Source organism: Streptomyces sp. NPDC053541 (assembly GCF_044544705.1).
Lineage (GTDB): Bacteria > Actinomycetota > Actinomycetes > Streptomycetales > Streptomycetaceae > Streptomyces.
In genome coordinates, this window is record NZ_JBITXM010000003.1 from 384,838 (window position 1) to 608,606 (window position 223,769).

Here is a 223,769-nt window from a genome sequence, read left to right on the forward strand (position 1 = left end):
CCTCTTCGGCGGCACCGCCCCCTACGTCGGCACCCTCCTGAAGGAGCTGGACCGGCCGCACCTCTTCCCCTGGTACGTCGCCGCCCTCTGCCTCGTCTCCTCCGCGGTCTACCTCCGCCTGCCGGAGACGGCCCACAGGCCGCTGGACCGGTGACGGGGCGGTCAGAGCAGGGGGTGGGGCGCATGATGCCGGAACGCGTTCGACTGCCGTTGCGCCACCGCGCGTTCCGGGCGGTGTGGTGCGGTGAGACCCTGTCGATGCTGGGCGACCACACCTTCGAGGTGGCCTTCGTCTGGCTGGTCTTCCAGGAGACCGGCTCGGCCGGGGCGCTGGCGGCGGTGCTGCTCGTGCAGACGGTGCCGCGCGGGGTGCTGCTGCTGGTCGGCGGCGCCGTCACCGACCGGATGTCGCCCCGCACCGTCATGCTCTGCTCCCACCTGGTCCGGGGCACCGCCGTGGGACTGCTCGGCGTCCTCGCCGTCGCCGACGGCGTGCGGGTGTGGCACCTGTACGCGCTGGGTGCCGTCGCGGGCGTGGCCGAGGCCTTCTTCTTCCCGGCGCAGGAGAGCATCCTGCCGTCCCTGCTGCCGGCCGAGCAGATCCCGCGCGGCAACGCGCTCGTCGGGTTCGGCGAGCAGGGCGCCCGTTTCCTCGGACCGCTGCTCGGCGCCTCGCTCGTCGCGCTCGTCGGCACGCCGGCCGCGATCCTGCTCAACAGCGGCACCTTCTTCGTGGCGGCCTGGACCGTCCTCGCCGCTCCGCGGCGCGCCCCCGACGGCGAGGAGTCCAAGCCGCTCTCGGTCATCGGCAGCGAGATCGTGGACGGACTCCGCCACGTCCGGCGCAGCCGGGAGGCGCGCACCGTCCTGATGATCATCGGGGCGGCGGCGCTGAGCTACAGCGGCCTGTTCGCGGTGGGCCTGCCCGCCCTCGCGAAGTCCTTCCCGCAGAACGCGACGGCCCTCGGCCTGCTCCTGTCCGCCTGGGGACTCGGCCAGCTCACCGGCACCCTCGCGGCCGTCTTCACCGGACTGCCCCGCCGCTGGGGCCTGCTCGTCATCGGCATGACGCTCGCCGAGGGCGTGGCCTTCGTGCTCCTCGGCGTCCTGCCGAACGTCTGGCTCGCCGCCGCCGTCCTCGCCCTGCTCGGCGTGGGCGTGGCCTACTCCAGCGACGTGGCCCTGCCCGCGTTCATCCAGACCCGCACACCCCCGGAGGTCCTGGGACGCATCAACAGCGTCATGTACCTGCCCCGGGTCGTCCTGGAGCCCCTCTCCCTCGCGGTCATGGGCCTCCTGGTCGCGGGCGACCTCCGTTGGGCGTTCGCCGCGGCCGCCGTGCCCGTCCTCGCGGTCGGCGTCCGCCTGGCCCTCGACCGCGAGGCCCGGGCGCTGTCCACGACCGAGGAGCCCGAGGCGGTCACCGCGCCGAGCCCCGGCACCGCCTGACGGTTCCGGTCGTCAGCGGCTCAGGCCCCGGGCAGCCGGACGGTGACCAGCAGGCCGCCGGCCGGCCGGGGCGCGAGATCGAGGCCTCCGCCGTGCGCGCGGACGACGGAGGCCACGATCGCCAGGCCGAGCCCCACCCCGGCGTGCTCACCGGAACCGGCCGCGCGGACCCGCTCCGTACCGCGCCGGAAGGGCTCGGTCAGCGTGGGCACCAGGTCGGGCGGCACGACGGGCCCGGTGTTCTCCACCCGCAGCACGCACGCGCCGTCCCGCGCCTCCGTGTGCACCGTCACCGTCCCGCCGGCCGGCAGGTTGTGCACGACGGCGTTCTGGACGAGGTTCGTCACCATCCGCAGCAGCAGCTCCGCGGAACCCCTGGTCGGGGCCGGGACGCCCGTCACGTCGAGCGCGACCCCGCGCCGCTCGGCGAGCGGCAGCAGGGTCTCGGCCGCCTCCTCGGCGACGAGCGACAGATCGACCTCCTCGCGCGCGAAGGTGCCGCGGTCGCTGCGGCTGAGCAGCAGCAGCGCCTCGGTCAGACCGATCGCCCGCGCGTTCACGACCCGCAGGCGCGCGACGAGTTCGCCCCGGTCGCGGTCCGGCTCCCGTTCGGCGACGTCGAGCAGCGCCTGCGAGACGGCCAGCGGGGTGCGCAGCTCGTGCGAGGCGTTCGCCGCGAACCTGCGCTGCTCGGCCACGTGCGACTCCAGCCGGTCCAGCATCGTGTCGAAGGCGTCGGCGAGTTCGCGGAACTCGTCCTGACGTCCCTCCAGCCGGATCCGGTGGGACAGCGACCCCTGCCCCGCGAGCCGCGCCGCGTCCGTGATCCGGTGCAGCGGCGCCAGCATCCGGCCCGCCAGGAGCCAGCCCCCGACGAGACCGAAGACCAGGAGGAAGGCCATGGCCACGGCTGCGGCCGGCACGAAGGTGTGCACCAGCAGATACCGGTTCGGCGAGATCCCGAGCAGCCCCTGGTCGGTGTCCGGCACGTACCGCAGCAGGAACCCCCACACCACGGCCAGCAGCAGCGCGCCGGCCACGGCGAGGAACCCGGCGTAGCTGAGCGTGAGCTTCATCCGGGCGCTGAGCCCGGCGCGCCTACGCACGCGGACGCCGGTCGGGGGCGGAGGAGGGCGGGGCGTCCGGGCCCGAGTGCGACGGGGTGCGCGGGACGGACTCCGGGCCAGGCCCGGTGTCGATGCGGTAGCCGACGCCCGGCACCGTGGCGATGATCCACGGCTCGCCGAGCCGCTTGCGCAGCGCGGACACGGTGATCCGTACGGCATTGGTGAGCGGGTCGGCGTTCTCGTCCCAGGCCCGTTCCAGGAGCTGCTCGGAACTGACCACCCCGCCCTCCGCCGCGACGAGCACCTCCAGGACGGCGAACTGCTTGCGGGTGAGCGCGACGTACCGCCCGTCCCGGAAGACCTCCCGGCGGAACGGGTCGACCCGCAGCCCCGCGAGCTCCCGCACGGGCGGCCGGACGTGGGCGCGCCGCCGGTCCAGTGCCCGCAGCCGCATCACCAGCTCCCGCAGCTCGAACGGCTTGGTGAGGTAGTCGTCGGCGCCGAGCGCGAACCCGGACTCCTTGTCGTCGATCCGGTCGGCGGCCGTCAGCATGAGGATCGGCATCCCGCTGCCGGAGGCGACGATCCGCCGGGCCACCTCGTCGCCGGAGGGGCCGGGGATGTCACGGTCGAGGATCGCGAGGTCGTAGGAGTTGACGCCCAGCAGCTCCAGGGCCGCGTCGCCGTCGCCCGCGATGTCGGCGGCGATCGCCTCCAGCCGCAGCCCGTCCCGGACGGCCTCCGCCAGATAGGGCTCGTCCTCCACGATCAGTACACGCATGCCGGAAGCCTAATCAGCCGGGCCCGCCGCCGACGCGTACGGACGCGGGGCGGGCAGGGCGTCCGACGGGGCCTCGGGCACGGTGCGCCACCACCGCCGCGAGGCGAGCGCGGCGAGCCCCGCGCCGGCGGCGTTGACCAGCACGTCGTCCACCGAGGACACCCGGTCGAGCCGCAGCACGTACTGCGCCGTCTCGACCAGCACCGAACACCCCGCGCCCAGCGCCAGGACCCGCGGCACGGAGGCGAGGGCCGCGAACCGCATCGGACCGAAGAAGCCCAGCGACGCGAAGACCAGCAGATTGCCGACGATCCCGAGGGACCCCATGGTGACCAGGTCCCGCAGGGGCACCAGGCTCACCCGGCCGGGCACCACACCGGCGCCGGCGCCCGGCATCAGGATCAGCCACACGAACGGCAGGGTCCCGTGCACCATGCCCACCTCGGCGAGCGACCTGCGCCGGGCCCACGCGCGCCCGTCGGCGGCCCGCCGCACCCGGGCAAGGCCCCACACCAGCAGGGCGGACAGCGGGATCGTCAGCAGGGTCATGAGCACCACGCCGTTGAACGTGTCCCAGCACCCGTGCCACCGCCCCGCCACGCACCGCGGCGCGGACATCAGGAGCGGCCCGCGGATGACGTACAGGGCGGCGGTCAGGCCGAGGACCGCGAGGCAGAGGCTCACGGTCCTGCGGGTGCGGCGGCGCGGTGCCGGGGGAGTGGCGGTGTCGCTGATCATGCCCCCAGGGGACACCACGGCCTGTTGTGGCGGCGTATGCGATTTTCGATATGCCCGCGATAGGTGGGGGCCGGGGCCGGCCCGGGGCTCAGGACGTCAGGACGTCAGGACGTCACGACGTCGCGGAGACGGACTCGACGAGGTCGCCGACCTTCTTCTCCGGCATCTCACGGGCGACGTCGGCCTGGGCGATGATGCCCACCAGCACGTGCCCGTCGATGACCGGGACACGGCGGATCTGGTGTTCGCTCATCACGCGCAGGACCTCGTCGGCGGAGTCGTCCGCGCCCACGGTGATGATGTCGTCGCCGGCCAGGTCACCGGCCGTGCACGTGGCCGGGTCGATGCCCTTGGCGACGACCTCCAGGACGATGTCGCGGTCGGTGAGCATGCCCTTGAGCCGCTCGTCCGGTCCGCAGATGGGCAGGGCGCCCACGTCGAGTTCCGCCATCTTCCGAGCGGCGTCGGCCACGGACTCGTTCCAGCGGACACAGGTGGCGTCGGGCGTCATCAGATCGCGTGCGGTGTTCATGTCCGTTACTCGCTCTCGCTCTCGTATCAGCCAGGGGATGAGTCATGTCGACGAGTCGTGTCGATGGGTCATACACATGGGTCGTACGGGTTCCCGGAAGGAGCCCTCCACCGGCCGCTGCCCCCGACGTCGGCGATCATGCGGACGCGGCCCGGCACGAGGGGACGCGAGGGGACGAGGGGCGAGGGGCGAGGGGCGAGGGGGAGCAGGAGGGGTGTGCGGGGCGGGGAGCCCGGGCACTCGCGTGGGATGACCGAGCTCAGGATGATCCGACCGCCGGGCGTCTACGCCCCGCAGGGCGACACGGCCCTGCTCCTGGAGTGCCTCGCCCGCGAGCCCCTCGCCCCCGGCGCGCGCACGCTCGACCTGTGCACCGGCACCGGGATCCTCGCCGTCGCCGCCGCCCGCCGGGGCGCGCGGGCGACCGCGTCCGACATCTCCCGCGCCGCCGTCGCCGCGGCCCGGTCCAACGCGCTGCTGTACGGCTGCGACGTGCGCGTCCTGCACGGGGACCTGGCGGCGCCAGTGGCGGGCGAGCGCTTCGACCTCGTCACCGTCAATCCGCCCTACGTCCCCGCCCGCGCGCCGCACGCGCCGACCGGGGGCCTGCGGCGGGCCTGGGACGCGGGACCCGACGGCCGCCTCCTCCTCGACCGGATCTGCCGGATCGCGCCCCGGCTCCTGGTCCGCGACGGCGTCCTGCTGCTCGTGCAGTCCTCCCTCAGCGGGACCGCCGCCAGCCTTGCCGCGCTGTACGAGCACGGGCTGCGCGCCCGCGTCGCGGCCCGGCGCGTCCAGCGCTTCGGCCCGGTCATGTCGGCCCGGGCCGGCTGGTTCGAGCAGCGCGGGCTGGTCAGCCCGGGCACGCGGGCCGAGGAGCTGGTCGTGATCCGGGCCGTCCGGCGGGAGGGCCGCGAGCGGAGCGCCCGAAGGTGACGGTCCGGCGCCGGCGGTCCAGCGGCCGGACGGAGCGGTCGGATCAGATGTGGGGCGCGCCGTGCGGATCGTCCGGGAGCGGGCCCGGATAGGGGCCGGGCCGCTCCGGTTCGGGGGAGCCCTCGGACACCGGCGCGCCCGGCGGTTCGCCCACGGCGGGCGGGCTGTCGGCGGGCCGGAGCCGGCCGCGCCAGCCCTCGTCGGCGCCTTCGGCCTCCTCCTCCACGTACCGCTTGAAGCGCTGGAGGTCGCCCCTGACCCGCTCCTCCAGGAAGCCCAGGGCGTCACCGGCCTTCTCGACGATGCCCTGCGGCTCGACGTCCATCGCCAGACTGACCCGGGTGTGCTCCTCGTCGAGGCGCTGGAAGCTGACCACTCCCTTCTGCTTCACCTCGCCGCCCACCGTGCGCCAGGAGATGCGCTCGTCGGGCAGCTGGTCGACGATCTCGGTGTCGAACTCGCGGGTCACGCCCGCCACCCGGGTGCGCCAGTGGCACAGCCGGTCGTCGACCTGGCGGACCTCCTCGACGCCCTCCATGAAGCGCGGGAAGTCCTCGAACCGCGTCCACCTGCCGTACACGGCGCGCAGCGGGGCGGCCACCCGGATCGTCTCCTGCACCATGCTCATGGTCGTCTCCTCCTCGATCCTGGTCCCGCGCGCGACGCGTCCGCGCCGCCGCCGGAAGGCCTCCCGCGTCTCCCGGAAGTCCTCCCGCCGTCCCCGGAATCCCTCACTGAACGCCTGCGACTACCCCCTCGGGCCGCGGATACGCGCGGCCCGAGGGGGCCCGCGCGGGCATACCCCTGGCCGAACGGGGCAGCCGCCATGCCGTCGCCCCCACGCAGCGGAGGTACGTCGTGACACGTGCGGAGAAGCACCAGAACGAAGGGCGCCGGGACGCCGTGCGGATCACCCCGCTGGCCGAGGGGCCCCTGCTGGTCGAAGGGCCGGTGGAGCTGGTCCTGCCGGACGGCACGGTCCGCCGCAGCGACCGCCCGGTCGTGGCCCTGTGCCGGTGCCGGCGCACCCTGAACGAGCCGTTCTGCGACACCAGTCACCGCCCTCGCTCCCGGCACCGCCCGACCGGGACACGCACGGAAACGGCGACGGGGTCGGCGACCGGGACCCGGACGGGGAAGGAGACGGACCGGTGACCGCCGTCGACCGTGACACCCGCGTCGGGACGGCCCCGCGGCCGCCCGAACTCCCGCCGTCGCGCGGCGAGTTGTCCTCGGCGGTGATCGACCGGCTGCGCGGCCGCCGCCCCGGGAGCCTGCCCGGTCCCTCGGCCGTCTCCACCGCCGACCCGTACGGCGAGGACGTGCAGCTGGCCCTCCACCTCGGATACGAACTGCACTACCGGGGCTTCGACGGCGTCCCCGACGAGGCCGAGTGGGACCTCGACCTGCTGCGCCTGCGCGCCCTCCTCGAAGCCCGCTTCGAGGAGGCCCTGCGCGCCGACTGCGGCCCTCTCCCGCCCCCCTCCGAGGCCGTCGCGCGACTGCTCACCGAGCCCGTCGACGGCCGCGGGACCTCGCACTACCTGGTCCGCCACGGCACCCTGCGGCAGCTGCGCGAACACGCCGTCCTGCGCTCGGTCCACCAGCTGCGCGAGGCCGACCCGCACCTGTGGGTGCTGCCCCGGCTCGGCGGGCGGGCCAAGGCGGGCATGATGACGATCCAGTACGACGAGTACGGCGGCGGCCGGGCCGAGCGCATGCACGCCGAGCTGTACGCGCAACACCTGCGCGCCCTCGACCTCGACCCCCGCTACGGCCACTACCTGCCCGCAGTCGGCGCGCCCGCGCTGGCCAACGCCAACCTGATGTCGCTGCTCGCCCTGCACCGGTCCCGCCGGGGCGCCCTCGTCGGTCACTTCGCCGCCCTGGAGATCACCTCGCCGCCGGCGGCGTCCCGGCTCGCCGCCGCGCTGCGCCGTACCGGCGCGGGGGAGGCGGCGGCCTGGTACTACGACGAGCACGTGGAGGCCGACGCCGTCCACGAGCAGCTGGTCCGGCACGAGGTCGTCGCCCCGCTCCTGGCCGAGGAACCGGGGCTCGCCGCTGACGTGGCGTTCGGCGCGCAGGCCACGGCCCTCCTGGAGGACCGCTTCGCGGAGGCCGTGACCGGCGCGTGGGAGTCGGGACGCACGGCCCTGCGGGAGCGGCTCGGCGGGTGGGGTGACGGCGCATGACGTCCACGCCCTCGTACATCCTCCTCGCCGGCGGCCATCTGCTCGTCCGGGCGGACCAGATGACGGGTCTGCTGCGGCACGTCGCGGCGGTGTGGCTCCAGGCCACCGACCGGGGCGAGGCGGACTACGACCCGGAGACCGTCCTCGCCCTGGCGACCGGCCTCATGGAGGTGGCCGACCAGATCGACGCCGAGTGCATCGCGCTGCTGCCGCCCAAGGACGGCGTGGAAGGCGACGGCGACGGCGACGGCGACGGCGGGGGCGAGGAGGACGCCGGCGGCGTCGAGGGCGGAGCGGGCGGGGACGGCTCACAGGGCTGACGGGGGCGATCCGGCTCCGGACGGCGGGGACTTGCGAGCGTTTAATGAAAATGATTATCGTCTGCATGTCTGTGAACGCCATGGACATGACCCAAGGGGGGTTCCTTTGCGCACCCGTTCGCACACCCGCACGCGCCTGATGACCGTCACCGGCGTGGCCGCCACCGTGCTTGCCGTGGCGGGCCTCAACAGCTCCGCCTTCGCCGTCACCCCGCTCACCGGCGGCCACGTCGACGTCCTGGACGCGGAGTGGGACGGCGCCGCCTTCGCCCTGCACGTCCACGACGAGACCAACGCGGTCGAGTACCAGCCGGCCGACGTCGTGCTCTCTGTCCCGGCCGCCGCCAAGGTCGCGCGCCCCACCGGCACCCCGTACGCCTTCCTCGGCACCGGCGCCCAGGTCTGGGTGCTGCCGCAGGACCAGGCCGCCGCGACCGCCAGGAACGTGCTGTGGCCCGGCATCTCCACCGAGCACCTGACCACCGGCGTGTTCGCCGGCGACACCGTGCAGTACAAGCTCGGCACGGTGACCCGCGACGGCGCCGCCACCGACGACTTCAGCGTCTACAAGGTCAACGGCTCGACCGTGGACCGCTACTACGACAGCGGCACCACCACCTCGTACAAGACCAAGACCTTCGCCGTCGGCGCGCACGACCACGCCAACTGGGCCTTCGAGGAGCCCGGCACCTACAAGGTCACCTTCACCGTCAGCGGCACCGTCGGCGGCGTGACCAGGTCGGCCACCGACACCCTCACCTTCACCGTCACCAACTGACCGGAGACCACCGGACCGCGGTGACCCGTCCGTGCCCGCCGCACGGGCGGGTCACCGCCTCGGCAAGGAGGCAGGACCATGAGCGTCCTGACACACGGCCGGCGCGCCGTCACGGTGACCGCCGCCACCCTGGCCGCCGTGCTGCTCACCGCGGCCGCCGGACTGGTCGCCGCGGGCAGCGGGACCGCCCACGCGGGCGGCGGCGCCGTCGTGCTGGCCCAGGGCGACATCGACCTCGTCCCGCAGCTCGCCGACGGCCGGCTCGACCTGCAGATCGCCGACCGCACCGGCCACGGGACGGTGCCGCGCGAACCCGCGGACGTGGTGCTGCACGTCGTCCCCGAGGCGAAGGAGTCGATCCTCTCGCCGGTCAACCCGGTCCTGGGCGACGGACTGTACGGCTGGTTCCTGAACGGGCGCCACGCGCGGGACGTCTTCGCCCTGACGCCGGCCTGGACGGGGCTGCCCGGCGCACGAGCGGTCGAGGTCACCCTCGACCGCGCCCAGGGGGAGGGGCGCTTCGCGCTCTACACGTTCACCGAGGAGATGGAGTGGACCGACCAGGAGCCGGTCCAGCACCTCAACAGCGAGGATCCGGGCCACCATTCCTTCCTCCTGCCGCAGGGAACGGAACGCTTCGCGCCCACCTGGGGCTTCGCCGCCGAGGGCGTCCACCGGCTGACCCTCACGGTCACCGCGACCCTGGCCGACGGCAGCGAGGTGAGCGACACCGAGACCCTGGCCGTCGCCGTCGGGTCCACCGACCCCACGCGGGTACGGCCCGGGGACGGCAGCACCCCCACCGCCACCCCGACCCCCACCACCAGCTCGACCCCGACCCCGACCCCACCCCCGAGCGGGACCGCGACTCCGTCCCCGTCGGCCCCCGCCGGGTACGTCATCGACGACGGCCACATCGACCTGGCCGCACGCCCCGTTTCGCCAGGGAAGCTCGCCTTCCGGATCAAGGACGGCACCCTCCAGAACCCACGGTGGCACGATCCCGAGGACGTCGTCATCCACGTCAGACCCGCCGCCAAGCGCCGTATCGGCGAGGCCCAGGCCTTCCTCGGCACCCCCGGCGACCCCGTGTGGTGGCTCCCGTCCAGCCGGCTCGACGGACTCGTCTGGCCCGGCTGGAACACCGAGGAGTTCCCGGCCGCCCAGGTGAAGGGCAGGATCAGCTACCGGCTCGACGCGCTCCAGGGCCCCGGCCGGCTCGCCGTCGTCAACGACAACTCCCTGGACAGCACCGTGCTCCTCGACAGCGGCAACGGACTGCCCGACGCCTTCGAGCACACCGCCGGCAGCCACTCCCACTCCGCGTGGGCCTTCACGAAGGAGGGCGTCTACCGGACGGTCCTCACCGTGGCCGCCACCCTCGCCGACGGTACGAAGGTCAGCGACACGGCCACCATCGCCTGGGCGGTCGGCACCGTCGACCCCACGACGGTGCGGCCGGGACCGGGCGACGGACCCGTCGCTCCCACGACCACCCCGCCCGGCGGCACCCCGACGACCACCCCGTCCACGTCCCCGTCCGCGCCGGCGCCCGGGGGCACGGACGAGCCGCCGGCCGGCGACGGCACGGCCGGTGGCACCAACGGGCAGGCCGCGGCAGCGGGTTCGGCCGCAGCCGGGACCTCCGGAACCGGATCGGCCACCGGCGGCGCCACCGACGGGCGCCTGGCCTCCACCGGCGCCCCCGCCCTGCTGCCCGTCGGCCTGGCCGCCGCCGCGGTCGGCGCCGGAGCGGTCGCCTTCCTCGCCGCACGCCGCCGCCGGCGCGCGGAACCGCCCGAGCCCGCCCACTGACCACCGGCTCCGGGGGCCACAGCCGTCCCTCCCGCCCCCGGAGCCGGTCCTCCGTACCCACCAAGGAGTTCCGTCGTGCGCACCACCGCACCACGAACCACCGCTCTCGCCCTCGCCGGTGCCCTGCTCCTCGCCGGATGCTCCGGCTCCGGTCCCGGCGCCTCCGACGCCGCCCTGACCGTCTCGACCACGACCGCCGTCATCGCCGACCTGGTGCGCCGGGTCGGCGGCGAGCGCGTCGACGTCACCTCGATCGTCCCGCACCACGGCGACCCGCACTCCTACGAGCCCAGCCCCGGCGACACCGCCCGGGTGGCCCGCGCCGACCTCGTCTTCTCCAACGGGCTGCTCCTCGAAGAGCCCGGGATCATGAAGATGATCCACAACAACGCCCGCGAGGGCACCCCGAAGGTCGAGATCGCCGACGAGCTGGAGCAGTTCGGCGGCACCGTGATCGAACTGGAGGAGGACCTCGGCCTCGACGTGCTCTGGCTGGGCTGGGCCGTGGAGGGCGAGGTCGCCGGCGAGGGAGCCCACGTCCGTACCAGCGCAGTGCAGCTCACCGGCCCCGGCGACCTGCACGTCTACCTCACCGACACGCTCGGCAACCCGACCGGCTACATCGACTCCACCGACGGCCTCGACGCCAAGGACTCCTTCACCCTCCCGCCCGAGGCGCACACCCACGTCAACTGGGTCTTCACCCGGCCCGGTACGTACGAGCTGACTGTACGCGGCCGGGTCGAGTCCCTCGACGGCACGTCCACCGACGCCGGACAGGGCACCGTCACCTTCACCGTCGGCGGCGCCGCGCACAACAAGGCGGCCGAGGGCCGCAGGACCCTCGACGGCGGACACGCCGACCTCGCCGTCGACGCCCGGCGCAAGGCGGTGTACGTACGGACCGACGACAAGGCCACCGGCGAACGCGTCCGCCTCCCCGGCACCGCCGTCGCGCTCAACGTCCCCGACCGGGCCAGGCAGCGGGTCCCGAAGGAGCCGCAGTACCGCTTCCTCGGCGCACCCGGCAAGGACATCTGGGTCCTGCCCCAGGCCGTCATCGGCAAGCACGTCCACGGCGACCTGGACCCGCACGCCTGGGGAGACGTCTCCAACGCCGAGGCCTACGTGCGCCGCATCGAGGCCGAACTCGCCAAGGCCGACCCCGCGGGCAGGGCCGTCTACGCACGCAACGCCACGACGTACCTGCGTGCGCTCGCCGCGCTCCACAAGAACGTCGCCGCCACCCTGGCGACCGTCCCCGCCGCCCACCGCAAGCTCATCACCACGCACGACGCCTTCGGCTACCTCGCCAAGGCGTACGGCATGGAGGTCGCCGGCTTCGTCGTCCCCGTGCCCAGCCAGGAGCCGAGCGCGGCCGAGGTCGAGAAGCTGCGCCGGACCATCCGCGAGAAGCGGGTGCCGGCCGTCTTCCTCGAACCCAACCTCGCCGCGCGCGCCGACGTCCTGCGGCGGGTGGCCCGGGACGAGGGCGTCGGCCTCTGCACGATCTACGGCGACTCCTTCGACGACAAGGTCCACGACTACGTCGGGATGATGCGCCACAACGCCGCCGAACTCGCCCGCTGCCTGGGCGGAAAGGGGAGCACGACCCGATGACGAACACACGCGAGAACGGGACGCCCCGCCGGGTCCGGCCCGTCGCCCTGGGCTGCGCCCTCGGCACAGCCCTGCTGCTCACCGCCCCCGGCGCCGCCCCCGCCGCGGCGGCGCCCACCCCCGAGCCCCCGGCCCCGTCGATCCTGACCCCGTCGACCCCGGCCCGGGAAGGGTCCGGGGCCGCGACCCCGAGCGCCGGCCCCGACCTGCCCCCGGACCTGACGGCGGACGGCGCTTGGATGGTCGTGCCGGACGACACGGCGTACGCGTTCCTGGGCGCCCCCGGCGCGCGGGTGTGGGACGTCGAGGAGCCCGCCGGCACCGCCGGGCTGACCCTGACCGCCGTCGAGGGCCCCGGAGCCCTCGTCATCCACCGCGCGGAAGCGGGCACGGCCCCCGAACCGCTGGCGCGCAGCGACGGCGCCGACGGGCTGCCCGAGGACGGTTACCCGATCCCGCCGCGCCCGGCCGAACCGGCGGCGCAGCCCGCCGCGCGGTGGGCGTTCACCGCACCGGGCACGTACCGGCTCACCCTCGCCGACTCCGCGCAGGCGGAACCGGCGCGCCGGACCTGGACGTCGACGGTACGGGTCGGCGCACCCGCCCCGACCCCCGCCCCCGCGGCGACCGTGCCCCAGGCCCAGCCCGTACGCGTCACCCCGCGCACCCCGCCCGCGGCCGCGCTGTCCGCGGCGACGGACCGGACGGTGCGGGCCCTCGCGGCGGCCCCCGCACCGGCCGCGGCGAAGGCCGCCGCGTCCGGGACGGTGCTCGCGGCGGGCCACATCGACATCGCCGCGCGCGTCGTCGACGGCAAGCTGCAGATCCAGGTCAAGGACGGCACGGTCGCCGGGCGGACCGTCTGGCGCGAGCCGTCCTCCGTGGTGCTGCACGTCAAGGCGGCGGCGAAGAAGCGGATTCCGGCCGGGGGAGCCTTCTCCTTCCTGGGCCGGGCCGGCTCACCCGTGTGGCTGCTCGACCAGGTCCAGCAGGAGGGCCTGCTGTGGCCGGGCTGGTCCACCGACAACGTCGAGGCGGGAGCCCTCAAAGGCGGGGTGAAGTTCGCCCTGCGCGGGGCCGAGGGCCCCGGCGGCTTCGCCCTCTACACCTACGACGGGCTCTCGGGCGCGACCGTCCTCTTCAACAGCCGCGACGGCGTGCCGGACACCGTCGACGTCCCGGCGAACTCGCACGCGCACGGCGGCTGGGCCTTCGGCGGCGAGGGCGTCCACCGGCTCACCGTCTCCATGACCGGCACCCTGGCGAACGGCTCTCCGTCGACCGACACGGAGACCCTGACCTTCGTGGTGGGCGACGCCGAGGACCCGGCGTCCGTCGGCCCGTCGTCCGGCTCAAGCGCAGGCGCCGGGAACGGAACCGCCCCCGGTGCGGGCGGCGACGGCAAGGGCTCCGCCGACACCTCGGGCCCGGCCGGCCCCTCGGGCTCAGCCGGTCCCGCCGGCCAAGACGCGCGCGCCTCCGGATCCTTGGCCGACACCGGAGCGGGCGACACGGCGCTCCTGACGGCCGGCGCGGCCGGGCTCGCCGCCGCCGGGGCCGGACTGGTCCTCGTCGACCGCCGCCGCGAGCGGCGGAACCGGAACGGAGCACCGGCATGAGCGCCGACCACCCGGCCCTGCGGGCCGAAGGCGTCACCGTCGCCCTGGGCGGCCGGATCGCCCTCCAGAACGCGCACCTCTCCGTCGGCGCGGGCGAACCGGTCGGCCTGATCGGCCCGAACGGCGCCGGCAAGACCACCCTCCTGCGGGCCGTCCTCGGCCTCGTCCCGCTGACCGCCGGCCGGATCCTGGTGGCCGGACGGCCCGTCTCCCAGGCGCGCGGGCTCATCGGCTACGTCCCCCAACGGCACGAGTTCGCCTGGGACTTCCCCGTCGACATCGCGGGCGCCGTCCTCTCCGGCCGCACCCGGCGCATCGGCCCGCTGCGCCGGCCGGGAGCGGCCGACCACGCCGCCGTGGACCGGGCCCTCGAACTCACCGCGCTCACGGACCTGCGGCGCCGCCCCGTCGGCGAGCTGTCCGGCGGCCAGCGGCAGCGGGTCCTGGTGGCCCGCGCCCTGGCCGCCGAGCCCCGGATCCTGCTCCTGGACGAGCCGTTCACCGGCGTCGACGTGCGTACCCAGGCCCTCCTCAACGAGCTGTTCGGCCGACTGGCCGAGGACGGAACCGCGCTCCTCATGACCACCCACGACCTGGCGTCCGCCGCCCGCACCTGCGCCCGGATCGTCCTCCTCAACCGGACGGTGGTCGCCGAGGGCGGCCCGGACGTCCTCGCGGACCCCGACCGCATGCTCCGGGCCTTCGGCCTGGACGGCACGGCGAAGCCGGCCGCCGACGGGGAGGCGGCGGCATGACCGAGCTCCTCCTCGACCCCTGGCACCTCCCCTTCATGCAGCGGGCCTTCGCCGTCTCCGCGATCGTCGGCCTGGTCTGCGGGGTCGTCGGCGTCTTCGTCGTCCTGCGGGGCATGGCCTTCATCGGCGACGCCGTCGCCCACTCGGCGTTCCCCGGCGTCGCGCTCGCCTACGCCCTGGAGGGCAACCTGCTGCTCGGCGGCGCGGCGGCCGGCATCACCACCGCCGTCCTCATCGCCTTCGTGTCCCAGAACCGGCGCCTGAAGGAGGACACCGTCATCGGAGTGTTCTTCGCGTTCGCGTTCGGCCTCGGCATCGTCCTGGTCTCCACCCGCGACAGCTGGACCACCGACCTCTCCTCCTTCCTCTTCGGCCAGGTCCTCGCCGTCGGCCCCGAGGACGTGTGGACGGTGGCGGGACTCGGGGCCGTCGTCGTGAGCCTCGTCCTCCTCCTGCGCAAGGAACTCGTGGCCGTCACCCTCGACCGCGAGACGGCCCGCGCCGCGGGCCTGCCCGTCTTCGGCCTCGACCTGCTGCTCTACGTCGTGGTGACGACGACGATCGTGATGTCCCTGGAGGCCGTCGGCAACATCCTCGTGCTCGCCCTGCTCATCACCCCCGCGGCGACCGCCCGGCTGCTCACCGACCGGCTCGGCGTCATGACCCTGCTGGCCTCCGGCATCGGCTGCGCGGGCGCGCTCGGCGGCCTGTACGTCTCGTACGCCTACGACCTGGCCGCCGGCGGCTCCGTCGTGGTCGTGCTCACCGCGCTCTTCGCCCTCGCCTGGTGCCTGGCCCCGCGGCACGGACTGCGGGCCCGGGCCCGTCGAAGGCCCTCCCGGAAGCCGGCTTTTCCCGCGGATTGCCCGCATGACGATGTCTTGCCGGAGTCTTGGCCGCGGGTTGGCGGCCGGGCCGCGCGCCGGGACTAGCGTGCGACCCATGCCCCCTGCGCCCCGACCCCTGCCGTACCGCAAGCCCACCCGCGGCCGCGACTACTGGATCCTGGACGACGTCCTGCCCGACCCCGACGCCGTCCGGGCCCGGGTCCTGCGACGCGACGACTGGGTGCCGGGCCACCCCCACCGCCCCGAACCGTGGCCGGGCCTGCGCACGATGCCCGGCCTCGAACCGGCCGAACTCGCCCACCTGGAGAAGCTGGTGTGCCGCACCGTCGGCGTCCCCCGCGTCTGGGCCGTGGACCCCGCCGGCGGCGGCACCTTCAACCACAACTGCGTCCAGGTCGTCGGCAAGGGCGAGTGCGACCCCCGCCCGCACACCGACTCCCGCACCCTGTGCCGTTACGCCGCCGTCCTCTACCTCACCCCGGACCTCCCCGAGGACTGCGGCACCAGCTTCTACCGCCAGCGGCTCCCCGGCGGGGTCCTCGGCGGCAACCAGGTCCTGGCCCCGCACAACAACCTCGTCGACGCCCTCGGCACCCGCTTCGTCCCCGAGGACTCCTTCACCGAGGACCTCCGCGTCCCGCCCCGCTACAACCGCCTCCTCCTCTACGCGGCCAACCTGATCCACACGGCCACCGCGTACACGGGCACCACCCTGGAGGACAAGCGGATGACGGCGGTCTTCTTCTGGATGGCCTAGTCCTGGCCCTGGTCCTGCTCCTCGGCCGGGCCCGGGACCGGCCGAGGAGCAGGACCGCGGTCAGTGCTCGCAGAGGGAGAACTCGCGCTCGTAGAGCTGCTCGTTGTGCTCGTCGACGAAGAACTTGCGCTCCTTCATCAGCTCCTCGCGGTACGCCCGGGCCTCGGCGAGCGTCATCGTCGAGGTCGCGGACCAGGGCTGCTGCGGGGGTATGTCGGAGGTCGAGACGATCGGCCGCGACGGGTCCACCAGGAAGAACGCGAGGATCTTGCGGTGGCCCGGGCGGGTGGGGTCGGCGAGGCGGAAGGCGCCGACGCGGTGCTGGAGGACGTTCGGGAAGGCCAGGCAGCGGCCGGACGGGGTCGGCGTCGAGCCCAGGTCCTGGTTCAGCGCGTCGTCGTTCTCCAGGCCGTAGACCTCACGGATGCCCTCGTCGTCGTTCTGCTCGTACTCCGGGTCGTGCAGCGCCGCCCGGAAGGCCAGCCGGCTCTCGGTGATGTTCTCGCTGTCCCAGTAGTAGATGCCGGTCGAGACGATCCGCTCGTTCAGCATGCCCTCCACGTGCCAGGAACCGCCCGGGTACGCGGGCTTCTCCGGGGTGAGGTGGACCGTGGCGAGCTTCACGATCACCTGGAGCCGGCGGCCGCGCAGGTCGACGCGGGCGGAATCCTCCGGGGGCTCGGGCGCCGTGAACTCCGGGGCGTCCGGGACCACCGGGGTGCGGTTCTCCCACCAGTCGTCCTGCGCCTCCTCCCAGGCGCGGACCGCCTCCGCGTGGGCCTCGGCATCGGCGTACGCGGACTTCTCCGGGTACGCCGGCTCCGAGTCGTACCAGTCGTAGGGGTCGGGCTCGATCCGCAGCGGGCGCGGCCGGCGCAGGTCGGTGAGCACCCGCTCCAGGAGCGGGACCATCCGCCCGAACAGCTCGGGCAGCACGGAGGCGAGCGCGCGGTGCTCCTCGGGGTGCACGTTGTTGACGTACGACAGGAAGTCGACCCCGCCCTCGGCGCCGACCTCGACGTCCGTCGGCAGCCACTGGAAGCGCTCCGAGAACTCGTACTTCGCGTACGGGTCCGCCGGGTTGTCCCAGGCGCGCTCGGGCTCCCCGCTCACCCCGCGAACGAGGCAGAACAGCGAGGGGTGCACGAGGTCGAGGACCTGGCCGTCGGAGCCCGGATGCCAGTCCCGCTCCTCCTCCGGGACCTCCTCCAGGACCCGGACCGCCTCGCCCAGCCGCCGCCGCAGCTCCTCGTCGACCAGCGTGTCCGAGTGCCACACCCCGTCGACGGCGGACACCTCGATGCCGGTCGCGCCGTCCCGCAGCGCCGCGTAGTGCGCGAGCTCGGCCAGCACGTAACGGACCTGCGCCTCGGTGAGGCCCTGCTCGACGGCCTCCCGCGTCCACCGCGCGACGACGTCCGCGTCGCGCACCTTCTCGAACCACCCCGGCTTCTCCCGGATGTGCGCGCTGCACCGGATCATCTCCATCTCCCGCAGGGTCCTCGGCGTCGCGAACGCCCCGGAACGGGAAACGTGAAAGGGCAGCGGAAAAGCAGACAGGCCGGTCAAGGGTCCTGATCCTCCCAGTCGTGGTGCGGTGGCCGGAAGGATACGGGAGGGCACTGACACGGGAGTTGCGGCCGGCGGCCGCGGTGCCGCTCCCGTCCGCGCGCCCCGGCAGGGCTCGCCCTCACCACAGGACGACGCAGCCGCGCTCCTCGAGCCGCGACAGCAGCGCCGGGGCCGGCACACAGGGATTCCAGCGCAGGTCCAGCTTCTCCAGCGACGGCAGTTCGGCGACCCAGCCGGGCAGCCGGGTCAGGCGGTTGCCGCGGACGTCGACGTGGCGCAGCAGCGGCAGCCCGGCGAGCGCCTCGGGGAGGGCGTCGAGGGCGTTCTCCCGCAGGTCGAGATGGCGCAGCTCGTCCAGCGCGGCCGTCGACGGCGGCAGGGAGGCGAGGGCGTTGCCCCGCAGCCAGAGCTCGCGCAGCGCGCGGAGCGAGCCGATCGACGCGGGCAGCGCGGTCAGGCGGTTGTGCTGCGCGCGGAGTTCGATCAGACCGCTCATCCGCCCGAGGGTCTCGGGGAGCGAAGTGAGCCTGTTCTCGCCGACGTTGAGGTAGCGCAGCCGCCGCAGGTCGCCGAGGGCCTCGGGCAGCTCGGCCAGGTCGTTGTCGTGGAGGTAGAGGAAGCCGCTGAGACCGGTCAGCTCGCAGAGTTCGGCGGGGACCGAACGGAGCCGGTTGTGGCCGAGGTCCAGCGTGGTGAGCCGCCGGAGCCCGCCGATCCGCGACGGGAGCCGGGTCAGCCCGTTGTCGGCCAGGATCAGCACGTCGAGGTCGGTGCGTTCCCAGACGGACGCGGGCACCTCGCCCAGCTGCCGGCGCCAGAGGTTGAGCGTCTGCGGCACGGGTGCGTTTCCTTTCGACGGTGCGGCGGCTCTTCGACGACGCGGGGTGGAGGCCCGGGCGGCCGTCGGCCGCGCGGCGGGCGTCGCCGAGGGCCCCCGACGACGCGGGCGTCGGGGGTAGTGTTCTTCCCCCTCCTTCGGACCGCCACTCCGATCCGGCTCCTGCCCGACACCCACCGCACCCGAACCCGACGGAGCACGATGAACACCCTGCCCCTGGAAACCGATCCGACCGTGACCGCGGTGCGCCACGACACGTTCACCGTCGAACGGCACGTGGCCGCCACCCCGGACGCCGTCTTCGAGGCCTTCGCCGACACCCCGGTGCGGCGCCGCTGGTTCGTCCTCCCGGGCCGCCGGACCTCGTACGCCCACGACTTCACGGTCGACGGCGGCGAGACCGCGACCAGCCTCTTCACGACGGAGGGCGCCGAACCGGAACGGCTCGCCTACGCCTCCCGCTACCTGGACATCGTCCCGGGCGCCCGGCTCGTCTACACGTACACCTCGCGCGTGAACGACGTCGCCCGGTGGTCCTCGCTCGTCACCGTGGAACTGCGCCCCGACAGCCAGGGCACCCATCTGCGCTGGACCGAACAGGCGGCCTTCCTCGCCGCGTCCGCCCGCCCCGAGGACGACCTGCCGCACCTGCGCGGCGCCACCCGGCTGCGTCTGAACGGCCTCCCGGCGGCCCTCCGGCCGGCCGGGCCGCCCGAAGCCCCGGGAGCGCCGTAAGGCTTTCGTCATCCGGTCAGGACTGTCCGGCGCGCGCCCGGGTGCCTTGAATGGAGCACGCAGGAGCCGGCCGGACGGGGCCGGCCGGACACGGAGGGAGGCGTCGTGGGGCGCGTCACGAGGAAGCGACGGTGGGCCGCGGTGGCCGGTGCGGGACTGGTGCTCGCGACGGCCGGGGCGCTGTGGTTCAAGCCCTGGGCGCTGTGGGTGGACGAGACCGTGCACGAGGCGCTGCCCACCGTGAGCGCGGCGCCCCCGGCGCCGGTGACGAGCGGGCCCGCCGGCGCGCCCGCGCCCTCCGCCCCGGCCGCCTCCGCACCGCCCGCGGGCCCGGTCACCGTGGCCCGGGGCAGCTTCGTCAGCCACGAGCACGCGACGACCGGCACCGTCAGGATCGTGCGGCTCGCCGACGGCAGCCACACCCTGCGCATCGAGGGCCTCGACACGAGCAACGGCCCGGACCTGCACGTATGGCTGAGCGACGCCCCCGTGCGGGAGGGCACGGCCGGCTGGGGCGTCTTCGACGACGGGAAGCACCTCGACCTGGCCCGTCTGAAGGGCAACAAGGGCGACCAGAACTACCCGCTGCCCGCCGGCGTGGACTGGACGGCGTATCCGAGCGTCAGCATCTGGTGCGACCGGTTCGACGTCTCCTTCGGAGCCGCCGCCCTCGCGCGCACCTGACTCCCCCCCCGCCTGGCCGGGGGCGGCCCGGGGCGTGCGCCCGTCAGACCGTGCGGACCGGGAGCCGTCCGGCGGCGTGGAGCCGGGACAGGCGCCGGTGTTCGCGCTCGGCCCAGCGCCGGACCCGGTCGGGGTCGAGCCGGGTGCCGTGGCCGACGTGGAGGCCGGTCGGGTTCAGGGCCAGCATCCGGCGCAGACTGGCGAGGTTGGCGAGCGGGTCGTCATGGAAGGGCGGATTGGCGGGGCGGCCGCGGACCAGACCGAAGAACGAGGTGGCGATCAGGTCGCCGGCGACCAGATCGCCTTCGTCGGTGAGGACCGAGACCGATCCCGCGGTGTGCCCGGGCGTCGGCACGACGCGCCCCGCGACGCCGAAGTCCGTCAGGTCGGTCTCGCCGGTGAGGAGCACGTCGGGCTCGAACGGTTCCACCCGCAGGTGCAGGTTCTTGTTCCCGGCCATGAGGCGGCCCATCGGCCCGGTGGGCAGATAGGGCTCACGGGCCCGGCCGGAGCGGTACGGGCCGAGGTCGGCGACGTGGCCCGCCACGGGCGCCCCGGTCAGCCGGTGCAGTTCGGCGGCCGACCCGAAGTGGTCGATGTGCCCGTGGGTGATGACGATCAGCGACACGTCGGAGGGGTCCACCCCGTGGGCGGCGATCCCGTCGTGGATCTTCCGGCCGCTGCCGGGCGTCCCCGCGTCCACGACGACGGGCCGACGGCCGAGCAGAAGGTACGCGTTGACGTGGTGCCGGCCCATGACCGGGATGGGGACGACCTTGGTTCGGGACACGGTTCTCTCCTGGGGGCATGACGGTCCTCCGCCGCGCGGTGGTCCGCGGGCGGTCGAGGGACGGGCTGGGAAAAGGAGGCGGAAGGACGGGGGTGGGCGCCGGGGGTGGCGGATCAGCGGAAGCGGCGCCGGTACTGGGCCGGGGTCGTGCCGAGGCGGCGCCGGAACGCACGGTGCAGGCTCTCCACCGAACCGAGGCCGCTGAGCGCGGCCACCTCGGGCAGGCCGTGGGGCGTGTCCTGGAGCAGCCGACGGGCGGCCTCCAGGCGGACGGACTCCACGTACGCCGCCGGCGTGGTGCCGGTGCGGTCGCGGAACAGGCGCGAGAAGTGACGCACGCTCAGGTGCAGGCGCGCCGCGAGGACGTCGGCCGAGAGGTCCTCGGCGAGGTGCTCGCCGATCCACCGGCGCAGCTCGTCCAGCCGGTCGTCGGGCGCCGGGGGAGGGGTGAGCGGCGCGCTGAACTGGCTCTGGCCGCCCGCCCGTTTGACGTACATCACCATGGTCCGGGCGGTGGCAAGGGCGCGTTCGGGGCCGTGGTCCTCGGTGACCATGGCGAGGGCCATGTCCATCCCCGACGCGATGCCGGCACAGGTCCACAGCCGGCCTTCCCGGATGAAGATCGGGTCCGGGTCGACCGCGACGAGCGGATGATCGGCGGCCAGCCGGGCGGCCGTCCGCCAGTGGGTCGTCGCGGTGCGCCCGTCGAGCAGGCCCGCCGCGGCCAGCAGATGCGCGCCCGCGCACACGGATCCCACCCGGGGGACGCCGGGGGCCGTGGCGCGCAGCCAGTCGACGATCCCGTCGTCGAGGACGGGCTCCACCGCGTGGTCGTCCACCCGGACGGCGCCCGAGACGAGGAGGGTGTCCACGCCGCCGGGTACCTCGTCCAGCGTCAGGTCGGCCATGAGCCGGATCCCGCCGGAGGTGGTCACCGGTTCGCCCCCGGGCGTCGCGATGCGCACGGTGTAGCCCGGACGGCCGGTGCCGGCGACGCGCGTGGCGACGGAGAACACCTCGGCCGGGCCGGTGATGTTGAGCAGCTCGACGCCGGGGAAGGCCACGACGACGACGCGGTGCGCGGGGAGCATGCGCCGATCATGGCGCCCGGCCACACAGGGCCGCAATGACCAGGTTCTGTCAGATCCGGACATGCCGGCCGGGCGGGCCCCGGACGGGACGACGGGGCCGGTCTCCCGGCCCAGGGCGGAGGCGTCGGGTGTGGAACCGGTCGGTGCCACCCCGCCGCCGCCGTGCCGGTGCCGCCCGGCCCTCCGCGCCCTCACCCCCGCCCCGGCGTTCGATCACTGTGCGTCGATGGCCCAGAACCGACGGTTCCGTTCTTTCCGCCTACCGGGCGGTACGGCACGCTCCCGGCGGAATTGCCTGGTGGGGGAGCGGCCCGATCGGCCGCGAAGGGGTGCATGCTGGGCACGAGCACCGGTCGAGTAGTTCCTGTCTGGAGGCCGAAAGAGTGAACGGCGGCAAGGGGAGACGACGCCTGACGGCTCGCGCCTCGGCCGGGAGGGGTGCCGCGTCGCACCGCTCGGCCGCGACCCGCAGGCGGCTGGGACGGATCGGCGGCGAGGTCCCCCTCGACCGGCTCACCACGCGCGGCCGGCTCGCCTGGCTCAATTCCGCCGGCTCCCGGATCGGCACCAGCCTCGACCTGGAGCGCACCGCCCAGGAGCTGGCCGAGTTCACCGTGCCCGCCTTCGCCGACGGAGCCGCCGTCGACATCCTGGAGAGCGTCCTGCGCGGCGAGGAGGGCGCGCGCTGGACCGGCACGGGCGTTCCGATCATGCGGGCCATCGCGGTCAGCGCCGTCGAGGAGCTGTCCTCCCTGGAACCCACCCCCGTGGGCGAGACCTCCGTCCGCGCCGAGGCGCAGCACGAGACGCTGCTCCACCGCTACTGCCTGCGCCAGGGCCGGCCGGTCCTGGTGAGCCGGATGGGCCCGGCCGACTTCGCCAAGGTCGCGCCGACCGCGAGCGCCGCGGCGAAGATGCGCGCCGCCGGAGTGCACAGCTACCTCGCGGTGCCGCTGATCGCCCGCGGGCTGCTGCTCGGCAGCGTGGACTTCGTCCGCGGCCCCGGCTCGCCGCCGTTCTCCTCCACCGACCTCGCCCTGGCCGAGCAGCTCGCCTCCCAGGCCGCCGTCTACATCGACAACGCCCGGCTGTACGGGCGCGAGCGCGAGCACGTCGTCACGCTGCAGCGCACGCTGCTGCCGCGCGCCACCCCCGTGACGCCCGGGCTGCGCGTCCGGGCCGAGTACGCGCCGCCGACCGGGCACCAGGGCGTGGGCGGGGACTGGTACGACGTGATGGCGCTGCCCGGCGGACGCACCGCCCTCATGGTCGGCGACGTCATGGCCCACGGGCTGCCCGCCGCCGCCACCATGGGACGCCTGCGGGCCGTGGCCCGCACCCTGATGACCCTGGACATGTCCCCGGAGCGCGTCCTGGCCCGCCTCGACCTCGCCACCCGCGACCTGGAGGACGAGCAGGTCGCGACCTTCCTCTGCGCCGTGTTCGACCCGGCCGACTCCACCTTCACCCTGGCCAGCGCCGGGCACCTGCCGCCGCTGCTGGTCGACGGGGGCGGCTCCGCCGAGTTCGTGGACGTGCCGATCGGCGCGCCGCTCGGCGCGGGTGTGATCCCGTACGACCGGGTCAGGGTGGAGGTCCCGGCCGGCGGCCACCTCGTCATGTACACGGACGGGCTGGTCAAGTCCCGGCACGGGGACGTCGAGCACCAGCTGAACGGACTGCGCGCCGCCGCCCGCGACCTGGCCCCCGGCGCCCTGGAGAGCGGCGGCCTGTTCGCCTCCGCCCCCGCCGGCGACACGACCCGCTTCGACGAGGCCGTGCTCCTCGTCGCGACCTCCGTCGCCGACGCGACGACGTCCGCCGACGGGCCGGCCGACCTGCGCGAGTGGCAGCTGCCGCAGGAGGGCCGGGCGGCCTCCGTCGCCCGGGGACTGGTCACCGACCAGCTCGCCGTGTGGGACCTGACCGAGCTCGCCGACGTCTTCGAACTCGTCGTCTCCGAGCTCGTCGGCAACGCCCTGCGCTACGGCAACGGACCCGGCAGGCTCCGGCTGCTGCGCGGCGAGCGCCTGGTCGTGGAGGTGTCGGACACCGGCCCTGACCTGCCGCAGATCCAGCACGCCGACCTCGGCGACGAGGGCGGCCGGGGCCTCCAGCTCATCAACATGCTGTGCCGCCGCTGGGGTTCGAGCCGCACGGTGACCGGCAAGGTGGTCTGGGCCGAGCACGACCTGCCGCACTGAGGCCCGGCCGTTCCGGGCGGACGTACGCGTGTGACACTGAGGGCCGCCGCCCGGCGAGGGACCGGGCGGTCACGCGTACGGGGGACATGCGATGTTCGGAATCATCAGGCCATGCCGTCACCGCCTGGGCGAGGGTCTGCGCACCGAGTGGATGGCGCATCTGTGCGGCCTCTGCCTGGCGCTGCGCGGCGAGTACGGGCAGTTCGCACGGGTGGCCACCAACTACGACGGCCTGATCGTCTCGGTGCTGACCGAGGCGCAGTCCGAGCGCACCGGCGACTGGCGGCGCGGCGCCGGGCCGTGCCCGCTGCGCGGGATGCGGTCGGCGGACGTGGCGCAGGGCGAAGGGGCGCGGCTCGCGGCGACGGTGTCGCTGGTGCTGGCCGCGGCGAAGATACGTGACCACGTCGCCGACGGCGACGGCCTGTTCGGACGCCGCCCGGTCACCCTCGCGGCCCGCCGGATCGCCCACGGCTGGGACCGGGCGGGCGCCGCCGGCGGCGAACGGCTCGGCTTCGACACCGCGGTGCTGATCGAGGCGGTGGAACGCCAGCCCGAGATCGAGCGGCTGACCGGCCCCGGAGGCTCCCTGCTCACGGTCACCGAACCCACGGAGACGGCGACCGCCGCCGCCTTCGCGCACACCGCTGTGCTCACCGGCCGCCCGGGCAACGCCGAACCGCTGGCGGAGGCCGGGCGCCTGTTCGGCCGGCTGGCCCACCTCCTGGACGCGGTGGAGGACCTGGACGCCGACCGGGCCTCCGGCTCCTGGAACCCGATCGCCGTCACCGGCACGGACCGGGCCGAGGTGCGCCGGCTCTGCGACGACGCCGTGCACGGCATCCGACTCGCCCTCGCGGAGGCCGAGTTCGTCGACGACCGGCTGGTACGGGCACTGCTCGGCGGCGAGTTGGAACGCGCCGTCGACCGGGTCTTCGACCCCCGCCACCGGCAGCACCGGCACCGCCACCAGGCGCGGGGCCCGCGGATGCTGCCCTGGCTGGGCCGCCGTACGTCGCCGGAGGCGACGGCGCCCCCGGCGAGCGGCGAGAGCTGCGGCGTCGGCGCACTGGTGGCGGGCGAGGGCGCCCCGCGGGCCTCGGGCCGCCCGTACGAGGGGCAGTGCCGGCGGTGCGGCCAGTGGCGCCGGCTGTGCCGGGACTGCGGACTCTGCACCGACTGCTGCCGCTGCGCGGCGGACGACGGGATGGACGACGGGGAGCCGATCCAGTTCGGCGACGGACGGAGCGGCGGTGGCTCGCAGCGGGACGGCTCCGGTGGCGGCGACGGCTGGTTCGGCGGCCACGGCGGCGGCAACTCGGGCGGCTCCTCCGGTGGTTCCGGCGGCTGGGGCGGCGGGCACGGCTCCGGCGGCTCCGGCTCCTCGGGTGGCTCGGGCGACGGCTGCGGCGGTGGTGGTGGCTGCTGCAACCCCTGCAAGTGCTGCTGCGACTGCTGCGACTGAGCCCGGGCGCCGGCATCCTGACGCCCGGCCGGGGCCCGGCCCGTACCGGAGACGCGGCCCCCGTACCGGAGATGAGTACGCGTACTCAGCCGGCTCCGGTACGGGCGCCCATCGGCGGTTCCGGGCCGTTGCATAGGGTTCTCGTATGCCCGACGAGAACATGCCAAGCACGCCCGGCCCCGCCCCCGGCCCCACGTCCGCCCCCGGATTCACCCCCGACCTCGCCCCCGAAGCGGCCGGGTCCCGGGCGGCCTCCTCGTGTGTCACCGGCGCCCTCGGCTGCGCGGGCATCGCGCTCCTCGGCGTCGTCGTTCTCGTCGGCGCGCTGGTCTGGCACTCCTGGGGTGCCACCGACTTCCCCCGGGTGGCCCCCGAGGAGATGGCGAGCCGGGCGGTGGAGCGTTCCCGGGAGGCCTACGAGGTGCTGGGCTTCACCCGCACCATCCGGCCCGGGGTCGCGGACCTCGGCGTCAGCACGCAGAACACCCTCGGCTCCCAGGCCTGTCACGACGGCGGCCTGCTCGGCATGGAGGACAAGACCGTCGACGGCGCCTCCTCGATGCACCACAGCTGGGCCCTGGACCACGTGCCGGCGAGCCAGGCCGAACCGGGCCTGCGCCGGCTGCACCAGCACCTCAAGGACCAGGGCTGGGAGATCACCTCGTACCGGGAGGGCGGGCCGGGGAAGGACTGGGACCTGTTCGTCCAGCGCGACGACGGCGCCGAGCGCATGTCCTTCACCTGGTACCGGGACCGGGAGTACTTCACCGGCGGCGCGAGCGTGCCCTGCGCCTACGACCCCGCCTGGAAGGCCGGCGACACGGGCACCCCCGGGGAGCACCTGTGGCCGCCCGCCTTCCCGCCCGCCCGGTAGCGCCGGCCCCCCGGCTCCGGCCGGTAACCGGCCCCCGACGGCACGTGAGGATCCGCGTCAGGCCCGCGCGGTGCGGGGTCCCGCCGCGGGCGAGGTGGAGGCCAGCCCCGGGATCAGGACCGCCGCCACCGCCAGGTGCATCAGCGCCAGGGCGGCCGCGGTGCCGGCGTCCATGCCGCCGCCGGTGAACGGCAGGAAGGACACGGCCAGTACGGCGCCTGCCGACCGGGTCCACACCGTCCGGGGCCGCCGCACCCCGAACCGCTCCAGGGCGGCCAGCAGTCCCCAGCCGGCCAGGGAGGCGAGCAGCGCGAGGAACGCCACGGCTCCGCCGCCGATGTCGAGCACCTGCTCGCCGTCCGTGATCCGCAGCGGGTGGCCGAGCAGCGGGTCGGTGACGAGCCACACCAGGACGGGCGGCAGGACGGCCCCGCCGACCACCCCGAGGCGCCGGGCCCGCGCGCTCACCGCGCGGCCCCCGAGGCGGCCCCGTGCAGGAAGAGCTCGACCAGCTCCCGCGGGGTCAGATCGGGCTCGTCGTCCGTACGCGGCTGGGTGAAGAGCAGCCCGAAGAACAGCGCCGCGATCTGCTCCGGCGGCCGGCGCAGGGTGGCCCGGTCCGGCTCCAGCAGGTCCGCGAGGGCCGCGCGGATCCGGGTCGTCGACTCGTGGCGGCCCGCACCGCGCACGGTGCCGGGGTGCTTGCCGCCGCCGTGCCCGAGCGAGCCGGCGATCGCGCCCATCCTGGACAGGTGCGCCTGCAGCGCCTCGGCCGCCTCCGTGAGCCGGTCGGCGAGCGGCTGGTCCACGTCGATCGCGTCGAGCTCGCGGACGGCGTGCTCGGGGGAGAGGGCCTCGGCCATGCAGGCGTGCAGCAGTTCCTCCTTGTCGGCGAAGACCCGGAAGATCGTGCCCTCGCCGATGCCCGCGGCCCGTGCGATCTTCGCGGTCGTCACGGCCGCCCCGTACTCGGCGATCAGCGGGATCGCGGTCTGGATGATCATTTCGCGGCGGCGCTCCGGCGACATCGCGGGGGCGCGGCGGCGGGTGCTCTGGTTCTTCTGAGGTTCCGTCATGTCGACGAGAGTACGGAGTGAGTGCTCACTCCGTCAATGAGTGAGGACTCACTCCGATCCGTTTCCGAGGGCGAGGCCGGGCCGGGTGCTCGTCTCCTCCGGGTGTCCGTGCAGAATCGTGCGCACTTCATGACGGCGGCGCGGGGGGCGGCCGGGCGACGACGGGCCATCACCTCCGCGCGACGACCCGCCCCTTGGGGACGCCCTGCGGGGAGGACGGAGAGTGCAGTGGCGATCGGGACGCTGTTCCGCAGCCAGGATGTTCCGCCCGGCGAACGGTTCGACCGCTGGCGGGAGATGATCGCCCAGAGCCGCGCGAACGACACGGCCAGTCCCCACGCCGGCGACTTCCACGCGGAGTTGCTCCTGATGGAGCTCGGTCCCGTGACGGTGTGGCGGACCTCCTTCGCGCCCGCGCGCTTCCGGCGCAGCACCCGGCGGATCCGCCGCCACGACGCCGAGCACTACCACGTCTCCCTGCTCACCCACGGCGGACTGACGCTGGCCCCCGAGCGCGGCGGGACCGCCACCATCGGCCCCCGCGGTCTGCTGGTGGACTCCAGCTGGCAGGCCTGCGAGTCCCACGCCCACGCCGCCGACTCCACGGCCGACGGCCGGCCGGGCGTCGTCGCCGGGGTGGGCCTCGACCTGCCGCGCAACCTGCTTCCGCTGCCCCCGCACCGGATGGAACGGATCCTCGGCCGGGGCCTCTCGGCGGGGAGCGGCACGGGAGCCGTCCTGGCGGAATTCCTCGGCAGCCTCGGCCGGCACGCCGACACCCTCCGCCCGGCCGACGCGCCCCGCCTCGGCACGGTCACGGTCGACCTGGTCTCCGCCGTCCTCGCGCACGCCCTGGAGGCCGAGGCCGCCCTGTCACCCGAGACCCGGCACGAGGTGCTGGCCCAGCGCATCCGCACCTTCGTCCGCCGGCACCTGCCCGACCCGGAACTGACCCCGGCGACCGTCGCCGCCGCGCACCACATCTCGCTCAGCCATCTGCACCGCGTCTTCGGCGAGCAGCACCCGGGCGAGACGGTGGCCGCCTGGATCCGCGCCCAGCGGCTGGAGCGCATCCGCGCCGATCTGGCCGACCCCGCCCTGCGGTCCGTCCCCATCCACGCGCTGGCCGCCCGCTGGGGAATGCCACGGGCCTCCCACGTCACCCGCGCCTTCCGGGCCGCGTACGGGCTCTCCCCGCGCGCCTACCGCGCCCGGGCGCTGCCCGAGCGCGGCTGACCGGGCGCGAAGGCGCCGGAGGGAGCGGGAGGGAGCGGGAGGGAGCGGCCGGGATGGCGACGGGTCGTCAAGACGGTGCGGACGGAACGGCAACACGGCCGCACGGACATCGGGCATTCTCGCCGTGCGCCGCTCCGAGGGCGGCGCACGAAAGCCGAGGAGGCGGATTGAACACGCAGGATCCGACGTCCGGCACGCCCGTGCCGGGCAGGGTGTGGCTGATCACCGGGGCCACGTCCGGTTTCGGCCGGTGCATCGCCGAGGCCGCCCTGGCCGCGGGGGACACCGTCGTCGCCGCGGCCCGCCGCCCGGCCGCCCTGGACGAACTCGCCGCCGCCCACCCGGACCGGCTGGTCCCGGTCGCCCTCGACGTCACGGACGGCGCCGGGATCGACGCGACCGTCGCGGACGTGGTGGCACGCTTCGGGCGCATCGACGTGCTGGTCAACAACGCCGGCCGCGGTCTCGTCGGCGCCGTGGAGGAGACCACCGACCGGGAGCTCCGGGACCTCATGGAGCTGCACTTCTTCGGGCCCGCCCGGCTCACCCGCGCGGTCCTGCCGCACATGCGCGGCCAGAAGTCCGGCGCCGTCGTGCAGATGAGCAGCATGGGCGGCCGGCTGTCCTTTCCCGGCGTCGGCGCCTACTCGGCGACGAAGTTCGCGCTGGAAGGGCTGACCGAGGCGCTCGCGGCCGAGGTCGCCCCGTTCGGCATCAAGGCGCTCATCGTCGAACCCGGCTCCTTCCGCACCTCCTTCGCGGGCGGCGGCGCCCTGCAGCAGACCGCGGAGATGCCGGAGTACGCCGAGACCGTCGGCGCGGTGCGCACGGGCCTGCCGGACAGCGACGGCAAGCAGGCCGGTGACCCGGCGAAGGCGGCCGCCGCCATCCTGAAGGCGCTGGACAGCGAGCGGACCCCGCTGCGGCTCGCCCTCGGCAACGACGCGCTCGACGCGATCACCGCCCACGCCGAGGCCGCCCTGGCGGATGCCCGCACCTGGGAACAGGTCAGCCGCGGAACCGACTTCGACGCGTGAGCACGGCCGGCGCCAGGGCGCCGGTGACGCAGGGACGGAGGAGCCCCCGCCGCACGAGAGGCGAGGGGCTCTTCCCGGTCCTGTTCCCGGCTCAGTCCTGCCCGGGTCCGGTGAACGCCCCGCGGTGGGCGGTGGCCCACGCGCGGAAGCCGCGGGGCGGACGGCCCGTGACCCGCTCCACGGTCGGGTACACCCGGGACTCGTCGAGGGTGCCGTCCCCGTAGAAGCTGAAGAAGGCCTCGATGTACGGCTCCGGCACCCCGGCCTTCGCCATGTCGGCCCGGCCCTCCGCGTCCGAGAGCGCCTGGAAGCGCAGGTCGCGCCCGAGGACCTCGGCCAGCACGGCAAGACGCTCGGCCGGCAGCAGCGGTTCCGGACCGCTCAGTTCGAGCACCTGCCCCTCGTACCCCGGGTCGAGCAGGGCGCGGACGGCGACGGCGGCGATGTCGTACGGGTCGACCGAGGCGACCGGCACCGCGCCGAAGGCGTCCCTGACCACGTCACCGGCCCGCAGCTGCGGCAGCCAGCGCAGGGCGTTCGACATGAAGGCGTTGGGCCGCAGGAAGGTCCAGGCGAGCCCGGACTCCCGCACCGCCGTCTCCGAGCCGATCATGTACCGGGACAGGACGTTGTCGGTGTCCGTCGCGACCGTCGCGAGGCTCGACAGCAGGACGACCCGTTCCACTCCGGACTGCCGCATGCGCGCGAGGAGTCCGGGCATGTCCCGGTATCCGGGCAGCAGGAACACTCCCCGTACGCCGTCGAGGGCCGGCCCGAGCGAGTCGGGCTCGTCGAGGTCCCCGACGGCCTGCTCGGCCGGGAGGTCGGCCGGCCGCCGGACGAGGGCGCGGACGGGCTCGCCGGCGCGGGCCAGGGCCCGCACGACCTCGCCGCCGACGTTTCCGGTGGCACCGGTCACGAGGATCACGCGAGCGTCCGTCCGAAGTGGGCGGTCACGGTGTCGACGGCGAGGGCGACCTGGGGTTCCTGGTCGTAGAAGTCGAACTGGGTGCCCTCGGTCCACAGGATGTCCTTGGGGCCGGCGAGGCCCGCGTGGAAGCGGTGGGCGCCCTCGGGGATGGCGGCGTCCTCGCTGTGGACGAGCAGGGTGGGCTGGGTGATGCGGGGAGCGAGCGCGACGGCGTCGTAGGTGAGCCAGTCCGCCCAGGACATGACGGCGAAGCGGTTGGGCCAGGCGGGAATGCCGCCGCGGGCCGGGTTGAGGTAGAAGTCGATGTCGTAGGGCATGGCCGCGCGTTCGTCGGTGGCCGAGACGACGGGCACGTAGTCGACCTCGCCGGTCTCCTCGTAGCGGGCGCGGGCCTCGCGGCCGGTCTTGACCCGCTCGGCGACCGCCTCGGCGCCGCCGTAGGCCGCCTCGCAGATCGCGGCGTCGTGGAGCCACGGCGCGACGAGGGCGAGCGAGCGGACCCGCGGGTCCCGGGCGGCGTTGTCGGACATGTACATCGCGGCGGCGCAGATGCCGAGCGCGCCGATCCGGTCGGCGTCGACGGCCTCGTGGCCGGCCAGGAAGGTGACGGCGTGGTGGATGTCGCGGACCTTGCGGGCCGGGTCCTCGACGTCCCGCGGGGTGCCGGCGGATTCGCCGAAGCCGGTGAAGTCGAAGGAGAGCGCGGCGTGTCCGCGGGCGGCGAGCCGCTCGGCGTACCGGTCGGCCATCAGCTCCTTGACGCTGGTCCAGGTGCCGGCGACCACGACCCCGGGCAGCGGGCCGGAGGCGCCGGCGTCGTCGGGGAGGAAGAGGTTGCCGGTGAGGGCGACGCCCTCGCTGTCGAAGGTGACCTTGATCGTGCGCGTCATGCGTGCTCCAACGTGGCTGTAGTGGTCGGTCCGGTCGGTCCGTGGGTGGCGTCAGCGCTCGCCGTCGCTCCAGACGGTGGTCATCACCACGCCGGTGATGCGCCAGCCGCCGCCCGTGCGGGCCAGGGTGAAGCGGTAGGTGCCGCCCAGCGTCCACCGGGAGTCGTCCGCCTTGCGGTGGGTGGCCTGGAAAGTGGCGGTGCACTCCGCACCGTCGCCGTCGACGGCGGCCAGGTGGTTTCCGAGCAGGTGGTGGGTGGCGGCGTACGCTCCCAGGCCCGCGCGCCAGCCCTCGACGATGCGGGCCGGGGTGAGGGTGACGGGCTCGCCGCCGTCGAGACTCGTGTAGTCCAGGGTCACCTTGTCGGCGAACACCCCGGCCAGCGCGTCCCAGTCGCGCCGGTCGGCGTACCACGCCATGCGGTTGCAGGTGTCGATGACGTCCAGACGGTCCATGGTGATCATCCTTGGTGCGGCCCCGGAACGTCCGGGGACGGTACGGGGCGGGTCAGTGGGTCGGGAGTCGGTGCGGAAGGGAGTGCGGGGCGCGCCGGCGGCGGCGCGGTGCGTCAGGAGCGGTGCGCTCCGCGGTTTTCGATGATGCCGTGGCCGCGCCGGACGGCGTTGTCCTCGCGTCCGCGATCTCTGTTCCCCGCGTCTCAGGATCATGCGGCCCGCCCGTGTGACCGGCGCCGGCGGCGTGCCGCGGCCCCGTAGGTGAGCCGCCGCAGCACGGTCTCTGCCGGGCCCGGCCGGTCGCGGGCGTCCAGGCGGAGGGCGATCAGCACCGAGGCGAGCCAGACGCCCGCGGCGACGAGGACCACGACCGCGGTCGGGGCGCCCGCCCCTCGCCCGGCCAGGTCGAGCGTGAAGGGCAGCAGCAGCACGAGCCAGGCCACCGACTGGAACAGATAGCCCGACAGGGACCGGCGTCCCAGCGCGGCGAGGCCCCGTACGACCGGGCCGTCGGGCCGGGTGACCCGGGCGGCGAGGAGTCCGAAGACCGCCACGTACCCCGGCCCGGCGAACATGCCGCTGCCGCCGTGGAGCAGCAGGGCCAGCCGGGCCGTGGACGCGTCGACGCCGAGCCATCCGGCCCCGACGAGGGCGGCCGGCAGCGCGCCGACGAGCGCGATGCCGATGCCCGCGACGGCGGTGCGGACGAGCAGGGTCCGGTGCGCTCCGGGCCGCTCCAGGACGCGCCGCCGGGCCGCCCACATGCCCAGCCACGCGATCACCACGAAGGGCAGGGTGCTCAGGGTGTGCGCGGGCCACTCGGCGAGGCGGGCGGCGATCGAGTCGGCGTACGAGGCGGTGGCGAGCGAGTCGACGTGGCCGACGGGCAGCGGCGCGTCGCCCGAGCCGGTGAGGACCCGGTGGACGACGATCCCGCCGAGGACGAGCAGTTCCAGGAGCGACAGCGCCCAGATCACGAGCACGATCCGGTGGAAACGGTCGCCCCGGCGCAGCAGGGTCAGCGTGACGGCGACGCAGACGATCCCGTACGCGCCGAGGAAGTCGCCGTAGTACAGCAGGGCGGCGTGCGCGAAACCGAGCACGGTGAGCCAGAACCCGCGCCGGAGCAGCAGGGCGCGGACCTGGCGCGGCGAGCTGCCGAGCGTGTCCTGACGGCGGGCCAGCTGCACCATGCCGTACCCGAACATGAAGGCGAACACGGGGTATCCGCGGGCGTGCGCCAGCTCGAAGAGCAGGAAGGTCAGCCCGCGCTCGGCGCCCTGCGGGTCGCTCGGGAGGCCGGGTTCGCCGGCGAAGGCGACGCCGGCGGCGTTCGCCAGCGCGATGATCAGGAGCATCGCTCCGCGGGTCAGATCCGGGGCCAGGGCGCGGTCGGCGCGCTGGACCGGCCCGTTCGCCGGGCGAACGGTGGTGTCCACAGGCATGTGTCATCCCCCTCGGGGCGCGGGGTCCCTCCCCGGGCCCTCTCGACGTACCCGAGAAACTGTGTCACACAAACTATGTCACGTAAACTAACTCGTCCTCTGTCATGATGAGGGATCACGCTTCCGGAGGGCCGAGGGGACCATGACCAGTGAGGACGCCGTTCCGGCGGCACTGCGGCGGCTCTGGCGGGTCGAGGAGCCGCCGGCCCGACTGGGCCGCCCCGCGGCCCTCGACGTCGACCGCGTCGTCGCCGCCGCCGTCGAGGCCGCCGACCGCGACGGCCTCGACGGCGCGACCCTGCCCAAGGTCGCCAAGAGCCTCGGCGTCACCGGGATGTCGCTCTACCGCTACGTCGGCTCCAAGGACGAACTCCTCGTCCTCATGGGCGACCACGCCCTCGGCGCACCGCCGCGCATCGACGCCGGCGACTGGCGCGAGGGACTGCGCGCCTGGGCCCGCGCCCAGCAAGCCGTCTACCGGCAGCGGCCCTGGCTCGCCGAACTGCCCGTGACCGGGCCGCCCTCCGGCCCCCACCGGATCGCCTGGATGGAGGCCGCCCTCGCGGTCCTGGCCCCCACCCCGCTCGACTGGGCGCACAAGGTCGGCGTCCTGTCCCTCGTCGGCGGCTACGTGGTGCAGACCGCGCGGCAGGAGCACGAGCTCGCCCGCGGCCGGGCCGACGGCCAGCCCCAGTCCGACGCCGAGCGCGCCTACGGGCGCGCCCTCGCCGGACTCGTGGACCCCGAACGCTTCCCGGAGACGGCCCGGTTGTTCGCCTCGGCCCTGTTCGAGGCCGGACCGGAACCGGCGGACGCCTCCGACGACGCGCTCGGGGACGCCGACTTCACGATCGGCCTCGAACTGATCCTCGACGGCGTCGCGACCCGGATCGCCCGTCCCGCGCCCTGACGGCGCCGGGCGCACCCGCCGGCCGCGGGGCCCGGCTGCACCCGTCCGTGCGTCATCGCGACGTGGCTCCCGTACCGGCCGGGCGGCCTGCGCTTAGCTGCTCAGGTCATTTCCGCCGGGCCCCGCGCCCGGGCACAGCGACCCCCAGGAAAGGAAGCGGTCAGTGCTCAAAGGCTTCAAGAACTTCCTCATGCGCGGCGACCTCATCACCATCGCCGTCGGGCTGGTCATCGCGCTGGCGTTCTCGACCCTGATCAAGGCCTTCACCGACTTCGTCATCAACCCGATCGTCAGCCGCTTCCAGGGCGGCGAGTCCCCGGGGCTCGGCTGGCAGCTCGGCGACGAGGGCAACAAGGCGACCTACCTCGACCTGGGGCAGTTCATCTCCGCGCTGATCTACTTCGTCATCTTCGTGGCGGTCGTCTACTTCCTGATCGTCGTCCCCTACCGGCACTTCCAGGCCCGCCGCGGCGTCACGGTCTTCGCCGAACCCGGCCCGCTCAAGACCTGCCCCGCCTGCCTCTCCGAGGACCTGCCCGCGGCGGCGAGCAAGTGCCTCCACTGCGCCACGGAGCAGCCGCCGACGGAGGGCGCCGTCCGCCGCTGACCCGCTGACGGCGGCAGCGAGCCGTTCCGGCCCGTCGCGCCGGCCCCGCCCCTCCTGCTCCGGCCGTCACCCCCGGGGCCTCGCGGGGCCGCCGCCGGCCAGGAGAGCGGTGGCGGCCAGGGCGAGGAGCGCGGCCAGTGCGGCGAAGCCGTACGTGAGGGTGGTCAGGGTGGCGACGGCCGCGACGAGCAGGGGGCCGCCGGCGTCGCCGAGTTCGCGGCCGATCTCCGCGGATCCCATGGTCTGGCCGAGGCGTTCGGTGGGCGTGGCGGCGGCGAGGGCGGCGAAGCCGAGCGGTGTGATCAGTCCGGTCCCGGCTCCGGTCAGGACCGCGGCCGTCAGGACGCCCGGCAGTCCGGGCAGCATCGCGCAGCACAGCCCGGCGGCGGCCGTCAGCAGCCCGGTGATCAGGCCGGTACGGGTGGAGAGGCGTCCGGCGTCCAGGGCCCGCCCCGCCACGGGCTGGACGACGCCGGCGCAGGCGGCCAGCACGGAGACGGCGGCTCCAGTGGCCACCGTTCCCAGTCCCGCCGCCCGGCCGGAGACCGGCAGGAAACCGACGCCGACGGACAGCGCGGCGGTCGCCCCGGCGAGGGCCACGGTGGGGACGACGAAGGAGCGGGAGGTCAGCCGCCGCGCCAGGTCCAGCAGGGTCTGACGGGTGCGCGGCAGCGGCGGCACCGTGGGCACGGCGAGCAGCGCCCAGAGCGCGACGCCCGCGCCCAGCGCCGCCATCACGGCGAAGAGCAGCCGCAGCCCGCCCGCCCAGACCAGCACACCGCCCAGCAGCGGCCCCAGCGTGAAGCCGACCGACTTGCAGAAGCCGTAACTGCCGAACGCCCGCCCGTGTCGCGCGGCCGGGTTGAGCCGGGCGACCAGCGCGGAGGCCGAGGGCGAGAACGCGGAGGCCGCGGCGCCCTGGCCGAGCCGGGCCACCCACAGCCAGCCGGGGCCGTCCGCGACGGCGTACAGTGCCGAGGCCGCCGCGAACGCGACGAGCCCGCCGAGCAGGACGGGCCGGGGGCCGACCCGGTCCGCCAGGGTCCCGAAGACCGGCTTCAGCACCACCTCGGCGCCGTCGTACAGGGCGAGCAGCCCGCCCAGGACGAGCAGCGAGGTCACCGTGTCCTCGGCGAACCCGCCGAGGTTCGCGGCGATCCCGTGGGCACCGAACGCGGTGGTGAACCCGGCCGCGTACAGCGGCCACATCGCCCGGCGCGGCGCCGGCAGCACGGCCCGCGCGCTCACGCCCGCCGTGCCCCGTCCGCGGAGACCGGCACGTCCGGCACCGCCCAGATCCCCACCGGGTCGCCTGTCATCCGGCGCAATCTAGCAGCCGTCACCCTCCGGGAAGGTCATCCGATCAAGGGCGCATCGGGTGGTTCGCGAGGTGGAGTTCCGCCGGCGCGTTCGTCGACGTTCCGCAGGCCTGGCCCCGCGGCCGGCCCCGGCGGGGCACACTGGCCGTGTGCGCATCGTGATGATGACGGCGGGCTCGCGGGGTGACGTCGCGCCGTACACGGGTCTGGCAGCCGGTCTCGTACGGGCAGGGCACGAGGTGACGCTCGCCGCGCACGGGGTGTTCGAGCCCCTGGTGGCGGGGTCCGGGGTGCGCTTCCGGCCGCTGCCGGTGGACCCCCGGGCCGAGCTGCGCTCCGCGCGGGGCCGGCGGCTGAACGACGCGCGGACCGGCGCGGGCAAGGTCATGGCGCTGGCGTCGCTGGCCCGGCGGGCGGCCGACGAGATGACGGCGGCCCTGGTCGAGGCGGCGCGGGAGGGCGAGGTCCTGCTGGTCGGCGGCGCGCTGGGCCCGCTCGGGTACGCCCTCGGCGACGGCCTGAAGGTGCCCGCCCTGGGCCTTCACCTCCAACCGCTGCACCCGACCGGGGAGTTCCTGGCCCCGGTCCTCGGGGCGCGGTCCCTCGGCGCGGTGGCGAACCGGCTCAGCGGACGGGCCGTCATGGCCTCGGTGGAGCTGCTGTTCACCGAATCCGTACGTTCCCTCCCGCGGTACGGGATCGCGCCGCCGGACCGGAGTCGGGGCCGGAGCCGGGGCAGGAGCCGGGGGAGCGGCCCGAACGGGCGGATCCGCCCCGTCCTGCACGGCTACAGCGAGCTCGTCGTGCCCCGGCCCCGGGACTGGCCCGCCGGCCTGGAGGTGTGCGGCTACTGGTGGCCGCACGAGACCGGGCGGCTGCCCCGCGAACTGGAGGACTTCCTCGCCGCGGGACCCCCGCCGGTCTTCGTCGGTCTGGGCAGCGCCACCGTCCCCGACCCGGAACGGCTCAGCCGCGAGATCGTCACCGCGCTGCGCGCCGCGGGCGTGCGCGGCATCGTCCAGCGGGGCTGGGCCGGACTGGCGGCCCGGGGCGACGACCTCCTCACCGTCGACGAGGTGCCGCACTCCCTGCTCTTCCCCCGGACGGCCGCCGTCGTCCACCACGCGGGAGCCGGCACGACCGGCGCCGTCCTGCGGGCCGGGGTGCCCACCGTCCCCGTACCGGTCCAGTTCGACGCGGCGTTCTGGGCCTCCCGGCTGACCGCCCTGGGCACCGCTCCCGCCGTGGTGCCCCTGCGCCGCCTCGACTCCGCGACCCTCGCCGAGGCCCTGCGCCGCGCCACGCGGGACGCCTCCCACGGCGAGCGGGCCCGCGCGCTGGCCGCCCGCCTGGCCGCCGAGGACGGCGTCGCCCCGGTGCTCGCCGCACTCGACCGGCTGGCGCGCTGAACCCTCGCCCCACCGGGGGAGCGCTCAGGTCACCTCCTCGGCGCGCCCGCGCAGCAAGCCGTGCGCCGGGTCGTCGGCGATCGAGGCGTGCCGGATCGCGCCGACCGGCACGAGGGCGTCGTCGTCGGCGGCGGTTCGGTCACGGCGAGGCCGAGGAGGCCGGCGCAGACGGTGGCCGCGTGGGCGCTACGCCTCCGGCAGCCGTACCGGGACCGCCAGCGGCGCCCGGAACGACAACAGGCCCAGCAGGGGAGGCTCCGCCGCGCCGGCGGCCGGCCGGACCTCCGGCAGGGCGCGCGCCGCCGCGCGCAGGGCCACCGTCGCCTCCGTACGCGCCAGGGACGCGCCCGGGCAGCGGTGCCGCCCGGCGCCGAAGGCCAGGTGGTGGCGGATGTTCGGCCGGTACGGGCACATCGCCGCGGGCTCCGGGAAGACGTCGGGGTCGGACCCGCTGCCCATCAGCAGGAGGAGCAGCGGCGCGCCGGCCGGCAGGCGCACCCCGCCCAGGGAGGTGGCCCGTGAGGTGACCCGGCGCCAGGTCGTCACCGGCGGCTCCCGGCGCAGCACCTCCTCCACCCACGCCTCGGCGAGCCCGGCCTCCGTGGCCACCCGGTTCCACAGATCCGGCTCAGCGGACACGCGGTGCAGCACCGTGGCGATGAGCTGGCCGGTGGTGGACTGCCCGGCGATGAACACGAAGAAGCAGGCGGCGACCGCCGTCCTGACGTCCAGCGGCTCGCCGCCGGGCAGCCGGTGGCGGCGCAGCGCCCCGATGAAGGAGTCCTCGGGCACCGCGCCGCTCCGCACGGTCGCGGTGAGCCAGCGGTGGAACTCGGCGACCAGCTCCGCGAGTTCGAGCTGCCGCTCCAGCGGCGGCCGGCCGTAGAACAGCTCCAGGGAGGCGTCGCTCCAGCGGATGAGCGTCGCCGGCTCGACGTCCTGGATGCCGAGCAGTTCCATCAGGACCCGGCAGGGCAGGATCTGCGCGTACGAGGCGAACAGGTCGCGGGAACCGGCGCCGTCGAGCGGGGAGCCGGAGCGCACCTCGGCGAGCAGCTCCCCGGCGATCCGCTCGATCACGGGCACGGCCGCCTCCACCCGCCGGGCGTGGAAGAAGCGGGTGACCAGGCGGCGCAGTCCCGGGTGGCTCTCGGTGCCGTTGTTGGCGAGCGCGGGCGGCAGGGCGAAGCCCCCGCGGGCGAGGATCCGGAGCACGGGGACGGGCAGCGGGGTGACGGCGTGCTGGGCGTTGTCCGGCAGGAACTCCTCCGGCTCCAGCAGCACCCGCCGCACGTCCTCGTGCCGGCTCACCAGCCAGAGCCCGGTGCCGGGATCGTGGTGCACGGGGGAGGCGGTGCGCAGCAGCTCCAGCCAGGGGTACGGGTCCCGGACGAAGGGCTCGCCGAACACGTCGAGCAGGGCGAGCCGTTCGAACGGGTCGAACGGCTCGACCGGTCCCGGGTCGCGCGCCCGGTCGAGCCGCTGATCGGGGATGCCGGACGGGTACGCCTCCGGGGCCGGGGAAGTCACGGCCCGGAAGCTAACACGCGCACCTGGCCGTTACCGGCCGTAAGTGCCCGGCATCACTCGGCGAAGGCGCAGGTCGGGCCGCTCCGGCGGCCGGACCTGCGCCCCGCGCCCCCTCACCCCACCGGTGCCGTGCGGGCCAGGGCGTCCCGGGCCGCCGCCTCCGCGGCGGCCCGGTCCTCCGGGACCACCCCGATGCGGGTGCGGCGGTCGAGGAGGTCGGAGACGTCGAGGGCGCCCTCGTGGCGGACCGCCCAGAGCAGTTCGGCGCCCGTGACGGGATGACCGGGAACGACGGGCTCGGCCAGGGCCGGGTCCTCGAGGCCCAGGGCGTGGACGGCCGGGGCCTCGGAGCCGTAGCGCCGGACGAGCCGGGGCGGGGCGTCCAGACCCGCGAGGGCGCCCGGGGCGGCCGCGCCCACGAGGGGGAGGGACGCGGTGCGGCACGGGCCGGCGGTCAGGCCGCGGGCGGCGACGGCCGCGTCGACGGCGTCCTCGGCCATCCGCCGGTAGGTGGTCAGCTTGCCGCCGACGACCGTGACGACGCCGTCGGGCGAGGTGAGCACGGCGTGCTTGCGCGAGATGTCGGCGGTGCGGCCCTCGGCGTCCCGGGTGTCCAGCAGGGGCCGCAGCCCGGCGAAGGCGCCGACCACGTCGGAGCGGTGGACGGTGACGTCGAGCGCGGAGCCCAGCACGTCGAGGAGGAAGCCGATGTCGGTCTCCGGGACCTCCGGCACGTCGGGGACGTCGCCGTCCACCGGCTCGTCGGTGAGGCCGACGTACACGCGCCCGTCGCCCTGGGGGAGGACCAGGACGAAGCGGTTGGTCTCGCCGGGGATCGGGATGTGCAGTCCGGCGGAGAGCCGGCCCAGGGTCTCCGCCCGCAGCACGAGGTGGGTGCCGCGCGAGGGCCGGAGCCGTACGTCCTCGACCAGGCCGCCCGCCCAGACCCCGGCCGCGTTGACGACGGCGCGGGCCCGGACGCGCAGCTCCTGGCCCGTGGTCTCGTCCCGCACCAGCGCGCCGTCGCCGTGCAGTTCCAGGGCCCGGGTGCGGGTGAGGACGAGGGCCCCGTGGGCGGCCGCGGTGCGGGCGACGGCGGTCACCAGGCGCGCGTCGTCGCAGAGCCGCCCGTCCCAGGAGAGCAGGCCGCCGCGCAGGCCGACCGGGCGCAGGGCGGGGGCGAGGTGCCGGGTCTCGACGGCGGAGAGCGTGCGTGGCCGCGGCAGCGTGCGGCGGGAGGTGCGGGCGCCGACGCGCAGCAGGTCGCCCGCGGCGAACCCGGCGCGGGCGAGGGCGGCCTGGCCGCGGCTGACCAGCGGGGTGAGGGGGAGCACGAAGGGCTGGGCGCGGACCAGGTGCGGGGCGGTGCGCTCCATGAGGATGCCGCGCTCGACGGCGCTCTCGTGGGCGACGTCGAGCTGCCCGGAGGCGAGGTAGCGCAGTCCGCCGTGGATCAGCTTGGAGCTCCAGCGGGAGGTGCCGAAGGCGAGGTCGTGGGCGTCGATCGCGGCGACGCGGAGTCCGCGGGTCGCGGCGTCGAGCGCTGCTCCGGCGCCGGTGGCGCCGAGGCCGACGACGAGGACGTCGACGGTCTCGCCGTCGGCGAGCCGTTCCAGCTCGCGGCGGCGCCGCGCGGCGTCGAGCGAGGAGCCGGACAGGGCGGTGCCGCCCGGGGCGGTGCGCGAGGGGTTCCCGGGATGCACGGGGTTCACGGGGTTCACGGGGCGAGGGTCCTCTCCAGGAGGGTGCGCAGCTCTTCGAGGAAGGCGGCTTCGCTCAGTTCGGGATCGTCCCGGTCGGCCATGGTGCCCAGCGAGAGCGTGAAGGACTGGACGACGAGCAGCAGGGACCGGGCCTGCAGGTCCGGGTGGACCCGGCGGACGGAGCCGTCCTCGTGCCCGTCCTCCAGTGCCGTGAGGAGGAGCCCGAGGAGGGCGTCCTGGCTGGCGCCCCGCCGGTCGAGGACGTACGGCAGCAGCAGCTCGGGGTCGACGTCGAGGATCTTCCGGAACAGCGGATGGGCGCGGAACGCGGCGACGCCCGCCACCAGTCCGTCGACGATCCGGGCCCGTTCGGGCCGGTCGTCGTCGACGGGCGGCATGGCGCCGGCGGCGACGGCGATCCATTCCCGGGTCATCAGGTCGCCGACGAGCGTGCGCACGTCGGGCCAGCGCCGGTAGAGCGTCATCCGGGACACGCCGGCCCGCCGGGCGACGTCGGTGAGGGTGGTTCGCCGTACGCCGACGGCGAGCACGCAGTCCCGTGCTGCGTCGAGCACGGGATCCGCGTCCGCATGGTTGTGACGAATGGGCGTCATCTGTCACAGTGTAATGCCAGTGCGGGCCGAGCGGCAGCGCCGTCCGTGAAACAGACCGTGAGGAACCTCTCGAAGTGGACATGTTGTGGAGCGGCTGGGGCGACCCGGCCAAGGCGGCCCCCCTGCCCGAATCGGTGACCGGCCTGCTGCGGGACCTGCTGGGCGTCACCCCGCGCGAGAGCGGCCCGGCCGCCCTCGCCGACATCGACGTGCCCGCCCCGGCCCTGAGCGAGGCGGCGAGGGACGCCCTGCGCGCCGCCGTCGCCGCGCCCGACGGCGTACGGGACGACGCCGAGAGCCGCATCCGGCACACCCGCGGCAAGTCCACCCCCGACCTCCTGCGCATCCGGGCCGGCGAGGTGGACGACCTCCCCGCCGCCGTCGTGCTCCCCGCCGGCCACGAAGAGGTCCTCGCCGTGCTGCGCGCCTGCGCCGAACACGGCCTGTCCGCCGTCCCGTTCGGCGGCGGCACCTCCGTCGTCGGCGGCCTCGCCCCCACCACCAAGCGCCCCTTCGTCGCCCTCGACCTGCGCCGCCTCGACCAGCTGCTCGCCGTCGACGAGGTGTCCCGCACCGCCACCCTGCACCCCGGCCTGCGCGGCCCCCGGTGCGAGGCGCTGCTCAACGAACGCGGCTGGACGCTCGGCCACTTCCCGCAGTCCTTCGAATGGGCCTCGATCGGCGGCTTCGCCGCGGCCCGCTCCAGCGGCCAGGCCTCGGCCGGCTACGGACGCTTCGACGAGATGGTCCTCGGCCTCAAGGTCGCCACCCCCGAAGGCACCCTCTGGACCGGCCGGGCCCCGCGCTCCGCCGCCGGCCCCGACCTGCGCCAGCTCGTCCTCGGCTCCGAGGGCGCCCTCGGCGTCATCACCTCGGTGACCGTGCGCATCCGCCCGCTGCCCGAGAAGCGGATCTACGAGGGCTGGCGCTTCGCCTCCTTCGAGGCCGGCACCGAGGCGCTGCGCCGGCTCGCCCAGGACGGCCCGCGCCCCACCGTGCTCCGGCTCTCCGACGAGTCCGAGACCTTCATCGGCCTCGCCCAGCCGGACGCCATCGGCACCGCCGAACTCCCGCAGAACCCCGGCTGCATGGCCATCGTCGGCTTCGAGGGCACCGAGGCCGAGACGGCCGCCCGGCGCGCCGCCGTGCGCGAGGTCCTCCTCGCCTGTGACGGCGAGTTCGTCGGCGAGGAGGCCGGCGACAAGTGGGCCCACGGGCGCTACAACGCCCCCTACCTGCGGGACGCGCTGCTCGACGCCGGCGCGTTCGCCGAGACGCTGGAGACGGCCGCCTTCTGGTCCGCGATCCCCGCCCTCTACACGGCGGTGCGCGAGGCGCTCACCCGCACCCTCACCGAGGCCGGCACCCCGCCGCTCGTCATGTGCCACATCTCGCACACCTACGAGAACGGCGCCTCGCTCTACTTCACCGTCGTCTCCGCGCAGGGCGAGGACGCCGTCGCGCACTGGGCGCCGGTCAAGCGGGCGGCCAACGACGCGATCCTGGCGGCGGGCGGCACCATCAGCCACCACCACGGCGTCGGCACCGACCACCGCGACTGGTACGCCGAGGAGATCGGCCCCCTCGGCATCCGCATGCTCCAGGCGGTCAAGGCGGAGATCGATCCGTCCGGCGTGCTCAGCCCCGGGGTCCTGATCCCGCCCCGCTGAGCCCCACCGGGCCGTACCCCTTCCCCCGGGCCCCCTCCTCCTGAATCCTTCCTCCCGAGTCCCTCTTCTGCCGCCGGAGGCCAGATCCATGCGACAGTTCACCGCCGTCGTCAACCCCACCGCGGGGGGTTCCAGCGGCACGGCGGGCCTGCTCCCGCTGGCCCGGCTGCTGCGGGAGGCGGGCGCGCGGCTCGACACCGTCTACAGCCGCAGCCTGGAACACGCCCAGGAACTCGCCCGGGCCGCCGGGGCGAAGGGGCACGTCGTGCTCGCCGTCGGCGGTGACGGCATGGCCGGCACCGTCGGCGGCGCGCTCAGCGGCACGGACACCGTCTTCGGCCTGGTCCCCGCGGGCCGCGGCAACGACTTCGCCCGCGCCCTGGGGCTGCCCACCGACGCCGCCGGCCTCGCCGAGGTGCTGCTCGGCGCCGAACCGCGGGCCGTCGACACCATCGAGGTGACCTCCGCCCGGCACCCGGGCACCCACGTCCTCGGCAGCGTGTACGCCGGCGTCGACGCGGTCGCCAACCACCACGCCAACCGCTCCCGCCTGCTGCGCGGCGCCGCCTCGTACTACGCAGGTGGCCTGCGGGCCGTCCTCGCCTGGAAGCCCGCCGCGTACCGCCTCACCATCGACGGCGTCCCGCACGAGCACACCGGCTACACCGTGGTCGCCGCCAACTCCGGCTTCTACGGATTCGGCCGGAACATCGCGCCGGGCGCCCGGGTCGACGACGGCCTCCTCGACGTCGTCGTGATCAAGGAGGCGCCCAAGCACCTCTTCTTCGCGATGATGAACGAGCTGAAGACCGGCGCGCACGTGAAGCGCCCCCAGATCGAGATCCTGCGCGGCCGGGAGATCCGCGTCGAGGCCGACCGCCCCCTCCCGTACGGCGCCGACGGCGAGGTCGACGCGACCCTCCCGGTCACCCTCCGCGCGATGCCGGCGTCCCTCCGCGTCCTCGCCTGAGGGCGCCCACGGACCACCGGAGCCCTAGGCCGTCTCTTCCGGATCTTGCCGGGCTCTCGACTCCCCCGGAGCTTCGCCTGGGTGGGGGTGCCCCCGGCGGAGCCTGGGGGAGTGCCCCCGGCACCGCGCCTCGCCGCGTTGTCGTCGGTCGCCGATGGGCCCCTGGGCTTCGCCCGGGTGGGGGTGCCCCCGGGCGGAGCCCAGGGGGAGTACCCCCACCGCATCGCTTCCGCCCCCTCGGCCTGGCGGCCGGGGAGGTGCCCTCACCTCCGCCTTGCGGTCCTTCCCCTGGGCCCTGGCGGGCCTGGGGAGACCCCAACCCTCGGCCCTGACGGGCCTGGGGAGACCCCAACCCTCGGCCCTGACGGGCCTGGGGAGACCCCATGCACCGGACGCCGCTCTCCCCCGTAGCCCTCCGGGCACGGGAGGTGCCCCCAGATCCGGCCTGATCCGAAAGAAACGACCCAGCCCTACCCTGTGACGCATGAGCGAGCACATGAAGCCGGCGCGCTACCGGCACGAGACCGTCGAACTGACGGCGGGGGAGCTGCTCGAAGCGCTCCGCCGGCTGCCGGCGGACGCCCCGGTGCGCATCGACGTGCCGTCGGCCCCGAGGACCGCCGAGACGCGGGACGAGGTCGACTCGGGCCACGGCCACTTCGTGGTGAGCGGTGTCGTCCTGCACGACGCCGACCACCTGCACCGGGACGAAGTGGTCCTGCGGGCCGACTTCGCCTCGGACTGGTACGTCCGCCCCGTCGCGGCGGACGAGGCGGGCTGAACCCTCACCGCCGGTCGCGGAACCAGCCGGCCGGGCCGGAGTACGCGTCGACCAGGTCCACCACGAAGACCAGGGTCGAGCCGGGCGGGATCAGCGGTGAGGGCGACTGGTTCCCGTAGCCGAGGCGCGGGGGGACGACGATCTCGCGCCGTCCGCCGACCCTCATGCCCCGCACGCCGCGGTCCCAGCCCTTGATGACCTTGCCGCCGCCCAGGGCGAACTTGTACGGCTCGCCCCGGTCCCAGGAGGCGTCGAACTCCCGGCCGGACGCGAAGGTCACCCCGACGTAGTGCACCTTGACGACCATGCCCGGCCCGACCTCGGGCCCGTCCCCGACGAGGAGGTCCCGGACCGCCAGTTCGGCGGGGGGCGGGCCCTCCGGTACGTGGACCTGGGGCTTCGTCGCTTCGCTCATGGCCGCCACAGTACCGAGTCCCGTCCCGCGGGGATTGGCCCGTCCGACTCGGGGCAGGCGGGTGCCAGGCGGGGAACGCGCCCCGTCGCGAAAGACACACCGAGAAGGAGGGCGGTGGCGAACCGCCGGCCGCCCTCTCCCACCGGAGGAGTTGTTTTCGCGTGACTGAGCACGTGTGGAGCTACAAGCCGACCGCGGGCCACCTGGCCGGCGCCGATCTGACCGGCTACGAGGTGGAGGCGGTCGACGGCCGCATCGGCAAGGTGGACAAGCACTCCGACGAGGTCGGGGACGCCTACCTGGTCGTCGACACCGGGGTCTGGATCTTCGGCAAGGAGGTCCTCCTTCCGGCCGCCACGGTCGTCCGGATCGACCCGGACGAGCGGAAGGTCCACGTCGACCGCACCAAGGAGCAGATCAAGTCCGCCCCCGAGTTCCACCGCGAGAAGCACCTCGGCGACCCGGACTACCGCCACCAGCTGGGCACCTACTACGGCCCGGGAGGCCCCTTCAGCGGCCCGATGGTGTGACGACCCCCAGGTGAGGAACGCCGTGCGGGGCGTGGGGAGGGCCCGGACCGTCCGGTCCGGGCCCTCCCCACGCGCCGCCCCGGGCACAGCCCCCGGCGCGGCGCGCCTCCGGTGGTGGCTTCGGGCGACTGGGCTCAGGCTGGGACGTGCGTGTGCGCGGCGGGGCCGGGGCCGGGGGCGTACGAAGCCACGCCCGTCGAAGGACGCGCCACCGTCCGGCACGAAGAAAGGACGCACGACCGATGACCGACAGCCGACCCGCCACCACGACCGACTCCGGCGCGCCGGCGGAGAGCGACGAACACTCGCTCACCGTCGGCCCGGGCGGTCCCATCCTGCTCCAGGACGCCTACCTGATCGAGCAGATGGCGCAGTTCAACCGGGAACGGATCCCCGAACGCCAGCCGCACGCCAAGGGCAGCGGCGCCTTCGGCCACTTCGAGGTCACCCACGACGTCAGCCGCTACACCCGGGCCGCGCTGTTCCAGCCCGGCGCCCGCACGGACCTGGTCGTCCGCTTCTCCACCGTGGCCGGCGAGCGCGGCAGCCCGGACACCTGGCGCGACCCGCGCGGCTTCGCGGTGAAGTTCTACACGTCCGAGGGCAACTACGACATGGTCGGCAACAACACGCCGGTCTTCTTCGTGAAGGACCCGATGAAGTTCCAGCACTTCATCCGGTCCCAGAAGCGCCGCGCCGACAACAACCTGCGCGACCACGACATGCAGTGGGACTTCTGGACCCTGTCCCCGGAGTCCGCCCACCAGGTCACCTGGCTGATGGGCGACCGCGGCATCCCGCGCTCCTGGCGCCACATGAACGGCTACACGTCCCACACCTACATGTGGATCAACGCCTCCGGTGAGCGCTTCTGGGTGAAGTACCACTTCAAGACCGACCAGGGCATCGAGTTCTTCACGCAACACGAGGCCGACCAGATGGCGGCCGTCGACACCGACTACCACACGCGGGACCTGTTCGAGCACATCCGCGACGGCGACTTCCCCAGCTGGACGCTGAAGGTGCAGATCATGCCGTACGAGGAAGCCGCCGGATACCGGTTCAACCCCTTCGACCTCACCAAGGTGTGGCCGCACGGCGACTACCCGCTCATCCCGGTCGGCCGCATGACGCTCGACCGCAACCCCACCGACAACCACGCCGAGATCGAGCAGGCCGCCTTCCAGCCGAACAACCTCGTCCCCGGCATCGGGCCGAGCCCCGACCGGATGCTGCTGGCCCGCCTGTTCTCGTACGCGGACGCCCACAGGGCCCGGCTCGGCACCAACTACGCGCAGCTCCCCGTGAACGCGCCCGTCGTCGACGTCCACACGTACTCCAAGGACGGGGCGATGGCCTACCGGAAGACGACCGATCCGGTCTACGCCCCCAACTCCAAGGGAGGGCCCGCCGCCGACACCGAGCGGTACGGCAGCCCGCCGAGCTGGACCGCCGACGGCGAGATCACCCGCGCGGCCTACGTCTCGCACCCGGAGGACGACGACTGGGGCCAGCCCGGCACCCTGGTGCGCGAGGTGATGGACGACGCCGCCCGCGACCGGCTGGTCGACAACGTGGTGGGCCACCTCCTCAACGGCGTCACCGAACCCGTCCTGGAACGCGCCTTCGCCTACTGGAAGAACATCGACAAGGCCGTCGGCGAGCGCATCGAACAGGGCGTCCGGGCCAAGGCCGGCGAGAAGGACCCCAAGGCGGCCGAACAGGGGAACCCCGCACGCCGCTCCATGCAGGACAAGGCCTGACGAAGCCCCCGCCCCCCTGGCCCCCTGGCCCCCGACGCCCGGCCCCCGGCTCTCCCGCCGGGGGCCGGGCGCCTGCTCCGTCACCCCTCGGGCCCGCGCCCCCGCGCGGCGAGGACATCGGCAGCGGGGGCGGTGACCACCTTCGGCAGGGCGCCCGGGTGCTCCCGCGCGAGCCAGCCGACCAGCTCCTCCCGTACGGCGCAGCGGGTCGCCCACAGGTCGTCGGCGTCCTTGGCGGTCACCAGCGCCCGCACGGTGATGCCAGTGGGGGAGGTGTCGGTCACGGCCAGGTCCCAGGCCCGCCCGTCCCAGGTGCCGCAGGTGGCCAGGAACTCCCTGAGGTGCGCCCGGGCGAGCGGGACCGGAGTGCTGTGGTCGCAGTGCAGGAAGACGGTGCCCGTCAGCTCCGGGCCGCCGCGCGACCAGTTCTCGAACGGGCGCGAGGTGAAGTACGAGACGGGCAGCGTGACCCGCCGCTCGTCCCAGGTACGGACCGTGAGGAAGGTGAGCGTCACCTCCTCCACCACCCCCCATTCGCCGTCCACCACGACGGTGTCGCCGATGCGGACCATGTCGCCGAACGCGATCTGGAAGCCGGCGAAGAGGTTGCCCAGCGTCGACTGGGCCGCCACGCCGGCCACGATGCCGATGATGCCCGCCGAGGCGAGCAGGGACGTGCCGACCGTGCGGAAGGAGGGGAAGGTGACCAGGGCCGCGGCGACCGCGAGCACGCCGACGGCCACCGACACCACCCGCATGATCAGCGTCACCTGGGTGCGCACCCGGCGCAGCCGCGCCGGGTCGCGGGAGCGCCCCGCGTACCGCGCGTACGAGGACTCCACGACGGCCGCGACCGTCCGCACGGCCAGCCAGGCCCCGCCGCCGATCAGGCACAGCAGCAGGACCCTGCTCACCGCCCCCGCGTGGTCCTCCAGCGGCCCCCGCCCGGGCGCCGCCAGTGCGTAGGACCACCGCAGCAGCGCCGCCAGCACCACCACGAACAGCGGCGTGCGGCAGCGGCGCAACAGCCCCCACAGGGGCGTCTCCGGATGCCGCGCGTCGGCGAACCGCGCCAGCAGGTCCGCCGCGCGGCACAGGGCGAAGGCGGCCAGCGCCGAGCCGCCGAGGGCCGTCGCCAGCCGGACAAGGTTCTCCATCTGCTCCCAGCTCCCCCAGCCGATCGTCGAACGGGTTCGTCCGGTACGCCTGACCGCCGCCGGGCACGCGAAACCTCTCCCGGCCCGGGGCACCGCGGGCCTCCGCGAGGCCCGCATACGGAGCGGGGCACCGGGTACCGGCAGACCACGACCCGGCACATCGATCGCGAGGAAGCGAGGGACACCCCATGACCAGCGAGACGGCCGGCGGCACCGAGACCGGTGGCGTCACCGGGACGAAGGACAAGGACTACAACCTCATTTGGTACGTCGAGAGCTGCCTGGCCAACGCCCTGCGCCTTGAGACCTACATCCAGGACGCGGAACGCGAGGGCGACGACGAGGTCGTCGAACTCTTCCGCAAGGCCCAGGCCGACAGCCGCAAGGGCGCCGAACTGGGCAAGCGACTCCTGCGGACCCGCATGGGAGGCTGACGCCGTCATGAAGGCAGTCGTGTGGCACGGGACCGGCGACATCCGTCTGGACGAGGTGCCGGACCCCAAGATCCAGGACCGGTACGACGCGATCGTCCGCATCACCACCTCCGCGATCTGCGGAACCGACATCCACTTCGTCCGCGGCACCATGCCCGGCATGCGCGAAGGCCGGATCCTCGGCCACGAGGCCGTCGGCGTCGTCGAGGAGACCGGCGCCGGCGTGCGCAACCTGCGGCCCGGCGACCGCGTCGTCGTGCCGTCGACGGTGGCGTGCGGCGTGTGCAGCTACTGCCGGGCCGGCTACTACGCGCAGTGCGACAACGCCAACCCGGGAGGCCCCCGGGCGGGCACCGTCTTCTTCGGCGGCCCCGAGGCGGCGGGCGGCCTGGACGGGCTCCAGGCCGAGTACGCCCGGGTTCCCTTCGCGCAGGTCGGCCCCGTGCCGCTGCCCGAGACCGTGGACGACAACCAGGCCGTCCTGCTGTCCGACATCTATCCGACCGCCTGGTTCGGCGCCGAACTCGCCGAGGTGGGCGACGGCGACACGGTCGCGATCGTGGGAGCCGGGCCCGTGGGCCAGGCGGCCATCGCCTGCGCCCGGCTGCAGGGCGCAGGACGCGTCATCGTGGTCGACGGCGTCGCCGACCGGCTCGACCTGGCCGCGCGCCAGCACGCGGAGACCGTCGACTTCAACGCCGAGGACCCGGTCGAGGCGGTGCTCGACCTCACCGGCGGCATCGGCGTCGACCGGGTGATCGACGCCGTGGGCGTGGACGCCCAGGGCCCGTCGCACGGACCGGCCGCCGCGTCGGTGCGCGAGCAGGCGGAGCAGTTCGCGCACGAGCGCGACGAGGCCGCGCCGGAGCGGAACCCGGACGGCGACACCTGGGTGGTGGGGGACGCGCCGTCCCTCGCGGCCCGCTGGTCGGTGCGGATGGTGGCCAAGGCGGGGACGGTCGGCACGGTCGGCGTCTATCCGCCGCAGGTCCAGCACTACCCGTTCGGCGAGGCGTTCATGAAGAACCTCACGCTGAAGAGCGGCAACTGCAACCACCGCCGCTACGTCCCCCGCCTGGTCTCCATGGTGGGCTCCGGCACGCTCGACCCGACCCCGCTCGTCACCCGCTGGTCCGGACTCGGCGACGCCATCGCCGCGTACGAGGCCTTCGACCGCAGGGAGGCCGGCTGGACGAAGGTCGCGCTCGGCCTCGACGACCGCGGCGCCGTCGCACCGGGCCTGGGCGAGGACGCCGGCACCGGCGCCGCCACCACTGCGGGCTCCCACGAGGGCACGGAGGGCTGAGGGTTTCCGCGCCGGGGCGCCGGGCAGGCGCCGGGCGACCGCAGGAGACGACGAGACGAGGAGCAGACGGGAGGCCGTGATGCCCGAGCCGGGAAGCAAGAAGTACGACACCCGACGCGCCAGGACGCGCAAGGACGCCGAGCGGGCGGGCGTACCGGACGCGAAGGCGAACGAGGAGGCCAACGAGGCGCTGCAGCAGGACCCACGGTGGCGCAGCGGCGGCCCGCGGACCGAACGCGGCCGAGGCCCGAAGGGGGAGCGACCGGAGAACGACTGAACCGAGGGGACGCGGCTCGAGGAGGTTCCGATGACATCGACGGTCAGCGAAGAGTTGTGGAACGAGTTCCACTCCGTCGTCAACATGACGTCACGCGAACTGCAGGACTGGCTGCGGACGGAGGCGGCCGGCGAGGACACCGAAGAGCCCCCGCCGCAGGCGGGACCCGAGACCGGTCGCCGTGTGCTCGCCATCCTCGCCAAGCGGCCCGGTGACCTCACCGGGGCGGACGCGGAGGTGATGCGCCAGGTCGTCGACACGGTCCGGTCGCAGCGCAAGCCCGAGCTGGACCCCGAGCCCGGTGACGGTGCCTGGCGTCACGCCCTGATGAACCTCGGCCACGACCCCCTGAAACCGCCCTCGGAAGCGGCCCCCTGAGGGAACGGCGGCCGGATGCCGGGCCGGACGGTGCCGTGGCTGCGTCCACCGTCCGGCCCGGAGTGCGGGGTCAGCCCTCCGGGCGGAGGAGGCCGCGCTCGTACGCCTTCACGAGCCGCTGCGGGACCCGGTAGGCGACGCCGTCCACGGTGACCGGCGCCAGCTGCGGCGTGCTCGCCTTCCACTGGGCGCGGCGGTGACGGGTGTTGCTGCGGGACATCTTCCGCTTGGGGACGGCCATGGCGAGACTCCTCGGTCCGGGTGCTGACCCGCCGAGGCTATATGAAAACGGTTGTCAGTATCAATCCGCCTCCGTTCCCGCCGCCGCCCCGACCTCCGCCTCCGCGCCGTCCCGGTACCGGGACGGCGAAACGCCGTAGCGTTCCAGGAAGGCCTGGCGAAGGGCCTCCGGGGTGCCGAAGCCGCAGCGGGTGGCCACCGAGGCCACCGGGAGGGAGCTGGCACGGAGGAGGTGGGCGGCCGTCTCCGTGCGGACGCGGCGGACGTGACGGCCGGGCGGTTCGCCGAGGCACCGGGTGAAGAGGCGGGTGAGGTGACGGGGGGTCAGGCCCGCGCGGGCGGCGAGGGCCGGCGTGCTCAGGTCCTCGTTGGGGTGGGCGGCGATGTGGGCGGCGAGCACGCGGACGATGTCCTCGCGGGGCGGCGGCGCGGCGGTGAACACGCTCATCTGGCGCTGGTCGCCCGGGCGTTGCATGTGGACCACGAGGTGCCGGGCCACCTGACGGGCCGGCTCCGGGCCGTGGTCCTCCTCGATGAAGGCCAGGGTCAGGTCCAGCGCGCTGGTGATGCCGGCCGACGTGTACACGTTGCCGTCGCGGATCCACAGCGGCGCCGGGTCCACCCGTACGTCCGGGTACCCGTCCGCCAGGTGCGGGGCGAACTGCCAGTGGGTGGTGGCCCGGCGGCCGTCGAGGAGACCCGCCGCTGCCAGCACGGCCGCGCCCGTGCAGACCGACGCGACCCGCCGGCTCTCGCGGCTGAGCCGCCGCACGTGCCCGACGAGACGCGGGTCCGCGGCGAACCGCTCGACGCCCAGCCCGCCCGAGACGACGAGCGTGTCCAGCGGCCCCCGCGTCCGCTCCAGGGACCCGACCCCGGCCAGCGTGAGCCCCGTACCGCACCGGATCGGCGCCCCGCCCGGGGCGATCAGCCGGACGCGGTACGCAATCTCCGGCTCCCCGAGCGCGTTGGCGAGGGCCAGGCCCGTGGTGACGCAGGCGATGTCGAGGAGTTCGGCCGACTCGAAACCGACGACGGCCACCACCCGTTCCGTACGATCCCCCATGCGTCGACCCTAGTCCGCACGGACGAGCAGCCCAAGACGACGGACATCCCGGCTCCGAACCGCTGACCGGCGCCCGGCCGCGCCGGACAGTGGAGCCCATGACGCCGATCCGCTTCCTCGCGCACCGCTGGCCCGCCTGGCTCGCGCTCGCCCTCGCCGTGGCGACCTTCGCCGACGGGCTGCCGCCCACCTCCTTCCTCGCCGCCCTCCTCGTGGTCATGCCGCTGTGCTACCTGGCCTTCGGCGCCGCGCGCCGCGAACTCGGCGCGCCCGGCGACCGCCGGCCCCTCGCCGTCCAGACCGCCGGTCTGGTGCTGTTCTGCGCCTGGGCCGCCGTCGTCCTCCTCCTCGACGGCCGGACCGCGCTGTACGTGGTGGCCGCGGGCTGGTTCGCCCACGCGCTCTGGGACCTCGCGCACCACCGCGGCGGCCGGGTCGTCCCCCGCGCCTGGGCGGAATGGTGCGGGGTCGTCGACCTGTCGGGCGCGCTCGCGATCGTCCTGCTGGTCTGAGCCCGCCCGGATCGTGCACCACCGACGCCCCCGACGGCACCCCCCTCACCCGGCGGTCCCGGCCAGCAGGGAGTGCCCGAGCGGGGTGAGGCTGTGCAGCACCGCCGTTCCCGTGCGCACGGTGTCGACGAGGCCCGCGCCCCGCAGGACCCCCGCGTGGTGGCTGGCCGCCGCGAGGGAGACGGCGGCGCGTTCGGCGAGCGCCGTCGTGGTGGCGGGGGTGCGCAGCAGGGCGAGCACCTGGGCCCGGGTGCGGCCGAGCAGCGCGGCGAGCGCCTCCGGACGCTCGCCGCCGGCGGAGCTCCCGCCGGCCTCGTACAGCGGATAGACGAGGACGGTCGCCGCCTCCGGCCGGTACATCACCAAGGGGCCGGTCGCGAACCAGGACGGGACGAGGAGCAGCCCGCGCCCGCACAGCGGGATGTCGTACGCCGACGCCGACGGCAGGTGGAGCGTCGGGTGCTGCCACCGCCAGGTCGTGCCGAGCGTCGTCAGCAGGGCGTCGACGCCGCCCCGCAGCAGCATCTCCGAGCGCAGCGCCCGGTCGGCGAGGGTGTCCTGCCGGATCCGCGGCCAGAGGGGCTCCAGGTGGCGCGCGAAGAACTCCCGGGTGTCCTCGCGCAGCGCCCGGGTCGCGGCCGGCGAGCCCTGGGCCAGCTCGCGCGCCCACCGCCCGGGCCGGGCCAGACCGCCGTTCCACCCCGCCGCCTCCGGGACGCCCAGGTCCACCGCCAGCCGCTCCGCCGGTGTCGCGGTGGCCGCCTCCAGACCCGCGGCGAGATCGTGGATCCCCGGCTGGAGCAGGAAGTCCGGCACGAAGCCGTCCTCCCCGACCAACTCCGCGAGCACACCGGCCCGTCCACCCGGGTGCCACCCCCGGGCGGCGGTCCGTGCCCGCCGCGCCTGCCCGAAGCCCCGGCCCCCGGCGCCGGCCCGGCGCCCGCCCCGCGCCAGGCTCAGTCGTGCGCCCAGCGCGGTCTCCGCCAGGGCGTTGACCGCCGGCGCGAGCGTGATCCGGCACAGGTCGTCGGCGGTGAAGTGAAGACGGATCATGACGAGCGATTATCCGCCCGCCGGACCCTTTCGACGAGGGCCGAAAGGCACTGCGCCGTGCGCCGGGACGCCGCACGCTCCTCTCGTCACCGTCCCTCGCGCCTGCTCCTTGCGCCGACTCCCACGGAGGTCGCGTCCATGCCCCGCGTTCCCACCCGCACCGCCTGCCTCGCAGCCACCCTGCTGCTCACGGCCCTCGCCGGAGCACCCGCTCCCGCCGCCGCGCGGGAGCTGCCCGACCGCTACGTCGTCTCCCGCGAGGCGGGCGTCCTGCCGGAAGGCATCACGATCACCCCCGACGGCACCCTGTACGTCTCCTCCGACGGCCTCGGCACCCTCTACCGCGGCCGGATCGACACCCCGGACCTCGCGCCGTTCCCGGCCCGCGGCGTGGCGGACCGCGCCAGCACCCTGGGCGTGCACACCGACCGGCGCGGCCGCGTCCTGTCCGTCGGCGGCGCCACCCTCACCGTGCACGACCGCCACGGACGGCTGCTCGCCCGCCGTACCGCCGAGGACGGGCCGCTCGGCGCACCGCACCTGAACGACCTGGTCGTGACCGACGACGCGGTGTACGTCACCGACTGGGCCAACCCCGTGATCCACCGGGCGGAGCTCCGCGGCTCGACCGTGGGACCGCTCGAACCCTGGCTCGACATCCGTTCCGCCTGGCCCGGATTCCCGGACCGGTACTGGCTGTTGAACGGCATCGTGGCCGACGAGACCGGCTCCACGCTCCTCGTCGCCTCGAACGGCACCGAGGCCGTCTGGCGCGTCGGCACCGCGGACCGCCAGGTCGAGCGGCTCGACCTCGGGGACCAGTCCTTCGGCGCCGACGGCATGGTGCTGCGCGGCCGCACCCTGTACGCCGTGCTCAACTACGGGGCCCCGCACGGCGTCTACATCGCCAAGCTCGACCCGGACCTGCGGTCGGGCACGGTCACCCACCGCCTCACCGACGGCCCGTTCGACCTGCCCACCACGCTGGCCCGGCACGGCTGCCGCCTCTACGTGGTGAACAGCCAGCTCGACGAGCCGCCGGGCCGGCCGCCGTACACCGTCAGCGCGATTTCCGACCCGACCTGCGACGACACCCCGTGACCGGCCCGGCGGCCGTGACGGCGTGACCCGCGCCCGCTCCCGTCCGGCTCAGGACGGGAGCCACGCCCGCCAGGTGGACTCGTGCTCCTTCACCCACCGGCCGGCCGCCTCCTGCGGCGACAGCTTCTGCTCGGCGATCATCAGGGCGACGTCGTTCTGCATCCCGGTCGTCCACCGGAACCTCTTCAGGAACGCGGCGGCGTCGCCCCCGTCCTCGGCGAAGCGGGCGTTGAGGAACTTCTGCAGCGGCGTGTGCGGGTACGCGCAGGCCACCTTCGCCGGGTCGGCGTCGCACCCCTCCTTGTACGCCGGCAGTCTCACCTCCGTCATCGGGACCTTCTCGAACAGCCACTGCGGCTTGTACCAGTAGGTCAGGAACGGCTTGCGCTCCTTGGCGAACTGCCTGATCTGCGTGATCTGCGCGGCCTCCGAGCCCGCGAACACGACCTGGTAGTCGAGGCCCAGGTTGTCCACGAGCGCCTTGTCGTTCGTGACGTAGGACGGGGAGCCGTCCATGAGCTGGCCCTTGCCGCCGCTCTCCGCGGTGCGGAACGCGTCGGCGTACTTGTTCAGGTTCCGCCAGTCGGTGACGTCCGGGTGCCGCTCGGCGAAGTACGTGGGCACGAACCAGCCGATGTGGCCGGTCACCCCGAGGTCGCCGCCCCGCGCGATCGTCCCCTTGCCGTCGACGTACCGCTTCTCCTGGTCCGGGTGGCCCCAGTCCTCCAGGATCGCGTCGACCCGGCCCTGGCTGAGCGCGTCCCAGGCCGGCACCTCGTCGATCTGCACGGTGTCGACCCGGTAGCCGAGCTCGTGCTCCAGCAGGTACGCGGCGACGGCCACGTTGGCCTGCGCCCCGACCCACGACTGCACGGACAGCGTCACCGTGCGGGAACCCTCGGCGGCGGCGTACGGGGAGGCCTGGCGGGTCATGTCCGCGGCGCCGCAGCCGGTGAGCGCCGTCAGGGCGACGGCGGCCGCGAGCGCGGCGAGACGTGTGCGAGCCATGTCAGGCCCCCTTTCCATCGAAGGCGCGGCGCCGTGTCGGCTGGGTCACCCGGTCGAGCGCCAGACCGAGGCAGACGATCGCGGCACCGGCGACCAGACCGGTCGCCAGGTCGCCCCGGGCGAGGCCGAAGACCGCGTCGTACCCGAGCGCGCCGCCGCCCACCAGGCCGCCGATGACGACCACGGCGAGGACGAGCACGACGCCCTGGTTCACGGCGAGCAGCAGCGCCGGCCGGGCCAGCGGCAGCTGCACCTGGAGGAGCTGCTGGCGGCCGGTCGCGCCGAGCGACCGGGCCGACTCCAGGGCCGCCGGGTCCACGGCCCGTACGCCCTGGGCCGTGATCCGTACGACCGCGGGCAGCGCGTACACCACGGCGGCGGCGACCGCCGGGGCGCGGCCCACACCGAAGAGGGCGACCACCGGGATCAGGTACACGAACTGGGGGAGTGTCTGGAAGACGTCCAGCACCGGGCGGAGCGCCCGCCCCAGCCGGTCGCCGCGCGCCGCGGCGACCCCGAGGGCGACGCCGAGCACCAGGGTCACGGCGACGGCCGCCAGGACCTGGGACAGCGTGTCGAGCGCCGGACCCCACACCCCGAGGACCCCGATCGCGCCCGTCGCGAGCACGGCGGTCGCCGCGGTGCGCCAGGTGCCGATGAGCAGGGCGAGCGCGCCGACGCCCAGCAGGACCGCCCACCACGGCAGCCACTGCAGTCCGCCGCGCAGCGGGTCGAGGACCCAGGTGGTGAACCGGCCCGCCCAGTCGGCGGTCCCGCCGACCAGGGGCACACCGGAGTAGAGGTGGTCGGTCATCCAGTCCACGCCCCGGTTGACGGGCCCGGCCACCTCCACCGTCCAGGCGGTGGGCCAGGAGAGCCGGCCGGTGAGCCGCCCGGCGACCGCGACGGCGGCGGTCAGCCCGAGGGCGACGGCCCAGCCGAGCCCGGCACGCGGGACCGGCGGGGCGCCGATCCGCGCGCCCGCCGCGGCGGTGACGCGGTCCAGCACGACGGCGAGCAGCACGACCGGCACACCGGCCGCGAGCGCGGCACCGACGTCGACCGAGGCCAGCGCCTGGTACACGCGGTCGCCGAGGCCGCCGGCGCCGATGACCGACGCGATCACGGCCATGCCGAGGGCCATCATGATCGCCTGGTTCACGCCCAGCAGGAGTTCCTTGCGGGCCAGGGGCAGTCGGGCGGTCAGCAGACGCTGCCGGGCGGTGGCGCCCAGGGAGGCGGCCGCCTCCATGACGCCGGCGTCGGCGCCGCGCAGTCCGAGCGCGGTGAGCCGGGCCATGGGCGGGGCGGCGTAGACGACGGTCGCGAGGACGGCCGCAGGCACGCCGATGCCGAACACCAGGACGACCGGGAGGAGATAGGCGAAGGCCGGCAGCACCTGCATGGTGTCGAGGACCGGGCGCAGGATCCGGTGCATCCGGTCCGACAGGCCACCCGCGAGCCCGAGGAGACCGCCGAGCAGCACCGACGCGGCCACGGCGACCACCATCAGCGCCAGCGTCTGCAGGGTGGGCACCCACATGCCGAGCAGCCCGCACGCGCCGACGGCGGCCACGGACGCCAGCGCGAGCCGGACGCCGGCGAGCCGCCAGGCCACCAGGCCGACGGCCGCGACGACGCCCGCCCAGCCCACGGCCAGCAGACCCAGGTACACCGCGCGGACCGACACGACCACCAGGTTGCTCACGTGGCCGAGGAAGTAGAGGAACAGCGGGTGGCTGTCGCGGTGGTCGACGATCCAGTCGCTGCCGCGCCCGAGGGGCGCGGACACGTCGACGGTCAGCGCCGCCGGCCAGCCGCCGCCGCCCAGGAGCACGGCGCCGAGGAGCAGACCGAGGGCCGTGCCGGCGCCGATCAGGCGGCCGCGGTGCCGCGCGAGCGCGCGCAGCCGGCGCAGCCCGCGCGCCGGGCCGGGCCGGGCCTGACCGGCCCCGGCCCCGGCGGCCGTGCGGCCGGCGGAAGCGGGGGTGACGGTCACGGTCATCGCGCCCACCGCCCCGGGCCGGAGGCGTGACCGCCGGCCGGTGCCGGTGCCCCGCCGGACGACGGGCCGGGGTGCCGGGCGCCGGGTGTGCCGCACGGCGGCGGCCAGGTCGTGGGGGAGTGCATCAGGCCACCGCCTTCCCCGCCGCCGGTACGCCGGCGACGACACCGAGCAGCCCCGCGTGGTCCACCACGCCGAGGCACCGCCCGTGCTCGACCACCCGCGCGTTCTCACCCGTCCGGGCGACCGCTTCGATGGCCTCCTGGACGGTGGCCCCGGGGGCGAGCGCCGGACCGGCCTCGCGCTCCTCCGCGAGCGCGGGGCGCATCGCCGAGCGCACGGTCAGCACCTGCTCGCGCGGCACGTCCCGGACGAAGTCCCGGACGTAGGCGTCGGCGGGGGAGCCCACGATGTCCTCCGGGGTGCCGAGCTGCACGATCCGGCCGTCGCGCATCAGCGCGATGCGGTCACCGAGCTTCAGCGCCTCGCTCAGGTCGTGCGTGATGAAGACCATCGTGCGCCCCTCCTCCCGGTGCAGGCGCACGACCTCCTCCTGCATCTCGCGGCGGATGAGCGGGTCGAGCGCGCTGAACGGCTCGTCGAAAAGCAGGACTTCGGGGTTCACGGCGAGGGCACGGGCCAGCCCGACCCGCTGCTGCTGCCCGCCGGACAACTGGCCCGGCCTGCGCAGCTCCAGGCCCGCGAGGCCCACCTTGGCGACGAACTCGGCCGCCCGCTCGCGCCGTTCGCCGCGCCTGACGCCCTGGATCTCCAGGCCGTAAGCGACGTTGTCGAGCACGGTGCGGTGCGGCAGCAGCCCGAAGTGCTGGAAGACCATCGCGGCCCGGTGGCGGCGCAGTGCGCGCAGCCGGGCGGCGTCCATGGACAGGACGTCCTCGCCGTCGATGGAGACGGAGCCCGAGGTCGGCTCGATCAGCCGGGTCAGACAGCGCACCAGGGTCGACTTGCCCGAGCCCGACAGACCCATGACGACGAAGACCTCGCCCTTCGCCACGTCGAAGGAGACGTCGCGGACGGCGGCGGTGCAGCCGGTGCGCTCCCGCAGCTCGGCCGCGCCGAGCCCGGCGAGCGCCGGGTCCCCGGGCACGCGCCCGGCGCGGGGGCCGAAGACCTTCCACAGTCCGCGTACGGAGAACACGGACCCGTCGGAGGCCGGGGCCGGCGCGGCGGAGGCGGTGGCGGCCGGCGCGGTGTCCGAGGGCGAAGTGTGCGGGATGGCGCTCATCGGGTCGTACCTCCCAGCAGGTCGGCGCACTTCTCGCCGACCATGAGCACGCCGATCATCGGGTTGACGGCGGGCATGGTCGGGAAGACGGACGCGTCGGCGATCCGGATGCCGTCGAGACCCCGGATCCGCAGGTCGGGCGCGACGACGGCGAGTTCGTCGTCGGCGGCGCCCATCCGGCAGGTGCCGGCCGGGTGGTAGACGGTGTGCGCGACCTGCCGGGCGTAGGCGCTCAGCTCCTCGTCCGAGGTGATCTCCGGCCCGGGGCACACCTCGCGCTTCAGCCAGCCGGCCAGCGGCTCGCTCGCCGCGATCCGGCGGGCGAGGCCGATCCCGTCCACGAGGGTCCGGCCGTCGTAGTCGTCCTCGTCGGTGAAGTAGCGGAAGTCCAGCGCGGGCTTGTCCCCGGGGTCGGCGCTCGTGAGGTACAGCCGGCCCCGGCTGCGCGGCTTGGGGATGTTCGGCGTCATCGACACGCCGTGCGGGGGCCGTTCGTAGCCCAGCCGCTCGGGGTTGTCGGTGAAGGGGATCTGGTAGAAGTGGAACATCAGGTCCGGCCCCTCGGACTCCGGGTCCCTGCGGACGAAGAGACCGGCGTCGGAGTCCATCGCGGAGTTCTCCGGGATCGGGCCGTGGGTCTCCCACACGATGACCGACTCGGGGTGGTCGAGCAGGTTCTCGCCGACGCCCGGCAGGTCGTGCACCACCGGTATGCCGAGCTTCTCCAGGTCGGCGCGCGGCCCGATGCCCGAGTGCAGCAGCAGGCGCGGCGTGTCCACGGCGCCCGCGCACACCAGGATCTCGCGCCGGGCGCGCACGACCCGTTCCGTGCCGTCCTTCGCCCGGACGTGCACGCCGGTGGCCCGGGTGCCCTCGAACTCCAGCCGGAACGCCCAGGTCTCCAGGGCGATGTGCAGGTTCGGGCGGTCCAGGAACGGGTGCAGATAGGCGACGGAGGCGGACGAGCGCTTGTTGTTCTCCGGGTGGTAGGCGAGGTCGAAGAAGCCGACGCCCTCGTGGAACGGGGCGCGGTTGAAGCCCTCGACGCGCGGCACGCCCAGGGCGGTCTGCGCCGCGTCGACGAAGTCCCGGGCGATCGCGTTCCGGTCGGCCTCGTCGACGGGGACGATGTTGTTGCGCAGCCGGGCGAAGTAGGGGTCCATGGCCGCCGCGTCCCAGCCCTCGGCGCCCGCCGCGGCCCACTCGTCCCAGTCGGAGGGAAGCGGCTTGAAGGCGATGAGGGTGTTGTGCGAGGAACAGCCGCCGAGCACGCGGGCCCGGCTGTGCCGGATGTGCGAGTTGCCCCGGGGCTGCTCGGTGGTGGGGTAGTCGTAGTCCAGCTCGCCCCCGAGCAGGCCCATCCAGCGGCGCAGCGTGAGCACGTCCTCGCGGCCGACGTCGCTGGGGCCGCCCTCGATGACGGCGACGGTGACGTCCGGGTCCTCGGTCAGCCGGGAGGCGATCACCGAACCCGCGGTGCCCCCGCCGACGACGACGTAGTCGTACATGGTCGGGTCCTGTCGGTGGTGCTGCCGCCGGCTCATGCCTGGTCCTTCCGCTGCTCGCCCGCGAACCAGCGCACGGGGCGCGGTGCGAGGTTCCGGTAGATGTGCTTGGCCTCGCGGTACTCGGCGAGGCCGCCGGGGCCCAGTTCCCGGCCGATGCCGGACTTGCCGAAGCCGCCCCACTCGGCCTGCGGCAGGTACGGGTGGAAGTCGTTGATCCAGACGGTGCCGTGCCGCAGCCGGGCCGCGACGCGCCGGGCGCGCTCCTCGTCGGCGGTCCACACCGCTCCGGCGAGGCCGTACTCGGTGTCGTTGGCGAGGGCCACCGCCTCGTCCTCGGTCTCGAAGGTCTCCACGGTGAGGACGGGTCCGAAGACCTCCTCGCGGACGACCCGCATGCGCCGGTGGCAGCGGTCGAGGACCGTGGGACGGTAGAAGTAGCCGGGGCCGTCCGGGCGTTCGCCGCCCGCCCGGAGGACCGCGCCCTCGCGCAGGGCCGAGGCCACGTACTCCTCGGTCCGCGCCACCTGGGCGGCGGAGACCAGCGGGCCGCACTCGACGCCCTCGTCGGTGCCGCGGCCCAGCCTGATCCGCCCGGCGCGGCGGGCGAGTTCGGCGACGAAGCGCTCGCGCACGGAGGCCTCGACGACGAGCCGGGAGCCGGCGGAGCAGACCTGGCCGCTGTGCAGGAACGCGGCGTTGAGCGCCTGGTCGACGGCGGTGTCGAAGCCCTCGGGCGTCGCACAGGCGTCGGCGAACACGACGTTGGGGTTCTTGCCGCCCAGTTCGAGGGCGACCTTCTTCACGCTGTCGGCGGCGGCCCGGGCCACCTTCGTACCGCTGACGAGACCGCCGGTGAACGAGACGAGGTCGACGTCCGGGTGCTCGGCGAGCCGTGCGCCGACGGTGTCGCCGGGGCCGGTGACGAGGTTGGCGGCGCCCAGGGGCAGTCCGGCCTCCAGGAGCAGTTCGACCAGGGCGACGGTGCTCAGCGGGGTGAGCTCGCTGGGCTTGATCACGAAGGTGTTGCCGGCGGCGAGCGCCGGGGCGATCTTCCAACTGGCCTGGAGCAGCGGATAGTTCCACGGCGTGATCAGGGCGCAGACCCCGACCGGCTCGTGCACGACGACGCTGTGGATCTCGTCCGATCCGGCGTCGACGACCCGTCCGCCCGGGTCCTCGCCCGCGACGAGGTCGGCGAAGTAGAGGAAGGCGTCGCGCACGCAGTCGACGTCGATGCGGCCCTCCTCCAGCGTCTTGCCGGTGTCCTGGCTCTCCAGCGCGCCGATCCGCTCGCGGTCGCGCTTCAGCAGATCGGCGACCCGGCGCAGCAGCGCGGCGCGCGCGGCGGCCGGCGTACGGGGCCACGAGCCGTCGTCGAAGGCGGCCCGCGCCGCCGCGACGGCGTCGTCCGTGTCCGGGACGCCGCCCTCCGCGACGACCGCGAAGGCGGTCCCGTCGGCGGGGTCGATGATCTCGCGCGTGGCCCCGGACAGGGCTGCGCGCCACTCTCCGCCCACATGGATGGTCTGTTGTGCTGCCGTCACGTCGCGTCTGGCCTTCCGTTCTCCGAGTCCCCCCAGCCGGCTGTCCGGCGATCCGGCCGCCTGCCCTGACCTCCGAGATCCATGCGCAATGCCCTACGGAGAGTGACCTGCTTCACGTCAGAGAAGAGGTGATAACGGATATCGGGTGGTATTCGGGGTGGGTGAGGCGAACGAAATCCCCGCGCGTGGGTACGGATGGACCTCGTCCCCGTCCCGACCCCTGAGCGAGGCAGCCCCCATGGACCCGTCCCCCCACCCTCACGAGTCGGCGGATGTCGTCGTCGTCGGCGCAGGACCCGCCGGCTGCAGCGCCGCCCACCACCTGGCCCGGGCCGGGCACGACGTCCTGCTCCTGGAGAAGGCCACCTTCCCCCGCGACAAGATCTGCGGCGACGGCCTCACCCCCCGTGCCGTGCGGGAACTCCTCGGCATGGGCCTCGACTGCGAGGGCGACGGCTGGGTGAGGACCCGCGGCCTGCGGGTGCACGGCACCGGCATGACGGTGGACATGCCCTGGCCGGAGGTCTCGGGCTTCCCCGACTACGGGCTGGTGCGGACCCGGCACGACTTCGACCGGCTGCTCGCCCGGCGGGCCGTGGCCGCCGGCGCGCGCCTGTTCGAGGGAACCAGGGTCACCGAGCCGCTCTTCGCCCCCGGCGGCGACCGCGTCCTCGGGGTCCTCGCGCAGCGGGACGGCAGCCGCCTCGCCTTCCGGGCACCGGTGGTGATCGCCGCCGACGGCGCCTCGGGCCGGCTCGCCGTCGCCCTCGGCCTGCACCAGCGGACCGACCGGCCCATGGGCGTGGCCGTGCGCCGCTATTACACGGCACCGCACCGCAACCGGGACCACCTGGAGGCCTGGATCGACCTGGAGGCCCCCGACCGGCGCGGGCGGTCCGCGATGCCCTTCGGCTACGGATGGATCTTCCCCGTCGGCGACGGCGCCTTCAACGTCGGCCTCGGCACCTTCCACATCGGCCGCCGGCCCGCCGTCGACCACCGGCAGCTGTTCCGCGAGTGGACCGCGCGGCTGCCCGCCGACTGGCACTTCGACGAGGAGCACGCCACCGGCCCGCTGCGCGGCGCCCCGCTCCCCGCCGGGCTCAACCGGCGCCCGCAGTACACCCGCGGGCTGCTCCTGACCGGAGACGCCGGCGGCATGATCAACCCGCTCAGCGGCGAGGGCATCGACTACGCGATGGAATCGGGCCGCCTCGCGGCCGACGTCGTGACGCGCGCCCTCGCCGCCCCCACCGAGCACGCCCGCGAACAGGTGCTGCTGCGCTATCCCGAGGCCGTCCGCGAGGCGTACGGACGCTACTTCACGGTGGGGCGGCTGGTCGTCCGCGCGCTGAGCCACCCCCGGGTCATGCGGCTCGTCGCCACCCACAGCCTGCGGCGGCCCGCGACCCAGCGGTTCATGTTCAAGCTCTGGGCCAACCTGACCGACCCGCACAGCCCCGACGCCCTCGACCGGGTCCTCACCGCCCTCCAGCGCGCGGTCCCCGCGGCCTGACCGCCCACGCGACGAGGAGAGACGCCGTGACCCTGCTGGACCCCTTCACCGACGAGCTCGACGGCCCCATGTACGTGGTCACGGCCACGGCCGGCGGGCAACGGGCGGGCTGCCTCGTGGGCTTCGCCTCCCAGTGCTCCATCGACCCGCCGAGGTTCTGCGTCTGGCTGTCGACCGCCAATCGCACCTATCGCCTCGCGCGGGAGGCCGAGCACCTCACCGTGCACCTGCTCCACCAGGGCGACCGGGCCGTGGCGGAGCTCTTCGGCGAGGAGACGGGCGACCGGGTGGACAAGTTCGCCCGGGTCCGCTGGCGCCCCGGCGAGGCGGGCGGCCCGGTCCTGGACCCGCTCTCCACGTGGTTCACCGGCAGGATCGTCGGACACGTCGAGGGCGGCGACCACGTGGGCTTCCTCCTGGCCCCCGTGGCGGTCTGCCCACCGCACGGGGACCCGCCGCCCCCACTGCTGCGCTACCGGCAGCTGCGGGACCTCGACCCCGGCCACCCCGCCTGACCCGGCCGGTGGGCCAGGACCAGGCCGGCCGGGGCTCAGCCGGCCTTCGGGGTGAAGGCCTTCGCCGCCTCGGAGACGAAGGGGGTGCGGACGGTCCGCATGCCGCCCGGGACGGCCTTGTCCGGCTGGAGGATCACGGACTCGCGCGAGGACGGCGCCTTCGGGTCACTGAAGTCGTGCGTCCCGAACCCCGCGTCGTACGCGTCGATCGTCAGCAGCGCCTTGTCGATGCCCTCCCGGCTGAGGTCCTTGGCGTCGCACGCCCGCTTCAGCGCCTCCCCGTAGACGGAGGCCGCCGTCCAGCCGGCCACGACGCCGTTGTCCAGGCCGTCGTTCGGGTACGCGGCCCGGTAGTCGGCGACCAGCTTCTTCGCGGCCGGCGTGTCGGCGCCGATCGGCAGGCTCGGCGAGGCGAACCAGTACATCTTCTCCAGCGCGGGACCGGCCTGGGTGGCCAGGAGCTGCGGCGCGAACGCCGAGTTGTTGCCGATGACCGGCACCAGGAACCTCGCCGCCGCCGCGACCCCGACCAGCGAGGCCGCCTGCCGCGGGCCCGCGCTGACCACGACCGCCTTCACACCCGCCTGCTTCAGCGCCGCCACCTGCGCCGACATGTCGTTGTCGGTGGGCTTGATCTTCTGCTCCACGACCGTGAGCCCCGCCTTCCCGGCCGCGTACTTCGACCCGGCCAGCGCGTTCTCCCCGTAGTCGCCCTCGAAGTAGACGTGGCCCAGCTTGTCACCCGCCTTCAGCCCCTTCTCCTTCACCAGGAAGTCGACGGCGTTGATGGTCTCGATGTCGTACGTGGAGCCGAGGACGCGGATGTACGGGGAGCCCAGCAGCGAGGCCGACCAGGCCTGCGGCAGCACCAGCCCCTTGTCCCGGCCGTCCACGCGCTGCTTCACGGCCGCCACGAACGGCGAACCGATGAACTGCATGTAACCGGCGACCTTCGGCTCCAGCTCGGTGTACGCGGACAGCGCCTTCTGCGGGTCGTACCCGTGGTCACGGACGGTCAGCTCCAGCTGCCGGCCGCAGATCCCGCCGGCCGCGTTGACCTGCTTCACGTACAGCTGCTGCGCCTGGGTGACGCTCTTGCCGAGGGTGGCGTACACGCCCGTCATGTCGGTGAGCGCACCGACCGCGATCGTCTTCGCGGTGACGCCCGTACCGGACTTCACCCCGTCCGCCCCGGTGTTCGCCCCGTCGGCGGACTTCGCCTTGGAGCTGCAGCCGGCGGCGGTCAGCACCACGAGGGCGGCGGCGAGCGTGAGGGCCGTCGTTCTCGGGGCCTGGCGTCGGTGGGTCATCGTTCCTCCCCAGAGGAGTGCGAGGGTCGGGCGTTGCGCCCGCGGGGCCGGGCGGCGAGCCGGACCAGCCCGCCGGGCAGGAAGAGCACCACCGCGACGACGGCGGCGCCGTAGAGGTAGCGGGCGGCCTCCCCCGGTGCGATCCCGCCCGTGCCGGGGGCGGACACCAGGGGCAGCGCGTCGCTGTACCGGTTGAGCAGCTGCGGCAGCAGGGAGACGAAGACGCCGCCCACCACCGCTCCGGCGACCGAGCCGAGACCGCCGATGACGATCATGGCCAGGTATTCGAGGGAGAGCATCATGCCGAAGTACTCCGGCACGGTCCGCTGGAAGACCAGCGCGAGCAGCACCCCCGCCAGTCCCGCGTACATCGACGACAGGACGAAGACGGCGGCGCGGAAGCGGGCCACCGGGACGCCCATCACACCGGCGGCGATCCGGTGGTCCCGGATCGCGTTCATGGCCCGGCCCGGGCGGCCGCCGAGGACGCCGCGGGCGAACAGGACGCCCGCGAGCAGGAGGACGAGACCCAGGTACCAGAGCTTCTCGGCGGCACCGAACGGCACCTGGGCGACCAGCAGTTCGCTGTCGTCGAAGGCGACCCCGAACAGGTGCAGCGGGGGCACGGCACGCCCGTTGAAACCACCGGTGAGGCCGTGCGCGTTGAACAGCACGTGCTGACCGACGAAGATCAGCGCGAGGGTCGCGATGCCGAGGTAGGCGCCCCGCAGCCGGCCGGCGATGGGGCTGAAGACCCCGCCGGCCGCGCCCGCCAGGGCCACGGCGAGGACGGCGGCGAGCCAGCCGGGCAGACCGAGTCCGACGAGCCCGTCCGAGCCGTCCCCGGCGAGGGCGCAGTAGCCGTACGCGCCGACGGCGAGGAAGAAGGCGTGCCCCATCGACAGCTGCCCGGTGGCCCCGGTCAGCAGGTTGATGCCGATGGCGCCGATCGCCGCCGCCATCGCGAACAGCCCGGCCTGGAGCCAGAACCGGTCCAGGTAGAACGGCACGGCGGCGAGCACGAGCCCGGCGGCGGCCCACCCGTACAACCGGGGCCGGGCGAGGACGGCCGCGCCACGGCGGGGAAGCGCGTCAGACACGGGACAGCTCCTTCGTGCCGAAGAGCCCGGCGGGGCGCAGCAGCAGCACCGCGACCATCACCAGGTACGGGGCGAGGTCGCCGATGCCGCGCCCCAGGAAGGTCAGATCGCCCTGGTAGCCGGTGGCGAGCGACTCGGTGACCCCCACGAGGAGGCCGCCGACGAGGGCGCCGGTCGTGGAGTCGAGGCCGCCGAGGATGGCGGCCGGGAAGGCCTTCATCGCGGCGAGGGACGTGGTCCGTTCCAGGCCCGGCGTCGGGAAGACGGTGAGGAAGAGCGCGGCGACCGCCGCGAGGCCGCCGGCCACCGCCCACGCGCCGAGCGAGACCCGGCCGAGCCGGATGCCCATCAGGGCGGCCGTCTCCCGGTTCTCGGCCGCGGCGCGCATGGCGACGCCCCAGGAGGTGTGCCGGAAGGCGAGCAGGAAGGCCGTGATGAGCAGTCCCGCGGTGAGGAAGGCCGCGATGCGGGTCTGCGCGAGGGTCACCGGCCCGACGGTGACGACGGCGTCGCCCCACGGGTCGCCCGGCGACAGGATGTCGGTGCCGATGCGCCGGGTCAGTTCGGTGGCCAGCAGGATGTCGACGCCGATCGTGACGATGGCGAGGACGCTCTGGTCGGAGCCCCGGTAGCGGCGCATGACGAGGAACTCGACGGCCGCGCCGACCAGGGCCGCGCCGCCGATCCCGGCCAGCAGCGCCGGCCAGAAGCCGATGCTCCCGTGCAGCACGGCGGTCACGTAGCCGCCCGCCAGCAGCAGCGAGGCGTGGGCGAAGTTGACGACCTCGGTGGCACGGAAGATCACCACGAAGCCGAGGGCGATGAGGGCGTAGACGGATCCCAGTGAGACGCCGTTGAGCAGGAGTTCGACGAAGGTGGTCACCCGGAGGTCTCCTCTCCGAGGTAGGCGCGGACGACCGCGGGGTCGTTCTGGACGTCGCCGGGGGCGCCGTCGGCGATCCGGCGGCCGAAGTCGAGGACGGTGACGGAGTCGGCCAGCCGCATCACCACGCCCATGTCGTGCTCGACCAGGACGATGGAGATCCCGAGGCTGTCGCGCACCCCGGCGATGACGGCGGCCGTGCGCCGGCGCTCGTCGGCGGTCATCCCGGCCACCGGCTCGTCGAGGAGCAGCAGCCGCGGCTCCATGCAGAGCGCGCGGGCCAGTTCGGCGAGCTTCTGCTGCCCGTACGGCAGCGATCCGGCGGGCTGGGCGAGCTGCCGCTCCAGGCCGACGAAGGCGGCGATCTCCCGGACCCGGGCGCGGTGGCGGGCCTCCTCGCGGGCGGCGGACGGCAGCCGCAGCCCGGCGGCGAGGAAGCCGGTGCGGGTCAGCCGGTGACGGCCGAGCATCAGGCTGTCCTCGACGGTGGCGCGGGGCGGCAGCGCGAGGTTCTGGAAGATGCGGGCGACGCCCAGGCCGGCGATCCGGTGCGGAGGCAGCGAGGTGAGTTCGTGCGGGCCGAACCGGACGCTTCCCGAGGCCGCCCGGTAGACGCCGGAGAGCACGTTGAAGCAGGTCGACTTGCCGGCTCCGTTGGGGCCGATGAGGGCGTGCACGGTGCCGGGGCGGACGGTGAACGAGACCCCGTCGAGCGCGGTCAGCCCGGCGAAGCGCACGGTGAGGTCACGGACGTCGAGGGCCGGGACGGCCGCCGGGGCGGGGACGGCAGCCGGAGCCGGGACGGCCGCCGGGGCGGGCCCGGCTCCCTCCGGGCCCCGCGACACGGGCTCGCTCATCCGACCCCCTCCCAGCGGGCCAGCACGGGACGCGCGCCGGTGGCGTCCGGGCCGCCGGACGCATCCGGCACGTCCCCCGCCGCGGTCTCGTCGACGACGCCCAGATAGCGCCGCCGCACCTCGTCGGAGGCGGCGAGTTCCGCCGCCGGACCCGAGAGCGTGACCTCGCCGACCTCCAGGACGTACGCCCGGTCGGCGAGCCGCAGCGCGAGCGCCGCGTTCTGCTCGACGAGCAGGACGGCGGTCCCCTGCGCGTTGATCTCGCGGATCGTCTCGGCGATCCGGACCGCCATGAGCGGGGCCAGGCCCAGCGAGGGCTCGTCGAGGAGGAGCAGCCTCGGCTCCGCCATCAGGGCGCGCCCGACGGCCAGCATCTGCTGTTCACCCCCGGACAGCAGCCCGGCGCGCTGATGGGCGCGGTCGGCGAGGACGGGGAAGAGCTCGTGGACCCGGCGCAGCGCCGCCGCCCGCGCCCTCCGGTCGCCCCGCGCGCCGAGCGCCCCGGCCCGCAGGTTGTCCTCCACGCTCATCCGGGCGAACACCTGCCGCCCCTCCGGCACCTGGGAGATCCCGGCGGCGACGACCCGGTCCGGCGCCAGCGCGCCGACCTGCCGCCCGCCGAAGGAGACGCTGCCGGAGGTCACGGCGCCGCCGTGGAACGACAGCGTGCGCGAGACGGCCCGCAGCAGCGTGGACTTCCCCGCGCCGTTGCCGCCGAGCACGGTGACGACGGCGCCCTCCGGCACGGTGAGCGACACCCCCCTCAGGGCGCGCACCGGCCCGTACCCGGCCGACAGGTCGCTGACCTCGAGGGCCAGTCCGGTCCCTCCCATGGTTCCCCTTTCGTGGCCCGTTCGGTGGCGATCACCCCAGCACCGCGCCGGCCGCCCGTCCACGTGCGGCGGCCGAAACGCTGCCGGTGACCAGCGGGCGCCGGTACGGGTTGTGCACGCGCACAACACCGCGTGTCAGGGGCCTGTCGGGAAGCCGGAGCGGGTGGCATCCTCCCGGCATGGGACGGCGCAGACCACGCACCGGCGAGGACTGGAAGCTGCTGGCCGAGGCGTGCACGGCGCTTCTGGAGCGGCTGCCCGAGCTGGTGGACGAGCACCTGAGGGAACTGCACGCGTACGAACCGGCGTACGGCCGGATCGTGCCGTACGACCAGCACTGGAGCGAGGCCCACGAGGCCCTGCGGATCGGGATCGAGATGATCTCCGCACCGCGCGACTCCCCGCGCCGGGACCTGGAACACGCCGACGAGCTGGGGCGGCGGCGCGCCGAGCAGGGGATGCCGCTGGACCTGGTGGTGCACGCCTACCGGCACGCCGGTCATCTGGTGTGGGAGGCGCTGGTCGAGGACGCGGCGGCCGTTCCGTCCCGCCTGGCCGTGCTGACCCAGTCGGCGACCATGGTCTGGCAGGCGGTGGACGCGCAGGCGGACACCGCCTCGGAGGCGTACCGCGCGACGGAACGCGAGCTGCGGCGGCGCACCGACGAGCAGCTCCAGGCCCTCCTCGACGCCCTGCTCCAGGGCGAGTGCGCGCCCGAGCTGACCGCGCGTGCGGCGGCCGGTCTCGACCTGCCCGAGCACGGCCGGTACGCGGTGGTGGTGCTGCGGCACGACCGGAGGGAGGCGCCCGAGCCCTTCCACCGTCGGGTGCAGGGGGCGGGCGCGCGGTTCCTGTGGCGGATGGGCGCGGACTGCGAGATCGGGGTCGTGTCCCTTGCCGAGGGCATCGGCCTGGACGCGCTGTCCGAACTGCTCGAAGGACGCTGCCCGGGACCCGGCGGGATCAGCCCGGTGGTGACGGGCCTCGCGGAGCTGGGACGGGCCCGCCGGCTCGCCGAGCTGGCGCTGCGGACCAGCCCGCCGGGCTCACGGCAGGTCGTCCGGCTGGACCGCCGGATGGCCGGCGCCCTGGTCGTCGGACAACCCGAACTGGCCGGTCTGCTGGTGACGGACGTCCTGGGCGGACTGCTGGAACTGGACCCGGCCGACCGGGCGATCCTGCTGGAGACCCTGGACGTCTGGCTGGAGTGCGAGGGCTCGGCGGGCCGGGCGGCGGCGCGCCTCTACTGCCACCGCAACACCGTCTTCAACCGGCTGCGCCGCCTGGAGCAGCTGACGTCCCGGTCCCTCTCCCGGCCGAGGGACCTCACCGAGATGACGCTGGCCCTCGACGCCTTCCGCCTGACGGCCGCGGGCTGAGACGCCCCATGCCCCGGGCGCCGCTCACCGGTCGGCGCGGCGGCCGTCCCCCGTCGTACGGGACAGCAGACCCGACAGTTCCACGCGGGAGCGGACCCCCAGCCGGGCGAAGACGTTCCGCAGGTGGTGGTCGACCGTGCGGGGGCTCAGCGACAGCCGGCCGGCGATCTCGTGGTTCGTCGCCCCCGCCGCCACCAGCCCGGCGATGCGCAGCTGCTGAGGGGTCAGCTCACCCACCGCACCCGGCACCGCCGGGCGGCCCACCGCCCCGCCGGTCGCCCGCAGCTCGGCCCGCGCCTGGTCGGCCCACACCCCGGCCGCCGCACGCTCGAAGGTGACGAGCGCGTCGCTGAGCGGCCCCCGCGCCTCGACCAGACGCCTGCGCCGGCGCAGCCACTTCCCGTACGCGAGGAGGGTCCGGGCCCGCTCGAAGTCGTTGCCGCTCTCCTCGTGCTGCCGCACCGCCTCCCGGTACCAGTCCGCCGGGTCGCCGCCACCGGCAAGGAGCGCCCGGCAGCGGGCCAGTTGGGCGGGCGCCTGGGGGTCCAGGCCGAGCCGGGCCCAGACCGCGAACTCCTCGGCCGCCGGGCCGGCCTCGGCCTCCCGGCCCGCCGCGCAGGCGGCCTCCACGAAGCAGGGCACGACGAGCATCCGCAGGGCGAAGTGCCCACCGCGCGGCCCCGCGCCGACCAGGGGAGCGAGCCGTGCCGCGGCCTGCGCGGCGAGCCCGCCCGCCAGTTCGGCCCGGGCGATCGCCCACTCGGCGAGCGTCGTCGCCTGGACGAGACCGTGCGCCCGGGCCGTGCCGAGCGCCCGGTCCGCGTGCTCGACCACGGCCGGCGCGTCGCCCCGGACGGAGGCGGCCAGGGCGAGCACCGCGTGCTGGTGCGCGGCCGCGTTGCGCTGCCCCGCGGACTCCGCCGCACGGAGCCCCTCCCGGGCGTGCGCGGCGGCGCGCTCGTGCTGCCCGGCCCGCAACTCGGCGTAGGCCAGGTGCTCGAGGACCCGGGGCAGCAGCGCGCTCCCGCCGGTGGCGCGGATCGTGGCCAGGGCGCGGGCATGGACGCGTACGGCGGCGGGAGCGTCCCCCAGGACCAGGGCGGCGGCGCCCGCGCGCAGCAGGCGGCGCGGCTCCTCGGAGGCGCCGTCGCGGGCCACCACCCGGGCCAGCGGCGCGCGCGCCTCCTCCAGGCGCACCGCGAGCGCGGCGCCCATGCCGTCCCGGAAGTCCCGTTCCCCCGCGTCGGAACCGGCACCGGAGTCGGCACCGGCGCCCGGGTCGTCGGCTCCGCCGAGAGCGACGGCGCAGGCCTCCGGGTCGCCGGCGGCCCAGGCCGCCTCCATGGCGAGGAACCGCGCCTCCGCGGCCTCCTCGGGCGCCGCCTCGCGCAGCAGCCCGGCGGCCAGGAGCAGCGCCTGGTGGGCGTCCCCGACCGGCCCGTCGCCCAGCCCGGCCCGCCCGCGCGCGAGCTCGGCCCGACCCCGTACCACGTCGGGCAGGCCGGGCCCGCCTTCCGGAACCCGTACGGTCCCGGCCGGCCCGCTCCCGCCGGCCGACCCGTCCGTGTCGGGAGCGGCGAAGAGGGCGGCCAACTCCCGCCGCCGGGACGGCGGCAGAGCCCCGAGGACCGCGCGTCGCAGGAGCGGGTCGTCGAACCGGAGCGCCTCGCGGCTTCCGCGCAGGAGCCCGTCGGAGACCAGCCGGTCCAGCGCCTCGGACGAGGCGCGCACGGCGCGGGCCACCGCCAGGACGGCGTCCGCGTCGACCGGGCGCACCGTGCCGGGCCTCCCGGTGCCGGGAGGCGGCTCCCCGGCGACGGCCACCAGCGTCAGCACCCGGCCGCACTCGGCCGGCAGGGAGTCGAGGAGCCCCCGGTACACCTCGGCCAGCGAGGCGTCGTCGATGACCGGACCCGAGGACCGGTCCGCGCCGGCTCCGTGTCGCGGCTCGGCGGAGAGGCGGGCGGCCGCCGCGACCAGGACACCGGGATGGCCCGCCGCCTCGTCGAGCAGCCGCGTGCGGAACGACTCCGTCAGCGGCGCCCGGCACACGTCGTCGAGCAGGCCCCGCGCACCCGCGCGGCTCAGCCGTCCCAGGGACAGCAGCCGGGCCCCCGGCACGCCGGGGGCCCGGTGATAGGCCGCGAACGAGACGACCCACGCCCACGGCCCGGTGCGCGCACGCCAGGCCGCGTCGAGCGCGGTGCGGGAATGGGCGTCCCACAGGTGGTGGTCGTCCAGACAGAGCAGCAGCGGCTCGCCGGGACACAGCGCCGCCAGCGCGCCGGGCACCCCGCCCGGACCCTTGGCCGCCCTCAGGGCACGGCGGGCCGCCGACGGGGAGGGGGCGAGGGCGGCCAGGAGGGCGCGCACCCCGCTCCAGGGAACCCGGTTGCCGCCGGGCGCGGCCACCCGGAGGGCCCGGATCCGGGCGTCCCGTACCGCCCGGTCGAGCAGCGCGGTCCGGCCGGTGCCCGGGCCCCCGGTGAGCAGCAGGACGCCGCCCGCCCCCTCGGCGGCCCGTGCCGACAGCGCCGCCACGGCGGCGAGTTCGCGGGTGCGGTCGTACAGCCGCGGAGCAGCGGCGACCCTCGGCGCTCCTCTCACGCCGTCACCGTACTGGCCGGTAGGGGCCGTGGAAAGGGCGGGGACGAGGGGAGAGGAGGGAGACGGGAGAGGGAGCGGGCGCGCGGGCGCGCCCGCCGGCAGCGTCAGGAGCCGTGCGGGCAGGTGCCCCGGTACTCCTCGATCGTCAGGCTCGGCCGCGGCAGCGGGCAGAGGAACTGCTCGTAGCGGGTGTCGTCGTCGATGAACCGCTTCAGCCAGGAGATGCTGTACTTCGCGATCGTCGTGTCGGGGCTGTTCGGGGTGAAGTGGGTGGCCCCGTTGAGCTCCAGGTAGGCCTTGTCCAGCGAGCCCGGCAGGGTCTCGTAGAACGGCTCGGAGTGGGTGGCGACCGGGGCGATCGTGTCACCGTCGGCGCCCACGACCAGGGTCGGGGTGCTGATCTCGGGCCAGGTCTTGTCGGTGTTCCAGCCGGTCAGCGGGATGGCGGCCTTGAGCGAGGGCCGGCTCTTCGCCGCCTCCAGGGTGCCTCCGCCGCCCATCGAGTGCCCCATGACGCCGAGCCGCGAGGCGTCGACGCGGCCCCGCACCGAGCTGCGCTGCGTCAGGTAGTCGAGCGCCGCGAGGAGCTGACGGCCCCGGCTGTCGGGCTGGTCCAGCGTGGTGAGGGTGTCGATCGTGAAGACGACGAAGCCCTGCGAGGCGAGCCGCGGCCCGAGCCAGGCGATCGAGGACTCGTACGCGGTGAAGCCGGGGGAGATCACCACGGCGCCGAACGTGCCGTCGCTCGTGGAGGTCGGGTAGGTGATGGTGCCGCCGCCGAACCCGGTGACCGCGAGGGAGGAGACGCTGGTCTGGGAGACCGCGTAGGGCCCGCGCACCGCCTCGATGGAGGCCGTGGTGGGCGCGGGACCGCGCTCGTACGGATTGTCCGCGGCGGTCGCGGTGGTGGCGGTGGCGGAGGGCGCGGCCAGGAAGGCCAGGGATGACAGGGCTGCGGCGGCCGCGATGTGTCGTTTCACGACGGAGTCGTCCTCTCGTGTCGTGTGCCGTCAGGGCGTGGGCTGCGCGACGCCGGCCGGGAGCCGGCCGGCGCGCCGGTGTGGACCGGCCCCGCCACTGTCGGAGCACCGACGGAGAAAGACATCGGCGAAATGACCGGCGACCGACCCGCCCCCGCCCCGCCGCCGGCTACGCCTCGTCGTCCGCCCGGTCCTCCTCCTCGTCGTCCCCCTCATACCAGCCGTCGACCATGCCCACGAGCCGCTCGTCGACCGGGTCGCCGAACTCGTCCTCGGTGGTGAGGAGTCGGCGCAGCGTGTTCAGGGGGTACCAGTGCTCGCCCGGCTCGGCGCCGGGTGCGCCGACGCAGGGCGTGTCGAGGAGCGCGGGGTCCGGGACCGCGGGATAGAACACCGGGAGCAGGCCGAAGTCGACGTCCGGTTCGAAGCTCCACACCCAGCCCGCGCGCCGCCGGCACAGCGTCTCGCCGATGTACCACACGGCACCCTGGACGAAGGGGGAGCGGCGCTGCGCGGTGATCTCCTCCGGGGCGGCGAACCTCTCCTTGACGAGGTTCTCCAAGGCGTCGAGGGACGCGTCGGAGAAGTCGAACCGGTCGACGCCGCCGGCGTCCCGGGCCCAGCTCTCGAAGGCGTCCCGGCGTTCGGCGAGCCAGACCAGGAGGTCGGGGTGGCGAGTGGCGTCGTATCGGGCGGGAGGAGTGGTCATGGCCAGAACCTACCGAATCGCGCCGCCGTCCCCGCAGGACCTCCCCGCAGGATCTTCGCGGAGTCACCACACGCCACGTCAACAACCGCTTGTACTCAGGAGGTTGACGGCCTCTAGGGTGGTGGGTCGGCAGGAGCGGGCACGCTACGGGGGCCCCATGTCCGGCCTGTCCACGCACTCTCGAGTCCCGTGGCCCCCACGACCAGGGACACACCACGTGAGCACATCCATACGACGGCGCCTGAGAAGGCGCCTGAGCACCGCGCTGGCGGTCGTCTCCTCCACGGCGGTGCTGCTGCTCGGCCTGCCGTCCGTGGCGGCGGCCGCGCCGGGGGACTACGCGAAGATCACCGGCGGCAAGCGGTGCGACCAGACGCACCTGAAGAAGACCTTCCCGCGCACGCCGAACAACTCCGGTGCGCCGACGGGCGAGCACCACTGGACGAAGTCCGGGCCGGACGAGGAGTACTACTACAACAACTCGTTCAAGGGCTTCGAGAACGTCCCCGCGCCCACCCCCGCCGACCTGGCACAGGTCACCGGCACCGACGCGGACATCGACAAGTGGGACAAGGCGTACGCGTCCTCCAGGAACCCGGAGGACATGCGCAAGGCGATCTACTCCCGCTACCAGCGGCACCGGAACACCTCGAACAAGCCCAAGCCGTTCGCGAGCTGGAAGGTCAACCTGATCAGCGCGCAGGTCAGCAAGCAGAAGGGAGGCGTGTTCGAGGTCAAGGCGGTCCAGGACTTCAACATGGTCGGCCCCGACTGGCTGTGCGAGGTCACGATCGAGATCTTCGACAAGAACGGGAACAAGATCGCCTCGCGGCGGTACGACTCCTACAACCAGCGGACCGGCGAGCTGGGGGAGTTCAAGTCCGACGGCAAGCGCAAGCCGTCCCAGCTCCGGGCCGACCGGATCATCCTGCGGCACAAGGACGCGAAGTACGACTTCACCCGGCACCGGCTGACGATGTTCACCTCGGAGAAGCCGAACGGGGCCACCCTGCGCGACTACAAGGCCGAGAACGAAAGGCTGCGGACGGAACGCGGGACGGCGAACAACCCGATCCGGATCGCGGAGCGCCGGGCGACCGCGAAGGGCCTGTGGCCGGAGACGAAGTACACCAAGACCTACAACGTGTTCAACCCGCTGCCCAACCGCGGCACCCAGGGCCCGGGCGCCTCGCTGGCCTACGGATCGGGACAGAACCCGGCCCAGGCCCGGCAGTTGCAGAACGACTACCTGGCGAACAACTCGCGCTCGGCGCTCGGCAGGGGCCCCGGCGGGGTGGACTTCTCCACCCTGGAGCTCCAGTACGTCGGCAACCCGGTCAAGGGCAAGGCCCTGGACTACTCGCTGAAGGCCGACCTGCTGCCCGACGAGGACGAGAACCCGGGCTGGGGCGGCCAGGCGAAGATCGAGCTCGCCTCCGACGCCCTGTTCACCTGGCTGGCGCTCACCCCGGACCGGCAGTGGGTCAACCTCAACCCGGACCAGCCCGACACCATCATGGACAAGGCCTTCGGCGAGACCGACGCCGGCCGGGTCCTCCTCGTGGCCGACATGGAGATGAAGCGGGACTTCTCCCGCGCCATGGACCCCAAGAAGTCCCCGGGCAAGGAGTTCCTGGCCGCCGCCCCCAAGGTCGACGGGGTGCCGTGCTGGGGATCCGGACGCAACTGGATCGTCCCCGGCCGGGCCAAGGTCCGCGAGCAGGACGGCGGGATCTACATCCTCGACGCCCCGCTGGAGGTCCACCACGCGGCGATGGACTTCACCACCCCCGTACCCGGAGAGGACTGCTCGAAGCGGCTCAGCAAGGAGGAGAAGGACCGCGGACACCGGCTGATCACCCAGTACCTCGTCCCGCACGTCGAGAAGCAGATCAACACCGACCCGAAGTACGCGGACCTGCGCCGCGTCTACAAGTCGCGGGTCGCGGCCGAGTGGATCCGCCGGCAGGACGCGAAGAAGGCCACCGACTTCCGTCCCATCATCAACAGCAACGACGTGAAGCGGTGGCCGCTGCGCGGCGAGAACGCCCACTGGGACAAGCGGACCGTGTGGCGGGAGATGGTGAAGTCGTTCACCGAGGGCGACTTCACCTACGAGTGGCCGCTCGGCGACGGCCGGATCTACACCTTCTTCGTCGGCGGCGTCGACTTCGCGAAGGTTCCCCAGCGGAACATCACGGGCATCGAGTTCACCGCCCAGCACCGTGAACTGCCCCGCACGACGAAGGACTCCGTGCGCGCGGAGACCTCCGCCCGCGACAGCGACACCGCCTTCCTGGGCGGCAGCGGCACCGCCCCGACGGACGGCGGCAACCCCACCCCGACCCCGACGCCCACCCCCACCCCGACGCCGGCCCCGACCCACCCGACCGATCCGCCCACCTCGCCGGGGCCGGACCCGACCAAGCCCGGCCACGGGGGCGTGACCCCTCCGGCGAACCGCCCGGACCCGGACGGCGGCCTCGCCGACACCGGATCGGACACCCCGGTCGGCCTGATCTCCGGCATCGCCGCGGCCGTCGCCGCCGCCGGCGCGGCCCTGGTGTGGTGGACCCGCCGTCGCCGCACCGCTCGGGAATAGCCGACCCGAACACCACGAACAGGAAGGGCCCCGCCCCGGCTCACCGGGCGGGGCCCTTCCCCGTGCCTGCCGTGGAGTCCCGGGCTCCGGACCGGGGCCGGCCCGGCCCTGGATCAGGCGCAGGCGCTTCCGTTCAGGGTGAAGCTCGTGGGCGCGGGGTTCGCTCCCGTGTGGGAGCCCTGGACCCCGAAGCCCACGGTCCCGCCGGGAGCGATGGACCGGTTCCAGTCGGCGTTGCGGGCGGTCACGGTGGTGCCGTTCTGGGTGACGGTCGCGTTCCAGGCGCTGGTCACGCGCTGGCCGCCCGGGTAGGTCCAGGCGAGCTGCCAGCCGTCCACGGCGCTCGTCCCGGTGTTCTTGACGGTGACGGTCGCGGTGAAGCCGGTGTTCCAGACGTTGTTCACCGTGTACGTCACCGCGCAGGCCGCCGCGGGCGGTTGCGGTTCGGTGCCGCCCGAGGACCGTTCGGCGGCGTACGCGGCGAGCCAGGCCAGCGGGGCGTTCCAGTTGACGGCGACCTCGTTCGTCGAGTACGAGCCGATGTCGTCGACGTAGCAGGCGGCGGGCGCGCAGCCGGCCAGCTTCTCCTGCGCCACCGGGTCCTGGAGCCCGCTGTTGGCGCCGCCGGCGAGCGAGCCCGCCGGCGGGTGGGGCAGCGAGGCGTCCAACTGGTGCGCCCAGAAGCGGTGGTGCTGGTTCTGGGCGGAGGTCTCGCCGTAGCCGGTCACGTACGACTGACCGAGGGCGTTGCGGCCGAGCAGGTAGTCCAGCGCCTCCAGGGCGCCGGCGCGGTAGCGGGCCTCGCCCGTGAGCTCACCGGCCACCGCCAGGACGATCGCGTTGTCGGCGATGTTGCCGTTGGAGCCCCAGAAGTAGCCGTCGGCCGGTGCCGGCACCGCGTAGCCCTGGGCGCCCATCCGGGCCAGCAGGGCGTCGGCGGCGGCGGTCACCGAGGCGCGGACGCGGGACACGTCGGTGGCCGGCAGCCCGGTGGGGACGGTGGCCAGGGTGAGCCGCCCGAGCGCGGCCGTGTCCGCCCAGCCGAAGCCGTACGGGCCGAGGGCGTCTGCGGAGGTGTGCCAGGGCGAGGAGGTGACCGCGTCCCGGTACGCGGCCTCGCCGGTCGCCGCGTACAGCTCGGCGGCCGCCCAGTAGAACTCGTCGGTGACCCGGTTGTCCTCGTAGGCTCCGCCGCCCGTGCTGTCCGAGGCCGGTGCGTACAGGGCGGGGTTGGCCTGCGCCGCGGCCCAGGCCCGGCGGGCGGCCGACAGGCACCGGTCGGCGTACGCGGAGTCGTACGGCCGGAACACCCGGGCGCACTGGGCGGCGGTCGCCGCGAGGTTGAGGGTGGCCGCCGTGGACGGGCGGTGCAGCTCGCGGGGCTGCGGGTCCTGGTCGGGGCGCAGCGGCATGCCGGTCCAGGCCGCGTCGTGGACCTTGTGGAAGGCCATGCCCGCGTACGGCCTGCCCTCGGGCACCTGCATGCGCATGAGGAAGTCCAGCTCCCAGCGGGCCTCGTCCAGGACGTCGGGGATGCCGTTGCCGCGCTCCGGGACCCGCAGCGTCGAGTCGCCGAGCGCGGCCTCCTTGCCCGCCCGCTTCGCCCGCTCGAAGGAGTTGACGACCAGCCAGGTCGAGATGCCGCCGTTCACCACGTACTTGCCGTGGTCTCCCGCGTCGTACCAGCCGCCCCTGACGTCCTGGGTGTGGTCGCAGACCGTGGCCTGGCAGGGCACGGCCACGTCGCCCGTGTTGGGCGCGACGCCGAGGTGTCCTGCGGGGCGTGCGTAGGCGGAGCCGACCAGCGAGGCGTCGATCGCGATGCCGCTGCGCTGGTGGTGGAAGAAGGCCATGGAGTCCGAGCGGAGGGTGTCGTAGAGGTCCGCGCGGATGTCGAAGGGAACGCTGTCGCTCCCGTCCACCGCGAGGACGAAGCCGGTGCCCGTTCCCCGGTACGCGGAGAAGTCGGCGACCTGGACGGACTGGCCGGAGGGGGTATCGGCCCCGTGCGGGGTGGTCGAGCCGGAGGCCACCACGGTCCCGGCGGCGTTCCGCAGCTGCCAGGTGAGCGCCTGCGTAACGGTGGTGACGACGGTGGCGCGCTTGGGACCGTCGGGCAGATAGCCGACCTGGTTGACGCGTATGCCGGTGGTGGCCGCGACGGCGGCGGGGGAGGCCGTGGCGGCGGGGGCGGCCGCGAGGCCGCCGAGGAGGAGCGCGCCCGTGAGGAGCGCGGCGGTAAGGCGCGGGGGGCGAGCGGCTAACGAGCTCGTGGTGGGGGGCATGTGCGGCTCCTGCGGATCTCGTGGGCGTCGGCGGGACGAACCGGGGGCGGCGCGCGAGCGGGTGGAGGGACGAGCTCCCGGAAGGCTCGACCCTGGGCGGTACGGCATCGCATGGGAGCGCTCCCATCGCCCGGAGGGTAGTGACGCCCGCCGTCCACCGTCAACGGTCGTGACGGCGGCGGTGGAAAACCGCGCCCGGCCCGCGTGCGCTCGGGAGGGACGCCTGTGGCCCGATCGCGCGGCGGCGGATTCCGGGCCACAGGAGTCGGACGTCAGTAGCCGTAGATCATCTTGTAGGCGACCTCCGGGAGGAACTGGCCGGCCGTGGAACCGGTTCCGACGCCGCAGTTGCCGTCGGACTCGCCCGGGGCCTTGACCCACAGCAGCATCTCGGCGCCGCCGCCCAGCCGGGTGGGCGTGCCGATGCGGCGGCCGGCCGCGTTGCACCACTCGCCGTTGGCGCCGTTGCCGTTGCGGCTGGTGTCGACGACGAACGGCTTGGTGTAGCCGTAGCGGGCGGCCAGTTCGCCGTTGACGGCGTTGCCGTAGGCGGTGTTCTGGGCGGTGGTGTAGTAGTTCGAGATGTTGAGGGAGAAGCCGTGCGCCTGCCGGAGCCCGGCCTCGTGGAGGCGCTGGGCCATCGTCGCCGCGCTGATCCAGCCGGGGTTGCCGGCGTCGAGGTAGACCCAGGTGTTGGGGGCCTGGCGGTTGAACTCGGCGACGGCGCCGCTGATCATGCCCTGGCGCTCGCGGATCTGGGTCTGGCTCAGGCAGCCGTAGTCCGCGAGGGAGTCGGGTTCGAGGAGGACGACGGCCGGGCGGTGGGCGACCCCGCCGGCGAACTGGGTGATCCAGGTCGCGTAGGCGGACGGTGACGAGGCTCCGCCGCCGGAGTGCCCGCCGCACGAGTCGCGGAGGTGGATGTTGTACGCGACCAGGACGGGCAGCTTGTCCGAGGCGTCCGCGGCCCCGACGTACGCGCCGGTCGCGGTGCCGATGGTGCCGCTCCAGGAGCCGAACCAGCGGGCCATGGGGGTGTTGGCGAGGTAGGTGTCGATGGCGGGCGTCCGGCCGTCACCCGGGTTGGCGGCGACCCACTTCTTCGCGCTCGAATTCGGGTCCACGTAGAACCCGCTGGTCATGGTGGTCGGATCCGCCGCGTGCGCGGACGGCGCGACGGCGAGCGCCAACGGCAGCGCGGCGAGGGCTGCGACGAGGGCGCGGATTCTGCGGCGCATGGCGGTACCTCGGTTTCCTGGTGGGGGGCGCCGCGCGCTCTCGTCCCGGGCGGGCGGCGCACTGAGGAAGTGCGGTGGTACGACGCACCCTCAGGCGTGGAAGCGCTCCCACTGGAAGCGATCCCCGTGCGCGCTTCGGCCGCCTTGAGGTGTGGCCGGTATCGTGTGACGCCTGGTGGGGCCTGTCAAGTGACCCTGGTCAACACGCACTTCACATGACGACGAGCAAGCTTTACAGTCCTGAAACCGGAAGCGCTTCCAGTTTTCCGGGCGTTCGGTCCGCGACAGAAAGGCCGAGCATGGCCGAAGACGCGCCGCGACGGCGGTCGACCCTCGACGAGGTGGCCGAACTGGCCGGAGTGTCGCGGTCGGTGGCCTCCCGCGTGCTCAACAACGCCCCGCACGTCAGCCGCGCCAAACGCGAGGCGGTCGAGCGGGCCGTCCACCGCCTCGGTTACGTTCCCCACCCGACCGCCCGCGCGCTGGCGACCCGCCGGACCGGTGCGGCCGCCCTGGTCGTCTCGGGGGAGGACCCGTCGATCTTCGCGGATCCCTTCTTCGCCCAGGTGATCGTGGGGGCCGCGGCGGCCCTGGAGGAGGCCGACCTGCACCTGATGCTGTGTCTGGCCGCCTCCGACCGGGGGCGCCGGCGCGTGGAGCGGCTGCTCCGCTCCAGGGGCGCCGACGGGGTGATGCTGATGGCGCTGCGCGAGGACGATCCGCTGGCCCGCGCGGCCGAGGAGGCGGAGATTCCCGTCGTGTTCGGCGGACGCCCGGTCGGTCTGGACCCGCGGTGGTACGTGGACGTCGACAACAGGGGAGGGGCGCGCGCGGCGACCGAGTACCTGATCTCGCGCGGCCGGACCCGGATCGCGACGATCTGCGGGCGGCTGGACACGGAGGTGGGCCGCGCCCGCTACCGCGGTTACCAGGACGCCATGCTGGCGGCGGGCCTCGCGCCGTGTCGACCGGAGGCCGGCGACTTCACCGAGTCGAGCGGAGCGGCCGCCATGGCCGCGCTGGCGGCGCGGCATCCGGACCTGGACGGCGTGTTCGCCGCCAACGACAACATGGGCGCGGGAGCCCTGCGCGCGTTGCGCGGGGCCGGCCGTCGCGTCCCCGCCGACGTCGCCGTGATCGGCTTCGACGACCTGCCCGCGGCCCGGGTCGCCGATCCGCCGCTGACCACGGTGCACCAGCCCGTCGAGGGCCTCGGGCGGGAGATGGCGCGCATGCTCGTCGCGCTCGTCGACGGACAGGAGCCGACCCCGCTGATCCTCCCCACGCGCCTGGTCGTCCGCGCCAGCGCCTGATCCCGGCTGGTGCGGGGCCGTCGCCGCGAACGCGGTCCGGGGTCTCTGCGTACGAGTGTTAACGCTCACAACTCTCAGGGGCACGGCCTCGCGCGGAGATGCTCCGGGCCTCCCGTGCCCCTCCATCGGCCCGCCGCTGCGTATCAAGAACGGGTAACGGCTGTGAGAACCCTTGAGAACAGCTCTGTTAGCGCTAACAATGTGAGCCATTCGCCAGCCGGCCGTTCGCCGGGGATGCACGTCCCGAGAGGAACCACGACCATGGCCCACAGAGCCCTCCGCATCATCGCCGCCGCCGCCCTGGCCGGCAGTGTGCTGACCGCCTGCACCACCGAGCCCGCGCCCACCGGCACCGCGGGCGGCCCCGGCAAGGGCTCCTCCGACGGCAAGCTGGTGCTCGGGTTCGCCCAGGTGGGAGCCGAGAGCGGCTGGCGCACCGCCAACACCAAGTCGGTGCGCGAGGCGGCCGAGAAGGCCGGCATCACGCTGAAGTTCTCCGACGCTCAGCAGAAGCAGGAGAACCAGATCAAGGCCATCCGCACCTTCATCCAGCAGAAGGTCGACGTCATCGCCTTCTCGCCGGTGGTGGAGTCCGGCTGGGACACCGTCCTGAAGGAGGCCAAGAACGCCGGCATCCCGGTGATCCTCACCGACCGCGCCGTCGACTCGCAGGACACCTCCCTCTACCGGACCTTCCTCGGCTCCGACTTCGTCAAGGAGGGCCAGGAGGCCGGCAAGTGGCTCGTGAAGGAGTACGAGGGAACCTCCGCCCCGGTCAACGTCGTCGAGCTCCAGGGCACCACCGGCTCCGCACCCGCCAACGACCGCAAGGCGGGCTTCGCCGAGGCCGTCAAGGGCGACCCCAAGTTCAGGATCGTCGCCTCCCAGACCGGGGACTTCACCCGGGCCAAGGGCAAGGAGGTCATGCAGGCCTTCCTCAAGTCCCACCAGGACATCGACGTCCTGTACGCCCACAACGACGACATGGCCCTCGGCGCCATCCAGGCCATCGAGGAGGCCGGCAAGAAGCCGGGCGTCGACATCAAGGTGATCTCCGTCGACGGCATCAAGGACGCCTTCGTCGCCATGCAGGAGAAGAAGATCAACGTGGTGGTCGAGTGCAACCCGCTCCTCGGCGACCAGCTCATGGACCTCGTCAAGAAGGTCGCGGCGGGACAGACCGTCCCGCAGCGGGTCGAGGTCAAGGAGGGCGTCTTCACCCAGGACCAGGCCGCGGCCGCCCTGCCGAGCCGCCAGTACTGACCGCCCGCCCGATCCGGGGGCGGCCCACGCGCCGCCCCCGGCCCCTCAGGAGAGGAGGGCGGATGGCAGCCCCACCCACCCCCCGCACACCCACCCGCACCGACCGGCCGGTCCTCCAGGCCCACGGCATCCGCAAGACGTTCCCCGGCGTCGTCGCCCTCGACGGCGTGGACCTGCGCCTCTTCCCGGGCGAGGTCCACGCGCTGATGGGGGAGAACGGCGCCGGCAAGTCGACCCTCATCAAGGTGCTCACCGGGGTCCACCCGCCCGACGCGGGAACGGTCTGCGTCGACGGCAACCCCCAGCGGTTCGCCGAACCCCTGGAAGCACAGCACGCCGGAATCAGCACGGTCTACCAGGAGGTGAACCTGTGCCCCAATCTCTCCGTCGCCGAGAACATCCTCATCGGCCGTGAACCCCGCCGCCTGGGCCTGATCCACTGGTCCGCCCTCCACGAACGGGCGGCACGGCTCATCACCGAGCTGGAACTCGACCTCGACGTCCGCCTGCCACTGCGCGCGCACTCCCTCGCCGTCCAGCAACTCGTCGCGATCGTCCGGGCCGTGGACGTCAAGGCGAAGGTCCTCGTCCTCGACGAGCCCACCTCCAGCCTCGACCGGGACGAGGTCGCCCAGCTGTTCGCCCTGGTGCGCCGGCTGCGCGACCGGGGCGTCGCGATCCTCTTCGTCACCCACTTCCTCGACCAGGTCTTCGACCTGTGCGACCGGGTGACCGTCCTGCGCAACGGACGCCTGGAGGGCGAGTACCGGATCGACGAACTGACCCCCGTCACCCTCGTCCACCGCATGGTCGGCAGCGAACTGAGCACCCTCGACGAACTGGCCGAGACCTCCCACACCGGCACCGCGGCCCTCCCCGAATCCGCGGACGCCCCCTTCCTGAGCGCCCGCGGGCTCGCCAGGACCGGCGCCATCCAGCCGTACGACCTGGACATCCACCGCGGCGAGGTGATCGGCCTGGCCGGGCTGCTCGGCTCCGGACGCACCGAGGCGGCCCGGCTGCTCTTCGGCGCCGACCACGCCGACGGCGGCGAGCTGCGGATCGACGGAGAGCGCGCCGTCCTGCGCTCGCCGCGCGCCGCGATCGCCCACAAGATCGCCTTCTGCTCGGAGAACCGCAGGGCGGAGGGCCTGATCGGCGAACTCACGGTCCGCGAGAACATCGTGCTCGCCCTGCAGGCCGCACGCGGCTGGACCCGACCCCTCTCCCGCGCCCGGCAGGACGAGATCGCCGCCCGGTGGACCGAGGTCCTCGACATCCGCCCGGGCGACCCCGAGGCCCAGGTCCGCAACCTCAGCGGAGGCAACCAGCAGAAGGTCCTGCTCGCGCGGTGGCTCATCACCGACCCCGAGCTGCTGATCCTGGACGAACCCACCCGGGGCATCGACATCGGCGCCAAGACGGAGATCCAGAAACTGGTCACCCGGCTGGCCGCGGACGGCACCGCCGTGCTCTACATCTCCGCCGAACTCGAGGAAGTGCTGCGGCTCAGCCACCGCGTGGGCGTCCTGCGCGATCACCGGCTCGTCGCCACCCTCACCAACGACCCGACCCTGACGCCCGACCGGATCCTGGGCACCATCGCCACCGGAGCCACCTCATGACACCACCTGACGACACCGGCGCCGGCGGACGCCCGGCCCGGGCCACCGGCGCCCGGCGGCTCACCGGACACCGCCTCTTCTGGCCCGCCGCCGTCCTGGCCGCCCTGCTGCTCGCCAACGTCGCGCTCACCCACGATTTCTTCGCCGTCCGCGTCCAGAACGGACACCTGTACGGCAGCCTGATCGACATCCTCCAGTTCGGCGCCCCGCTCGTCCTGGTGTCGCTCGGCATGACGCTGGTCATCGCGACCCGCGGCATCGACCTCTCGGTCGGCTCGACGGTGGCCATCGCCGGCGCGCTCGCGTGCGAGCACATCGCCACCGCGCAGGACCCGGCGAGCCTCGGCACCGTCCTGTCGGCGATCGCCGTGGCGCTCGGCGTCGCCGCCGTGATCGGCCTGCTGAACGGCCTCCTCGTCGCGCGACTCGGCGTCCAGCCCATCGTCGCCACACTGGTCCTCATGGTCGCGGGACGGGGCGTGGCCCAGCTGATCACCGACGGCCAGATCATCAGCGTGTCCAGCAGCGCCTACAAGATGATCGGCGGCGGCTACTGGCTCACCCTCCCCTTCGCCGTCCTGCTGGCCGCGGCCCTCGTCGCCGTGGCCTCGCTCGTCACCCGGCGCACCGCGCTCGGCATGCTCATCGAATCGGTGGGCGGCAATCCGGTCGCGAGCCGGCTCGTCGGCATCCGGGCGGCCGGCCTCCTGGTCACGGTCTACGTCGTCAGCGCCGTGTGCGCCGCGGTGGCCGGCCTGATGATCAGCTCCAACGTGTCCAGCGCCGACGGCAACAACGCCGGCCTCTGGATCGAGCTGGACGCGATCCTCGCCGTCGTCATCGGAGGCACCGCGCTGACCGGCGGCCGTTTCTCCCTCGGCGGGACGGTCCTGGGCGCCCTGATCATCCAGACCCTCTCGACCACCATCTACACCCTCGGCGTACCGCCGGAGACCACCCTCGTCTTCAAGGCCCTGGTCGTCATCGTCGTGTGTCTCGTCCAGTCGCCCGCGTTCCGCGCGCGACTCTCACGCCGTCGCCGCCCGGCCGCCCCGGCGACGGCCCCCGCGGCCGTCGACGCGGGAACCCGACGGCAGGAGGTCCACCCGTGAGCACCACCCTCAGCTCCCTCACCGGGCCGCTCCGGCGGCTCTCGGTACGCCACGCCGCCCATGTGCCGCTCATGGTGACGGCCACCCTGCTGGTCGCGATGTTCTCGATCGGCTCCGTGCAGTACGAAGGCTTCTTCTCCGCCCAGGTCCTGCTCAACGTCCTGATCGACAACGGCTTCCTGCTCGTCGTGGCGATCGGCATGACCTTCGTCGTCCTCACCGGCGGCATCGACCTCTCCGTCGGCTCCATGGTGGCCCTGTCGACGATGCTGACGGCCTGGCTCGTGGAGCGGAACGGCGTCCCGCTCGCCCTGGCGGTGCCGCTGGTCCTGCTGGTGGGAGCGGGCGGCGGCGCCCTCATGGGCTGGGTGATCCACACCTTCGAGATCCAGCCCTTCATCGTCACCCTCGCCGGCATGTTCCTCGCCCGCGGCCTGTGCTACATGATCAGCACCGAGTCCATCTCCGTCACCGACCCGACGACCACGCGGATCGCCCAGACCCGGGTGCTCCTGCCCGGCGGCCTGTTCGTCTCACCCGCCGTCGTCATCGCCCTGGTCGTGCTGGCGCTCGCCTTCGTCGTCCTGCACCACACCCGCTTCGGCCGCACCGTCTACGCCCTGGGCGGCAACGAGTCCTCCGCCCGGCTCATGGGCCTGCCCGTGGGACGCACCAAGGTCGCCGTGTACGCCGTGAGCGGTCTGTGCTCCGCCCTCGGCGGTCTGCTGCTGACCTTCTACATGCTGTCCGGCTACGCCCTGCACGCCGTCGGCATGGAACTCGACGCCATCGCGGCCGCCGTCATCGGAGGGACGCTGCTCACCGGAGGCTCCGGCTTCGTCCTGGGCACCGCGCTCGGCGTGACGGTCCTCGGCCTGATCCAGACCATCATCAGCTTCCAGGGCACGCTCAGCTCGTGGTGGACCCGCATCGTCATCGGCGGTCTGCTGTTCGTCTTCATCCTCCTCCAGCGGCTCTTCGGCGGATCCCGCCCGGCGCAATGACCTCCCGGCAGGAGGACCTCCGGCCCGATCCGAGAGGACACCCCCGGACCCCGCGCGTACGACCGCGCCCGGCAAGGGGGCAGGGACTCCCTGCCCCCTTGCCGGGCAGTACCCGACCTCGGACAAGGAACCCCATGACCCCGCCCTCCCGCCCTCCCCTCACCGGAGGCCCGCCGGTCTGCCACCCCGACACGGAGTCCGGGCAGCGATGGATCTTCGGCTTCCCCGACGGCCTCACGGCGGAGGTGCACACCCGCGGTGCCCGCCTCCACGCGCTGTGGGTGCCGGACCGGCACGGCAACCCCGCCGACGTCGTCCTCGCCCCCCGCGACCCGGCCCAGACGGCCACCGCCGCCCGGTACTTCGGCTCCACCGTCGGCCGCTACGCCAACCGCATCGCCCGGGGCCGGTTCTCCCTGGACGGCACGCCGTACCAGCTGACCACCCAGGAGGACGGCCACTGCCTGCACGGCGGAACCGACGGCTTCGACACCCGGCTCTGGGAAGCCGAAAGCGTGCACACCCCGGAGTGGACCGGTGTGCTCCTGCACCTCCGCAGCCCCGACGGCGACCAGGGATTCCCGGGAAACCTCGACGTCACCGTCAGCTGCCTGATCGGCCGCGACGACGAACTCGCCTTCTCCTACGCGGCGGTCACCGACGCGGCCACCCTCGTCAACCTGACCAACCACGCCTACTTCAACCTGGAGGGCGAGGGAACCGGCGACGTCCTCGACCACGAACTGGCCGTCGACGCCAGCCACTACACGCCCGTCGACGAGGCCCTGATCCCCGTCGGGGACCACCGCCCCGTGGCCGGCACCGCGTTCGACCTCCGCCGGCCGCTCCGGATCGCCGAGGCCCTGGCCCGCCCCGGCACGGACGGCGGGTACGACCACAACTTCGTCCTGAGTCCGCACGGCGACCGGACCCTCCGCCGGGCCGCGGTCCTCCACGCGCCGGCCACCGGCCGCCGCATGGAGGTGCTGACCACGGAGCCCGGCATCCAGGTCTACACCGCGGGCCAGTTCGACGGAACGGTCCTCGGCAAGAGCGGCACGCGCTACCGGGCGGGCGCCGGCATCGCGCTGGAGACCCAGCACTTCCCCGACTCCCCGAACCGCCCCGGTGATCCGTCCGCGGTGCTGCGCCCCGGCGAGGAGTACCGGTCGAGGACGGTCCTGCGGTTCGGCGCCGGCGGCTGACGGTGCGCGAATCCGTCGGCACGACCCTGATCCGCCCGACCGCACCGAGGAGGGGAGCCAGGATCGTCCTGGCTCCCCTCCATGGTGCGGGTGTCACTGCCGGCAGGTCAGGTGCGGGTCCAGCGCTGGTTGTCGCCGCCCCAGCAGGAGTAGAGCTGGATCAGCGTGCCGTTGGAGGTGCCGGCGGCGGCCGCGTCGAGGCAGAGGCCGGACTGGACGCCGACGATGGTGCCGTCGGAGTTGAGCCGCCACTTCTGGTTGTCGCCGCCCCAGCAGCTGTAGATCTGCACCTTGGCACCGTTGGCGGTGCCGGCGGCGTCCAGGCACTTGTCGCCGTAGACCCGGAGCTCACCCGACGCGGTGGGCGTCCACTGCTGGTTGGTGCGGCCGTTGCAGTCCCACAGCTGGACCTGGGTGCCGTCCGCGGTGCTGCTGCCCGGCACGTCCAGGCAACGGCCCGAGGGGACTCCCTTGATCGCACCGGAACCCGGGGTCGGCGTCGGAGTGGGGGTGGGGGAGGGGCCCGGGGAAGCGGAGTTGAGGGCGTTGAGGACGGCCGTGTAGGCGGGCTTCTTGCTGCCGTCGCCGTTGAACAGCAGCGGCGTCTGGTCCGCCCGCCAGGAGTCGGTGTCGCGCACGCCCCAGACGGTGATGCCCAGGCAGCGCGGGACGGCCAGGCAGTCGTTCGTCACGGCGGCGTAGGTCGTGGGCGAGGCGCCCTGGATGTCGAGCTCGGTGATGGCCACGTCGACGCCGAGGGCGGCGAAACTCTGCAGCGTGGTGCGGTAGTTGCTGTTGTACGCGCTCTCGTTGTTGAAGTGCGACTGGAACCCGACGCAGTCGATCGGCACGCCGCGCTGCTTGAAGTCCTTGACCATGTTGTACACGGCCTGGGTCTTGGCCCACGTCCAGTTGTCGGTGTTGTAGTCGTTGTAGCAGAGCTTGGCGGCCGGGTCGGCGGCGCGCGCGGTGCGGAAGGCGACCTCGATCCAGTCGTTGCCGGTGCGCTGCAGGTTGGAGTCGCGCCGGGCGCCCGAAGTGCCGTCCGCGAAGGCCTCGTTGACGACGTCCCACTGGGCGATCTTGCCCTTGTAGTGGCCCATCACGCCGTTGATGTGGTTGATCATCGCCTGGCGCAGCGCGCTGCCGCTGAGGTTCTGCATCCAGGCGGGCTGCTGGGAGTGCCAGGCGAGGGTGTGCCCGCGCACCTTCTTGCCGTTCTGCACCGCCCAGTTGTAGACGCGGTCGCCAGCGGTGAAGTTGAACTGGCCCTGCTGCGGTTCGGTGGCGTCGATCTTCATCTCGTTCTCGGCCGTCACCATGGTGAACTCGCGGTTCGCGATGGTCGTGTACGTCGAGTCGCCGAGCCGGCCCGAGGCGATGGCGGTGCCGAAGTAGCGGCCGCTCTGCGCCGCCGCGCTGCCGAGCGTGCTCTCGGCGGCGTGCGAGGCCGGCGCCGCGAGCACGGTGGCGGCGCCGAGGGCGCCGACGATCAGCGCCGCCCCCAGGCCGCCTGCTTTCCGGCGGACGGTGGACGGTGGAGTGGAATGGGAACGCATGTGAGGACCTCCAGGACGGAAATCACGGATGGGCGAGAACGTGGCGGAAAGAAGCCGCGACGACGAAGTCCGCGCCGGGAAAAAGGCTGCGGATCGTCAGGTGAATTGATGCGAGGCGGGTTCCGTGACATACGGGCAAAGGATTGCCGGCGCCTCGTTCATCAGTGTGGAAACGCGGCGTGAGCATGTCAAGTGTTTCGAAGATGTTTCGAAGCCGGGGAATTCCGTCGACGTGACGGAAAAGCGGCCCCCGTCGAAATGCTTTCGACGGGGGCCGCTCATTTCGGCAGGGAATGAATGCCTCGGGTCAGCTTTCCGGATCGGCGATGTCGTCCGCCCCGGAGGGCGGGTGGGGATAGGTGAGGGTGAACCACGGGAAATGGGCCTGGTTCGCGGACGGACGGCCCTGGGAGGTGGCGTAGAGGCCGAGCTGGACGCTGGTGAACAGCGGTCTGAGGAAGGTGGCTTCGACGGTGGCCAGTTCCCGCCAGGGGCCGTCGGGCGCCGCGTGGACGAAGGTGTGGCCGAAGCCCCGGATCCGGACCCCCAGACGGACGGGACCGGGAGGGACGGTGACGCGGGCCAGGACGTCCGGCCCCCGGCGGAGGGCGAGGCCCTCCGCGGTCCGCAGGAGGAGCAGGTGCGCGTCGTCGTCGACGACCACGGCGAGGCCGGCCTCCTCGCCCGGTCCGGCGGGGGCGAAGCGCAGTTCGGTCGACACGTCGCAGTCGGGCTGTTCCTGGGGGCGGACCAGGAGGGACGGGTCGGTGCGGTCGCCGAGGCGTTCGGGACGCAGCCGGAGACGGAGCCCGTCGCCGGTGGTCCAGAACGGCGCGCGGGGGGTGCGCAGGGTGTTCCAGTCGGCGGAGAGGGTGGCGAAGTCCTCGTGCACGGGGCGGGAAGGAGCGGCGTGGGCGACGGGGGAGAAGGCCGGCAGGCCGTCGTGCCAGGTGACGCGGCTGAGGAAGGTCTCCCGGCCGATGGCGGAGCCCGGTCGGACGCCCAGGAGGACGGCCCGCCAGTCGCCGTCCGGCGTCCGCACGAGGTCGGCGTGCCCGGTGCAGGTGACCGGGCCCTTCGGGACGGCAGGCAGGACCGGGTTGCCGGGGGCGCCCTCGTACGGGCCGGTCACGCGGTCGGCGCGGGCGGCCACCACGCTGTGGTCCACGTCGGTGCCGCCCTCGGCGGTGATCAGCACGTAGCCGCCGTCGACCTTGTAGAGGTGCGGGGCCTCCGACCAGCGGGCGCCCGGACGGCTTCCCGACCACAGCACGTACTCCGGTCCCGTGAGGCGCCGTTCACGGGGAAGGTACTCGCGCATCCAGATCTCGGTGCGGCCGGCGGCCTCGTCCACCACACGGGCGGCCGTCAACCAGGCCCGGCCGTCGCCGTCCGGCCCGTCGTCGAAGAACAGCGACGGGTCGAAGCCCTCGCCTTCCAGCCACCGCGGCTCCGACCACGGCCCGGCCGGATCGGTCGCCGTCACCACGAAATGGCCGGGGCCGTCCATCAGCGTGCAGACGAGGTGGAAGACCCCGTCGTGGTGCCGGATCGTCGGCGCGAACAGCCCCCGCGAGGGCGCGACACCGTCGAGGTCGAGCTGGGACGGCCGGTCGAGGGCGGCGCCGAGACGCCGCCAGTGCACCAGGTCCCGGCTGTGGAACACGGGAAGGCCCGGGAACCATTCGAAGCTGGACGTCACGAGGTAGTAGTCGTCCCCCACCCGGCACACGGACGGGTCCGGCCGGAACCCGGGCAGCACGGGAGCACCGAACGACGCGCTCATGAGACGGGCACCGTCTCGACCGGCACGGACAGCACCCGGTCGGCACCGGGGTGCCGCACCGGGCCGTGCAGGGTGAAGGACCCCCGCAGCGGCAGGTCACCGCTGGACCGTCCGACGGCCACCCCGATCTCCCCGGGCTCCACCCTTCTGCGCAGGTCGAGCCCGGTGAAGGAGGTCCGGTCGGCATGGACGGAGAAGGTGATCCGGGCCGCCGCGCCCGGCTGCAGCTCGACCCTGCCGAATCCGGCGAGCCACCGCTCCGGCCGTACGACGGACGCCTCGGGGTCCGAGAGGTACAGCTGGACCACCTCGGTCCCGGCCACCTCTCCGACGTTGCGTACGGTCACCGAGACGTCGACCGTCCCGTCCGTCGAGGCGACGGGGTCCACCGAGAGCTCCGAGTAGTCGAAGCGGGTCCAGCTCAGCCCGTGTCCGAAGGGGAACAGGGGAGTCGGGTCCACCGAGCTCCAGTCGGTGCGCCCGCCGAGCCGGGAGCGCAGGTAGGTGCCGGGCTGGCCGCCGGCCCGGCGGGGGAGGGAGACGGGGAGCCGCCCGGCCGGTTCCGCGGCCCCGCTGATGATCCGGGCCAGGGCCGTCCCGCCCTCCTCGCCGGGGAAGAAGGCCTGGACGACGGCCGCCGCGCGCTCGGCCAGCGAGCCGAGCGCGTAGGGCCGTCCGGAGACCAGGACCAGGACGGTGGGCACTCCGGAGTCGAGCACCTCGGCGGCGAGGGCGGCCTGGTCGCCGGGCAGGTCGAGGGTCTCGGCGTCGCAGCCCTCCCCGGAGGTGCCGCGGCCGAACATGCCGGCCCGGTCCCCGAGCACGAGCAGGTGCACGTCCGGGGCGTCCGCGGTGACCGTGAACCCGGCGTCCGTGAGCGCCTCGCCGAGCGTCGGTATCCGGACCCCCGGGTCGCCGGGCAGGCCGACGTGGTTCGGGAAGGAGTAGCAGCCGAGGAAGGACTGGGGATCGTCGGCGTACGGCCCGCTGATCGCGACCCGGCACGGCCGCAGCGGCAGGATGCCGTCGTTGGCGAGCAGCACCGTCGACCGTTCGGCCAGCAGCCTGGCCAGGGCCCGGTTCTCCGGCGGGTCGAGGTCGACCGGCTCCGGCTTGACGGGCTCCCAGTCCGGGTCGAGCAGGCCGAGTTCGGCCTTCTGGAGCAGGACGCGCTCCGCGGCCCGGTCGACGAGCGCCTCGGGCACGCTTCCCGCGCGCACGAGTGCGGTCAGCGGCTCGCCGTAACAGCGCGCCGTGGGCAGTTCGACGTCGATCCCGGCGGTCAGCGCGAGCGCGCCGGCCGCGCCGGGCGAGCCGGCGACGCCGTGCCGGGTCTCCAGGAAGGAGACGGCGTAGTAGTCGGCGACGACGACGCCGTCGAAACCGAGCTCGTCCCGCAGCAGCCCGGTCAGCAGCCGCTCGTCGGCGGCCACCGGCACGCCGTCCACGTCGGTGTAGCTGTTCATCACCGACCGGGCGCCTCCCTCGCGCAGCGCCCGTACGAAGGGCTCGACCAGCACGTCGGCGAACTCGCGCGGCCCCGAGGCGACCGGGGCCATGTTCCGGCCGCCGCGCGAGGCCGAGTACCCGGCGAAGTGCTTGAGCGTCGCCACGACGCCGGCGCCCTCCAGTCCCTGGACGTAGGCGGTGCCGATCGCCCCGACGAGGTACGGGTCCTCGCCGATGCACTCCTCGGTCCTGCCCCACCGGTAGTCGCGGACCACGTCGAGCACCGGAGCCAGCCCCTGGTGGACGCCGACCCGCCGCATCCCGCCGCCGATGGCGGCGGCCATCCGGCGCACCAGCTCGGGATCGAAGGAGGCGCCCCAGGCCGGCGGCCCGGGGAAGACCGTCGCCCCGAACGTCATGAACCCGGTCAGGCACTCCTCGTGCGCGAGCGCCGGGATCCCGAACCTGCCGGAACCGGTCACCTGTTGCTGGAGCGAGGCGAGCCGCTCCATGCCGGCCTCCGCGGTGATCGGCGCGGTGCCGTACACCCGGGTGAGCTGGCCGAGCCCGTGGACGACGAGCTCGTCGAAGCCGGGCGCGGAGTCGCCGGAATCGTCCTCCATCGGAGCGACGGGTGCTCCCGGATTCGAGGGCAGCGCCCAGAACCCGGCGAGTTGCCCCGCCTTCTCCTCCAGCGTCATGCGTCTCAGCAGATCGGCGACGCGCTCGGACGCGGGCAGGAGGGGATCACGCCAGGGCTCGTTCAAGGGTTCTCCTCGGGACGGGGCGGGGCGGTGGAGAGCCGGACCTTGAGTTCGGTCGACAGCTCCATCCGGGGGGTGACCAGGGGCTGGCCGTCCAGAAGCTGGAAGAGGGTGCGGGCGGCGACCCGGCCCATCTCCTCCAGCGGCTGGCGCACGGTCGTCAGCGGCGGCGACAGCCAGTCGCACATCGGCAGGTCGTCGAAACCGACCACGCTGAGGTCGTGCGGGATGCTCAGTCCGGCCCGCCGGGCGGCTTCGTAGACGCCCATCGCCTGCTGGTCGCTGCCGGCGAAGACGGCCGTCGGCGGTTCGGGAAGGGCGAGGAGCTCCTGGGCGCAGCGGAAGCCGCCCTCGTGCTGGAAGTCGCCGAAGCGGATCAGGTCGCGGTCGACCTCGATGCCGGCCCGTTCCAGGGCGGCCCGGTACCCGTCGATGCGGGCCTGGCTGCAGAGCATCTCCCGGCGGCCGCCGATGGCGGCGATCCGGCGGTGCCCGAGCTCCAGCAGGTGCTCGGTGGCCGCGAGGCCGCCGGCCCAGTTGGTCGCCCCGACGCTCGGCACTCCGTTGCCCGGCAGGTCGATCGGGTCGATGACGACCAGCGCCACCCCGGCCCGTTCGATCTGGGCGCGCTGGGCCTGGGTGACCGAGGCGGTGACGAGGATGACGCCGTCGCTGTGGTGCAGGACCGGCAGGGCGGCCCAACTCGACGGCGTGGCCTCGCCCGGCGGGACGAGCGACACGACGGTGCCGACGCTCCGCTGGGCGCACTCGGCCTCGACGCCCCGCAGGATCTCCACCGCCCACGCGCTGTCCAGGCCGCCGATGATCAGGTCGACGAGACCCGATCTGCGGGCTCTGCCCTGCCGGCCGGGTGGGAGGTAGTGGTGCGCCCGCAGCAGGCCTTCGATCCGTTCGCGCGTCGCGGGTGCGACGTCGGAGCGCCCGTTGATCACCTTGGACACGGTGGCCTGGGAGACCCCTGCCTCCGCGGCGATGACGGCCAGGGTCGGGCGTTGCTCACTCAACTTCTCTCCTCAGCGCGGATGCCTTCGGCCGGCGACAGATATCGCAAACTTTCGATGAGTTTCTGGGTGGCCCGATCCGCTTGTCAAGCCTGTGAACAGCGCTTGTTCCTGTCAACCGTCGCTCCCCGTAGATAAGTTGACGCAGGGTCTTGACCGGGGAGCCGCGCGTTCCTAGTTTGTGGCAGCGCAGAATTCGAGAGTATTTCGAAAAGTTTTCGGGCGCGAAACCGGCATTCCTCACCCCGGAGGTCCCATGGCCAGCACTCTCCCGAGCCGACGCAGCTTCCTGACGCTCGCGGGCTTGACCGCACTGTCCGTCTCCATGACCGCGGCCTGCGGAGGAGGCGACGCGGGCGGCAGACCGTCCGCCGACGGCAAGGTGAGGTTCGAGTGGTGGAACATCGCCACGACGGAACCGGGCAAGTCCCTCTTCCCGCAGATCTCCTCGGCGTTCACGACCGCTCACCCGAACATCGCGATCAACACCACCTCGTTGGAGAACGAGGCCTTCAAGTCCAAGCTGACCGCCACCACTTCCTCGGGCAAGCTCCCCGACGTCTTCCAGACCTGGGGCGGCGGTGTGCTCCAGCAGCAGGTGGACGCGGGCCTGGTCGAGGACCTCACCGACCTCCTGGACTGGTCGTCCGAGCTCACCCCGGTCTCGCTGCAGGCCTACCAGTTCGACGGCCGCACCTACGCCGTGCCCTACGACATCGGCATGGTCGGCTTCTGGTACAACAAGAAGCTCTTCGCCAAGGCCGGGATCACCGCCCCGCCGGCCACCTGGGCCGAACTCCTCGACGACGTCAGGAAGCTCAAGGCGGCGGGCATCACCCCGATCGCCCTCGCCGGCAAGGAGAAGTGGCCGGGCCACTACTACTGGGCCTACCTCGCGATGCGCGTCGCCGGCCTCCCCGCCCTCCAGAAGGCCGCGACCACCAAGGACTTCACCGGCGACGGCTTCGTCCGGGCGGGCGCCCACCTCAAGGAACTGGTCGACCTCCAGCCCTTCCAGACCGGCTTCCTCGGCGCCGGCTACGCCACCCCCGGCGGGCAGGCCGCCACCATGGGCAACGGCAAGGCCGCCATGGAGCTGATGGGGCAGTGGGGCCCGTCGGTGCAGAAGGACGCGGGCGCCGACCTCGGAGCGGACCTGGGCTTCTTCCCCTTCCCGACGGTCGACGGCGGTGTCGGGCAGGCCACCGAGGTGTTCGGTGGCGGCGGCGGCTTCGCGCTGCGCAAGGGCGCCCCGAAGGAGGCGCTGGACTTCCTGAAGTTCTTCGTCCTGGAGAACGAGTCCAAGCTGCTGGCCTCCAACGGCTACCTCCCGGTGGTCAAGGGCGCGGAGAAGCAGCTCACCGACGCCAACAAGAAGGTGGTGGCCGAGAGTCTGGTCAAGGCGACGGGATTCCAGCTCTTCCTCGACCAGGCCTATCCGCCCGCGGTCGGCCAGGAGGTCAACGACAGCGTCGCCGACCTCATCGCGGGCAAGAAGACGCCCGAGCAGGTCACCGCCTCGATCACCGAGGCTGCGAAGAGTGCCTAGCTCCGTGTCCACCCTGACCGAGGAGCGGACGGCGGAGGTCGTGCCGGTGCGCCCGCCGGCCCCGGCCCGGTCGCTCGCGCGCCGGTGGGGGAACTGGGCCTCGGTCGCCTGGTTCCTCGTCCCGGCCCTGGTCCTCTTCCTCGTCTTCGTCCTCGCCCCGATCGGCGTCGCCGTCTGGACCGGCTTCTTCAAGTGGGGCGGGATCGGCCCCCTGGACGACTTCGTCGGCCTCGCCAACTACACCAAGCTGTTCGACGACCACGTCTTCCTCGGCGACCTGGGACGCGGTCTGTACCTGATCGTCCTGTCGATCGCGGTGCAGTTGCCGTTCGCCCTGTTCACCGCGGTCCTGCTCAACCAGCGGCTCCGCGGCCGGGCCGTCTACCGGATGCTGTTCTTCGCCCCGTACATCCTGTCCGAGGTGGTCACGGCGGTCCTCTTCACGATGGTCTTCCTGCCCGACGCGGGCATGGCCGACCACCTCGCCGGGCTCCTGGGCCTGGAGGGCTTGCAGGGCAAGTGGCTCGCCGACCCCTCGACGGTGATGCCGACCCTGTTCGTGGTCATGATCTGGAAGTACTTCGGCTTCCACATGATGCTCTTCCTCGCCGGACTGCAGGGCATCCCGGCCGAGCTCCTCGAGGCCGCCGCCCTGGACGGCGCCGGCGCGTGGCAGCGCTTCCGGTACGTGACGCTTCCGCTGCTCGGCCCGACGATCCGGATCAGCGTCTTCCTTTCGGTCATCGGGTCCATCCAGCTCTTCGACCTCGTCTGGGTCATGACCGCGGGCGGGCCCAACCACTCCTCCGAGACGATGGCGATCGCGATGTTCCAGTTCGGGTTCAAGCGGTACCAGGTCGGCTACGCCAGTGCGATCAGCGTGGTCCTCTTCATGATCAGCCTGGTCTTCTCCCTCTTCTACCAGCGTTACGTGCTCCGCCGTGACCTCAGTGGCGCCGTCACCTCGGGAGGCGACCGATGAACGCCCGCCGCGCCGCACGCGGCCTCTCGCTGCACACCGTGGTCTGGCTGATCGCCGCGTTCGTCGTCGTCCCGCTGATCTACGCCGTGATCTCCGGATTCAAGAGCACCGGCGAGCTGACGACGAACCCGTTCGGGCTGCCCGAGCACTGGAGGGTCGGCAACTACGCCGGCATCCTCGGCGACGGGATGTTCTGGCGGCAGATCGCCAACAGCGCGGGCATCGCGATCGGCACGACGGTCTGTACGGTGGCGGCCTCCGCGATGGCGGCGTTCGTGCTGGCCCGCTACGCCTTCCGGGGCCGGGAGCTGTTCTACACGCTGTTCACCATCGGGTTGATGTTCCCGTTCGCGGTGGCCGTCCTGCCGCTCTTCCTCATGCTGCGCACCTTCGGCCTGCTCGACAACCCGCTCGGGGTGATCCTCCCGCAGGCGGCCTTCGGGCTGCCCATGACGATCGTGATCCTGCGCGGCTTCTTCCGGACCGTGCCGGCGGAGATCGAGGAGGCCGCCACCATGGACGGCTGCGGCAAGTTCCGCTTCTTCTGGCAGATCCTGCTGCCGATGGCGCGTCCGGCGCTCGGCACGGTCTCGGTCCTCGCCGTCGTCGCGAGCTGGAACAACTTCTTCCTGCCGCTGCTGGTGTTCAACGACCCGAAATGGCAGACGATCCCGGTCGGCGTCCAGCAGTTCCAGGGCCAGTACTCCACCGACTACGCCCTCGTCCTCGCCTACATCGTGCTCGCCATGGTCCCCGCCCTCGCCTTCTACGCGGTCGCCGAGCGCCAGCTGATCGGCGGCCTCACCGCGGGCGCCACCAAGGGCTGACCCGCCCACGCGACCCCACCCCCGAGGAGCCCCCCCCGTGAAACGTTTGACCGCTTTGACGGCCGTCATCATGTTAGCGCTCACATCGCAGGCGGCGGCCGACCCCGCGCCGCCCGCCGCCGAACCCGCCCGCTCCACCATCGACTTCCGGGCCGACCTCCAGCCCATCGACGGATTCGGCTTCTCCATGGCCTTCCAGCGGGCCGACCTGCTGCACGGCGCCCGCGGCCTCGGCCCCGCCAAGCAGCGCGAGGTGCTCGACCTGCTGCTCAGCAAGGAGAAGGGCGCGGGCCTGTCGATCCTGCGCCTCGGCATCGGGTCGTCGACCGACCGGGTCTACGACCACATGCCCACGATCCTGCCGACCGACCCCGGCGGCCCGGACGCCACGCCGACGTACGTCTGGGACGGCTGGGACGGCGGCCAGGTCTGGCTCGCCAAGGAGGCCAAGGCCTACGGCGTCGAACGCTTCTACGCCGACGCCTGGAGCGCGCCGGCCTTCATGAAGACCAACGGCAGCGAGAACGACGGCGGCGAGCTCCTGCCCGCCTGGCGACAGGCCTACGCCGACTACCTCGTCCAGTACGCCAGGTTCTACCAGCGCGAAGGCATCCCCATCACCGACCTCGGGTTCACCAACGAACCCGACTGGACGGCGACCTACGCCTCGATGCGCTTCACCCCGCAGCAGGCCGTCGACTTCCTCAAGGTGCTCGGACCGACCGTCCGCGCCTCCGGGCTGAAGACGCGACTGGTCTGCTGCGACGCCGCCGGCTGGGACCGGCAGGTCGCCTACACCGAGGCCATCGAGGCGGACCCCGCGGCCGACAAGGCCGTGCACACCATCACGGGCCACCGCTACAGCGGCCCGACCACGGTCCCGCAGCCCACCGACAAGCACGTGTGGATGTCGGAGTGGTCACCCGACGGCACCACCTGGAACGAGAACTGGGACGACGGCAGCGGCTACGACGGCCTCACCGTCGCGGCCGACATCCAGAACACCCTGACCGTCGGCAACGCCAACGCCTACGTCTACTGGACCGGTGCGTCCCTCGGCGCGACCCGGGGGCTCATCCAGCTCGCCAACCCCGGTGACGCCTACCGGGTGTCCAAGCGGTACTGGGCCCTGGCCGCCTTCAGCCGCTTCATCCGCCCCGGCGCCGTCCGCGTCCCGGTCACGAACGCCGACCCGGCCCTGAAGGTCACGGCCTTCCGCAACACCGACGGCCGCCGCGTCATCGAGATCCTCAACACCGCGACCGCCGAGCGCTCCGCCACCTTCTCCCTGCGCGGCGGACACGACCGACACCCCGACGCGTACGTCACCGACCGGACCCGCTCCATCACCCCGGCCGAGGTCGTCACCACGCACGGCACCACCCTCACGGCCACGCTCGCCCCGCGCGCGCTGACCACCATCGTCCTCGACTGAACCACCCGCACCCGAGGAGGCACCCATGCCCGTGTCCCGGCATCTCGTCGCCCTGTCCGCCGCCGTCTGCCTCGCGGCCGGCCTCGCCGCCGCCCCCGCGAGTGCCGAGCCCCGTCCCCGTACCCTCGCCGAACTGGCCAAGAAGCACCACAAGTACTTCGGCTCCGCCACCGACAACCCCGAGTTCACCGACGCCGCCTATCTGAAGGTCCTCGGCAGCGAGTTCGGCCAGACCACCCCCGGCAACGCCATGAAGTGGGAGACCACCGAACCCCGGCCCGGCGTCTTCGACTTCACCGCCGCCGAGGAGGTCATGAGCTTCGCCGAGGCCCACCACCAGAAGGTCCGCGGCCACACCCTCGTCTGGCACAGCCAGCTCCCCGCCTGGCTCACCGGGCGCAGCTGGACCGCCGACGAACTGCGCGCCGTCCTCAAGAACCACATCCAGACGGAGGTCCGGCAGTTCAAGGGCCGGGTGATCCACTGGGACGTCGTCAACGAGGCCTTCAACGAGGACGGCAGCTACCGCGAGTCGATCTTCTACAAGACCCTGGGCCCCGGCTACATCGCCGACGCCCTGCGCTGGGCCCACGAGATCGACCCGCACGCCAAGCTGTACCTGAACGACTACAACGTCGACGGCATCAACGCCAAGAGCGACGCCTACTACAGGCTCATCAAGCAGCTGAAGGCCGACGGCGTCCCGGTCGAGGGTTTCGGCCTCCAGGGCCACCTGGCGCTCCAGTACGGCTTCCCCGCCGGCGTCCAGGAGAACATCCAGCGCTTCGCCGACCTCGGCGTCGAGGTCGCGATCACCGAACTCGACATCCGGATGCAGCTCCCGGCGACCCCCGAGAAGCTCGCCACCCAGGCCACCTGGTACGCCGACTACGTCAAGGCCTGCCTGGCCGTGCGGAAGTGCGTCGGCGTCACCGTCTGGGACTACACGGACAAGTACTCGTGGATCCCCGGCGTCTTCCCCGAGGAGGGCGCCGCACTGCCCTACGACGAGAACCTGCGGCCGAAGCCCGCCTACCACGCCATCAGGAAGGTGCTCGGCGGATGATCAGGACCGCGATCGTCGGAACGGGCGGGATCGCCGGCATCTGCCACGTCCCCGCCCTCCGGGCACAGGCCCACCGGGCCGAGATCGTGGCGGCCGTCGACGTGGACGCCGCACGCGCCGAGGCGTTCGCGGCCGAACACGGCATCCCCGCGGTCCACACCGACCTGCGCACGATGCTGGAGGAGCAGCGTCCCGACGTCGTGCACCTGTGCACGCCGCCGTTCCTCCACGCCGAACAGGCCGTGGCCTGCCTGGAGTCGGGCGCGTGGGTGTGGTGCGAGAAGCCGGTGGCCCTGTCGCTGGCCGAACTCGACCGGATCGAAGCCGCCGAGGGACCCGCTGTCGCGGGCGCCGTGTTCCAGCACCGGTACGGCTCCGGGGCCCGCCACCTCCGGGACCGGATCGCGGCCGGAACCCTGGGCCGTCCCCTCGTCGCCCAGTGCGTCACGGCGTGGTACCGCGACGACGGCTACTACGACGTGCCCTGGCGCGGCACCTGGCGCAGCGAGGGCGGCGGCCCGACCCTGGGCCACGGCATCCACCAGATGGATCTGATGCTGTACGTGCTCGGCGAATGGGCCGAGGTGCGCGCGATGGCCGGCCGCCTGGAGCGCGCCGTCCAGACCGAGGACGTGTCCGCGGCCCTGGTCCGCTTCGAGAACGGAGCCCTCGCGACGGTCGTCAACAGCGTGCTCTCCCCGCGCGAGGAGAGCTACCTGCGGTTCGACCTCGCCGACGCCACGGTCGAACTGCGCCACCTGTACGGCTACTCCAACGCGGACTGGACGTTCACCGCCAGGACCCCCCGCGCGACCTGGGAGCCGCCGGACGACCTGCCCAGCTCGCACACCGCCCAGCTCGCGGACTTCCTGGACGGCTACGAGGCCGGCGTCCGGCCCGACCTCGGCAGGTCCACCATGGAACTGGTCACCGCCATGTACAAGGCCGCGATCACCGGCCTGCCGGTGAGGCGCGGAGAGATCGACGCGGCCGACCCGTTCTACGGCGCGCTCGACGGCGGACGCCCGGAGGTGTTCCGATGACCTTCGCACTCCTCGACAACGAGGACTCGCTGACCGTCCGGGCCCGGGGCGTCGACCTCTTCCGCTATGTCCACCGGCCGGTCATGGACCCCTTCGAGGCGCCGAAGCCCTACCTGCATCCGGTGCGCACGCTCGCCGGCGACGTGGTCACCGGATACCGGCCGCACGACCACCGCTGGCACAAGGGCATCCAGTTCACGGCGTCATGGCTGTCGGGGGAGAACTTCTGGGGCGGCGGCACCTATCTGCGCGGCCGGGGCTACGTCGACCTGCCGAACCTCGGCACGATGCGCAGCCTCGCCGTGTCCGCCAGGGCGGACCACGGCCGCGCCGTGATCACCGAGGACCTGGCCTGGCACACCATGGCGGGGGAGCACTGGATCGACGAGCGCCGCACGCTGACCGCACACGACGTCCGGGCCGACTCCTGGACCCTGGAGGTCACCACCGCCCTCACCAACGTCCACCACAGCGCCCTGACCTTCGGCAGCCCCGGCACCCAGGGCAGGGAACTCGCCGGATACTCCGGCCTGTTCTGGCGCGGCCCGCGCGCGTTCACCGGCGGCGAGGTGGTCGGACCCGCCATGGGCGAGAAGGGCGACTGGCTCGCCTTCGTCGGCCGGCACGACGAGGTGGACCGCTCCTCCACGCTGCTGTTCCTGGACGACCCGGACGCCCCCGGCCGCTGGTTCGTCCGCAGCGAGCCCATCCCCGCCGTCAACCCGTCCCTGGCGTTCGACGAGGAACTGCCGCTGGCTCCGGGCGCCACCCTGTCGCGCCGCTACCGCATCGTCGTGGCCGACGGCGCCTGGACCCCCGAACGCCTCTCCCGCCGCGTCGAGGAACAGCCGTGGTGACCCCGCTCCCCGGCGCCGTCGGCATCTCCGGGCTCACCGTGTACGACTGGGAGGCCGCCGACGGACTGTGCGGCGGCACCCCCCACATGCACCTCGTCTGCTCCGAGGCGTACGTCGTCATCGCCGGCGAGGGCAGCGTCCAGACCCTCACCACCTCCGGCTTCGCCGACACGCCGCTGCGCCCCGGCGACGTCGTCTGGTTCACCCCGGGCACGATCCACCGCCTCGTCAACGCCGGCGGCCTGCGCCTCGTGGTGCTCATGCAGAACAGCGGGCTCCCCGAGGCCGGCGACGCCGTCTTCACCTTCCCCCCGCCCGTCCTGGCCGACCCCGACGCCTACCGGGCGGCGGCCGTCCTCACCGGCGACCACGCCGAGGCGGCACGCCGCCGCCGTGACCTGGCCCTGGAAGGCTTCCAGGCCCTGCGCGAAGGCGGGCTGCGGGAGTTCCACACGGCGGCCCACCGTCTCAAGCGGGAGCTCCTCGACGCCTGGTGGATCCGCTGGCGCGACGGCCCGCTCGCGACGACCCTCATGACCGGCTGCCAGCTGGACGCGCTGAAGACCGGCGACCTCTCCCACCTCGACCTCGGCGAGGTGTCGAGGCTGGAGCGCCCCGAGGACCCGCTCTTCGGCATGTGCGGCCTCCTCCACCCCTATCACGTCACCGCCCTCCCGACGCAGCCGCCCGGCGGCGCGTCGGCGTCACCCCACCCCCCTCACCCGAAGGAGTCCTGCCGATGAGATTTCGCCACCCACCCCTGGTCCTGAGTCTCGTCCTCGCGGTCCTGTCGTCCCTGCTGCTCGGGGCCGCCCTCCTCACCGCCCCGCCCGCCGCCGCCGCGACCGTCGACGGCAACGCCTGGTACGTGCTGGTCAACCGCAACAGCGGCAAGGCCCTGGACGTCTACAACCTGGCGACCAACGACGGGGCGCGCATCACCCAGTGGACCAGGAACGACCAGAACCAGCAGCAGTGGCAGTTCGTCGCCTCCGGCGACGGCTACTACCGCGTCAAATCCCGCCACTCCGGCAAGGTGCTGGACGTCCAGAACAAGTCCACCGCCAACGGCGCGGCGGTCGTCCAGTGGACCGACACGAACGGCACCAACCAGCAGTGGCGGCTGGCCGACAGCGCCGACGGCCACGTGCGGCTCATCGCCCGCCACAGCGGCAAGGCCCTCGAAGTACAGGGCGCCTCCACCGCCGACGGCGCGAACATCGTCCAGTACGACGACTGGGGCGGCGCCAACCAGCAGTGGCAGCTCGTCAAGGTCGGCGCCGGCAGCGGCACCCCCGGCACGTGCGACCTTCCCGCCACCTACCGCTGGTCGTCGACGGGCCCGCTGGCCCAGCCCAGGCCCGAGTGGGCCTCGCTCAAGGACTTCACCGTCGCCCCGTACAACGGCAAGCAGCTCGTCTACGCGACGACCCACGGCGCCGCGGGGACGGGCAAGGCGTGGGGCTCGATGAACTTCGGCCTGTTCACGAACTGGTCGGAGATGGGCTCGGCGAGCCAGAACGCGATGTCCTCCAACGCCGTCGCACCCTCGCTCTTCTACTTCGCGCCGAAGAACATCTGGGTGCTCACCTACCAGTGGGGCGCGGCCGCCTTCAACTACCGCACGTCGACCGACCCCACCAACCCGAACGGCTGGTCGGCCCCGCAGGCGCTGTTCACCGGAAGCATCTCCGGCTCCGGAACCGGTCCGATCGACCAGACGATCATCGGCGACGGGACGAACATGTACCTGTTCTTCGCCGGTGACAACGGCAAGATCTACCGGGCGAGCATGCCGATCGGGAACTTCCCGGGCAGCTTCGGCTCCTCGTACACCACGGTCATGAGCGACACGGAGAAGAACCTCTTCGAGGCCCCGCAGGTCTACAAGGTGAAGGACCGCGACCAGTACCTGATGATCGTCGAGGCCCGGGGCGCGAACGAGCACCGCTTCTTCCGCTCCTTCACCGCGACCAGCCTCAACGGCACGTGGACCCCGCAGGCCGCCACCGAGTCCAACCCCTTCGCGGGCAAGGCCAACAGCGGCGCCACCTGGACCAACGACATCAGCCACGGCGAACTGCTCCGCACGAGCGCCGACCAGACCATGACCATCGACCCCTGCAACCTGCAGCTGCTCTACCAGGGGCGCAGCCCCAGCTCCGACGGCGTCGACTACGGCCTCCTGCCCTACCGGCCGGGTCTGCTGACGCTCCAGCGCTGACGACGCGGCACCACCCCGGCTCCGGCGCACAGCCGGCGTGGCGGGCCCGGCGCACACCCGAGCCCGCCACGGCCGCGACCCGCGAGGGGCGCGGCCCCGATGCCCCGCGCACCCCCGCCACCCCGCGCACACTCCGACCGGAGGAAGCCCCATGCCGCTCACCGACCTCGGGCCCGACGACCTCGTCGGCTACCAGCCGCCGCTGACCGCTCCGCACGACTTCGACGCGTTCTGGCTCCGCACCCTCGCCGAAGCCCGGTCCCACGACGGGGCGATCAAGACCGAACGGGTGACGTCCGCACACCTGCTGCACACCGTCGAGGTCGACGACGTGCGCTTCCCCGGCTGGAACGGCGAGCCGGTGGCCGCCTGGCTCCTGCGCCCGCGCAGGGCGGAGCGACCGCTGCCGGTCGTCGTCACGTACCTGGGCTACAGCTACGGCCGCGGTCTGCCCACCGACCACCTGTTCTGGTCCGCCGCCGGCTACGCCCAGCTCGTCGTCGACAGCCGGGGCCAGGGCCACGACACCCCGGACCGGACCGCGGGCGACGGCACGCAGTGGGTCGGAGGGTTCATGACCCGGGGCGTCGACTCCCCGGAGAACTACTACTACCGGCGCCTGATCACCGACTGCGTCCGTGCCGTGGACGCCGTCGCCGCGCTGCCCGGCCTCGACCCCCAGCGGATCGTGGTGGCCGGCGGCAGCCAGGGCGGCGGTCTGGCCCTCGCCGTCGCCGCTCTCGCCGGTGACCGCGTGGCGGCGGCCCTGCCGGACGTCCCGTTCCTGTGCCACTTCCGCCGCGCCGTGCAGATCACCGAGGAGGGCCCGTACCCGGAGATCGCCACGTACCTGCGCCGGCACAGCCCCGACCGCGCGGCACGGACCCTCGCCACCCTCGACTACGTCGACGGCGTCCACTTCGCCCGACGGGCCACCGCGCCGGCGCTCTTCAGCGTCGCCCTGATGGACCCGATCTGCCCGCCCTCCACGGTCTACGCCGCCTACAACCACTACCGGGGCGAGGACCGCACCCTCACCGTCTGGCCCTTCGGCGACCACGGCGGCGGATACGGCTGCAACCCCCCGGTCCAGCTGTCCTGGCTGCGTGAACGCGGTCTGGCACCCGAGCTCTGACCATCGCGTCAGCGAACCCGACGGAGAGGTCCCATGTCCCTCACCCGCACGCTCGCCTCACGGCTGCTCGGCATCATCACCGTGCTCGGTCTCGCGGTCGGCCTGAACCTGCAGACGGCCCCACCGGCCGCCGCCGCCTCGCTGGTCCAGATCACGAACTTCGGCACCAACCCGACCGGTCTGCTGATGCACCTGTACGTGCCGACCAGCGTCAAGCCCAACCCGCCGATCCTGCTCGCCCTGCACGGCTGCCAGGGGACCGGCCCCTCCATGCACGCGAGCACCGACTTCGCCTCCCAGGCCGACACATACGGCTTCCTCGTCATCTACCCCTCGACGTACCCGAGCGGAAGCTGCTGGGACGTCTCCTCGGACCAGGCGCTGACCCGCAACGGCGGCAGCGACCCGGTCGGGCTGATGTCGATGATCACGTACGCGGAGCAGCGCTACGGCGGCAATCCCGACGCCGTGTACGTGACCGGGCAGTCCTCGGGCGGCATGATGACGAACGTCATGCTCGCCGACTACCCCGACGTCTTCAAGGCGGGCGCGGCGTTCATGGGAGTGCCCTACCACTGCTTCGCCACCGGCTCGGTGCGCGGCTGGAACTCGGCCTGCGCCCAGGGACAGGTGTCCAAGACCCCGCAGCAGTGGGGCGATCTGGTGCGGAACACCGCCTACCCCGGCTACACCGGCCCGCGGCCGCGCGTGCAGCTGTGGCACGGGACCGCCGACACCATCCTCAACCACCACAACCTCGGCGAAGAGATCAAGCAGTGGACCGACGTCCTCGGCGTGAGCCAGACGCCGTCGGCCACCGACAGCCCCGCGACCAACTGGACCCGCACCCGGTACGTCGACAGCTCCGGCACCACCCAGGTCGAGGCCTACAGCCTCGCCGGCACCGGACACCAACTGCCGGTCCAGGGCTCACGCATGGCCGCCGACGCGATCCACTTCATGGGCCTGGACGCGGCCCCCTCCGGCGGCACGACAGGAGCGCTGCGTGCGGCGGCCGCGGGCAAGTGCCTGACCGCCGTGAACGCGACGCCGGGCACGCAGCAGCAGATCCACACCTGCACCGGCGGCGCGAACCAGACCTGGACGCGTACGGCCTCGAACCAGCTGACCGTCACCGTCGGGGGCACCACCCTGTGCCTGGACGCCAGCGCCAAGGGCACCACCAACGGCACCAAGGTGATCACCTGGCCCTGCAACGGCCAGCCCAACCAGCAGTGGCGGTTCAACCCGACCGGCACCGTCACCGGCGTCCAGTCGGGCCTCTGCCTGGACGTGGCCGGCCTGGCAACCACCGACGGCACCCCCGTCCAGCTGTGGTCCTGCAGCGGCGGCACCAACCAGCGGTGGACACTGGGCTGACCCGGAGGTGAGGCACCGGCCGAGGAGGAGGCCCGTCGCGCCGGCTTCGGCGCCGGGCCTGCTACCGGAGGCCCCCGTGCGTCGGCAGGACATGAGTTGGCCGAAAGTCACACATCCATCACGGGCCCCTGTGACCCTCCCGCTCCGCGGCATCAGCCGTTATTGTCTGTGCAATGTCACACCTCACCGGGGGTGGCATCACCCACGACGAGTTCTATGCAAGGCGCTCTCTACCCCTCGAACAACCACCTGTGCAATGTCACACCTTGCAGGGGTCGTGGCGTTGCCGGCCGGGGAGCAACCCCGGCCGCCGGAGGGTCCGCCCGTCGGCGGACCAGGCGAGACGGAGTAAGGCATGACCATTGTTCGTCGCGGTGCCATGGCGGCAGCCGCCATGGCAATCGGGCTCACCCTCACCGCGTGCAGCGGCCTCACCCAGGGCGGGAGCGGTTCCCCGGACAGTGACTCGGGGCCCGTCAAGCTCGGGCTGCTCACGCCGCTGACCGGCAGCTCCGCCGCCATCGGCCCGTACATGAAGGACGGCGCCCAACTCGCCGTGGACGAGATCAACGCCGAGGGCGGGATCAACGGGCGCAAGCTCACCCTCACGGTCGAGGACGAGGCGTGCGACCCGAAGACGGCCGCCGCCGGCGCCGCCAAGCTCGTCAGCGCCGGAATCGACATCTCCGTGGGCGGCTACTGTTCGTCGGCGACCCTGCCCACGATCAGCATCTTCGCCAAGGCGCGGATACCGATGCTCATCCCGGCCGCCAACTCGGCCGACCTGTTGAAGGCGCAGAGCGGGAACGTCTTCCTGATCAACGGCACCGGCATCCAACAGGCCGAGGCCGCCTCGAGGTTCATCGAGGCCGCCGGCAGCAGGCGGGTAGCGCTGGTCGACGACAACACGTCGTACTCCGCCGACATCACCAAGCGCACCGGGGACCGACTGGCGGCCACCGCGGTCGAGGTCGCCACCCGCCAGTCGGTGACCGCGGGCGAGTCGGACTACTCCGGAGCCGTCAACGCCGTGATGGCGGCGAAGGCGGACTTCGTCTACTGGACGGGCTACTACCAGGAGGGCGGGCTGCTCATCAAGCAGCTCAAGGCCGCCGGGTACACGGGCAGGATCATGGTCGCGGACGGCTCCGTCGACGGCAAACTGATCGAGATCGCGGGCAGGCAGAACGCCCAGGGCGTGTTCGCGACGATGACCCAGACGCCCCAGACCATCCCCGGCGGGGAGGCGTGGGTCGCCAGGTACAAGAAGAAGTTCGGCTCCGAGCCCGGCCCGTACTCGACGCAGTCCTACGACGCGGTACGCGTGGCCGCGGAGGCCGTGCGCCAGGCCGGCTCCGCCGACGGAAAGGCCGTCACCCAGGCGCTGGAGCGGATCGACGGTTTCAAGATCTTCTCGGGCCCGCTCAAGTTCACCGCCGAACACACCCTGAGCGTCGGCGGTTTCGACATCCTCGTCGTCAAGGACGACGCCTTCGTCCTCCACAAGTGACGCGCCCCCGGGAAGCATCGCATGGATCACTTCATCCAACTCGTCCTCAGCGGCCTGTTCGTCGGCTCCCTCTACGCCCTGGTCGCACTCGGCTACTCGATGGTCTACGGGATCATCAAACTGCTCAACTTCGCCCACGGCGACCTCTACATGGTCGGCGCGTTCGGCGGCTTCACCGTGCTCAGCGTCGGCGCCGGTGCGCTCGGCGGCGGACTCCTCGCGCTCGTCGCCGTCATGGTCCTCGCGATGATCGCGACCGGCGGCCTCGGCATGCTCCTGGAGCGGGTGGCCTATCGCCCGCTGCGCAACGCGCCCAGGCTGTCCGTCCTCATCACCGCCGTCGGCGCCGGCTTCGCCCTCGAGTACGGCGTCGCCGTCGCGTACGGCCCGAACCCGAAGGTCTACCGGATCGGCGTCGACGGCGGCGCGTGGGACGTCCTCGGCGCCCGGCTCACCTACGCCCAGCTGGCGATGATGGCGATCGCCGTCGTCCTCATGATCACCCTCGACACCCTGGTCTGGAAGACCCGTTCGGGCCGTGCGATGCGGGCCATCGCGCAGGACCCCAAGGCCTGTCTGCTGATGGGAGTCAACGTCGACCGGGTCATCTCGCGGACCTTCCTCCTGGGATCGGCGCTCGCCGGTGCGGCCGGCGTCATGGCCGGTGCGTACTACGGGAAGATCGACTTCCTGATGGGCTTCGTCATCGGGCTCAAGGCCTTCACCGCGGCGGTCATCGGCGGCATCGGCAACCTGCGCGGAGCCGTACTCGGCGCGGTCGTGCTCGGTCTGCTGGAGTCGTTCGCCGTCGCCTGCCTCGGCAGTGAGTGGCGTGACGTCTTCGCGTTCGGCTTCCTCATCCTCTTCCTGACCGTGCGCCCCACCGGGCTGCTCGGCGAACGCGTCACGGAGCGTGTGTGATGAACGACGATTCGACCCTGCCGGTCGCCGACGACGCCTCGGTGTACGTCCGCGCCGTGGAGGAGCGCGCACCCGCGAACGTCGCGCTCGCCGGCAAGGGAGTCGGTACGCCCCGAACCGGCCGCACCGGCGTCGCGGAGGCGCTGTCCGGTGTCCTGGCGAGCAAGTGGCTGGGCCTCGGCGTGGCGGTCGTCGCCCTGGCACTGCCGTTCCTCGACTCCCGTACGTACGTCATCCAGATCGCGGTGGACGCGCTCATCTTCGTGATGCTCGCGGTGGGGCTGAACATCGTGGTCGGCTACTGCGGACTGCTCGACCTCGGGTACGCCGCGTTCTTCGCGATCGGCGCGTACACCTCGGGACTGCTGTCGACGCGCTACGGCTGGCCGTTGCTCGCGACCCTTCCCGTGGTCGTGGCCACCGCGGTCGTCGGCGGACTCGTCATCGGCGGGCCGACGCTCCGGCTGCGCAGCGACTACCTGGCCATCGTCACCCTCGGCTTCGGGGAGATCATCCGCATCACGGCGAACAACCTCGACTTCACCGGCGGACCGAACGGCCTGTACGGCATCCCCGACTTCGGCGCGTTCGGCCTGCGTTCCGACATCGCGCTGTACTGGATCACCGCGATCACCGTCGTCCTCGCCGTGCTGTTCTCCAGCCGGCTCGGGCGCGGACGGCTCGGCCGTGCGTGGCGGTTCGTCCGCGAGGACGAGGACGCCGCCGAGGCGATGGGCATCCACACCTACAAGGTGAAGTTCGCGGCCTACATCGCCGGCGCGGTCTTCGGCGGGATCGCGGGCGTGCTGTTCGCGGCACACCAGACGGCGATCTCCCCGCCCAGCTTCAACTTCCTCTGGTCGGCGCTCATCCTGATGGCCGTCGTCCTCGGCGGCATGGGATCCACACCGGGTGTCGTCCTGGGCGCCCTGGTCATCTCGCTGCTCCCCGAGTTGCTGCGCGGCGCGGAGAACTGGCGCTACCTCGTCTTCGGTCTGCTGCTGATCCTCGTCATGCTCTTCCGTCCGCAGGGACTGCTCCCGGCCCGCGCGGCCGAACCCGGCCGGCGCGGACGCCGAGTACAGGAAGGTGCGTCGTGAGCAAGGTGCTCCTCGATGTGAGGAACCTGGCCGTCTCGTTCGGCGGGGTTCGCGCCGTCGACGGCCTGACGTTCTCCGTCCACGAGGGCGAGGTGCTCTCGGTCATCGGCCCGAACGGCGCCGGCAAGACGAGCGCGTTCAACTGCGTCACGGGCTTCTACAAGCCTTCCGCGGGCGCGGTGACCTTCGACGGCGCCGACATCACCGGCGGACGGCCGGCGGTGATCGCCGCCCGGGGGGTCGCGCGCACGTTCCAGAACCTCCGGCTGTTCGGCGACCTGACCGTCCTGGACAACGTGCGGGCGGGCATGCACGTCCGCATCAAGCAGAACTTCCTCGACGCGATGCTGCACACACCGCGCTACTGGCGCGGCGAGGACGCGGCCACCGACGAGGCCCACAAGTGGCTCGACTTCGTCGGGACGGACCACGACCGCACGGCACGGATCCGCAACCTGCCGTACGGCGAGCAGCGGCGCGTCGAGATCGCCCGCGCGCTGGCCCGTGAGCCCCGGATGCTCCTGCTCGACGAGCCGGCAGCCGGACTCAACCACGGGGAGAAGGCACACCTGCTCGACCTGATGCGGCGCATCGCCGGCCTCGGGATCGCCGTGGTCCTGATCGAGCACGACATGGGCCTGGTCATGGAGGTGTCCGAGCGGATCGTCGTACTGAGCCACGGGAGGGAGATCGCCGACGGCACACCGGCCGAGATCCGGTCCGACCCGGCGGTCATCGACGCCTACCTCGGCGCGGAGGAAGCGGGTTCGGGCCGCACGACGGAGGTGGAGCGATGAGCACGGTGCTCGACATCAGGGGCCTGGAGGTCGCCTACGGCAAGGTGGACGCCCTCCGCGGCCTGGACCTCACCGTCGGCGAGGGCGAGATCGTCGCCCTGCTCGGCAACAACGGCGCCGGCAAGTCCACGACGGTCTCGGCGATCTCCGGCGTGGTGCGGCCGCGGGCCGGATCCGTCACGGCGTACGGAGAGGACATCACGGAGGCGACGCCCTGGTCGATCGTCGAACGGGGCATCGTGCACGTGCCCGAGGGCAGGCGGATCTTCTCGCGGCTGACCGTGCACGAGAACCTTCAGATGGGCGGCTACGCCGTGCGCGACGGTGCGGCTGTCGACAGGCGGATCAGACGGGTCTACGAGTTGTTCCCGCGCATGGCCGAGCGCCGCGAGCAGCAGGGCGGCACCCTCTCCGGCGGTGAGCAGCAGATGCTCGCCATCGGCCGGGCGATGGTCGCGGGACCCCGGCTGATCATGCTGGACGAGCCGTCGATGGGCCTGGCCCCGCTGGTCGCGGCCCAGGTCATGGACGCCATCGTGTCGATCAACCGGACGGGCACGTCGGTGCTGCTCATCGAGCAGAACGCACGGGCCGCCCTGAAGGTCGCGCACCGCGGCTACGTGATCGACTCCGGCCGTGTGACGCTGGCCGGACCGGCCGCCGCGCTGCGCGACGACCCGCAGGTCGTGGAGGCGTACTTGGGGGCGTGACGGACGGGGGCCGACGGGCTGCTCGGCGCGACGGACCGGCACGGCGGCGGTGAGCCGTTCCGGACCGTGCCGAACAGCCCGGCCCTCCCAGTGCACGCCGCTGTGCCGGCGCCCGCCGCGTCACTCAGTGCGTCGCGATGCCGAACCGGGCGTGCAGACGACGCAGCGGGGCGGGGGACCACCAGTTGGCCCGGCCGGCCAGCCGCATCAGGACCGGGACCAGGACGGCGCGGATGAGCGTGGCGTCGACGAGGATGACCACGACCATGCCGAGGCCGAGCATCTTGAGGTAGACGATGCCGGACGAGGCGTACGTCGCGAAGGAGGCGGCCAGGATGACGGCGGCCGCCGTGATCAGCGGGCCGCTGCGCTCCAGGCCGGCGGCGACGGAGGCGGAGTTGTCGCCGGTGCGGTCGTACTCCTCCTTGATCCGGGACAGCATGAACACCTCGTAGTCCATGGAGAGTCCGAACGCGGTGCAGAACATCAGGATGGGGATGCTGGGTTCCAGGCTGCCGGTGGAGGTGAAGCCGAGCGGTCCGGAGAGGTGGCCCTCCTGGAAGATCCACACCAGGGCGCCGAACATGACGGCCATGCTCAGGGCGTTGAGGACGATGGCTTTGGCGGCCAGCAGCACGCTCCCGGTCATCAGGAAGAGGATGACGAAGGTCACGAGCAGGATCAGGCCGAGGACCGCGGGCAGACGTTCCACCAGCACGCGGCGGAAATCGCCGAGTTCGGCCGGGTAGCCGCCGATCCGGACCTCGGTGTCGCCGAACGCCGACCGGACGTCGGCGAGTACGCGGTCGGGTTCGGTACCGAGCGCGTCCTGGGTGGCGATCACGGAGAACCAGGTGTTCTCGTCGGAGCGGAAACGGTCGGCGGACTCGCCCGGCTCCTGGATGCGGCGGCCGTCGGCGTAGGAGCCGGTGAGCGCGTCGACCTGCTGGATGCCCTCCAGGCGGGAGAGCTCGGCGGCGGTGGCGTCGATGGCGGCGCGCCCGGAGTCGTTGCCGGGCAGGCCGGGGCGCAGGACCTGGATGGCGTCCATCTCCTCGGCCGCGAAGTTCGCCCGGATGTCGTCCTGGACGACGCGGCTGGAGACGTCGGCGGGCAGGACCCGGTCGTCGGGGGCGCCGAAGGAGATGCCCAGGGCGGGGGCGGACAACGCGAGGAGCACCGCCAGGGCGGGGATGCCGTAGGCCAGCGGGCGGCGCATCATGCGCAGGGCGGTGGAGTGCCACCACCCGTCCGGGCCACCTCGCGCGGCGGCGCCCGACGTGTGCTTGCGCCGCCGCCGGATGCGGTGGCCGAGCAGGCTCAGGGCGGCGGGCAGCACCACCAGGGCGGCGAAGACCGACGTGAGAACGACCGCGATCCCTGAGTAGGCGAAGGACCGCAGGAACGGGAAGGGAAAGAGCATCAGACAGGCGAGCGAGACGATCACCGTGAGCCCGCTGAAGGCCACGGTGCGGCCCGCCCCGTCGACCGCCCGCGAAGTGGCCTCGGCGACCTCGTGCCCCGCCGCGAGTTCCTCACGGAAGCGGCTGATGACGAACAGGCTGTAGTCGACGCCGAGTCCGATGCCCATGACCAGGGTGAGGTTGGCGGCGAAGGTGGAGACGTCGGTGACGTACGTGAGCAGCCGCATCAGCGCCAGCGTCGTGATCACTGAGAACAGGCCCATGCCGAGGGTGAGCAGGGCGGCGCTGAAGCGGCGGTAGAGGAACGCGAGCAGCAGCAGGACCAAGGGGAAGACGATCATCTCGGCCCGGAGGAAGTCCGTGCGGGCCTGCTCCGCGGCCTGCCGGAAGACCTCGTCGCCGCCGCCGACCCGGACCTTGACCGTGGCGTCGTCGCGGGCGAAGCCGGGGGCGAACTCGGCGAGCCGGGTGCGTGCCTCGGTCACCGTGCCGGACATCCGGGCGATGACCAGGGCTTGGCTGCCGTCCTCCGCGCGCATGACGGGCGACTTGTCGCGCGACCAGTACGAGGCGGTTTCGGCGACTCCGTCCTGCGCGGCCAGCTCTCGTTCGAGGCCGAGGCCGGCTTCTGCGACCTCCTGGTCGTCGACGGTGCCGTGCTTGGCGGTGATCAGGAGCAGCACGCTCGGGGTGCCGGTGTCGAACTCCTCGGCCAACGCGGCCCGGGTGTCGATCGATTCGGAGCCGGGGCTCTCGAACCGGCTGAGGGCCAGCCGGTCCATGGCGCCCGCCGCGAGGACCAGGCCGAAGACGGTGAGCAGTGCGCTCAGCCAGATCACCAGGCGGGGTCGGCGGGCGATGCCGCCGCCGAGGCGGGCCAGTGCCGTGTTCGGCGGGGGCGTCGTCTTGAAGGGTGCTTCGGATGGGGGCGTCGATGTCGTTGCTGCGGGGCTGGTTGCCACTGTGCGTCGCCTCTTCAGTCGGGGAGGGGGCGTGGGCGGGTGCGATCACCGAGGTGGGCGGCGGTGCGGCGATGCCGCTCCGGAGCCGCCTGGCCCGGTGCACGGCGAATCCTCCGAGCACGGGTCCCCCCGGAGGTACAATGCGAATACCTATTCGTGTTCCGTTCGGCGACGTCAGATTACGAATAATCATTCGTGTTTACAAGTGGCGTCCTCAGCCGGCGGGGGCAGGCCCGTGGAAGGGGTTCGATGGCGCAGAGGAAGACCGTGGGCGACGACGTCGAGAAGAAGACCCGGGAAGAGCGGGAGGCGGGGGCCGGTGCGCCGGCCGCCGCCGCGGGCGGACGGGCTCCGAGGCGCCGTCAGGCCCGGGGGGAGCGCCGGATGGCCGACATCCTGGACGCCGCCGCCACCGTGTTCGCCGCCGACGGGTACGAGAAGAGCACCACCATCGCCATCGCCCGGCAGGCCGGCATGTCCCCGGGCTCCCTCTACCAGTTCTTCCCGAACAAGGAGGCGATCGCCCAGGCCCTCGCGGACCGCTTCACCGCCCAGCTCCTCGCCGCCCACCGCGAGGCCTTCGACGGGGCGCCACATGCGGAGGGGCCGGTGGAGCGGTTGATCGAGCGGATGGTCGACCCGCTCGTCGCCTTCAACCTCGCCAACCCCGGATTCAAGGCCCTGCTCGCCCGCCCCGACATGCCGGCCGGCCTCACCGAGGCCGTCCGCCCCGCTCAACAGGCGCTGGTCGGCCGCGTCGAAGCGGTCGTCGCCGCCCGCGCCCCGGCCCTCCCGGACGCCGACCGGGCCCGCACGGCACGGGTCGCCATCCAGCTGTTCCAGGCGATGATCCCGCTCGTCGTCGCGGCCCCCGCCGGTGACGAACGGGCGGCCATGACCCGCGAACTGAAACGAGCCCTCCACGGCTACCTCGGCCCGATCCTCACCGCGCACGGCGAACAGGCCTGACGCGTGCTCGGGCGGGACGGCGATCGCCTCGTCGTGGTCCGGATGCATCGCTCCGGACCTTGGGGGCGGATGCCCCCGTTCAGGAGCGGCGGACGGCCGCACTCCGTCCGCCGCTCCCGGGGGACCGTGACGGCCCGGCGGCGGTGCTCGCCCTCCCGGCGACGGCGCTCGCGGCGTCGACCGGGCGGTCAGGCCACCCGCGCCGGGCGGTCCCGGCCCGTCAGAACGCGAAGAGGCTGCCGTACGTGTTCTTCACGCAGGCGTTGCCGAACGTGCGCTCGTAGGAGACGGTCCGGCCCTCCCAGACCCCGTTGACTGTGACGGTGATGGGATCGAAGTACATCGGGCACATCACGCCCGGTTCGGGCTGCAGGGCGTCGAGGTCGCCGTTCACACGGCGCAGCTCGGTGCAGGCCTCCTTGGCGTTCGGATGGGTGCCCGAGGCGTGGGGCGAACAGCTCAGGGTCACCTCGCTGAACGGTGCGGCGGTGGCGTCGGCGGAGAGGGCGGAGTAGGTGTCTCCGTACCTGGCGGTCAGCAGCAGGGACGAGGTCTCGGTCGCCGCGGTGGCGGCACCGGTGAGGGGCCCGAGGACGGCCGTGGCCGTCAGGCCCAGAGCGGCTGCCCAGCGCGCGGTGTTCCGCATGGTGTGCGTCCTTACGCTCGATTCGAGGGTGTCGCCGGCCCGGCAGGTCGTGCCGGGAACGGCGAGTGCGAGTCTGCCGAGTCCGCGGCCCGCGCACACCTCGACCCCACGCGTTTCGGAAACCCGCTGTGTCGGCATACGTGGCGGAAAATCATGAAATCCACCGATCCGGGACCTGGGGAAGACGGCGATCGCTCCCTCGGATCCGCCGGAATGGCGCGATCCGAGTGTTCGATAATCGACCAGAAGTGTGCCGCCCGGCATGCGGCCGCGGACGCGGAGGGTCATGGATCCCGGGGGCCGTCGGGTGGGGTCGCCCGGCCCTCGAAGAGTTCGGGCGTGGGCCCGGCGGGGGGACCCGGCGAGGGCTCGCCCGCCGCGAGGTGCTCCAGGACCTCCGCCAGTTCCTCGCAGGCGCGGCGCACCGAACGGCGGGTCGCGCGCTGCTCGGTGATGACGGAGGCGAGGAGCAGGGCGGTCAGGGCGGCGGAACCGTTGAACGTCTGGAGCTTGACCATGATCTCGACGTCCGACAGCTGTAAGAACGAGCCCCGGTCGGAGGTCGCCACGAAGGTGGCGAACACGGACGCGCAGAGCGCGCACAGCACGCTGCCGGCGAGCTGGAAGCGGAGCGCCGCCCAGACCAGCAGGGGGAAGACGAGGAAGAGCAGGCCCATCGGGCTGAGCACGGCCAGGGGCACGACGACCAGGGTCGTCAGCCCCAGAAGGGCCGCCTCCTTCCAGCGCCGTACCCGGAACCGTCCGGCCGGCCCCGCGAGTACGAGCAGGAGCGGAGCGACGAGCAGAACCCCCATCGTGTCGCCCGCCCACCAGGCCAGCCACACGGCCCAGAACTCGCTCTCGTCCAGGGAGCCCGTCACCACCTGTAGTCCGACCCCCGCGGTCGCGCTGATCAGCATGGCGCCGAACCCCCCGAGGAAGATCAGGGCGAGTCCGTCCCGGAGCCGGGCCATGTCGAGCCGGAAGCCGACCCGTCCGAGCAGCAGGAAGGCGCAGAGCGGCGCGACGGTGTTGCTCACCACGGTGACCGCTGTGGTGGGCCCGGGGGTGGTGAGGGAGGCGATGACCAGGAACGAGCCGAGGGCGATCCCGGGCCACACCCGCGCGCCGAACAGCAGCAGGGCGGCGACGGCGACGCCGGTGGGCGGCCAGATGGGGGTGGCCACCACGCCTTCGACGACGAGGCGGCCCAGCAGGCCGAGCCGTCCGGACGCGTAGTAGCAGGCCGCCACGGCCAGCGAGATCAGCGCCGCCTCGGTAAAGGGCCGGAACTGCCGAATAACGAACACGCCAGCCATGAGACACCGGCCGGGCCGCCACGGCCGGGTAAGGACGCCTGCGTGTCGGGCGCCGCCGTACGTCACGGGGTCCGGACCGCCCGGCGGAGTCCGGACCGGCCCGGGGTCCGGACCGGCCTTTGTCGGGGCGAGCCCCCTTCACCCCTCGGCGGTCGATCGGGCGGGGCCGCCGTCATGGCCGACGACGAGGACGGCCGCGTCGTCCTCGTGCCCCACCGTGGCCGCCAGCTTCATGACGGCGGTGGCGAGCGCGTCGACGTCCAGCCCGGCGACGGCGGTGATCCCGGCGAGCCGCGTCACCCGGTCCAGACCCTCGGTGACGTGCAGCGAGGGCCCCTCCACGACCCCGTCCGTCAGGAGGACGAAGACGCCGTCGGCGGTGAGCCGGTGGCGCGTGGCCGGGTACTCGACGTCGCGGAGCACACCGAGCGGAGGCCCGCCCTCGCTGTCGTCGATGCCGGAGCGGCCGTCGCTGGTGGCCCAGATGTGCGGGATGTGACCGGCCCGGGCGCACTCCAGGATGCCGGCGGAGGGGTCGAGCCGCAGGAACGTGCAGGTGGCGAAGAGGCTGGCGCCCAGGGAGATCAGCAGGTCGTTGGTGCGACCGAGCAGCTCTCCCGGGTCTCCGGTGACGGAGGCCAGCGCGCGCAGCGCGACGCGGACCTGCCCCATGAAGGCGGCGGCCTCGATGTTGTGCCCCTGCACGTCACCGATGGACATGCCGATCCGCCCGCCGGGCAGGGAGAAGGCGTCGTACCAGTCACCCCCGACGTTGAGCCCGTGGTTGGCGGGCTCGTAGCGGACGGCCAGCCGGGCGCCCGGAAAACTGGGCAGGTCCGACGGCAGCATGTCACGCTGCAGCGCCACGGCGAGCTCGACACGGGAACGCTGGGTCTCGGCCAACTCCCGGGCCTTGGCGGTCAGCGACCCGAGCCGGACCAGAAGATCCTCGCTGTTGTCGGCCGGCCGTCTGCGGAACATCGATCACTCCGACATCGCGACAATCCTCGTATCACTCCGTCCCGTCTCCAGCACGCGGGACCAAGGGGACTCCTCGGTACGAACAGGTCCCTACTCACTCTGCCCGCAGGGCACCACGCCCGCATCTCATCGCCCCCGCCCCTGCCCCCGGGCCCGAGGGCACCTGCCCGGGCCTGAACCCGGGCAGGCACCTTCCTTCGTGCCGCTAGAAGAACCCGAGCTTCTTCGGCGAACAGCTCACCAGCAGGTCTTCGTCTGCTGGTGGTACACGCCGCGCATGGCCGCTGACCAGCGGAAACGGCCAGGATAGGGCCAAGCTGCAGGCGGCTGGTCCGTGTAGGGCCCGGATCTTGGTCGGCGCGGAGTGGGTCCCTGACCGATGGCCCGTGGCGCGGCGAGCCGGCACACGAACGAGGGGCGGGCCGACAGGGCTCCCCGGAGCATGCCCGCGGGAGTGTCAGACTCGCGGCTGGTGCCTCACTGTGAGAACCCGGCCATTGGCCGGATGCCGGAGCAGGACCATGACGTGCGTGATGCTGCGGTGGACGTCGCTCACAGCCGGTCCTCCCTCCTGAGCCGGTCCAGGGTCCGCCGACCGGGCGGTGACCTCGTGATGGCCGCCCTTCGGAGCGGTGACGGACACGTCACCGGTCTCGCCGGACTTCCGCGGGACGGGGGCGGGCGACCCCGCGGGGGCCTTCCGTGCCTGGGGTGGGGGCAGACAGGGCCCCGGAGCGCACAAGTGGGCGTCGGGGGCGGTCGGCAGGGTCGGGCGTGCGCCTGCAGGCGCCGGTGCACAGCGGTGCACAGTGCATCATGAACGTGCCTTCACGCACCTCCCGTGAGCTCCGTGCGCCCTACCGGTGCCCGCGGAGCGGCGGAAAGGATGGGCACCCCGCACGTGAACCAGGTGATCCGCACCCCTGTCCTCGGTCAGGTGGACATGCGGCGGAAGGAGTTCATGGTGTTGCTTCTCATCTCCCCGGACGGTGTCGAGGAAGCCCTCGACTGCGCGAAGGCGGCGGAACACCTCGACATCGTGGACGTCAAGAAGCCCGACGAGGGCTCCCTGGGCGCCAACTTCCCCTGGGTCATCAGGGAGATCCGCGACGCGGTGCCGGCGGACAAACCGGTGTCCGCCACCGTGGGGGACGTGCCGTACAAGCCCGGCACGGTGGCGCAGGCCGCGCTCGGTGCGGTCGTGTCCGGCGCCACGTACGTCAAGGTCGGTCTGTACGGCTGTACGACTCCCGAGCAGGGCATCGAGGTCATGCGAGCGGTCGTCCGCGCGGTGAAGGACCACCGCCCCGAGGCGCTCGTCGTCGCCTCGGGCTATGCCGACGCCCACCGCATCGGCTGCGTCAACCCGCTCGCCCTGCCCGACATCGCCGCCCGAGCGGGTGCCGACGCGGCCATGCTGGACACCGCGATCAAGGACGGCACGCGGCTCTTCGACCACGTTCCGCCCGACTCCTGCGCCGAGTTCGTCCGGCGCGCCCACGCGTCCGGACTGCTCGCCGCCCTCGCGGGCAGCGTCAAGCGGGACGATCTCGGTCCGCTGACCCGCATCGGCACGGACATCGTGGGCGTGCGGGGAGCGGTCTGCGCGGGCGGCGACCGCAATGCCGGGAGGATCCAGCCGCATCTGGTCGCCGCCTTCCGCGCGGAGATGGACCGGCATGCCCGGGAGCACGCCGTCGGCACCCCGGCCGTGAACTGACCACCGGAATGCCGACACCGGAAGCCGCTCGTGTCCCCGGGCCGCGTGCCGCACGCCTCGCCGTCGTCGACCCGGCCACCGGGGAGCCGTTCGACGAGGCCCCCGACCAGAGGCCGGAGGAGCTGGACGAGGTGGTCGCCCGGGCCCGGCGGGCCTGGCACGGCTGGCGCTCCGACCCCGCCGCCCGTACGACTGCCCTGCGCGCCGCCGCCGACGCCGTGGAAACGGCCGGCGATGCCCTCGCCCGGCTGCTCACGCGCGAACAGGGCAAGCCCCTGGCCGAGTCGTACGCCGAGATCGCCCGTACGGGGGCCCGGCTGCGTTACTTCGCCGACCTGGCCCCCAGGACCCACCGCATCGACGACGGCCGACCCGTGCACAGCGAGGTCCGCTGGCGGTCCGTCGGGCCCGTCGCCGCGATCGTGCCGTGGAACTTCCCGATCCAGCTCGCGGCGGCGAAGATCGCGCCCGCGCTCGCGGCCGGCAACACCGTGGTCCTCAAACCGTCCCCCCACACCCCGCTCGCCACCCGGCTGCTCGGCTCCGTCCTCGCCACCGTCCTGCCCGACGACGTCCTGACCGTCGTCACCGGCCGTGAACCCCTCGGCGCCCGTCTCGCCGGTCACCCGGGCATCCGCCACGTCACCTTCACCGGCTCGGTGCCCACCGGTCGGGCCGTCGCCGAGGCCGCGGCGGCCTCGCTCGCCCGGGTCACCCTGGAACTGGGCGGCAACGACGCCGCCGTCCTCCTGGACGACGTCGGCGTCGACCGGATCGCGGACCGGCTGTTCTGGGCAGCGTTCCGCAACTGTGGACAGGTCTGCATGGCGGTCAAACGCGTCTACGCCCCCGCCCGGATCCACGCCGAGGTCGTCGAAGCCCTCGCCCAGCGCGCGAAGACCGTCGCGGTCGGATCCGGACTCGACCCGGACACCCGGATCGGTCCGGTCAACAACGCTCCCCAGCTGGCCCGGGTCGAGCAGGTCACGCGGCAGGCCCTGGCGGCCGGCGCCCGGGCCGCGGCCGGCGGCCGTCGACTCGACGGAGCGGGCTACTTCTTCGCTCCCACGATCCTCACCGACGTCCCGCCCGACAGCCCGGTGGTGACCGAGGAACAGTTCGGACCCGTCCTGCCGGTACTGCCGTACCGCAACCTCGACGAGGCACTCACCGCGGCCAACGGCACCGGCTTCGGCCTCGGCGGCTCCGTCTGGGGCACCGATCTCGACCGGGCCGAGGCGGTGGCCGACCGGCTCGAATGCGGGACGGCCTGGATCAACCACCACGCCGAACTCTCCCTCGGCCAGCCCTTCGCGGGAGCCAAGGACAGCGGCGTCGGTGTCGCGGGCGGACCGTGGGGCCTCTACGGCAACCTGCGGCCGTTCGTCGTCCATCGCCCGTGGGAGGAGGAGACGTGACGAGGAGGTTCCAGGCGGCCGTACTGCGCTCGTACGAGGACCCGTTCACGGTCGAGGAAGTGGCCCTGTGCACGGAGCCCGGCCCGGGCGAGATCCTCGTCGAGATCGCGGGAGCGGGGATGTGCCGAACCGATCTCGCGGTACGCCGATCGGCGGGCCGCAGCCCGCTGCCGGCGGTCCTCGGCCACGAGGGAGCAGGGGTCGTGGTGGCGACCGGCGGCGACCCCGCCGACGGGCTCGCCGTCGGCGACCACGCCGTCCTGAGCTTCGACTCCTGCGGACACTGCGGGAACTGCCGCGCCGCCTCCCCCGCCTACTGCGACTCCTTCGCCTCCCTCAATCTCTTCGGCGGGCGCGAGGAGGAACCACCACGGCTCACCGACGCGACCGGAAGAGCGCTGGCTCCACGGTGGTTCGGCCAGTCCTCCTTCGCCGCGTACGCGCTCGTCCCGGCCCGCAACGCCGTACGGGTCGACCCGGCCCTGCCACTCGAACTGCTCGGGCCGCTCGGCTGCGGCTTCCTCACCGGTGCCGGAGCCGTACTGAACACCTTCGCGGCAGGACCCGGCGACACCCTCGTGGTCCTCGGCGCGGGAGCAGTGGGACTGGCCGCCGTGATGGCGGCCACCGCCGCCGGCACGCGGACGGTGGCCGTCGACCGGCAACCCGAGCGCCTCGATCTGGCCGAACGGTTCGGCGCGACCCCGCTGGCCGCCGGAACGCGCGGACTGGCCGAACGGATCCGGCGACTGACCGACGGCGGAGCCCAGTACGCCCTCGACACCACGGCCTCGGCCCCACTCATCAACGACGCGCTCCGAGCACTGCGCCCCACCGGCGCCCTCGGCCTCGTGGCACGCCTCCACACCCCACTGCCGCTCGAACCGGGCACGCTCGACCGGGGCCGAAGCATCCGCCACATCTGCGAGGGTGACGCGGTACCCGGTCTGCTGATACCCCGGCTGATCGGGCTGTGGCAGGCCGGCCGCTTCCCCTTCGACCAGCTGATCCGCACCTACCCGCTGGCCGACATCAACGAGGCCGAACGCGACTGTGACGGCGGGCGCGTGGTCAAACCCGTCCTGCTGCCGGAAAGACCGGAAAGACCGGAAAGAGGAGAGCGATGAGCGAGGCCTTCACCACCGAGGAGTCCGCCCGTCCCGCCACCGGAGGAGACGGGGCCGCGACAGCGGCTCGGCAGGCCGACGCGGAGGGCGTGGACGGCGGGGTGGGGCTGACCGCGCTCCTGGTCGCCGCGGCCCGGGCGATCGAGACCCACCGCCGCGACAGCCTCGCCCAGGACGTCCACGCCGAACACTTCGTGCGCGCGGCCGCGGCGTGCGCGGACTGGCCGGTACGCATCGGGCAGGTTCCGGAAGGGGACGAGAACCCGCTGTGGGGCAGGTTCGCCCGCTACTTCGGGCTGCGGACCCGGGTCCTCGACGACTTCGTGCTCGGGTCGGTACACGACGGCGCCCGACAAGTCGTCCTGTTGGGAGCGGGGTTGGACACGCGTGCCTTCCGCCTCGACCTGCCGTCCGACTGCGTGGTCTTCGAGATCGACAGGGCGGGTGTGCTGGCCTTCAAGCGGCAGGTGCTCACGGACCTGTCGGCCGCCCCGAGGGCGAAGCGCGTCCCCGTACCGGTCGACCTGCGCGAGGACTGGGCGACGGCGCTGACCTCCGCCGGCTTCGACCCGGCCGTACCGAGCGTCTGGCTGGCCGAGGGGCTGCTCTTCTACCTGCCGGGGCCCGTCGAGACGCACCTCATCGACACGGTGGACCGGCTGACCACCGGGGGCAGCGCCCTGGCCTTCGAGGCCAAACTGGAGAAGGACCTGCTGGCGTACCGCGACAGCGCGATCTACACGGCGACGCGGGAGCAGATCGGCATCGATCTGCTCGACCTCTTCGACCTGGGACCGCGCCCCGACTCGGCGGGGCACCTGACGGCCCGGGGATGGTCCACGTCGACCCGCACGCCCTTTGACTTCAGCCGCCGGCACGGACGCGGTCCCCTTCCCGAGGCGAACGACGCCTTGGAGGGGAACCGGTGGGTCTTCGCCCACAAGCCCGGGCCGTGACGCCCGGCGATCCGACGCCCGTCCCGGGGCGGCCGGCGCCGCCCCGGGACGGGCGCGTGACCGGGCAGTGTCAGACGGCCGGAGCGCCCACCAGCCGGTCACCGGGAATCCCGGCCAGGTCCGGCGCGTAGTAGTCCTCGATGCCGGTCGCCCACGTGGCCACGGTGATGCGGTCCTCGGCGTCGGGGCCGAAGGCGTCGAAGAGCGCGTGGATGTTCGCCTCTTCGAAGCCGATCGCCGTCATCAGCGACAGGAAGAGCGGGCGCTCGATCAGGCCGTCTCCGTCCGGGTCGCCGAGTGCGGAGAGTGCCTCGGCGAACTGGCTGACCGTGGGGCCGAAACGCTGGGGGTCGAGCACGAAGGGGCGGAACTCGTCGAGGGTGACCACGCCGTCGCCGTTGGCGTCCAGCTCGGTGGCCAGAGTCGTCCACCACTGGCGGAACGCCTTCCGGATGGCCTCCTTGGCACCGGCGTCCGATGCGACCGCCGCCTCCAGGACGCGTCCCGTCATGAGGTCGAAGTCGTCGGAGTCGATGACTCCGTTGCCGTTGGCGTCGAAGAGGGAGAAGACCAACTCGACTCGCTTGGCGGCCTCGGTACGCATGTTCGTCACCTGTCTCGTGATGTGGCCCGTCGGTCCGGACCCGGCTCAGTGAGTGCTCCTGCACAACCGTGCTGGGAAAGAGCCGTGACGGTGAGGCGGTCGCCGCTACCGGAAGGAGTGAGTTCTCCGACCATCAGTCCGATCTGCACGGACCGGGCACCGCCGACAACCGCGTGGGCCGGCGGTCCGCGGCATGCGCGGGATTCGGGACGGCTCGGGACGCGCCTCTGGCGCCCGACGGCCCGTCAGCCGCCCAGGAGAGGCGCCGGTCCCCTCGATGTACGCGAAGGGGAGCAGGCCGGCTCCGTCGCCTTCCGGGCGCTCGGGACGGGGCGCGGGACCGATTTCTCACAGCCGGGCCGGCGCTCCACGTCAGGGTGCGTCAGAAAGGGGGCGCCGCCGCCGTCCGCCTGGCCGGCCAAGGCATCGACCAGGCCAAGAGAATCGTCGGGCGCAAGCGGCACATCGTCACCGACGCGGGGACTCCTGCCGGCCGTGACCGTCTCCGCCGCCGGCGTCCACGACTCCGCCGCCGACACCCCACTCCCGGCCAGAGTCCGCCGGCAACACCCCGCCATCACCAAGGCCCGGGCCGGCAGTCGGTGGGCACTCCCGGCCGGGGAGAGCCACGGGCGGTTCGGGGTCAGCCGCTGCCCGAGCCGACCGAGGCCGAACCACCAGAAGTCCAGCCGGAGTGGGACCGAGGCCGATCGCGCGTGCTGCGCTCGGTGCGCAGCACCACCATGACCCCCGCCGGTCCGAGCAGCGCCTTCAACGCGGCGGTGAGCCGCTGCGGGTCGCCGCCGAACGGGAGCATGAGGCGCTCCCGGGTGCCCTGTAGGGCGAGTTCCAGCGTGAGGGTGGAGACGGCCGGCTTGTAGTCCCCCTGGTACGGCTCCACCACCTTGTGCGTCAGCCACACCTGGCCCAGGGCCTCGACGGGCAGCCAGGCGTCCGGCCCGGCGGCCCGGACCAGCCGCAGGGACGCGGGCACCCCGGCCGGTGTGAACTCCACCCGCAGGATGTCCCGGGCCCGGGACGAGGCCAGCACCGGCCAACCGATCAGGTACTCCAGCCCGACGATGACCCCCACCACCACGAACACGGTCGACGCCCGCGCTCCGGCCAGCGCCATCCAGAAGGCGACGATCAGGGTCGGCACGCCCAAGGCGAGGGGAACGAGCAGCGCCGGCCCCGCCGAGGTCAGCGCGTTCCACACCGGCCCGGTCGGGCCGGCGCGCAGGACCAGCTCCGTCGAATCGGGGCCTTGTCTCAGCGCTGGATCGGTGGCCATGCCTCCAGCGTAGGACCGGTCCGCAAGAAGGCATCGACCATATCCGGCCGATGGGACGGGGCTTCTGACGGCCCCGTAGCCCGCCGCCGACGGGCGCTGTGAGCTCCCGGGGATCGAACCACGGGTCGGGCCACTGCTCGGCGGCCACCATCAGCGGGGTAGGCGGAAGGCGCTCTTCCGGGCTGACCTGTCTACGCGCTCGACCTCGTGGATCCCGCGCCCTGTCGCCCGCCGGCCCGGAACAGCGCCGCGATCAGCACCAGATGCCTCCCGTGTTGTTGTGCGTTCGGGACCGGCTCCTGGCAAGTTCAGCCGGCGCCCGGCGAACGGGATGACCCGTAGCTGGGCATGGCTCCGGAAGGAGGGTCTGCGCCTGCGGCGGGATGGGTCGGCTGCGCCATGGCTCCGTCGGGGACGGGTCTGAGGCGCGGAGCGCTAGGCGAGTGCTGGATATGTGCCGACCCGGACCGACGGCGGCGCCTTCCCGGGCCCCGCGACAGGGCACCGTTGTTCCCCTCACTCGCGGGTATTCCACGTTGCCGTCGATTCGGTACGGACTCCAGCGGTCCCGGAGAGGCCAACGTCTCGCCTGAATGACGGGGCTCTGGTCACGCCGATCGGCCGGAAATCCCACTCCCGCAGGCCACGCCACGCCCTAGACTGCGACCGCTCCAAGACCTGGAGATCATCAGGAGGGCGTGCAGGATGAGACGAGCGCTGATCAGTGCATTCGCGGCCGCGGCGTTGGTGATGTCCGGGGGGAGTGTCGCCACCGCTTCCGACAGCGCTCCACCGCGCACCACGCACGGTCCCTGCCAGTACACCCAGACCCCGGACGAGCCGCCGGCGCGCAATGTTCCGCTGCCGCCCGACCCACGGCGCACCCCTGCTCATGGCACGGTCGACTTGGCTGTTCCGACCAGTCAGGGCCCGCTTCCGCTGCGCTTGGACCGGGCCAAGGCGCCGTGCACGGTCCAGAGTTTCCTGCACCTGACGCGGCACGGTTTCTACGACCGTACGGTGTGCCACCGCCTGACGGCGTACCCGACGCTGAAGGTCTTGCAGTGCGGCGACCCGACCGGCACCGGTGAGGGCGGGCCCGGGTACAAGTACAAGGACGAACTGCCGGTGGACCTGCCGCCCGCAGCCACCGATCCCACGGGCGCGCGCCGGCTCTACGGGCGCGGCCTGCTGGCGATGGCCAACGCCGGCCCGAACACGAACGGCTCACAGTTCTTCGTCGTCTACGGCGACTCCGCACTGCGACCGAACTACACGGTGTTCGGCACGGTCGGCCCCGCCGGTCTGGCGACACTCGACAAGGTCGCCGCCGGAGGCATCGAGCCGACCGCGGAGAACCCGGCACCGGTCGACGGCACACCCGTACTGCGGACCGAGCTGCTCCACGTCCGGCCGTCCTGCCGGCACTGACGCACCGCGATGTCGCCGCGTCCACGATGAACATGCCTGACGGCGTGCGGGGTCGGCTTGCGGCGACACTCGAATACCCAGTGAGTCCCTGGCTCCTCCATGGAGTCGGATCGATCGCGTCGCCTTCGCGTCACCTCCGGGTCGACAGCAGGCCCTGGTCCTCGATCCGGTTCAGTGGTGTATGCCGCTCGGTTCCGTGTCCGCCTCTGTCGTTGTCTGAGGCGGCTCGCCGATGAGCTGCCGGCCGCCGCCGCGACGGCCCGGGCCGTCGCGGCGGCGGCTGCTGCGTTCCGTCGCCGCCCGTGACGCCGTCGCCTTCTACGAGCGGGAGGGCTGGGCCCCCGGTAAGGCTCAACCTGTCGGGCGGATATCCACACCCGGACTGTTCCCCTCTCCAGTGAAATCCGGGAGTTTTGGTGTGGAGGTGACCTCTCCTCGCCTGGGGCGAACGAGAGGTGCCTGACGGGTGGAAGACCAGGTCCGGCGCCTTCTTCGTGCCTCTAGAAGAACCCGAGCTTCTTGGGACTGTAACTCTGCAGGATGTTCTTCGTCTGCTGGTAGTGCTCCAGCATCATCTTGTGCGTCTCCCGGCCCACCCCCGACTGCTTGTAGCCGCCGAAGGCGGCGTGCGCCGGGTAGGCGTGGTAGCAGTTGGTCCAGACGCGGCCCGCCTGGATCGCGCGGCCCGCGCGGTAGGCGGTGGTGGTGTCGCGGGTCCAGACGCCGGCGCCGAGGCCGTAGAGGGTGTCGTTCGCGGTGCGGACGGCGTCGTCGAGGTCGGCGAAGGAGGTGACGGCGACGACGGGGCCGAAGATCTCCTCCTGGAAGACGCGCATCCGGTTGTCGCCCTCGAAGATGGTGGGCTCGACGTAGAAGCCGCCCGCCAGCTCGCCTCCGTGCTCGACGCGCTGACCGCCCGTCAGGACCTTGGCGCCCTCCTGCCGGCCGATCTCCAGGTAGGAGAGGATCTTGGCGAGCTGGTCGGCGGAGGCCTGGGCGCCGATCATGGTGGCGGTGTCCAGGGGGTGGCCCGGCACGATGGCCTCCGTGCGGGTGATCGCCGCCTGGAGGAAGTCGTGGTAGTGGCCGCGCTGCACGAGGGCGCGGGACGGGCAGGTGCAGACCTCGCCCTGGTTCAGGGCGAACATGGTGAAGCCCTCCAGGGCCTTGTCGCGGAAGTCGTCGTCCGCCGCCGACACGTCGTCGAAGAAGATGTTCGGCGACTTGCCGCCCAGCTCCAGCGTGACCGGCTTCAGGTTCTGCGCCGCATAGCCCATGATCAGCCGGCCCGTGCCCGTCTCGCCGGTGAAGGCGATCTTCGCGACCCGCGGCGAGGAGGCGAGCGGCTTCCCGGCCTCCTCGCCGAAGCCGTTGACGATGTTCACCACGCCCGGCGGCAGCAGATCGGCCACCAGGCTCATCCAGTAGTGCACGGACACCGGCGTCTGCTCGGCGGGCTTGAGGACGACCGCGTTGCCCGCGGCCAGCGCCGGCGCCAGCTTCCACACCGCCATCAGGATCGGGAAGTTCCACGGGATGATCTGCGCGACCACCCCCAGCGGCTCGTGGAAGTGGTACGCCACGGTGTCCTCGTCGATCTCGCTCAGCGCGCCCTCCTGCGCCCGCAGCGCCCCCGCGAAGTAGCGGAAGTGGTCGATGGCGAGCGGGATGTCGGCGGCCAGGGTCTCCCGGACCGGCTTGCCGTTCTCCCAGCTCTCCGCGACCGCCAGCGCCTCCAACGAGGCCTCCATCCGGTCGGCGATCCGCAGCAGCACCTGCGCCCGCTCGGCCGGCGCCGTCCGTCCCCAGGCCGGGGCCGCCGCGTGCGCCGCGTCCAGGGCCCGCTCCACGTCCTCCGCCGAGCCGCGGGCCACCTCCGTGAACGGCTTGCCGTCGACCGGGCTCGGGTTCTCGAAGTACCGGCCGTCCGCCGGGGCCACGTACTCCCCGCCGATCCAGTGGTCGTAGCGGCTCGCGTAGGACATCAGCGAACCCTCGGTGCCGGGTGCGGCGTAACGGGTCATGGGCGGGACCTCCCTCGGACCGCGCCGGCCGCCCTCGGCCGGCGTTCACCGCCGATGCTGCGCGCCCCGACGTTGCAACCCCGTTGCACCCGCCGACAGTTCCGCGTCCAGGGCGGCGAGCCGCGCCCGTACCGCGGGCGCCTGCGCCGCCGGCACGGCCGAGGCGAGCGCCCGCCACACCACCACGTCGTCCTCGCCCCACGCGCTGTACGCCCAGTCCGCGAGCAGCCCCGGATCACCCCGGTCCACCAGGGCCGCCCGCAGCCGCCCGGCCAGCCGCTCCCGCAGCCGTACCACCCCCGGAGCGCACGAGGACGGCAGCAGCGGGCCCGCGTACGCGCCGAGCGCCGTCGCCACCGCGCCCGAGGACAGCCGCCGGTCCACCACGGCGAAGTCCGCGTCGACCTCGGCCGTCAGACGGTACGGACGCGAGGCGAGCAGCTCCGGACCGAGCAGGCCCCGCAGCCGGGACAGCTCCGCCCGCAGCGTGACCGGGGTGACCGACTCGTCCTCGTACAGCAGCGTGAGCAGCTCGTCACCGGACAGGCCCTCCGGGCGGTGCGCCAGGAGCACCAGCAGCTCGCTGTGCCGGCGGCCGAGCCGCAGCCGCCGCCCCGCCGCCTGCCACAGCGCCTCGTCCCGGCCGAGCGCGGTGAGCCGCGGCCGCCGGCCCGCCGCGGCGGGGGAGACCAGGGCCAGCTGCGACTCCGCCGCCCGCGCCACCGCCTGTACGAACGCCAGGCTGTGCGGATGCGCGAGGCCGGCACCGCCGGTGATGTCCACCGCGCCCAGCAGCCGCCCGGAGTGCGGGTCGTGCACCGGTGCCGCCGCGCAGGTCCACGCCTGCACCGGGCGCCGGAAGTGCTCCGCCGCGCACACCTGCACCGGCCGGTCCACCGCCATGGCCGTCCCCGGCGCGTTCGTCCCCGCCGCCGCCTCCGACCAGCGCGCCCCGGCGACGAAGTTCATGCCCTGCGCCCGCCGCAGCGTCCGGGGATGCCCCTCCACCCACAGCATCCGGCCCGCCGCGTCGCACACGGCGAGCAGATGCTCCCCGTCCCGCGCGTACGCCCCCATCAGCTCCCGCACCACCGGCATCGCCGCCGCCAGCGGATGCCCCTCCCGGTGCCCGGCCAGCTCCTCCTCGTCCAGCTCCACCCGCGCCGCGCCGTCCGGGCTCACCCGCGCCCGCGCCGAGCGCCGCCACGACTCCGCGACCAGCGGCCGCACCGGCGGACCGCCCGGCGGCGCCGCGAGCGGGCCCCCGGCCGTGAAGGCCTCGTGCGCCCGCCGCACCGCCGCACCGTCCCGCCCGGGCACCGCCGCATCGCTCAACTCGGCCTCCCCGTCGAGGTCGTCCGCTCCGTGCCCGCCATCGTCACGCGCGCCCGCCCCGCGGACAAGCGTCCGGAGCGCACCGAACGGAACCGCCTCCGCGCCCTGGCCGACCGCCGCCGCCCTGGCGTCCCGTAAAGTGGTCCGCGGGCCGTGACTGGCGCTTGAGGTGGATCACCACCGGGGAGCGGCCCGGCGGACGCGCACCCCGCGCGACCGTGCCGCTGCCGTGCGCCTGGGCGATCAACCGACGAACCGGTCGAACGATCAACGACGACGCTCAGGAGTGGCCCATGTCCACCAGCACCGCACGCCTCATGGACGGCACCGCGCTCGCCCGCCGCACGGTCGAGGAGACCGCCGCCCGCGCCGCCGAGATCACCCGCCGCACCGGCACCACCCCCTGCCTCGCCACCGTCCTCGTCGGCGCCGACCCGGCCTCCGTCACGTACGTGAAGATGAAGCAGAACCGCTGCGCCAAGGCCGGGATCCGCTCCCAGCACGTCGAACTCCCCGCCGAGACCACCACCGAGGAGCTCGTCGCCGCCATCGCCGCGCTCTCTTCCGACCCCGAGGTGCACGGCATCCTGCTCCAGCACCCGGTCGGCCCGCACATCGACGAGCGCGCCGCCTTCGAGGCCATCGCCCCGGAGAAGGACGTCGACGGCGTCACCATGGCCTCCTTCGCCGCCATGGGCTTCGGCCTGCCCGGCTTCGTGTCCTGCACCCCCGGCGGCATCATGCGGCTGCTCGACGCGTACGACGTCGAGCTGAGCGGCAAGCGGGCCGTCGTCGTCGGCCGCAGCGCCATCCTCGGCAAGCCGGCCGGCCTGCTGCTCCTCGGCCGCGACGCCACCGTCACCTACTGCCACTCCCGCACCGCCGACCTCTCCGCCGCCGTCCGCGAGGCCGACGTCCTGGTCGCCGCCGTCGGCAAGCCGCAGTTCATCAAGGGCGAGGACATCAAGCCCGGCGCCGTCGTCATCGACGCCGGCTACAACCCGGGCAACGTCGGCGACGTCGACTTCGACAGCGCCGCCGAGCGCGCCTCCCTCATCACCCCCGTCCCCGGCGGCGTCGGCCCCATGACCATCGCCGTCCTGCTCGCCCAGACCGTCGACGCCGCCGAGCGCCAGCTCGGCCTCGTCACGGGCTGAACGGCACATACCGAACGGACCGGGACCCTTGGGGAGCAAGGCGGCGCGGAGCCGCGGCGCGGGTGACGGCCACGCCGCGGGATTGTCACGGTTCTGTACGAGCGCCGCCCGACCCACCGGTAACGGTCGCCCCGTGGACCCGGCCGGGTGACCCTGGATCCCATGCTCCACCCGCCGACGGACACCCCGTCCCGCGACGCCCGGCCGCCCAGACGGCCGGGCGCCGTCGTCCTGCCGGTCGCCGCGCTCGCGGCCGTCCTGGCGCTCTCCGTCGCCGTCACCGCACGCGGCGGAACCACCGGCACGGCCGCCGACGGACCCGCCCGCGGCACCGCGGCCGGCCCCGCCACCCCCGCCCGCGCGATGCCCGGCGCCACCACCGCCCCGCCGGCCGGCACCGCCTCCGGCAGGTCCGGCAGGCGGCCCGCCGCGCGCACCCCCGAACCCACGCCGACCCGCGGCACCCGCCCCTCCGCCGTGCCCGGCACGGACCGCGACCGCCCCGCGCACCCGGCCGCCACCCGCTCGCCCGCCCCTACCGCGCGCACCACCGCGACCGCGAGCCCCCGGCCCCGTACCACGGCGGCCCGCCGCACCGCCGCGCCCGCGCCCCGCCCGTACGACACGCTGCGCGTGGGCGACTGCTTCGACATCGACCGGGACGCGCCCGGGACCGTCGTGCCCCGCGCCTGCGACACCCCGCACGACGCCGAACTCGTCGCCCGGCTCCGCCTCACCGGCCGGTACGCGGACGAGGAGGCCGTACGGGACGCGGCGGCCGCCCTGTGCCGGGCGCCGCTGCGCGCCAGAGCCGCCGCCCAGCCCCTCGGCACCCGCTGGACCACCTTCGTCCAGTACCCGTACCTCACCAGCTATCTGCTCGGCGAGGACACCGTCGCCTGCAGCCTGGCCGCCCCCTCGGACAGCGGGCAGAAGCTCACCGCCCCGCTGAGGTGAAGCCGCCGACCTGAAGCCGCGGGGCGACACCCGGCGGCCTCGTGGGTCAGGCCGGTTCCTCCGCCCCGGCCAGCGCCGCCGCGGGGTCCGGGTCCGGCGGGCCCGCCGGGGACCAGCCGGCGGACGTCTCGCGATACGGCCACCAGCGGCCGTCCTCGCCCAGACGCAGCTCAAGCCCCGCTCCCTCCACGGCCCAGCGGGCCGGGCCCGACGCGTGGAGCACGGGGCGGTCCTCGGCCTCCCAGGCCTCCGCGAGCCGGGTCTCGGCCCGGCGCAGCGCCTCCGGGCCGGGGGTCCACTCCTCGCCGAGGACCGCGAGACCGGCCCGGCCGCCGGCACGCCAGGCCCGGACCGCCAGGTCGAGCTCGGCACGCGAACGGCCCGAGCCGCTCGCCAGCCGGGCGGCCAGCCAGGACGGCGGGGAGCAGGCCGCGAGCCGCACCGCGTCCTGCTCCGGCGTCAGCGCCGGCTCGTCGAACGCCGCCGCCCCGCTGAGCAGCCGGTGGGCACGGGCCGCCGCGTCCGCCGCCAGGAACTCCAGGGCCGCCGGGTCGAGACCCGGCTCCGGCTCGGTCTCGGTGTCCAGGGACGGCGGTTCGCCCGGCTCCGCAGCCGGAACCGGCGGCGCGGGCAGCGGCGGCAGGATCCCGCCCGCGGCGAACGCCTCCGCCGCCGACACCCCCGTCCGCCCGCCGGTACGGAGCTCCGCACCGTCCTCGGTGCCGCGCCCGTCCGCCGGACCGGCGAGCCGCGCCGCGCTGCGCTCCTGCAGCGCCTCGATCACCGCCCGCTCCCCGCGCCCCCGCATCAGCAGCAGCACGAACGGGTCCTGGTCCAGCAGCCGCGCCACCTGGTAGCACAGGGCCGCGGTGTGCGGGCAGTGGTCCCAGGCCTCGCAGCCGCACTCCGGCTCCAGGTCGCCGATGCCCGGCAGCAGGTCGAGCCCGGCCGCCGCCGCGTCCTCCACCAGGTGCGGCGGCATCTCGCGGTCGAGCAGCGCCGCGATGTGCCCGGCGCTGTCCACGGCCAGGTCGACCAGGGTGTCCCACGCGTCCTCGGACAGCTCCTGGAGCAGCACGTCGCTGCGGTACGCCGTGCCGTCCCGGTCCTGCACCACGGCCGTGATCCGGCCGGGCCGCACCGACACCGCGCCGACCGCCCCGGCCCGCGCGTGCTGCCGGCCGCGCTTCAGCTGCGCACCGTCGAGCGCCGTGTCCTCCAGGGCCTTCAGCCACGCCCGGCCCCACCAGGTGCGGGCGAACGCCCCGCTCCCGGCGGGCGGCAGGGCCGCGAAGGTCCGCTCCTCGCCGCCCCGCCCCGTGTCCCCGCTCGTGCGTCCCGTGCTCATGTGCCCCTTTCCGTGGCCGGAATCGTGGTCGTAGCCATGCTGATGCCCACGACCGCGGTCGTCGTGCTCGTGCCCGTGCTCGTGCTCGTGCTCATGGTCCGGGTGCCGCAGGTCGGGGGCGCTCACCGGGCTCCCTCCGACTCGCCGCGCAGCCGCACCAGTTCGGCCAGCTCGGCGTCGGTCAGCTCGGTGAGCGCCGCCTCGCCCGCGCCGAGGACCGCGTCGGCGAGGGCGCGCTTGCGCTCCAGCATGGCCGCGATGCGGTCCTCGACCGTGCCCTCGGCGACCAGCCGGTGCACCTGCACCGGCCGGGTCTGCCCGATCCGGTACGCGCGGTCGGTTGCCTGGGCCTCGACCGCCGGGTTCCACCAGCGGTCGTAGTGCACGACGTGCTCGGCCCGGGTGAGGTTGAGGCCGGTGCCCGCCGCCTTCAGGGACAGCAGGAAGACCGGCACCTCGCCCGCCTGGAAGCGCCCGACCATCGCCTCGCGCTCGGCGACCGGCGTGCCGCCGTGCAGGAACTGCGTCGGTACCCCGCGGGCCGCCAGGTGCTCCTCCAGGAGCCGTGCCATGGACACGTACTGCGTGAAGACGAGCACGCTCGCCCCCTCCGCCAGGATCGTGTCGAGGAGCTCGTCGAGCAGCTCCAGCTTGCCGGAGCGCCCCTCGACGCGCGGGCGCTCCTCCTTCAGGTACTGCGCCGGGTGGTTGCAGATCTGCTTGAGCCCGGTGAGCAGCTTCACCACGAGCCCGCGCCGCTCCATGCCGTCCGCCTCGGCGATGGCCGCGAGCGTCTCGCGCACCACCGCCTCGTAGAGCCCGGTCTGCTCCGCCGTGAGCGCCACGGCGTGATCGGTCTCCGTCTTCGGCGGCAGCTCCGGCGCGATGCCCGGGTCGGACTTGCGCCGGCGCAGCAGGAACGGGCGCACCAGCGCGGCGAGCCGGGCCGCCGCGGCCGGATCGCCGCCGCCCTCGACGGCGGAGGCGTACCGCGTGCGGAAGGCACCGAGGCCGCCGAGCAGCCCCGGTGTGGTCCAGTCGAGGATCGCCCACAGCTCGGAGAGGTTGTTCTCGACCGGCGTGCCGGACAGCGCGACCCGCGCCCGCGAACCGATGGTGCGCAGCGCCCGCGCGGTCGCCGAGTACGGGTTCTTGACGTGCTGGGCCTCGTCCGCGACCACCAGCCCCCACGACTTCCCGGCGAGCCGGGCCGCGTCGAGCCGCATCGTGCCGTACGTGGTGAGGACGAAGCCGTCGTCGGCGAGTCCGTCCAGCGAGCGCGCCGGGCCGTGGAACCGCCGTACGGGCGTGCCGGGCGCGAACCGCTCGATCTCGCGCTGCCAGTTGCCCATCAGCGAGGTCGGGCAGACGACCAGCGTCGGGCCCGCGGTGTCCGGGTCGGTCTGCCGGTGCAGATGGAGCGCGATGAGGGTGATCGTCTTGCCCAGGCCCATGTCGTCGGCGAGACAGCCGCCGAGGCCGAGCGAGGTCATCCGCTCCAGCCAGCGCAGTCCGCGCAGCTGGTAGTCGCGCAGCGTCGCGGCGAGCGCGGCGGGCTGGGCGAGTTCGCGGTCGCCGCCCTCGGGGTCGGCCAGCCGTTCCCGCAGCCGTTCGAGCGCGCCGGCCGCCCGGACCTCGAACCGGCGTCCGTCGATCTCGGTGCTGCCGGTGAGGACCGCGCCGAGCGCGTCGACCGGCGTCAGCTTGTGGTCCCTGCCTTCCCGGGCCCGCCGCAGCTCCTCGGGGTCGACGAGCACCCACTGGTCGCGCAGCCGCACCAGCGGCCGGCCCGCCTCGGCGAGCCGGTCCAGCTCGGCGCGGGTGAGCTCGTGGTCGCCGATCGCGTAGCGCCAGTTGAAGGCCAGCAGCGCGTCCGCGGACAGGAAGGACGGCAGCGCGTCGCCGTCGCGTCGGCCGCCGCCGCCCGGGCGGGCCGCCTCGGTCGGGTCGGCGGCCTCGTCCGGCAGGCCGATCACGGCGTGGGCGGTGAGCCGGTGGGCGAGGTCGCGCGGCCAGTGCACCCGTACGCCGGTGGCTGCGAGCGCCCGGGCGGCGGGGCCGAGGAGTTCGGCGATCTCCTCGTCGTCCAGGTCGACGGCGTCCGGCACCGCGGCCGTCAGCAGCCGCCCGAGCGGGGGCCAGGCGCGGGCCGCCCGGCGCAGCGCCAGCAGCGCGTCCATCCGGTCGCGCGGACCGAACGCGCGGGCACCCGCGCCGCCCGGGCCCGTCGGGGCCGTGCCCGCCCAGACGTCCGCCGCGTCCGCGACGAGCGCCGGGTCGGCCACCGCGTGCAGTTGGAGCACGGCGCGGAACGACGGGACCTCGTCCGGTGCCTGCTCCGGCCGGCCGGACGTCGTCCACTCGACGCGCAGCGAGAGGCGCACGCCCGCGTCGTGCCCGGCGGCCACGTCCGCCGCCCAGGCACGCTGCTCGGGCAGCGCCACCGGCTCCGCCCGCGTCTCCTCGGCGGCGAAGGCCGGACCGCCCGCGAGCAGCGGGGCGGCCGGGGTGCGCGGCAGCGCGTCCGCGACGGCGTCGGCGAACGCCCGCAGCAGCTCCTCGGGTTCGGGAAGCAGCGGCTCGTCGTCGGGGTCCTCGGCGGGGAGCGGTACGGCGTGGGCCGAGGGCGGCATCGAGGCGGCGAGGTCGCGCAGCGCGCCGATCTCCTCGGCGCCCAGCGGGCCGACCCGCCAGGCGTCCAGGTCACCTGCGGTGAGCCCGGGCAGCAGCAGGCCCCGCGCGACCAGGTCCAGCGCGAAGAGGGTGGCCGCGCCCCAGAACGCCGCCGAGGGCGAGACCGCCGCGGTGGTCCGGTTGCCGTCGGCGGCCTCGGTGAGGTCCGCGCGGGACCGCGCCCGGACGAGCAGCGGCAGCGCCTCCCGCACGGGCAGCAGGAGCGCGGGCACGGTCAGCGGCCGCACCTCGCCGTCGACGAGGTGGACGACGTCGAGCAGGACCCGTTCCGCGTGTGGGCCCACGACCGACGGATCGTCGGGCAGCCCGTCGGGGAGCGCGTCGGGGGACCAGAAGGCGACCCGGCCCGCGCGCGGCGGCTCGGAGGGAAGGAACAGGGTGGACCAGCGGGCGAGTTCGCCCGGTTCGGCGAACGGGATCGAGGACGAAGGCGACTGCGACGGAGACTGCGACAACGCATTCCTCAAATTTGACTACCAGGGTCGGAGTCGCCGAGGGTACCCCACCGAACCGCCCTCACGCGCACCTGCAGAGAGTGATCCCCGTCACATGTCCCTGGGTGCACCGAAGGCAGACCCGCTCCTCGGTGGGGAAGACCCCACCCCCGCCCCCGGGTCCGCCCCCGAAGAGGTCCGGGTGGTGCCGCCATGGCCGCGGACGATCACCGATCCGTACGTTTCTGGACAGCCGACGCGGCCCGCGCGACGGCCCTTCCACGGACCTCAACGGACCCCGGAGACCGCCATGGCCCAGGCCCTCGCCCCCCTTGCCGCGCCCAACCCGCCACCGAAGCAGCCGCAGTCACGACAGTCACCGAAGTCACCGAAGTCACCGAAGCCGCCGACCGCCGCAGGGCACGCGCCGCGCTCCCCGCGCCCGCCGTCCGGCAGCGAGTTCACGCCCCTGCTGCGCACCGTCAAGGAGCACGGCCTGCTCGACCGGCGCCCCGGCTGGTACGCCCGCGACATGGCCGTCACCGTGCTCGCTCTCGCCGCGGTCTTCGTCGGCCTCGCCCTCCTCGGCCCGTCCTGGTGGGCGCTGTTCCTCGCACTGCCGCTCGCCCTGTTCTCCGCCCGCGCCGCCTTCCTCGGCCACGACGCCGGCCACGCCCAGATCACCGGCAACCGCCGGCTCGGCCGCGCGGTCCAGCTCGTGCACGCCAACCTGCTCCTCGGCATGAGCCGCGAATGGTGGAACGACAAGCACAACCGCCACCACGCCCACCCCAACCACCTGGACAAGGACCCGGACGTCGCCGCCGACGTGCTGGTCTTCGCCGCCCACCAGACCACCGGCCGCACCGGCCTGCGCCGCTGGCTCACCCGCCACCAGGCCTGGCTCTTCTTCCCGCTGACCACCCTGGAGGGCATCGCGCTCAAGGTGTACGGCGTGCGGGCGCTGCTCGCGCCCGAGGGCCCGTACCGGACCCGGCGCGAGCGCCTCCTGGAGGGCGGCCTGCTCCTCGCCCACCTCACCGGCTACACCGCGCTGCTGCTGACCCTGCTCAGCCCGCTCCAGGCCCTCGTCTTCGCGCTGCTCCACCAGATGCTGCTCGGCGTCCACCTCGGCATGGCCTTCGCCCCCAACCACAAGGGCATGGAGATGCCCGACGCCCACCCGGACGGAGACTCCTGGGGCCATCTGCGCCGCCAGGTCCTCACCTCCCGCAACATCCGCGGCGGCCGGCTCACCGACTGGTTCCTCGGCGGTCTCAACTACCAGGTCGAGCACCACCTCTTCCCCAGCATGCCGCGCCCGCACCTGCGCCTCGCCCAGCCCGCCGTCCGCGCGCACTGCCACGCGCTCGGCATCCCGTACACCGAGACCGGATTCCTCGACTCCTACCGCCAGGCCCTCGGCCACCTCCACGAGGTCGGCGCCCCGCTGCGCGCCGAAGGCGGTTCCGCGGCCTGACGGGGCGACGCCGGCGACCCCTTCACGGCCCGGCCGCCTCCGAGGTCCCGTCCTGGTCCGCCGGGGCCGGAGCCTACGCCGCCTCGTACTCGTGGGCGCGGCCGCCCTGCCACTCGACCCAGTGAGGGTCGTCGAGCAGGTCCCAGGCGTCCGGGAGGCCCGCCCGGCGCAGGAACTCGACCACGTCCGCGTCCTTGTGGGCCAGGCCGACGATCGTCCCTTTGACGGTGACCCGGCGCCCGCCGGTGGGGCTCAGGCGATGGACCACGATGGGCGACTTGCTCATACGACCAGCCTGCGCCCGGGCGGGGCCCCGGGCACCCCGGGGAGCGGTTCCGGCGCCCGGACCCGCGGCTCCTCCGATCGGCCGGCCCCCGGGCCTGCGGGGCGCTCTACCCGCGCGAGGTGCCCCGACCGGGTCCGGCCGGTCTCAGCTCGGCCGTACGGCCATCTCGTCGAGCGCCTTCAGCAGGGCCGGCAGCCTGGGGCCGGGCGTCACGGGAAGGACCCGGTGCGGTTCCTCGTCGAGGAGCACGAAGGCCATGTCGCCGGTGCGGGCCGTCAGCGACCAGCCGGGGCCGTCCGCGCGCAGCGTCCGGGACTCGCCGTCGGCGAAGCTGGACCGCACCCGCCCGACCGGCGGCGGCTGCTCGACGTACCCCTCCAGCTCGGCGAGGACGCGTCGCACTCCGGTGGGCGGCGCGTTCTCGGCGCCCGCGTTCCCCTCCTCGCCCTCGACGGCCGCCTCGGCCGGGGTTCCGGCGGGGGCCGTGTCGTCGTCCGTCCCCTCGTCGATCCGCCCGCGCCACTCGGCCCACTGCACGGCCACCATGTCCGCGCCGAGGCGGCGCTGGGCCGGGCCCCAGCGGTCGCCGGCGGGCGGGGCGAGCGGCTCAGGGGCGCCGTCCTCGGGCGCGGGGTCGTGCGGCGCGGGCAGTCCGGGCGCGGCGGTGGCGACGGCGAGCGGCCAGCCGGGCAGCGCGCACACCACCGAGCGCTCGTCGGGGGAGAGGTCGTACTCCATGCCGCAGTCCCAGGAGGCGATGGCGACCGCGACCAGCGAGACGTCGTCGACGACCACGGTCCACCGCGCGCCGCTGCCGTCCTGTCCGAGGACCAGGCCGTAGCCCTCGGCGTACGGTTCGAGGCGCAGCGCCGCGCAGGCCGCCGGGTAGTCGTCGCCGAGGACGGTGGGGAACTGCGCGGGCGTGAGCAGCGCCGCCGTCAGCACGTACAGCGCGTCGTCGTCCTCGGTCGTGACGACGTCCGGCGTACCGGTCACGGCGGATTCCGTTTCGGCCACGTCAGCCTCCCCATCTGGTGTCGGCGCACCCTAACCAGTGAGTAACCCGCGCGTCGAGAGCCCGGGACGCCCCGGTACGGCGCCGGGCGCGCCGCCCGGCCGGGGGCTGCCCGGTGCCGGAGGCGGCCGTCGGCGGGCGGCGGCGGGCGGCGGCCGGAGGGGTCACCCGGTGCGGCGCACGGCGAGGGCCAGGTAGCGGTCGTCCTCGTCCGTGTACGCGATCAGGTCCCAGCCGGAGCGGGCCAGGAGCGGGCGGAGGCGGGGCTCGGCGCGCAGGTCGTCGGGGGTGATCCGGCGGCCGTGCCGGGCGGCGAGGGCCGCGCGCCCGATCGGATGGAAGAGAGCGAGCCGCCCGCCGGGCCGCACCACCCGGGCCAGCTCGCGCAGGTCCCGCTCGGGGTCGGCGAGGTGCGAGACGAGGCCCGCGCCGAACACGGCGTCGAGGCCGCCGTCGCGCAGCGGCAGCCGGGCGACGTCCGTGAGCAGCAGCGTGCCCGCCGCGTCGCGCCCCGCCTTGGCCGCCTCCGCGAGCATCTCCGGCGTCAGGTCCGCCCCGATGACCGTGCCGGCCGGTCCGACCGCCTCGCGCAACGGGGGCAGTGCGCGGCCGGTGCCGCAGCCCGCGTCGAGCACGGCGTCCCCGGGGCGCAGCCCGAGCTCGCTGACGGCGGCGGCGTAGGCGGGCCCGTCGTCGGGGAACCTGCTGTCCCAGCGCGCGGCCCGCGCGCCGAAGAACTCCCGTACCTGTGTGGGGTCGTCGCTCATGTGATCCATGATCCCTCAGACCTTGCTCACTCGCGGGGGTGAGATTTTCGTACGGGGCGCCGCGCATATCGCCTGGACGAGTGAACGCTCTGTGTGCACGTTCGAGTGGGCGGCGATCGTTCGGGTACTTCTCTCTGTCATATTCCATCAGCTTTCGAAATGCGCCCCCTGTGCGCCCCTCGATGCGCACTAGCGTCCCGGGGCCATGGGACACCTGGACCACGCCGCCTACGGCTGGCTGACACCTGTGCTGTCGTACGCGATGGCCTGCATCGGCGCCGCCCTCGGCCTGCGCTGCACCGTACGCGCCCTCGACACGACCGGCCGCTCGCGCCGCAACTGGCTGCTCACCGCCGCCTCCGCGATCGGCACCGGCATCTGGACGATGCACTTCGTCGCGATGCTCGGCTTCGGCGTCACCGGCACCGACATCCGCTACGACGTCCCCCTCACCCTGCTCAGCCTGCTCGTCGCGATGGGCGTCACCGGCGCCGGGGTGTTCGCCGTCGGATACGGCCGTGACCGGCTCCGCTCGCTCCTGATCGGCGGACTGACCACGGGCGTCGGCGTCGCCAGCATGCACTACCTGGGCATGGCCGCCCTCAACCTGCACGGCCGGGTGCACTACGACCCGCTGCTCGTCGTCCTCTCCGTCGTCATCGCCGTGGTCGCCGCCACCGCCGCCCTCTGGGCCGCCCTCAACATCCACGCCCCGGCGGCCGTTGCCCTCGCCAGCCTCGTCATGGGCGCCGCCGTCAGCAGCATGCACTACACCGGCATGTTCGCCGTCGACGTCACCGTCACCCCCTCCGCCGCGCCCCTCCCCGGCGCCACCGTCATGCAGTTCATCTTCCCGCTCGCCGTCGGCCTCGGCTCCTACCTCTTCATCACCTCCGCCTTCGTGGCCCTCTCCCCGACGGCCGGCGAACGCGCCGCCTACGCCTTCGCCGAGCGCCTGACCGAACCCGACGAACGCGCCGTGGACGTCGCACCCCCGGGCTTCCGGCCCGCCCGGGAGGCCCGCACCGGGCGCCCGGCCGCCCCCGCCGCCCACCCGACGGGGCCGGTGCACCGCCCGTCCCATCCCCACGATGCCAGGGCCCACTGACAACGCGGCCGGCCGCCGCTCCGGCCCCCTGCCCACGCACGACCGTGCAACCCCCTGCAACCCCCAGTACCAGCGGGTCCCGGCGCCCCCATCGGGTCCGTGAACGAAGGAACGAGGAGGCCATGCGAACTCCCCGCAGGACCCCGCAGACCGGAGCCCCGGCCCAGCCGCCCACCGCGGCCCGCGGGCGCCGCGCCCACGCCGGTCCGCCCGCCGACGAGACGGCTCCCGGGGCCGCACCGCCCGCTCCCGCCGCCCCAGGCCACCCGGGCACCCCTCCCCGGGACGGCGCGGCGGCCCGCCCCCACGCCACCGCCGCCACCGGGGCCGCAGGGCCAGGGCCCCTGGAAGAGCCCCCGCCCGTTCCCGTTCCCGGGCCCGCTTCCGCACGCGCGCGTGGCGCCGCCCCGGCTCCGGCGTTCGCCCCGGCCGCGCCGCGCCCACGGGGTCGCGGCCTCCGTCCACGTACCGTCCGCGCGAAGATCGTGTCGCTGCTCATGGTCCCGGTCGTCTCCCTGCTCGCCCTGTGGGGCTTCGCCACCGTCACCACCGCCCAGCACATCGCCCGGCTGCGCCACCTCCAGTCCGTCGACACGGACGTCCGCCGGCCCGTCACCCTCGCGATCACCGCGCTCCAGGACGAGCGGCGCGCCGCCGTACGCCAGGCCGCCGCACCCGGCACCGCACGGGCCGCCGAACTCGAGGACCGCGCCCGGGCCAGCGCCGCCGCCGTCGCCCGGCTCCGCCTCGACGCCCGCCACACCATCGGCGACAACGGCAACCTCCCCGGGGACGTCGCCGGCCGCGTCGCCGCCTTCGTCGGCCAGGCCGAGGCCCTCGGCGCCCTCCGCACCGAGGCCGCCGAAGGCCGCGCCGACACCGAACGCCTCTACGACGCCTACACGGCCGCCATCACCACCGGTCTCGGCATCGGCGGCGCACTGGCCGCAGGCGACGGCGACACCGACACCGGGGCCGAGTCCCGGGTCCTGCTCGAACTCGCCCGCGCCGGCGAACAACTCGCCCGCGAGGACGCCCTGCTCGGAGCCGCCCACCTCACCGGCGCCCTCGACGCCGACGGGCTGCGCGCCTTCGGCGGCGCCGTCGAGGCCCGCCGGGTCCTCACCGACTCCGCCACCGCCGACCTGCCCGAGGCCCAGCGCGCCGCCTGGCGGAACCTCACCGCCCAGCCCGACTACCGCGCGCTCCTGGCCGCCGAGGACCGGGTCCGCGCCGCCGCACCCGGGCGGCGCGCCGCGCAGGCCGTCACCTCCGACGACTGGGAAACCGTCCACGCCTTCGTCCGCGAGGGCACCGCCGGCATCGAACAGGCCGCGCACCAGGCAGCGGCCGCCCGTCACGACCCCTTCGGCGGCGGCGCCTTCAGCGCCGGCGGCGCCGCGGTGCTGCTGGGCCTCGCCGCCGTCGCGGCCTCCCTCGTCATCTCCGTACGCATCGGCCGCGGCCTCGTCGTCGAACTCGTCAGCCTCCGCAACGGCGCCCTGGAGATCGCCCGCCGCAAACTCCCCGCCGCCATGCGCCGCCTGCGCGCCGGCGAGGAGATCGACGTCCACGCCGAGGCTCCGCCCGGACCCGTCGCCCAGGACGAGATCGGCCAGGTCGGCGAGGCGCTCACCACCGTCCACCGCGCGGCCCTGTCCGCGGCCGTCGAACGGGCCGAACTCGCCAGCGGCATCTCCGGCGTCTTCGTCAACCTCGCCCGCCGCAGCCAGGTCCTGGTGCACCGACAGCTCAACCTGCTCGACAGCATGGAACGGCGCGCCGACGACCCGAACGAGCTCGGCGACCTCTTCAAGCTCGACCACCTCACCACCCGCATGCGCCGCCACGCCGAGAGCCTGATCATCCTCTCCGGCGCCGCCCCAGGCCGCGCCTGGAGCGTGCCCGTCCCCCTCACCAACGTGGTGCGCGCCGCCGTGTCCGAGATCGAGGACTACGCGCGCGTGGAGATGCGCCGGCTCCCCGAGACCGCCGTCGTCGGCGGCGCCGTCGCCGACCTCACCCACCTCCTCGCCGAACTCGTCGAGAACGCCGCCCAGTTCTCCCCGCCCCACACCAAGGTCCGGATCAGCGGCGAACCCGTCGGCAACGGCTACGCCCTGGAGATCGAGGACCGCGGCCTGGGCATGGGCAAGGAGACCCTCGCCGAGGCCAACGCCCGGATCGCCCAGTCCGAGGCCCTCGACCTCTTCGACAGCGACCGGCTCGGCCTCTTCGTCGTCAGCCGGCTCGCCTCCCGGCACGCCGTCCAGGTGCACCTGCGCACCTCCCCGTACGGCGGCACCACCGCCGTCGTCCTGCTCCCCAAGGACCTGCTCCAGAACCCGGTGCCCGAGGAGGATCCCGTGGCCGGTGCACCCGGCCCGCGCACGGCTCCCGCCCCCGCGCCGGGACCGGCGGCGCAACCGTCCGTACCCGGACCGCGACCGCCACACGCGCGTGACGCGGCCGCCACCCCCGCGCCGTCCGGCGCGCCCGCCGAGCCCGAGCGCGCCCCGGCCGGCGTCACCTCGCTGCGCCCGCGGGCAGCCGGCCGCAACCTCACCCCGGCACCGGCGTCCGCCCCCACTCCGCCCCCGGCGACCGCCCCGCCGCGGAACACCGCCCCGTCCGCCCCCACCGTTCCGCCGCGCCCCGCGCACCCGGCGGGCCCGGGCGAGGACCAGGCCGGCGACCTGCCCCGGCGGGTACGGCAGGCCAGCCTCGTACCGCAGCTCCGCGAGGCACCGGCAGACGGCGCCGCCGCGCCCGGCGCCGGTCCCGGCACGGGAGGCGGAAGCGGCCCGGACGAGCGGACACCCGAACAGGCGCGGGACCGCATGTCCGCGTACACCGAGGGCTGGCGGCGCGGCGGCGGCGCCGCCCCCGGCACCCCCGTACCCCCCGTCCGGCGCCCCCTGGGCACCGGCCACGCCACCAGCGAGCGCCCCGCATTCCGCGGACCCGGCAGTGAAGGAGACGACGCATGATCGAGCACGAGAGGACTTCCCACCACCGTTCCGGCGAACTCGACTGGCTCCTGGACGACCTGGTCACGCGCGTGCGCGAGGTCCGCCACACCGTGGTCCTCTCCAGCGACGGCCTCGCCGTCGGCGCCTCCAGCGGACTCAGCCGCGAGGACGCCGAGCACCTGGCCGCCATCGCCTCCGGCTTCCACAGCCTCGCCAAGGGGGCCGGGCGCCAGTTCCACACCGGCGGCGTGCGCCAGACGATGGTCGAGATGGACGACGGCTTCCTCTTCGTCGCCGCTGCCGGGGACGGCTCCTGCCTCGCCGTGCTCAGCGGGATCCACGCCGACATCGGCCTCATCGCCTACGAGATGGCCCGTCTGGTCAAGCGGGTCGGTGAGCACCTCTACACCCCGCCCCGGCTCACCGTGCCCCCACCGGCCGCGGGCTGACCGCGCACCGCGGTCCCGCGCCCCACACCCGCGTCCCGCTCGTGGCGCGCACGGATCCCGTCCCCCGGAGACCCCATGAACAACGACAGCACCGGCGGCGGACCGCCCGCCGCGGGCAGTCAGTGGTACGACGCCGACGCCGGACCGCTCGTCCGGCCGTACGCCCTGACCGGCGGCCGGACCAAACCCGGACCGAGCAACGTGCGGTTCGACCTCATCGCCCTGGTCGTCGTCGACGACGACCCGCCGGACGGGGCCGAGGAGGCGCTGCTCGGCCCCGAGCACCGCGCCCTGCTCGCCCAGTGCCGGGCCGAGACCCAGTCCGTGGCCGAACTCGCCGCCGACGCCGACCTCCCCGTCGGGGTCGTCCGGGTCCTTCTCGGCGACCTCCTCGAAGCGGGCTTCGTGAAGGTCAGCAGACCCGTCCCGCCCGCCCAACTGCCCGACGAACGGATCCTGAGAGAAGTGATCGATGGCCTACGAGCACTCTGAGAGCACCCCGGCGGGCGACCCGGACGGCACCGCCCTCGCCCTGAAGATCCTGGTCGCCGGCGGTTTCGGCGTCGGCAAGACCACCCTCGTCGGCGCGGTCAGCGAGATCCGCCCGCTGCGCACCGAGGAGCGCCTCAGCCGGGCGGGGGAGACCGTGGACGACACCGGAGGCGTCGACCAGAAGAACACCACCACCGTGGCCATGGACTTCGGCCGCATCACCATCCGTGCGGGGCTCTCCCTCTACCTCTTCGGAACGCCCGGGCAGGACCGCTTCTGGTTCCTGTGGGACGACCTGTCGCAGGGCGCGCTCGGGGCGGTCGTCCTCGCGGACACCCGCCGTCTGGAGGACTGTTTTCCCGCCGTGGACTACTTCGAGCACCGAGGGGTGCCCTTCGTCGTCGCCGTCAACTGCTTCGCGGGCGCCCGTGCCTACGGCGCCCACGACGTCTCGCGCGCCCTTGACCTGGACCGGGGCACGCCGGTGGTGCTGTGCGACGCCCGGGACCGCGACTCGGGGAAGGAAGTCCTGATCCGCCTCGTCGAGTACGCGGGCCGTGTGCACACCGCCCGGCTGCTCGACGCGGTCGACCCGGTCGGCTCGGCGGGCTGACCGGGGCCGGCCGCCTTCCCGGGGCGGGTTTCCGCCGTCTCCCGGCGCCTTCCGGCGGCACGCGGATGACGACGGATGCTTGCCCTGCTCACGACAGTGCGTAAGGCTGACCGGAAGGCGGCCGCCCGGTACGCGTGGGGCCGGCCGCACCGACGCGACCCCCGGGCCGCGGGGGACCACGGGGACTGCCGGGACCACGGGGCGACGGGGACGCACCACACAGGGGGAGGACACGCATGGCGCTGGACAAGGAACTGGACTGGCTCCTGGACGACCTGACCCGGCGGGTCGGTTCGATACGGCACGCCCTCGTGCTCTCGAACGACGGCCTGGTCACCGGCGCGAGCAGCGGACTGGCCCGGGAGGACGCCGAGCACCTGGCGGCCGTCTCCTCGGGTCTGCACAGCCTGGCGCGCGGCTCCGGCCGTCACTTCAACGCCGGCCGGGCCCGGCAGACCATGGTCGAGTTCGACGAGGCCCTGCTGTTCGTCACGGCGGCCGGCGAGGGCAGTTGCCTGTGCGTCCTGAGCGCGGCGGAGGCCGACGTCGGCCAGGTGGCCTACGAGATGACCCTGCTGGTCAACCGGGTCGGCGAGCACCTGGGAGTGGCGGCCCGCCAGCCGGGCGGCCTGGAGGAGTTCTAGGCCGGGGCCGGCCGTCGGAAGTTATCCACAGGGCGAGCGGGGTGTCGTCACTGTGCGTTACGGTCTTTCGTGGAAGTGCTCACACGGTGTGACGCACGGGGGAGGACCAGTCACATGACCACATACGAGACGACCGACCGGGCCGGCCAGGCCGGACGCACCGCGGTGACGGCGGCGAAAACCGGGGAGGCGCGACCGGGGCGGGAGCGGCGGGCCGCGCCGCTGCCGGACGCCGTCGCCCCGGGGCGCGCCGCCGTGGAACTGGAGCTGAAGCGGGACGAGTTCCGGCTCGCCGTCGACCTCGGACTGGTGCGCACGGTGCCGGGCCCCGGCCCGTCACCCGGTGCCGCGGACGCCTCCCCGGGGGACAGGGCGGCCCGCCGCCGGGTGCCCCGGGAGGAGATCGAACGACTCAGGGGCGCCCCGGACTTCCCCGACGGCCTGCGGGAACGCGTCCGCGCGGTCGGTACGAGGGAGGGCGCCGCGCTCCTCTCGGTCACCCGCGAGCGCTTCGCCCGCCTCGCGCGGACGGGCCACTTCAGCCCCGTCCGCTTCTACGTCAACCGCTACCGGGCGGTGGTCTGGCTCTACCCGGCGGCCGAGCTCACCGAGTTCGCCCTCAACCACCCGCAACTCCTCGCCGGCCGGCTGCCCCTGGACGTGCGCACCCGCGCCGACGACGACCGGCTCGACTGGCGGCCACGGAACTGGCGGGCCAGGCGCCTCGGCATGCTGCTGCGGGCGTCCGAGGACCCGTGGGCGCGCGCGGCGGCCATCGCCTCCCTGCTCGATCCGGCGCATGTGGCCGAGGTCGTCGACGATCCCTACGAACGGGTCCAGTTGGACCGGTTCAGGCCCGCTCCGCCGGTCTGGTTCCCGAACGCGCCCACGGCCCGGGAGATCGCCGGCCGGCTGACGACTGCCGACGACCCCGACGAGATCCTCTGGCACCGGATGAGCCTCGCCCTCGCCCTGGACGAGGCCCGGGCCGATCGCGAGGCCCCGCGCCCCGGCGCCTGGCCGGACGTACCGACCGCGCCCACGGCGCCGGACCCGGTCACCGGACCGACCACGGCCGAGGCTGGTGCGGCCGACGACCTCGACACTCCGATCGCCGCCGCCGCCGCGCCGCCGGAGCCGGTGCCGGTGCCGCCCATGACCTCGGTGCGTGCCCCCGCCCTGCGTCCGGCGCCCGAGCCCGGGCAGGGGCCGGGCGCGAGGGGACGGCAGGTGGACCGGTGGCCTCCCCGGCCCGTGGCGGTGAGCCGCCCGCCCGGCAGACGGGCCCGGCGGAGCCTCCTCGACCGGTTGCGCCGGCGGAAGGAGGTGGCGACCGGGCCGGGGACGTGAGGGCGGCATGCGGGGTGGCCGGGGCGCGGGCCGGGGTGCGGGGAGGCGGGGGCGCGGGCACGATGGGCGCATGCTCCTGGCCCGTGTCGCGGAGGTGTCCGGGCAGGTCGCCGCCACGTCGGCCCGGTCCCGGAAGACCGCTCTGCTCGCCCGGCTGTTCGCGGAGGCCGAGCCGGAGGAGAGCCCGCTCGTCATCGCCTATCTCTCCGGCCGCCTCCCGCAGGGGCGGATCGGAGTCGGCTGGAGCGTCCTGAAGCAGGTCCTGCCACCGGCCGTGCCGCCCGCGGCGGAGCCCGGGCTCACCCTGGCCGGCACCGACGCGGCGATGACCGCGCTGGCCGCCGTCTCCGGCGCCGGGGCGCAGTCGCGGCGGCTGGGACTGCTCCGGGAGCTGTTCGGCGCGGCCACGCTGTCGGAGCAGGAGTATCTGCTGCGCCTGCTGTCCGGCGAGGTCCGGCAGGGCGCGCTCGACGCACTCGCGCTCGAAGGTGTCGCCAGGGCCGCCGAGGTTCCGGCGGCGGAGCTGCGGCGGGCGGTGATGCTCGAGGGCTCGCTGCCGCCGGTCGCGCGGGCCGTGCTGGCCGAGGGACGGGCGGCGCTGGAGGCGTTCGCGCTGCGGGTGGGCCGGCCGGTGCAGCCGATGCTGGCGCACACGGCGGGTGGCGTCGCGGAGGCGGTCGCCGCGCTGGGGCCCTGCGCGGTGGAGGAGAAACTGGACGGCATCCGCATCCAGGTGCACCGGCTGGGGGAGGAGGTGCGGGTCTACACCCGTTCGCTGGACGACATCACCGCGCGGCTGCCCGAGGTGGTCGACACGGTGCGCGAGGCGGCGGGCGACGGGCTCGTCCTGGACGGGGAGGTGATCGGTCTCGATCCGGCGACCGGTCGGCCGCTGCCTTTCCAGAACACCGCCTCCCGGGTCGGTTCCCGGGCCGACGTGGTCACCGCGCGGGCGGTGCTGCCGCTGACGCCGGTCTTCTTCGACGTGCTCGCGGCGGACGGGGAGGTGCTGCTCGACCGCCCCGGGCGGGAACGGCACGCCGTGCTCGCCCGGCTGCTGCCGGAGCACCTGCGGGTGCGCCGGACGACGGTCGACGACCCGGCGGACCCGCGGTCCGTCGAGGCGGCGGAGGACTTCTTCCGCGACACCCTCGCCCGCGGCCACGAGGGTGTCCTGGTGAAGGCGCTGGACGCCCCGTACGTGGCGGGGCGGCGCGGGCGCACCTGGCTGAAGGTGAAGCCGGTGCACACCCTCGACCTGGTGGTCCTCGCGGCCGAGCGCGGCCACGGGCGCCGCACCGGGTACCTGTCCAATCTGCACCTGGGGGCGCGGGCGGCGGACGGCGGCTTCGTGATGCTGGGCAAGACGTTCAAGGGGCTGACCGACGAGATGCTGCGGTGGCAGACGGAGCGGCTCGGGGAGCTGGCGGTGTCCGACGACGGGTACACCGTGCGCGTCCGGCCCGAGCTGGTCGTGGAGATCGCCTACGACGGGCTCCAGCGGTCCACCCGCTATCCGGCGGGCGTCACCCTGCGCTTCGCGCGCGTCGTCCGGCACCGCCCGGACAAGCCGGCCGCCGAGGCGGACACCGTGGAGACGGTCCTGGCGGGCGGGGCCGGCTGACGGGGTCAGCGGTCGAGGTTGGCGGTGTGGCGCCAGCGGACCCAGAGGGGGAGGGCGAACCAGCAGAGCAGGTACCAGGTGAGGATGCCGGCGACGAGCCAGGGGACGAAGCCGGCGCCGGTGGCCACGCGCAGGACGAGGAGGAGGGCGGCGCCCAGCGTGGCCACCAGGAGCAGCAGGCCCAGGAGGGTCAGCCGGGAGGCCCAGACGACCGCGCGGGGCTTGATGCGCCGGCCGGCGACGATGCGGTGGAAGGAGACCGGGCCGATCAGGGCGCCCGTGGCCGCCGCGCTCAGCGAGACCGTGACGACGTAGATCGTCCGGTCCGTGTCGGACAGCTGGGGGAAGCGCGGGGTGAACACGACCGTGAGGAGGAAGCCGAAGAAGATCTGTACACCCGTCTGGGCTACCCGGATCTCCTGCATCAGATCGGCCCAGCGCCGGTCGGCGCGTTCGTCCTCGGTCTCGTTGCGGCCCCGCAGCTGCCCGTCGCCGTCCCTCTCCACGGGCTTCCCGGGCCCCTGGTTCGTACCGGACACACCGCCTCCCGAGGACGTGCTGTCCCTTCCACCGTGCGGACCGCGGGCGCGGTTCGCCACCCGGGGCCTCGCGGGCAGGCGTGACAGGAGGGATGCTGGAATCCGGGCACACGAGGAGATGAGCGCCGTGTACGACTTGCACATCGACACCGATGTCACCGTGCAGCTGAGCGAATGCTGCCGGGAGGACGCCCAGGCCGTCTTCGACGTTCTCGATCACGCCTATCAGCTCGAGGACATGACGACGCCGGGCCCGCAGGCGGCGACCTCGCCTGCCACCACCGTCTGGATGGCGACCTTCGACACGGCGGGCGGCCGCCACGAGGAGTCCGCGCCCGTGCCGCTGACCGGCGTGGTCGGCGCCACCCTCACCGGCGGGTACCACGCCGTCGGCGAGGTCGCGAAGGTGCTGGCGCGCTCCTTCGACATCCAGTCCCGGCAGTCCGTCTCCGGAGACCAGGAGACCGAGGCCCGCCTCCTCCTCGCGTCCCGCTGACGGGCGGAATCCTCCCCACCGACCCCCGGGCGTCGCGGACGGGCGCCGCCCGGGGCCGCCGTGCGTGCTGCGCCACCCCCTTCCCCGAGCGGCTATACACCGTGTGTAGAGTCGTCGACGAGCCTCAGGGCCCCGCCATGACCGGGCGAGGGCCCTCGTTCACGAGCCATTCCATCGGGGAAAGCGGGTTGCACATGTTCCGAACCGAGCCGGGCCGGCGACGCAAGGGCACGGCCCTCGCCCTGCTCGCGGCCGCGACGCTCGTCGTCTCCCTCACCGGGTGCGCGGCCGACAGGATCACGCCCGGCGAGGCGCGCGGCAGGGCGGGGACGGACGGCAAGAACGGCGCCGCCGCCCGCGGCGCCGTCGACTGCGCCAAGGCCAAGTGCATCGCCCTCACCTTCGACGCCGGACCCGGCGAGGACACCCCGCGGCTCCTCGACATCCTCAAGGAGAAGAAGGTCCACGCCACCTTCTTCCTGCTCGGCGAGAAGCACGTCGTGCGCCATCCCGAGGTCGTCAAGCGCATCTCCGAGGAGGGCCACGAGGTCGCCAACCACACCTGGACCCACCGCATCCTCACCGACATCGACGCCGACGAGGTCCGCGACGAGCTCTCCCGCACCCAGGACGCGATAGCGCGGATCACCGGCAGGAAGCCCACCCTGATGCGCCCGCCGCAGGGCCGCACCGACGACACCGTCTCCGAGGTGAGCCGCGAGCTCGGACTCTCCCAGGTCCTGTGGAGCATCACCGCCAAGGACTACTCCACCGAGGACAGCGCCCTGATACGTCAGCGCGTCCTCGACCAAGCCCACGGCGACGGCATCATCCTGCTGCACGACATCTACGGCGGCACCGTCCCGGCCGTGCCCGGCATCATCGACGAGCTCAAGCGACGCGGCTACACCTTCGTCACCGTCCCCGAGCTGATCGCCCCCGGAAAGCCCGAGCCCGGGGCGATCTACCGCCCCGAGAAGGACGACTGACCGAACCGCCGAAAAGGGGTGAGCGGGCTCACACCCGGCACGGGGCGCAAGCCGGAACAAGGCGGGATGGTTTACCGTTCATCCTTGTGTGACGGCGAAGGGGCCCGGTCCCCTGGTCCCCCCTCAGCGGCGACCGCTCTTCGCGACGTCACGGCAATCGGCCCCGGCTGGAACCCCCCGTCCAGCCGGGGCTCTGTCGTTCCCGCACCGGTCGTCCCCACACCGGTCGTTCCCGCGCCCGCTCGGCACGGGACCCGTGAGCGCCCCGTCGGCGGCGCGCGCTCCGGCGCGTCCGACCCCTTCGAGTGAGTCGCCGCAACCCTCCGCATGGACGTCCCGGCACCGGGCATTGATCGCCACGAAACGGCGGCGACCACTCCCGCCGGACACCACCGCCCATCCCCGCCCACCAGGGGGAACCATGCGCCACGCGGCCCGCCGCGCACTCCTCACGGCCGCCGCCGCCCTCGTCCTCGCCGGCTGCGCCACCGCGTCCCCGCGCCCCGCGGGCCCCGCCCGCCCGACCGCGCCCCCCAGCCGCCAGGACGAGGACCGGCTCCTCAAGGCGGCCGAGCGCCGGCTCGTCGCCGACTGCCTCGACGCCCAGGGCCTCACCCTCCCCGCGACCACCCGGACCCACGCCCCCGCGGCCGGCCCCGCCGCCCGGGCCGACACCCGCCTGCAGACGGCGCTCTTCGGCCGCGACCCCCGCGAGCTCTCCCTCACCCTGCCCACCGGACTCACCGTCACCGCCAACAGCGACGGCTGCCTCGCCGCCGCCCGCGCCGAGCTGTACGGCGACCAGCACCGCTGGTTCCGCGCCCAGGTCACCGTCGACAACCTGCGCGCCGAGGCCCAGGCCCGGATGAAGGACGACCCCGCGCACCGCGCCGCCCTCGACCGCTGGACCCGCTGCGCCGCGCCCTCCGGCGGGCCCCGCACCGGCCGCCCCGACCCCGTCGTCGCCGCACGCTGCACCCGCGAGAGCGGCCTCGCCGACGTCCGCGCCCGGCTCGAACCCGCCGCGCTCGCCACCGTACGCACCCTGCACCGCGACCAGGTCGCCACCTACGAGCAGTTGCGCACCCGCGCACTGCGGCGGGCAGCCGAGCTGTCCGCGCACCCCACAGGGAAGAACGAGAAGAAAGGCACCGACGCTTCATGAAGCGCCTCCTCGGGCCCGCCACCGCGGCCCTGCTCGCCCTCGCCGGCGGCCTCGCCCTGACCGCGCCCGCCACCGCCGCCGAATGCCCCTCCGGGGACTTCTGCGCCTGGCAGGACGCGAACTTCGGCGGCCAGCGGGCCAACTGGAGCGGCGACGACGGCTGGTGGGAGAGCTGGATCGCCGACACCGACTCGTCCTGGGCCAACCACGGCATCTCGGGACCCGGCATCAAGGACCACGTCCAGGTCTACGAGTCCGCCTGGCAGGGCGGCTCCATGACCATCTGCCTCGCCCCCGGCCAGGAAGTGGGCTACAACGGAGCCGCCAACGACCGCGGCGACTCCCACATCTGGGCCACCGGCTGCTGACCGCCCGGCCCGTCTCCCTCGCCGCGGCGGGGGAGACGGGCCGGCGCGTGTCGTCAGTCCCGGCGCGCCGCGCCCGGGTGCCGGAGCGTCGAGGAGAGCAGCAGACCCGCGCCGCGGACCGTGCTCGTCGCCGGGTCGTTGGCCAGCCGCAGACGCGCCCCCAGGCGCAGCGCCAGCCGGGCCGTCAGGTCCATCCGCAGCGCGCCGCCGCCCGCGACCAGGACCCCGCGGCGCAGCGCGCCGAGCACCGCCCCGGTGCGGTCCCGCCGCCACAGGTCCCGCACCATCCCGGCGGCCGCGTGGACCATTGGGGCCGTCGAGCCGTCCCCGTCCGGCAGGTCGTCCAGACCGATCTCGGCGAGCCGCGCGTCCTGCACCCGGCCGTCGACCAGCAGGGTGACCTCGGTGAGCGCCGCGCCCAGGTCGACCACGAGCAGCGGACCGCCGCCCGCGGGACCGGCGTACGCCGCGGCCGCCCGCGCGCTGTGCACGGACACCACCCCGGCGGGGCCGAGTTCGGCCACCATCCGCCGGGCCGCCGCCCGCTCCTCGGGCCCGGCGAGCACCGGATGGCACAGCATCACCACGGTGCCGGCCCGGTCCTCGCCGAACGCCGCGTCGGCCACCTCGCGCAGCAGCCGCTGGTGCGGGACCGCGTCCGTGACCCGGCCGCGCGTGACCGGACCGCTCGGCACGTCCGCGAGCACGCCCGCCCCCGGTGCCCACACCCGGGTGCGGGAGCTGCCGATGTCCACGGCGAGCCCGCGGACCGCGCCCGCCGGCTTTCGCAGCGCCTGGTGCGCCAGGGTCATCGCCCACTCCTGCCGGTGATCATGAGGTGAATGCGCGGCTTCACTATGCAATATCCGGGTGGATTGCGCCATGGTGCCCGCGATCCGCAGGTGGCGCCGGGCTCCGGGCCGAAGATCGGGGTCCGGGGCCCGGCGCCCTGCCGGCCGCCCGGGCGAGCGGGCCGTGGGGGCCGTGGGGGCAGAGAAGGGGGCGGATGCCGGAGGTCAGGCCGCGGAGCCCAGCCACAGGTCGGGGCCGAAGACCTCGTAGTGGACGTCGGCCGCGGCGACGCCACGGGCGAGCAGGTCGCCGCGCACCGTGCGCATGAAGGGCAGCGGGCCGCACAGGTAGGCGGTCAGGCCCTCCGGCAGGTCCAGCGTGCCGAGGTCGACGCGGCCGGGGCGGGCGTCCTCCGTGTCGCCCGGCTCCTCGTACCACAGGTGCAGCGAGCCCTGCGGCAGCGCGCCGACCAGCCGGCGCAGCTCCTGGCGGTGGGCGTGGCCGGCGGGGGAGCGGTCGGCGTGGACCACGACGACCCGGCGGGTCGAGCCGGCGGCGGCCAGGTGGTCGAGCATCGCGAGCATCGGGGTGGAGCCGATGCCCGCCGAGGCGAGCAGCAGCGGCCCGTCGCCCTCGGGCAGCACCAGGTCGCCGAAGGGCTCGGACACGTCGACGCGGTCGCCGGGCGCGGCGTGGGCGTGCAGCCAGGAGGAGACCTCGCCGGCCGGGTCGCCGGCCACGCGCTTGACGGTGATCCGCCACTCGGGGCGGCCCGGGGCGGTGGACAGGCTGTACTGGCGGATCTGGCGGGCCCCGTCGGGGAGGGCGACCCGGACGCTCACGTACTGGCCGGGCCGGAAGGCGGCGGTGGGGCGGCCGTCGGGGTGGCGCAGCGTGAGGGAGACGGTGTCGGCGGTCTCCTCGTGCCGGGCGGCGATCTCCATCGGCTGCCAGACCTCGCCCTCGGCGACCCCGCGCTCCTGGTAGAGCCGGGCCTCCAGGGCGATCAGGGCGTTGGCCATCAGCCAGTACACCTCGTCCCAGGCCTTCGCGACCTCCGGCGTCACGGCCTCGCCGAGGACGTCGACGATCGCGGCGAAGAGGTGCTCGTGGACGATCTTGTACTGCTCGGAGGTGACGCCGAGCGAGGCGTGCTTGTGGGCGATGCGCGAGAGCATCACGTCCGGGCGGGCGCCGGGGTGTTCGAGCAGGGCGCCCGCGAAGGCGGCTATGGAGCCGGCCAGGGCCTTGCGCTGGTCGCCGGTGGCCTGGTTGCCGCGGTTGAACAGGTCCCGGAGCAGCTCGGGACGGGCGGCGAACAGCCCGGCGTAGAAGCGCTCGGTGATCTCGTCCAGGGCCCCGCCGACGGCGGGGAGGGTGGCGCGGACGACCGGTACGGACTGCTCGGACAGCATGACGTCTCCAAACTGGTAGATGATCTACGTATTTAACGGCGAGGGAAAACCGCCCCGGGGGCGGTTCGTGAACGGTGCGGTCAGTCGCCGGGCGGCCGGGCCGAGAGCGAGAGGAGCACCGGCCCGGTGGGGGACTCGACGAGGTCCGCGACGGTGAGCGGGTCGAGCGTGCGGTAGAACGCCTCCTGTGCCTCGCGCAGCGCGCCGCGCAGCCGGCAGGCGGTCCGCAGCGGGCACGGCGGATCGCCCTCGCAGGCGACGACCTCGTCGTCCCCCTCCAGGGTCCGGGTCAGCCAGCCCACCGAGGAGCGCCGCCCGAGCTCGGTGAGGGCGAGCCCGCCGCCGCGGCCCCGGCGCGCCTCGACCACGCCGAGGTGCTGGAGCCGGGTCACCACCTTCGCCATGTGGGCGTAGGGCACGGCCATGGACTCCGCCACCTCGCGGGTGGTGGGGGACTCGTCCTGCCCGGTGACCGCCAGGCGCATCACGGCACGCAGCGCCAGATCGGTGAATTTCGTCAACCGCACGCCACGACCGTAGCAAAGGCGCATTTCGGAGTCGTATTCAGGGGGCCTGTGTCCGCCAGGGTGCCCGGCGTCCCCGGGCGTGCCCCTATGCGTGCCAGCGGCGCCACTGGCGCTGGGCCCACCAGGCGCCGACCCCCACCGAGCCGGCGATCAGCACGATGCCGAGCACCGGCCAGCGGTCACCCGCGATCCGCACGTCCGCCAGCAGCACCACCAGCACCCCCGCCACCGGCACGAGCAGCGACACCGCGGCCCGCAGCAGGGCCAGGACCATCTCCGCGTCCAGCCGCGAGGCGCGCCGCGGGGCGGACCGGCCCGCGTAGAAGACCGTCGCCCGGTCGAGCAGCTGGAGGGTGTTCCGGCGGTACGAATAGGCCAGGTACGGCAGCCACACCAGCGGCGCCACCAGGCCCACCAGGAACACCGCGCCCGTCAGCGCGTACTGCCCGAACCGCGCCAGCCGGCCCGCGCCGTCGCCGGACGGCGTCAGGACGCCGAGCAGCCGCGCCATCCGCAGACTCAGGGACCACAGCGCCGCGATCCGCCCGGGCCGCGCCCGGGATCCCCCGGGGTCCTCCCCGTCCCGCGCGGCGAGCGCGGCCCGGGCGGCGTCGGTGTCGGCGTACACGCCCTGGAGGACGAGGAGTTCGGCCGCCCGCTCGGGGTCCCGGGGGTCCCGGCCGGTCAGCGCGGCCAGTTCGAGCACCGTGCGCGCCTGCGACAGCAGCGCCGCGCAGAACGCGAACGGCACCAGCGGCAGGAACGGCCCCCCGACGAACGCCCCCTCGGCCGCCGCCTTCCGGGTGCCGCGCGCCACGGTGCGGGCGTGCAGCTCCTCGGCCGAGGGCTCCGGTCCGGCGGCACGCATGCGCCGCACCGCCCGGTCCGCTCCCGGACCGAGGTGGCGCGGCGCGAACGCGGCGAGCACCTCCGGCAGCCTGCCCGGCTCGGCCGCCGCCGCACGCAGCAGCGACCGGGACATCCGGGCCGGCCGGTCCTCCGGCTCGCCCTCCGGACGGCTCAGGACAGGACCTTGGCCTTCGCCTTCTCGAACTCGTCGTCCGTGATGGCGCCCCGGTCCCGCAGCTCCGCGAGCCGGGCGAGTTCGTCGACCCCGCTGCTCCGGGTGCTCCCGGCCGGGGCCGTGCCCGCGGTCTTGCGGATGTAGTCCTGGAACGCCGCCTCGGTGTCCTTGGCCTGCTTCAGGTCCCGCTGGGTCATGCCCTTGCCGCGCGCGATCACGTACACCAGGACGCCGAGGTACGGCAGCAGGATCACGAAGATGAGCCAGCCCGCCTTGCCCCAGCCGCTCATCTCGTGGTCGCGGAAGATGTCCGTGACGATCTTGAACAGCAGGAACAGCCACATGATCCAGAGGAAGAACCAGAACATGGTCCAGAACAGGTTGAGCAGCGGATAGTCGTCCATTCCGAAACTCCGTTTCCCGCGAAGCCGTGAAGGCCTCGCACAGGAGCGAGTCTCGCCGAGCCCCCGGCACCCCGCACGTCGTGACCGGCTCCGGATGCGGCCGCCCGGCCGCCGTGTTCGGATGGGACGCGTTCCGCGCGCGCCGGGACCGGCGCGCCCGGGACCGGGGGTGTCTCAGGCCTCGCGGGCGCGGAGCGCGGCGAGCGCCTTGTCGGCGTGGGCCGACATCCGCAGCTCGCTGCGCACCACTTCGAGCACCCTGCGGTCCTGGTCGATGACGAAGGTGACCCGCTTCGTCGGCGCGAGCGTGAAGCCCCGCTTCACCCCGAAGCGGTCACGGATCTCGCCGGACGGGTCGGAGAGCAGCGGATAGCCGAGCGAGTGCCGCTCGGCGAACTTCTGCTGGCGCGCCACCTCGTCGGTGCTGATCCCGACCGGCTGCGCCCCGACCGCCCGGAACTCGCCCGCGAGGTCCCGGAAGTGACAGGCCTCGGCGGTGCAGCCGGGGGTGAGCGCCGCCGGGTAGAAGAACAGCACGACGGGCCCGTCCGCCAGCAGCCCGGACAGGGAACGGGGCCGGCCCGTTTCATCCGGAAGGGTGAAGTCCTCGACCATCTCACCGACGTTCATGCCCGCGGACGCTACCGCACGGTAGCCGCCCACGTCACCCGCCTCCTCCTCGGCCCCTCCTCGGCCCCCTCCCGGGCCCCTTCCGCCGGACGGCTCAGCGGGCGGCGGCCGCCCCGGCACCGTCGGCGCCCTGCCGGTCCCCGCGCGCGCCGAGGACCGCGAGGGTCCGCTCGCCCCAGCGCACGTTCTCCTCCTCGAAGGCCATGCCGCGCAACAGCGTCAGATACGGACCGACCCGCTCGGACTCGCGGAGATAGGTCTCCTCGTCCCGCCCGTCGAGCATCCGCTCGCGCATCCGCTCGTAGCGCGCGAGCTTCCCCCGCGCCGCCTCCATCCGCTCCCGCACGTGTTCGCGGACGGCCGCCGTGTCTCCCGCGTCGCACGCCTGGACCTGCACGAGGAGGTCGTCGCGCACCGCCGTCGGCTTCGGCTGGTGCGCCGTGTACGCGAGGAGGTCGGCGAGGCCCGCCTCGGTGAGGGTGAACATGCGCTTGTTCGGGCGGCGTTCCTGCTGCACCACCCGGGCCGCGATCAGACCGGCCTCGGAGAGCCGGTCCAGCTCCCGGTAGAGCTGTTGCGGCGTGGCCGCCCAGAAGTTGGCCACGGACACGTCGAAGAGCTTGGCCAGGTCGTACCCCGACGCCTCGCCCTCCAGGAGAGCCGCCAGGACCGCGTGCTTGAGAGACATCCGGACAAACTAGCAGTCCGTTGAATAGGTTCCGCCACACCTATTCACCCCTCACCGCTCGCGAAAAGCGCTGGTGAGGGGCGGGGTCCAGGCGGCGTGCCGGAGGATCGCGCGGACCGCCGCGCCCGACGGGGCCAGCCGCAGCAGCCCGTTGCGCAGCGGCACCGCGAGCGGGTGGCTCAGCTGCTGGCCCATGCGCCCGGCGCGGCGGGCCGCCGCGGCGACCTCCGTGGTGCGCGGCCGGCGCACCGCGTCGTAACGGGCGAGCGCGGCGCTCACGTCCGTCGCCCCGTCGAGCTCGGCGGCCAGCACCACCGCGTCCTCCAGGGCCTGGCAGGCGCCCTGGCCGAGGTTCGGGGTCATCGCGTGCGCGGCGTCGCCGAGCAGCACCACCCGGCCCGCGGTGAAGGAGGGCAGGGGCGTGACCAGTTCGGTGACGTCGTGGTGCAGCACCGCCTCGGGACGGGTCGCGGCCAGCAGCTCCGGCACCGGCGCGTGCCAGTCGGCGAAGCGCCGGCGCAGCACGGCGAGCGGATCGGCGGGGCGCACCCCGGCGGGCGCGTTGAGCACCGCGTGCCACTCGGCCCGCCCGTCGGCGAAGGCGATGTGCCCGAACTCCACCCCGCGTCCCCAGGTGATCTCGAAGTCGGTCCGCAGGTCCAGCGGGCGGTCCGTGATCGCGCGCAGCACCGTCGAACCGCTGTACTCCGGGCCGGGGTGTGCGGGGAACAGGGCGCCGCGCAGGCGGCTGCGGACCCCGTCGGCGGCGACCACCAGGTCCGCCTCCAGGACCTCCGGCGCGGCCCCCGCGCCGTTCCCCTCGGCGGCCCCGTCCTGGCGCAGCTCCACCCGGGCCTTCCCGCCGCCCGGGAGCGTGGTGGCCGCCGTCGCCGTCACGCCGGTGCGCGGGGCCGGGTCGCCCAGCGCCTCGCGGAGCAGCCGGTGCAGCTCCGCGCGCGGGATGCCCACGATGGGGGAGCCCAGGGCGCGTTCGAGTGCGGCGCCGTCCATCCGGGCCAGCCAGCCGCCGTCCGGGGTGCGGGTGCCGCCGGTGTACTGGCCGCGCCCGGCGGCCCGTACGGCCGCGCCGACCCCGAGCGCGTCGAGCGCGCGGATCCCGTTGGCGGCCAGGGAGATCCCGGCACCGGCGTCGGCGAGCTCCGGCGCCCGGTCGAGCACCGTCACCTCCCAGCCGGTCCTGCGCAGTCCCACGGCGGCGGCGAGCCCGCCGATCCCGGCGCCGACGACGACGGCGGTGCGTCCCATGTGCACTCTCCCTGTCCGAACATGCCGGCCCCGGGGTTCGGCCCGCGACCGACATGAGCCTTCTACATCTGTAGAAGGCTAGCGCCACCCTCTACAGGTGTAGAAAGAGGGGGTGACCTCCGAGAACCCCGCCCCCGCGCCCGGCGCGCCACCCGCCCGCCGCACCCTGCTGGCCGACGCCGCCCTCGGCGTCCTCGCCGACGCCGGGATGCGCGGCCTCACCCACCGGGCGGTCGACGCCGCCGCCGGACTGCCGGCGGGCACCACCTCCGCGTACTTCCGCACCCGCTCCGCGCTGCTCACCGCCCTGGTGCGGCGGCTCGTCGAGCTCGACCAGGCCGAACTGGCCGAGGCCGCCGCGCGGGCCCCCGTACTCCGGACGGCCGAGGACCTCGTGCACGGTCTCGCCGCGCTCGTCGCGGCCCGGACGGGCGGCGACGGGCGCCGTCGCTCCCTCGCCCGCTACGCCTGCGTCCTGGAGAGCGTGCGCGACCCCGAACTGCGGGACATCCTGGTGCCGAGGGAGAACCCGGGACGCGACGCCGTACGGGCCTTCCTCGCCGCCCGGGGCGTGGCGGACCCCGAGGCGCGCACCCTGACCCTGCTCGCCTGTGTGGACGGACTCGTCCTCGACCGGGTGGTCGCCGGTCCGGACGCGACGGACGACGGGACCGGGGCGATCGAGGGACTGGTGGCCGCGGCCCTCCGGCCGTGACCGCGCGGACGGCCGGACCGGGGCCCGCCCGGCGTCCCGGCCCCGCCGACCCCATGTCAGCAAGGGAGCAGCCCCGATGGACAGCAGACACGGCGGCGACCGCGGCAGCGCGGCGTTCGTCTACACGACGTACATCCGCACCACGCCCGAGGAACTGTGGAAGGCGCTCACCGAGCCCGGGCTGACCCGCCGCTACTGGGGCGTGGCCTTCGAGACCGACTGGGCCGTGGGGTCGACCATGGTGTGGGACGAGGGCGGCCGCACCACCGCGGACCCCGAGCAGGTCGTCCTCATCTCCGAGCCCGGCCGGATGCTCTCCTACACCTGGCACACCTTCACCCCCGAGTGGGCCCGGGCCGTCGGCATCGGCGAGGAGACCTACGCCCGGCTCGTCGACGAGGGGCGCTCCCGGGTGACGTACACCATCGAACCGGCCGGGGACATGGTGAAACTGACCGTCGTCCACGACGACCTCGCGCCCGGCGGCACCATCCGCGAGCTGGTCGCCGAGGGCTGGCCCGCCCTGATCTCCAGCCTGAAGTCGCTCCTGGAGACCGGCGAGGAACTGCCCGAGGTCCCGCGCTAGCCCAGCCCAGCCCGCCCCCGCCCCGCGCCCGCCCCCGCCCCGCGCCCGCCCCCGCCCCGCGCCCGCCCCCGCCCCGCGCCCGCCGCCGCCCCGCGCCCGCCGCCGCCCCGCGCCCGCCGCGCCCCTGCCCCGCGCCCGCCTCCGCCGCCCGCGTTGGTGCTTTCGAGTCGTCTCGTGCCCCTCTCGCACGCCACGCCCGGTCGGTTGATCATCTTTTCCGCCCCCGATCCGTTTTGATGCGAGCCGGGACGAGGAGAAGGGGACGGTGTCCGACGTGGTGTCACGCCGAAACGTCAAGGGGTGGAGCGCGCTGTCCGTCGCCGTCGGCGCGGTCCTCGCGCTCAACGCGGCCCAGCCGGCCTCCGCCGGCCGCACCGTCGCCCCGGCCGGCGCCGTCCTCCTCTCGCTCGGCACCTGCCCGGCCGCCGGAATGTGCACCGCCGCCCGGCGCGACCTCGTCCCCGACGGGCGCCGGCTCGACCTCGACCGGACCGCCGCGGCCGCACCCGTCGACCTGGCCCTGCGCACCGCCGGACGGTTCGCCGACGTCACGGTCACCGACCGCGCGGGCCGCCGGGTCGCCGGGACCGTGAGCCCCGACGGCGCCCGCTGGAGGAGCGTCGGCCCGCTCGCCGCCGACGGGCGCTACACCGCGCGCCTGCTCGTCGAACGCACCGCCGGCGGGCGCCGGGTGCTGCACCGCGCCGGCCTCGCCCTCACCACCCCGGCGGCGCCCCGCGGCGAACGCCTCACCGCCGAACTCGGCCCGCGCCCCGGCACATACGGCGTCGGACAGCCGCTCACCGCCGAGCTCAGCCACCCCGTGCCGGCCACCGATCCCGAGGCCCGCCGCGCCGTCGAACGCGCCCTGCACGTCAGCTCCGTGCCCCGCGCCGACGGCGCCTGGCACTGGGTCGGCCCCACCACCCTCCACTACCGCCCGCGCGGCTACTGGCCCGCGCACGCCACCCTCACGGTCCGCAGCTCCCTGGACGGCGCGCACATCACCGGCGGCCTCTACGGCGGGCCCTCGGCCCCGCTCACCCTCACCACCGGCGCCCGGATCGAGGCCGTCACCGATGTCGCCGCGCACACCATGACCGTGCTGCGCGACGGCGAGGTGGTCCGCACCATCCCGGTGACCACCGGCAAGGCCGGCTACCGCACCCGCGGCGGCGTCAAGGTCGTCCTCGGCAAGGAGGCCACGGTCCGGATGCGCGGCGACTCCATCGGCATCGCCCGCGGCAGCGGCGACTTCTACGACCTCAAGGTCCGCTGGGCCACCCGGGTGACCTGGAGCGGCGAGTACCTGCACGCCGCGCCCTGGTCGCTCGACGCCCAGGGCAGCGAGGACGTCAGCCACGGCTGCACCGGCATGAGCACCGAGGACGCCGCCTGGCTGTTCGCCACCGTCCGCGAGGGCGACATCGTGCGGGTCGTGAACGGTTACGGGGAGGAGATGACCCCCTTCGACAACGGCTACGGCGACTGGAACCTCAGCTGGCCCGAATGGCGGCGCGGCAGCGCCCTCGCCGCCGCGGACGCCGGCCCCGGAACGGGCTCCGGGGCCCCCGAAGGGGTGCTGACGCCCGCCCTGTGACGTACCGGCAGAACGATCGAGACGGAAGGAGCCGCCCATGACCGGGACGGCGAACGAGATCGCGCGGGTCGCCCTCGACGGCGGGGTGCTCTACGTGGAGGCACGGCCCCTCGACGGGCCGGGCGAGCGCACCGGGGAGCGGGAGGGCCCGGCGGGCAGGGACGACGACCTGGAGGGCCTCGGCGGCGGCCGGGTGCCGGACCTGTCCGGCGTCACGGCCGCGCTCGCCTCCTTCGCCGGCCAGGTCGGCGACGCCCTCCACCGGGCCGCCCCGGACCGGGCCACCGTCGAGTTCGGCTGCCAGCTCGGCCTCCAGGGCGGCCGACTCACCGCCCTGGTCGTGCAGGGCACCGCCGACGCCAGCCTGCGGGTCACCCTGGAGTGGCACCGCGACCGGCCCGGACCGCACCCCGTCCCGGTGTGACGGGCCCCGGGCGGCGACCGGGCGGCGGCACCGGACTCAGACCCGCCCGCCGCCCGCCGTGTCCGAGGACAGCCGCTGGGCCGCGTAGATGGGGAGCACCGACAGCAGCACCAGGAGGGCCGCCACCACGCTCACCACCGGCGCCTGCTGAGGCCGGGTCATGTTGTCGAAGATCCACAGCGGCAGCGTCTGCACCCCCGGGCCCGCGGTGAAGGTGGTCACCACCACCTCGTCGAAGGAGAGCGCGAAGGCAAGCAGCCCGCCCGCGAGCAGCGCCGACCGCAGCAGCGGGAAGGTGACGTCGAGGAAGGTCCGGAAGGTGTGCGCGCCCAGGTCCATCGCCGCCTCCTCGTACGAGCCGGGCAGCCGGCGCAGCCGCGCCACCACGTTGTTGAAGACCACCACGATGCAGAAGGTGGCGTGCCCGACGACGACCGTGAACAGCCCGAGGCCGACCCCGAGCGGCTCCAGGACCACCCCGAAGGCGGAGTTGAGCGCGATGCCGGTGACGATCCCGGGCAGCGCGATCGGCAGCACCACGGCGAAGGACACCGCCTCGCGCCCGAAGAAGGAGTGCCGCTGCACGGCGAAGGCGATCAGGGTGCCGAGCACCAGGGCCACGGCGGTCGCCGCGAGCCCCGTCCGCACCGAGGTCCACAGCGCCTCGCGGGCCCCGTCGTTCTCCCAGGCCGCCGCCCACCACTTCAGGGTGAGCCCGGGCGGCGGCCAGCTCGCCGAGCGGTCCGGGTTGAGCGAGCCGACCAGGACGAGCACCAGCGGCAGGTAGATGACGGCGAAGCCGAGCCCGGCCGCGGTGCGCAGCGCGATCCGGGCGGGGCGGGAGAGGTTCATCGGGAGCGGTCCTTCCACAGCTGACGGTTCGGCGGCCGGGTCACAGGCTGCGCAGCGCCCCGGTGCGCCGCACCGCGAGCAGGTAGAGCACGATCACGGCCACCGGCACGGTGCCGAGGGCGGCGGCCAGCGGCAGGTCGAGCGTGACGTTGGAGTAGACGAGGTTGCCGATGAGCTGGGTCGTGCCGCCGACGATCTGCACGGTGATGTAGTCGCCGAGGCTGAGCGAGAAGGTGAAGACCGAGCCCGCCGCCATCGCCGGCCACACCATCGGCAGCACCACGGACAGGAAGGTCCGTCCGGCCCGCGCGCCGAGGTCGGCCGAGGCCTGGAGCAGGCTGTCCGGGAGCTGTTCGAGCGCGGTGTGCAGCGGCAGGATCATGTACGGCAGCCAGAGGTAGGTCAGCACCAGGACGGTGGCGGTCAGCCCGTACCCGGGCCCGTGCAGGCCCAGTGGCCGCAGGGCCCAGTCCAGCGGTCCGCCCTCGGACAGGATCAGCCGCCACGCGTACACCTTGACCAGATAGCTGGCCCACAGCGGGGTGAGGATCGCGACCACAAGCAGCGGGCGGCGGCGCGGGTTCGCCACCCGCGCCGTGTAGAAGGCCAGCGGGAAGGCGATGACCGCGCACAGCAGGGTCACGGCGAGCGCGACCCCGACCGTGCGCAGGGCGACCGTCCGGTAGAGCGGCGAGCCGAACAGCTCCTGGAAGTTCCGCGTCGACCAGACCCGCACCACCTCGGAGGTGAAGGAGTCCGTGGTCCAGAACGCGGAGAGGAACAGCGCGGCCAGCGAGCCCAGATAGGCGAGCACCAGCCACAGCAGCGGCGCGGTGAGCAGCGCCGCGAGCCGCAGCCGGGGCCGCCGGTGCAGCGCCCCGGCGAACCGCCGGACCGAGGCGGTGGCCCGGTCGGCGGCGGTCCGGCGGTCCGCGGCGGGGCGCGGCGGCGCGGGCGAGGGGGAGAGCGCGGTCATGACGGCGGTTCAGCCCTTGATCTCGTTCCAGGCCCGCACCCAGGAGGCGTACGGCACGCAGCGCACGTCCGTGCGCCCGTCCAGGCACTGCTCGATCGGGGTGGTCCAGAAGCGCACCTTCTTCCAGTACTCCTCGTCGCTCGCGTGGAAGGTGGCGCAGTGGTCCTTGGCGGCGGTCTCCGCGCAGGACTTGGCGTTGGCGGGCGCCTCGCCGAAGTACTCGGCGACCTGGGCGTTGGTCTTCGGCGAGACGATCCAGTCGAGCCACTTGTAGGCGCAGGTGGGGTGCTTGGCCCTGGCGGACACCATCCAGGTGTCGGACCAGCCGGTGGCGCCCTCCTTCGGCAGCACGGCCTCGACCTTCGCGCCCTCCGCCTTGGCGAGGTTGGCGATGACCTGCCAGCTGGTGCCGACCACGGAGTTCCCGCTCTTGAAGGCGGAGATCTCCTTCAGGTAGTCGCTCCAGTACTCGCCGACGTGCTCCCTTTGCGCCTTGAGCAGCGCGACCGAGGCGTCGAACTGCTTCTTGTCCAGCGCGTACGGGTTCTTGATGCCCAGTTCCGGCTTGGTGGCGGAGAGGTAGAGGGCGGCGTCGGCGATGTAGATGGGGGAGTCGTAGGCGGTGACCTTGCCGGTGTGCGCGGAGGCGCCGTCGAAGACCGCCGACCAGGAGTCGGGGGCGGGGCTGACCTTCGTGGTGTCGTACATCAGGAGGTTGGCGCCGCGGCCGTGCGGGATGCCGTAGGCGACGCCCTTGACCGAGTTCCACTCCTGGTTCTTCAGGCCGGCGAAGACGTCCGCGTAGTGCGGGACGAGTGCGGTGTTGACCGGGGCGGCGTCGCCGGAGGCGATCAGGCGCAGCGAGGCGTCGCCGGACGCCGAGACCGCGTCGTACTGGCCGGTCTTCATCAGGGCGACCATCTCGTCGGAGGTCGCGGCGGTCTTGGCGTTCACCTGGCAGCCGGTCTGCTTCTCGAAGGCGGAGACCCAGTCGACCTTCGGGTCGTTGGAGCCGTCCTCGACGTAGCCGGCCCAGGCGATCAGGTTGACCTGTCCCTCCGGGGCGCCGAGGGCCGTCGGTGCCTTGAGGGACGGCGGGTTGAGCCCGCCGGACTTGCCGGTGCCGGCCGGGTCGGCCGAGCCGCAGGCGGTGACGAGCAGCAGTCCACTGACGGCCGCGGCGGTCAGGAGCGAGCGGTGCAGACGCACGGGGGTCCTCCGTTGCGTGGTGGGGACGGGCAGGGGGAGCGGGGGTACGGGGAGGGCTTACGGTGCCGCCGGGGCCGGCACGGCGGGCTCGGCCGGGTCCGGGACCCGTACCGCGTGCTCGGGCCGCCAGCGCAGCCCGACCCGGGCGCCGCGGAAGGCGGCGAGGTCGGCGGCCGAGGTCTCCAGGTTCTGCCGCACCGCGGTGAGCCGGCCGCCGGCGTCGAGGTCGACCAGGAAGCGGGTGGCGTCGCCCAGGTAGACCACCTCGGCGACGGTGCCGGAGGCGCCCGTCAGGCCGGGCCCCGCGGGCTCGTCCGGGTCCGTGACGACCCGGATCTTCTCGGGCCGGATGCTGTACGTGCCGGGGGCGCCGACCACGGTCCGCGCGGCCGCGCCGCGCAGCAGGTTGGAGGTGCCCACGAAGCCGGCGACGAACGGGGTGGCCGGGCGTTCGTAGATCTCGCCGGGCGGGCCGACCTGTTCGATCCGGCCCTGGTGGAAGACGGCGATCCGGTCGCTCATGGTCAGCGCCTCCTCCTGGTCGTGGGTGACGAACACGAAGGTGATGCCGACCTGCCGCTGGATCGCCTTGAGCTCCACCTGCATCTGCTCGCGCAGCTTGAGGTCGAGGGCGCCGAGCGGTTCGTCGAGCAGCAGGACCCGGGGGCGGCCGACGAGCGCGCGGGCCAGCGCCACGCGCTGGCGCTGGCCGCCGGACAGCTCGGCCGGGCGCCGCCGCCCGTAGCCCTCCAGGCGCACCTGGGCGAGGGCCGCTCGGGCCCGCACCAGGCGCTCCGCCTTGGGGGCGCGGCGCACCTTGAGTCCGTAGGCGACGTTCTGCTCCACCGTCATGTGCGGGAAGAGCGCGTAGTCCTGGAAGACGGTGTGGACGTCGCGCTCGAAGGGTGCGAGCCGGGTGACGTCCCGGCCGGCCAGCTCCACGGTGCCCGCGGTCGGGGCCTCGAAGCCGGCGATCATCCGCAGCACGGTGGTCTTGCCGGAGCCGGAGGGGCCGAGCATCGAGAAGAACTCGCCGTCGGGTATCTCCAGGTCGACCCCGGCGACCGCCTCCGTCCGGCCGTAGCTCTTGCGCAGTCCGGAGAGCCGGATCGCCATTCCCTCCATGGCCGGGAACCTTTCTGGTGGGTCGGGGCGTTCTGTCGAACGGAGGTAAAGCTATGAAGTCATAGTTCAAATCTCAAGACCCCCGTAAGGTAAAGCCTGAGTCAACGCGTGAGCGTGAGGTGGTGCAGCGTGAGGCCGGACGGCAGACGGGGCGCGGGCGCGCGGGGGAGCGCCCGCACAGCCGTGTTCACCCCTGTCGACACCCGTGCGCGGGTCGACACCGTCGTGCGCCGGATCGGCGACGCCATCGAGCTCGGCCTGCTCGCCGACGGCGAGCAACTGCCCGGCGAGACCGAGCTGGCCGGACAGCTCGGCGTCTCCACCGTCACCCTGCGCGAGGCCCTCATGGCCCTGCGGCAGCAGGGCCTCGTCACCACCCGCCGCGGCCGCGGCGGCGGCAGCTTCGTCACCGTCCCCGACGGCCCGCCCGAGGACCGCGTCCGGGCCCGGCTCGCCGACTGGTCCACCGAGGAGCTCCGCGACTTCGGTGACCACTGGGCCGCCGTCTTCGGGGCCGCCGCGCTGCTCGCCGCCCGTCGCACCGACCCCGCCGAGCTGCGGCAGCCCGCCCGCACCGTCGAGGAGTTCGCCACCGCCGAGGACCCCGCCGCCCGCGGCCGGCTGCACGGGCGCTTCCACGTCGAACTCGCCGCCGCGGCCCAGTCGGCCCGGCTCACCCGCGAGGAGATCGCCCTCCAGGCCGAGTTGGGCGCCCTCCCGGTCCTTGTCCTGGACGATCCGGGGTATGTCTCCCGCGTGGCGGATCGTCACCGCTCCGTGATCTCGGCCGTGCGCGACGAGGCCGACGAGCGGGCCAGAATGCTGGCCGAGGAGTGCGTACGCGAGACCGTGGGCCGACTGGTCGCCCTGCGGCTCGCACCGCCCACCCGCGCACCCGAGCCACCTCCCGAGGAGGACACCGATGGCCAGGACCACCGGGCTCGCCCGCCCCGACGGGGCGGCGCCTGACGCGCCGTCCGCCGTCCCGCCCCGCCTCGACGGCGTGCCCGCGCAGCCGCGCGGCGCCACCCGCCCGGCCGCCCCCGGACTCGCCCCGGACCCGGTGGCCGACCGGGTCCGCGCCACCCTGGACGGCGTCTTCGCGGCCGTCGCCGCCACCGGCGAGGAGACCGCGGCCCTGCTCACCGCGGCCGCCGCCGAGGGCCGCCGGCCCGGCCGGGAGGACCTCGCCGTGCTCCGCCCCGGGCTCCACGAGCGGCTCGGCGGCCTCGTCTCCGGCATCGGCTTCGTCGCCGCGCCCGGCCTCCTCGCCGACGTGCCCGCCTGGCTGGAATGGTGGCAGCGCGGCCCCGACGGCACCGTCCGGCCGCTGCTGCGCGACCTGGACCCGGAGCACTCCGCCTACGCCGACTACACCCACTGGGACTGGTACGCGCTGCCCCGCGAGACCGGCCGCCGGGCCGTCGCCGGGCCCTACGTCGACTACCTCTGCTCCGACGAGTACGGCCTCACCCTCTCCGCACCCGTCCACGTCGGCGGCGCCTTCGTCGGCGTCGCGGCGGCCGACGTCTATCTGCGGCACTTCGAGGCGGCCGTGCTGCCCGTGCTCCAGGCGCTCCCCGTCCCGGCCCGCCTGGTCAACGCCCGCGGCCGGGTCGCCGCCTCCACCGACCCGGCCCACCTCGCGGGCTCGCTCACCCGGGGCCCGGACTTCGCGGCCGTCCTCGACGGGCCGCCGGCCGTCCACCACCACGACGGCCTGCTCCTGACGCCCTGCCAGGGCACGCCGCTGGTGCTGGTGACACCGGAGGCGGGCGCCCTCCGGCCCCGGCCGGAGCGGCTCAGTCGTTGACGGCGGTCAGCAGCACCACCGCGTCGTCCAGGGCGGTCAGACCGTGCCGCTCCTTGGGGATCATCTGGAGCTGCCCCGCCGCCAGCTCCTCCGACCGCCCCGAGGCCGTCAGCTCCACCCGGCCCCGGAGCACCTGGAGGCTCGCGGCCGGCGGCGCGTTGTGCTCGTCCAGCGACATGCCCCGGATCAGCGCGATCACGCTCTGCCGCAGCACCCCGTCGTGCACCACCAGATGGGCGCTGCGGCCGTGCGCATCGGCGCGCGCCTTCTCCAGGTGCTCGTCGACCAGGGCCCCGAGGTCGAAGGCTACGGGCTGCTGCATGGCGTCTCCCTGCAAGGTACGCGGACCGGTGTACCCAGCCTTGCGCGAACCGGGCGTCACGCAACTCGGGGCCGCCGCGCCCCGGCCACCAGACCGACCGCCGTGAACCCCGCCGCCGCGGCCACCACCGCCGTCCAGCCGTACGCCCCGTACAGCCACGCCGCCGTCAGCGAACCGAGCGCACCGCCCGCGAAGGTCGCCAGCATGAACACCGTGTTCACCCGCGCCGCCCCGGCCCCGCCGAGCCCCAGCACCCGCGCCTGGTTCGCCACCTGGCAGGAGCTGGTGCCGAGCACCACGAGACCGGCGCCCACGACCAGCGCGGCGGGCGAGACCGGCGCCAGGCCCGCGACCGCCAGACCGAGGCCCACGCAGCCCAGCGCCCAGCGCCCGACCGGCCCCGCGCCGTGCCGGTCGGTCAGCGGCCCCGCGCCCGCCGAGGCCAGCGCCGCCGGCACGGTGAGCAGCCCGAACAGGCCCGCCGCGCCCGGTCCGTACCCGAGCGGCGGGGCGGCCAGCTGGAACACCAGGGCCGCCCAGAACACGCTGTACGCGGCGAACACGCACGCGCCCCGCAGCGCCGACACCCGCAGCGCGCGGTGCTCGCCGAGCAGCCGGGGCAGCCCGGCGAGCATCCGGCCGTACGGGACGCGGGGCCGGTCCGCCGCCGCGAGCCGCTCGGGCAGCGCCCGCGGCAGCACCCACAGCAGCGCCGCCGTCGCGGCCGCGGCCAGCAGATAGGCGGCCCGCCAGCTCCCGGCGGCATCGGAGACCGCGCCCGCGACCGTACGGGACAGGGTGGAGCCCAGCGTCAGGCCCAGGCCCACCAGGCCGACCACCCGGCCCCGCCGCTCGGGCCCCGCGAGGGCCGCCGCGACCGGGGTGAGGATCTGCGGCAGCACCGTCGTCGTCGCCAGGGCCAGGGTCGCGAGGACCAGCGTCACGACGTTCGGGGCCGCCGCCGCGACGAGCAGGGCCGTGGCGGTCAGGGCCAGGAGGAGACCGGTGAGCCGGCGCAGCCGCGCGGTGTCGGCGAGCGGCACGAGCAACAGGATGCCGAGTGCGTACCCCAGCTGCGCGGCCGTGGCCACCAGACCCGCCGTCCGGTCGGAGACCGCCAGCCCGCGGGCGATCGCGGCGAGCAGCGGCTGCGGGAAGTAGAGGTTCGCCACCGTCACCGCCCCGGCCACGGCCAGGACGAGGACGTTCGGGGGAGCCGGGGCCGGCGCGGGGGCACCGGGGCGCGCGGACGCGCGCGGGCGGAGGAGGGGGAGCGGGGTCACGCGTCGAGACTCCCCCGGGCCGCGCGGGCCATCAAGGTGCGACAATGCAATCGGCGTTGAGCAGGGCTCAACGATCGGAGGCGATGTGGAGGCGGACCGGTGCTCGAACGGCACGAACTCGAGGCGTTCCTGACCCTCGGCGAGGAGCTGCACTTCGGCCGCACCGCCGAACGCCTCGGCGTCTCCACCGGCCGGATCAGCCAGATCGTGAAGAAGCTGGAGCGGCGCGTCGGCACCCCGCTGTTCGCCCGCACCAGCCGCAGCGTCGCCCTCACCCCGGTCGGCCGCCGGCTCCACGAGGAGCTGCGCCCCGCGCACACGGCGATCCGGGCCGCCCTGGAACGGGCCACGGCCGCCGGGCGCGGGCCGCTCGGCGCGCTCCGGGTCGGCTTCGGTTCCCCGTGGGGCGGCGAGCTGCTGACCGCCGCCGTCGACGCCTTCCTGGCCCGCCACCCCGGCTGCGCGGTCACCCTGCGCGAGGTGCCGGTGGACGCCGGGACCCGGCCGGTGGAGGCCGGCGAGCTGGACGTCCAGTACGTGTCCCTCCCGGTGGACGTCGCCGGACTGGTGGGCGGCCCCGTGCTGGTCCGGGAGGAGCGGGTGCTGCTCGCACCGGTCGGGCACCCGCTGTCCCGCCGCGCCTCGGTGGGCCTGGAGGACCTCGCCGGGCAGACCCTCGTCACCACGGGCCGTTCCCGGTCCCGCGCCTGGCGCGAGGCCCACTACCCGACCCGCACGCCGTCCGGCGCCGTGATCCACCACGGCCCCTCGGCCGGCACCTGGGAGGAGGTGCTCTCCCTCGTCGGAGCAGGTCACGGCCTCGCCCCGGGCGCGGCCCGCGGCGCCCGCTACCACCCCCGGCCCGGCATCGCGTACGTGCCCTTCCACGACGCACCGGCCCTCGACTACGGCCTGGTCTGGCCGGCCGCCGGTGAGAACGCCCTCGTCCGCGCCTTCGCCGGGACCGCGGCCGCCCTCCGCGAGACCCCTTAGGTTTCGAGCACGGCCGGCGGCGGGCTCCAGCGGCGTGCGCGGTTCACCGTCGACGAGACGCCGTAGTCCTTCTTCAGGTGCTCAGGGATCGCGTAGTGCATCACCCGGCCCCGGGTCAGCGAGGACAGCTCGAACACCGTGGTGAGGTGCCCGAGCCGGTCGAGCAGCCAGGCGCCGAGCGGCGAGTGGTCCTCGACCGTCTCCAGGACCCCCAGCAGGTGCGGGACCGCCTTCACCACGGTGTCCCACGGGGTGCGCGGCACCTCCAGCCAGTCGGCGCAGGTGTCGCCGACGAGATGGCGGATCAGGGCGGAGACGATCGGGTCGAAGAAGGTGCCCGGCACCACCTCCTCGTACAGCTCGATCAGCTGCCGGGTCAGCAGCGAGCCGTCCGCCGAGGGGCCCATGTGCCGCAGCATGTAGAGGTCGAGGAAGCGGCGCGCCTCGTCGAGGTCCTTCGGCACCGCCTCCTGGTCGACCCCGAGCACCGCGCCCACCACCCGCCAGGCGTAGTAGTAGGCCTCGGCGCCCTCCGTGGACATGTGGATGCCGAGCCGGTGCAGACTGTCCAGGACCAGCAGGGAGAAGAACATCTGCCCGCCGATCATGTCCTCCTGACAGATCGGCACCCCCAGCGCCGCGGTGTCCCAGCGCCCCTCCCGGCGCAGGTGGTGGCGGATCGAGGCGTGCAGCAGCCGCACCTTCTGCGCGGCGGGCACGAAACGGCCGCCCGCCTCGAAGGCGTCCGGCCGCATCAGGTACAGCGTGAACTGCCCGGTCTCCGCCATCCGCTTCGAGGGGTACTTCAGTCCGTGCGTCGTGGCCAGCAGCTTCGCCACGTGCGGGACGAGATAGCAGGCGGGCATCGAGGCGAAGGACAGCGCCGTGGTGATGTGCACGTCGTTGTCGGTGAAGAAGAGCCGGGCCTTCTCCATCTCGCCCCAGTCCACCCAGGACGGCGCCGCCGCGGTGGCGTGCAGGTACTCGCGGGCCACCTCGGGCAGCCCGTCCGGGAGCGGGGCGCCGGCCGTGGAGACGTACCGCATCAGCGTGTTGAACTTCCCGACCTCCCCGCGCTCGAAGAGGGTGGCGACGGTGGCGTCGGCGAGCTCGTCGCCGGCCAGGCGCAGGGCGTCCATCGACGCCTCGGTGGGGATCATGCGGACTCCTTCGGAGCGGGGGGAGGAAAGCGGGTTTCTCAGTGCAGCCGGGCCGAGGCCGAGTGGGCGAGCGAGGTGAGCGCGGCGACGGCGGCGGGCGGCGCGTCGAGCCCGTCGAGCGCACCCAGGGCCTCGTCGACCCGGGCCGCGATCATGGCCTCCACGCGCTCCGGCGCCCGCAGTCCGCGCATCAGCGCGCGCACCTCGTCCAGGCCCTCGTCCCCGCCCGGACGGCCGCCCGCACCGTCGCGCGCGCCGGCCCCCTCGCCGGCGTCGAGCAGCGCGGTCAGCCGTCCACGCTGGACCGGGTCCGCGAGCCGCCAGGTCTCGGCGAGCAGCGCGGTGGGCCGCCGGCCGCGCAGGTCGTCGGCGTTGGCCTTGCCGGTACGGGCCGGGTCGCCGAACAGGCCGAGCAGGTCGTCCCGCAGCTGGAACGCCTCCCCGAGCGGCAGCCCGTACGCGGAGTAGCCCTCGCGCAGCCGCGGCGCGGCCCCCGCGAGCGTGCCGCCGATCAGCAGCGGCTGCTCCACCGTGTACTTGGCGGTCTTGTAGCGCACCACCTTCAGCGAGGCGGCGGTGTCCGGCGCCGCGCCGGTGCGCAGGATCTCCAGGCACTCGCCCGCGACCAGGTCCCGGGCCAGCGCCGCCCACAGCGGACGGGCCCGCGCCAGATACGCGGCCGGCAGACCGCTGGTCACGAACAGCTGGCCGGCCAGTGACATCAGCAGGTCCCCGACCAGCATCGCCAGCGAACGGGCCGCCGCGTCCGCCCGCGGATGGTCCGGCACGGCCGCGCGCAGTGCCCGGTGCGCGGTGGGCCGGCCGTGCCGCAGCGGACTGGCGTCGATCAGGTCGTCGTGCACCACGGCCGCCGCGTGCACCAGCTCCATGGACGCCGCCGCGCGCAGCAGGGCCTCGCTGTCCGGCTGCCCGCCGCCGCGCCAGCCCCAGTAGCAGAACGCCGCCCGCAGGCGCTTGCCCTGCGCGACCGCCGCCTCCAGCTGCGCGGCGACCGGCCCGAGGGCCGGATCGACGTCCACCAGGAGGTCGGCCTCCTCGGCCACGAAACGGTGCAGCACCGCGTCGATCCGGGCCCGGAAGGCGCCCGGCTCCCAGGCCTCAGTCGTCATCGCCCCGGCCCGCGCCGGCGCCCGCACTCGCTCCCGGGTCCGCCCCGCGCCGGCGCAGGACGTGCTGCGCCAGCACCTCCAGATGCGCTGGCGGCACCGTCGCGTACCGGTCGAGGGCCAGCCGCCCGCGCGCCAGCAGCTCCTGCTCGGCGTCCCCGACCAGCTGCGCCGTGTCGGAGCGCCGCAGCAGTCCCCGTACCGTGCCGAGCGCCGAACCCAGCGTGCTGACCGCCAGGTCCGCGAGCCCCGCCACCAACAGCACCGCCTGCTCGTCCCTGCCGCTCTCCCGTGTCACACCGTTCCCGTTCCGCGTGGTCCGTCGTGGTCGCGCACCACGGTGGGGGCAGGACCGGCGGGACGTACGGGAAACTCACCAACGGGTGAAACGGATCAGGCCGGATCAGGCCACTTCGGCCGGACCGACGGTCAGCTCGCCCGTCAGATGCGCCAGCGCCACGTGCGCGTGCAGCCGCACCCCGGTCGCCAGGGTGTCGTCGTCCGCGTAGAAGCCCGGGTTGTGGTTGGTGACCAGGCCCCGGCCGCCGGGGACCGGCACCGGGCGGCCCGCCGCGTCGAGGGCCAGGTCCTGCACGCCGAGCGTCACGTAGAGGCCGCCGAAGCGGTTCACGAACTCCGAGACGTCGTCGTAGCCGAGGGTGCCCAGGGTCTCCACCACCCGCTCCTCGCCCACCACCCGGCGCAGCGTGGGCAGACCGGCCGCCACCCACGCGGCCGTGTTGCGCACGGGCGGCACCGGCTGCAGGAAGTCGACCGCCGCCGTCGCCCCGTACGCCGCCGCCGTGTGCTCGGCGAGCACCGCCAGGCGCCGCTGCACCTCGGCCATGTCCGACTCGACCGCGCAGCGCACGGTGCCCCACAGGGTGACCGTCTGGCCGATGACGTTGAACCGGCCGACGTCCTCCACGTGCCCGATGGTCACGGTCACCGGGTCGAACGCCGAGACCTGGCGGTAGATCTGGCCGATCCCGGTCAGGATCCCGCCCGCCGCCGGCATCGGGTCGATGCCCTGCCAGGGCGTGGAGCCGTGCACCTGGTGGCCGGTCACCACGATCCGCACCAGCGTCGAGGCCGCGTACTGGTTGCCGACCTTGTAGCCCACCCATCCCTTCGGGTACGGCGTGACGTGCAGCCCGAAGACCATGCTCGGCACCGGGTCGTCGAGCGCGCCCTCGGCCAGCATCGCCCGCGCTCCGCCCTCCTCGGTGACCGGCGGCCCCTCCTCGGCCGGCTGGAACACGAACAGGACCGTGCCCGGCAGCCGTTCCCGCATCCCGGCGAGCACGCTCGCCGCGCCCATCAGCATCGCCGTGTGGCAGTCGTGCCCGCAGGCGTGCGAGACGGGGAACGGGCCGCCCGGATAGTCCGCGTCGACGCGCGTGGACGCGAACGGGGCCCCGCACCGGTCCGGCACCGGCAGGGCGTCCATGTCCGCGCGCAGCGCGACCGTGCGCGGCCCCGGCCGCCCGCCCCGCAGCACCCCCACCACTCCGTGCCCGGCGATCCCGGTGCGCACCTCGTCCAGTCCGAGCGCACGCAGATGCGCGGCGACCAGCGCCGCCGTCCCCTCCTCCCGGTTCGACAGCTCGGGGTGCCGGTGCAGGTGCTGCCGCCAGGCGACGACCTGCCCGGCCACCTCGTCCGCCGCCCGGTCGAGCGCGGCGCGGATCTCGTCGTGGGCGGCTTCCGTCGTGCGTTCCGCGCTCACCAGGGCCTCCGTCGGTTCGGGGGATGGACGTCCGCGACCAGACTGGCACGGGCCGGTCACCTTCCGGGGCGGGCTCAGGCGTCGGGGAACACCGGCGCCGCGCGCTCCAGGATCGCCGCCGTGTCCACGCCCTGCGGCAGCGTGCCGAAGGCGATGCCCCAGTCGCCGTCGAGGCGCGAGGCGCAGAACGCGTCGGCCACCGCCGGGTGGCCGTGCCGGACCAGGAGCGAGCCCTGGAGGACCAGGGCCAGGTGCTCCACCAGGCGCCGGGCGCGGTACTGCAGGGCCGCCGGGTCGCCCAGGCCGGCGAGTTCCTTGCGGAGCCGGCCGACCGCCGCGTCCAGCCGCCGGTCGGCGCCGGCCGCGCGGTCCACCTCGGCGAAGAAGGCCTCCACGGCGGCGGGCTGCTTCGCCATCGCCCGCAGCACGTCGAGCGCGGCCACGTTGCCCGAACCCTCCCAGATCGACGGCAGCGGCGACTCCCGGTAGAGCCGGGGCAGGTCGGAGTCCTCCACGTAGCCGTTGCCGCCCAGGCACTCCAGCGCCTCGGCCGCGTGCACCGGGGCCCGCTTGCAGACCCAGTACTTGGTGACGGCGAGACCGAGCCGGCGCAGTTGGTCCTCCTCGGCGTCGCCGGCGGCGGCCCGGTCCACCGCCCCCGCGAGCCGCAGCGCGGCGAGGGTCGCGGCCTCCGCCTCCACGGCCAGGTCGGCGAGCACATTGGTCATCAGGGGCTGCTCGACCAGCCGCGCGCCGAACGCGCTGCGGTGGGTGGCGTGGTGCACGGCCTGCACCAGGCCGAGGCGCATCCCGGACGCCGAGCTGATGGCGCAGTCGAGCCGGGTCATGTTCACCATGCGGATGATGGTGGCGACCCCGCGCCCCTCCTCGCCGACGAGCCGGCCGAGCGCGCCCTCGTACTCGATCTCGCTGGAGGCGTTGGACCGGTTGCCCAGCTTGTCCTTGAGCCGCTGGAGCCGGATCGCGTTGCGCGAGCCGTCCGGGAGGACGCGCGGCACCAGGAAGCAGGACAGTCCTCCGGGGGCCTGCGCGAGGGTGAGGAAGACGTCCGACATCGGCGCCGAGGTGAACCACTTGTGCCCGGTCAGCGCGTACAGACCGGGCTCGCCGGCCGGCACCGCCCGGGTCGTGTTGGCGCGCACGTCCGAGCCGCCCTGCTTCTCGGTCATCGACATCCCGGCGATGATCCCGCGCTTCCCGGTCGGCACCCGCAGGCCGAAGTCGTACGTACGGGAGGTGAGCAGCGGCTCGTAGACGGCGGCCAGCTCCGGCTCGGCGCGCAGCGCGGGCACGGCGGCGTACGTCATGGAGACCGGGCAGAGGTGCCCGGCGTCGGCCTGGCCCCACGCGAACACCTTCGCGGCGCGCGCCACGTGCGCCCCCGGGCGCCCGTCCGCCCACGGCGCCGCGTGCAGGCCGTGCTCGACGGCCACGGTCATCAGCTCGTGCCAGTACGGGTGGAACTCGACCTCGTCGATCCGGTGCCCGTAGCGGTCGTGGGTGTGCAGGACGGGGGAGTGGCGCTCGGCCAGCCGCCCCCACTCCTGCGCCCGGGCGTCCCCGGCGAGCCGGCCGAGCGCGCGCACCTCGTCCTCGGCCCAGCCGGCGCCCTCGCGGCGCAGTGCCTCCAGGAGCGCCGGGTCGCCGGCGACGTCGTAACCGGTGAGCGGCGGTACTTGGTTGGTGACCTCATGCGTGGTCGGCATCGGGAACTCCCAGGGCTCGCAGGGTGAAGGTGACCAGTGCGGGGACGGTGCCGGGCCCGGGGGCCCCGCCCGTCAGGGGGCCGATCAGCGCCTCCGCGCCGGCGCCGACGAGCGCGGAGGCGGTCAGGGCGGCGTCCTGGGGCGGCAGTTCGCCGTCCCGTACGCCCGCGGCGATCCGCTCGGCGAAGACGTCGCGGAAGGCGCGCCGGAAGACCAGCCGCTCGGCGTCGACCGCGGGGTCGACCGGCTCGGCGAGCAGCGCGTAGGCGAGGCGCGGCGCCTTGAGGGCGCGCCGCGCGAAGGTCTCGGTGACCGCCACGACCCGGTCGGCGGCCGTGCGGTGCCGGTCGAGGGCCGCGGCCTCGGTGACCGCGGCGACCTCGCGCCGGACGACGGTCCGGAAGAGCTCGACGGACAGCTCGGCCTTGCTGGGGAAGTGGCGGTAGACGCTGCCGGTGGCGATGCCGGCCCGCGCGGCGACGGCGGCCACGGTGCAGCCGGCGTAGCCCTGCTCGGCGAGCAGACCGAGGCCCGCCTCGACGACGGCGGTGCGCTGGGCGTCGAGACGGGCCTGGACGGCGGGCGTGCGGCGGTAGACCATGCAAGGAGTGAAGCAGTGATTCACTGCTTCAGCAAGGTCCCCGCGCACCTCCCGGCGGGGGAGGGGGGAAGGGCCGGGGTCAGCCGGTGAAGACCTCCACCAGGGACCACAGGGCGAGTCCGGCCATGCAGACGCCGCCGATCCGCTGGACGGTCTTCAGCGGAACCCGCTTGGCGATGAACCGGCCCGCGATCAGGGCGAGGGCCGAGACGCTCATCAGGGCCGCGGCGGAACCGATCGCGGTCGACCAGGTGCCGTTGGTGGCGGCGAGGTTCGCGGTGGTGATCTGGGTCAGGTCGCCCCACTCGCTGATGAACACGGCCATGAAGGCGGTCGAGTAGACCGGCCAGAAGCCGGTGACGGTCCTGCCGCCCGCCTCGTCCTCGTTGTCCTCGTCGTCGCCGCCGCGCAGCAGCATGAAGGCGCCGAAGCCGAACAGCAGGGCCGAGACCAGCTTGACCGTCCAGTCGGGCAGCAGCCCGATGAGGCTGCCGGCGCCGACGGCGATGGCCACGTGTGCGACGAAGGCCGTCGAGGTGCCGAACCACACGTAGAGCGGACGCATCCGCGTGCCCATCGCGAGGGACGCGAACATCGTCTTGTCCGGGAGCTCGGCGAGGAAGATCAGCCCGAAGGCGGTGAGGATCGCCAAGGGGTCGAGGTGCATAACCGGGGAGGCTCTCTGCTCGGGACCGGGCCCGGGACCGACACGGCGCCTCGGTGGGCGACGGGAGGACCACTCGGCCCGGCACGACGAACCACGCCCACGGGATGTGGACGCGGCGTACTGCCTGGCCGAAGGTCTCGCCCGCCCGCGCTCTCCGCACGGACCCGGTCACCGGGAACCCGGGGGTTCCAGTGTGTCGACGACCGGTTCGCAGGGCTACTCCCCTTCGCTGCCGACCAGTGTAACGGACGGTGTGCGCGATCTTCGTAGACACTGTCTACGAAACGGGTAGACAGTGTCTACCAAGATCGGCTAGACAGTTCCCCATGCCCGCAGACGCCGCACCCCGGCACCCCACACCCAAGCCCGAGCCCGTCCCCGCGCCCGGGCCGCGGCCCGCACCCGAGCCCGCACCTGCGCCCGTCCCCGTGCCGGGCCCCGAGGAGTCCCCGTCCCTGCGCGACCGGCTGGTCCGCACCGGCGTCGCCCTCGTCGACGCCGAGGGCGTCCAGGCGCTCACCCTCCGGGAGATCGCCCGCCGCGCCGGGGTCTCGCACGGCGCGCCGCGCCGCCACTTCCCCACCCACCTCGACCTGCTCTCCGCCATCGCCCGCGAGGGCTTCGCCGAACTCGGCGCGCGCGTGACCGCCGCCGACGACCCGGCGGCCGGGCCGCGCGCCCGGATCGAGGCGCTCGCCCGCTGCTACCTCGACTTCGCCCGGCAGCGCGGCGGGATGTTCGAGCTGATGTTCCGCCACGACCTCCTGGAGAGCGGCCGGCTCGGGCTGCGCGACACCAGCCTCCCGCTCTTCGGCCACTTCGCGGCCCTGGTCGCCGCCGCCCGCCCGGACACCGCGGACCCGGTCACCGCCACCGGCGCCCTGTGGGCCAACCTGCACGGCATCGCCCAGCTCTGGCGCTGGGGCAGCCTCCGCCTCGCCACCGGCGCCGACGACCCGGCCCCGCTGCTCGCCGCCGCGCTCGACGCCCACCTCGGACCCGCCACCGGGGAGGCCCGGTGAACCTCGCCCGCCCCGTCGCCCTCGCCTGCAGCGTCACCGGCGCCGCCGTCGTCGCCCTGGACGGCACTGTCCTGACGATCGCCCAGCCCGTCCTCCAGCACGACCTCGGCGCCGGCACCGCCCAGGTGCAGTGGACCAGCACCGGCTATCTGGTCGCCGTCGCGAGCCTGCTGGTCTTCGCCGGCCGGCTCGGCGACCGCCACGGCCACCGCCGGCTCTTCGTCCTCGGCTGCCTCGGCTTCGCCGCCGCCTCCGCCGGGATCGCCGCCGCCCCCGGCATCGGCTGGGTCGTCGCGCTCCGCGTCCTCCAGGGCGTGGCGGGCGCGCTCCTCCAGCCGGCCACCCTCGGCATGCTGCGCGCCGCCTATCCGCCCGACCGGCTCGGCATGCCCGTCGCCGTGCGCACCAGCGCCATCGGCCTGGCCGCGGCGGCCGGACCGCTGGCCGGCGGCTGGCTCGTCGACGCGTACGGCTGGCGTGCCGTGTTCCTGATCGGCGTCCCGCCGACCCTCGCCGTCGCCCTGCTCTGCCTCGCCGTGCCGTACGACGAGGCCGCCCGCGCCCGGAAGCCGGAACCGTCCGGCCCGCGGGGCCTCGACCTGCCCGGCGCCGCCCTGCTCGGCCTCGCCCTCGCCGCCCTCGTCCAGGGCCTGGTCCACGGGCCCACCGCCGGCGCGCTGCCCGCGCTCGCCGTCGCCGCCGTCGCCGGGACCGCCTTCCTCCGCCACGAGCGGCGCGCGCCCCGGCCGCTCGTGCCGCCCGGGATGCTGCGGCGCGGACCGGTCGCCGCCGGGCTCACCGCCCTGCTCGCGGTCTCGGCGGCGCTCTCCGGCACCGTCTTCACCGCCTCGTACCTGTTCCAGGACACCCTGCGCCTCGGTCCGCTGCCCACCGCGCTGCGGATGCTGCCGCTCGCCCTGCTGATGATCGTCGGGGCACCGCTCAGTGCCGTCCTCGCCCGGCGGTACGGCGCCCGGCCGACCGCCGCCGGCGGCGCCGGGCTCCTCGCGACCGGGGTCCTGCTGCTCGCCCGCCCCGAGGTCACCGGCTCCGCGCTCGCCACCGGCGGCTGCGCCGCCCTGATCGGCGCCGGCTTCGGGGCCGTCATGGTGACCGCCACCTCCGTGGTGGTGCGCCTCGCGGCCGAGGAGCACGCCGGGGTGGCCGGCGGGCTCCAGCAGACCGCGATGAACACCGGCCCCGTCCTCGGCGTCGCGCTGGCCACCCTGCTGCTGCCGACCGGCGCCGCGCTGCCCGCCCTGGCGGCGGCCGCCGCCCTCGCCGTCCCCGCCGCGCTCGCCCTGCCCGGGGCCGCCCGGCCGGGCCCCGGACACGCCAGCGGGGCCGCGACAACCGGGTCCGCCGCCACCCCGAACGTACGATCGTGAAATGCCCTCCGGTGGTCACCGCGCTCCCGGCACGACCGGGACGCGCACCCAGTTCAACCTCGGCCTCGCCCTGCCGTTCCTGGCCCTCGCGCTGGTCGCCGTCGCCGACCTCATCAGCGCGGAGGCACAGCACTTCGACCGGCTGCTCGTCATCGGCCCCGCCCTCGCCGCCGTCACCTGGAACGTGCGCGGCACCCTCGCCGTCGGCGTGCTCGCCATGGTGCTGCGGCTCCTCCTGGCGGTCGCCCAGGGCGACCCGGCCACCGACATCGTCTCCGCCGAGCTGGTGCTCGCCGCCGTCATGGCCGCCGCCGTCTGGGTGAGCCAGGTCCGCACCCGCTACGAGCGCGACCTGAGCGAGGTGACCGCCGTCGCCGAGGTGGTCCAGCGGGTACTGCTGCGCCCGCTGGCCCCCCGCCTCGGCCGGGTCGAACTCCACCTGCTGTACGTCTCCGCCGCCGCCAAGGCCCGCATCGGCGGCGACTTCTACGAGGCCGTACGGGTCCCCGGCGGCGTCCGCGTCATGCTCGGCGACGTCCAGGGCAAGGGCCTCGGCGCGGTCGAGACCGCCTCCGTGCTGCTCGGCGCCTACCGCGCCGCCGTCACCGAGGCGCCCGACCTGGCCGCCCTCGCCGACCGGCTCGAAGCGGGCCTCCAGCAGTACGGCGCCTGGGACCCCGACTCCGACGCGGCCGAGCGCTTCGCCACCGTCCTGCTCCTCGAACTCCCCGACGACAGCGACGTCGTGCGGCTGCTGAGCTGCGGCCACCCCGCCCCGCTGCTCCAGCACGCGGGCGAGGTCCGGCCGGTCCTCTTCACCGACCCCTCGCTGCCGCTCAACCTCGCCGGTCTGTACGTCTCGCGGCACGTCGTCGAGGAGGTCCCCTTCGGGCCCGGCGACCGGCTGCTGCTCTTCACCGACGGGGTGAGCGAGACCCGCGACCGGGCCGGCACCTTCTACCCGCTGCCGGCCCGCCTCGGGGCCTGGGCCGCCGAACCCGCCGACCGCGTCCTCCCGCTGCTCCAGCAGGACCTGACCGCCTACGGTGCGGCCGGGCTGGACGACGACGTGGCCGCGCTCCTCGTCGTCCGCCCGCCGGAACCGGCCGCCGCGGGCGCGACGGCCGTCCCGCGCGCCGTGCGCTGACGGCACGCGGGCAGGGTGCCACTCCCGGAACCGGGGGTCAGGCCAGCGGCGCCGGCCCCAGGCCCAGGTGCTCGCGCAGCGTCGACCCCGTGTACGCCGTCCGGTACACCCCGCGCTCCTGGAGCTCCGGCACCAGCAGGTCGACGATGTCCTCCAGGCTGTCCGGGATCAGATACGGGGTGACGTTGAAGCCGTCGACCGCCCCGTGCCGCACGAAGTGCGTGAACCGGTCCGCGAGCGAGGACGGCGTGCCGACGTGGCTCCGCTGCGGGCCCAGCTCGATCACCGTCTCGCGCAGCGACCAGCCGTTGGCCTCCGCCCGGGCCCGCCACTCGGCCGCCAGCGCGCGAGGGTCGGCGATCCGCGCCGAGCCGAACGCCCCGGTGTTCTCCTCGACCACCGGGTCCTCGGCCGGCAGCGGACCGTCGGCGTCGCGGTCGGACAGGTCCCGGTTCCACACCCGGCCCGCGATGGCCAGCGCGGTCGCCGGTGTCACCTGTTCGAGACGGATCCAGCGCGCCTTCTCCTCCGCCTCCTTCTCCGTCGCGCCGATGATGATCTCGGTCCCCGGCAGGATGCGCAGCGCGTCCTCGGCCCGCCCTGCCGCCCGCAGCCGGCGCCGGATGTCCTCGGCGAAGGCCAGCGCGTCGTCGAACTCCGTACCGTGCGCCGAGAAGATGACGTCGGCGTGGCGCGCGGCGAAGTCCCGGCCGTCCGGCGAGTCGCCCGCCTGGAAGATCACCGGATGCCCCTGCGCCGAGCGCGGCACGGTCGGCACCAGGTCGACGTCGAACTGCGCGCCCGCCGCCCGCACCCGCCCGATCGCGCCGGGCACCGCCCAGGCACGGGCGTCGACCGAGTCGGCCACGGCGCCGTCCGCCCAGCCGTTCCAGATCGCCCGGGCGAGGGTGAGGAACTCCTCGGCGCGCCGGTAGCGGTCGGCGTGGTCGAGGAAGCCGCCGCGCCGGAAGTTCTCACCGGTCCAGGCGTTGTCGGTGGTCACCACGTTCCACCCGGCCCGGCCGCCGGACAGCAGGTCGAGCGAGGCCAGCCGGCGGGCCAGGTCGCCCGGCTCGTTGAAGGTGGTGTTGGAGGTGGACACCAGGCCGATGTGGCGGGTGACCGCGGCCAGCGCGGACAGTTGCACCAGCGAGTCGGGCCGCCCGGCCACGTCCAGCTCGTGCACCGCGCCGCCCGTCTCGCGCAGCCGCAGCCCGTCGCCGAGGAAGAAGGCGTCGAACAGGCCGCGTTCGGCGGTCTGCGCGACCTTGCGGAAGGAGGCCGGATCGATCTGCGAGCCGCTCGCCGGGTGCGACCAGACGGTCCAGTGGTTGACGCCCTGGAAGAACACCCCGAAGTGCAGCCGCGCGTCGGGCCGGGGGACGTCGTGCGGGTCGGTGGCGGTCATCGGTGGCCCTCCCGGGTGAGCGTGGCGGAGGCTGCGGCGGTGGCGAATCGGCTGTCCGGGCGGGGGAGTCCGAGAGTGGTACGGAGCGTGGTGCCCGGCAGCGGGCGCGCGGCGAGGCGGCGGCCGAAGAGCTCGGGCAGCACCAGCCGGGACAGCACCGACAGGTCCTCGTCGAGCACCAGCGGATGCAGCCGGACGCCGTCGACCACGGCGCTCAGTTCCTCCAGGAGCGCCACCAGGCCGGCGGCGGGGCCGGTGTAGCGCAGCCGCTCCGGCGGCCGGCCCGGCGCCGTGTCCCAGGACGCGTAGCGCTCCAGGTCGGCGATCCGCTCGGCGGCGGTCTCCTCCGGGGTGTCGAGCGCCACCTCCAGCTCGGCGAAGGCCAGCGGGGCGCCCGAGGCGGCGGCCGCCCTCCCGAGCAGCGCGGGGGAGGGGCCGTCGACCAGCGCCACGTCCACCAGCTCCGGCGGCACCAGACCGGCCGGCGCCAGCACCACGGGCCGGCCCTGCGGCGGCCGGGGCACGATCGCCGGTCCCTTGACGCGGTAGGTCTCGCCGACGAAGTCGACGTAGTGCAGCCGCGAGCCGTCCAGATAACGGCTGGTGGCCACTGAGCGCACGACGGCGTCGTCCTCCCACGAGTCCCACAGGTCACGGGAGACGGTGAGCCCGTCGACGGCCTCCCGGCGCAGTGCCGCCGCGCCCTCGACCGCCGGGCGGCCCCAGGCCCGGGCCGCCTCGGGGGCGTCCTCGACGGCCAGCACCCATCCGGCCCGGCCCGCCGACACGTGGTCGAGCGAGGCGATGCGGGTGGAGACGTGGAACGGCTCGGCGTAGGTGGTCGCGACGACCGGGGCCACCCCGAGCACGCTCGTCGAGGCCGCGATGTACGCGGCGCGCTCCACCGCGCCGATCCGCCCCGCCGGTCCGCCGGAGGCGGCCGGACCGGGCGGCAGGATGCCGTCGTCCAGGGTGACCAGGGTGAAGCCGGAGTTCTCGGCGACGGCCGCGACCCGCGCGGTCCGGCGTGGGGTGAGGAGCGCACCGGGCTCGTGCGCGGCCCGGCGCCAGGCGGCCGGGTGGGCACCGTCGCCGTCGATCTCGACGGCCAGGTGCAGGGCGGGATGGGGCATGGGGGTCCTTCCGGAGGCTGGGCACGACACGGCGGGCCGACGCCTCGGCGGCACGAGGACACACACGGGCGCGGCGCCGGGGCCCGCGCACGTCGACGTGTCGATGCGTCGACGCGCGCACGGCACGAGGTGGCGCGAGGGAAGAAGGGTGCGGTGTGTCGGCGGACGCGCGAGGGCGCGGCGGGAATCAGCGACGCGCGGAAGGACAGATCGCGGAAGCCGTGCGGCAGAAGTCGACGTGCCGCCGGCAGCTCAGCAGCGCCCCCGCCGCCACGGCACGGCGGCCACGGCGCTGCGCGGCGAGCGGTGCGGGCACGGGAGACCTCCACGGTCCGGAAGGGAAGCCCAGCTGAGGAAGACCCCAGGTGAGGGAAACCCACCTTAGGCAGCCACCGTCACGGCCTGTCAAGGGAGCCGCCGAGCGGTGAGACGGCATCGGTGAGCAGGGGTCAGGGAGGGGCAGCGGAGGGCCTGTTGGGGGACGGGGCGGGGCTCCACGTGGCGCGGGGGCGGGGCGAGGCGCCTGTGCGGGCCCGAGGCGGCACGCGCGCCCGCGGGCCGGGCCGCCGGGCGTACGCGCACGGGCGGGTGTCCAGGGGGCAGGTCTCCCGGCGGGTGGTGCCATGGGCTGCGCGGGCCCGTGGCCCGGGGGCGGACCCGCGGCGTGCGCGCGGCTCAGGGCCCGCACCGCCCCCGCGGGACCCTCAGGCGTGGTACGGCGTGTGGGCCTCCGCCCAGTCGGCGAGGGCGCGGGCGCACTCGGCGACCGATTCGCGCCAGCTGCGGGCCGCGCCCTCGCCCGCCTCGTCGCTCACGTGCTTGACCATGCGCAGCGGGACGCCCGCGAGCGCGGCGGCGCTCGCCAGCGCGTAGCCCTCCATGTCGACGAGGGCGGCCCGGGCCGCGAGCCGGGCGCGGGAGGTCTCGTCCGCGATGAAGGCGTCACCCGTGGCGAGCACCACGTCGCCGCCCGCGGGCAGGGCGATCGGCGCGCCGTAGGTCTCGCCGGTGAGGCTCGCGAGGAGCTCGCCGTCGAAGTCGTGCTGGAGGACGGTGCCGACGACATGGGTGCCGGTCCAGCCGGGGCGCAGGGCGCCGGCCGTGCCGAGGTTGACGATCTCGGAGGGCCGGGTGCCGCGCCCGAGGACGGTGGCGAGCGCCGTGGCCGCGTTGACCTTGCCCATGCCGGTCAGCAGCACCGGCAGGTCGGTGTCCAGGTGCTGTGCCTCCTCCTTGACCGCGAGGACGAGCAGGGGACGGCCGGCGGTGATCTCACCCATGAGTTCCATGCGGGTCACGCTACCGGGTGAACGCCGGTCCCCCCCTGCTCGGAGGGGCGGCGGCTCAGACGGGGAGCAGCCGGCCGATGAGCTCGGCGAGCTGGCGGGCGTTGCGGCAGGGGCGCATGTCGACGAGCTCGGCGTAGGCGTGCGCCACGGAGTCGCCGGTGGACCACAGGGCGGGCTGCTCCGGGTTGAGCCAGTACACCCGGCGGGCCCGGTCGGCGATGAGCTTCAGGGCCGGGAGGTTCGGGTCGCTGCGGTTGGTGCGGGCGTCGCCCAGGACGAAGACCACGCTCCGCGGGCCCAGCGCGTCCGCGTACCGCTCGGCGAACTCGCCGAGCGCCGTCCCGTAGTCGCTCTGCCCGTGCCAGCCGGTGAGCGTGGCCTCGGCGAGGATCCGTTCGCCGAGCCCGGCCGGGTCCGTCCGGCCGCGGGCCACCAGGTCGGTCACCTCGTCGACCCGGTTGACGAAGGCGAACACCCGCACCCGGCTGAACTGGTCGTGCAGGGCCTGCACGAGCAGCATCGTGAAGTGGGCGAAGCCGGCCACCGAGCCGGACACGTCGCACAGCAGCACCAGCTCGGGCCGCCCCGGGCGCCGGCGGCGCAGTACGGGCCGCACCGGCACGCCGCCGGTGGACAGCGAGCGCCGCAGGGTGCGCCGCAGGTCGATCTCGCCGCGCGCGGCCCTGCGCCGGCGGGCCGCGAGCCGGGTGGCCAGCCGGCGGGCGAGCGGGCGCACCGTGCGCCGCAGCTCGTCGAGCTGGTCGCGGCCGGCGAGCAGGAAGTCCACCCGGTCCGGGGTGGCGGCGACCGCCCGCCGGGCCACCCGGTCACGGCCCTGCCGCAGGGCCACCCGGCGGCGCGCCTCGGTCCGCACCCGCTCGCGGAAGTCCTCGATGCGCCGCCGGATCTCGTCGTCGGTCAGCCGGTCGGCGAACTCCGCCCCGCCGGCCGCCCCGGCGTCCCGGAGCGCCTGCCGCACCCGGGCGAGCAGCGTCTCGGGGCGCAGCCGCGACAGCGTCTGGTACGAGGACCAGCCGTCCGAGCCGGGCGTGGCGCCGAATCCGCCGAGTGCCCCGACCGCCTCGACGGCCAGCAGGTTCAGCGCCGCCTCGTCGGCTGCGGCGAGGGCGGCGGCGAGCCGCTCGCGCAGCGCCGCCGTCTCCTCGGGGCCGGCGGCGGCCGGCCGGGGCTCCTCGCCCGCCTCGCGCTCCGGGGCACGCCCCGGGTCCCGCTCGCCGGGGTCCCGGAGCGGGAAGTACAGGTCGAAGACGTGGTCGAACACCCGGCGCTGCCCGGCGCCGTGGAGCAGCGTCGCGGCCAGGGCCTCGCGCACCCGCTCGCGGTCCTCGAAGCCGACCGCCGTGACGGCGAGACCGGCGTCGACGGTCTCGCCCGTGCCGATGCCGAAGCCGTGCGCCCGCAGCGCGCGGACCAGGCCGGTGACCCGGTCGCCCGGGGTCGCCGGTTCCGGGCGGGCGCTCACACCGCGCCCAGGTCGAGCTTCGCGGCCGCCTTCCGGATGTCCTCCTGGTGCTTGAGGAGCACGCCGAGGGTGCCGTGGACGACCTCCTCGGAGAGGCTGTCCGCGCCGAGCGCGAGCAGGGTGCGGGCCCAGTCGACGGTCTCCGCGACGGACGGCGCCTTGCGCAGGTCCATCGCGCGCAGCGCGCCCACCACCCGTACCACCGAGGCGGCCAGTGCCTCGTCGATCCCGGGCACCTTGCCGCGCACGATCCGGCGCTCCAGGTCCTCCTCGGGGAAGTCGACGTGCAGGAACAGGCAGCGGCGGCGCAGCGCCTCGGACAGCTCGCGGCTGGCGTTGGAGGTGAGGACGACGAAGGGACGGCGGGTGGCGCTGATGGTGCCGAGCTCGGGCACGGTCACCTGGAAGTCGCTCAGCACCTCCAGGAGCAGCCCCTCGATCTCGACGTCGGCCTTGTCGGTCTCGTCGACGAGCAGCACGGTCGGCTCGGCGGAGCGGATGGCGGTCAGCAGCGGGCGGGAGAGCAGGAACTCCTCGCCGAAGACGTCCGTGCGGGTCTCGTCCCAGCTCTCGTCGCGGCCCGCGGTGATCCGCAGCAGCTGCTTGGCGTGGTTCCACTCGTAGAGCGCGCGGGACTCGTCCACGCCCTCGTAGCACTGCAGGCGCACCAGACGGGATCCGGTGACGGCGGCGACCGCCTTCGCCAGCTCCGTCTTGCCGACGCCCGCGGGCCCCTCGACGAGCAGCGGCTTGCCGAGCCGGTCGGCCAGGAAGACGGTGGTCGCGACGGCGGCCGAGGCCAGATAGCCGGTTTCGGCCAGGCGCTCGGCGACGTCGTCGACGGATCGGAAGAAGCCGGTCGTCATTGCTGTTCCCCCCCCGCAGTGGCCATGGGTTACCCGCCAGTAGCGGCAGCCTACCGTTCGGTATGCCGCAGGTCACGCGGTCGCGTCCGATCGAATCGACGGGGGTGCCGCGCGCGGGGCGGGCGGGCCGCTGATGGAATGGGGGAAGGCGAACGGGCGTGGAGGCGTGGTGGCCGGAGAAGCTGGGGAACGGTCCTGGCCGGAGGGTGAGCACGCGGCCGTCCTCGCACGGCTCGACGCCCTGGAGCAGGCCGTTGTCGAGATCGGGACCCGACCGGACGAGACGAGCGTGTGCGCCGAGCTCGCCGCCTTCCTGGTGCGCCGGGTGGCCGACGCCGCCGCCGTCGAACTGCGCCCCGCGGACCCCGGCGCCCCCGCCCCGCCCGAACCGGCAGCCACCGCCGGGAACACCGCCCTGCTCCACGCCGCTCCCGGCGCGGAGCCCGCCGAACCCGCCCACCCCGACGTCCCCGCCGACCACGGCCCGGACGGGGACGCGGTGCTCGCCCTGCCGCTGCGCGCACCCGACGGGACGGACCTGGGCCGCGTGCGGCTCGCCCGCGCCTCCGGCGGTTTCGGGACGCACGAACGCGCGGTCGCCGCCCACGCCGCCCGGCTCGCCGCCGTGCACCTGGGCCACGCCCGCACCCTCGCCGCCACCGAGGCCACCGCGCTGCACCTGCAGCGCGCCCTGGTCGCCGAACCCGGCCGCCCCCACCCCAATCTGGAGATCGCCGGCAGCTATATGCCCGCCGGACCGCGCACCCTGGTGGGAGGCGACTGGTTCGAGACGGTCCGGCTCCACTTCGGGCGCAGCCTCCTCGTCGTCGGCGACGTCATGGGCCACGGCCTGGACGCCGCGGTCGACATGAACGCCTACCGCAGCGCCCTGCGCGAGGTCGCCGCCACCGACCTGCCCCCGCACCGGGTGCTGCGCCAACTGGACGCCGTGGTCGCCGAGGACGAGGGGCGACGTCCGGCCACCTGTCTGCTGGTCCAGGTCGACCCGGGCCGCGCCACCGCCACCTTCTCCAGCGCCGGCCACCTGCCGCCGGTGGTCTTCGCGGCCGACGGCTCCGCCGAACTCGTCGACCTGCCGGTCGGCCCTCCGCTCGGCACCGGCCTCGGCGGCTACGAGTCCGCGGTCCGCGCCCTCGCCCCCGCCGACACCCTGCTCTCCTTCACCGACGGCCTGGTCGAACGGCGCGGCGAGGACATCGACGTCTCCCTCGCGCGGCTCGCCGCGCTGCGCCTCCCGCCCGGCTCCGGACCCGCCGAGGTGGTCGACGAAGTGCTGCGCCGACTCGACGCGCACAGCGCCGAGGACGACGTCGCCGTGCTCGCCGCACGCTGCCGCGAACGCCCCCTGGGCTGAGGCCCGTCGACGGGTTTCACCCCCCGACCGGATATTTTCGGCCGGACGCTTGTGCCGCCCCGTCCGGCGCGGCACGCTCCTCGTATGAACACAGCCAGGCACGCCAGTGAACGCCTGATGAGCTGGCCCTCGCTGATCGCCGACCGCGCGCCCTGCGGCGCCGAGCTCGGTCTGCGCACCGCCACCCAGGAGATCGTGCACTTCCACGGAGAGCACGAGGCCGACGTCCATCTCACCCGCGCCATGATCGCCCGGCTCCGGCCCGCCCTGCTCGGCTCCAGCGCGCTGCGACTGCGCGCCGGCTCCGGCTGGGTGACGGTCCGTCTGGACGCCGGCTCGGACATCGATCTGCTCGCCACCCTGGTGAGCGCCGCCCTCCAGGCCACCGGCTCGCCCTATCCGGCGGACGACCCGGCCCCGGACCACTGCACCCGTACCGCCCGCCCGTTCGCCCATTCCTGAACGCCCGTCGGCCGCGTCCGGCCAGGTCCTGTCCGACCCTGATCCGCCGGACAGGACCTAGGGGGTGTCTCGCCGATCATGCCCGGCTCTCGTCGCCCGGCACCCGTGCCTCGCCGCGTTGTCGTCGGTCGCCCAGGGGCACCCCCACCGCATCGCTTCTCTCCTCCGCCTTGCGATCCCTTCCCCTGGGCCCTGGCGGGCCTGGGGAGACCCCAAGCCTCGGCCCTGACGGGCCTGGGGAGACCCCACGCACCGGACGCCGCTCTCCCCCGTAGCCCTCCGGGCACGGGAGGTGCCCCCAGGTCCGGCCTGATCGACAAGACACCCCCTAGCCCACCGGGAACAGCATGCAGGTGCTGGTCGCGTGGGCCAGCAGACGGTCCCGCTCGTCGTACAGTCCCGCCTCGGCCAGTGCCGTCCGCCGGCCCTGGCTGAGCACCGTGCCGATCGCCCGCACCTTGCCGGTCTCCAGGGTGATCGGCCGCAGGAAGCGGGTCGACAGGTCGAGCGAGGTGTACGCCGTGCCCCGGGGGAGCGTGGTGTGCACCGCGCAGCCCGCCGCCGAGTCCAGCAGGGTGGCGCAGACCCCACCGTGCACGCTGCCGATCGGGTTGTAGTGCTCCTCGCCCGGCTCGAAGGAGAACACCGCGCGGCCGTGCTCGACCTCCTCCAGGGCGAAGCCGAGCAGCGCGCCGATCGGCGGGCCCGGCAGGCGCCCGGCGATCATCTCGCGCAGGAAGTCCAGGCCCGCGCTCGACCCGGCGGCCTCGGCGGTGGCCGCCGCGTCGTGCCATCGCACCGTCCGTGTCCGCTCCATCGCCGTTTCCCTCCGTCGGGGCCGGATGCCCGTGCCCGTCTTCTCCGGCCGTGCTCCACGGCTGGCTTCGAAGATCGAAGCTAGATGTCGGTCCGGCTGACTGTCAATGCCGAAGCCAGCTGGCTAGAGTGTGACGATGGAGTGGCTGGAGATCGACACCGAGAACTGCCCGGTCCGCCGCGCGCTCGACCTGGTCGGCGAGAAGTGGTCCCTGCTCATCCTCCGCGACGCCTTCAACGGGGTGCGCCGCTACGAGGACTTCCGCCGCCACCTCGGACTCTCCGAGGCCGTCCTCGCCGACCGGCTCCGCAAACTCGTCGCCGCCGGCATCCTGCGCGTCGAGCCCTACCGCGAACCCGGCGCCCGCACCCGCTCCCAGTACCGCCTCACCGCCCGCGGCCGCGACCTCTGGCCCGTGCTCCTCGCCCTCAAGCAGTGGGGCGACACCCACGCCGCCGACCCCGACGGCACCGCCCTCGACATCCGCCACGCCGACTGCGGCGCACCCGTCCGCGTCGAGGTCGTCTGCACCGGCGAGGACCACGCCCCGCTCACCCCCTTCGAGGTGAGCGTCCGCCCCGGCCCCGCCGCCCGCCCCCTGCCCCGCTGAACGGCCCCGCGCCGCCCCGGCCCGCCCCACCCGTTCGGCCGCATCCCGGACGGGTTCCGCCGGCTGGCGGGGTACTCGACGAGGCATGCCCCCCACTTCCGGTGCTCCCCACGACGGCGCCCCCGCCGAGCACGGCCACTGGTTCCACCGGCTCCACGAGCGGCTCCTCGCCTCGCCCGCCGGACTCGCGTGGAACCGCGGCCGCGAGATGGAGCTCATGCACCGCGCCATGGGGTTCGCCGCACTCAGCCTGCTCACCCTGGTCCCGCTGCTCATCGTGGTCGCCGCCGCCGACCTCGCCAGCGGCCAGGGCTTCGCCCGCTGGCTCATCCAGGGCCTCGGCGTCTCCGAGGTCTCCCAGGAAGAGGTCGAACGCCTCTTCGGCCAGCCCGGCCAGGCCCTCCAGCGCACCACGGCCTTCGGCCTCGGCGCCCTCGCCGCCTTCGGCGTCACCTTCGGTTCGGCCGTCCAGACCGGCTACGAACGCGTCTGGAACCTCCCCACCTCCCGCTGGCACACCATGTGGCGGCACGTCGTCTGGCTCGCCGTCCTCATCGCCGCGCTCCTGCTCTTCGTCGCCAACCCCGCCCCCGCGCACGCGCCGGCCGCCGTCACCGCCCTCGTCGCCGTCGGCGACCTCGTCGGCACCTTCCTCTTCTTCTGGTGGTCCCAGCGCTTCCTGCTCTGCGGCCGCATCCGCTGGCGCGCCCTCGTCCCCGGGGCCGTCCTCACCTCCCTCGGCCTGCTCGGCCTGCGGATCTTCTCCCAGCTGGTGTTCTCGCCCCTGATCGCGTCCAACGCCGTCACCTACGGACAGTTCGGCACCGTCCTCGTCCTGCAGTCCTGGCTCGTCGGCGTCGGCTTCGTCGTGTACGGCGGCGCCCTGGCCGGACGCCTGGTCCACGAGGGCCTGGTGCGCCGCCGGCTCCGCCGCAGGCTCCCAGCCGGCTGACCGCCGCGACCGGGGCCGGCAGTCCCGAGCGGAGTGATCACACGATCCGGTGATCGCCGGGCGCGCGGCCCGGCACGGGCCGTCCGGCCGCTTGGATGGGTGGTGATCCCTTCGCCTCGACGAGAGAGAGCCGCCCATGACCCACACCTGGCTGCCGCCCGCCGAGTACATCGCGACGCTCCCGAGAGCCACCGCGTACGCCTGCCTCTACTTCACCGACACCCGAGGACGCCCGTTCCAGCTGCGCGCCGTCCAGGCCGACGAGTCGTGGCAGTGGCCCGGCGGGAACATGGACCCGGGGGAGACCCCGTGGGAGACGGCGCTGCGTGAGTGCCGTGAGGAGACCGGCATGGTCTTCACGGGCGCACCGCGGCTCCTGGCCGCCGACTTCACCGCCGCCCGCGGCGCGGACTGGCCGGCCAACCACATCGGCTTCGTCTTCGACGGCGGCGAGCTGACCGACGAGCAGATCGCGGCCGTGGTCCTCGACCCGGCCGAGCACAGCGCGTACCGGGTCGGCTCGCTCGACGAGTGGGAACGGGAGATGAGCCCGCGCGGCTTCCGGCGCCTGGCCGCCGTCGACCGGGCCCGCAGGACGGGCACCACGGTCTACCTGGAGGCCGCGGACGCGTCCTGAACCCTCCCTGTCCGGGGGGCCGGGGGTCCGGGGGTCCGGGGAAGGGGGCGGCGGCCGGTCCGGTACGGGCCGGCCGCCGCCGTGCGGGCGGGGTGCGCTCAGCCGCGGCAGACGGGCGCCGGGTGGGCGACGTCGAGCACGAAGCGCTCGGGGGAGTGCAGGGTGAAGGTCTTGTAGAACGGCTTGGCCGAGAAGGCGGCTCCTACGGTGACCACGCCCTCGAAGTCGCCGGTGAGGGCGACGCCCTTGAGCGCGGGGAGGGAGATCCTGACGAGCCGGGGGCCGTTGTAGACGGACTGTCCGGACTCGTTGTGCGCGGCGGCGGGCGAGAGCCGGACCTCCAGGAAGTACTTCCCGGGAAGCGGCACCCGTTGGCCCGAGCCGTCGTAGTGCAGCGCCTTCACCGTGGTCACATTGACCGGGGGCAGCGTGCCCCGGACGTCGATGACGAGCCGGTCGAAGGACGGGTGGCCGCCCCAGCGCACGTTCACGACCTGGGCCGTGGCCGGCGGGGTGGTGGTGCGGGGCGGGGCGGCGGTGGCGCCGGCGGGGACCGTGGCGCCGATCCCTGCGGCGAGGAGAATGCCCGCGGCGCCGGCCGCGAGGCTCTGACGGTGCAGCATGACGTCCCCCGGATTTCTCGTGCGACGGGGACTGTGGTGTCACTGGGAAGGACATCCGTCCGGACAGAAGCGGTTCCACCCCAAATGTGCAGATTTCTTCTGTTCTGTAGTATGCGCGCCGCCGCCCCCGCGGGGAATCGCCGGTGCCGCCGCCGTAACCTCGGCGCCTCCCGGCAGTTGACCAGGCCATGAAGAAGCGCAGCATGCTTGCCATCGCCTCCCTCGCCGCAGGCGTCGTCACCGCCCTCGTCACCCCGCCGCCGCAGGCCTCCGCCGACGACCACGGCGACGCGGCCCCCGGGATCACCGGACTCCTCCAGGAGGACCAGGGCGTCGGCGCCCTCCTCGGCGAGACCGTCGAGGGCGCGGGCGACGGCCTCCAGGGCCCGGAGGCACCCCAGGCCCCCCAGGCGCCGCAGGGTCCGCAGTCACCCGAGGCCCCCCGGGCGGGCGGTCTCCTCTGACCCCCGGATTTCCCCGGAGGAGCGCCGGGATCCCCGGACGGGGGTGGCCCGTGCGCGCGCAGTGCCCGAGGAATGACAGGATGTCCCCATGAGCAACAACGTTTACTTCGACATCACCATCGACGGCGAGAAGGCCGGACGCATCGTCTTCAAGCTCTTCGACGACGTCGTCCCGCAGACCGCCCGCAACTTCCGCGAGCTCGCCACCGGCCAGCACGGCTTCGGCTACGAGGGCTCCCCGTTCCACCGCGTGATCCCCCAGTTCATGCTGCAGGGCGGTGACTTCACCAACGAGAACGGCACCGGCGGCAAGAGCATCTACGGCGAGAAGTTCGCCGACGAGAACTTCGAGCTGAAGCACGACCGCCCGTTCCTGCTCTCGATGGCGAACGCCGGCCGCAACACCAACGGCTCCCAGTTCTTCATCACCACGATCGTCACCGACTGGCTCGACGGCAAGCACGTCGTCTTCGGCGAGGTCGTCGAGGGCCAGGACGTCGTCAAGAAGATCGAGTCCCTCGGCTCCCCGTCCGGCGCCACCCGTGCCGACATCCGCGTCGCCGCCTCCGGCGTCGTCGAGGCCTGATCCCGGGCCTTCCGGACCCGACCGCGCGGCCCCGCGCCGCGCGTCGACCACCGCCCCCGTGCCGACACCGGCCGGGGGCGGTCGCACGTCCGTGACACGGGCGGCGCCCGGCCGGGCTCAGCCGTCGCCCTCGCCGTAGCGGCGCTGGAACTTCGCGACCCGCCCCTCGGTGTCCACGGTCCGCGCCTTGCCCGTGTAGAACGGGTGGCTCTCCGACGAGATCTCGACGTCCACCACCGGATACGTCTCGCCGTCGTCCCACTCGATGGTCTGGTCGCTGGTCGCCGTGGACCGGGTCAGAAAGGCGAACCCGGCCGAACGGTCGCGGAACACCACGGGCCGGTAGTCCGGCTGCTTGTCCTGCTGCACGTCTCCTCCTCGGACGGCCCCTGGGGCCGTCGTCGCCGATCCCCCGTCCCGCCAGCCTCCCCGCGCCCCGCCCGCCCGACCAGCGCCACGGGCCCGACCGGGTGACGCCTCACCCCGCGCGGGGCGCCGGGCCCCAGCGGGCCGCCAGGAGCAGGGCGATGTCGTCGGGGCGGTCCGGGGCGCGGCGGGCCTCGCGGATGAGGCGGTCGGCGGTGTCCGCGAGGGGGGCCGCGCCGGTGGCGGCGAAGGTGCGGCGCAGGCGCTCCACGCCCTCGTCGATGTCCGTGCCCGGGAGCTCCACCAGGCCGTCCGTGAACAGCGCGAGCACCTCGCCCGGGGCGAGCCGGAGCCGGGTCACCGGATAGGTCGCCGTTCCGTCCACCCCGAGCACCACGCCGCCGGCCAGCTCCACCACCTCCGTGCTGCCGTCGGCGCGGCGCAGCAGGGGCTGGGGGTGGCCGGCCCGGACGGCCTGGAGCTCGCCGGTGGCCGGGTCGAGCAGCAGGTAGCAGCAGCTCGCGAACTGCCCCGGATCCAGGTCGATCAGCAGCCGGTTGGTGCCCCGCACCACGTCCTCGGGCCGGTGCCCGCCCAGCGCGAACGCCCGCACCGCGCTGCGCAGCTGGCCCATGGTGGCCGCGGCGGCCACCCCGTGCCCCTGCACGTCGCCGATCACCAGCGCCAGCCGGCCGCCCTCCGTGCCCACCACGTCGTACCAGTCGCCGCCCACGTCCATGCCCTGCGTGCCGGGCAGATAGCGGCCCACCGTGTCCACGCCCTCGTACACCGGCAGCCGGTGCGGCAGCAGCGCGTCCTGCAGACCGCGGGCGAGCGCGGCCTCGGAGTCGTACCGCCGCGCCCGCTCCAGGGCCTGGGCGATCAGGCCCGCGAGCGCCGTGAGCACCGTGCGCTCCTCGGTGGTGAAACCGCGCGGCCGGTCGAAGCCGAGGATGCACGAGCCGACCGGCCGGCCCGAGGCGATCAGCGGCAGGAAGGCCCGCGCGCCGGTGTGCGTGTCCAGCGGCAGCCCCGGATAGGCCGCGCCCAGCTGCTCCATGGACTCGAAGAACAGCGGCCGGCCCGACGTCAGCGCCTCGACGCCCGGCAGGGGGGCGTCGAGCCCCACGCCGTCGAAGGGCTCCAGGAAGCCGGGTGGGAAACCGGTCTCCCACGCCAGGTAGAGGTGCCGGTCGCTCAGCAGGTAGATCGCCAGCTGCCGTCCGCCGAAGGCCGGAAGGAGTTCGTCGGTGACCACCGCCGACACCTGGCGGGCCGTCACCGCCTCGGACAGCGCGATGGCGAGGGCCACCGGCCGGTAGAGCGCCGTCGCCCGTGCCCCCGGGGAGCCGAGTCCGTCGTCGTCGGGCCTCGCCGGGCGCGGAGGCAGCTCGGCCGCCGCCGGGTCGTCCTCCGGCACCAGGACCAGCGTCACCCCGTCCCGGCCCGGATAGAGCGACACCGAGAGCCACTCGCCCCGCCCCGGATGCGCGATGAAGTGGACCGGACGGTCCGAGAGCAGCGCCCCGCGCAACTGCTCCTCGTGGTACGGGTGCGCGAACCACGGGACCGCCTCCCACAGCTGACGCCCCGCCAGGGTGCCGCGGGCCAGCCCGAGCAGCCCTTCGGTGCGCTCGTTGACGTAGGTGATCCGGCCCAGCCGGTCCACCGCCAGGATCGCGCGCGGCAACCGGTCGGTGGCGTCGGAGCCGACGAGCCCCGTGCCGAGGTCGACCAGCGAACCGGTCAGGACGTGCCCCGCCCGCCCGTCGGTCAGCGGTCGCGCGGTCACCTCCAGGAGGTGCAGGCCGCCGTCCGGACCCTTCAGGCGCAGCCGGCGCGCCACCGGTCCGCCCGAGCCGGCCGCCTGCCGGGCCAGCGCCCCCAGCGCGTACGAGTCCTCCGGCACCAGCCGTGAGGTCAGCGAGTCCACCGTCCAGGGCTGCGGGCCGGTCTCGCCCAGGATCTCGCGCAGCCCCGCGTCGGCCCGGACGGCGCCGCTGTCCAGGTCCCAGTCGAAGTAGCCGATGCGCACGGGCGGCGCGATCCGGGTCGGCAGCTGTACCGAGACGGGTTCGCCGGGCCAGGTCACCCCGGTGCCGTTCTGGGCCAGGGAGGCGAGCGAGGTGCCGAGCCGGCGGGCCTCCTCCAGCATCAGGTTCCGGTCCCGGGTGTCCACCGGCACCCCCGGCGTGGGCGTGCGCAGCACGACGAGCACCCCGAAGCGCTCTCGGCCGCAGACGACCGGCGTGTAGTGCGAGGCGAAGGGGAAGGGCAGGCTCGCGACCAGCTGGGGGAACTGCCGCATCGCCTCGTCGACGTCCCCCAGGTGGACCGGCTGGCCCGAGCGGTACGCCTCGGCCACGGGGAAGGGGCGGTTGGCGTGCATCCGCCACCACGGCCGGAACAGCTGTCCCGGGAGTCCGGCGAGCACCGCGAGCCGCAGCAGGCCGGGCGTGCCCGAGCGCAGATAGACCCCGCCCGCGAAGCCCCCGGTCGCCTCGACGGCACGCAGCACCGACTCGGCGAGCACCGCCGTGAGGGGGTCCGCCGTCCATCCGGGGGCCCGTGCTTCCGGGCCCGGCGGCCCGGTCCCGTCCGACGGGGCGGTGCCGGCCGCACCGTACGAGGTCACACAGCCAGCATGCTCCCCGCCGGAAGGGCCACGCATCCGGAGCGGCGGCGGGCGGAACCACCCCCTGGGGGCATTGACCCCCGTCGTTGCCGCTGGCAAGACTCCGGTGGTCGGCTGCCGCGGGGCGCGCGCAGCACCACCACCTCGTCACCAGGGGGCAAGATGACCGGCCGGGTTCTTCCGTACGACGTCCAGGGCAGCGGGCCGCACCGGGCGCTCGTCCTGCACAACTGGTTCGGCGACCGCAGCAGCTGGGCGTCGCTGCGCGAGCATCTGGACGGGGCCACCGGCTCCTACGCCTTCGTCGACTGCCGCGGCTACGGCGAGGCGATCGACGCCGAGGGCGCCTACACGATGGAGGAGGTCGCGGCCGACGCCCTCGCCGTCGCCGACGACCTCGGCTGGGACACCTTCTCGGTGGTCGGGCACTCGATGGGCGGCAAGGCGGCCCAGCTGATGCTTCTGGACGCACCCGACCGGGTGCGGTCCCTGGTCGGGATCTCCCCGGTCTCCGCGGCCGGCTTCCCGCTCGACGACGCGACCTGGGAGCTCTTCGCCGGGGCCGCCGAGCAGCCCGGGAACCGGCGCGCGATCATCGACAACACCACCGGCGGGCGCTACGACGACGCCTGGCTCTCGGCCCTCGTCGACCGCTCCCTGACCCGGTCCTCGCCGGCCGCCTTCCGCGCCTACCTGGACTCCTGGTCGCGCACCGACTTCCACGAGCGGGTCCGCGACAACCCGGCGCCCGTGCTCCTCGTGGTCGGCGCGCACGACCCGGCGCTCGGCGCCGAGGCCATGGAGGCCACCTGGCTGCGCTGGTACCCGAACGCCCGGCTCACCGTGCTGCCGGACGCCGGCCACTACGCGCCGGAGGAGACCCCGAAGGCCGTCGCCGAGGCGATCGAGGCCTTCCTGGCCGCCTGATCCGACGGGCGGGCCCGGCGCGCGGCGGGGAGACTGGTCCCGGACGCGCCGGGCCGGCCGGCGCGCGGCATGGAGAGGCGGTGGGCACGGCATGGTCCTGGCCCTGACGGCGGCGCTCGCCGCCGCCCTGCTCGTCGGCCGGCTCGCCCTGCGCGAGCGCACCGTGCCCGGCAGTGCCCGCCGGGCCCTCGCCTTCACCCGCGACCCGCGTGCGCTCGCGGCCGGCCTGCTCGCGGCCGTGCTGCTCGCCGGTCCCGCCTGGCGGGCCGGCGGGGCGGGCGCGCTGGCCTGGGCGGCCCTCGCCGGTGTGCTCGTCGCCGGGCTGACCTCCGCCGCCGGGAACGGCAAGGGCGCCGCGCCCGGCACGCCCGCGGCCGGCACCGGTCCCGAGGGCTCCCGGGACCGCGAGTAGTGGCCCCGCCGGCGGCGCGCGCACGGGCTCCCGTCCGACGGGACGGTCGAGCCGGACCGTGATCGCGGGCGGCGTTTTCCGGCCGAAAGTTACCGGTCGGTTTCTCGTGACTTCCCAAGAACGTCCCAGTAGAACATGTTCCCATTCCCTCCCAGGGTGAGGAACATCACGTGAGTGACAGATCCCTTTCGGCCTCGGCTCACAGAGGTCTGACCCGCCGTCGGTTCGTCACGGGAACCGGTTCTCTTCTGGGTGGCCTGGCGCTCGCCGGGCACACCGCCGCCGCGCACGCCGCCACCCCCGCCGAGGTCGCCGCCGCCCTCGCGCCGCTGCCCTCCGGCGCCCGCGTCCCCGCACTCGTCATCGGCTCCGGATACGGCGGCTCCGTCGCCGCCCTCCGCCTCGCCGAAGCCGGCGTCGCCGTGCACCTCGTCGAGATGGGCATGGCCTGGGACACCCCCGGGCCCGACGGCAAGATCTTCGCCAACACCACCACGCCCGACTACCGGTCCTTCTGGCTGCGCACCCGCACCAAGCAGCCGCTGAGCCAGTTCCTCGGCTATCCGCTCGACAAGGACGTGCCCCGCCACACCGGCATCCTCGACGCCGAGGACTTCGCCGGGATCACCGTCTACCAGGGCCGCGGCCTCGGCGGCGGCTCCCTCGTCAACGGCGGCATGGCCGTCACCCCGCGCCGCGAGATCTTCCCGAGTCTGCTGCCCACCGTCGACCCCGGCGAGATGTACGCCACCTACTACCCGCGGGCCAACGCCGGACTCGGCGTCACCGAGGTCGACCAGGCCTGGTGGGAGAGCGCCGACTGCTACCAGTACGCGCGCGTGGGACGCAAGCACGCCCAGCGCTCCGGCTTCCCCTTCGTCTTCGTGCCCAACGTCTACGACTGGGACTACATGAAGCAGGAGGCCGCCGGCGCCGTCCCCCGGTCGGCGCTCGCCGGCGAGGTCATCTACGGCAACAACCACGGCAAGAAGAGCCTGCAGAAGACCTACCTGGCCCGGGCCGCCGCCACCGGCCGGGTCTCCGTCTCGCCGCTCCACCGGGTCACCGCGGTCACCCCGGCCCCCGACGGCGGCTACACCGTCGTCGTCGAACGCATCGACACCACCGGCAGCACCGTCGAGACCAAGACCGTCACCGCCGACAAGGTGTTCTTCGCCGCCGGCAGCGTCGGCACCAGCAAACTCCTCACCCGCCTGCGCGCCACCGGCGCCCTGCCCGCCCTGAGCGACCGGGTCGGCAAGAACTGGGGCGACAACGGCAACGTCATGTGCGGCCGGGCCAACCACATGTGGGACCCCACCGGCAAGCTGCAGTCCGCCATGCCCACCGCGGGCATCGACAACTGGGACGCCGGCGGCGCCTTCGCCGAGGTCGCCCCGCTGCCCACCGGCATCGAGACCTACGCCTCCTTCTACCTCTCCATCACCCGCACCCCGCACCGCGCCGAGTTCCGCTGGAACGCCGCCGCCGGCCGCGTCGACCTCAGCTGGGACCGGGCCTGGAAGCAGACCTCGATCGACGCGGCCCGGACCATCTTCGACCCGATCAACGCCAAGGAGGGGACGATCTACCGCACCGACCTCTTCGGCGCCTACAAGATCTGGGGCGACCACCTCACCTACCACCCCCTCGGTGGCGCCGTCCTCGGCGAGGCCACCGACAACCACGGCCGGCTGCACGGCTACGAGGGCCTCTACGTGATCGACGGGGCGCTCATCCCCGGCAGCACGGCCGTCAACCCCTTCGTCACCATCACCGCGCTCGCCGAACGCAACATCGAGCGGATCATCGCCGCCGACCTGTGAGCGGCGGCCACGCCGAAGGGGCCGGCCGGAGAACCCGGCCGGCCCCTTCGCGCACGCCCCGGCCACGCCCCCGTCACGTGGCCGCCGCGCACCGCCTCAGTGGGTCGGCAGCACGCACACCGTGTCGAGCCCCAGCACCCGGTTCAGCCGGCCGAAGGCCAGCCACGAGCCCAGACTCATCGTCAGCTCCACGATCTCCACCTGGCTGTACGCGCCGGTCATCCGCGCCCAGAACTCCTCGTCCAGGCCGTGGTGGTCCAGCGCGTACCGCTCGGCGTACTCCGCCGCGAGCCGGGTCCGCTCGTCGAAGACCTCCGTCGTCCGCCACTGGGCGACCGCGTCCGCGAAGGACTCCTCGACCTTCTCGCCGTCCCGGTCCGTGCGCCAGTCCAGACAGAACCGGCAGCCGTTGATCTGCGCGATCCGCAGCCGCGCCGCCTCGAACTCGCGCAGCCCCAGGGTCGTGTGCGCGTACACCGACAGCGAGAAGTTCGCCGCCGCCGTCCCGATCCCGGGCACCATGTCGCCCCACACGTACCCGATCGGCTCCTGCCCCTCGGGGATGTCGATGATCACCGCGTGCTCCTTCCCAGCCTGCCCACCGCCGGGCGCAACGGCACGTCCAGCGCGTCGTACAGCCCCGGCCCCGCCTCCACCAGCCAGTCGATGGCCCCCACCAGCCGCCCGACCGCGGTCGCGTTCCCGCCCGCCGAGCGGTTCTCGCCCTCGTCCGAGGCCGCCACCGTCACCTCGATCCGCGGCCGCCCCTCCACGATCACCCGGTGCGCCCCGCAGCCGTCCGGCGGCACCGGCCAGTCCGGCGCGCAGTCCGGATGGATCCGGGTCACGTGCTCGATCACCAGCCGCGGCTCGCCGCCGACGATCCCCTGCACCTCGAAGCGCACCGCGCCCTGCGTCCCGGCCGCGAACTCGCCCATGGTGCGGGTCCGCACGCCCGCCTCCAGCGGTCGGCGCTCCAGCGTCTCCCGGATCCCGTCGAGCTCGACCCCGAGCGCCCGGGCCATCAGCCGCAGCTGCCCGCCCCACACCATGGTCGGCACCGAGGGCAGCAGCATCGGCGGCTCGTACTCCATCGGCTGCCCCATGCCGACCAGGAAGCGCACCGACTCCTCCTGCTCGTACGTCGAGTAGTCGAAGATCTCCTGGCAGCGGATCGCGTCCACCGTGCTGCCCAGGCCGCTCACCAGCAGCGGCAGCACGTCGTTGCCCCAGCCCGGGTCCACGCCCGAGGCGAACAGCGAGCCGCCGCCCGCCTCGACCGCCGCGAGCACCGGGTCCCGGAACTCGGGCGGGGCGCCCCGGTGGTCGTAGAGCGGATAGAGCGAGGGCGTCACCACGACCGCCCCCGCCCGGACCGCCCGGGTGACGTCGGCGAGCGCCTCGTCCGGGCGCAGGTCCCCGGACGCCGCGTACACCACGGCCCCCGGACCCTCGGCGAGCACCGCCTCGACGTCGTCCCGCGCGGTCACCCCCAGCGCGCGCCCGAGCCCGGCGAGCTCGCCCGCGTCGCGCCCGACCTTGGCGGGGTTCGCGACGAGGACGGCGGAGAGCGCGAGCGCCGGATGGGCGTCGACGGCCCGGATGGCCGCCCGCCCGACATTTCCGGTTCCCCATACCACGGTCGGAATCATGCGCGGAGGGTAGCGCCGGAGGTGCGAGGTTCCCAGAGCGGCGACACAGTGGATCTGACGGTTCGTCAGTACGGGGCGGGTGCGGGCGGACCGGGGCCCGGCCCCGGTCGCGCCGGACCGGCAGGGTCACCGGCCCCGCGCCCGGTCACCGCACCCCGCCCGCGCACGCGGCGAAGCCGCGCGGGTCCTCCGTCACCAGCCGGCGCAGCGCGGCCGCGGCCTGCTCGGCGGGCGGGGTGCCGTCGTCGCGCAGCTCCCAGCGGAACTGGATCCAGGGCCCGTCCTGCTTGTCCGTGCCCTCGAAGGTGCCGGGCCGGTAGACGAACCACACCTCCGCGCGGTCCGCCGCACGGGCGGGGGCGACCGCGTGGCTCAGCCGGCAGTCCCAGCGCCCCAGAAGCTCGGGGCGCGCGGTCAGCCCCTGCTTGACCAGCCGTGCGAGGGTCCGGGACGGCCACGACCAGCCGGTGTCCGCGCTCGCCCGGGCGACCTCCGCGTCGTAGGCGACGGCGTCGAAGCGGTACGCGGGGAGGGCGGGCGCGGGCTCGCCGCCCGGGAGCCGTCCCGGAAGCCGCCAGTCCCGCCACACCACCGCGACGCCCTCGCGCACCACCGTCACGTACAGCGCGCCGCAGCAGCCCTCCGAGCACCAGGCCTCGGCGAGCTGCACCTCCCGGGGCTCCTCCGTCGCCCGCAGCCGCCCCTCGCCCAGGAGGTACTCCGGCGGGTTGCCCGCCCCTCGCCCGAACACCGCGGGCACCAGCGGCTCGCCGTCGACCAGGACACGGGTCTCCACCGGCTCGTCGTCGTCCGGATCGCGGGACAGCACGTCGACGCGGAGCCGGCCGCCCGGCGGCGCGGCCGGGAACACCCGGTCGCGGGTGTAGCGCAGCCACTCCGCGCGGCGCCGCACCGCCGGGGGCGCCCCGGGCCCCGGCCCGGCGAACGCCCCCTCCCAGGCGGGGGAGCGCAGCAGTGCCCCCAGCGCGTCGAGCAGTTGCTCGACCTGCCCGTCCCGCCAGGGCAGCAGCCGGGTCGGGCCGCTGTGCAGGTCCACGGCGAGCGAGAGCAGCGCGGCGGCGTGGTCCACGCCCGGCGGGAGCGTGCCCGCGCTCCGGACCACTCCTTCGACGAGCTCGACTGCCCCGCGGTACGCGCGGACCTCGGCCGCGTAGTCGCGCGGGCTCGCCATCCGCACCAGCAGCCGGGCCGCACGGGCGAGCAGGCGCGGGTCGGCCGGCCCGCGGCGCAGCAGCCCGGGGAGGTCGACCGCCTCGGCGATCCGGCGGGCGGCGGACGGGCCGACCGTGCGCGTGTCCACCGGCAGCCGGGCGAGCGGCGTCCGCGGGTCGCGCGTCCCGCCGGAGAGCAGCGCGTCCACGAAGGGGCGCAGCGGGGCGGTCTCCCGCACGCGGAGGTCCAGCCAGCGCAGCGCGGCGGTGCGCGGGTCGAGCGGTTCGAGGGCCTTGAGCGCGAGCCCGAGGAGTCCGTCGAGGTGGGTCAGCGCGCGCAGCACGGGGATGTCCTCGGGCTCGCCCAGCCGCCGGAGCAGGGCGAGCCCCACGCACACCGGGGTGCTGAGGGTGCCGGTGCGGACCAGACGGCGGGCGACCGCGCGGGCCGCCGCCGGTTCGTCCAGCGGCAGGGACAGCACCGCGCCGGCCACCGGTCCGGCCGGCATGGGGAGTTCGGCGAGTCGGCGCTGGATCTCGGCGGCCGCCTCGGCCGCGTGGGCCTCGGCGTCGGCGCCGGGTGCGGGTCCGGTGAGGAGCGGGCCGAGGGCCGCACGTACCGCGGCGAAGCCCTTCTTGCCGCGCAGCCGGGGCCCGTCCGGCGGCGGTGGTTCGGCGGGCAGCGGGAAGCCCTGGCCGCCGCTGACCGCGCCGGCGGCGGGACCGTCCCCGGGGCCGGTCCCGATCAGGCTCAGGGCGTAGGCGTACAGCGAGGGCCGGTCGGTGAGCGCCGTGCGCTCGTCCTGGGCGCTCACCGGCCGGTGGGGAGCTCGATTCTCTTGATCATGCCCCGAGGGTGCCCCATCCCCGGGGCCGCCGTCCAGCCCCTTGCCCGACCGGGACCGGCGGTCACGCCTCCTCGGCCGGTGCCTCCTCCGCCAGCCGCAGCGTCACGAACGGCACCGTGTCGCCGGGCAGCAGATAGCGCTCGGTCTCCACGAACCCGCGGGCCAGCGCGAACGCCAGGCCCTCCTCGTTGCTCGCGAGGACCACCGTCTCCACGCCCGCGTCGCTCAGCGTCCGGGCGTGCGCGAGCCCCCGCTCGTACAGCGCCGTCCCGTGACCGCGGCGCCGGTGCGCGGGCAGGATCCGGGCGATGACCGTGGCCGCCGGGGTCTCCTCGTCGGGCGGCCGGACCGTGGAGCAGCCGACGGCCACGCCGTCCAGATAGGCGACGTCCAGCCGGTTGCGGCCCGCGCGCTCGCGCACCTCCGCCTCGGACAGCGGAGCGGTCGGGATGATCGTGTTGTGGATCAGCCGCCAGTCCGCGAGGAGGGCCGGTGCCGCCACCGGGTCGGCGGGGTCGATGCTGTCGATGCGCAGTTCGGTCACCCGGGCAGCACATCCCACCGCCGTACGGGGCGTCAACCGCATTCCGGGTTCGCCCGGACGGGTGAGGCGGCCCGGGCCGCGCGACAGGGCCGCCCGCCCGCCGGGTACGCATCCGGGCATTGCCCCGAGCCCCGGAGGAGCCCTCCCCATGCCCGTCTGCAAGGGCACCACCGCCACGGTGCTGAACCGCGCCCTGTCCTCGGCCCTCGTGCTGACCGGCCTCCTCACCGGCTGCTCCGCCGCGGGCCCGAGACCCGCCCCTGCGCCCGTCGCCGCGAAGCCGTCCGCGGACCCCTCGGCGCAGCCACGGGCGGACGCCGCCAACCGGGCCCCCGCCCGGATCCCCGGCATCGGCCCGCGCACCCACGGCCGGATCCCCGACGGCACCACCCAGGTCCTCGTGGTGACCGGCGACGGCCCCGACGGCAACGTGGCGACCGCCGCGCTCCACCAGCGCGACGACACCGGCCGCTGGCACCGCACCCACGGACCCTGGACCGGCCACAACGCCCTGCGCGGCTGGACCGACGCGCACACGGCCGGCGACCTGCGCTCGCCGATCGGCGTCTTCCGGATCGGCGACGCGGGCGGCCGGCTGCCCGACCCCGGCGCACGCCTGCCGTACGACCAGGACGAGGAGTTCGCGGTCTCCGGCACCGGCTTCCTCGGCGAGTCCCTGGAGGGCTCCTTCGACTACGTCGTCGCCATCGACTACAACCGGGTCCCCGGCACCACCCCGCTCGACAAGCAGCGCCCGCTGGGCCCGGAGGCCGGCGGCGGGGTGTGGATCCACGTCGACCACGGCGGCCCCACCCAGGCCTGCGTCTCGCTGCCCCGCGAGGACATGACGGAGCTGCTGCGCGCCCTCGACCCGGCCCGCGAACCGGTCGTCGTCATGGGGCCCGCGCAGGTGCTCGCCGGCTGAACGCCCGCGCCGGGCCCCGCACCGCCTGGCGCGTTCGCGCCACGCCGTGAAAAGCCTTGGCCGGTACGTCCGTTCTGCCGCATGGTGTCCCGTGCGTCCGGGGCCGCGCCGTCGGGGGTCCGCGGCCGGGCGCGAGGGGTCCAGGGGGGACACATGGAACACGGCGAAACACCCGGCCACAGAGCCGCGCCGGGACGCGCGGACACCGCGGGCCGGGGCGGCCGGGGCGTGCTCGAAGGGGCGTTCGCACTGCTGGAGGCGTTACGGAGACACGGCGACGACCCGGCGGGCGTCACCGAGCTCGCGCTGGCCTGCGGGGTGCCGAAGGGCACCGCGCACCGGCTGCTCGACCAGCTCGTGGCCGTCGGCGCCGTCGAGCGCCGCGACCGGCGCTACCGGGTCGGCCCGCAGCTCTACCGGCTCGGCCTCGCCTGGGAGCCGCACCCGGGACTGCGGGCCGCCGCACGGCTGCCGCTGCACCGGCTGCGGGCCACCACCGGGGCGAGCGTGCTGCTCGTGGTGATGCGGGAGGACCAGGCCCTGACGGTGAGTTCGGTGCCGGGGGAACTGGAGCCCGTGGTGCCGGTCCGCGACGGGGTCGCCTTCCGCCTCGACACGGCGGCCGGTCTCGCGCTGTGCGGTCCCCGGCGCGCGGGCGCCGTGCTCGACCGCGAGGACGTCATGGCCGGGGTGTGCTGCGCGGCCCTGCCCGTACGGGCGCCGGACGGGCGGACGGTGGCCGCGGTGGCCGGCATGGTCCGCGCCGGCCGGGCCCTGGAACCGCTGGCCGACGCCGTCGCCGAGGCGGCCGGCGCGCTGGCCCGCGGCCTCGCCCGGGGGATGCCCGCGGCGGCTCCCGCCGCGCTGTTCCGTCCAGCGGAACGCGCGTAGAGCCGGCCCCCGCGGGCCGGGCACAGTGGAGGACGTGCCGGGGGGAAAACGGCACGACACCGGACCCGCCGCGACGGCGGGGACGTCATCCGCACGTCACCTGAGGTGACGTCACGACCATGGGGGACACCACCATGAGCAAGAGCCGCACCGTCCGGATGGCCGCCGCCGCGCTGCTCGGACTCGGCAGCCTCGGGGTCTTCGCCGGCACCGCCCAGGCGGAGCCGATCGACTACGTGAAGATCGAGCTTCTGGAGCTGACCTGCCACCAGAACAGCGAGGGCAACCACGACGAGGCCTACCTCAACATCACCGACGCCAACGGCAACCAGGTCAAGGTGTGGCCCGGCGGCGGCATCTCGTACCAGACGATGGGCGCCGGCTACGTCCGCTCCCTGACCGACGGCAACGGCAACTCCGCGCTGATCCTCGGCCGCGAGCAGGCCCGGACCCTGACCCTCTGGGACAAGGACACCTTCGGCTCCGACAAGCTCGGCTCGACCCTCGTGACCGGCAGCGAGGTCGGCGCCGAGGTGCAGTACCGCTCCCTGGAGGGCTCCGGCGGCGTCTACACCATCGCCTACCGCGTGATCGACATCTGATCCGTCCCGGAACCCCCGGCCGTTCCGGCCGCCCTGCCCCGCCGGTGCGCCGCGACCCGCTCGCGGGTGGCGCACCGGCGCGAGCAGTAACGACGCCGCTCCCGGCCACCACCCCGCGCGACGAACACGTCCGCACAGGCCGCCGAGGCGCACACCCCACCCGGGGCCTGCCCCCGCTCCCACAGCAGCACGGCGAGCGCGAGCGCGGAGGAGGCGAGGAACCACTCCGCCCAGGGGGCCTCGTCGTCCCGGTCCACATGCGGGTGCCAGGGGCTCGTCCCGCCGTGCGTGGTGAGTCGCAGGGGCCCGGTCCGGGTGGCGAGCAGCGCGTTCACCTCCCGCGCCGCCGCGTCGACCCCGTCCGCCGCGAACACCGCGCGCAGCGCCACCGCCGCCTCCCGCAGCCCCGGGAGGTCCGCGGCGACCAGCCCGAGCGGTTCACCCTCCCCGTACGCGCGCAGCACCCGCCCGACCTCGGCGAGCAGCACGTCCGGCTGCTCCGGCCGGTGACCCAGCACGTTGACCAGGTCGGCGGCGCGCAGGGCGTTGGCGAGGACGGAGTGGCGGACGGACGGCTCGTCCGGGACGGTGGGCATCCGGTGAATGTAACGCACATGGTGGAGTTCTGAGTTACCCGCGTAGGCTCCCCCGGGTGCGAAGCCCCCACCGGACCACCCCTGCGCCGCGCCGCCTCCTCGCCGCCGCCCTCGCGGCCCGTACCGGCGACGAGACGGCCGGTCCCGCCCTGCTGCTCCTCGGCTACGCCGGAGCGGAGGCCGGACACGGCTCGGCCGCCACCGCGTCCGCGCTGCTGGCCGCCGGGACGGCCGCCGCCGCGCTCGGCGGGCCCGTCCTCGGCGCGCTCCTGGACCGGGCGCCCCGCCCGGGACGGCTCCTCGCGGCCTGCCTCGGCCTCTGCGCGACCGGACTGGTCTCCGTGCTCCTCGCCTTCGGCCGCGTCCCCTTCCCGCTCACCCTGCTGCTCGCCCTGGCGACCGGCGCCTTCGCGCCGGCCCTCGCCGGCGGCTGGACCGCCCAGCTCGCCACCCACGCCCGCCCCGGACGACTTCACCGGATCCAGGCCCTGGACGCCATGACGTACAGCGCCGCGAGCCTGCTCGGGCCCGCCCTCGCCGGACTCCTCGGCCGCCCCGCCGGACCGGCGCCCGCCGTCCTCGCCGCCGCCGCGCTGATCCTGCTCGCCGTGCCCGCCGCCCGGAGCCTGCCCGCGAGGGACGGGGCGCCCGCCGGGCCGCTGACCGTGCGGGCACTTGCGCGCGATCTCGTACGGGGCTTCGCCGGCCTCGTGCGCTCGATGCCGCTCGCCCGCGCGACCGCCGGCTCGACGCTCTCCTGCCTGGGCCAGGGGATGTTCGTCGCCTGTGTGCCGCTGCTCGGAGCGCGGCTGCTCGGAGGTCCCGGCGACGGGGCGCTGCTCCTCGGCTGCACCGCGCTCGCCGCTCTCGGCGCGGGCGCCGTGCTTGCCCGGCTGCGCCGACCGCCCCGGCCCGACACGGTGCTGTGGGTGGCCCCGCTGGTGCTCGCCGGGGCCTTCGCCATGGCCGTGGCGGCGACGGCCGCCCACCGTCCCGGCCTCCTGGTCGCCGCCGCCGTGCTCGTGGGAGCCGCCGAAGGCCCGCAGCTCACCGCCCTGTTCGCGGTGCGGCGCCGGGAGGCGCCGGAAGGGCTGCGGGCGCAGGTGTTCACCACCGGGGCCAGCGTGAAGATCACCGCCTTCGCGCTGGGCGCGGCCCTCGCCGGGCCGCTGCTCACGCGCTCGGCCGGCGGCGCGCTGCTCGCGGCGGGCGCCGTCCAGCTCCTCGCCGCCCTCGCGCATGCCGCGCTGAGCCAGGCCCCGGTCAGGAGGTGGCGGCCCGCAGGGACTTCGTGTGTTCGCGGACCTGCTCGGGGGTGAGATAGGCGTCGGTGTACTCGAAGTCCCGCAGCGTGCCCGACTTCGAGGCGAGGAAGCCGGTGCGCACGTAGTCGTCGCCGGCGACCGCGTTGAGCAGCCAGTTGGTCATCACCCGGGTCTTGGCCACATTGGTGCGCAGCGCCGCCCAGTGATAGCCGCGGGCCACCGCCTGCGCAGGCATCCCGTGCAGCTCGACGCCCAGCGGCTTGGACACCCCGTCGAGCCCGCCGAGGTCCACCACCAGGCCGAGGTCCTTGTGCACGTAGGGCCGGGTCGGCTCGCCGCGCAGCGTCGCCACCAGGTTGTCGGCGATCACCTTGCCCTGCCGCATGGCGTGCTGGGCGGTCGGCGGGCAGATCGCGCCCTCCTCGCCCTTCGCCAGGTCCGGCACGGCCGCCGCGTCGCCCAGCGCGTACACCCCGGGCAGCTCGGGCACCGCCATGTCCGCGCCCACCACGAGCCGGCCGCGCACCGTCTCCGCGCCGAGCGTGCCGATCAGCGGGCTGGCGGCGACACCGGCCGTCCAGATCAGGGTGCGGCTCGGCAGCACGCGCCCGTCGGTGAGCGTCACGTTCTCCTCGTCGACCGAGGCCACCGAGACCCCGAGCGACACCTCGATCCCGCGCCTGCGCAGCACGTCCAGGGCCGCGCCGCCCAGTTTCGGGCCGAGTTCGGGCATCAGCGCCGGCGCGATGTCGACCAGGTGCCAGCGGATCAGCTTCGGGTCGAGGCGCGGATAGCGCTTGACCGCGTTGTGGGTGAGCAGCTGGAGGCAGGCGGCCGTCTCGGTGCCCGCGTATCCGCCGCCGACCACCACGAACTGCAGCCGCGCGGCCCGCTCCGCCTCGTCCTGGCTGGCGTCCGCCAGGTCCAGCTGGGCGATCACGTGGTCCCGGACGTAGACGGCCTCGGCGAGGGTCTTCATGCCCCGGGCGTGTTCGGCCAGACCGGGGATGTCGAAGGTCCGGGTGACGCTGCCGGGGGCCAGCACGAGGTGGTCGTACGGCTCGGTCTCGATCTCGCCCGAGATGGTGCGCACCACCACGACCTTCGCCGCGGTGTCGATCCCGATCGCGCCGCCCGGGATGATCCGGGTGCGGTGCCGCTCGCTGCGCCGCAGCGAGAGCGCGACCGACTGGGGCGTGAGCACCCCGGAGGCGACCTGCGGCAGGAGCGGCAGGTAGAGCTGGTACGAGAAGGGCGAGAGCAGCGAGATCGCGGCTTCCCGCGGGGTCAGCCGCCGTTCGAGGCGGCGCACGCACCCGACCCCGGCGAAACCGGCGCCCACCACGAGGATTCTCGGTCGAGACACGGTGAAAGACCGCCTTTCCACGCCTTGTCCTGCCTGCGGGCCGACGACGGCCCTCCCAGCCTGACTAACCGAACCCATCATGCGGAAATCATTCATATCCGGCAAAAGGGTGGCGCGGAGGGCGAGCGGGGCGAAACGGTCCGGGGGCCGCCCGGTCGCCGACCCGGCGGGTCCGGGTTAGGTTCGCGGGGGGACGCCCCCGGCCGGGCCCCCGCCCCCGCGAAGACGAAGGACGGCACCCGCATGCCCACGTACAAGGTCGGCTACTTCGTCGGCAGCCTGTCGGCGAAGTCCATCAACCGGATCCTCTCCAAGGCACTCATCCGGGTCGCGCCGGGCAACCTGGAGTTCCACGAGATCCCCATCAAGGACCTGCCGCTCTACAACCACGACTTCGACGCGGAGTACCCGCCCGAGGGCACCGCCCTCAAGGAGGCCATCGCGGCCTCCGACGCGATCCTGTTCGTGACGCCCGAGTACAACCGCTCCATCCCCGGCGGCCTCAAGAACGCGATCGACTGGGCCAGCCGCCCCTGGGGCACCAACTCCTTCACCCACAAGCCCTCGGCGGTGATCGGCGCCTCTCCGGGCAAGATCGGCACCGCCGTCGCCCAGCAGAGCCTCCGCTCGGTGCTCTCCTTCTGCAACTCCCCGCAGATGAACGCCCCGGAGGCGTACATCCAGTTCACCCCGGGGCTGTTCGGCGAGGACGGCGAGGTCAGCGATCCCACCACCCAGCAGTTCCTCACCGACTTCATGAACGACTTCGAGAACTTCATCGAGCGGGTCCTCACCGTCCTGCCGCCCCGGCGGTGAACGGCGCGCCGGGGGCGGTCGGGGCCGGGGCCGTCGGGGCCGGGACGGCCGACGCCGTCAGCTGCCGGTGATGCTGGGCGCGCCGGTCTCGATGTGCCCCGTGTAGCGGCGCGACCAGGTGCCGTCGAGATCGGCGAGGACGGTGAAGTCGTACCAGCCGTTCGTGTAGGCCACCGCGTTGAACCAGTCCTCGCGCGCGGAGTGCGCGGGGACGGTGTACGTCCACGGGCCGTCCGAGCGGTAGGCGTCGGAGCGGATGGTGAAGGTGACGGCGGTGGCGGCGTTGTTGGTCATCCGGAACCAGATCGCCGTCTTCCCGGTGCCGGGCTCGGTCGCGAAGCGCGCCGCGACCTCGATGTCCTTGCCCGCCTTGGAGGCGTCGCCGATGAAGCGGCGCAGGAAGCGGTTGGGGCCCATCATCGAGATGTCGTACTTCCCGGAGCCCGAGCCGAGCCCGATGTTGAAGTAGTCGGTGGCCGTCGTGCCCGGGTCCACGGTGTACTGCCAGGCGGCGGTGTCCCGGTACTGGTGCGGGTGGATCGAGAAGTGCGCGGCCCGGCGCGCCTCGGCGCCTTGGTTGGACATCGAGAACCAGGCCAGGATCTTGCCGGCCGCGCCGAACTCGAAGCGGTCCAGATTGCCGTTGACCTGGTACGGGACGGCGCGCGCCGGCCGCGTCCCCGGCTCCTGCGCGGGCAGCGCGTTGTCCTGCGGCACCGGGTTGGGCAGCGGGCCGCAGGTGGACTGGCCGATCACCCTGGCGGTCGACGGCAGGCCGGTCGGCACCCCGTACACCGGGTGCGCGAAGTCGAAGACCCCGGTCAGGTCGCCGACGACCCTGCGGCGCCAGGCGCTGATGTTCGGACAGGTGGCCGGGGTGCCGAGGGCCGCCGTCCAGACCTCCAGGAAGCGCAGCACGGAGGTGTGGTCGAAGACCTCGGAGCTCACCCAGCCGCCCCGGGTCCACGGGGACATCACGATCATCGGGACCCGGTAGCCGAGGCCGATCGGCACGCCGTCGATGTACTCGCCCGGGGTGCCGGGCGGGGCGACCGGCGGCGGCACGTGGTCGAAGAAGCCGTCGTTCTCGTCGTAGTTGAGGAACAGGACGGTGGAGTCGAAGACCTCCGGGTTCGCGGCGAGGGCCTGGTAGACCAGGTTCACGAAGTGCGCGCCGTCGCCCGGCGGGGCGTACGGGTGCTCGGAGAAGGCCTCGCTGGCCACCACCCAGGACACCTGCGGCAGGGTGCCGGCGAGCACGTCGGCGCGGATCGCCGCGGCGATGTCGTCCGGCGTCGAACCGGTCACCCTCGGCACGGAGGCCATGCCCCGGTCGTACAGCGGGTCGCCCGGCCGGGCGTCGGTGAAGCGCTTGAAGTAGGCCAGGCCGTTGTCGCCGTAGTTGTCCTGGGCGTTCTGGTAGACCTTCCAGCTCATCCCGGCGCGCTGGAGGGCCTCCGCGTACGTCTCCCAGGTCAGCCCCGACTCCTCGCCGCCGTCCTTGCTGGCGGCGTCGACCTTGCCGCTCCACAGGAAGGTGCGGTTCGGGCCGGTGGCGCTGAGCGTGGAGCAGAAGTAGGCGTCGCAGATGGTGTAGTGGTCGGCGAGCGCGTAGTGGAACGGGATGTCCCCGCGGTCGAGGTACCCCAGCGTGCGGGTGTTGCCGACCCCGGCCACCCAGTTGTCCAGCCGCCCCTTGTTCCAGGCGGCGTGCTGCGATGTCCAGCTGTGCGGCAGGTCGCCGTTGCACTGCGCGAGCGTCTCGCCGTCCACGCCGCCGGCCGGGGGAGTGGCGCTCAGCTTCCACGGGTACTGCCGCCCGCCCCAGTTGGGCTGCTGGAACATGCCCCAGCCGCCCGGCAGATTGCCCGCCGCCCGGTCCCCGAAGCCGCGCACCCCGCGCAGCCGCCCGAAGTAGTGGTCGAAGCTGCGGTTCTCCTGCATGAGGATCACCACGTGCCGGACGTCCGTGATGTCGCCCGAGGCCGCCTGAGCGGCCGCCGACACCGCCTCCGAGGGCGCCGCGCCGGCCGGCGCCCCCGCCCCGGCGACCAGCCCGGCCCCGATCCCCGCCCCGATCCCCACGAACCCTCTGCGACTGATGGGAGTCATGCCCCGCCTCGCCCGCCTCTCGCCCGTCCCGTGTCCCACCGTGCCCGGGTGGCACGCGAGGCCAGGATGAGGGAGCGGGGCCCAAAGGTATAGGGCCGTGCGGTAATCGGTGGGTTAACTTCCCGGGGAGGGCGCGACGGTGGTGGGGGAGAGGGGGTAGACAGAGGAACAGAATTGGTTCGACCACGAACCAATGTGTGTGGTGGTCCCGCTGTCAGTGGGGTCGGCCATGATGGCGGCAGGGAGGGGATCATGACGCAGAATCTGACGGAGAAGTGGACCGGGCTGGGTGAAGTGACAGCGTCTTCGGGGGTGCTGGTGCTCGGCATGGGCGGCGGGATCGACGACTGGCCCCGATGCGGCCCGCCGCTCTCGGAGCGGGCCCGTGCGACGGCCGCCGACGGCGGCGGGCATCTGCGCGACGGCCTGTGCGAGGCGGTCGCGGTCCCCGCGTGCCCCGACCGGCCGCTCGCGGTCCGGGCCCGCACCGCTCCCTCCGTCTTCGACGAGGAGCCGGTCATCGAGGTCCTGGAGGTGGATCTCGGCATGCCGTGGCCCGCCGGCCGTGCGCCGGAGGGCGTACGGCTCGGGGACCTGCCCGTCGACCGGTGCGGCATGGTCGTGGGGGACGCGGTCGCCCTGGACGCGTGGACGGGCATCGGCGCACCGTCGGACAACGGGCTCGCCGACCTCACCTACTGGGGGCGGCACGCGCGGGCCGCGTCCGCGCGCTTCGGCGGCGAGCCGGTCGGTCCGCCGTACGAGGGCGGTCCGCGCGGATGGCTCGACCTGACCGTCGCGGAGGCCGAGCGGAGAGCCGAGGCACTCGCGGAATGGACCCGTGAGGAGTGCCAGGGCATCGGGCTCGTGTGGTCCGTCGAACCGCACACCGACTACTACCGGGCGCAGCGGGCCGGCTGGGACCACCCGCTGGAGGCCGGGACGATCGAGGTGGCCGGGTGCCGGGTCCTCGGCATCGGCTGGCACCCCGGGGACCACGCGATGCGGCACCGGGGGGAGCGGGAGGCCGGGCAGGTCTACCCGGTCACTCTCCATCCGGACGCCGACGGCGGTAGCGTCCTGCGCTGGACCGTCCCGCACCGGGAAGGCGACGACGAGCAGGAGGACCGGGCGTGAGTGACGACCCGTATCTGTGGCTGGAGGAGGTCGAGGGCGAGCGTGCCCTCGCCTGGGTGCGGGAGCGGAACGCCGAGACGGCGGGTGAGCTCGCCGGTGGGGAGGGGTTCGCCGGGCTCGTGGCCGAGCTGCGGGAGGTGCTCGACGCGCCCGACCGGATCCCGTACACCCGGCGGCGCGGGCCGTACCTCTACAACTTCTGGCAGAGCGCCGAGCACACCCGGGGCGTCTGGCGGCGCACCACCCTCGACGAGTACCGCACCGACGATCCCGCGTGGGACGTGCTGCTCGACCTCGACGCGCTCGCCGCCACGGAGGGCGAGGACTGGACCTGGGCCGGCGCGCAGGTGCTGCGGCCCGCGTACCGGCGGGCCCTGGTGAGCCTCGCCCGGGGCGGCGGCGACGCCGTCGTCGTGCGCGAGTACGACCTGGAGGACCGGGCCTTCGTGGCCGACGGGTTCACGCTGCCCGAGGCCAAGACCGACATCGGCTGGATCGACGAGGACCACGTCTTCGTCGGCACCGACCAGGGCCCCGGCTCCCTCACCGCCTCCGGCTACCCGCGCACCGTGCGCCGCTGGTGCCGCGGCACCCCGCTGGAGGCGGCCGAACTCGTCCACGAGGGACAGGAATCCGACCTCGCCGTCTCCGCCTGGCACGACCCCACCGAGGGCTTCGAGCGCGACTTCGTCGTCCGCTACCGCGACTTCTGGCACCACGAGACCCACCTCATCGGCGAGGACGGCGAGCTGCGCCGCCTCGACCTGCCCGAGGACGCCGACAGCTCCGTGCACCGCGAGTGGCTGCTCGTCACCCCGAAGACGCCCTGGCTGGGACAGCCCGCCGGCACCCTCCTCGCCTTCCGCTTCGACGCCTTCCTCGCCGGCCGGCGCGAGCCCGAGGTGCTCTTCACCCCCGACGACCGCACCGCGCTCGCCGGGCACTCCTGGACCCGCAACCACCTGATCGTGGAGACCCTCCAGGACGTGGCCAGCCGCCTGCACGTGCTCACCCCGCCCACCGAGCCCGGCGCCCCCGGCGGCTGGAAGCGCCAGGAGCTCGCCGACATCCCGCCGCTCTCCTCGGCCGCCCTCACCGACACCGACCCCGACACGAGCGACGAGTACTTCCTGTCGGTCACCGGACACCTCTCCCCGACCACCCTGCACCGCGGCGAGATCGGCACCCCCGGCGAGGCCATCAAGCAGGCGCCCGAGCGCTTCGACGCCACCGGCCTGGAGGCCCGGCAGTACTTCGCCGTCTCCGCCGACGGCACCCGCGTCCCGTACACCGTCGTCGGCCCCCGCGACCCGGGACCGCGCCCCACCCTCCTCAACGGGTACGGCGGCTTCGAGGTCTCCCTCACCCCCGCGTACGACACGGTGCGCGGCCGCGCCTGGCTCGCCCGCGGCGGCACCTTCGTGGTGGCCGGCATCCGCGGCGGCGGCGAGTACGGACCGCGCTGGCACCGCAGCGCCCTCAAGGCCGAACGGCCCCGCGCCTACGAGGACTTCGAGGCCGTCGCCCGCGACCTGGTCGCCCGGGGCATCACCACCCCCGGGCAGCTCGGCATCACCGGCGGCAGCAACGGCGGCCTGCTGATGGGCGCCATGCTGGTCCGCAGCCCCGAGCTGTTCGGCGCGATCGTCGCGCACGTGCCGCTGCTCGACATGCTCCGCTTCCACCTGCTGCTCGCCGGCGCCAGCTGGATCGCCGAGTACGGGGACCCCGACGACCCGGCCGACCGGCCGCACCTCGCCGCGCTCTCGCCGTACCACCACCTGGAGGCCGGCCGGCCCTACCCGCCGGTGCTGCTCACCACCTCGACCCGCGACGACCGGGTGCACCCCGGCCACGCCCGCAAGGCCGCCGCCCGGCTGCGCGAGCTGGGCCACCGGGTGCTGCTCCACGAGACCCTGGCCGGCGGCCACGCGGGCGCCACCGACCACGAACAGACCGCCTACAACAGCGCCCTGGAGCACACCTTCCTGTGGCGGACGCTGGGAGGCCGCACCGACTGACTCACACCAGGGAGCCGTCGCGGGCCACCACCCGGCCCGCCCGCACCACCAGCTCGCGGCGCGGCACGTCGACCACGGCCTGCGGCACGCACTCGCCGTCCACCAGCATGAAGTCGGCGGGCGCGCCCGGCCGCAGGTCCGCGCGGGGCAGACCCAGCAGCTCGGCGCCGCCGTGCGCGGCGAGGTCGAAGCAGGCCTCCAGCTCCTCGTCGAGCCGCGCGTCGAGCGCCCAGCCGGCCAGCCAGGCCCGGTGCAGCATGTCGGCGTTGCCGAACGGGCTCCAGTTGTCCCGGACGCCGTCCGAGCCGAGGCCGACCCGCACCCCGCGCTCGGCGAGCCGCCGGAACGGCAGGACCGTGACGGCGGACAGCGCGACCGTGGTCAGCGACACCCCGGCCTCGGCCAGCAGGTCGGCCGTCTCGTCGAGTGCGCGGCCGGACAGCTGCGCCACCGCGAAGGCGTGCGCGACGCTCACCTTGCCGTGCAGGCCGAGCGCCCTGGTCCGGGCGGCGATGTCGCGGAGCGGCACCAGGCCGGTCTCGCCGCGGTCGTGCAGATGGATGTCCAGGCCGAGACCGTGCCGCTCGGCGAGCCCGAAGACCGCGCCGAGCTGGTCGCCGCCGGCGGCCTTCGCGTCCCCGGCCGCGTCGAAACCGGCCGGGTCGATCCCGCCGACATGGGTGATCAGCCCGGCCTCGGCCGCCGCCGCGAGCAGCTCCAGCGTGCCCGGCTCCCGGACCACTCCGTGCTGCGGGAAGGCGACCAGCTCCACGTCCACGATCCCGCGCAGCCGCTCGCGGGCCCCCGCGACGCCTTCCAGACCCGCGAGGCCGAAGGCCGGCGCCACGTCGGCGTGCGCCCGCATGGCCCGGGTGCCCTGGGCCGCCGCGTGCGCCATCAGCCGGTACGCGCGCTCGCCCACCGGCGTCGGCAGCGCCCGCGACAGCTCCACGTCGCCCGCCACGAACCCGGCGATGCCCTCCGCCGCCCGCCGACTGTGCCAGGACTCGCCCCACGAGGTCTTGTCAGGGTGGATGTGCGCGTCGACCAGGGTGGGCAGCGCCATCCGGCCGCCGCCGTCGACCTCCTCCACCACGGCGCCGTCCGGGACGGCCTCGACCAGGACCCCGTCGACGGCCACGAGGTCCGTGACCGGCCCGCCGAGCGGGCGGACCCGCCGGAAGACCGTGGCGGCGCGGGGGGACAAGGCGGACTGGGAGGTCACGGACGGACTCCTCGGCTCGGAGCGGCTCGGGGCGGCACGGCACGGGCGCACGCAAAGGCGCCCACTTGGTATACCAGCTTTTGTATACCAAATGGGCGCCCGCGAGGAGCGGAGACGCTCGACTACTGCAGCGGAGCCATCGGCGCCATGGGCGCGACCTGCGCCATCGGCGCCATCTGCGCGCCGTTCGGGGCCAGGCCGGCCGGCGGCATCTGGATCACGCGGCTGAGGTCGCGCAGCACCTCCTCGGCGGTCCGCCGGACCTCACCGGGCACGTCGCCCTGCTCCCGTATGAGCTCGGCGTAGATCGGGGCGGTGGTGTCCGCGTAGTTCATTGCGCTCGCTTCCTCGACTTCTGCGACGTCTCTCCGGCGGCGAGTCTACGGGGCCCGGACCCGCCCCAAGGCCCGGGTCCACACGCCGGACGCCCGCCTGGACACCCACCGGGACGGGGCACTCGTTCCGTTTTCCGCCGGTATCGGAGGCCCCCGCGGACGCCCGCCGTCCCCGATCGGTCACGGACCGGTCGCGGTCCGCGTCCCCCGGCACCGCGCGATGTGTCCTATCCCTCGCCCCGCCGCGGCGCCCGCCGGCCGCTAATTCGCTGGTGGGGGCCGGCGCGCGCACAGAACAATGAGCCCCCTCGAACACGGGAGGGAACCCATGAGCCAGGCGTACCTGACTCTCGACGCGCTGCTGCCGCCGGACGAACTGGCGGCGGCGGTCGAAGCCGGACACGTGACCCGCAAGCCGCACCCTCGGCTGCCGCTGTCGATCTACACCTACACACGGGTCTGCCAGTACGAGGGCGTCTGGAACCGGGTCACCGTCCGCTGCCGCGGTCTCGTCGCCGACGACCGCACCGGCCGCGTCGTCGCCCTGCCCCTCCCGAAGTTCTTCAACGTCTCCGAGCACACCTCCGGCCGCCCCTACGCCCCCGCGCTGCCCGACGAGCCCTTCGAGGTGTACGACAAGGTCGACGGCAGCCTCGGCATCGTCTTCCACTACGAGGACCGCTGGCACGTCGCCTCCAAGGGCTCCTTCGCCAGCACCCAGGCCACCTGGGCCCAGCGCCGCCTGGACGCCGCCGACACCTCGGCGCTCGTCCCCGGCACCACGTACCTGACGGAGATCCTCTACCCGGAGAACCGGATCGTCGTGGACTACGGCGGCCGCCGCGACCTCGTGCTGCTCGCCGCCTTCGGCCCCGACGGCACCGAGGTCCCGCTCGCCGAGGCCGCCGGCGCCTGGCGGGGCATCGGCTCGGTCGTCACCGCGCACCCGCCGATGGCGCTCGACGCCCTGCTCAAGCTGACCGGCTCCAGCACGCTGCCCGACGGCAGCCCCGCCACCGGCACCGACGCCGAGGGCTTCGTGCTGCGCTTCGCCTCCGGCGTCCGCGCCAAGGCGAAGATCGCCGAGTACGTGCGGCTGCACAAGGTCCTCACCGGCGTCACCGAGCGCGACATCTGGCGCGGCCACGGCATCCAGCGCTTCGCCGGCACCTCCGCCAAGGTCCTCGCCCAGGGCCTCGGCCTGTCCCCGTCCGAGCTCGGCGGCATCCGCGCCGACGGCGGCCGCCCGCTCGACGCGCTCCTGGAGCAGGTGCCCGACGAGTTCGACGCCTGGGTGCGCTCCGTCATCGCCCGCCTGGAGGAGGAGTTCACCGCCCGCGAGCGGGCCGTCGACGAGGCGTACGCTTCGCTCGCGCACCTCGCCGACGACCGCGCCGCCTTCGCCCGCGCGGTCCGCGAACTGCCCGACGGACGGCTGCGCTCCGCGATGTTCCTGCGCCTCGACGGGCGCCGCACCGACCTGATGACCTGGCGCGCGCTGCGCCCCGAGAACGCCGACCCCTTCGCCACCGACGAGGAGAACTGACCGTGCCCGTGGTCCACGTGATGACCGGACTGCCGGCCTCCGGCAAGACGACCGCCGCCCGCGCCCTGCAGGAGCGGTCCGAGGGCCGGATGCGCCGGGTCAACCTCGACGACCTGCGCGGGATGCTCGACCTGCCCGGCGGCACCACCGGCGGCGACCGCCGCTCGCGCGCCCACGAGCAGACCGTGCTCGGCATCCAGGACGCCGCGATCCGCGCCGCCGTCGACGACGGCTTCGACGTCGTCGTCGACAACACCCACCTCACCCCGCACATCCCGCGCCGCCTCAAGGCCGCCCTCACCGGCCGCGACGCCACCTTCGTCGTGCACGACTTCACCGACGTGCCCGTCGAGGAGTGCGTGCGCCGCGACGCCGCCCGCGAGCGGCCGGTCGGCGAGGAGATCATCCGGATCCTGGCCGACAAGCACGCCAAGGCCCGCCGCGGCGGCTGGCGGCTCACCGACGCCTGGCTCAACGAGCGCCCCGGCGTCACCCCCTACGTCCCCGACCCCGCGCTGCCCAGCGCCGTCCTCTGCGACATCGACGGCACCCTCGCGCTGCGCGGCGACCGCGGCCCGTACGACTTCACCCGCTGCGACCTCGACCTGCTCAACCCGCCGGTGCGCGACGCGCTGCGCGCCTTCCGGGCCGCGCACCGGGACCGGATCGTGCTGCTCTCCGGCCGCAGCGAGGACCACCGGGAGATCACCGAGGCCTGGCTCGCCCGGCACGAGGTGCCCTACGACGAGCTGTGGATGCGCCCCTCCGCCGACGGCCGCTCCGACGACCTGGTGAAGGCCGAGCTCTTCGACACCCACGTCCGGCCGCGCTACGCGGTCCGGGTGTCCCTCGACGACCGCGACCGGGTCGTCGCCGTCTGGCGCCGCATGGGCCTGCCGACCTGGCAGGTCAACTACGGCAACTTCTGAGCCCCGGTCACGCCCCCGCCCTGGGGCCGGACCCGTCCCGGCCCCGGTGCGTGGACAGATCCCGGGCCGTGGACCGGCCCCGGGTTCTGGACCGCCCCCGGCTTGTGGACCGGCCTCCGTCGCCCGGCGGAGGCCGTCTGCGACCGGGGCCGGATGCCGGGGCGCCGGACGTCGTCCTAGGGTAGGTCGGTGGTCCCACCACGCACGGCTCGCGACCGCCCGACCGAGGAGATGTATCCGCGCATGATCCGCCGCACCGACGAGGTCGAAGACCTCATGCACCGCTTCCCGCACGTCCCGAAGGAGGCGGTGATCAAGGAGGACCTGCTGCGCGGCGGCATCGCGTTCGACGACTCGGCCCTCACCGACTCCGGCGACGAGGCGTCCGGCGAGGTCAAGCCGAAGTCGTACTTCATCTTCTCCTTCGACCACCGCACCCTGCCCGAGCTCGGCCAGGCCGCCCTGCGCCGCCCGCCGGAGGAGATCGTCCTCACGGGCGGCCCGTACGAGCTGCGCCGCACGGTCGTGTCGGTGCGGGTCAACCCCGCCTCCCCGTACCGCGTCGCGGCCGGCGACGACGGGCTGCTCGGCCTCTATCTCGACGGGCGCCGGATCGCCGACGTCGGCCTGCCGCCGATGCCGGAGTACTACCGGCACACCCTGCCCAACGGGAAGTCGGTGATGGAGGTCGCCCCGACCATCCAGTGGGGCTACCTCATCTATCTGACGGTCTTCCGGGTCTGCCAGTACTTCGGCGCCAAGGAGGAGTGCCAGTACTGCGACATCAACCACAACTGGCGCCAGCACAAGGCGGCCGGCCGCCCCTACACGGGCGTCAAGGACGTGGAGGAGGTGCTGGAGGCCCTCGCCATCATCGACAAGTACGACACGGCCGGCGCCTCGACCGCCTACACCCTCACCGGCGGCGCCGTCACCTCGCACATCGGCGGCAAGGACGAGGCCGACTTCTACGGGCAGTACGCGCAGGCCATCGAGGAGCGCTTCCCCGGCCGCTGGATCGGCAAGGTCGTCGCCCAGGCGCTGCCCAAGGCCGACGTGCAGCGCTTCAAGGACTACGGCATCCAGATCTACCACCCCAACTACGAGGTGTGGGACAAGCGCCTGTTCGAGCTCTACTGCCCGGGCAAGGAGCGCTACGTGGGGCGCGACGAGTGGCACCGCCGGATCCTCGACTCGGCCGAGGTCTTCGGTCCGCGCAACGTCATCCCCAACTTCGTGGCCGGCGTGGAGATGGCCGAGCCGTTCGGCTTCACCACGGTCGACGAGGCCATCGCCTCCACCACGGAGGGCCTGGAGTACTTCATGTCGCGCGGCATCACGCCCCGCTTCACCACCTGGTGCCCCGAGCCCACCACCCCGCTCGGCAAGGCCAACCCGGCCGGCGCGCCGCTGGAGTACCACATCCGCCTCCTGGAGGCCTACCGCGCCACCATGGAGTCCCACGGCCTGAGCTCGCCCCCCGGCTACGGCCCGGCCGGTCCCGG

General features: G+C 74.3%; 207 protein-coding genes and 1 riboswitch (2 of these 208 only partly in view). Of the genes, 111 read left to right on the plus strand and 96 right to left on the minus strand.

Features of this window, described 5'->3' with window-relative positions:
* Window positions 1-154, plus strand: the 3' portion of a protein-coding gene (locus ACIGW2_RS08935) for an MFS transporter (protein WP_399842229.1). Its footprint begins 1,220 nt before the window's first position; only the last 154 of its 1,374 coding nucleotides appear in the window; the start codon falls outside the window, past its left edge; it ends in the stop codon at window positions 152-154.
* Between the two features lie 29 nt (window positions 155-183).
* Window positions 184-1,449, plus strand: coding sequence for an MFS transporter (locus tag ACIGW2_RS08940; protein WP_399842231.1), 1,266 nt, complete (start codon window positions 184-186; stop codon window positions 1,447-1,449).
* Between the two features lie 20 nt (window positions 1,450-1,469).
* Here the strand turns inward: ACIGW2_RS08940 and ACIGW2_RS08945 are convergent, their stop codons facing one another.
* The 4 genes from ACIGW2_RS08945 to ACIGW2_RS08960 form a co-directional block, all read right to left on the minus strand.
* Window positions 1,470-2,555 (minus strand): sensor histidine kinase, encoded by a 1,086-nt coding sequence (locus ACIGW2_RS08945; RefSeq protein ID WP_391652028.1) that lies wholly within the window; start codon window positions 2,553-2,555, stop codon window positions 1,470-1,472.
* Window positions 2,548-3,297 carry a response regulator transcription factor gene (locus tag ACIGW2_RS08950; protein ID WP_391652027.1) on the minus strand — a complete coding sequence of 250 codons (750 nt, stop codon included), beginning with the start codon at window positions 3,295-3,297 and terminating at the stop codon, window positions 2,548-2,550. Before ACIGW2_RS08950 ends, ACIGW2_RS08945 begins: the two co-directional genes overlap by 8 nt.
* A 9-nt stretch (window positions 3,298-3,306) precedes the next feature.
* The gene (locus tag ACIGW2_RS08955; RefSeq protein WP_391652026.1) at window positions 3,307-4,035 is read right to left on the minus strand and encodes a VanZ family protein; all 729 of its coding nucleotides are present in this window, start codon (window positions 4,033-4,035) and stop codon (window positions 3,307-3,309) included.
* Window positions 4,036-4,147: 112 nt separating this feature from the next.
* Window positions 4,148-4,567, minus strand: coding sequence for a CBS domain-containing protein (locus tag ACIGW2_RS08960; protein WP_391652025.1), 420 nt, complete (start codon window positions 4,565-4,567; stop codon window positions 4,148-4,150).
* Window positions 4,568-4,816: 249 nt separating this feature from the next.
* Between ACIGW2_RS08960 and ACIGW2_RS08965 the strand changes: the two genes are divergently transcribed.
* Complete coding sequence (locus ACIGW2_RS08965; RefSeq protein ID WP_391652024.1) at window positions 4,817-5,503, plus strand: HemK2/MTQ2 family protein methyltransferase; 687 nt, start codon at window positions 4,817-4,819, stop codon at window positions 5,501-5,503.
* A 43-nt stretch (window positions 5,504-5,546) separates the two neighbouring features.
* Here the strand turns inward: ACIGW2_RS08965 and ACIGW2_RS08970 are convergent, their stop codons facing one another.
* Window positions 5,547-6,131: an SRPBCC family protein gene (locus ACIGW2_RS08970; protein ID WP_399842235.1), complete on the minus strand. Its 585-nt coding sequence runs from the start codon at window positions 6,129-6,131 to the stop codon at window positions 5,547-5,549.
* Window positions 6,132-6,361: 230 nt separating this feature from the next.
* Here ACIGW2_RS08970 and ACIGW2_RS08975 point away from each other — a divergent pair, with 230 nt between their 5' ends.
* From ACIGW2_RS08975 to ACIGW2_RS09020, 10 genes are all read left to right on the plus strand, one after another.
* Entirely contained in the window at window positions 6,362-6,658 is a 297-nt protein-coding gene (locus ACIGW2_RS08975) for a CDGSH iron-sulfur domain-containing protein (protein ID WP_391652022.1), read from the plus strand.
* A complete protein-coding gene (locus ACIGW2_RS08980) occupies window positions 6,655-7,698 on the plus strand; it encodes an iron-containing redox enzyme family protein (RefSeq protein ID WP_399842238.1) in 1,044 nt (347 codons plus the stop codon). Before ACIGW2_RS08975 ends, ACIGW2_RS08980 begins: the two co-directional genes overlap by 4 nt.
* On the plus strand, window positions 7,695-8,018 hold the full coding sequence (locus ACIGW2_RS08985; protein ID WP_399842241.1) for a DUF6213 family protein: 324 nt from the start codon (window positions 7,695-7,697) through the stop codon (window positions 8,016-8,018). Before ACIGW2_RS08980 ends, ACIGW2_RS08985 begins: the two co-directional genes overlap by 4 nt.
* 106 nt (window positions 8,019-8,124) lie before the next feature.
* Window positions 8,125-8,796, plus strand: a complete 672-nt coding sequence (locus tag ACIGW2_RS08990) for a choice-of-anchor M domain-containing protein (protein WP_391652019.1) — start codon at window positions 8,125-8,127, stop codon at window positions 8,794-8,796.
* Window positions 8,797-8,874: 78 nt separating this feature from the next.
* Complete coding sequence (locus ACIGW2_RS08995; protein ID WP_399842244.1) at window positions 8,875-10,611, plus strand: choice-of-anchor M domain-containing protein; 1,737 nt, start codon at window positions 8,875-8,877, stop codon at window positions 10,609-10,611.
* Between the two features lie 75 nt (window positions 10,612-10,686).
* Window positions 10,687-12,231: an anchored repeat ABC transporter, substrate-binding protein gene (locus tag ACIGW2_RS09000; RefSeq protein WP_399842247.1), complete on the plus strand. Its 1,545-nt coding sequence runs from the start codon at window positions 10,687-10,689 to the stop codon at window positions 12,229-12,231.
* Window positions 12,228-13,850: a choice-of-anchor M domain-containing protein gene (locus tag ACIGW2_RS09005; protein WP_399842250.1), complete on the plus strand. Its 1,623-nt coding sequence runs from the start codon at window positions 12,228-12,230 to the stop codon at window positions 13,848-13,850. The genes ACIGW2_RS09000 and ACIGW2_RS09005 overlap by 4 nt, the downstream gene beginning before the upstream one ends.
* Window positions 13,847-14,605, plus strand: coding sequence for an anchored repeat-type ABC transporter ATP-binding subunit (locus ACIGW2_RS09010; RefSeq protein WP_399842252.1), 759 nt, complete (start codon window positions 13,847-13,849; stop codon window positions 14,603-14,605). Before ACIGW2_RS09005 ends, ACIGW2_RS09010 begins: the two co-directional genes overlap by 4 nt.
* Window positions 14,602-15,537, plus strand: a complete 936-nt coding sequence (locus ACIGW2_RS09015; RefSeq protein ID WP_391652014.1) for an anchored repeat-type ABC transporter permease subunit — start codon at window positions 14,602-14,604, stop codon at window positions 15,535-15,537. The genes ACIGW2_RS09010 and ACIGW2_RS09015 overlap by 4 nt, the downstream gene beginning before the upstream one ends.
* A 10-nt stretch (window positions 15,538-15,547) precedes the next feature.
* On the plus strand, window positions 15,548-16,210 hold the full coding sequence (locus ACIGW2_RS09020; protein WP_391652013.1) for a DUF6445 family protein: 663 nt from the start codon (window positions 15,548-15,550) through the stop codon (window positions 16,208-16,210).
* Window positions 16,211-16,270: 60 nt separating this feature from the next.
* Here the strand turns inward: ACIGW2_RS09020 and ACIGW2_RS09025 are convergent, their stop codons facing one another.
* Both ACIGW2_RS09025 and ACIGW2_RS09030 read right to left on the minus strand, forming a co-directional pair.
* Window positions 16,271-17,779, minus strand: coding sequence for a DUF4246 domain-containing protein (locus ACIGW2_RS09025; RefSeq protein WP_399842255.1), 1,509 nt, complete (start codon window positions 17,777-17,779; stop codon window positions 16,271-16,273).
* Window positions 17,780-17,900: 121 nt separating this feature from the next.
* Window positions 17,901-18,620, minus strand: coding sequence for a leucine-rich repeat domain-containing protein (locus tag ACIGW2_RS09030; protein ID WP_399842258.1), 720 nt, complete (start codon window positions 18,618-18,620; stop codon window positions 17,901-17,903).
* A 201-nt stretch (window positions 18,621-18,821) separates the two neighbouring features.
* On the opposite strand from ACIGW2_RS09030, the gene ACIGW2_RS09035 reads away from it, so the two are divergent.
* Window positions 18,822-19,355, plus strand: coding sequence for an SRPBCC domain-containing protein (locus ACIGW2_RS09035; RefSeq protein WP_391652010.1), 534 nt, complete (start codon window positions 18,822-18,824; stop codon window positions 19,353-19,355).
* 105 nt (window positions 19,356-19,460) lie between these two features.
* Window positions 19,461-20,039: a DM13 domain-containing protein gene (locus tag ACIGW2_RS09040; protein WP_391652009.1), complete on the plus strand. Its 579-nt coding sequence runs from the start codon at window positions 19,461-19,463 to the stop codon at window positions 20,037-20,039.
* A 43-nt stretch (window positions 20,040-20,082) separates the two neighbouring features.
* Here ACIGW2_RS09040 and ACIGW2_RS09045 read toward each other — a convergent pair whose 3' ends face one another.
* Both ACIGW2_RS09045 and ACIGW2_RS09050 read right to left on the minus strand, forming a co-directional pair.
* Window positions 20,083-20,829, minus strand: coding sequence for an MBL fold metallo-hydrolase (locus tag ACIGW2_RS09045; protein ID WP_399842262.1), 747 nt, complete (start codon window positions 20,827-20,829; stop codon window positions 20,083-20,085).
* Between the two features lie 113 nt (window positions 20,830-20,942).
* Window positions 20,943-21,920 carry a GlxA family transcriptional regulator gene (locus tag ACIGW2_RS09050; protein ID WP_399842265.1) on the minus strand — a complete coding sequence of 326 codons (978 nt, stop codon included), beginning with the start codon at window positions 21,918-21,920 and terminating at the stop codon, window positions 20,943-20,945.
* Between the two features lie 383 nt (window positions 21,921-22,303).
* Here ACIGW2_RS09050 and ACIGW2_RS09055 point away from each other — a divergent pair, with 383 nt between their 5' ends.
* From ACIGW2_RS09055 to ACIGW2_RS09065, 3 genes are all read left to right on the plus strand, one after another.
* Window positions 22,304-24,124 (plus strand): SpoIIE family protein phosphatase, encoded by a 1,821-nt coding sequence (locus ACIGW2_RS09055; protein ID WP_391652006.1) that lies wholly within the window; start codon window positions 22,304-22,306, stop codon window positions 24,122-24,124.
* Window positions 24,125-24,215: 91 nt separating this feature from the next.
* Entirely contained in the window at window positions 24,216-25,589 is a 1,374-nt protein-coding gene (locus ACIGW2_RS09060; protein WP_399842267.1) for a DUF5685 family protein, read from the plus strand.
* A 145-nt stretch (window positions 25,590-25,734) separates the two neighbouring features.
* Window positions 25,735-26,463, plus strand: coding sequence for a hypothetical protein (locus tag ACIGW2_RS09065; protein ID WP_399842270.1), 729 nt, complete (start codon window positions 25,735-25,737; stop codon window positions 26,461-26,463).
* Between the two features lie 57 nt (window positions 26,464-26,520).
* Here ACIGW2_RS09065 and ACIGW2_RS09070 read toward each other — a convergent pair whose 3' ends face one another.
* Window positions 26,521-26,931: a DUF6069 family protein gene (locus ACIGW2_RS09070; RefSeq protein WP_399842273.1), complete on the minus strand. Its 411-nt coding sequence runs from the start codon at window positions 26,929-26,931 to the stop codon at window positions 26,521-26,523.
* Entirely contained in the window at window positions 26,928-27,539 is a 612-nt protein-coding gene (locus ACIGW2_RS09075) for a TetR/AcrR family transcriptional regulator (RefSeq protein ID WP_391652002.1), read from the minus strand. The genes ACIGW2_RS09070 and ACIGW2_RS09075 overlap by 4 nt, the downstream gene beginning before the upstream one ends.
* Before the next feature lie 228 nt (window positions 27,540-27,767).
* Here ACIGW2_RS09075 and ACIGW2_RS09080 point away from each other — a divergent pair, with 228 nt between their 5' ends.
* Window positions 27,768-28,775 (plus strand): AraC family transcriptional regulator, encoded by a 1,008-nt coding sequence (locus tag ACIGW2_RS09080; protein WP_391652001.1) that lies wholly within the window; start codon window positions 27,768-27,770, stop codon window positions 28,773-28,775.
* A gap of 167 nt (window positions 28,776-28,942) precedes the next feature.
* On the plus strand, window positions 28,943-29,812 hold the full coding sequence (locus ACIGW2_RS09085; RefSeq protein WP_399842278.1) for an oxidoreductase: 870 nt from the start codon (window positions 28,943-28,945) through the stop codon (window positions 29,810-29,812).
* A 91-nt stretch (window positions 29,813-29,903) separates the two neighbouring features.
* On the opposite strand, the gene ACIGW2_RS09090 is transcribed toward ACIGW2_RS09085, so the two are convergent.
* The 4 genes from ACIGW2_RS09090 to ACIGW2_RS09105 form a co-directional block, all read right to left on the minus strand.
* The gene (locus tag ACIGW2_RS09090) at window positions 29,904-30,740 is read right to left on the minus strand and encodes an NAD(P)H-binding protein (protein ID WP_391651999.1); all 837 of its coding nucleotides are present in this window, start codon (window positions 30,738-30,740) and stop codon (window positions 29,904-29,906) included.
* Window positions 30,737-31,633: an alpha/beta hydrolase gene (locus ACIGW2_RS09095; RefSeq protein WP_399842282.1), complete on the minus strand. Its 897-nt coding sequence runs from the start codon at window positions 31,631-31,633 to the stop codon at window positions 30,737-30,739. The genes ACIGW2_RS09090 and ACIGW2_RS09095 overlap by 4 nt, the downstream gene beginning before the upstream one ends.
* Before the next feature lie 51 nt (window positions 31,634-31,684).
* Complete coding sequence (locus ACIGW2_RS09100) at window positions 31,685-32,089, minus strand: nuclear transport factor 2 family protein (protein ID WP_399842285.1); 405 nt, start codon at window positions 32,087-32,089, stop codon at window positions 31,685-31,687.
* A 209-nt stretch (window positions 32,090-32,298) separates the two neighbouring features.
* On the minus strand, window positions 32,299-33,534 hold the full coding sequence (locus ACIGW2_RS09105) for a DUF418 domain-containing protein (protein ID WP_399842288.1): 1,236 nt from the start codon (window positions 33,532-33,534) through the stop codon (window positions 32,299-32,301).
* Window positions 33,535-33,676: 142 nt separating this feature from the next.
* Here ACIGW2_RS09105 and ACIGW2_RS09110 point away from each other — a divergent pair, with 142 nt between their 5' ends.
* Together ACIGW2_RS09110 and ACIGW2_RS09115 are read left to right on the plus strand one after the other, a co-directional pair.
* Window positions 33,677-34,444 carry a TetR/AcrR family transcriptional regulator gene (locus ACIGW2_RS09110; RefSeq protein ID WP_399842291.1) on the plus strand — a complete coding sequence of 256 codons (768 nt, stop codon included), beginning with the start codon at window positions 33,677-33,679 and terminating at the stop codon, window positions 34,442-34,444.
* Between the two features lie 163 nt (window positions 34,445-34,607).
* Complete coding sequence (locus tag ACIGW2_RS09115; protein WP_391651995.1) at window positions 34,608-35,051, plus strand: MscL family protein; 444 nt, start codon at window positions 34,608-34,610, stop codon at window positions 35,049-35,051.
* Between the two features lie 66 nt (window positions 35,052-35,117).
* Here ACIGW2_RS09115 and ACIGW2_RS09120 read toward each other — a convergent pair whose 3' ends face one another.
* Window positions 35,118-36,260 carry an MFS transporter gene (locus ACIGW2_RS09120; protein WP_391652458.1) on the minus strand — a complete coding sequence of 381 codons (1,143 nt, stop codon included), beginning with the start codon at window positions 36,258-36,260 and terminating at the stop codon, window positions 35,118-35,120.
* Window positions 36,261-36,519: 259 nt separating this feature from the next.
* Here ACIGW2_RS09120 and ACIGW2_RS09125 point away from each other — a divergent pair, with 259 nt between their 5' ends.
* Window positions 36,520-37,779 (plus strand): glycosyltransferase, encoded by a 1,260-nt coding sequence (locus ACIGW2_RS09125; RefSeq protein WP_399842294.1) that lies wholly within the window; start codon window positions 36,520-36,522, stop codon window positions 37,777-37,779.
* Window positions 37,780-37,965: 186 nt separating this feature from the next.
* On the opposite strand, the gene ACIGW2_RS09130 is transcribed toward ACIGW2_RS09125, so the two are convergent.
* The 3 genes from ACIGW2_RS09130 to ACIGW2_RS09140 form a co-directional block, all read right to left on the minus strand.
* Complete coding sequence (locus tag ACIGW2_RS09130) at window positions 37,966-39,309, minus strand: cytochrome P450 (protein ID WP_399842297.1); 1,344 nt, start codon at window positions 39,307-39,309, stop codon at window positions 37,966-37,968.
* A gap of 113 nt (window positions 39,310-39,422) precedes the next feature.
* Window positions 39,423-41,021 (minus strand): glycerol-3-phosphate dehydrogenase/oxidase, encoded by a 1,599-nt coding sequence (locus ACIGW2_RS09135; protein ID WP_399842729.1) that lies wholly within the window; start codon window positions 41,019-41,021, stop codon window positions 39,423-39,425.
* A 5-nt stretch (window positions 41,022-41,026) separates the two neighbouring features.
* On the minus strand, window positions 41,027-41,626 hold the full coding sequence (locus ACIGW2_RS09140) for a TetR/AcrR family transcriptional regulator (protein ID WP_399842298.1): 600 nt from the start codon (window positions 41,624-41,626) through the stop codon (window positions 41,027-41,029).
* 74 nt (window positions 41,627-41,700) lie between these two features.
* Between ACIGW2_RS09140 and ACIGW2_RS09145 the strand changes: the two genes are divergently transcribed.
* From ACIGW2_RS09145 to ACIGW2_RS09155, 3 genes are all read left to right on the plus strand, one after another.
* Complete coding sequence (locus ACIGW2_RS09145) at window positions 41,701-43,296, plus strand: FAD-binding oxidoreductase (RefSeq protein ID WP_391651991.1); 1,596 nt, start codon at window positions 41,701-41,703, stop codon at window positions 43,294-43,296.
* A gap of 88 nt (window positions 43,297-43,384) precedes the next feature.
* On the plus strand, window positions 43,385-44,266 hold the full coding sequence (locus ACIGW2_RS09150) for a diacylglycerol/lipid kinase family protein (protein WP_399842301.1): 882 nt from the start codon (window positions 43,385-43,387) through the stop codon (window positions 44,264-44,266).
* 484 nt (window positions 44,267-44,750) lie between these two features.
* Window positions 44,751-45,047 (plus strand): DUF6225 family protein, encoded by a 297-nt coding sequence (locus ACIGW2_RS09155; protein ID WP_391651989.1) that lies wholly within the window; start codon window positions 44,751-44,753, stop codon window positions 45,045-45,047.
* A 4-nt stretch (window positions 45,048-45,051) separates the two neighbouring features.
* Here the strand turns inward: ACIGW2_RS09155 and ACIGW2_RS09160 are convergent, their stop codons facing one another.
* Window positions 45,052-45,462, minus strand: coding sequence for an FKBP-type peptidyl-prolyl cis-trans isomerase (locus tag ACIGW2_RS09160; RefSeq protein ID WP_391651988.1), 411 nt, complete (start codon window positions 45,460-45,462; stop codon window positions 45,052-45,054).
* Window positions 45,463-45,623: 161 nt separating this feature from the next.
* Here ACIGW2_RS09160 and ACIGW2_RS09165 point away from each other — a divergent pair, with 161 nt between their 5' ends.
* Window positions 45,624-45,992 carry a PRC-barrel domain-containing protein gene (locus ACIGW2_RS09165; protein WP_391651987.1) on the plus strand — a complete coding sequence of 123 codons (369 nt, stop codon included), beginning with the start codon at window positions 45,624-45,626 and terminating at the stop codon, window positions 45,990-45,992.
* Window positions 45,993-46,234: 242 nt separating this feature from the next.
* A complete protein-coding gene (locus tag ACIGW2_RS09170) occupies window positions 46,235-47,755 on the plus strand; it encodes a catalase (RefSeq protein WP_399842306.1) in 1,521 nt (506 codons plus the stop codon).
* 80 nt (window positions 47,756-47,835) lie between these two features.
* Here ACIGW2_RS09170 and ACIGW2_RS09175 read toward each other — a convergent pair whose 3' ends face one another.
* The gene (locus ACIGW2_RS09175; RefSeq protein ID WP_391651985.1) at window positions 47,836-48,912 is read right to left on the minus strand and encodes a mechanosensitive ion channel family protein; all 1,077 of its coding nucleotides are present in this window, start codon (window positions 48,910-48,912) and stop codon (window positions 47,836-47,838) included.
* 188 nt (window positions 48,913-49,100) lie between these two features.
* Between ACIGW2_RS09175 and ACIGW2_RS09180 the strand changes: the two genes are divergently transcribed.
* From ACIGW2_RS09180 to ACIGW2_RS09195, 4 genes are all read left to right on the plus strand, one after another.
* Window positions 49,101-49,346, plus strand: a complete 246-nt coding sequence (locus ACIGW2_RS09180) for a hypothetical protein (protein ID WP_391651984.1) — start codon at window positions 49,101-49,103, stop codon at window positions 49,344-49,346.
* Between the two features lie 7 nt (window positions 49,347-49,353).
* Complete coding sequence (locus tag ACIGW2_RS09185; RefSeq protein WP_391651983.1) at window positions 49,354-50,652, plus strand: zinc-dependent alcohol dehydrogenase; 1,299 nt, start codon at window positions 49,354-49,356, stop codon at window positions 50,650-50,652.
* 79 nt (window positions 50,653-50,731) lie between these two features.
* On the plus strand, window positions 50,732-50,929 hold the full coding sequence (locus tag ACIGW2_RS09190) for a hypothetical protein (protein WP_391651982.1): 198 nt from the start codon (window positions 50,732-50,734) through the stop codon (window positions 50,927-50,929).
* A 30-nt stretch (window positions 50,930-50,959) separates the two neighbouring features.
* The gene (locus ACIGW2_RS09195) at window positions 50,960-51,307 is read left to right on the plus strand and encodes a DUF3140 domain-containing protein (RefSeq protein WP_399842311.1); all 348 of its coding nucleotides are present in this window, start codon (window positions 50,960-50,962) and stop codon (window positions 51,305-51,307) included.
* 70 nt (window positions 51,308-51,377) lie between these two features.
* Here ACIGW2_RS09195 and rpmF read toward each other — a convergent pair whose 3' ends face one another.
* Together rpmF and ACIGW2_RS09205 are read right to left on the minus strand one after the other, a co-directional pair.
* The gene (rpmF, locus tag ACIGW2_RS09200; protein ID WP_399842314.1) at window positions 51,378-51,548 is read right to left on the minus strand and encodes a 50S ribosomal protein L32; all 171 of its coding nucleotides are present in this window, start codon (window positions 51,546-51,548) and stop codon (window positions 51,378-51,380) included.
* Between the two features lie 60 nt (window positions 51,549-51,608).
* Window positions 51,609-52,613: a GlxA family transcriptional regulator gene (locus ACIGW2_RS09205; RefSeq protein ID WP_399842317.1), complete on the minus strand. Its 1,005-nt coding sequence runs from the start codon at window positions 52,611-52,613 to the stop codon at window positions 51,609-51,611.
* 98 nt (window positions 52,614-52,711) lie between these two features.
* Here ACIGW2_RS09205 and ACIGW2_RS09210 point away from each other — a divergent pair, with 98 nt between their 5' ends.
* A complete protein-coding gene (locus ACIGW2_RS09210) occupies window positions 52,712-53,125 on the plus strand; it encodes a hypothetical protein (RefSeq protein ID WP_361576755.1) in 414 nt (137 codons plus the stop codon).
* A 45-nt stretch (window positions 53,126-53,170) separates the two neighbouring features.
* Here ACIGW2_RS09210 and ACIGW2_RS09215 read toward each other — a convergent pair whose 3' ends face one another.
* Window positions 53,171-54,178, minus strand: coding sequence for a winged helix-turn-helix domain-containing protein (locus ACIGW2_RS09215; protein ID WP_399842320.1), 1,008 nt, complete (start codon window positions 54,176-54,178; stop codon window positions 53,171-53,173).
* A 138-nt stretch (window positions 54,179-54,316) separates the two neighbouring features.
* On the opposite strand from ACIGW2_RS09215, the gene ACIGW2_RS09220 reads away from it, so the two are divergent.
* Window positions 54,317-55,279, plus strand: coding sequence for a hypothetical protein (locus ACIGW2_RS09220; RefSeq protein WP_399842323.1), 963 nt, complete (start codon window positions 54,317-54,319; stop codon window positions 55,277-55,279).
* Between the two features lie 48 nt (window positions 55,280-55,327).
* Here the strand turns inward: ACIGW2_RS09220 and ACIGW2_RS09225 are convergent, their stop codons facing one another.
* The 5 genes from ACIGW2_RS09225 to ACIGW2_RS09245 form a co-directional block, all read right to left on the minus strand.
* Window positions 55,328-56,287, minus strand: a complete 960-nt coding sequence (locus ACIGW2_RS09225; protein WP_391651976.1) for an ABC transporter substrate-binding protein — start codon at window positions 56,285-56,287, stop codon at window positions 55,328-55,330.
* Between the two features lies 1 nt (window position 56,288).
* On the minus strand, window positions 56,289-58,292 hold the full coding sequence (locus ACIGW2_RS09230; RefSeq protein WP_399842325.1) for an ABC transporter permease subunit: 2,004 nt from the start codon (window positions 58,290-58,292) through the stop codon (window positions 56,289-56,291).
* Between the two features lie 124 nt (window positions 58,293-58,416).
* Window positions 58,417-59,538 (minus strand): glycine betaine/L-proline ABC transporter ATP-binding protein, encoded by a 1,122-nt coding sequence (locus tag ACIGW2_RS09235; RefSeq protein WP_391651974.1) that lies wholly within the window; start codon window positions 59,536-59,538, stop codon window positions 58,417-58,419.
* Window positions 59,535-61,082: a GMC family oxidoreductase gene (locus ACIGW2_RS09240; protein WP_399842328.1), complete on the minus strand. Its 1,548-nt coding sequence runs from the start codon at window positions 61,080-61,082 to the stop codon at window positions 59,535-59,537. Before ACIGW2_RS09240 ends, ACIGW2_RS09235 begins: the two co-directional genes overlap by 4 nt.
* Window positions 61,079-62,590, minus strand: coding sequence for an aldehyde dehydrogenase family protein (locus tag ACIGW2_RS09245; RefSeq protein WP_361576776.1), 1,512 nt, complete (start codon window positions 62,588-62,590; stop codon window positions 61,079-61,081). The genes ACIGW2_RS09240 and ACIGW2_RS09245 overlap by 4 nt, the downstream gene beginning before the upstream one ends.
* A gap of 238 nt (window positions 62,591-62,828) precedes the next feature.
* On the opposite strand from ACIGW2_RS09245, the gene ACIGW2_RS09250 reads away from it, so the two are divergent.
* Both ACIGW2_RS09250 and ACIGW2_RS09255 read left to right on the plus strand, forming a co-directional pair.
* Window positions 62,829-64,106 (plus strand): geranylgeranyl reductase family protein, encoded by a 1,278-nt coding sequence (locus ACIGW2_RS09250; protein ID WP_391651971.1) that lies wholly within the window; start codon window positions 62,829-62,831, stop codon window positions 64,104-64,106.
* 26 nt (window positions 64,107-64,132) lie between these two features.
* Window positions 64,133-64,621, plus strand: a complete 489-nt coding sequence (locus ACIGW2_RS09255; protein WP_391651970.1) for a flavin reductase family protein — start codon at window positions 64,133-64,135, stop codon at window positions 64,619-64,621.
* Window positions 64,622-64,656: 35 nt separating this feature from the next.
* On the opposite strand, the gene ACIGW2_RS09260 is transcribed toward ACIGW2_RS09255, so the two are convergent.
* From ACIGW2_RS09260 to ACIGW2_RS09280, 5 genes are read right to left on the minus strand one after another with little or no spacing between them, the layout of a single operon-like run.
* The gene (locus ACIGW2_RS09260) at window positions 64,657-65,931 is read right to left on the minus strand and encodes an ABC transporter substrate-binding protein (protein ID WP_391651969.1); all 1,275 of its coding nucleotides are present in this window, start codon (window positions 65,929-65,931) and stop codon (window positions 64,657-64,659) included.
* The gene (locus ACIGW2_RS09265; protein ID WP_399842333.1) at window positions 65,928-67,031 is read right to left on the minus strand and encodes a branched-chain amino acid ABC transporter permease; all 1,104 of its coding nucleotides are present in this window, start codon (window positions 67,029-67,031) and stop codon (window positions 65,928-65,930) included. Before ACIGW2_RS09265 ends, ACIGW2_RS09260 begins: the two co-directional genes overlap by 4 nt.
* Window positions 67,024-67,914 (minus strand): branched-chain amino acid ABC transporter permease, encoded by an 891-nt coding sequence (locus tag ACIGW2_RS09270; protein WP_399842335.1) that lies wholly within the window; start codon window positions 67,912-67,914, stop codon window positions 67,024-67,026. Before ACIGW2_RS09270 ends, ACIGW2_RS09265 begins: the two co-directional genes overlap by 8 nt.
* The gene (locus ACIGW2_RS09275; RefSeq protein WP_399842337.1) at window positions 67,911-68,771 is read right to left on the minus strand and encodes an ABC transporter ATP-binding protein; all 861 of its coding nucleotides are present in this window, start codon (window positions 68,769-68,771) and stop codon (window positions 67,911-67,913) included. The genes ACIGW2_RS09270 and ACIGW2_RS09275 overlap by 4 nt, the downstream gene beginning before the upstream one ends.
* Entirely contained in the window at window positions 68,768-69,604 is an 837-nt protein-coding gene (locus ACIGW2_RS09280) for an ABC transporter ATP-binding protein (protein ID WP_399842339.1), read from the minus strand. Before ACIGW2_RS09280 ends, ACIGW2_RS09275 begins: the two co-directional genes overlap by 4 nt.
* A gap of 179 nt (window positions 69,605-69,783) precedes the next feature.
* Here ACIGW2_RS09280 and ACIGW2_RS09285 point away from each other — a divergent pair, with 179 nt between their 5' ends.
* The gene (locus tag ACIGW2_RS09285; RefSeq protein ID WP_391651964.1) at window positions 69,784-70,983 is read left to right on the plus strand and encodes a PucR family transcriptional regulator; all 1,200 of its coding nucleotides are present in this window, start codon (window positions 69,784-69,786) and stop codon (window positions 70,981-70,983) included.
* 24 nt (window positions 70,984-71,007) lie between these two features.
* On the opposite strand, the gene ACIGW2_RS09290 is transcribed toward ACIGW2_RS09285, so the two are convergent.
* The 3 genes from ACIGW2_RS09290 to ACIGW2_RS09300 all read right to left on the minus strand — a co-directional run bounded on the left by ACIGW2_RS09290 (window position 71,008) and on the right by ACIGW2_RS09300 (window position 75,279).
* Entirely contained in the window at window positions 71,008-73,590 is a 2,583-nt protein-coding gene (locus ACIGW2_RS09290; protein ID WP_399842342.1) for a LuxR C-terminal-related transcriptional regulator, read from the minus strand.
* A 104-nt stretch (window positions 73,591-73,694) separates the two neighbouring features.
* Window positions 73,695-74,570, minus strand: a complete 876-nt coding sequence (locus ACIGW2_RS09295; protein ID WP_399842344.1) for an alpha/beta hydrolase family protein — start codon at window positions 74,568-74,570, stop codon at window positions 73,695-73,697.
* 169 nt (window positions 74,571-74,739) lie between these two features.
* Window positions 74,740-75,279, minus strand: a complete 540-nt coding sequence (locus ACIGW2_RS09300; protein ID WP_399842347.1) for a hypothetical protein — start codon at window positions 75,277-75,279, stop codon at window positions 74,740-74,742.
* A gap of 217 nt (window positions 75,280-75,496) precedes the next feature.
* Here ACIGW2_RS09300 and ACIGW2_RS09305 point away from each other — a divergent pair, with 217 nt between their 5' ends.
* Complete coding sequence (locus ACIGW2_RS09305; protein ID WP_391651960.1) at window positions 75,497-77,881, plus strand: hypothetical protein; 2,385 nt, start codon at window positions 75,497-75,499, stop codon at window positions 77,879-77,881.
* Between the two features lie 113 nt (window positions 77,882-77,994).
* Here ACIGW2_RS09305 and ACIGW2_RS09310 read toward each other — a convergent pair whose 3' ends face one another.
* A complete protein-coding gene (locus ACIGW2_RS09310) occupies window positions 77,995-80,166 on the minus strand; it encodes a glycoside hydrolase family 9 protein (protein ID WP_391651959.1) in 2,172 nt (723 codons plus the stop codon).
* A gap of 272 nt (window positions 80,167-80,438) precedes the next feature.
* Entirely contained in the window at window positions 80,439-81,404 is a 966-nt protein-coding gene (locus ACIGW2_RS09315) for a glycoside hydrolase family 6 protein (RefSeq protein ID WP_399842351.1), read from the minus strand.
* Between the two features lie 299 nt (window positions 81,405-81,703).
* Here ACIGW2_RS09315 and ACIGW2_RS09320 point away from each other — a divergent pair, with 299 nt between their 5' ends.
* The 6 genes from ACIGW2_RS09320 to ACIGW2_RS09345 all read left to right on the plus strand — a co-directional run bounded on the left by ACIGW2_RS09320 (window position 81,704) and on the right by ACIGW2_RS09345 (window position 88,926).
* Window positions 81,704-82,717, plus strand: a complete 1,014-nt coding sequence (locus ACIGW2_RS09320; protein ID WP_399842354.1) for a LacI family DNA-binding transcriptional regulator — start codon at window positions 81,704-81,706, stop codon at window positions 82,715-82,717.
* Window positions 82,718-82,978: 261 nt separating this feature from the next.
* The gene (locus ACIGW2_RS09325; protein WP_399842357.1) at window positions 82,979-83,980 is read left to right on the plus strand and encodes an ABC transporter substrate-binding protein; all 1,002 of its coding nucleotides are present in this window, start codon (window positions 82,979-82,981) and stop codon (window positions 83,978-83,980) included.
* Window positions 83,981-84,042: 62 nt separating this feature from the next.
* Entirely contained in the window at window positions 84,043-85,605 is a 1,563-nt protein-coding gene (locus ACIGW2_RS09330) for a sugar ABC transporter ATP-binding protein (protein WP_399842359.1), read from the plus strand.
* Complete coding sequence (locus ACIGW2_RS09335; RefSeq protein ID WP_391651954.1) at window positions 85,602-86,717, plus strand: ABC transporter permease; 1,116 nt, start codon at window positions 85,602-85,604, stop codon at window positions 86,715-86,717. The genes ACIGW2_RS09330 and ACIGW2_RS09335 overlap by 4 nt, the downstream gene beginning before the upstream one ends.
* The gene (yjfF, locus tag ACIGW2_RS09340; protein ID WP_391651953.1) at window positions 86,714-87,721 is read left to right on the plus strand and encodes a galactofuranose ABC transporter, permease protein YjfF; all 1,008 of its coding nucleotides are present in this window, start codon (window positions 86,714-86,716) and stop codon (window positions 87,719-87,721) included. Before ACIGW2_RS09335 ends, yjfF begins: the two co-directional genes overlap by 4 nt.
* Before the next feature lie 134 nt (window positions 87,722-87,855).
* Entirely contained in the window at window positions 87,856-88,926 is a 1,071-nt protein-coding gene (locus tag ACIGW2_RS09345) for an aldose epimerase family protein (RefSeq protein WP_391651952.1), read from the plus strand.
* Between the two features lie 107 nt (window positions 88,927-89,033).
* Here ACIGW2_RS09345 and ACIGW2_RS09350 read toward each other — a convergent pair whose 3' ends face one another.
* The 4 genes from ACIGW2_RS09350 to ACIGW2_RS09365 all read right to left on the minus strand — a co-directional run bounded on the left by ACIGW2_RS09350 (window position 89,034) and on the right by ACIGW2_RS09365 (window position 95,509).
* Window positions 89,034-90,485, minus strand: coding sequence for an endo-1,4-beta-xylanase (locus ACIGW2_RS09350; RefSeq protein ID WP_399842363.1), 1,452 nt, complete (start codon window positions 90,483-90,485; stop codon window positions 89,034-89,036).
* A 307-nt stretch (window positions 90,486-90,792) separates the two neighbouring features.
* Window positions 90,793-92,271, minus strand: coding sequence for a family 43 glycosylhydrolase (locus tag ACIGW2_RS09355; protein ID WP_399842366.1), 1,479 nt, complete (start codon window positions 92,269-92,271; stop codon window positions 90,793-90,795).
* Window positions 92,268-94,487 carry a glycoside hydrolase family 3 N-terminal domain-containing protein gene (locus tag ACIGW2_RS09360; RefSeq protein WP_399842373.1) on the minus strand — a complete coding sequence of 740 codons (2,220 nt, stop codon included), beginning with the start codon at window positions 94,485-94,487 and terminating at the stop codon, window positions 92,268-92,270. Before ACIGW2_RS09360 ends, ACIGW2_RS09355 begins: the two co-directional genes overlap by 4 nt.
* Window positions 94,484-95,509 (minus strand): LacI family DNA-binding transcriptional regulator, encoded by a 1,026-nt coding sequence (locus tag ACIGW2_RS09365; protein WP_391651948.1) that lies wholly within the window; start codon window positions 95,507-95,509, stop codon window positions 94,484-94,486. Before ACIGW2_RS09365 ends, ACIGW2_RS09360 begins: the two co-directional genes overlap by 4 nt.
* Before the next feature lie 253 nt (window positions 95,510-95,762).
* On the opposite strand from ACIGW2_RS09365, the gene ACIGW2_RS09370 reads away from it, so the two are divergent.
* From ACIGW2_RS09370 to ACIGW2_RS09445, 16 genes are all read left to right on the plus strand, one after another.
* The gene (locus ACIGW2_RS09370; protein ID WP_391651947.1) at window positions 95,763-97,055 is read left to right on the plus strand and encodes an extracellular solute-binding protein; all 1,293 of its coding nucleotides are present in this window, start codon (window positions 95,763-95,765) and stop codon (window positions 97,053-97,055) included.
* On the plus strand, window positions 97,048-98,037 hold the full coding sequence (locus tag ACIGW2_RS09375; protein WP_391651946.1) for a carbohydrate ABC transporter permease: 990 nt from the start codon (window positions 97,048-97,050) through the stop codon (window positions 98,035-98,037). The genes ACIGW2_RS09370 and ACIGW2_RS09375 overlap by 8 nt, the downstream gene beginning before the upstream one ends.
* Window positions 98,034-98,864 carry a carbohydrate ABC transporter permease gene (locus tag ACIGW2_RS09380; protein ID WP_356072583.1) on the plus strand — a complete coding sequence of 277 codons (831 nt, stop codon included), beginning with the start codon at window positions 98,034-98,036 and terminating at the stop codon, window positions 98,862-98,864. Before ACIGW2_RS09375 ends, ACIGW2_RS09380 begins: the two co-directional genes overlap by 4 nt.
* 70 nt (window positions 98,865-98,934) lie before the next feature.
* On the plus strand, window positions 98,935-100,299 hold the full coding sequence (locus ACIGW2_RS09385) for a glycoside hydrolase (RefSeq protein WP_391651944.1): 1,365 nt from the start codon (window positions 98,935-98,937) through the stop codon (window positions 100,297-100,299).
* 25 nt (window positions 100,300-100,324) lie between these two features.
* On the plus strand, window positions 100,325-101,365 hold the full coding sequence (locus tag ACIGW2_RS09390) for an endo-1,4-beta-xylanase (protein ID WP_399842377.1): 1,041 nt from the start codon (window positions 100,325-100,327) through the stop codon (window positions 101,363-101,365).
* Window positions 101,362-102,408, plus strand: a complete 1,047-nt coding sequence (locus tag ACIGW2_RS09395) for a Gfo/Idh/MocA family protein (RefSeq protein WP_399842380.1) — start codon at window positions 101,362-101,364, stop codon at window positions 102,406-102,408. The genes ACIGW2_RS09390 and ACIGW2_RS09395 overlap by 4 nt, the downstream gene beginning before the upstream one ends.
* A complete protein-coding gene (locus ACIGW2_RS09400) occupies window positions 102,405-103,265 on the plus strand; it encodes a PmoA family protein (RefSeq protein WP_399842381.1) in 861 nt (286 codons plus the stop codon). Before ACIGW2_RS09395 ends, ACIGW2_RS09400 begins: the two co-directional genes overlap by 4 nt.
* Window positions 103,262-104,008: a cupin domain-containing protein gene (locus tag ACIGW2_RS09405; RefSeq protein WP_399842732.1), complete on the plus strand. Its 747-nt coding sequence runs from the start codon at window positions 103,262-103,264 to the stop codon at window positions 104,006-104,008. Before ACIGW2_RS09400 ends, ACIGW2_RS09405 begins: the two co-directional genes overlap by 4 nt.
* Window positions 104,005-105,489: a non-reducing end alpha-L-arabinofuranosidase family hydrolase gene (locus ACIGW2_RS09410; protein WP_399842384.1), complete on the plus strand. Its 1,485-nt coding sequence runs from the start codon at window positions 104,005-104,007 to the stop codon at window positions 105,487-105,489. Before ACIGW2_RS09405 ends, ACIGW2_RS09410 begins: the two co-directional genes overlap by 4 nt.
* Window positions 105,490-105,640: 151 nt before the next feature.
* A complete protein-coding gene (locus ACIGW2_RS09415; RefSeq protein ID WP_391651939.1) occupies window positions 105,641-106,624 on the plus strand; it encodes an acetylxylan esterase in 984 nt (327 codons plus the stop codon).
* 33 nt (window positions 106,625-106,657) lie between these two features.
* The gene (locus ACIGW2_RS09420) at window positions 106,658-108,004 is read left to right on the plus strand and encodes a PHB depolymerase family esterase (RefSeq protein WP_399842386.1); all 1,347 of its coding nucleotides are present in this window, start codon (window positions 106,658-106,660) and stop codon (window positions 108,002-108,004) included.
* A gap of 355 nt (window positions 108,005-108,359) precedes the next feature.
* Window positions 108,360-109,514 carry a branched-chain amino acid ABC transporter substrate-binding protein gene (locus ACIGW2_RS09425; RefSeq protein ID WP_399842388.1) on the plus strand — a complete coding sequence of 385 codons (1,155 nt, stop codon included), beginning with the start codon at window positions 108,360-108,362 and terminating at the stop codon, window positions 109,512-109,514.
* Between the two features lie 21 nt (window positions 109,515-109,535).
* The gene (locus ACIGW2_RS09430; RefSeq protein ID WP_399842391.1) at window positions 109,536-110,435 is read left to right on the plus strand and encodes a branched-chain amino acid ABC transporter permease; all 900 of its coding nucleotides are present in this window, start codon (window positions 109,536-109,538) and stop codon (window positions 110,433-110,435) included.
* The gene (locus ACIGW2_RS09435; RefSeq protein ID WP_399842394.1) at window positions 110,435-111,535 is read left to right on the plus strand and encodes a branched-chain amino acid ABC transporter permease; all 1,101 of its coding nucleotides are present in this window, start codon (window positions 110,435-110,437) and stop codon (window positions 111,533-111,535) included. The genes ACIGW2_RS09430 and ACIGW2_RS09435 overlap by 1 nt, the downstream gene beginning before the upstream one ends.
* Window positions 111,532-112,332 carry an ABC transporter ATP-binding protein gene (locus ACIGW2_RS09440; protein WP_399842397.1) on the plus strand — a complete coding sequence of 267 codons (801 nt, stop codon included), beginning with the start codon at window positions 111,532-111,534 and terminating at the stop codon, window positions 112,330-112,332. The genes ACIGW2_RS09435 and ACIGW2_RS09440 overlap by 4 nt, the downstream gene beginning before the upstream one ends.
* Entirely contained in the window at window positions 112,329-113,042 is a 714-nt protein-coding gene (locus tag ACIGW2_RS09445; RefSeq protein ID WP_391651933.1) for an ABC transporter ATP-binding protein, read from the plus strand. Before ACIGW2_RS09440 ends, ACIGW2_RS09445 begins: the two co-directional genes overlap by 4 nt.
* Before the next feature lie 124 nt (window positions 113,043-113,166).
* Here ACIGW2_RS09445 and ACIGW2_RS09450 read toward each other — a convergent pair whose 3' ends face one another.
* The gene (locus tag ACIGW2_RS09450) at window positions 113,167-115,428 is read right to left on the minus strand and encodes an MMPL family transporter (RefSeq protein WP_399842401.1); all 2,262 of its coding nucleotides are present in this window, start codon (window positions 115,426-115,428) and stop codon (window positions 113,167-113,169) included.
* A 249-nt stretch (window positions 115,429-115,677) separates the two neighbouring features.
* On the opposite strand from ACIGW2_RS09450, the gene ACIGW2_RS09455 reads away from it, so the two are divergent.
* The gene (locus ACIGW2_RS09455; protein WP_399842403.1) at window positions 115,678-116,397 is read left to right on the plus strand and encodes a TetR/AcrR family transcriptional regulator; all 720 of its coding nucleotides are present in this window, start codon (window positions 115,678-115,680) and stop codon (window positions 116,395-116,397) included.
* Between the two features lie 220 nt (window positions 116,398-116,617).
* On the opposite strand, the gene ACIGW2_RS09460 is transcribed toward ACIGW2_RS09455, so the two are convergent.
* From ACIGW2_RS09460 to ACIGW2_RS09470, 3 genes are all read right to left on the minus strand, one after another.
* A complete protein-coding gene (locus tag ACIGW2_RS09460; RefSeq protein WP_391651930.1) occupies window positions 116,618-117,043 on the minus strand; it encodes a subtilase-type protease inhibitor in 426 nt (141 codons plus the stop codon).
* 284 nt (window positions 117,044-117,327) lie between these two features.
* Window positions 117,328-118,362 carry an MASE1 domain-containing protein gene (locus ACIGW2_RS09465; protein ID WP_391651929.1) on the minus strand — a complete coding sequence of 345 codons (1,035 nt, stop codon included), beginning with the start codon at window positions 118,360-118,362 and terminating at the stop codon, window positions 117,328-117,330.
* Between the two features lie 138 nt (window positions 118,363-118,500).
* Window positions 118,501-119,343 (minus strand): PP2C family protein-serine/threonine phosphatase, encoded by an 843-nt coding sequence (locus ACIGW2_RS09470; protein ID WP_356074377.1) that lies wholly within the window; start codon window positions 119,341-119,343, stop codon window positions 118,501-118,503.
* A gap of 964 nt (window positions 119,344-120,307) precedes the next feature.
* On the opposite strand from ACIGW2_RS09470, the gene ACIGW2_RS09475 reads away from it, so the two are divergent.
* The 4 genes from ACIGW2_RS09475 to ACIGW2_RS09490 are packed head-to-tail and all read left to right on the plus strand — an operon-like array spanning window position 120,308 to window position 124,564.
* Window positions 120,308-121,063 (plus strand): (5-formylfuran-3-yl)methyl phosphate synthase, encoded by a 756-nt coding sequence (locus ACIGW2_RS09475; protein ID WP_399842734.1) that lies wholly within the window; start codon window positions 120,308-120,310, stop codon window positions 121,061-121,063.
* Between the two features lie 8 nt (window positions 121,064-121,071).
* Window positions 121,072-122,481 (plus strand): aldehyde dehydrogenase family protein, encoded by a 1,410-nt coding sequence (locus ACIGW2_RS09480; protein WP_391651928.1) that lies wholly within the window; start codon window positions 121,072-121,074, stop codon window positions 122,479-122,481.
* Window positions 122,478-123,608: an NAD(P)-dependent alcohol dehydrogenase gene (locus tag ACIGW2_RS09485; protein WP_399842409.1), complete on the plus strand. Its 1,131-nt coding sequence runs from the start codon at window positions 122,478-122,480 to the stop codon at window positions 123,606-123,608. Before ACIGW2_RS09480 ends, ACIGW2_RS09485 begins: the two co-directional genes overlap by 4 nt.
* Complete coding sequence (locus ACIGW2_RS09490) at window positions 123,605-124,564, plus strand: class I SAM-dependent methyltransferase (RefSeq protein WP_399842411.1); 960 nt, start codon at window positions 123,605-123,607, stop codon at window positions 124,562-124,564. Before ACIGW2_RS09485 ends, ACIGW2_RS09490 begins: the two co-directional genes overlap by 4 nt.
* A gap of 70 nt (window positions 124,565-124,634) precedes the next feature.
* Here the strand turns inward: ACIGW2_RS09490 and ACIGW2_RS09495 are convergent, their stop codons facing one another.
* Both ACIGW2_RS09495 and ACIGW2_RS09500 read right to left on the minus strand, forming a co-directional pair.
* Entirely contained in the window at window positions 124,635-125,168 is a 534-nt protein-coding gene (locus ACIGW2_RS09495; protein WP_399842414.1) for an EF-hand domain-containing protein, read from the minus strand.
* Between the two features lie 643 nt (window positions 125,169-125,811).
* Complete coding sequence (locus ACIGW2_RS09500; RefSeq protein ID WP_399842417.1) at window positions 125,812-126,462, minus strand: hypothetical protein; 651 nt, start codon at window positions 126,460-126,462, stop codon at window positions 125,812-125,814.
* Between the two features lie 705 nt (window positions 126,463-127,167).
* Here ACIGW2_RS09500 and ACIGW2_RS09505 point away from each other — a divergent pair.
* Window positions 127,168-127,893 (plus strand): peptidylprolyl isomerase, encoded by a 726-nt coding sequence (locus tag ACIGW2_RS09505; protein ID WP_356074390.1) that lies wholly within the window; start codon window positions 127,168-127,170, stop codon window positions 127,891-127,893.
* A gap of 500 nt (window positions 127,894-128,393) precedes the next feature.
* Here ACIGW2_RS09505 and ACIGW2_RS09510 read toward each other — a convergent pair whose 3' ends face one another.
* Together ACIGW2_RS09510 and ACIGW2_RS09515 are read right to left on the minus strand one after the other, a co-directional pair.
* Window positions 128,394-129,917, minus strand: a complete 1,524-nt coding sequence (locus tag ACIGW2_RS09510) for an aldehyde dehydrogenase family protein (RefSeq protein ID WP_391651923.1) — start codon at window positions 129,915-129,917, stop codon at window positions 128,394-128,396.
* A gap of 45 nt (window positions 129,918-129,962) precedes the next feature.
* Window positions 129,963-131,252 (minus strand): GAF domain-containing protein, encoded by a 1,290-nt coding sequence (locus ACIGW2_RS09515; protein ID WP_399842421.1) that lies wholly within the window; start codon window positions 131,250-131,252, stop codon window positions 129,963-129,965.
* A gap of 143 nt (window positions 131,253-131,395) precedes the next feature.
* Window positions 131,396-131,500: riboswitch (ZMP/ZTP riboswitch) on the plus strand.
* A 45-nt stretch (window positions 131,501-131,545) separates the two neighbouring features.
* Here ACIGW2_RS09515 and ACIGW2_RS09520 point away from each other — a divergent pair.
* Both ACIGW2_RS09520 and ACIGW2_RS09525 read left to right on the plus strand, forming a co-directional pair.
* Window positions 131,546-132,409 carry a bifunctional 5,10-methylenetetrahydrofolate dehydrogenase/5,10-methenyltetrahydrofolate cyclohydrolase gene (locus ACIGW2_RS09520; protein ID WP_399842424.1) on the plus strand — a complete coding sequence of 288 codons (864 nt, stop codon included), beginning with the start codon at window positions 131,546-131,548 and terminating at the stop codon, window positions 132,407-132,409.
* 162 nt (window positions 132,410-132,571) lie between these two features.
* On the plus strand, window positions 132,572-133,366 hold the full coding sequence (locus ACIGW2_RS09525) for a hypothetical protein (protein WP_399842426.1): 795 nt from the start codon (window positions 132,572-132,574) through the stop codon (window positions 133,364-133,366).
* Between the two features lie 46 nt (window positions 133,367-133,412).
* On the opposite strand, the gene ACIGW2_RS09530 is transcribed toward ACIGW2_RS09525, so the two are convergent.
* The gene (locus tag ACIGW2_RS09530) at window positions 133,413-134,714 is read right to left on the minus strand and encodes an SWF or SNF family helicase (RefSeq protein ID WP_399842429.1); all 1,302 of its coding nucleotides are present in this window, start codon (window positions 134,712-134,714) and stop codon (window positions 133,413-133,415) included.
* A 122-nt stretch (window positions 134,715-134,836) separates the two neighbouring features.
* Window positions 134,837-137,863, minus strand: coding sequence for an SNF2-related protein (locus ACIGW2_RS09535; protein WP_399842431.1), 3,027 nt, complete (start codon window positions 137,861-137,863; stop codon window positions 134,837-134,839).
* A 289-nt stretch (window positions 137,864-138,152) separates the two neighbouring features.
* Here ACIGW2_RS09535 and ACIGW2_RS09540 point away from each other — a divergent pair, with 289 nt between their 5' ends.
* Window positions 138,153-139,322, plus strand: coding sequence for an acyl-CoA desaturase (locus ACIGW2_RS09540; RefSeq protein WP_399842433.1), 1,170 nt, complete (start codon window positions 138,153-138,155; stop codon window positions 139,320-139,322).
* 73 nt (window positions 139,323-139,395) lie between these two features.
* Here the strand turns inward: ACIGW2_RS09540 and ACIGW2_RS09545 are convergent, their stop codons facing one another.
* The 3 genes from ACIGW2_RS09545 to ACIGW2_RS09555 form a co-directional block, all read right to left on the minus strand.
* Window positions 139,396-139,608 (minus strand): hypothetical protein, encoded by a 213-nt coding sequence (locus ACIGW2_RS09545; protein ID WP_361576892.1) that lies wholly within the window; start codon window positions 139,606-139,608, stop codon window positions 139,396-139,398.
* 144 nt (window positions 139,609-139,752) lie between these two features.
* On the minus strand, window positions 139,753-140,604 hold the full coding sequence (locus tag ACIGW2_RS09550) for a hypothetical protein (RefSeq protein WP_399842736.1): 852 nt from the start codon (window positions 140,602-140,604) through the stop codon (window positions 139,753-139,755).
* Between the two features lie 183 nt (window positions 140,605-140,787).
* The gene (locus ACIGW2_RS09555; RefSeq protein ID WP_391651916.1) at window positions 140,788-141,390 is read right to left on the minus strand and encodes a class I SAM-dependent methyltransferase; all 603 of its coding nucleotides are present in this window, start codon (window positions 141,388-141,390) and stop codon (window positions 140,788-140,790) included.
* Window positions 141,391-141,595: 205 nt separating this feature from the next.
* On the opposite strand from ACIGW2_RS09555, the gene ACIGW2_RS09560 reads away from it, so the two are divergent.
* From ACIGW2_RS09560 to ACIGW2_RS09595, 8 genes are all read left to right on the plus strand, one after another.
* Window positions 141,596-142,498 carry an MHYT domain-containing protein gene (locus ACIGW2_RS09560; protein ID WP_399842435.1) on the plus strand — a complete coding sequence of 301 codons (903 nt, stop codon included), beginning with the start codon at window positions 141,596-141,598 and terminating at the stop codon, window positions 142,496-142,498.
* Window positions 142,499-142,620: 122 nt separating this feature from the next.
* Window positions 142,621-145,488: a nitrate- and nitrite sensing domain-containing protein gene (locus ACIGW2_RS09565; protein WP_399842438.1), complete on the plus strand. Its 2,868-nt coding sequence runs from the start codon at window positions 142,621-142,623 to the stop codon at window positions 145,486-145,488.
* Window positions 145,485-145,919 (plus strand): roadblock/LC7 domain-containing protein, encoded by a 435-nt coding sequence (locus ACIGW2_RS09570; RefSeq protein WP_399842440.1) that lies wholly within the window; start codon window positions 145,485-145,487, stop codon window positions 145,917-145,919. The genes ACIGW2_RS09565 and ACIGW2_RS09570 overlap by 4 nt, the downstream gene beginning before the upstream one ends.
* Before the next feature lie 75 nt (window positions 145,920-145,994).
* Entirely contained in the window at window positions 145,995-146,411 is a 417-nt protein-coding gene (locus tag ACIGW2_RS09575; RefSeq protein ID WP_391651912.1) for a DUF742 domain-containing protein, read from the plus strand.
* Entirely contained in the window at window positions 146,392-147,024 is a 633-nt protein-coding gene (locus ACIGW2_RS09580) for an ATP/GTP-binding protein (RefSeq protein ID WP_391651911.1), read from the plus strand. The genes ACIGW2_RS09575 and ACIGW2_RS09580 overlap by 20 nt, the downstream gene beginning before the upstream one ends.
* Before the next feature lie 236 nt (window positions 147,025-147,260).
* Window positions 147,261-147,668, plus strand: coding sequence for a roadblock/LC7 domain-containing protein (locus ACIGW2_RS09585; RefSeq protein WP_391651910.1), 408 nt, complete (start codon window positions 147,261-147,263; stop codon window positions 147,666-147,668).
* A gap of 114 nt (window positions 147,669-147,782) precedes the next feature.
* Complete coding sequence (locus ACIGW2_RS09590) at window positions 147,783-149,018, plus strand: DUF6397 family protein (RefSeq protein WP_399842445.1); 1,236 nt, start codon at window positions 147,783-147,785, stop codon at window positions 149,016-149,018.
* Window positions 149,019-149,088: 70 nt separating this feature from the next.
* Complete coding sequence (locus tag ACIGW2_RS09595) at window positions 149,089-150,642, plus strand: ATP-dependent DNA ligase (RefSeq protein ID WP_399842448.1); 1,554 nt, start codon at window positions 149,089-149,091, stop codon at window positions 150,640-150,642.
* A gap of 5 nt (window positions 150,643-150,647) precedes the next feature.
* On the opposite strand, the gene ACIGW2_RS09600 is transcribed toward ACIGW2_RS09595, so the two are convergent.
* The gene (locus ACIGW2_RS09600) at window positions 150,648-151,181 is read right to left on the minus strand and encodes a DUF6328 family protein (RefSeq protein ID WP_391651907.1); all 534 of its coding nucleotides are present in this window, start codon (window positions 151,179-151,181) and stop codon (window positions 150,648-150,650) included.
* Between the two features lie 118 nt (window positions 151,182-151,299).
* Between ACIGW2_RS09600 and ACIGW2_RS09605 the strand changes: the two genes are divergently transcribed.
* The 4 genes from ACIGW2_RS09605 (at window position 151,300) to ACIGW2_RS09620 (ending at window position 154,199) form a co-directional block, all read left to right on the plus strand.
* The gene (locus ACIGW2_RS09605) at window positions 151,300-151,677 is read left to right on the plus strand and encodes a hypothetical protein (protein WP_399842451.1); all 378 of its coding nucleotides are present in this window, start codon (window positions 151,300-151,302) and stop codon (window positions 151,675-151,677) included.
* Window positions 151,678-151,871: 194 nt separating this feature from the next.
* The gene (locus ACIGW2_RS09610) at window positions 151,872-152,666 is read left to right on the plus strand and encodes a polysaccharide deacetylase family protein (protein ID WP_391651905.1); all 795 of its coding nucleotides are present in this window, start codon (window positions 151,872-151,874) and stop codon (window positions 152,664-152,666) included.
* A 421-nt stretch (window positions 152,667-153,087) separates the two neighbouring features.
* Window positions 153,088-153,831, plus strand: a complete 744-nt coding sequence (locus ACIGW2_RS09615) for a hypothetical protein (RefSeq protein ID WP_391651904.1) — start codon at window positions 153,088-153,090, stop codon at window positions 153,829-153,831.
* Window positions 153,828-154,199 (plus strand): peptidase inhibitor family I36 protein, encoded by a 372-nt coding sequence (locus ACIGW2_RS09620; RefSeq protein ID WP_361576936.1) that lies wholly within the window; start codon window positions 153,828-153,830, stop codon window positions 154,197-154,199. Before ACIGW2_RS09615 ends, ACIGW2_RS09620 begins: the two co-directional genes overlap by 4 nt.
* A 53-nt stretch (window positions 154,200-154,252) precedes the next feature.
* Here the strand turns inward: ACIGW2_RS09620 and ACIGW2_RS09625 are convergent, their stop codons facing one another.
* From ACIGW2_RS09625 to ACIGW2_RS09660, 8 genes are all read right to left on the minus strand, one after another.
* Window positions 154,253-155,011 (minus strand): rod shape-determining protein MreC, encoded by a 759-nt coding sequence (locus ACIGW2_RS09625; protein ID WP_399842454.1) that lies wholly within the window; start codon window positions 155,009-155,011, stop codon window positions 154,253-154,255.
* A gap of 204 nt (window positions 155,012-155,215) precedes the next feature.
* Window positions 155,216-156,406, minus strand: coding sequence for a globin domain-containing protein (locus ACIGW2_RS09630; protein ID WP_399842456.1), 1,191 nt, complete (start codon window positions 156,404-156,406; stop codon window positions 155,216-155,218).
* 80 nt (window positions 156,407-156,486) lie between these two features.
* On the minus strand, window positions 156,487-156,933 hold the full coding sequence (locus tag ACIGW2_RS09635) for an Rrf2 family transcriptional regulator (protein ID WP_356065676.1): 447 nt from the start codon (window positions 156,931-156,933) through the stop codon (window positions 156,487-156,489).
* 85 nt (window positions 156,934-157,018) lie between these two features.
* Window positions 157,019-157,915 carry a hypothetical protein gene (locus tag ACIGW2_RS09640; protein ID WP_391651900.1) on the minus strand — a complete coding sequence of 299 codons (897 nt, stop codon included), beginning with the start codon at window positions 157,913-157,915 and terminating at the stop codon, window positions 157,019-157,021.
* Window positions 157,916-157,953: 38 nt separating this feature from the next.
* Window positions 157,954-158,361, minus strand: coding sequence for an SHOCT domain-containing protein (locus tag ACIGW2_RS09645; RefSeq protein ID WP_356065680.1), 408 nt, complete (start codon window positions 158,359-158,361; stop codon window positions 157,954-157,956).
* A gap of 174 nt (window positions 158,362-158,535) precedes the next feature.
* A complete protein-coding gene (locus tag ACIGW2_RS09650; protein ID WP_399842459.1) occupies window positions 158,536-158,991 on the minus strand; it encodes a peroxiredoxin in 456 nt (151 codons plus the stop codon).
* A gap of 94 nt (window positions 158,992-159,085) precedes the next feature.
* A complete protein-coding gene (locus tag ACIGW2_RS09655; protein WP_391651898.1) occupies window positions 159,086-159,679 on the minus strand; it encodes a PadR family transcriptional regulator in 594 nt (197 codons plus the stop codon).
* A 51-nt stretch (window positions 159,680-159,730) separates the two neighbouring features.
* Window positions 159,731-160,945 carry an FAD-dependent monooxygenase gene (locus tag ACIGW2_RS09660; RefSeq protein WP_391651897.1) on the minus strand — a complete coding sequence of 405 codons (1,215 nt, stop codon included), beginning with the start codon at window positions 160,943-160,945 and terminating at the stop codon, window positions 159,731-159,733.
* 208 nt (window positions 160,946-161,153) lie between these two features.
* Between ACIGW2_RS09660 and ACIGW2_RS09665 the strand changes: the two genes are divergently transcribed.
* The 4 genes from ACIGW2_RS09665 to ACIGW2_RS09680 all read left to right on the plus strand — a co-directional run bounded on the left by ACIGW2_RS09665 (window position 161,154) and on the right by ACIGW2_RS09680 (window position 164,270).
* A complete protein-coding gene (locus ACIGW2_RS09665) occupies window positions 161,154-161,660 on the plus strand; it encodes a TetR/AcrR family transcriptional regulator (protein WP_391652453.1) in 507 nt (168 codons plus the stop codon).
* A gap of 76 nt (window positions 161,661-161,736) precedes the next feature.
* Complete coding sequence (locus tag ACIGW2_RS09670) at window positions 161,737-162,246, plus strand: SRPBCC family protein (protein ID WP_391651896.1); 510 nt, start codon at window positions 161,737-161,739, stop codon at window positions 162,244-162,246.
* A gap of 274 nt (window positions 162,247-162,520) precedes the next feature.
* Window positions 162,521-163,846: an Ig-like domain-containing protein gene (locus ACIGW2_RS09675; protein WP_399842463.1), complete on the plus strand. Its 1,326-nt coding sequence runs from the start codon at window positions 162,521-162,523 to the stop codon at window positions 163,844-163,846.
* A 37-nt stretch (window positions 163,847-163,883) separates the two neighbouring features.
* Window positions 163,884-164,270: a CU044_2847 family protein gene (locus ACIGW2_RS09680; RefSeq protein ID WP_391651894.1), complete on the plus strand. Its 387-nt coding sequence runs from the start codon at window positions 163,884-163,886 to the stop codon at window positions 164,268-164,270.
* Between the two features lie 36 nt (window positions 164,271-164,306).
* Here ACIGW2_RS09680 and ACIGW2_RS09685 read toward each other — a convergent pair whose 3' ends face one another.
* From ACIGW2_RS09685 to ACIGW2_RS09700, 4 genes are read right to left on the minus strand one after another with little or no spacing between them, the layout of a single operon-like run.
* Window positions 164,307-165,122: an ABC transporter permease gene (locus tag ACIGW2_RS09685; RefSeq protein WP_391651893.1), complete on the minus strand. Its 816-nt coding sequence runs from the start codon at window positions 165,120-165,122 to the stop codon at window positions 164,307-164,309.
* 40 nt (window positions 165,123-165,162) lie between these two features.
* The gene (locus ACIGW2_RS09690; protein ID WP_391651892.1) at window positions 165,163-166,098 is read right to left on the minus strand and encodes an ABC transporter permease; all 936 of its coding nucleotides are present in this window, start codon (window positions 166,096-166,098) and stop codon (window positions 165,163-165,165) included.
* 9 nt (window positions 166,099-166,107) lie between these two features.
* Entirely contained in the window at window positions 166,108-167,307 is a 1,200-nt protein-coding gene (locus ACIGW2_RS09695; RefSeq protein WP_391651891.1) for an ABC transporter substrate-binding protein, read from the minus strand.
* Between the two features lie 57 nt (window positions 167,308-167,364).
* Window positions 167,365-168,432: an ABC transporter ATP-binding protein gene (locus ACIGW2_RS09700; protein ID WP_391651890.1), complete on the minus strand. Its 1,068-nt coding sequence runs from the start codon at window positions 168,430-168,432 to the stop codon at window positions 167,365-167,367.
* Window positions 168,433-168,615: 183 nt separating this feature from the next.
* Here ACIGW2_RS09700 and ACIGW2_RS09705 point away from each other — a divergent pair, with 183 nt between their 5' ends.
* Together ACIGW2_RS09705 and ACIGW2_RS09710 are read left to right on the plus strand one after the other, a co-directional pair.
* On the plus strand, window positions 168,616-169,401 hold the full coding sequence (locus ACIGW2_RS09705) for a FadR/GntR family transcriptional regulator (protein WP_391651889.1): 786 nt from the start codon (window positions 168,616-168,618) through the stop codon (window positions 169,399-169,401).
* Window positions 169,355-170,245 carry a cache domain-containing protein gene (locus ACIGW2_RS09710; protein WP_391651888.1) on the plus strand — a complete coding sequence of 297 codons (891 nt, stop codon included), beginning with the start codon at window positions 169,355-169,357 and terminating at the stop codon, window positions 170,243-170,245. The genes ACIGW2_RS09705 and ACIGW2_RS09710 overlap by 47 nt, the downstream gene beginning before the upstream one ends.
* Here ACIGW2_RS09710 and ACIGW2_RS09715 read toward each other — a convergent pair.
* Both ACIGW2_RS09715 and ACIGW2_RS09720 read right to left on the minus strand, forming a co-directional pair.
* Complete coding sequence (locus ACIGW2_RS09715; protein WP_361576991.1) at window positions 170,235-170,567, minus strand: cupin; 333 nt, start codon at window positions 170,565-170,567, stop codon at window positions 170,235-170,237. The genes ACIGW2_RS09710 and ACIGW2_RS09715 overlap by 11 nt on opposite strands.
* Window positions 170,568-170,623: 56 nt before the next feature.
* Window positions 170,624-171,850 (minus strand): MFS transporter, encoded by a 1,227-nt coding sequence (locus ACIGW2_RS09720; protein WP_391651887.1) that lies wholly within the window; start codon window positions 171,848-171,850, stop codon window positions 170,624-170,626.
* 99 nt (window positions 171,851-171,949) lie between these two features.
* Here ACIGW2_RS09720 and ACIGW2_RS09725 point away from each other — a divergent pair, with 99 nt between their 5' ends.
* Entirely contained in the window at window positions 171,950-172,843 is an 894-nt protein-coding gene (locus ACIGW2_RS09725; protein ID WP_391651886.1) for a LysR family transcriptional regulator, read from the plus strand.
* On the opposite strand, the gene ACIGW2_RS09730 is transcribed toward ACIGW2_RS09725, so the two are convergent.
* The 7 genes from ACIGW2_RS09730 to ACIGW2_RS09760 form a co-directional block, all read right to left on the minus strand.
* Window positions 172,840-174,003 carry an oxygenase MpaB family protein gene (locus ACIGW2_RS09730; protein ID WP_399842470.1) on the minus strand — a complete coding sequence of 388 codons (1,164 nt, stop codon included), beginning with the start codon at window positions 174,001-174,003 and terminating at the stop codon, window positions 172,840-172,842. The genes ACIGW2_RS09725 and ACIGW2_RS09730 overlap by 4 nt on opposite strands.
* A gap of 38 nt (window positions 174,004-174,041) precedes the next feature.
* A complete protein-coding gene (locus ACIGW2_RS09735) occupies window positions 174,042-175,133 on the minus strand; it encodes a polyprenyl synthetase family protein (RefSeq protein WP_399842473.1) in 1,092 nt (363 codons plus the stop codon).
* A complete protein-coding gene (locus tag ACIGW2_RS09740; protein WP_391651883.1) occupies window positions 175,123-175,428 on the minus strand; it encodes a polyprenyl synthetase in 306 nt (101 codons plus the stop codon). The genes ACIGW2_RS09735 and ACIGW2_RS09740 overlap by 11 nt, the downstream gene beginning before the upstream one ends.
* 105 nt (window positions 175,429-175,533) lie before the next feature.
* The gene (locus ACIGW2_RS09745; RefSeq protein WP_391651882.1) at window positions 175,534-176,859 is read right to left on the minus strand and encodes an amidohydrolase; all 1,326 of its coding nucleotides are present in this window, start codon (window positions 176,857-176,859) and stop codon (window positions 175,534-175,536) included.
* A 74-nt stretch (window positions 176,860-176,933) separates the two neighbouring features.
* Entirely contained in the window at window positions 176,934-178,586 is a 1,653-nt protein-coding gene (locus ACIGW2_RS09750; protein ID WP_391651881.1) for an acyl-CoA dehydrogenase family protein, read from the minus strand.
* Window positions 178,570-179,187 (minus strand): TetR family transcriptional regulator, encoded by a 618-nt coding sequence (locus ACIGW2_RS09755; protein ID WP_391651880.1) that lies wholly within the window; start codon window positions 179,185-179,187, stop codon window positions 178,570-178,572. Before ACIGW2_RS09755 ends, ACIGW2_RS09750 begins: the two co-directional genes overlap by 17 nt.
* Before the next feature lie 79 nt (window positions 179,188-179,266).
* On the minus strand, window positions 179,267-179,854 hold the full coding sequence (locus tag ACIGW2_RS09760) for a TMEM165/GDT1 family protein (protein WP_356065772.1): 588 nt from the start codon (window positions 179,852-179,854) through the stop codon (window positions 179,267-179,269).
* 326 nt (window positions 179,855-180,180) lie between these two features.
* On the opposite strand from ACIGW2_RS09760, the gene ACIGW2_RS09765 reads away from it, so the two are divergent.
* The 3 genes from ACIGW2_RS09765 to ACIGW2_RS09775 are packed head-to-tail and all read left to right on the plus strand — an operon-like array spanning window position 180,181 to window position 183,411.
* Window positions 180,181-180,876 (plus strand): TetR/AcrR family transcriptional regulator, encoded by a 696-nt coding sequence (locus ACIGW2_RS09765; protein WP_391651879.1) that lies wholly within the window; start codon window positions 180,181-180,183, stop codon window positions 180,874-180,876.
* Window positions 180,873-182,264: an MFS transporter gene (locus tag ACIGW2_RS09770; RefSeq protein WP_391651878.1), complete on the plus strand. Its 1,392-nt coding sequence runs from the start codon at window positions 180,873-180,875 to the stop codon at window positions 182,262-182,264. Before ACIGW2_RS09765 ends, ACIGW2_RS09770 begins: the two co-directional genes overlap by 4 nt.
* Window position 182,265: 1 nt before the next feature.
* Window positions 182,266-183,411 (plus strand): PP2C family protein-serine/threonine phosphatase, encoded by a 1,146-nt coding sequence (locus ACIGW2_RS09775; RefSeq protein ID WP_391651877.1) that lies wholly within the window; start codon window positions 182,266-182,268, stop codon window positions 183,409-183,411.
* A gap of 37 nt (window positions 183,412-183,448) precedes the next feature.
* Here the strand turns inward: ACIGW2_RS09775 and ACIGW2_RS09780 are convergent, their stop codons facing one another.
* The 5 genes from ACIGW2_RS09780 to ACIGW2_RS09800 all read right to left on the minus strand — a co-directional run bounded on the left by ACIGW2_RS09780 (window position 183,449) and on the right by ACIGW2_RS09800 (window position 189,590).
* The gene (locus tag ACIGW2_RS09780) at window positions 183,449-184,819 is read right to left on the minus strand and encodes an NtaA/DmoA family FMN-dependent monooxygenase (protein WP_391651876.1); all 1,371 of its coding nucleotides are present in this window, start codon (window positions 184,817-184,819) and stop codon (window positions 183,449-183,451) included.
* Window positions 184,816-185,952: an LLM class flavin-dependent oxidoreductase gene (locus ACIGW2_RS09785; protein WP_391651875.1), complete on the minus strand. Its 1,137-nt coding sequence runs from the start codon at window positions 185,950-185,952 to the stop codon at window positions 184,816-184,818. The genes ACIGW2_RS09780 and ACIGW2_RS09785 overlap by 4 nt, the downstream gene beginning before the upstream one ends.
* A gap of 704 nt (window positions 185,953-186,656) precedes the next feature.
* The gene (locus ACIGW2_RS09790) at window positions 186,657-187,241 is read right to left on the minus strand and encodes a nucleosidase (protein WP_399842481.1); all 585 of its coding nucleotides are present in this window, start codon (window positions 187,239-187,241) and stop codon (window positions 186,657-186,659) included.
* 55 nt (window positions 187,242-187,296) lie between these two features.
* Window positions 187,297-188,724 (minus strand): VWA domain-containing protein, encoded by a 1,428-nt coding sequence (locus ACIGW2_RS09795; protein WP_399842484.1) that lies wholly within the window; start codon window positions 188,722-188,724, stop codon window positions 187,297-187,299.
* Complete coding sequence (locus ACIGW2_RS09800; protein WP_399842486.1) at window positions 188,721-189,590, minus strand: AAA family ATPase; 870 nt, start codon at window positions 189,588-189,590, stop codon at window positions 188,721-188,723. The genes ACIGW2_RS09795 and ACIGW2_RS09800 overlap by 4 nt, the downstream gene beginning before the upstream one ends.
* A 169-nt stretch (window positions 189,591-189,759) precedes the next feature.
* Between ACIGW2_RS09800 and ACIGW2_RS09805 the strand changes: the two genes are divergently transcribed.
* Window positions 189,760-190,965 carry a PP2C family protein-serine/threonine phosphatase gene (locus ACIGW2_RS09805; protein WP_399842489.1) on the plus strand — a complete coding sequence of 402 codons (1,206 nt, stop codon included), beginning with the start codon at window positions 189,760-189,762 and terminating at the stop codon, window positions 190,963-190,965.
* Window positions 190,966-191,049: 84 nt separating this feature from the next.
* Entirely contained in the window at window positions 191,050-191,427 is a 378-nt protein-coding gene (locus ACIGW2_RS09810; RefSeq protein WP_356065809.1) for a luciferase family protein, read from the plus strand.
* Between the two features lie 328 nt (window positions 191,428-191,755).
* Here ACIGW2_RS09810 and ACIGW2_RS09815 read toward each other — a convergent pair whose 3' ends face one another.
* Complete coding sequence (locus ACIGW2_RS09815; RefSeq protein ID WP_356065812.1) at window positions 191,756-192,244, minus strand: PaaI family thioesterase; 489 nt, start codon at window positions 192,242-192,244, stop codon at window positions 191,756-191,758.
* A 136-nt stretch (window positions 192,245-192,380) separates the two neighbouring features.
* Between ACIGW2_RS09815 and ACIGW2_RS09820 the strand changes: the two genes are divergently transcribed.
* From ACIGW2_RS09820 to ACIGW2_RS09830, 3 genes are all read left to right on the plus strand, one after another.
* Window positions 192,381-192,854, plus strand: a complete 474-nt coding sequence (locus ACIGW2_RS09820; protein WP_361584031.1) for a helix-turn-helix domain-containing protein — start codon at window positions 192,381-192,383, stop codon at window positions 192,852-192,854.
* An 85-nt stretch (window positions 192,855-192,939) separates the two neighbouring features.
* Window positions 192,940-193,806 carry a YhjD/YihY/BrkB family envelope integrity protein gene (locus ACIGW2_RS09825; RefSeq protein ID WP_391651869.1) on the plus strand — a complete coding sequence of 289 codons (867 nt, stop codon included), beginning with the start codon at window positions 192,940-192,942 and terminating at the stop codon, window positions 193,804-193,806.
* A gap of 136 nt (window positions 193,807-193,942) precedes the next feature.
* Window positions 193,943-194,443 (plus strand): NUDIX domain-containing protein, encoded by a 501-nt coding sequence (locus ACIGW2_RS09830; RefSeq protein ID WP_391651868.1) that lies wholly within the window; start codon window positions 193,943-193,945, stop codon window positions 194,441-194,443.
* Window positions 194,444-194,541: 98 nt separating this feature from the next.
* On the opposite strand, the gene ACIGW2_RS09835 is transcribed toward ACIGW2_RS09830, so the two are convergent.
* Window positions 194,542-195,066, minus strand: coding sequence for a hypothetical protein (locus ACIGW2_RS09835; RefSeq protein ID WP_399842493.1), 525 nt, complete (start codon window positions 195,064-195,066; stop codon window positions 194,542-194,544).
* A gap of 203 nt (window positions 195,067-195,269) precedes the next feature.
* On the opposite strand from ACIGW2_RS09835, the gene ACIGW2_RS09840 reads away from it, so the two are divergent.
* Both ACIGW2_RS09840 and ACIGW2_RS09845 read left to right on the plus strand, forming a co-directional pair.
* Window positions 195,270-195,530, plus strand: a complete 261-nt coding sequence (locus ACIGW2_RS09840; RefSeq protein ID WP_399842496.1) for a hypothetical protein — start codon at window positions 195,270-195,272, stop codon at window positions 195,528-195,530.
* Window positions 195,531-195,618: 88 nt separating this feature from the next.
* Window positions 195,619-196,116 (plus strand): peptidylprolyl isomerase, encoded by a 498-nt coding sequence (locus ACIGW2_RS09845; RefSeq protein ID WP_391651865.1) that lies wholly within the window; start codon window positions 195,619-195,621, stop codon window positions 196,114-196,116.
* A gap of 117 nt (window positions 196,117-196,233) precedes the next feature.
* On the opposite strand, the gene ACIGW2_RS09850 is transcribed toward ACIGW2_RS09845, so the two are convergent.
* Complete coding sequence (locus ACIGW2_RS09850) at window positions 196,234-196,485, minus strand: type B 50S ribosomal protein L31 (RefSeq protein ID WP_391651864.1); 252 nt, start codon at window positions 196,483-196,485, stop codon at window positions 196,234-196,236.
* Between the two features lie 109 nt (window positions 196,486-196,594).
* Window positions 196,595-199,117 carry a SpoIIE family protein phosphatase gene (locus tag ACIGW2_RS09855; RefSeq protein WP_391651863.1) on the minus strand — a complete coding sequence of 841 codons (2,523 nt, stop codon included), beginning with the start codon at window positions 199,115-199,117 and terminating at the stop codon, window positions 196,595-196,597.
* A 162-nt stretch (window positions 199,118-199,279) separates the two neighbouring features.
* Here ACIGW2_RS09855 and ACIGW2_RS09860 point away from each other — a divergent pair, with 162 nt between their 5' ends.
* From ACIGW2_RS09860 to ACIGW2_RS09870, 3 genes are all read left to right on the plus strand, one after another.
* Window positions 199,280-200,044, plus strand: coding sequence for an alpha/beta hydrolase (locus ACIGW2_RS09860; protein WP_361584054.1), 765 nt, complete (start codon window positions 199,280-199,282; stop codon window positions 200,042-200,044).
* Window positions 200,045-200,135: 91 nt separating this feature from the next.
* Window positions 200,136-200,456, plus strand: a complete 321-nt coding sequence (locus ACIGW2_RS09865; protein ID WP_361584057.1) for a hypothetical protein — start codon at window positions 200,136-200,138, stop codon at window positions 200,454-200,456.
* A 170-nt stretch (window positions 200,457-200,626) separates the two neighbouring features.
* The gene (locus ACIGW2_RS09870; protein WP_399842502.1) at window positions 200,627-202,282 is read left to right on the plus strand and encodes a GMC oxidoreductase; all 1,656 of its coding nucleotides are present in this window, start codon (window positions 200,627-200,629) and stop codon (window positions 202,280-202,282) included.
* A gap of 96 nt (window positions 202,283-202,378) precedes the next feature.
* Here the strand turns inward: ACIGW2_RS09870 and ACIGW2_RS09875 are convergent, their stop codons facing one another.
* The 4 genes from ACIGW2_RS09875 to ACIGW2_RS09890 all read right to left on the minus strand — a co-directional run bounded on the left by ACIGW2_RS09875 (window position 202,379) and on the right by ACIGW2_RS09890 (window position 206,498).
* Window positions 202,379-202,858 carry a carboxymuconolactone decarboxylase family protein gene (locus ACIGW2_RS09875; RefSeq protein WP_391651861.1) on the minus strand — a complete coding sequence of 160 codons (480 nt, stop codon included), beginning with the start codon at window positions 202,856-202,858 and terminating at the stop codon, window positions 202,379-202,381.
* Window positions 202,855-203,934: a dihydrodipicolinate reductase gene (locus ACIGW2_RS09880; RefSeq protein ID WP_399842504.1), complete on the minus strand. Its 1,080-nt coding sequence runs from the start codon at window positions 203,932-203,934 to the stop codon at window positions 202,855-202,857. Before ACIGW2_RS09880 ends, ACIGW2_RS09875 begins: the two co-directional genes overlap by 4 nt.
* A 145-nt stretch (window positions 203,935-204,079) precedes the next feature.
* Window positions 204,080-205,921, minus strand: a complete 1,842-nt coding sequence (locus ACIGW2_RS09885; protein WP_399842507.1) for a hypothetical protein — start codon at window positions 205,919-205,921, stop codon at window positions 204,080-204,082.
* A gap of 94 nt (window positions 205,922-206,015) precedes the next feature.
* Window positions 206,016-206,498, minus strand: coding sequence for a GNAT family N-acetyltransferase (locus ACIGW2_RS09890; protein ID WP_399842509.1), 483 nt, complete (start codon window positions 206,496-206,498; stop codon window positions 206,016-206,018).
* Between the two features lie 148 nt (window positions 206,499-206,646).
* Between ACIGW2_RS09890 and ACIGW2_RS09895 the strand changes: the two genes are divergently transcribed.
* From ACIGW2_RS09895 to ACIGW2_RS09905, 3 genes are all read left to right on the plus strand, one after another.
* Complete coding sequence (locus ACIGW2_RS09895) at window positions 206,647-207,423, plus strand: L,D-transpeptidase family protein (protein ID WP_399842511.1); 777 nt, start codon at window positions 206,647-206,649, stop codon at window positions 207,421-207,423.
* Between the two features lie 153 nt (window positions 207,424-207,576).
* Complete coding sequence (locus ACIGW2_RS09900) at window positions 207,577-208,314, plus strand: helix-turn-helix domain-containing protein (RefSeq protein WP_399842514.1); 738 nt, start codon at window positions 207,577-207,579, stop codon at window positions 208,312-208,314.
* A 119-nt stretch (window positions 208,315-208,433) separates the two neighbouring features.
* Window positions 208,434-208,916, plus strand: coding sequence for a hypothetical protein (locus ACIGW2_RS09905; RefSeq protein ID WP_361584075.1), 483 nt, complete (start codon window positions 208,434-208,436; stop codon window positions 208,914-208,916).
* Here the strand turns inward: ACIGW2_RS09905 and ACIGW2_RS09910 are convergent.
* Window positions 208,895-209,512, minus strand: a complete 618-nt coding sequence (locus ACIGW2_RS09910; protein ID WP_399842517.1) for a CGNR zinc finger domain-containing protein — start codon at window positions 209,510-209,512, stop codon at window positions 208,895-208,897. The genes ACIGW2_RS09905 and ACIGW2_RS09910 overlap by 22 nt on opposite strands.
* Window positions 209,513-209,568: 56 nt before the next feature.
* Here ACIGW2_RS09910 and ACIGW2_RS09915 point away from each other — a divergent pair, with 56 nt between their 5' ends.
* Window positions 209,569-210,831 carry an MFS transporter gene (locus ACIGW2_RS09915; protein WP_399842520.1) on the plus strand — a complete coding sequence of 421 codons (1,263 nt, stop codon included), beginning with the start codon at window positions 209,569-209,571 and terminating at the stop codon, window positions 210,829-210,831.
* Here ACIGW2_RS09915 and ACIGW2_RS09920 read toward each other — a convergent pair.
* On the minus strand, window positions 210,776-212,143 hold the full coding sequence (locus ACIGW2_RS09920) for an NAD(P)/FAD-dependent oxidoreductase (protein ID WP_392174805.1): 1,368 nt from the start codon (window positions 212,141-212,143) through the stop codon (window positions 210,776-210,778). The genes ACIGW2_RS09915 and ACIGW2_RS09920 overlap by 56 nt on opposite strands.
* Window positions 212,144-212,386: 243 nt before the next feature.
* On the opposite strand from ACIGW2_RS09920, the gene ACIGW2_RS09925 reads away from it, so the two are divergent.
* Complete coding sequence (locus ACIGW2_RS09925; protein ID WP_391651852.1) at window positions 212,387-212,959, plus strand: NADPH-dependent FMN reductase; 573 nt, start codon at window positions 212,387-212,389, stop codon at window positions 212,957-212,959.
* 57 nt (window positions 212,960-213,016) lie between these two features.
* Here ACIGW2_RS09925 and ACIGW2_RS09930 read toward each other — a convergent pair whose 3' ends face one another.
* Window positions 213,017-215,071, minus strand: a complete 2,055-nt coding sequence (locus ACIGW2_RS09930) for a phosphocholine-specific phospholipase C (protein ID WP_391651851.1) — start codon at window positions 215,069-215,071, stop codon at window positions 213,017-213,019.
* 252 nt (window positions 215,072-215,323) lie between these two features.
* Between ACIGW2_RS09930 and ACIGW2_RS09935 the strand changes: the two genes are divergently transcribed.
* The gene (locus ACIGW2_RS09935) at window positions 215,324-216,208 is read left to right on the plus strand and encodes a hypothetical protein (RefSeq protein ID WP_391651850.1); all 885 of its coding nucleotides are present in this window, start codon (window positions 215,324-215,326) and stop codon (window positions 216,206-216,208) included.
* Window positions 216,205-218,229 carry a prolyl oligopeptidase family protein gene (locus ACIGW2_RS09940; protein WP_399842526.1) on the plus strand — a complete coding sequence of 675 codons (2,025 nt, stop codon included), beginning with the start codon at window positions 216,205-216,207 and terminating at the stop codon, window positions 218,227-218,229. The genes ACIGW2_RS09935 and ACIGW2_RS09940 overlap by 4 nt, the downstream gene beginning before the upstream one ends.
* A 1-nt stretch (window position 218,230) precedes the next feature.
* On the opposite strand, the gene ACIGW2_RS09945 is transcribed toward ACIGW2_RS09940, so the two are convergent.
* Together ACIGW2_RS09945 and ACIGW2_RS09950 are read right to left on the minus strand one after the other, a co-directional pair.
* The gene (locus tag ACIGW2_RS09945; RefSeq protein ID WP_399842529.1) at window positions 218,231-219,454 is read right to left on the minus strand and encodes an amidohydrolase; all 1,224 of its coding nucleotides are present in this window, start codon (window positions 219,452-219,454) and stop codon (window positions 218,231-218,233) included.
* A gap of 122 nt (window positions 219,455-219,576) precedes the next feature.
* Complete coding sequence (locus ACIGW2_RS09950; protein WP_356065916.1) at window positions 219,577-219,789, minus strand: hypothetical protein; 213 nt, start codon at window positions 219,787-219,789, stop codon at window positions 219,577-219,579.
* Between the two features lie 328 nt (window positions 219,790-220,117).
* Here ACIGW2_RS09950 and ACIGW2_RS09955 point away from each other — a divergent pair, with 328 nt between their 5' ends.
* The 3 genes from ACIGW2_RS09955 to ACIGW2_RS09965 form a co-directional block, all read left to right on the plus strand.
* Window positions 220,118-221,335 carry an RNA ligase gene (locus ACIGW2_RS09955; RefSeq protein ID WP_399842532.1) on the plus strand — a complete coding sequence of 406 codons (1,218 nt, stop codon included), beginning with the start codon at window positions 220,118-220,120 and terminating at the stop codon, window positions 221,333-221,335.
* A 2-nt stretch (window positions 221,336-221,337) separates the two neighbouring features.
* Entirely contained in the window at window positions 221,338-222,264 is a 927-nt protein-coding gene (locus ACIGW2_RS09960) for an AAA family ATPase (protein ID WP_361584096.1), read from the plus strand.
* A 243-nt stretch (window positions 222,265-222,507) separates the two neighbouring features.
* Window positions 222,508-223,769, plus strand: partial view of a radical SAM protein gene (locus tag ACIGW2_RS09965; RefSeq protein ID WP_356065895.1) — the 5' portion only. The gene runs 55 nt beyond the window's last position; 1,262 of the gene's 1,317 nt are visible here — the first part of the coding sequence; its start codon is at window positions 222,508-222,510; its stop codon lies beyond the right edge, outside the window.

What these genes read in the sequence shown, in the direction of transcription:
- ACIGW2_RS09730 (WP_399842470.1), bottom strand. Translation starts at nt 174,003, where the DNA reads ATGATCCCCACCGAGGCGTCGATGGACGCCCTGCGCCTGGCCGGCGAC.
- rpmF (WP_399842314.1), bottom strand. Translation starts at nt 51,548, where the DNA reads ATGGCCGTCCCCAAGCGGAAGATGTCCCGCAGCAACACCCGTCACCGC.
- ACIGW2_RS09630 (WP_399842456.1), bottom strand. Translation starts at nt 156,406, where the DNA reads ATGCTGTCCGAGCAGTCCGTACCGGTCGTCCGCGCCACCCTCCCCGCC.
- ACIGW2_RS09400 (WP_399842381.1), top strand. Translation starts at nt 102,405, where the DNA reads ATGACCTTCGCACTCCTCGACAACGAGGACTCGCTGACCGTCCGGGCC.
- ACIGW2_RS09645 (WP_356065680.1), bottom strand. Translation starts at nt 158,361, where the DNA reads ATGGACGACTATCCGCTGCTCAACCTGTTCTGGACCATGTTCTGGTTC.
- ACIGW2_RS09815 (WP_356065812.1), bottom strand. Translation starts at nt 192,244, where the DNA reads ATGGAGCGGACACGGACGGTGCGATGGCACGACGCGGCGGCCACCGCC.
- ACIGW2_RS09205 (WP_399842317.1), bottom strand. Translation starts at nt 52,613, where the DNA reads ATGGGGGATCGTACGGAACGGGTGGTGGCCGTCGTCGGTTTCGAGTCG.
- ACIGW2_RS09490 (WP_399842411.1), top strand. Translation starts at nt 123,605, where the DNA reads ATGAGCGAGGCCTTCACCACCGAGGAGTCCGCCCGTCCCGCCACCGGA.
- ACIGW2_RS09250 (WP_391651971.1), top strand. Translation starts at nt 62,829, where the DNA reads ATGGACCCGTCCCCCCACCCTCACGAGTCGGCGGATGTCGTCGTCGTC.
- ACIGW2_RS09005 (WP_399842250.1), top strand. Translation starts at nt 12,228, where the DNA reads ATGACGAACACACGCGAGAACGGGACGCCCCGCCGGGTCCGGCCCGTC.
- ACIGW2_RS08965 (WP_391652024.1), top strand. Translation starts at nt 4,817, where the DNA reads ATGACCGAGCTCAGGATGATCCGACCGCCGGGCGTCTACGCCCCGCAG.
- ACIGW2_RS09670 (WP_391651896.1), top strand. Translation starts at nt 161,737, where the DNA reads ATGGACAGCAGACACGGCGGCGACCGCGGCAGCGCGGCGTTCGTCTAC.
- ACIGW2_RS09790 (WP_399842481.1), bottom strand. Translation starts at nt 187,241, where the DNA reads ATGGAACTCATGGGTGAGATCACCGCCGGCCGTCCCCTGCTCGTCCTC.
- ACIGW2_RS09540 (WP_399842433.1), top strand. Translation starts at nt 138,153, where the DNA reads ATGGCCCAGGCCCTCGCCCCCCTTGCCGCGCCCAACCCGCCACCGAAG.
- ACIGW2_RS09715 (WP_361576991.1), bottom strand. Translation starts at nt 170,567, where the DNA reads ATGCAGCAGCCCGTAGCCTTCGACCTCGGGGCCCTGGTCGACGAGCAC.
- ACIGW2_RS09105 (WP_399842288.1), bottom strand. Translation starts at nt 33,534, where the DNA reads ATGCCTGTGGACACCACCGTTCGCCCGGCGAACGGGCCGGTCCAGCGC.
- ACIGW2_RS08940 (WP_399842231.1), top strand. Translation starts at nt 184, where the DNA reads ATGATGCCGGAACGCGTTCGACTGCCGTTGCGCCACCGCGCGTTCCGG.
- ACIGW2_RS09225 (WP_391651976.1), bottom strand. Translation starts at nt 56,287, where the DNA reads ATGGCTCGCACACGTCTCGCCGCGCTCGCGGCCGCCGTCGCCCTGACG.
- ACIGW2_RS09800 (WP_399842486.1), bottom strand. Translation starts at nt 189,590, where the DNA reads ATGACGACCGGCTTCTTCCGATCCGTCGACGACGTCGCCGAGCGCCTG.
- ACIGW2_RS09595 (WP_399842448.1), top strand. Translation starts at nt 149,089, where the DNA reads ATGCTCCTGGCCCGTGTCGCGGAGGTGTCCGGGCAGGTCGCCGCCACG.
- ACIGW2_RS09370 (WP_391651947.1), top strand. Translation starts at nt 95,763, where the DNA reads ATGGCCAGCACTCTCCCGAGCCGACGCAGCTTCCTGACGCTCGCGGGC.
- ACIGW2_RS09410 (WP_399842384.1), top strand. Translation starts at nt 104,005, where the DNA reads ATGAGATTTCGCCACCCACCCCTGGTCCTGAGTCTCGTCCTCGCGGTC.
- ACIGW2_RS09420 (WP_399842386.1), top strand. Translation starts at nt 106,658, where the DNA reads ATGTCCCTCACCCGCACGCTCGCCTCACGGCTGCTCGGCATCATCACC.
- ACIGW2_RS09065 (WP_399842270.1), top strand. Translation starts at nt 25,735, where the DNA reads ATGCCCGACGAGAACATGCCAAGCACGCCCGGCCCCGCCCCCGGCCCC.
- ACIGW2_RS09955 (WP_399842532.1), top strand. Translation starts at nt 220,118, where the DNA reads ATGAGCCAGGCGTACCTGACTCTCGACGCGCTGCTGCCGCCGGACGAA.
- ACIGW2_RS09100 (WP_399842285.1), bottom strand. Translation starts at nt 32,089, where the DNA reads ATGGACCGTCTGGACGTCATCGACACCTGCAACCGCATGGCGTGGTAC.
- ACIGW2_RS09330 (WP_399842359.1), top strand. Translation starts at nt 84,043, where the DNA reads ATGGCAGCCCCACCCACCCCCCGCACACCCACCCGCACCGACCGGCCG.
- ACIGW2_RS09830 (WP_391651868.1), top strand. Translation starts at nt 193,943, where the DNA reads ATGACCCACACCTGGCTGCCGCCCGCCGAGTACATCGCGACGCTCCCG.
- ACIGW2_RS09345 (WP_391651952.1), top strand. Translation starts at nt 87,856, where the DNA reads ATGACCCCGCCCTCCCGCCCTCCCCTCACCGGAGGCCCGCCGGTCTGC.
- ACIGW2_RS09835 (WP_399842493.1), bottom strand. Translation starts at nt 195,066, where the DNA reads ATGCTGCACCGTCAGAGCCTCGCGGCCGGCGCCGCGGGCATTCTCCTC.
- ACIGW2_RS09275 (WP_399842337.1), bottom strand. Translation starts at nt 68,771, where the DNA reads ATGAGCGAGCCCGTGTCGCGGGGCCCGGAGGGAGCCGGGCCCGCCCCG.
- ACIGW2_RS09865 (WP_361584057.1), top strand. Translation starts at nt 200,136, where the DNA reads ATGGTCCTGGCCCTGACGGCGGCGCTCGCCGCCGCCCTGCTCGTCGGC.
- ACIGW2_RS09905 (WP_361584075.1), top strand. Translation starts at nt 208,434, where the DNA reads ATGGGGGACACCACCATGAGCAAGAGCCGCACCGTCCGGATGGCCGCC.
- ACIGW2_RS09620 (WP_361576936.1), top strand. Translation starts at nt 153,828, where the DNA reads ATGAAGCGCCTCCTCGGGCCCGCCACCGCGGCCCTGCTCGCCCTCGCC.
- ACIGW2_RS09580 (WP_391651911.1), top strand. Translation starts at nt 146,392, where the DNA reads ATGGCCTACGAGCACTCTGAGAGCACCCCGGCGGGCGACCCGGACGGC.
- ACIGW2_RS09775 (WP_391651877.1), top strand. Translation starts at nt 182,266, where the DNA reads ATGCCCTCCGGTGGTCACCGCGCTCCCGGCACGACCGGGACGCGCACC.
- ACIGW2_RS09610 (WP_391651905.1), top strand. Translation starts at nt 151,872, where the DNA reads ATGTTCCGAACCGAGCCGGGCCGGCGACGCAAGGGCACGGCCCTCGCC.
- ACIGW2_RS09760 (WP_356065772.1), bottom strand. Translation starts at nt 179,854, where the DNA reads ATGCACCTCGACCCCTTGGCGATCCTCACCGCCTTCGGGCTGATCTTC.
- ACIGW2_RS08960 (WP_391652025.1), bottom strand. Translation starts at nt 4,567, where the DNA reads ATGAACACCGCACGCGATCTGATGACGCCCGACGCCACCTGTGTCCGC.
- ACIGW2_RS09690 (WP_391651892.1), bottom strand. Translation starts at nt 166,098, where the DNA reads ATGACCGCGCTCTCCCCCTCGCCCGCGCCGCCGCGCCCCGCCGCGGAC.
- ACIGW2_RS09700 (WP_391651890.1), bottom strand. Translation starts at nt 168,432, where the DNA reads ATGGAGGGAATGGCGATCCGGCTCTCCGGACTGCGCAAGAGCTACGGC.
- ACIGW2_RS09495 (WP_399842414.1), bottom strand. Translation starts at nt 125,168, where the DNA reads ATGCGTACCGAGGCCGCCAAGCGAGTCGAGTTGGTCTTCTCCCTCTTC.
- ACIGW2_RS09605 (WP_399842451.1), top strand. Translation starts at nt 151,300, where the DNA reads ATGAGCGCCGTGTACGACTTGCACATCGACACCGATGTCACCGTGCAG.
- ACIGW2_RS09310 (WP_391651959.1), bottom strand. Translation starts at nt 80,166, where the DNA reads ATGCCCCCCACCACGAGCTCGTTAGCCGCTCGCCCCCCGCGCCTTACC.
- ACIGW2_RS09035 (WP_391652010.1), top strand. Translation starts at nt 18,822, where the DNA reads ATGAACACCCTGCCCCTGGAAACCGATCCGACCGTGACCGCGGTGCGC.
- ACIGW2_RS09560 (WP_399842435.1), top strand. Translation starts at nt 141,596, where the DNA reads ATGGGACACCTGGACCACGCCGCCTACGGCTGGCTGACACCTGTGCTG.
- ACIGW2_RS08950 (WP_391652027.1), bottom strand. Translation starts at nt 3,297, where the DNA reads ATGCGTGTACTGATCGTGGAGGACGAGCCCTATCTGGCGGAGGCCGTC.
- ACIGW2_RS09710 (WP_391651888.1), top strand. Translation starts at nt 169,355, where the DNA reads ATGGCCAGGACCACCGGGCTCGCCCGCCCCGACGGGGCGGCGCCTGAC.
- ACIGW2_RS09335 (WP_391651954.1), top strand. Translation starts at nt 85,602, where the DNA reads ATGACACCACCTGACGACACCGGCGCCGGCGGACGCCCGGCCCGGGCC.
- ACIGW2_RS09180 (WP_391651984.1), top strand. Translation starts at nt 49,101, where the DNA reads ATGACCAGCGAGACGGCCGGCGGCACCGAGACCGGTGGCGTCACCGGG.
- ACIGW2_RS09925 (WP_391651852.1), top strand. Translation starts at nt 212,387, where the DNA reads ATGCCCACGTACAAGGTCGGCTACTTCGTCGGCAGCCTGTCGGCGAAG.
- ACIGW2_RS09185 (WP_391651983.1), top strand. Translation starts at nt 49,354, where the DNA reads ATGAAGGCAGTCGTGTGGCACGGGACCGGCGACATCCGTCTGGACGAG.
- ACIGW2_RS09780 (WP_391651876.1), bottom strand. Translation starts at nt 184,819, where the DNA reads ATGACCGCCACCGACCCGCACGACGTCCCCCGGCCCGACGCGCGGCTG.
- ACIGW2_RS09615 (WP_391651904.1), top strand. Translation starts at nt 153,088, where the DNA reads ATGCGCCACGCGGCCCGCCGCGCACTCCTCACGGCCGCCGCCGCCCTC.
- ACIGW2_RS09625 (WP_399842454.1), bottom strand. Translation starts at nt 155,011, where the DNA reads ATGACCCTGGCGCACCAGGCGCTGCGAAAGCCGGCGGGCGCGGTCCGC.
- ACIGW2_RS09900 (WP_399842514.1), top strand. Translation starts at nt 207,577, where the DNA reads ATGGAACACGGCGAAACACCCGGCCACAGAGCCGCGCCGGGACGCGCG.
- ACIGW2_RS09565 (WP_399842438.1), top strand. Translation starts at nt 142,621, where the DNA reads ATGCGAACTCCCCGCAGGACCCCGCAGACCGGAGCCCCGGCCCAGCCG.
- ACIGW2_RS09810 (WP_356065809.1), top strand. Translation starts at nt 191,050, where the DNA reads ATGAACACAGCCAGGCACGCCAGTGAACGCCTGATGAGCTGGCCCTCG.
- ACIGW2_RS09355 (WP_399842366.1), bottom strand. Translation starts at nt 92,271, where the DNA reads ATGAGCGCGTCGTTCGGTGCTCCCGTGCTGCCCGGGTTCCGGCCGGAC.
- ACIGW2_RS09215 (WP_399842320.1), bottom strand. Translation starts at nt 54,178, where the DNA reads ATGATCCGTCTTCACTTCACCGCCGACGACCTGTGCCGGATCACGCTC.
- ACIGW2_RS09665 (WP_391652453.1), top strand. Translation starts at nt 161,154, where the DNA reads ATGCGCGGCCTCACCCACCGGGCGGTCGACGCCGCCGCCGGACTGCCG.
- ACIGW2_RS09660 (WP_391651897.1), bottom strand. Translation starts at nt 160,945, where the DNA reads ATGGGACGCACCGCCGTCGTCGTCGGCGCCGGGATCGGCGGGCTCGCC.
- ACIGW2_RS09950 (WP_356065916.1), bottom strand. Translation starts at nt 219,789, where the DNA reads ATGAACTACGCGGACACCACCGCCCCGATCTACGCCGAGCTCATACGG.
- ACIGW2_RS09280 (WP_399842339.1), bottom strand. Translation starts at nt 69,604, where the DNA reads ATGGGAGGGACCGGACTGGCCCTCGAGGTCAGCGACCTGTCGGCCGGG.
- ACIGW2_RS09190 (WP_391651982.1), top strand. Translation starts at nt 50,732, where the DNA reads ATGCCCGAGCCGGGAAGCAAGAAGTACGACACCCGACGCGCCAGGACG.
- ACIGW2_RS09860 (WP_361584054.1), top strand. Translation starts at nt 199,280, where the DNA reads ATGACCGGCCGGGTTCTTCCGTACGACGTCCAGGGCAGCGGGCCGCAC.
- ACIGW2_RS09480 (WP_391651928.1), top strand. Translation starts at nt 121,072, where the DNA reads ATGCCGACACCGGAAGCCGCTCGTGTCCCCGGGCCGCGTGCCGCACGC.
- ACIGW2_RS09395 (WP_399842380.1), top strand. Translation starts at nt 101,362, where the DNA reads ATGATCAGGACCGCGATCGTCGGAACGGGCGGGATCGCCGGCATCTGC.
- ACIGW2_RS09320 (WP_399842354.1), top strand. Translation starts at nt 81,704, where the DNA reads ATGGCCGAAGACGCGCCGCGACGGCGGTCGACCCTCGACGAGGTGGCC.
- ACIGW2_RS09650 (WP_399842459.1), bottom strand. Translation starts at nt 158,991, where the DNA reads ATGAACGTCGGTGAGATGGTCGAGGACTTCACCCTTCCGGATGAAACG.
- ACIGW2_RS09435 (WP_399842394.1), top strand. Translation starts at nt 110,435, where the DNA reads ATGAACGACGATTCGACCCTGCCGGTCGCCGACGACGCCTCGGTGTAC.
- ACIGW2_RS09520 (WP_399842424.1), top strand. Translation starts at nt 131,546, where the DNA reads ATGTCCACCAGCACCGCACGCCTCATGGACGGCACCGCGCTCGCCCGC.
- ACIGW2_RS09825 (WP_391651869.1), top strand. Translation starts at nt 192,940, where the DNA reads ATGCCCCCCACTTCCGGTGCTCCCCACGACGGCGCCCCCGCCGAGCAC.
- ACIGW2_RS09500 (WP_399842417.1), bottom strand. Translation starts at nt 126,462, where the DNA reads ATGGCCACCGATCCAGCGCTGAGACAAGGCCCCGATTCGACGGAGCTG.
- ACIGW2_RS09845 (WP_391651865.1), top strand. Translation starts at nt 195,619, where the DNA reads ATGAGCAACAACGTTTACTTCGACATCACCATCGACGGCGAGAAGGCC.
- ACIGW2_RS09655 (WP_391651898.1), bottom strand. Translation starts at nt 159,679, where the DNA reads ATGTCTCTCAAGCACGCGGTCCTGGCGGCTCTCCTGGAGGGCGAGGCG.
- ACIGW2_RS09150 (WP_399842301.1), top strand. Translation starts at nt 43,385, where the DNA reads ATGCGACAGTTCACCGCCGTCGTCAACCCCACCGCGGGGGGTTCCAGC.
- ACIGW2_RS09140 (WP_399842298.1), bottom strand. Translation starts at nt 41,626, where the DNA reads ATGACGCCCATTCGTCACAACCATGCGGACGCGGATCCCGTGCTCGAC.
- ACIGW2_RS09390 (WP_399842377.1), top strand. Translation starts at nt 100,325, where the DNA reads ATGCCCGTGTCCCGGCATCTCGTCGCCCTGTCCGCCGCCGTCTGCCTC.
- ACIGW2_RS09895 (WP_399842511.1), top strand. Translation starts at nt 206,647, where the DNA reads ATGCCCGTCTGCAAGGGCACCACCGCCACGGTGCTGAACCGCGCCCTG.
- ACIGW2_RS09840 (WP_399842496.1), top strand. Translation starts at nt 195,270, where the DNA reads ATGCTTGCCATCGCCTCCCTCGCCGCAGGCGTCGTCACCGCCCTCGTC.
- ACIGW2_RS09685 (WP_391651893.1), bottom strand. Translation starts at nt 165,122, where the DNA reads ATGAACCTCTCCCGCCCCGCCCGGATCGCGCTGCGCACCGCGGCCGGG.
- ACIGW2_RS09750 (WP_391651881.1), bottom strand. Translation starts at nt 178,586, where the DNA reads ATGCCGACCACGCATGAGGTCACCAACCAAGTACCGCCGCTCACCGGT.
- ACIGW2_RS09170 (WP_399842306.1), top strand. Translation starts at nt 46,235, where the DNA reads ATGACCGACAGCCGACCCGCCACCACGACCGACTCCGGCGCGCCGGCG.
- ACIGW2_RS09385 (WP_391651944.1), top strand. Translation starts at nt 98,935, where the DNA reads ATGTTAGCGCTCACATCGCAGGCGGCGGCCGACCCCGCGCCGCCCGCC.
- ACIGW2_RS09260 (WP_391651969.1), bottom strand. Translation starts at nt 65,931, where the DNA reads ATGACCCACCGACGCCAGGCCCCGAGAACGACGGCCCTCACGCTCGCC.
- ACIGW2_RS09235 (WP_391651974.1), bottom strand. Translation starts at nt 59,538, where the DNA reads ATGAGCGCCATCCCGCACACTTCGCCCTCGGACACCGCGCCGGCCGCC.
- ACIGW2_RS09755 (WP_391651880.1), bottom strand. Translation starts at nt 179,187, where the DNA reads ATGGTCTACCGCCGCACGCCCGCCGTCCAGGCCCGTCTCGACGCCCAG.
- ACIGW2_RS09095 (WP_399842282.1), bottom strand. Translation starts at nt 31,633, where the DNA reads ATGACGCGCACGATCAAGGTCACCTTCGACAGCGAGGGCGTCGCCCTC.
- ACIGW2_RS09240 (WP_399842328.1), bottom strand. Translation starts at nt 61,082, where the DNA reads ATGAGCCGGCGGCAGCACCACCGACAGGACCCGACCATGTACGACTAC.
- ACIGW2_RS09155 (WP_391651989.1), top strand. Translation starts at nt 44,751, where the DNA reads ATGAGCGAGCACATGAAGCCGGCGCGCTACCGGCACGAGACCGTCGAA.
- ACIGW2_RS09075 (WP_391652002.1), bottom strand. Translation starts at nt 27,539, where the DNA reads ATGACGGAACCTCAGAAGAACCAGAGCACCCGCCGCCGCGCCCCCGCG.
- ACIGW2_RS09680 (WP_391651894.1), top strand. Translation starts at nt 163,884, where the DNA reads ATGACCGGGACGGCGAACGAGATCGCGCGGGTCGCCCTCGACGGCGGG.
- ACIGW2_RS09555 (WP_391651916.1), bottom strand. Translation starts at nt 141,390, where the DNA reads ATGAGCGACGACCCCACACAGGTACGGGAGTTCTTCGGCGCGCGGGCC.
- ACIGW2_RS09910 (WP_399842517.1), bottom strand. Translation starts at nt 209,512, where the DNA reads ATGCCCACCGTCCCGGACGAGCCGTCCGTCCGCCACTCCGTCCTCGCC.
- ACIGW2_RS09590 (WP_399842445.1), top strand. Translation starts at nt 147,783, where the DNA reads ATGACCACATACGAGACGACCGACCGGGCCGGCCAGGCCGGACGCACC.
- ACIGW2_RS09570 (WP_399842440.1), top strand. Translation starts at nt 145,485, where the DNA reads ATGATCGAGCACGAGAGGACTTCCCACCACCGTTCCGGCGAACTCGAC.
- ACIGW2_RS09195 (WP_399842311.1), top strand. Translation starts at nt 50,960, where the DNA reads ATGACATCGACGGTCAGCGAAGAGTTGTGGAACGAGTTCCACTCCGTC.
- ACIGW2_RS09785 (WP_391651875.1), bottom strand. Translation starts at nt 185,952, where the DNA reads ATGCCCCATCCCGCCCTGCACCTGGCCGTCGAGATCGACGGCGACGGT.
- ACIGW2_RS09640 (WP_391651900.1), bottom strand. Translation starts at nt 157,915, where the DNA reads ATGTCCCGGTCGCTGCTGCGTGCGGCGGCGGCCGAGCCGGGCAGGCTG.
- ACIGW2_RS09230 (WP_399842325.1), bottom strand. Translation starts at nt 58,292, where the DNA reads ATGACCGTGACCGTCACCCCCGCTTCCGCCGGCCGCACGGCCGCCGGG.
- ACIGW2_RS09380 (WP_356072583.1), top strand. Translation starts at nt 98,034, where the DNA reads ATGAACGCCCGCCGCGCCGCACGCGGCCTCTCGCTGCACACCGTGGTC.
- ACIGW2_RS09735 (WP_399842473.1), bottom strand. Translation starts at nt 175,133, where the DNA reads ATGACGACTGAGGCCTGGGAGCCGGGCGCCTTCCGGGCCCGGATCGAC.
- ACIGW2_RS09525 (WP_399842426.1), top strand. Translation starts at nt 132,572, where the DNA reads ATGCTCCACCCGCCGACGGACACCCCGTCCCGCGACGCCCGGCCGCCC.
- ACIGW2_RS08985 (WP_399842241.1), top strand. Translation starts at nt 7,695, where the DNA reads ATGACGTCCACGCCCTCGTACATCCTCCTCGCCGGCGGCCATCTGCTC.
- ACIGW2_RS09510 (WP_391651923.1), bottom strand. Translation starts at nt 129,917, where the DNA reads ATGACCCGTTACGCCGCACCCGGCACCGAGGGTTCGCTGATGTCCTAC.
- ACIGW2_RS09765 (WP_391651879.1), top strand. Translation starts at nt 180,181, where the DNA reads ATGCCCGCAGACGCCGCACCCCGGCACCCCACACCCAAGCCCGAGCCC.
- ACIGW2_RS09160 (WP_391651988.1), bottom strand. Translation starts at nt 45,462, where the DNA reads ATGAGCGAAGCGACGAAGCCCCAGGTCCACGTACCGGAGGGCCCGCCC.
- ACIGW2_RS09530 (WP_399842429.1), bottom strand. Translation starts at nt 134,714, where the DNA reads ATGAGCACGGGACGCACGAGCGGGGACACGGGGCGGGGCGGCGAGGAG.
- ACIGW2_RS09425 (WP_399842388.1), top strand. Translation starts at nt 108,360, where the DNA reads ATGACCATTGTTCGTCGCGGTGCCATGGCGGCAGCCGCCATGGCAATC.
- ACIGW2_RS09175 (WP_391651985.1), bottom strand. Translation starts at nt 48,912, where the DNA reads ATGGAGAACCTTGTCCGGCTGGCGACGGCCCTCGGCGGCTCGGCGCTG.
- ACIGW2_RS09020 (WP_391652013.1), top strand. Translation starts at nt 15,548, where the DNA reads ATGCCCCCTGCGCCCCGACCCCTGCCGTACCGCAAGCCCACCCGCGGC.
- ACIGW2_RS09505 (WP_356074390.1), top strand. Translation starts at nt 127,168, where the DNA reads ATGAGACGAGCGCTGATCAGTGCATTCGCGGCCGCGGCGTTGGTGATG.
- ACIGW2_RS09350 (WP_399842363.1), bottom strand. Translation starts at nt 90,485, where the DNA reads ATGCGTTCCCATTCCACTCCACCGTCCACCGTCCGCCGGAAAGCAGGC.
- ACIGW2_RS08970 (WP_399842235.1), bottom strand. Translation starts at nt 6,131, where the DNA reads ATGAGCATGGTGCAGGAGACGATCCGGGTGGCCGCCCCGCTGCGCGCC.
- ACIGW2_RS09470 (WP_356074377.1), bottom strand. Translation starts at nt 119,343, where the DNA reads ATGTTCCGCAGACGGCCGGCCGACAACAGCGAGGATCTTCTGGTCCGG.
- ACIGW2_RS08995 (WP_399842244.1), top strand. Translation starts at nt 8,875, where the DNA reads ATGAGCGTCCTGACACACGGCCGGCGCGCCGTCACGGTGACCGCCGCC.
- ACIGW2_RS09880 (WP_399842504.1), bottom strand. Translation starts at nt 203,934, where the DNA reads ATGATTCCGACCGTGGTATGGGGAACCGGAAATGTCGGGCGGGCGGCC.
- ACIGW2_RS09430 (WP_399842391.1), top strand. Translation starts at nt 109,536, where the DNA reads ATGGATCACTTCATCCAACTCGTCCTCAGCGGCCTGTTCGTCGGCTCC.
- ACIGW2_RS09285 (WP_391651964.1), top strand. Translation starts at nt 69,784, where the DNA reads ATGGGACGGCGCAGACCACGCACCGGCGAGGACTGGAAGCTGCTGGCC.
- ACIGW2_RS09465 (WP_391651929.1), bottom strand. Translation starts at nt 118,362, where the DNA reads ATGGCTGGCGTGTTCGTTATTCGGCAGTTCCGGCCCTTTACCGAGGCG.
- ACIGW2_RS09015 (WP_391652014.1), top strand. Translation starts at nt 14,602, where the DNA reads ATGACCGAGCTCCTCCTCGACCCCTGGCACCTCCCCTTCATGCAGCGG.
- ACIGW2_RS09415 (WP_391651939.1), top strand. Translation starts at nt 105,641, where the DNA reads ATGCCGCTCACCGACCTCGGGCCCGACGACCTCGTCGGCTACCAGCCG.
- ACIGW2_RS09455 (WP_399842403.1), top strand. Translation starts at nt 115,678, where the DNA reads ATGGCGCAGAGGAAGACCGTGGGCGACGACGTCGAGAAGAAGACCCGG.
- ACIGW2_RS09325 (WP_399842357.1), top strand. Translation starts at nt 82,979, where the DNA reads ATGGCCCACAGAGCCCTCCGCATCATCGCCGCCGCCGCCCTGGCCGGC.
- ACIGW2_RS09935 (WP_391651850.1), top strand. Translation starts at nt 215,324, where the DNA reads ATGACGCAGAATCTGACGGAGAAGTGGACCGGGCTGGGTGAAGTGACA.
- ACIGW2_RS09060 (WP_399842267.1), top strand. Translation starts at nt 24,216, where the DNA reads ATGTTCGGAATCATCAGGCCATGCCGTCACCGCCTGGGCGAGGGTCTG.
- ACIGW2_RS09010 (WP_399842252.1), top strand. Translation starts at nt 13,847, where the DNA reads ATGAGCGCCGACCACCCGGCCCTGCGGGCCGAAGGCGTCACCGTCGCC.
- ACIGW2_RS09585 (WP_391651910.1), top strand. Translation starts at nt 147,261, where the DNA reads ATGGCGCTGGACAAGGAACTGGACTGGCTCCTGGACGACCTGACCCGG.
- ACIGW2_RS09460 (WP_391651930.1), bottom strand. Translation starts at nt 117,043, where the DNA reads ATGCGGAACACCGCGCGCTGGGCAGCCGCTCTGGGCCTGACGGCCACG.
- ACIGW2_RS08955 (WP_391652026.1), bottom strand. Translation starts at nt 4,035, where the DNA reads ATGATCAGCGACACCGCCACTCCCCCGGCACCGCGCCGCCGCACCCGC.
- ACIGW2_RS09545 (WP_361576892.1), bottom strand. Translation starts at nt 139,608, where the DNA reads ATGAGCAAGTCGCCCATCGTGGTCCATCGCCTGAGCCCCACCGGCGGG.
- ACIGW2_RS09220 (WP_399842323.1), top strand. Translation starts at nt 54,317, where the DNA reads ATGCCCCGCGTTCCCACCCGCACCGCCTGCCTCGCAGCCACCCTGCTG.
- ACIGW2_RS09820 (WP_361584031.1), top strand. Translation starts at nt 192,381, where the DNA reads ATGGAGTGGCTGGAGATCGACACCGAGAACTGCCCGGTCCGCCGCGCG.
- ACIGW2_RS09120 (WP_391652458.1), bottom strand. Translation starts at nt 36,260, where the DNA reads ATGTGGCCGCTGTACGCGGCCGGGTTCACCACCGCGTTCGGTGCCCAC.
- ACIGW2_RS09315 (WP_399842351.1), bottom strand. Translation starts at nt 81,404, where the DNA reads ATGCGCCGCAGAATCCGCGCCCTCGTCGCAGCCCTCGCCGCGCTGCCG.
- ACIGW2_RS09930 (WP_391651851.1), bottom strand. Translation starts at nt 215,071, where the DNA reads ATGACTCCCATCAGTCGCAGAGGGTTCGTGGGGATCGGGGCGGGGATC.
- ACIGW2_RS09050 (WP_399842265.1), bottom strand. Translation starts at nt 21,920, where the DNA reads ATGCTCCCCGCGCACCGCGTCGTCGTCGTGGCCTTCCCCGGCGTCGAG.
- ACIGW2_RS09445 (WP_391651933.1), top strand. Translation starts at nt 112,329, where the DNA reads ATGAGCACGGTGCTCGACATCAGGGGCCTGGAGGTCGCCTACGGCAAG.
- ACIGW2_RS09210 (WP_361576755.1), top strand. Translation starts at nt 52,712, where the DNA reads ATGACGCCGATCCGCTTCCTCGCGCACCGCTGGCCCGCCTGGCTCGCG.
- ACIGW2_RS09110 (WP_399842291.1), top strand. Translation starts at nt 33,677, where the DNA reads ATGACCAGTGAGGACGCCGTTCCGGCGGCACTGCGGCGGCTCTGGCGG.
- ACIGW2_RS09575 (WP_391651912.1), top strand. Translation starts at nt 145,995, where the DNA reads ATGAACAACGACAGCACCGGCGGCGGACCGCCCGCCGCGGGCAGTCAG.
- ACIGW2_RS09300 (WP_399842347.1), bottom strand. Translation starts at nt 75,279, where the DNA reads ATGACCACTCCTCCCGCCCGATACGACGCCACTCGCCACCCCGACCTC.